Source organism: Scytonema sp. PRP1 (assembly GCF_036697665.2).
GTDB lineage: Bacteria > Cyanobacteriota > Cyanobacteriia > Cyanobacteriales > Nostocaceae > Kalymmatonema > Kalymmatonema gypsitolerans.
The window spans coordinates 1-230686 of sequence record NZ_JBAHYJ020000113.1; the positions used below are offsets into that span (position 1 = coordinate 1).

The window sequence follows — 230686 nt, forward strand, 5'->3', positions numbered from 1 at the left end:
TTTGAACAGTCAAAAGTGTGTTAAATCTCTTAATAAAGTTCGTTAATAATTGAGGCGACACTTAGATGCCTGATATTGTAGATACTGCGATTAACGCAGGTTCTTTCAACACTCTGGTAACGGCTATTACCACTGCTGGTCTTGATACTGCGCTCAAGGGTTCTGGTCCATTTACCGTTTTTGCGCCAACAGACGAAGCTTTTTCCAAGCTAGAATCAGGATTTGTGGAATCACTGCTAGAGGATGTCATCGAGCTCAGAAAGGTTCTAGAATATCATGTGGTCTCTGGCAAAATTGCAGCGGCTGATTTAGCCCAGCTGAAACAGGCGACAACGACTGCGGGATCAGATCTTAAGATTGATGCCTCCAATGGTGTTAAAGTGAACGACGCTACAGTTGTGACTCCGGATGTCGCAGCTGATAATGGTGTGATTCATGTGATTGACACTGTGTTGGTTCCTCAATAAGTATTGTTGGTGAAAAGTGCGACAACCATTACCAACGGTCTGAAATGATGTACCGGGTTTAACACGACAATCCCATCTCTTTGGATTTTCATTCTTTAAGACTTTTGTTTAATACGGTAAATCTATTAGTTTACCGTATTAAAATTTTATGGTAGTATTACTCATAGTTGTTCAATCACAAATTACTTAGAGGTCTAAAGGTACGAAGAATGAAAATCAAAAACTCTAATTGATAGCTTAAATAACTATTTTCTCTACTAAAGGTGCATTAAGTGAGGTTGGGTTGTAAAAACAGGTTGAATCTTGAAACTGTATGTGAAGAACCACAGGTTTCCCTATTACATACATTGGCAACTGGGTACTGAAGCGTCAACGACCGACAGTCACAGCATATTCATAAAAGACTAAAACATGAATTCTCAACAGGACTCCGCTCCAACCACTGAGACTAATACTAGCTCCATGCTGGCAGAGCGTAGTACGGTTTTTCTTTTGGCTATCACCTGCGGCTTGTCGGTGGCTAACGTGTATTATAACCAACCGCTACTTGCAGAGATAGGACGAAGCTTTGATATCTCTGTGCAGCAGGTGGGATTTATCCCTACTCTCACTCAAATAGGCTATGCAGTGGGGTTACTGTTTTTAGTCCCTTTGGGTGACAAGGTGGAACGCCGGGGATTAATCGTTAAAATGCTATTTCTGCTTGCTTGTGCCTTGGTGGCGACGGCTCTATCACCCAATATCACCTGGCTGTCTGTGTCGAGTTTGATACTTGGTTTCAACAGTATCGTCGCACATCTGATTATCCCGTTTGTGGCACGGATGACTCCTGTAGCCGAGAGGGGTAAGGTGATTGGAACGCTGATCAGTGGAGTCATTGTCAGTGTCCTTCTGGCGCGAGCAGCGAGTGGAATTGTTGGGAACATTCTGGGTTGGCAAGCTATATACTGGATCGCAGCCGGTTTGATGATTGTTCTCGCCTTTGGGATTCGAGGGCGGCTTCCCGTAAGCAAATCATCTGACAAACTGTCGTACCAGCAACTGATGCAAAGTCTTGGGGATCTCGTCCGCCAGCAACCCGTATTGCGTGAAGCCGCGCTCAACATAGCACTGATATTTGCGGCATTTAATGCTTTCTGGGTGACTCTGGTTTTTCGACTAGAAGCACCACCGTATTATTACGGCAGTCAAGTCGCTGGATTGTTCGGCTTCGTTGGCATAGCTGGGGCGATCGCGACTCCCTTCATCGGCAGGCTTGTAGATAAGTGGGGTGCGAGAGTTTTAGTAGGATTAGCCCTTGCTCTGAGTCTATCAGGCTTTGTCATAATTTGGATTGCCGGAAATTATTTGATAGCTCTCATACTAGGGGTGTTGCTCCTTGACTTGGCTATGCACGGAGCTTATGTCTCGAACCAAGTTCGCGTCTATAATTTGGTTGCCAATGCGGAGAGCCGTTTAAATACTGTATATATGGTGACTAACTACACTGGTGGCGCACTCGGTTCTTTTCTTGGCACTTATAGCTGGGCTATGTGGAAATGGAACGGCGTTTGCGCTCTGTGTCTTTCCGTGTTAGTCGTTGCTTTAGTCGTTCATTTGAGTGGACGTAGAAGTCGTCTTGGGCTTTGAGTTTAGTGTTGAATTTCTAACGAACCACAGAGGCACAGAGGAGGACACTTCCGTGCGGTGAGACCAGTGCTGCAGTCCTTGTTTCCCGACAGCAGGCAACTGGCGTAAGCGCAAAGCGCAGGCTCCGCCAACGCGTAGCGTGCCGAAGGCATACCCGAAGGGGGGTTCCCCCCGTTGAGGAAAGTGTCCGTTAACACAAAAGAGAAAAATGAGGAAATATTTCTTTTAACCAGTAAAGGAATCAATCTTATGACACACTTATTTGAACCCCTCACAATTCGCGCAGTCACTTTTCGCAACCGGATTGCTGTTGCACCAATGTGTCAGTATTCTAGTACAGATGGATATGCCAATGATTGGCATTTAGTTCATTTGGCAAGCCGTGCTGTTGGCGGTGCGGGTTTAGTAATCACAGAAGCGGCGGCGGTGGAACCGCGAGGACGCATCAGTCCTCAAGATTTGGGGATTTGGTCAGATGCACATATTGAGCCACTCGCAAAAACCGTAGAACTCATTCACAATTTGGGTTCTATTGCAGGGATTCAACTTGCTCATGCAGGAAGAAAAGCCAGTACAGCACCACCTTGGGAAGGTGGAAAAGTCGTCGATGAATCTGCTGGCGGTTGGCGTCCTGTGGTTTCTAGCAGTGCGATCGCTTTTACTGAAAATCACCCTGTTCCAGAAGCATTAAATAGCGAAGGAATTGCACAAATTATTCATGCTTTTGTGCAAGCTGCAAAACGCTCTGTGGAAGCTGGATTTAAAGTGATTGAAATTCACGCGGCTCATGGCTATTTATTGCATCAATTTCTCTCGCCTTTGAGCAATCATCGAGAGGATGAATATGGAGGGAGTTTTGAAAATCGTACTCGTTTCTTAAGAGAAGTTGTCAGCGGGGTACGAGAAGTTTTGCCCGAAGGTTATCCTCTTTGGGTGAGAATTTCAGCAACAGATTGGGCAGAAAATGGCTGGGATATTGAGCAAAGTATCGCGCTTGCAGATAAACTCAAAACTCTGGGTGTCGATTTCATTGACACCTCAAGTGGTGGTACTTTACCAAAGGTTAATATTCCTTATGGTCCTGGTTATCAGACTCAGTTTGCTTCAAGAATTCGCAATGAAGCAAATATTTTGACTGGCGCTGTAGGTTTGATTACATCACCAGAACAAGCTGACCATATTATTCGCACTGGTCAAGCAGATGTTGTATTACTTGCGCGAGAATTGCTACGCAATCCTTACTGGCCATCATATGCTGCGAAAACGTTAGGAAAAGATCAAGTTTCGCCCGTTCAGTATGAGCGAGCATGGCTTTGAATTTCCAAAACTATTTTCAACAACAAATTCTACTTTTCCAGAGTACCATCTGACAGGCTTTGAGATATTCTGTGGCATAGCCCTACCTACTATTTGTGGTTTAATCATTTGAAAAGGGCTGTAAGGTAAAGATAATGACAGAAATAACGCGCCGCAAATTTATCGCAACTGCTACCCTGGCGACGGGCTTTGCCCTCGCAGTGCAACCGATTTATGCCCAAGTCATCACCACCGATGCCAAGGGGTTGGTAGCTGGTGCGGTGAAAATTCCCGTCAAAGATGGGGAAATTCCTGCCTACAGAGCCATGCCTGCTACTGGTAAAAATTTCCCAATAGTCCTGGTGATTCAGGAAATCTTCGGTGTACATGAGCACATTCAGGATGTCTGCCGTCGTTTTGCCAAGTTGGGGTACGTGGCGATCGCTCCGGAATTGTTCGTTCGTCAAGGCGATGTCTCAAAATTAAGCAGCGTAGACGAAATTCGCCAGGTGGTCGCTAAAGTGCCAGATGCCCAGGTGCTGTCGGATCTTGATGCCACGACGGAGTGGGCTGTAAAGTCAGCTCAAGGTAATGCCGGTAAGTTGGGGATTACGGGCTTTTGCTGGGGTGGTCGCATTACCTGGTTGTACTCCGCACACAATCCCAAGGTTAAGGCAGGCGTAGCGTGGTACGGGCGACTGGTGGGCGATGCTACCGAACTAACGCCCAAGCATCCCGTTGATATTGCGTCTACTCTGAAAGTCCCCATTCTCGGACTCTACGGCGGTCAAGATACGGGCATTCCCCTGGATACTGTGGAGCAAATGCGATCGCGTCTTGCGTCCAGCAGCAGCAAATCCGAAATCATTGTCTACCCCGATGCACCTCATGCCTTTTTTGCCGATTATCGCCCCTCTTACCGCGAGAAAGAAGCTCTTGATGGCTGGCAACGCCTCCAGGCATGGTTTAAACGGCATGGCGTGTAAGTCTAAAGAATGAACTGCTCCAGTTGATTTTTCTTTACACGAAAAGCGCTTCAGCGGAGAATACGAGCAGCGCTGAGCATCAGGGGCGCTGTGAGTAGCAGCAAAAGTGTGGGCAGACCAAAATAGATTCCTGCGTAAATGGCGTTAGTAGCGCGTGTCTTGGTATGGTCGATACTAAGCCAAACATTCATCACGCCAAGATTAATGATCCCAAGCACAAAGTGTAGGGCTAGCACGGCGATCGCAAGACCGACAATCCAGCGCGTTGCTAAGTTCAGCCGTTGCCCCCAAACGATAACGACCAGTATCAGTGCAGCGGCGAGAGCAAGCCAGCGGATGACCATGACAGCCAAGAAGATGATGACGGCTTCATTGGCAGTGATTCCAGGGTGTGTAAACGGGGAGAGGGGCAACGACCACAAAAGCAGCAGGGCGGTGGTGCCAAGCGTTGCAAACCAGCAACCCCAGAAGAGAACTTGTTCCATGACACTTATCGATTAGGCTATCAATATAGACTAGTCAGGAGTGCGGAACAATAGAAAAAATCAGATACAAAATGATAGTTTGCTCGGCATTACTGGGTCGGAACAAGAGGAAGACAAATCGCAAGATTAATTATCCAATTCACTTCGCGAGGCACAATCGCGAAGTATTTTTCTCCCTTCTGTGTTTTTTAGAAATTGGCATGCTCCCGCCGAAAAAGCGATTTAAAAGCGATCGACAGCTAGCAAGGGCTTGAAGATAAAGCCTTCCTACCCAGTACATATGGATATTAACCAACAAAAAGAACAATTTAGCATCAGCTATATTAGAGCGATCGCCGCCGTTGCGGGTGCGGCAGGTAGTACAGTGACAATCCGTACAAAAATATTTTTAGTATAAATTATGTATACTGAATAAGTATAGTTCTTACGTTAATATTATGATTTAGAGTCACTTATTTTGCTTTCTATGATTAAAATCCTGGACTAGGAACTTCTCTTAGTAAATAACTGAAATAGGTACAAGCCTTGGATGATTTACAATTTATTGACTAAGTAATAAATATAAATAATGACATTTAGTGAAAATCTGTGGGATAAATTTCTAACTTACGATAATTTTCTGCTGGCTTGGCAAAGAACAGTAAATGTTACTAGCCGTATGATTATTGATGAGTTGGGGTTTAAAATATTTGCATTTAATCTTGAAGCTAATCTAAAAGATTTAATAAGGCAAGTACAAGCAGAAGATTTTCCCTATACACCTCAAGCAATCATCTAAATCTGAGAATTGCGGCATCGCACTCACCCACAAGGCTTGGGCAAATAAAAGCTTATATTAGAATGCTAGATTACTTGCGCTTGCTGATTCTGGAATATTTGCGGTCTTACCAAAGTTCACAACAAGAATCTGCTCAAATTGAATAAGTTAAATGCCCTCCCGCTATATTTACTCGCGCCTAAGTTCGCGCCAAGTCCCCGACTTACTCCAAACAATCTTTGTCGCCGAACTCATCACCCCTGGATATCTGACATCCCCGTTATCGATAACACCGCCAATACTTTCCTTTATACTTTATTGGAACCAGCTAGATGTTAAAACATTCATAAAGGAATCATAAGTACCTCTGTTTATAGAATGCCGAAAAGAATCTCTCTTGGGTTCCTGCTGCTATTTTTAGGCACCCAGGTAGGTATTACCACCCTAAAACCAGTCCAAGCACAAACACCAGCTGTACCAACAGAAACCACCACAAAATCAATTTGTCCCGCCCAACTGGAAGCATCTGTAGATGCTGTGATCAATCGTCCTGTATTCAGTCGGGCGCGTTGGGGGATTCTAGTACAACCTTTGTCTTCTACCCAAATTCTTTACAGTCGGGATGCGCAAAAATACTTCACCCCAGCTTCCACAACTAAACTGCTGACAACAGCTGCTGCACTACAGCAACTTGGTACAAATTTTCGCATTCGCACCTCTGTCTATGGTGGTGGTAACGCTGTTTTGCGTGTTGTGGGTAGGGGAGATCCGAGTTTGACTGATGCACAATTGGCAGCTTTAGCAAAGCAGTTGAAACAGAGGGGTATTCAGAGAGTAAATCAGTTGATTGCTGATGATACTTATATTAAAGGAGATATTGTTCACCCCTCTTGGCAATGGGAGGATATACAGTCAGACTACGGCGCACCTATCAACAGCCTCATTTTAAATCAAAATGTTTTTAATGTAAGACTTCTGCCGCAAACTGTGGGCCAACCTCTCAAAGTTATCTGGACTGATATCAGTGAGGATAGACAGTGGCAAGTTATTAATCAGTCGGTAACAACAGCAGAAAACCAACCAACATTCACTAATGTTACCCGTGATTTGAAAGGACAAACTTTACGAATTCAAGGGCAATTGGCAGTAAATTCTGAACCTGCGTTGGTTAGTTTACCTGTTCTTGCTCCTGCTGAATATTTCTTACGTCGTTTTCGTAGTACTTTGATTGCAGAAAAAATCCCTGTTCTACAGATGTTTGTGTCACCTACTAGTGTCAAGAATGAAGAAGAATTAGCTAATGTGGAATCTCCGCCACTATCCGAACTGCTCGCACTGACAAACATCAATAGTAATAATCTCTTTGCTGAGTCATTGTTGAGGGCATTAGCTATTAAAAAACCACCCCTTGAAAATCAAACTTCTGCTGATGCAGGTTTGGAAGTGATGAAGGCGACGTTAACCCAGATGGGAGTCGATCCAGTTGGTTACTCTGTGGTAGATGGTTCAGGCTTATCTCGTAAAAACTTAATCAGTCCAGAAGCTTTGGTACAAACTTTGCAAGCAATGGCGAAATCACCAGCAGCGTTGGTGTATCGTGCATCTTTACCTGTAGCAGGTAGAAGCGGAACTCTGAAAAGCCGCTTTCAAAACACACCTGCTGAAGGTATTGTACAAGCAAAAACAGGCACGATGAGCGGTGTTGTTTCCTTGGCTGGATACCTGAATGCGCCCAGATATGGTCCAGTCGTTTTTAGTATTATGGTGAATCAAAGCGAACAGCCTGCAAGGGTTGTGCGGCAGGGAATGGATGAAATTGTGGTATTATTAGCTCAACTACAAAATTGTTAAGAGACTTCCAAATAAAAAAATATCCCAAATTTTCTTGTGGGATGGGTGTCCCCACCCGTCCCAGTATTCAGGGCGGGCAGGATGCCCACCCCACAAGATGGATAATTTATTTCTTGGAAATCCCTAAATCATTAATGTTAAATCACTGAGGCAAATCACCAAAGCGATCCCGATACTTTTGTAATATATCTTCTAGGTTTTGCGATCGCTCGCGTTCTGCTTCTAATTCTTGTTGTGCTTGTTCAGCGCGTTGCTTTTCTTGTTCAGCGCGTTGCTTTTCCTGTTCGGCACGTTGCTTTTCTTGTTCGGCACGTTGCTTTTCTTGTTCTAACTGCGCGTTCACCTCAGCGTAAGAGAAAAATTTACTACCATCAGGACGGTAAATTTGCAACTCCTCACCGGACATATCAAACCGGATACTCAACCGAGGACTCACCCAGTTTGCTATCTCTCCAATCGCATCTAGCCCATCCTCTGTTCTCAACCAACCTCTGAAAGTATTCTTGTCTGGATCGTAGATATAATATTCATCAACTCCATAGCGATCGTAAAACAGGAGCTTTTTATCCATCTCTGTAGAACTGTTACTGGGAGAGAGGATTTCAAAGACAACTTGAGGTGGGGTGTTGTCTTCCTCCCATTGTTTATACGAACCTCGGTCTCCCTTGGGTCTACCAAATGCCACCATCACGTCTGGTGCTGTGACAATAGTATTGCGACCTTTTACCGGATACCATAACAAATCCCCAGCAACAAAGACATTTGGATCATCAGCGTACAGCCAATCGAGATTTTGCTCAATCACCAAAATCCAGCGAAACTGCTTGGTATTATCCGCCATTGGCTTGCCGTCGCTTTCCGGGTAAATAACTTCTGCTGGAGTTGTTGCTAGGGATTGAGAAACCATAACCAAGCCCTTTGGATGCTTCAAACTTAGCACAATTTTAGCTTAGGGACTTCCAAATAAAAAAATATCCAACTTTTTCTTGTGGGATGGGCCGGACAGCCCGTCCTATAAACTGGGCGGCGGGGACCCACCCCACAAGATGGATAATTTATTTCTTGGAAATCCCTTAATCAAATCAACTAAGTAGTCTCCATGAACGACGTACACCATTACCCATGAAAAACTTATTAATCCCCCTCCTCGCTTGCGGGGAGGGGGTAGGGGGTGGGGTTTTTTCAACTTAGGAAGACATATATTAAATGTAAAATGACCTACTTAAAAATGACTATCTCTTCAATAATTCCTTAAAAGAGCGCAAACTGTAATTCAAGACTTTACCCGTATTAAATAGTTGATATCCAGCAAATAATAAAGCAGAAGATACAAGAATCGCAAAAAGATTAACTGACGCGAAGACATTGCCGGTAAACAGCATGAATGCGATTCCCAGCCCTATCAAAACCCATCCTATATTACGGTTTAAATGCCGTTGGGTTAAGACAATAACCCCTGTAACACATAACAGCACACCAGGAATACGTACAAACAGACCAATGTGAGTATTCGCAGATATTATCACAATTCCTGCAATCATTAGCACTAAACCGACAAGCTTGCTGGAACGATCCACGCGGGGTTGTTTGTTGTTCTCAACAACCTGAGGCTGCACAATCTCAGGCTGCACAATTTTAGCCTGAATGACTGTAGGTCGATGAATCGGTGTGGAATGAGAGGTAGAAACAAAATTTTGTTTATGTTGAAATATAAAAGTTACCTTTTCTTCCTGACCTAGGTCGATTTTATCTCCTATATTGAGGGGATAGCGCTGTTTTGGCTCTAGCTTTACATTGTTGAGAAACGTTCCGTTGGCACTTTCTACATCAATAATATAATAAGTGCTTTCTTCTACCTGAATCTCTGCATGCAGCCGAGAAACAATATCGGCATTTGGCAAAGCTAAAACATTGATGTCCGGGGCAATTTGGTCATTTGGCTTACCAATGCGAATGACAGCGAGATTCGGTGGTAACTCAAAAGAGGTGTTAGTTTGAACATGAAAAAGCTCTAAACTTAGCCCTGTTGTCTGTAATGTACTGAGGTTTTGCATGGCTTGCTTTTGGGGAGCAATTTTTCATTTTATCTAAATTGTCTTGTCTTGTGGCAAAAACGCTTCAGTGAGCATCAGAGTTTTCATTGTCTCATTTTTAATATCTATGGTACTTATTTCTAAAATTGTTCCAAACAGAATTTGAGATTAGATACTTCTGTATTCTTGTCCTCATTGCTCTCAATATTAACTAGTTCATAAATATCTACAAAGGACAGTTGAAAATCTATTGAAGCAAATGGCAACACTGCATCAAAAGATTCATACTCAGTTAGTGTCCAATTTCCTTGTACATTTTTGGTAAATTGCTCTACATAACAACTATCCTGGTCAATGACAATATATTCTTGAAATTCTAGAATTGACCGATAAAAGCGAAATTTATCTGCTTCTTTATGGTTATGAGCTAATTTTGACGAAACATGAATAATAACTGAAGGATTCATAACTGTGGTAGTATCAGTTTCCTCATAGATTGGTTCTCCCTCAATAACCATCACATCTGGATAAGTGTATAGGTTATATCGCGGTATCCACAAGCGTATATCGTTGATAAAGACTCGATAGTTTTGTCCTCTGAGAGCAAATTTCAAGAAAGCATAAATATTACCTGCAATTTGATTATGATTAGTTGTACTCCCCTTCATGGGCAATATTTCTCCATAGCGATATTCACTTTTGTAGTCACATTTTTCCGTGTGTGATGGCATCTCATCCTGATTTCACCGAAGAATTCTAAATTTAAAATTCAGAATGCAATCAGTGGGGGCGTATGTTGGCAAAACTCATTCGCTAGTCGTACAAAATACAGACGCGCTGAATTCTGACTCCTGACTTCTGAGTACTTTCTTGCTCACTTAAGCTATACTGCCACGCTTTCTGGCTTCCTTGTAAGAAGTTCCTACATTTTTGATGCCAGCTTTAATCATTTGTCGTTCAAGGAGGGCAAAGAACCGCGCCTTATCCCCACCACGTACGACTGCTTGATTGTGCGCTTCGGCGATCGCCACTGGATAGCCATATCCTTTCTGTACTTGTCCTAGCATGAGTCCCAGTGCAGAGTCTAACATAGCTGTGTTCTCCACTACCCATGATGGTACTTCTATCCGGGCAATTTCGGTACCCACATGCACGTAACAAAAGTAAATTTGTTGGTCTTCGTACAGTTCAAGAATGCGAACGTTACTGCGCCATAAGCAACCACGTTGTCCTGGTTTAAGTTGAGTGGACAAAAGAGTCGTATCTCGTAAAGGTTCAAAAACTTTGCAAGGGACTTTTTCTAGTTGATTCGGGCAAAAGCTGGCACAATCTGGTACGGTGTGGGGACAAGCTAAAAGACGCAAAAAGTTCATCCCTTCAACGTTGCGCGAAGCACTCACATAGCCCATAAAAGGAATTTGAGCTTCCCGCAACTTCCGCCAAGCTTCTAGGATAGGCGGTAAAATGTGAGCGCGTGCATCTAAGGGTAATTGCTCTAAAAACCAGTAAATCAAAGAACCATCCACCATTGCTAGCGTAGGAACTTCTTTTGTCTCCTTGTCTTCTTTTCCCCCCCTTGTCCCTCTTTTACGCTACAACCCAGTTCTGCTAGCACAGTTGCTTCGCTGACTGTACGGCGGAAACTCATCCATTCTTCAGTACGAATACCCCACTTACGAGAAAGATATAAATCTTCTGTGCGATAAAATATCTCCGGCAAACTATCTAGAAGCGGGTAACGATTTTGTCCGTAGTGTAAGACAACTCTACCCATGTTGAGAAGATAGCAGTAAGCAATTTCGTGGTGACTGGGGGATATTTGGGAACCATCGGTAGCAATGACGGTATGAATTTTCGGGGGAACTGGGAGATCAATGCAGGTGTTGAGTGGTTCTATGGGGGTTGCATTGGCAAACAAGATGCGATCGCGCCATTTTTCCTGTCGCTGTACTAACTCTTCCTGACACTCTAAAGCATTTTGAAAATGTTTTTGAGCCAATTCTAAACGCTGGCGACTAGCAACCGCCTCTTGCGTCAGATGTTGACTCAAACCCTGCATTTGTCCGGTGATTTTAGTAAGATCAAGCATAATCGTAAGTCCTGAGTTTTGAGCCTGAGTCTTGAGTGTTCAAATAAAGGTACTCACCACTCATGACTCAGAACTATCTTAAAACAGTGAACAGTGAACAGTACCAGCCGCAGCGGGCTGGTGTGGTTGTACTGACACCAACGCTTATGCCTACGGCACGTCTCTTGACGAACGGTGCACAGGAGTGTGGTGTTTCCCCCAAAGGATGAAACTGATAACTGATAACTGGTAACTGGTAACTGTTAAAGCCACTCAGAGAAATCTTGAGCAAACTGAGTGAGTGATAACAACTCAAGTTGTGGGTCATTTTGAGCAGTCACTTTGTCAGTTGGGATATTGTAACCCCAGTCTGCAAGGAAAAGTTTCACTCCTTCAAGATCTGGTTGCTGTTGGACAAGCTGTAATGTTTTCAGCCGATCTTCTACAAACCATAAACTCTCTGGTGAGGTATTTGTCGCCTGAATTAATTCTCGCAGAATTTCGTGTTTCGGACGCTTCACCTCTTTGCCAAAAATGGCTTCTCGTGGTATATCTAACCCTCCTTGTTGTAATAGCTGCTGTGTGAAACGCCCTTCTTTTGTGGTAATGATATATAGATGAACTGTGCTGGTAGCGGTTGCTTTGAGTTTTTCCACCACACCTGCATAAAACTTATGCAAACTCAGCCAACCGTTTAGATCTGTAGCAATCCATTCATCCCGTATCTTGTCTAGTTTACTGCCAATTTCTGCCCCTTTCAGATTGTCTCTTAACAAAATTTGTTGGGCAATTTTTGCCCATTCTTGAAGAATTTTTTCTTCAGGAATTCCTTCTACCAATGCTTTGACTAAAACGGGCATTTCCCAACCAGTTTCAATCACAGGTCTCAGCTGATAGAACTTAGAGGCTAAATCATTTGCTGGTGTATCTTGCTGTGGCAACCAAACTTTACAATAAGTACGCCAGGCTACTTCAAAATATTCAATCAATCCGTCGCAAATCACACCATCAAAGTCCAAAGCCAGAATTGTGGGAGTCATTGCCGTCATTGTTTTGAGGTTAATTAACTTTCAATAAGGCTGCTGTAGACAGCTTACCTGACAAATTCAACTTATGCAGTAGTTATGTCAACGGTTCGCTAATGTGCCAGATGACCTACTGTACCTATGACCCACGAAAGTTTACTGACACTGCTAGAATAGTGGCTACTAAGCAGATGTACTACTAAGTTGAATTTTTTAAGCTAAGTTTACCAAAAAAATAAGTAGATTTATCAAGCCTTTAAGTATACCTCTAGGGTTAAGAATGAATTGGCATTGTAGATACCAATATAGTGATCCAAGTTTGAGCAAGTCATATTTATGAGAAGAAGATTTTTAAGCGTCTTAACAGCTGCTAGCGCATTGGCAGGGATTGTCGGAATTACTGAAGCTGCTCATGCGGCTACAGTCACATACACTACAGCATATAACCCGCCTACAGACGGTTCAGTGCCTTATGCAGGTTTTGGTTACACAGACATCATTAACGCACCTCTGAGTATCCAAAAGTTTGACTCATCTCTTGGCACACTCGATAGTGTGAAGATAGATTTTATCGGCGATATAAAAGGAGATGCAGGGTTTGAAAACAGAAGCCCACAAGCATCTACAGTCACAGTAGATCTTTCTGGCGATCTGAAATTGCAACTGGCTGATGGGACATCTGTTGCCGAGTTTACTCCGCGACAGGATTACAGTTATGATGTCGCCAAATATGACGGTACGACTGATTTTGGTGGGACTTCTGGGAAAACGGTTGAAGGACTCACGGCTAGTCAGTCTGCTACAAAAACTTACATCGACAACATCTTATTGCAGTCTTTTACTGGCTCTGATAACCTAAACTTATTGTTTTCTGCAACAGCGAAATCAACTGTTTCTGGATCAGGCAACATCATATCCTATGTGACAACATATGCTAAAAGCAATGTCGAAGTTACATATGACTACCAACCGAGAAAAGTACCGGAACCCTCTGCCATACTTGGAATAGGCGTCATGGCTGGCGTTGGTTTGTTGGTACAGAGAAACAGAAGTTTGAGCAAAGCTTAGCAGGTTTCATGCGATTCCCTTCGTAAACAAGAGAAAATGAGACCACAAAAACACGATCCCCGACTTCTTTAAGATGTCGGGGATCTGAAGAACTCAATAGCCTAGGACACACCACAGATAATCCATCTGTGTCCATCTGTGTCCATCTGTGGTTCTAAATATCCATTAATCTGACGTGAGTTCGATATATTCTGATTTGACCCCTCTCCAAACCTCTCCCCGAAGCGGGGAGAGGCTTAAAAAGCCTATTCTTTCGTACGTGCGTTGGGGATTTTGCCCCTTCCCTTGTAGGGAAGGGGTTGGGGTTAGGTTTCGTCGAACTCACGTTAATCTGCTATAATTACACCGACTTACGACTTGGTATAAGAACACCATGTCTAGGACTAAATAGCATAGCTAACAAAAATAATCCGGAGACAACTAAAACAATCGCTGGTCCTGAGGGAAAATTGTAAAAATAGCTGAGATACATCCCACAAATACTAGAAAACACCCCAATGAACGCCCCCAAAATCATCACCTCATGGAGGCGTTTCACTAATAAATAGGCGGTTGCTCCCGGTGTAATCAAAAGTGATAATACCAGAATGACACCTACAGCTTTCATGCTAGCGACGATAGTAAGAGCAATCAGCAGCATGAGCCCAAAATTGAGGCGATTGACTGGTAATCCTGCTGCTTTAGCACCTAAAGGGTCAAATGTGTAAAATAGCAGTTCTTTGTATAGTAAAAAGACAGTCAACAAAACAACAGCCGCAATAATCGCTGTATCTCTCACTTCTTGAACAGTAACACCGAGAATATTTCCGAAAAGGAAGTGATTGAGGTCGATTTTATTGTCTTTTTGAATAACAGTAATGAGGGTGACACCAAGAGCAAAAAATGCCGAAAACACTATCCCCATTGCGGCGTCTTCTTTAATGGGAGAACGCGTTCTAATCCAGGCGATCGCCATTGTACTGATCACACCAGCAATAAATGCCCCAATGTAAATATTCGCTCCCAACAAAAAAGCGATCGCCAGTCCTGGTAAAACCGAGTGACTGATAGCATCACCCAGCAAAGCAAGCCGCTGCACCATTAAGTAGCTACCAACAATCGCACATAATAAGCCTACTAAAATGGCAATGACAAGCGACCTCTGCATAAAGCCGTATTGTAAAGGCTCAATCAAAGCTTGCAACATAGTCATTAGTCATTAGTCCTTTGTCATTAGTAAAATACTTTCAACTTTTGACTTTTGACTTTATCATGCTGCTTTTGTCCAAAACATCACCTTTCCACCATAGGCGCGGGACAAATTTTCTTCAGTAAGAACCTGCTTTCGGGAACCTGTAGCGATTAACTCTCGATTTAATAAAATCAAGTCGTCAAAGTGGGTGATGGACTCTCCTAAGTCATGGTTGACGACTAAGACAATTTTACCTGCGGCGGTGAGTTCATGGAAAACTTCAAAAATTACCGCTTGGGTTTTCTGATCAATTCCAACAAACGGTTCGTCAAAGCAGAAAATTTCCGCTTCTTGCGCCAAAGCACGCGCTAAAAAGACCCGTTGCTGCTGTCCTCCTGAAAGTTCACCAATAGGACGGTTCTGGTATTGACTCATCCCAACTCGTTCTATTGCACTTTTTGCCACTTGGCGACTCACCACTGAAAACTGACGTAACCATCCTGTTTTCTTTACCCTTCCCATCATTACCACATCCCAAACTGTAGCAGGGTAACTCCAATCTATTTGGCTTCGCTGCGGGACATAGGCAATTTTCTCTAGTTGCTGCGTCAAGGGTTTACCTTGGTACTGTACTAAACCACTGCAAGGAACTAAGCCTAACATTGCCTTAATAAGCGTGCTTTTACCTGCACCGTTGGGACCAAAAATACCAGTCAGTCGTCCTGGTTTGACAGTGCAATTGACATCCCTCAAGGCTTCCTGAACACGGTAATGCACCCCTAAATGAGCGATTTGAATCGCTTCTGTAGCATTGGGATCAATACTATTTTGTACAGACGCGCCGCCTCTGGTCTCTACAACGGGCATTTCGCCAGCTGTATTCCTGAATAACGATAATTTTGGGTGCAAAGAGATGATTTTCATAACACTGCTTGAATAGTCCTTTGCTTGAGCTTACTATAAAAATGAAAGAAATATGAGAACATCTATAATTGGAAGTAATAACCAACATAAATGAAACTAATACTTCAGACGGAAGGCAGCAACCTCTACCAAAAAGTACAAGTCAAAAGCATAAGGAAAAAATTTTTTGTTTTTACCCACTTTCCTCAGCTTTGTCTGGGAATGCTGTTATCTTTCGCCTTGCTTAGTTGTACTCAACAAAACTCTAGCTCTTCTTCCTCCAGCAATGATAAGCCGAAAGTGGTAGCTACTAGTACCATCATTGCAGACTTAACACAAGAGGTCGGGGGAGATGAAATTCAACTCTCAGGAATACTTAAACCGGGTACTGACCCTCATGTGTACGAACCAGTACCGAAAGATACACAGGTTATGGAAGAAGCCAATTTGATTTTGTATAACGGCTACAACCTAGAACCAGGACTGATTAAGTTAATGAAATCTGCGGGGGAAAGGCGCGTCAGCTAGCGGTGGGGGAAGCTGTCAAGCCTTTGCAGTTGGATGAAGGGAAAAAAGGCAAAGTTCCAGATCCGCACGTTTGGGGTGATGTGAAGAATGCGATCGCCATGGTAAATGCCATTCGTGATGCTTTAATACAGTTATCGCCGCAAGACAAAGAAGAATTTACGAAAAAGGCACAGCAACTGACTGATGAATTAAAGCAATTAGATAGTTGGATAAGCGTGCAAATTCAAACCATCCCAGCAGATAAGCGCAAACTCGTGACGACTCACGATGCATTTCAATATTATGGACGTGCTTATCAAATACCCATTGCAGGCACTTTAATTGGTATCAGCACCGAAGAACAACCCAGCGCACAAACTGTGCAGCGGCTGGTAGAAGAAATTAAAAAGACTGGCGTTCCTGCAATTTTTGCTGAAACAACAATTAACCCAGCTTTGATTCAAACTGTTGCCGAAGAAGCAAAAATCAAATTAGCACCACGCGAACTGTATTCTGATTCAATTGGCGCGCCTGGAAGTGAGGGAGAGACTTACATCAAAATGATCGAGGCAAACACGCGGACTATTGTTGAAGCATTGGGGGGAAAATATACGCCGTTTCAACGTTCAATGAATCAATAAGCTTTCAAGAGCAATTATAAATTTAGCTGGCATAAAATTCTGCTTTTTATGACAATAACGCCAATTATTCGTTATATAGTCATAAATCTTGATCCCCAAATATTTGCCTCTACGGAAAAATTGACCCCGTGGTTATCATTTGAAATTTTTATATAATCCTTAAGATAGATGTGGTATTCTGAAATATCAGAATACAGTAGAGAATAGCTGCAGTATGGCTAGTTAAGCAAAACTAGTCAGCAGAAATTTGGAGGTGGCGCTGAAAGGGTGCAAAATGAACGGAAAAATACGTTGTTCGCAGGGAGTTTGGTTAATTCCAACTTCTTATAAAAGGAGGTAAAAAACCTGGAGCAAAAGTATATCAACCCTTGTTTAACGACCACTTTAAACCAGCTGAACCAAGAAAATCTATGAAAATTGCTCAAATTGCCCCCTTGTGGGAACGGGTTCCTCCTTCAACTTACGGAGGAATAGAACTCGTCGTGAGTCATCTGACTGATGAACTGGTGCGTCGCGGCCACGATGTCACTTTGTTTGCCTCTGGTGATTCGCAAACATTAGCTAGACTCCAAGCAACTCATCCTCGTGCATTGCGTTTAGACCCAAACATTAAAGAGGGTATGATGTACGAGATGCTACAGGCTAGCGAGGTTTACCAACAAGCGGAGGAATTCGACATCATTCATTCCCATGTGGGGATGTGGTCATTGGCATTAGCAAATATGGTGTCAACACCCACAGTGCATACCTTGCATGGGGCATTCACCAATGACAGCAGCAAAGTATTTACCCTTCATAGAACGCAACCATACATCAGCATCAGTGATGCCCAGCGTAAAGCAGATCTGAATTACGTCAGCACTGTTTACAATGGCATCAAGATACAAGATTACCCTTTTGTAGCGGAACCGAAAGAACCACCTTATCTGGCATTTTTAGGGCGCTTCTCGCCAGAAAAAGGACCGCAACACGCGATCGCCATAGCAAAACAAGCGGGTTGGCGCTTGAAGATGGCAGGGAAGGTTGATGTTGTAGACGTAAAGTTTTTTGAAAAAGAGATTGCCCCGCTTATTGATGGTAAGCAAATAGAATACTTGGGCGAAGTAGACCATGCTGCGAAAGTTCAACTTTTGGCTAACGCATCCATAACTCTGTTTCCTATTACCTGGCAAGAACCCTTTGGCTTAGTCATGATTGAGTCAATGGCAGCGGGTACACCAGTGATTGGTATTAATATGGGTTCCGTACCAGAAGTCATTGCTCATGGTAAAACAGGTTTTGTTTGCCAAACCTATGAAGAGATGGCGGATATGATTCCCGCTGCTTTGGAGTTAAATCGTCAAACCTGTCGAGAATATGTGGAAAACAGGTTTACGGTTACCCAAATGGTGGATGGGTATGAAGCCGTCTATGAACAAATCCTCAAAGACCGGATTCAGAAGAATGGATTCATTCATGCCCTAAGAAACTCGTTGGAATCAATAGCTTCTGTGAAGCTGTAATCAACAGCAGCTTTCTGCGCCAACGAGAAAAATGTCATCAACCCAGGACTAAAGCCACTAGACTCGTCCTAAACAAGTCGGCTGACTCCGGTGATGACTAGCCCATAACACACAACTTGGTACGCACTTCCGAATGCTTCTCTAGTTCGGATTATCTGCAAGACCTCTTGTTAGGTCGTGGTTAAAGACCAGTCATCTTAGTTGTGTTGGGCGAGGAGACAATTAACGGGTTTGCTGGTTCCTGGGATTATATCCATTTAAAAACCAGTCCCTTCCACGGGAATTAAAATCCCTCTCCTGACGGAGACGCTACGCGAACGTGTCGTGTTTCCTCCCATGCCATCCATGCGATGGCTTTCCACACTTACCCCGAGTTTTTATGAAGACGACAACGAATAGTTGTCCTTGTTGCGATAGTCCTTTGCTGCGTCATGTGCGTCACAAAGGTGTCTACTGGTTTTGTCAATCCTGCTGGCAAGAAGTCCCTCTGTTATCTATCAGTCGTCCGGACTCCTTGAGTCACAGACGTATTCGACAGCGCCCAATGTCATCCCAACTCATTCTGACGTAATGACAGCTAAAGTGCAGCGATAACAGCCTGCTATTTGCACCTCCAACCTCCAAAACACCTCCAAAACAGCTTCAATCAAGTCGAATAGGTCAAAGACCATCCAGTAAATAGTGCAGCGTTCATTCTGTTCTCGTAGACGTTAACTTAGCCAAGCTGGTTCCCATCTTTGGGTGTTGTTTGCATCTTTTTTTATGACACCCAATCACCGTGGTACCAGCTTTTATCTACTCAGACGTTTTGCAAACTAGATTGTTCCCAATGATTACTAATACCAATTCGACCTGAAGATGCTCTTAAAAAATGAGGCGGAGCCTTCTTAACTCGTTCCCAGGCTCAGCCTGGGAACAAGAAGTTGGATGCTCTGCATCCTTAAAAGGGACTTCCTTTCTTAAAAAGTATCCAACTTTTTTTGTAGGATGGAATTGGTGCCATTGGTGTCAATTTAAACCACAACCCTTTGACAATCTCGTTAAAATCTCGTTTCGGTGGTCTAAGCAGGAAATGCGGTGGGGGCGGCTAGTAACGCAAGTAAGGGAGGCACAGAGAGCCTCCCAGTAGGCATTCCCAGCCTGAGGCTGGGAACGAGGCAATCTCTAAAAGCTTGTTCTATACTGGTTTTCACCTTAAGTTGACTTACTTAGCTAGATGCCCAACGCCAGTCGCTGTCAGTTCGGGCTAACCCTCCTGGAGCTTACGCTCGCCCACACAAGATTGGATCATTTATTTGTTAGAAATCCCTAAATGGTTACTTAGTCACGAGCGCTACTAGCAGCGCTTATGATTAACTCTTCAACATTGCGTCGCATTGTGTTGCAAATCATATCCAAGGGTAGGTCATTTGGATCATGCCCGAAAGGCTCTTCGATTTCCGATCCAATTTCCTCAATACTTAATAAGGTGAAACTTACAAAAGCCGTTACTACACCAGTCCACCAAGTTAGATGACTGACTATCTCAATAGGTAATATCAGACAGAATATCAACAACAATTGCCTGAGTTTAATGCTATATATTAAGGGAAGTGGTGTTCTCAAAATGCGTTCACAGCCACCCAAAATATCTACCAAATCATCCACCAAGTTATGTAAGGTAGTCAGCTGATAAATATTTATACAATTACGCTCATGCTGATGCTGCAAATAATCTCTAATCCAGAAGGCAATTTGTAGTGGGGGATGTTGAGTATCTTTGAGCTTGAAATACTGGATATCAGACATCAATGGCGCTAACTGCTCGTCAACCGACTCTCCCCTTAGATGTAACTTCATCGCGATCGCAAAAGCAACTAATAGCCGCACAGTTGCCTCTTTTTTTACTCTATCCTTGGGTGACTGCTCTTTAACGATTATGAAAATTCCCTGAGCCAAGTTACGAACCGTATTGACTAAACTTCCCCACAATCGACGACCTTCCCAAAATCGCTCATTCGCTGTATTCGTCCGGAAAACCAATAACAAAGTAAAGCCAATATTGAAAGTCAAGATAGCATTGGTAAGGACACCGCTCTTTTGTGCGAATGCAATGGAAAACCCAAAATAGTATAATAATGATACTAAAAAACCATAGACACCACAAAATATTACCCAGGGAAGAATGACTGGAATAACTGACATTTCAAGTCGTAAACAGACTTGAAACCAATTCAGTTTTTCGCCAGTGTAGAGGTGATACTTTCCTGTAAAGGAATTTTTTTTCCTGCTTAGAAACTTTTTGCACCGTTCAAGTAGATTAGTGGAATTTGAGCGGGTCATGTATTATAGCTCCAAATTAATGAACACAGAACGTTCAACTTGACTTAGAAACCTTTAGAAATCAGTCTGCGTTTTGGGTTGGAGATTCCATTATTCCATGATTGATATTTTTGTTAACTTATATAAAGTTATACGAAAAGTATATTACCTTGCTTATGCAATATACTACTGTTGCTGATAAATATTTTTCAGCTTTTCCACAGACACTGCTATGGCTTAATTTCTCCATTCCAAAATCTAAAATATAAAATTGGTATAGTTACTCTAAACTACGTACACAGCCAAACATCAAAATTTTCCTCCCCAGCTTCCCGAATCAAAAACAGCTATTTTTAAATCAGCCTTGAGTCAATCTAACCCAGTGCCAAAGAACCTGCAAGAAACTCACTTAAATCGCGCTCGTGCTAGCCTAAGCCTTGCGTTGTCTTGGTATGGAAACCTTCGCAAACCCGGACAGTCGTCATCAAACTCGCAATTAGCAGGTTTGGTCAAACCAGAATTGGAACTTTTGACCACCACACTCAACAAACTTGACCATAACGTCATCCGCATTGCGGCTTTTGGTTTGGTAAGTCGTGGGAAGTCAGCGGTGTTGAATGCTTTACTAGGACAAAAGATTTTACAAACTGGTCCCCTCAACGGTGTGACTCAGTACCCTCGTTCCGTGCGTTGGAATCCTGGCGGTAAGGTGCAGGTGGAGTTAATTGATACACCAGGATTAGATGAAATTGAAGGAGAAGCACGGGCAGAAATGGCGCGGCAAGTGGTGCGTCAGTCAGATTTTATTCTCTTTGTAGTATCTGGTGATATTACCAGGACTGAGTATAAAGCGCTGTGTGAATTGCGACAAGCGCAAAAACCTTTAATTTTGGTCTTCAATAAGACAGACCTTTACCCGGATACAGACAAAACAGCAATTTACAACAATTTGCAACAGTTGGGCGCAGGAAATCCTCAAGGAAAACCCCTAAAACCTGATGAAATTGTGATGGTAGCGGCGGAACCTGCACCGATGGAAGTGCGCGTTGAGTGGTCTGATGGTCGTGTGACACATGAATGGGAAACACCACCGCCACAAATAGACGAACTCAAACAAACAATTCTGAAAATTCTTAATCGCGAAGGGCGATCGCTCTTGGCTTTAAACGCACTGATCCAAGCACGCGATGCACAAGAGGCGATCGCCCAAAAAACCCTCGACTTACGCCAACAACAAGCAGAAGACTTGATTTGGCAATATACCAAATACAAAGCTTTAGCAGTGGGGCTCAATCCCATCGCCTTCTTAGATATTCTCGGCGGAACAATTGCCGATTTAGCCTTAATTCGCTCGCTAGCACGGCTGTATGGTTTGCCAATAACCAGCTACGAAGCCGGGAAGATTTTAAAAACGATTTTATTCAGTTCTGGTGGCTTACTGCTAGGAGAATTAGGCAGCAGTTTGCTGTTAGGTTTGGGTAAAAGTACCGCCGCCATTGCTTCTGGAGAAAACCCAATAAATGTCACTGCTTATGCTGGAACTGCAATTACGCAAGGTGGTATCGCAGGTTACGGAGCATACGCTGTGGGAAAAGCGGCGCAAGTTTATCTGGAAAAAGGCTGTTCTTGGGGACAATTGGGAGCGAGTACAGTTATTAAAGAAATACTGGCTGAGGTGGAACCCAATACAATTTTGTATCGTTTGCGGCAAGAGTTGGGACAGCATCTTAGCTAAAAATATCTCGCGCAAAAACTTACTGCTTAGGTGGTAATTCTAAAGGAATCGGACCCAGTGAACCTTTACGAAAATCTGTTAAGAGAACCCGTGCAGTTTTTTCTACATCGCCTTTGTAACGATACTCTGCCAAAGCATGCAAGTATGCTTCTCCAGTCAGAGGCGTGGGGTCGAGTGTGTAACGCGATCGCAAAGGATGTTCTGGTAAAAAATCAGGATCATTGGTCTGACCATCTTTGATTATATCTACTAATGCCGCTGCTACTGTTTGATTGTCGTAAGATGCTTCACCTATATCGTCACAAATCGCTAACTTCAATGCTGCTTCTTGATTTTCCAACCTAGCAGGGATGACACCTGGAGCATCCAACAATTCCAGTTCCTCGGAAATTCGCACCCAACGCAATTGGCGAGTTACCCCAGGACGCGCTGCACTTTCCACCACTCGCCGTCCCAGCAAACGGTTAATTAAAGCTGATTTGCCAACATTTGGAAAGCCAATCACCACAGCACGGACTGGACGGGGTAACATCCCGCGACTTTTCCGCCGTTCATTAATTGCCACCCCAGCAGCTTGTGCCGCTTTTGACACCGCAGCCACACCTTGACCTTGCTGAGCATTGGTAAAATAAGGTACTTCACCCTGACTCTTGAACCACTGTGTCCACACTTGTCGTACTTGCGGCAAAATGATATCAACTCGATTTACCACCAACACCCGTGTTTTGCTTCCCACCCACTCGCTCATTTTGGGATGATGTGTTGCCAAGGGAATGCGGGCGTCGCGTACTTCCAATACGACATCGACAACTTTGAGATGTTCTTTGAGGTTTTTTTCAGCTTTAGCAATGTGCCCTGGATACCATTGAATGATATTTAGTTTATAGTTTTGAGTTATTGACATTTGTACGAGTGTCCTTTGTCGTTTGTCCTTTGTCAAATGACTTAGGACTGTTAATATTGTGTAGCGAACTGATAAAATAATATCTGTGGGCTGTGTGTGCAAATTGTAACCCAGCATTGGTCATGAGTAGGTTACAGCGCCCCTTTTGTCATTCGATTTCTTGCAAAAGTCATATAGAAATATTTAAAACCACAGATGCACACAGATTAACACAGATAAATCATCTGTGTGCATGTGTGTGCATCTGTGGTTTCATTTTCATTCTTCTTGATTTTGGTAAGAAGCTTATTGTAGAAGTTTAGCCATATAGTAGCGCAAACAAACACCCTACTTTGACTGATGTAGAATTATCCGATTACCATCTGGGTCATAAGCATATATTTCCCTACCGTGGGAAGCAGTGGTAATTGCTCCTGGTGGCGGATAGCCTAATGCGGTCAGATGAGCGATCGCACTTTCTAAATCACTGACCTCTAAACACAAACTCATTTTACTTTTAGCCGAGTGTTCAAATTCAGAAAAGTCTGTCTGTTTTGGTTTAAAAATACCTAATTTCAAACTAACCAATTGAAACTCAGCATAAACGTTTGGGATACAAGTCGTTGGCTCTATACTTAGAAAATGAGTATAGAAACCAACTAAGGTTTCAAGATGAAAAGTTGCCAGGGTAACGATAGCTTCAGTAAATTGAAAAGTCATCTGAACGATGAACTATGAATTAACGCTCTCAAATCATAACCATCAAAATCAAGTTATTTATCTTTTTCTGACAGCTGCCAGAGTTGGATTTCGTAACACAGATGCTGGTCAAAAATTGTGCGTGCTTCTAACCCCTCAACAATCACCTTTTTAAGCCAGCGGTTAAACATCCAGCGTCCGATTGCATGCAACGGTGGGACAGCGATCGCCACAAGATCGGCAATATACTTGATAGTACTTAGCCCAAAAGTGCGGAAGGTTCCAATACCCAAGTCAATCGTTGGCGCAATCTGGGCTGAGATATCCTCAGTTTTAACTAAATTGAACCCAGCCTGCACCAACGCATCGTGAAGAACACTGCTGACATGACAATTGGAAAAGATACCCTCATGGTATTTGGCATCAACGCGGAGCATATCGGCAAGCAGCAGGTAGCCACCACGGTTAAGCAGACGAGCGGCACCTTGAGCAATGTCATCAGCAGCCATATACTGGCTACTTTCGCTGAAGAGGATGAGGTCGTAACAGTGGGTTCCCTGGAAATCTTCAAATCTCGTTAAGTGGAACGGTGCTTGACCGTTGGTTCGCTTCACAAACATCTCTTGCTGAAATGGATCGGGTGCAAGCCCCTCAACAGTGAAGCCACGCTTTTGCAGGTAAGCAGCATTGCCACCAATGCCACAGCCGACATCAAGCACGGTTTTTGTTCCCTCTGGGATGAAACTTACAAGTTTGGCTGCATAAGCTTCCTGAGCGGTGCGTAGCTGCGCAATAGTCAGCTCCTCGCCAGAAGCAGGTACTGGCTCCCAATAGCCATAATGGAGATAAGGTGAATTTGAAAGTTCCAGATAGTAATTGAGCGCAGCATTTTGGTAGCGCGTCGGTTTAGGAATATCAATTAACTTTGGTTGAGGCATGAGTAACTAGGGTGTGTTCAGCGGCAGACTCAAAACAGTGAACAGTTATCACTGATAACTGATAACTGTTGAGCCAAGGTACGGGTATTAGCGTAGCATTTTGTTAGAAACGTCCACTAAATCTGCATTCCAATCGGACTGGAGCATACATCATGTTGATAGCAGTGTCATTGTACCCACCAGCAGGTGGCGGGTACAAAGGGGGGATGCGGACGCAGTGCCATAGTGGCACGGTACTAGTTTGTTGTGCTAACTGCTGTTGCCGGTTGATGTTGAATATCTCTGTCTGGATCACCCAACTCCCGTAAATTTGCTGCAAACTCTAGCAGAATACCATCAGGGTCGAAGAAATAAACAGAGGAAATAAAAGTACTTTCGTCAACTTCTGGAACATAACCATCGGCAACATCTGCATGGTGTAAAACAGGTGTCACTTCGATGCCTTTGGCGATGAGTTTTTCTCGATACTCCTGAAGTTTTTCAAATGAAACATTAAATGCCAAATGGTTTAATGAGCCGTGTGCTGTAGTTATATTACCAGTTTGCCAGGCATCCGGTCTAACAGACGCTATGCCAGGAGCGGCTTGTGGTGCTTGTGGAAACCAGAAAAAAGCGATCGCTTCTCCATTGCCAATATCAAAGAAAAAGTGCTGTCCACCATCCGGTAGGGCGATCGTTTTGATTAACTTCAGACCTAGCGTGTTGGTGTAAAAGTCCACAGTACGTGCCATGTCCTTACACACCAAGGCAATATGATTTATTCCTTGCAGTTGAAACTCATTCATTGCTATCACCTGTTTTCAAAAAAGCTTATTCTTTCTAAACCAGTGTAGACATTGAACCGTTCCCCTCGCAAAAATCCAATTAAGGTAATCCCAAATTCCTTGGCTACAGACACTGCCAAACTGCTAGGCGCAGAAACAGAACAGACAATGGGAACACCCGCCGTTGTACACTTTTGCAAAATTTCAAAGCTTGAGCGCCCACTCACCATGACTATATAATTACTTAACGGTAACTGCTCACTCAGCAAAGCTGAACCTATCAATTTATCTAAAGCATTGTGACGCCCTACATCCTCGTGTAAGTTCAGTAGGTGTCCTTGGCTGTCAAACAAAGCCGCTGCATGCAAACCCCCTGTAGCATGAAACACACCTTGATCCGCCCGAAGCTTATCTGGTAAGGTATAAATCATCTCAGCAGTCACGATAAGTTCTGAAACAATAGCCGGACAACCCCGGAAACGCAAAGCTTCAAGACTCGCCTTACCACAAACTCCACAGGCACTACTGGTATAAAAGTGTCTTTCCAATGGCTGTAAATCTGGATTCAATCCCTCGCGAAGGGTAACATTTACAATGTTGTAGCGTTGCTCACCTTCCACCGACTTATCCACGCAGTAACTCATGCGTTGGATATCTTCCCGACAGCTAATAACTCCCTCACAGTAAAGAAAACCAGCAGTCAGTTCAAAATCTGCTCCTGGTGTACGCATAGTAACTGCTATTGTCTTTTGGGGAGAGGCAAGGCGAATTTCCAACGGTTCCTCGGTCGTCAATTGGTCTTGCCGAGAACGGATTTTACCATTTTCCACCACCCAGGTCGTGGTTTTGGTTTTACTGCCAGTTCGCCTATTCATAGCTAATGTATCCTCAAAACGTCAAAGTTGTAGATGGTAATGTCAAACTTCCGGGCAATATTGGAGCGATCAAAGCCAAAATCCATAGACAGATTGAGGGAAAAATTAAGACTGTTACCGTGAGTCTTGCTCCGTCAGGGAAATATTTTGCATCTATACTGACTGAGATTGAGGGTGAAAATCCCTCTACGACAGAAGGTAAGATTTACGGCATTGACTTAGGGTTAAAACACTTTGCCGTTGTCACAGACGGCGAGAAAGTTTCTAAATACGACAATCCTAAACATCTTGCCAAACACGAAAAGAATCTAAAACGCAAACAGAAGAAGTTAGCGCGTAAACAAAAGGGGAGTAATTCACGATATAAGTATAGAAAAGTTGTTGCCAAAGTGTACGAACGAGTTAGCAATTCGCGGCAAGATTTTCTACATAAACTTAGTTACAAGTTGGTCAGCGATAGCCAAGCTGTCATAGTAGAGAATCTTCATCTTCTAGGCATGCTTCGTAATCACCCTTACGGGTTCGCCACTTGCTACAACGGGGGGAACCCCCGCAACGCAGTGGCTCACAACTTGCGCGAATCTTTATCTGATGTTGGCTGGGGAACATTCACTAACTTCTTAGCTTATAAGCTAGAACGCAAAGGTGCAAAGTTGGTTGAGATTGATAGATGGTTTCCTAGTTCCAAGCTTTGCTGTAATTGTTTCTATCAGATGGATGAGATTACATTAGATGTGAGGGAATGGACTTGCCCTCACTGCGGTACTCGCCATGATCGAGATGGGAACGCTGCAATAAATATTAGAGCAGAGGGAATGAGATGGCTAAAGGCGGAAGGTTCAGTCGTCTGGAGCTGTAGGAGGGGAGGTAAGACCAAAGCTTGGACGAAAGTCTAATCTGAGGCACTCGCCATTGAGTACAGAAGCCCAGCCTATGTCTTCGACACGGCAAAACCGAACAGGCGTGCCGTAGGCATAGCCAAGGCTGGGTAGTTCACCTTGCATATCTGAATTTGAGATACCCCTTGTGGGATCGGCTGTCCTGCCCAGGGCAAACGCATCGAAATATAGTACACGCATACTAAAGAGTCAGGAAAGGTAGAGATCGCTGATGGGATGGAGGTTGAGCAATGAGGCTTTGATGATAAAGTCATTCTAGAAGTAGAAGAAAGACCCTAAAAAAGCGTGAAGCTCAAGCCCAAAATTACGATTGCTGACCACTTTGCCCTGATGGAAGACCCAAGAATAGACCGCACGAAGCGACACAATTTAATTGACATTCTCACAATTGCTTTATGTGCAGTGATATGTGGAGCAGACAGTTGGGTGGCAATTGAACTGTATGGCTGCACAAAATATGAGTGGTTGAAAACGTTTTTAGAGCTACCAAATGGCATTCCGTCGCATGATACATTTGCACGAGTATTTGCACTGGTTGATTCGCAGCAATTTCAGTCATGTTTCTTAAATTGGATAAAGTCAATCGAGATCAAGACGGATGGTGAAGTAGTAGCAATTGACGGCAAAACTTTATGTGGCTCCCATGATAGAAGCAGTAACCAAAGTGCAATACAAATGGTAAGTGCGTGGGCAACTACAAATAAGTTAGTGTTAGGGCAGGTAAAGGTGGATGAGAAATCAAATGAAATTACAGCAATGCCCGAATTAATAAAAGTATTAGAACTATCTGGTTGTATAGTGACAATTGATGCAATCGGTTGCCAGAAGGAGATTGTGAAGTTAATTAGCCAACAAAACGCAGATTACGTAATTACTCTCAAAAAGAATCAAGGTAATCTGTACGATGAAGTAGAGCAACTATTTAAAGCAGAGATAAGCAAGGGTTTTCAAGATTTTCAACATAGCACATACAAAACAGAAGAACATGGGCATGGTCGTCATGAAATTCGCCACTACGCGATGTTATCAGGAATTCAATCTCGGCTTGACCCTGATTTAGTTTGGTCAAACTTTAATAGTATTGGGATGGTAGAATCCGTCCGGCAAGTAGATGGTAAAACAACAGTGGAGACTCGTTATTTTATTAGTAGTCTTGCAGATAATGCTAAAGAATTTGCTAATTCTGTTCGGAGCCACTGGGGAATAGAAAATTCATTACATTGGGTATTGGATGTAGCTTTAAAAGAAGATGACTGTCGGATTAGAAAAGATAATGCTCCACAAAATTTTGCAGTAATGCGGCAAATAGCAGTAAATCTTTTAGGTAAAGAGAAGCGTGTGAAACGGGGAGTTAAAAATAAACAGTTTCTGGCAGCAATGGACAATAAATATTTAGAAAGAGTTTTATCTTTAGCTTAAACTAGCTTGTCAATAATTTAGTTAAGATTGTTGCTTGTTTTCAGGAAGAAGCTTACTTATTCATGGCTGAATAGTTGGCTATTTTATCCTTAGACAAGAGTTCTTTCATTAGAGATAAGCTAATTTACGTGTTAGCAGAAGAAACAATTTGTTCTGTTTATCTTTTGTCAAGTTTTGCATTTATATAAATAGTTTTGAAATCCTTATTTGTTTTTATTAGGAAATAAGGTGCGTTTCCCCTGGTATTTGTGGCTGATCTCATACTCTAGCTCGTTCAAAGTCCATCTATCTTTGGTTAACAGCCACTCTATTACAGACGAACGTTGCTCTGAGCTTAATAGCCCAACACTTCCTTGATGAGCGAGTTTTAAACCTTCTACTCCACTTTGAAAAAATGCTTTTTTCCACTTACTTATAAAACCCGATGAAACTCCCAGTATCGGCATTATCTCTTCATGCTTGTATCCACACAGCAGCATCTTGACTGCGAGCGCTCGTTGAACTTCACGTTTATCTTGGCTCTTTTCAATAAACTCTTCTAGCGAGCGCATCCACATTACTGCACCCTCACCTTAGTCATCCAAGCTACTTATGCCCTCCTACGTATTTTCTCACGACTGATTCAGGATTGCTATATGTTCCTATTGAATAGCTTCCTCCGTTCAACAATCAGGTTTGTAATAATTAGTTTAATGACGATCGCAATAGTGCTTGGCTCGAATGCGATCGCCCACAGTCAAATACCTTCTTTATCCACCGCAGCCTCTGAAGATCCGCACCAGCCGCCTAAGGGTGTCACCCGTCTCGGTTTATAAGTATCCTTCATCTACAGTGCTATACGATCCAAATAAAGCACTGCGAGTTTGGGGGCCGACTATACCATCGACACGCAAACCATTGTTGGCTTGAAACTGCCGGACTAGCCCAATAGTCGTATTTCCGTAATAACCTGTAGGATTAATCCCTAAACGCCTTTGTACTTGTGATACAGCAGAACCTCTAGAACCATAACTGAGTGTGATGCGTCCACCTACTCCACCAGACGTTGGGTTGTTTGAACGAGAGTTATACGTATCACCTACCCATCTTGCAGCTACATATCTATTTCTGGATAGGCGAACAAAACCATTGGCTCTACCAGTGCTGGTAATTCTAGTACCGTTGGGAATACAGTCTACAACTGAAGAACTAGTGTAGGGGCTTACACGCACGTTAAGACAACTGCCGTTAGTTCTGACATAAGCGCCTAATGCTGCTGATACTTGGGTAATAGCTGTAAAAAATACCATAAAACCAGCTAACGATAACCAAACAGAAGATTTCAGAGATTTCTTCCAATCTAAGTCAAACTTGGGAAATTCATAGTCGATAGATTTTGCCTGACCGTTTGCCTCTTCGTAGGCCACGAACATAGATGAATAAGCAATATATTCCATTGATTAACACCTTAATCTTTCAAAAACTAAAAACTCACAAACTTTTCACACCACAAATTAAGCGATTCTTGAACGGCAATAGACTCACTCAAAGCCATCGTCCAGTGTCTATGGTGTAGACTGCAATTTTATTCGCCACCATCGCTGAAAATAATGTTGTCGTTACGAATCCAACCAATCGCTCCCGATCTTGGGAATTTCACTCGACACCAGTTAAGCTGACTACCACGTCTATCTTTGTCTTGAACGCATTGTAAGTTTTGGACGCGATCGCCACCTAAACCGTAGCCCTTAGTATCCGAGTTGATAGTTGGTCTTGTACGTAGGTTAATTCTTTTTGACCGTCCTCCAGCTAGCGTCACCCAATTAGATCTAGCGATGAGATAAGGCTGGTTTAACTGATTTACAACAGAAGAATTTGAGGTTACAGAAATATCATTAATTCCTTGCACTCCTTTCTGAGAAATATTTGCTTTCACTGGAAAAGTCGCAACAAATGATGCTAAAGATACAACAGTGGTAATAAGTAATGTTTTAAGGTTCATGATTTTTGTTCACCTAAATATTGACAAATTAAACTTCACCTAGCCTTTGTAGCTTGTTTTCGTATTTGCTCGTTAAACTTACCCATCCTGTAACAAATATAGAGAACAGAAGCCCTAAAATTTTTAGACAGATTTAAATTTCCCATGTTTTCTTCTTGACTTCAAGTGCAGATAAATCAGTTAATCTATTTACAGGCAAATTAGCCCAAAGCACCATCATGATTAAACCAATTCACAATTCGCAATGACGCTCTCTACGAAACGCTAAAAGCCTAGCTTGCAACTCTTACATAGTACGCGGACTCGCTACCGCTACGTTCGCGCAGCGTCTCGTAGAGAAGCATTAGCGAGTCTGCGAGCGTCCGGAGATTTAGCTTAGGCTTCAATTCGCGCTGCCCTTAAAAGGCTAGGACTTAAACCCCCAAAGTTCGTTAAACTTGTCAGAAAGTTATATTTTTACTCTTGTTTTACAAGGTTTTATTATTAATTTTTTGATATTTAATTTGGAGATCAACCTAAAACTTTTCTTAATATAGCTTTAATATACGTTGTATATTTTATTTTTTCTATCAAAAAATATCCATGAATTTAGTTACAGTTACAGAAATATCACTTAAATCAGTTAAGAGATAAATTACTTTATTCAAAACATCATATACATCAGTTAAGGTGAGAAACTTACTTACGAACATCTGACTTTTTTCAGATAGTTCCAACAGACTGTAAGCCATTGAGTAAGTCAATCGACAAACAAAGGACTTGAAGGATATTTTTCGATTTCATATATACACAAAAATTTTGTATTTTTTTATTTTTGGAATTAAACTTTTATGAGAGAATAGCTATTAGATTTTCATAATTTTCTGAAAACATCAAAATCAAATCTAACTGAAAATGAAGCAATTAACCAAGTTGAAGAAGAATTCAGAAGTCAGAATCAAGACGCGACGCTCGAATACTCGCTAACGCTCCGCTATCGATGACTCGCTAACGCTTCGCTATCAGTCGGGGATTCAGACCCGCGACTTTCTTGTTGACCACCAAATTTTCAATTTGGTGGGGGTGCAAAAACGCCGGTTATTCATCCGCTTTTTCGGTCAAAAAACATTGCTGAATTCTGACTCCTGACTCCTGAATTCTGTTCGATAAACATGAAAAACAATCAGAAATTTTCTGCCTTTCCTCGGTTAACCAGCAGTATCTTTTTAATTTTGGGGATTTCCGCCATACCCTACACTACCGCTTGCAGTAATCAATCCAATAGCAGCAAAGCCGAACAAGTTTCTCATACTAAGTTTCCTCTGGGCTTTTCGGTAAGTAAAATAGACACCACGGTAGACCCCAAGCAGGATTTCCAGAAATTTGCAGCAGGTAAATGGCTCGATGGTGTGCAACTTACCCAGACCTTCTGCGAGCGTCCGATAATGACTTTTTAGGCAAGCAGGTTTCCCAGCAGGTGCAAAAAATAGTGTCACAAGCAGCTGCTCAAAGCACTAAGGCATCTAAAGGAAGCCCGTTGCAACAGGTTGGTAACTTTTATAGCTCAGGCATGGATGAGAAGCGGCTGAAAGCTTTGGGGGTTTCTCCTCTGAAGCCAATGTTTGACCGTGTTGAGGCTATCAACTCTCCTCAGACTTTGACGGAAACCCTTGCCGATTTGTCAGTCATATTCAGTGGAGATCATATCCTGATGTTTGGGGTTGAGATTGGAGCAGATACCCAGAATAGAACCATCAACAGTGTCTATGTGGGCGATCGCAAACTGTTCCTCCTAAATCAAGCAGAATATTTGAATCAAGACACGGCTGCTACCCGCAGTGCCTATTTAAAGTACATCACAGACAACTTAAAAATCGCTGGCGATTCTCCTGAAAAAGCAGCCGCCACAGCTAAGAAGATTCTGGAAATAGAGACTCGCCTTGCCAGTAAAAAACTCAGCCCTGTAGAAAAAACAGACCCCAACCGGAAATACAAAAGGATGTCGTTTGCAGAGCTTGAGTCTTTGCTATCCAACTTCGATGTCAAGACCTATTTTCAAAAGTTGGGATTACCGACCAAGGGAAATGTCATTGTTGTCGAGTCTCAGGCATTGGCAGAGCTAAACCAGATACTCAAGCAATACCCGATAGAAGACATCAAGACCTATCTCCGTTGGGTGGTATTGCTGCAAAGCATACCCTATCTGACTCCCGCATTTAACGAGCCTGCGCTTGCCTATGCTCAGAGTCGCTATGGAAAAATTCAGCTTTCACCCCGTGCTGAAATTATATCCAGTCAGATTCCTCAATTATTGGGTCATCCTTTATCTCAGCTCTATGTCAAAGAATATTTTTCTCCCCAATCTAAGCAAAGGGTAGAAGATATGATTGGACAAATCAAATCTGTGTTCAGGGCGCGGTTGGCAGCGAATCGCTGGCTGAGTCAGTCTACCCGTAAATCCGCCCTGGAAAAACTTGACCGTATGGTAATCAAAGTAGGGTATCCAGAGAAATGGATTGATTACTCCAGTATTGATATTCGACGGGATGACTATTTTGGCAACGTGATACGGATCAAAGAATTTCTCTCCCGTCGCAATTTGGCCTTGTTGGGCAAACCAGTAATCAGTGATGAGTTCAACGACCCAGAAGGCACATTGCCTATCATAGCCGATGCAGCCTACGATCCAGGTAAAAATGGAATTGAGATCCCTGCGGCTTTTTTACAACCACCATACTTCGATAGTAAGGGCGATGCAGCCGTGAATTTTTGTTCTATGGGAGCTGTAATTGGTCATGAAATGACTCACGGTTTTGACAGTCAAGGGCGACTTTACAATGCTCAAGGTAGTCTCCAGAATTGGTGGACTGATGAAGATGCTGCTAAGTTTGTAGCCCAGACCGATAAATTGGTGAAACAGGCTAATGCTTTTGAAGTGCTTCCGGGGTTGAAATTGAACGGAAAACTTACCGTAGGAGAAAATTTGGCTGATGCTGGTGGGGTCAGTCTAGCTTATGAAGCGCTACAAAAATATTTAAAAGAAAATCCCCAAGCTAATCAAAAGATCGATGGCTACACACCCCAACAGCGTTGCTTTATTGCCTGGTCTCAGTTATGGGCTATGAAAACCAATGAAGGTTTTCTTCGCCAAGTGACAGCAACCGATCCCCATCCTCCAGGCTCTTATCGTGGCTTTGCTCCTTTTCAGCATGAGGATGGGTTTTACAAGGCCTTTGGCATCAAACCGGGCGATGCTATGTGGTTGGATGAAAAAGACCGCGTGAAGATATGGTAAGTAGTAATTCAACACACTAATATTGACCTGTGTAGATTGGGAAAAGGGCAAAGGATAAGGGTTTAAAGCCTTTACCTTTTTCCCCTTACCCTTTCAAGCGCCTGCAAAAAGATTTTGGCAGACTACTAGTACAGGTCGGCGGAAATAAACCTACCATTTAAAACAGCCATAAATTACCTTGAAAGAGTTCTATACCCGGCTGTTCCTCACTTAGAAAACGGGAGCATTTACAGACCAAGGTTGAGTTCTGCAAAGTCATTGTTTTCTCTACTTAAAACTCAAAAAAGTTTTTTACACGACTAAGACAAGTAGGTTAACTGATTTATCTGCACTTGAGGTAAATAACAAAATATGGGATACTTCAAGCTATCTAAAAACTTTCGGTTTTCCATTCCTTGCTTTTGTTCCAACATCGCTAAACTGACTATAATACGCAGTAGGGGCACAGCATTGCTGTGCCCCTACGACAGATGTGGTTCAAATACATGAAAACTGCTGTAACTAATATCGGATATTTTTTTCACTGCAAGTTTCTTACACAAAGGCTAATTTTGAAAAGGAGACTTTGCCAAATCTGTGTTGTAAGTAATCCATTGTGGTCTGCCAATCTGGATATTGTTTGCTTCAAAGGCTAGGCGCACTCGTAGACGGAACTCTCGCCCAACATTCCATTGTTCCATCGGTGCCGTTTTAATCCAAACGCGCACTAGCATACCCGTGTGGGAGAGGTCATCAATGCCCAGGACTTCGGGCGATTCTGGCAGGCGATCGCGCCATTCCACTTCGCTATACAATTGCTGGGATACTTGCCTGAGAATCTCTAAAACCTGCTTCGGGTCGTTTTCATAGGCCACCACAATAGAAAAGTCTACCCGTGACCAAAGGCGGGTTAAGTTGTTGACATCAGTGATATTGCTATTAGGAATGGTAATTAACTTACCTTCGCCATTGCGTAGTTGAGTCACGCGTAGGTTGAGATTTTCCACCAGTCCGCTTTTATTCCCGATCTCAATTACATCTCCCACAGCAAATTGATCCTCCATCAAAATTAAGCAGCCATTGACCAAATCTTTCATCAAACTTTGGGAACCAAGGGAAATTGCAATACCGATGACAGCACCCCCTGCCAAAATTGAACTAGTGGGTACATTAAAAATGTCTAGAGTCCGCAAGATACCGAAGGTAATCAAAACAAAGGTGATTAATCCTTTTAGTGCCCCAGAAACTGTTGCAGATCGCAGGGTAATCCGTTGAGTTTCACTCAAAGGGAGAGAGGGATGGGTTGTCCAGACATCGATGATATAGTCAATTAAGCTTTTGCCAATACGAATGACAACACTGATAAAAAACCAAGTAATCAGCAGCGCCAGGGGACGGGCTAAAGCGTCATTCCACCATCTCATCAGGTAGGGGACGCGAGACATGATGACCAGAATGCCGATGTACCATCCGAGAATAAACGCCCAAAACAGTAGCAAGGTGAGAAAAGAATAGATCCCCAGTTGGCGCTTGAGAGTGAACTGTCGCTGGATGATTTCTAGAAATTGCGATCGCTGATGGGCGATGGTGTGTGCCTCTGATTCGCTGGTGTCGATTGCCTGAATATTGGCCGATGTTTCTGCCTGAGAGCGTTTGACCACAGCCTCTTTTGCCTCAGCTATATGCTCTTGATAACGAGCTTGCAATACCGTCTGTTTGCGAATTAGAGTTCGCCGCAGGAACCATAACACAACACTGCCCAACACCAAGCCGATGCTGATTTGTAGTGCCTGCCCAACCCGTTGAGACAATACCTTAGGTGAGAAGAGTCGCTCGATGCGTTCCACTTCTGCTTGTAATATTTTTTGCCACTCTTGGGCCAATTCCTCCAGTGTTTTCCCATAGTAGTCAGCATCTGGCTCTGTCACTGTCACCAGCCTTAAAGAACGGGACGTTTGATCGTCATTGAGCTGGAGGATTAGGCGGTTATTCAGGGTGGCAACAGAAATTATGGGAGTTTCTTTGGCTTTGTTGGCTCTATCGAGCGCTCGCATCAGCCGTTGCGTAATTTCTTCAGCACGTACTTCCACAGGAAGACTTCCCTCTGGCGGTTGGTCGCGATTAAAAACAGTGGGAGAGACAACCTTAAATAAAAGGTTTTTGTCTAGTGGTGAATTCACGTTGGCAATTTCATATTCACCGAGACGGGTGACGCCTTTAGGCGGTTTGTACGGATCGTTAGAAGCGGGGGTGGGTGATGAGGACAGTTGACTGTGGGCGATCGCACTCCAACCAAGTACCATTGCGATCGTCATCACGCTGACTAGCACAAACCTAATTATTGAATGGAGGAAGCGATTAAACAAGAACATAATCTCTGCTAAAGTGATTGAGCAACTCGATCTTGAAGCCATGCTCTACTTTATCAGGCAGTCTCAATCACCTCGGCATTTCGGCTGGAATTTACTGTACTCAGCCTAACTGTGCGGCACCGCGCACCCTCGCAATCTCCGCACGCGCGGCTTTGGCTGCCGGACTATCGAAACTGTCCGTAGATGCAATTGCTGCTGCAAGATCGATTGCCGCATCGAGTATGAACCCAGCGCGTTTTGCCGCGTCAGGCCCGGATGAGGACTTGATCTGTCTTAGGTAAGCTCGCCGATCTTTCGGTCGGTTGGAAATCGCAGCCAGTTCGGCTTCTGTCACGATTCCGTTTGCAACATCGTCAGCCAGCAGGACGCGGACAAACTTGCGTTGACGCTGCTCGGAGAACCGCCACGCAAGCAAAATCGCAACCGTTCCAATGACGATGCCGATGAGCCCGAAGCCGATAAACCCAACAACAGCATCCCAACAGCTATGAGCCAGACAAGCCAACAGAAAGAAACCTACCAAAACCGCGAGCCGATGGCCGAATGAGCGATTTTTCGCTTCGAGGAAGTAGCCAAACCCCGTACCGGCAACCGCCGTGAAGAGCGAGTGACTCCAGAAACCGACAGATGTACGCCCTACCAACACCGACAACGAATCAGCAACCTGCTGCGACCCAAAGCTGGCGGCGGGAGCGTTCACAATGTAAAACACGTCTTCAAAGACCTGAAAGCCAAGACCCACAAACGCACCAAGCAGAAATCCGTCGTAGGCGTTGCGGACATGGTTGCGTGCTAGTAAAGCGAGCATGACCAGCCCGACGAATTTGGAGCTTTCTTCCACGATGGGTGCGGTGAGGACCGGACTCCAATGGCTATAAAAGTCGAGGCTGGTCAGCTTCGCAAATAGCGATAGGATTGCATTATTGCCAGGCATCGCCATAACCCAGGGCGCTACTAGTCCGCCCCAGAGAAAGCCGAGCAGCGCGAGCTTGGCTGGCTCACGTTCATAGCGATCTTTGTGGGTGAGAAACCAGATCCAAGGCAGGCAATATAGTGCCTCAGAGGAGAGGGCAATAAACAGAGCAGTGGGATAGATGGCGCTGCCGAACAAAAATCGGCAGAAGACGTAGGTGCCTTTGAGTACGAGCAACCAATACAGGTAGCACGCCGGGTTGTGCGGCTGAAAAAATCGGACGGAATTGCTCCAGCCTGAACGATCAATGGCAGCCTTGCGGATTGTGTCCTCACTCTTTGAAGTGCTAGTCACGAATTGCCCTCCTTTGGTTTAAATGTGATGCTCTGAATCATGTCAGCGATCGGTTGCTGTAGTTGTATGGAGGTAGCGGCCGGGCCCTTCACAATCACTTCGACTGCCTGACCCTTGCCATCGACGTATGCGAGCAGTAGACCAGTATAGTCGGGACCATTAATTCTCTTAGCTACTCCGGCAACTTTTTGCAGTGTTGTAACGGGAACTAATTTACCCTCGACAAGAAATTCATTCTGGTCTTTCACGATCTGGTTGAGGAGTTCCTCGGCAGTTCCCTTCCAGACACCGCTCTTGACGCTAAACGTGACGCCATCTTTGAAGACCACTGCGTTTGATGAACTCCCGACAGGGGATGGGGTCTGAGTTATCACCCAGCCTTGGGTCGGCGTAAAACTTACAGGGCCGACATTATAAGCTGTCCCTGCTAAAACCTCCTTGTTGTGAACAGCCTCGTTAATGGCTGGCATAACTCCCGACCATAAAAACACCACAAGATAAACGCTCACCGTCGGCCAAATGAGCCGACGATCGAGTCCAAACAGTCGATATTCAACCGGTACAGGGGCTTCGTGTCTTAGGGGGGACATACAATTTTCCTTTTTGCGGTGCTAAACAGGGGTGAAGCAGATTCCGGGACGACTTCTCGAAAAACTCCAACACCGCCGCATCTTCAAAAGATGGTAAGTTTGTTACAACCCAATAGCGTACTAGGCTAGAATCGGGTTCTGCTGCCGCCCCAATCGCCTGAGTTGCACTCGCCCCGAAACTTTTCAATCCCATCTATGGCAATTCTGCCGCTGCGTCGGTCGATATTGACACGCGGTTTATTTAGCCCGTTCATCCGGTATCTTCCCGTAATGCGATCGGGCGAAACCTGAAGGTTTTCGAGCGTCCACCATCCATTGTTACCGCCTGAATTGATTGGCGCGATGAGCTTTCCGCCGAGATGGATTTTTCCCTGTGTACCACGAATTTCGACCTGAACCTCGGAATCGAAGTCGCTAGTCGTTGACTCTATGCGATTACTTGGTTCGTAGCGATGGCGGCGATCGTTCCATTCATATGCATAGCGATTTGCAACAGACGGTTTGCGACCTTCACCATAGCAGATCAACGTCAAATTTTGGCGCGCCGATCTGTCATTGTGACTATCGGATGTGCCTTGTTCCCTCAGATAAGTATCGATCGCGGCCTGGGCTTTACGGATTTCTGTTGAACTACAGGATCGTCCTTGTTGCAGGATCTCTCCTTGAGGGTTAAAAAGGACTGTGCAGCCACTTCCCGATCTCATACCAGTCACACTCAGATTACCGTTGTCTAAAGTGTCAATCACTGCTTGAGCGTTAACAGGATGAGTGACTGTAAGAGTTAATAAACCCACAATAGTAGGGGCTAATATTCGCAAGCTTTTTATTGGTTGCATTGAGATTCTGGCTAATTTCAAGGGGGGTACTTACCAACACCAAGACGCTTGTTTGGTAAATTGGGGTTTGGCTAACGGCGAATCATAGTTTAGACATCAGAACGGGATTATTGATCGCAGTGATGCCAATCAACGTAAAAGATGTTTCTATAGCGACCGTTTGAGGTAACGATTTCTACACAACGGCCTGAGTTGCCTTCAGTCCAGAAGGAAGCAACAGAACTATTTGACACTGTTTGGTTGTGGCGATAGGTATATCCTCGCCGCCGCACTTCCCTCTCTGCTTGACCAGCCCTCGCTCCTATTAGATCTGGCAATGGTTGGGAGGAATTGCTCGTATTTTGAGTACTTTGTGCATCGCCGCGATCGCAATCTGCCGTGGTTCCGGTATCAGCCAGAGAGACATAGCGACCTTGTTCTGTCCTCACGCTAATGCACCGACCGGTTTTAGTTTGAGTCCAAAAGCTATAAGTAGAATCATCAGATTTTTCAGCCCAGCGAAACCTATAGCCCCGCTTTTGGAGTATGGCTTCTCCATCTCGTCCGCGAACATTCACTAAATCTTGAAGTCCGCGAACAGGATCTCCAGCATTTTGAGCCTGGGCATTGAGGGCAATCGTAATGATTAGGGAACTCACGACGATCGGAATTAAACGGTTTATTTTCATGTTGTTTTCTCAAGAGTGCAAATAATCTTAAGAATCATTACAAATTGGATTGCTTTAACCTAAAGCGCCCCTTCATTGGTATCAGAGAAGTAGTAGTTGTAAAACTCAGTCCCCGTCTTTTTGTTAATCACCACAACCTGCTTAGTACCTCGGTCATAGATGGCGCGCACCTGCTCGTTTTCGCCAATGAATGTATTGCCAGATGTTCTCTCCAGATAGCCGTGGAAGAGAAATTTGCCCTCCGTAATTTGGATGACGATTGTATTTTTGTCCAGTACTGTCATGTAGGTGACAGGTTTAGAAGATTGGGAAATGATCATAGAAACAGGTTCAAAGCTTTGAGCTTGAGCAGAGCTAACTAGCCCCTCCATGCTCCAGAAAAGACTCCCAGCAGTGATAAAACAAAGAGCAACGATTTTTTTCTTCACGCTTTTCATGGCGCTCAATCCTGTTATTAAAAAAATGGAAATAATTAATGATAGGACAAGAACACAGATGTCAGGGTGATAGTTAAAGTTTGACATAATTGTAGGTTACGATTGTCTCAAGCATTCGTCTTTAGGCGTTCCCGCTTTTTAAGGCACAAAGCTACGAAGGAAAAAAAAGTAATTTTAGAATTTCATAGTTCTGATTGAGCAACGCCAATATTTTAGACAGCTTCAAATTTCCCATGTTTTCTTATTTACCTCAAGTGCAGATAAATCAGTTAACTTACTTCCAGGCAAATTACCTGAAAACACTCTTATATAGGCTGTAGTTTTGGTAATCTCAGGATTGGGCAATAAAATACTTCATTTGCTTAAAAATTTCTGTATTTTTATATACAAATTTTGTTTTTACTTACATAGGCATTTAAAACTTTTCTTATTATTTTTTAATCATGTTTTATTTTGTCACTACTAAGTAGGTCAACCTAATTAAACATAAAACGCTCAACTTGGTACTGACCTTGGTCGGCTCTGTTTTTTATACCCTCAATAATAGCGATCGCGCTCTTCATATTCATCCTCAAAAACTTGGGCGGCAAGCTCCGGAGCGCTTGAGATGCAACCATTCGTCTTCAATGCGATTCATTTGTGGGCTATAAGGAGGTAGAAAAAAGATGTACAACCGCAAGCTGAGTGCCAACGTTGATGCTGCTGGCGAGCCAAAAGACTTTTGTGAACAGAGGCATTATCATGAATAATTACGGTAAGAAAGTCCAGTTTCTAGTAAGCGGTGTGCAGCAAATTCAGCTTGCCAATCCATGAGTTGGACATAGGTTGGTGCTTTCAATGTTCCAAGCATCAAAGCGTAATCAAAGCTAGATTTCGGCTCCCAAATACCGAAGATGTTTATCCGTCTACCACGTCGTCTATTTTGTCGAATACGTTTTTGCTCTCCCCTACGTCCATAAGTGTAATCAGTGGGACTAGTGCAGTAACAACCAGATTCATCCAAGTACTTTAAACAAACCAATCCTAATTGTGCCCTTCTTCTTGAGTAATTCCCAATCTTGGGGTTTAGCTTGTAAATATTCTGCATTCGGACTTAAAGTCGGACAGTAGCGGATACGTTTCCAACACCACCCCTTTTTTTGAGTAGTCGCCTGATTTGTTCGGCTCCTAGTTCGATTTGTCGTTCCTCAAATAGCTTTTGACTTAGCTGCCGAGCACGCTCATCGGCGATTTTGTCCCAAGCATTCTTCTACTACTTGCCAATCAACTTCATGCCAAGTTCTCTTTTTTCCACGTCCTCGAGCTTCCCACAAACCTCCTAACCCCTGAAATTGCCAGCGTTTAATTGTCTGCCTTACCGTTTGTTGTGCCCAACCTAAATACTCTGCAATAGTACGGTACATTCCATCCGTGGGCATTGAGGCGCAAAGCGTTAGCGAAGCTCCTCCCGAATGAGGCTCGCTCTTTGTTTGGTTCGACGTGGTACTTTATCTGCACAGCTGAGTTCTTTGAGTGTCAGGTCTTCTTCCGCAGTTAGTATTATTTTTAACGCCCTAGGCATCACTTATCACTTAATTTTTATAGTCTATTTATTTTACGTTTTTTTTGGTTGACCTACTTAAAAAATCAATTGATTTTTTCCAGTTCAAAAACTTCACTTACATCAGTTAAGCTGTTGCAGATATCTGGTAATATTTAGATTACATCCATTAAAACATCATATACGTCACTTAAGGCTGGAAACCGCTTTTGAGCAAAATTAATATGAAAACAAGTTAAAATTTTCATTTAGAAATGAAAGAAGACAAAAATAAATCACTGCGAAAAAGAGGAGTAGTTCTAACTGCTGTCGGGATGAAGAGATTGCAAACTGCAATTTTGGAAGAAGAGAGACAAAAAAGAGGAGGTAAACGTTTTACACAAGTAGAATTAGGCGATCGCATTGGAATTTCTACCTCTAGTTTAAGCCGTTTATGGTCTTTGAATTCGAGGATAGATCCGCGTACCCTGCGAATCTGCTTTAGTGCTTTTGATTTAGTGTTGCATGAAGATGACTACACCCTCTATGATGCCAATGATATGGATTTTCTGCGGGAATATTCGCCAGAAGATAGACAACTGATAGATCGAGATTTATCTGAAAATTCAGCTAATGCAGATTTATTACCAGAAAGTGAATTGTCGGGGGAACAACAAACAATCACACCAAATACTGCACCATCTCAAATTGTTTCCGTCTTTCTCGGTGAAGAAAAAATTAAGAATGAAATGACACTCAACAAACAGAGCGATTACAACGATGGAGCAAAGATTAGTGAATATATAAAATATCCCTGCGCTCCTTTATCTTTAGATTCTAAATTCTATGTTCCTCGTCCTCCATTAGAAGAATTAGCATATCAAGAAATTACGCAACCTGGATGCGTCATTCGCATTCAAGGTTGTCGAGGCATGGGTAAAACTTCTCTAATGTTGCGGATTGTAGCTCATACCAGAATGTTAGGGTATGAAACTGCAAAAATCAATATCGCTCAAGTTGATATTGATGTTTTGCGAAAACCTCAATTATTCATGCAATGGTTAGCTGCTAGTATTGCTCGTCAATTAGGCAGAGAATTTAATGCCGATAAACATTGGGACGAAGAAATAGGTAGTAAACTCAGCTGCACTCTTTATCTAAAAGAATGTTTGCTTGCACCTTTAGAAAAACCTTTACTATTAGTATTAGACGAAGTTCAGCGTATTTTTGAATATCCCGATCTAGCCAATGAATTTTTACCTCTGTTACGTTCGTGGCAAGAAGAAGCGCAACAGGATGAAGTATGGACAAAGCTGCGTTTGGTGATTGTTTATTCAACAGATGTTTGTCTTTCTATTGAAATTAATCAATCTCCTTTTAACATTGGGCTACCATTGAAATTATCAGAATTTACTTCTGAGCAAGTAATTGAGTTAGCCAACCGCTATGGAATTGATTGGCAACAAAACAAGCAAGTGCAGCAATTAATGGAATTAATCGGGGGACATCCAGCATTACTAAATATTACTCTTTATCACCTGCTCTATCATAAATTAACCTTAGAAGAGATTTTGCAAACAGCAATCACAGAAGTAGGAATTTATCGTCAACATTTACAAAATTTATTAAATAAATTACAAAAAAATACCCAATTATTAGATACTATAAAAATCTTTTTAACAAAAGATAAAAATATCGATTTAGATATGTTAACTGCCTACCAATTAGAAAATATGGGGTTAATTCAATTGCAACAACAAAAATGGGTAATGAGTTGCCAATTATATCGAGACTTCTTTAAAAAATATCTGATGTCGTAATTAAACAAAGTTCAGCAAATTATGATTTGCTATTATGAACAAAAGCATTTATAAAGTTGGTGGTTGTCTAAATGCTAAAGCTGCTAACTATGTTAATAGACAAGCAGATATTGAGCTTTATACAGCCCTGAAAGCGGGGGAATTTTGCTATGTATTCAACTGTCGTCAAATAGGCAAATCTTCACTACTGGTACATACCAAGCAACGATTACAAAATGAAGGCTTTAGTTGTGCTTACATTGATATTACGCAAATATATAGCCAAGAACTCAGCCAAACACAATTTTATAAAGGGATAATTGTCCGCTTGCTGCATAGTTTTGGATTAGCTAAGAAAATCGATTTTGCAGCTTGGTGGCAAGAACAAACTGAGTTTTCACTCATACAACGCTTGGGCAATTTTATTGAAGATATTTTGCTAGTCAATCTGAGTAACAATCGGATTTTTATTTTCATTGATGAAATTGATAGCTTGCTGCAATTAAGCTTTGGCATAGATGATTTCTATGCGTGGATTCGGGCTTGTTATCAACAAAGAGTCCATAATCCTGAATACGAACGACTGGGTTTTGCTTTATTTGGAGTTGCAACTCCCTCTGATTTAATTCAAAATAAACTCAAAACACCTTTTAATATTGGTGTTGCTATTAATTTAGAAGGGTTTACATTAGCAGAGGCTCAACCTCTGGTAGTGGGATTAGAGCAAGTTGTGAACAATCCCCAAAGGGTATTTAAAGAAATTATTGCTTGGACTAATGGACAGCCATTTCTAACGCAAAAATTATGTCAGTTGGTGGTAATAACCAAGCAACAGCATTACAGCCAAGGGATGAATCTAGAAAGTAACAACGGCAAAACTAGCCCACCTTTGGAAATTGCACCAGGTAAAGAAGCAGATTGGATAGAGTGTTTAGTGCGATCGCAAATCATTAACAATTGGGAATCTCAAGACGAACCAGAGCATTTACGCACAATTCGCAATCGCCTGCTTTACAATACTCAACGCATTAGTAGATTACTCGGAATCTATCAGCAACTTTTACAAGCTATTCCCGTAGCAGCCGACGACAGTCGAGAACAGATAGAACTGCTGCTTTCTGGTTTGGTAGTTAAATATCAAGGATATTTGCAAATCCGCAATCGCATATATCAAGACGTTTTTAATCGGGAATGGGTAGAAGCACAATTAAATCAACTATGTCCCTACTATGAAACAGTATCAGCTTGGATTGCTTCTCAAAAACAGGATACATCCCGGCTTTTACGGGGACAAGCTCTAATTGATGCCCAAAAGTGGGCGCAAAACAAAAGCCTCAGCGATTTAGATTACCAATTTCTGGCCGCTAGTCAGGATGCAGAACAGCAAGAAATCCGGCGGCAATTTGCGGCGCAGCAAGAAAGCGAAAGGTTCTTTCGGCAACTAGCAGAAGCAATGCCCCAGATGGTATGGATTGTAGAGCCAGATGGTAGACTATCTTATACTAACCAGCACTTAAGTACCTTTTTGGGGCGATCGCTTTCGGAGGTGACAGATTGGAAACGCCTGGATTTGGTTCATCCTGAAGATCGCCCCAATAGCCTTGTCGCTTGGAAACATTCCCTAGAAACCAACTCACCCTATGAAGTGCAACTGAGAATACAAGATGTCGCGGGAAACTATCGCTGGTTTCTCAATCGGGCGATTCCCATCAAGGATGGAAGCGGACAGGTAGTCAAGTGGTTTGGCACCAGCACCGACTTAGATGATTTGAAACGACAAGAAGAATTCCGGCGACTGCAAGAAGTTGAAAAGCGACTGCAACAAGAAAAACGTGCCAGTCGCTTGCAAAAGTGGTTACTGGGGACTGTTAGTATTGCTTTCGTCGTCGCCAGTTTCTTGGGAATGTATGCCTTCGCTCAAAGACATCAAGCCACTCTCCGAGAAATTGAAGCGATCGCTAACGTCTCGGAAGCTCAGTTTGCCTCTGGGAATCGATTAGATGCTTTAGTCAGTGCCATCAAAGCCCAGACTCGATTGAGCAAATTAGCGGATGTGCCTGCTGAGTTACTTACCAAGGTAGATCGAGAATTGCGCCGTGCCACCTTTCAAGTCATTGAACGCAACCGCCTAAACGGTAAACAGGGAAAAGTGCGGGGTATTGCCATCACTGCCGACGGACAGACAATCGCTGCTGCTCACCAACACGGTAAGATTACTCTGTGGAAAAGCGATGGCACATTGGTAAAAGTACTTAGTGGTCACAAAGGAGAAGTCTTTGATGTCACCTTTACTCCCAAAGGCGATAAACTAATTTCGGCTGGGCAAGATGGCACTGTGCGACTGTGGAAGCTGGACGGTACACTGGTTAAAACACTCAACGGACATCAAGATTGGGTGCGATCGCTCGCCGTCAGTGCCAACGGACAATGGATTGCCTCGGCTAGTAACGACAAGACAGTAAAACTTTGGCGCATCGACGGCAGCTTGATTCGTACTTTTAAGGGACACAGCGATGCAGTTTCAAAGGTGGCGTTTAGTCCTGTTGATGCTAACATCCTAGCCTCGGTCAGTGATGATAATACTCTCATCCTCTGGAATCTAGAGGGTAAGAAAATTCGGACACTGAATAATCCCATCGCATCCAAAAAAGGCAAAAACCGTCTGATGAGCGTCACCTTCAGCCCTGACGGACAAACTCTGGTAGCTGGAGACTGGATTGGTAATGTTATCTGGTGGACTGTCACTGGCACTTTATTGGAAACTGCCACAGAACACGACAGCAGCGTGGTGACTCTCGCCTTTAGCCCCGATGGACAAACCCTCGCTTCAGCTGGTTGGGATAACACAATTAAGTTTTGGAACAGTGATCGAACTGTCAATCAAACCCTGTATGCCCATATTAACGGTACATGGGAAGTAGCTTTCAGTGCCGATGGTCGTCGTTTGATTTCCGGTGGTGAAGACAACTTGGTGCGGCTGTGGCAGCGGCAAAGCGATATTCTCACTGTATTGCGGGGTCATCGTGCCTCTGTTTGGCACACGCCGATTAGCCCTGATGGGCAAACAATCGTTTCCTCTAGTGCTGACGGCACCATTAAGCTGTGGAATCGAGCCGGACAACTGCTCAACACCTTAACCCCGCCACCGGGACAGGTTTGGTCAGTGGATATCAGCCCAGATGGGAAGGCGATCGCCGCAGGTAGCGATGATGGTTCCTTGACTTTATGGACGATGCAGGGAAAACCCTTAAAAACGATCTCAGCCCATAACGCAACAGTGCGGGATGTGGTGTTTAGTCCCGACGGGCTAGAAATAGCTTCCATCAGTTGGGACGGCACAGCCAAACTCTGGAAGCAGGATGGCACTTTCATCCAAACCCTGAGTGAGTCCCTACCTAAAAACCGCGATCGCCTCAATGCTGGAACATTTAGTTATGATAACCAATGGTTAGCGATCGGCGGTCGAGATACGTTTCTTCGCCTCTGGCACCGGGACGCGAACGGAAAATTTCCATCTCAGCCGCAATTTACCCTGAAAAGTCATAATGAGGCGATTTGGGATGTCGCCTTTAGTCCTGATGGAAAGTTTGTTGCCACAGCCAGCGAAGACACGACAATTAAACTGTGGTCGTTAGACGGTAAATTAATTCGCACCATTCCCGCCCACACAGATCGGGTAAATGGTATCACCTTCATTCCCCCCATTCTGGACTCCCCGACAACTGGGGCACCGTCTTAGCCTCTGCTGGTTGGGATAATAAAGTAAAACTTTGGTCGCTAGATGGCATCTTGCACGCTACTCTAGAAGGACACGAACAACGAGCATTGAATGTTGCCTTTTACCCCGTTACCCAGAACCAAGGAGCAATCCTAGCATCTGCCGGGTTAGATGATGTTGTGATTCTTTGGCAACTTGATCGCGTTTTAGATAGTAACCAGATATTGCACTCTGGTTGTATGTGGATAAAAGATTATTTGCGATCACATCCAGATTTGAGCGCTCGTCAATCTCTTTGTCAGGTGGAAAAAACGATTCCTCCAGCCTACTCGAATACATCCGGTTAAGCCTGTTAGCCAAAGAATTTCATCAAGTTATTTCATGGTTGATTAAAAATTTAGGCAACGAAGTTATCAAGGTTTAGAGCGACCGACTCCGAAATACTTGATTTTAGATGCGTTCGCCCTGCTGTCCTGCCCGTCCAGTTCGTGCAAATTAAAGGGTCAGAATCCCCCATTAATTGCATTCTGACGAATGACTTCTTCTTCAAAAAGCATCTGTGCTGTTACTCAAATAACACAGCACAGATGTTCTCAACGCTTAATTCCCTTAAACCGTTCTTTTGCTGACTCAAAGGCTTCTTGCATCACAGACTGAATTTTTTGAGGATCAGGTTTCTTGCCCCCCATTAAGTCACCGAAGTAAACACAGGACCCTTCGCCCAGCGCCCAGGTGTAGGCGGCTGCCCAGGAAGCAGCTATCACACTGCCGAAACCTGGCACGAATTTAAGTAATTCACGTCCGACTGCCCGTGCTAAGAAGCCACTGGCGATCGCACTGACAACACCCCCCGCTTGCGATGGAGTCAGCGTCTGTCCATACAATTTCCCCAGCACCCCTACCATCGAGACTTGCAACGCTGTCAGTGCTGGCATCGTCGCAAAGGGCAGCGGCACAGCTGCGAGCGTGGCTGATATGATAGCAAATACCAAAATGTAACGACGTCCGACATCGCGGTAAAGGTCACCAATTTGTCTGCCAGTGTCCTCATCTAATAACTGATAAATCGCCCGCGCTTCGGCTTCGGGGAATAAATCTGCTAAGGTATCCCTCAGCGCCTCTAAGCCATAAAACACAGGATTGTAGCCGTCCTCTTCCAAGGTAAAGTCAATCAATAGAGAGCGATCGCATAGTCCTGCAAAAGCTTGCTGCATTGCAGCGAATGCTCGGTTCACCTCCTCATAATCTGGTGGATATGCCGGATGATCGGCTGTACCAGGAGGATACACCTCATGCAAGCAAGTCACTGCTAGCAGACAGGGAATGTCTGGATATTTCTGACGCAACTGAGCCGCAATTTGTCGCAGTGTGTCAGTCGCAAAATCATTGATTTTGACCGTCAGAATCAAGATTTTGGCGTGACGGCTCTTTTGTTGCAAATCTCCAACCAGTTCCTGAGTGATCGCCTGAGTGTCCTGGTTCACATCTCCCAATCCAACCGTATCTGTAAAAATGAGTAACGGTAGGTCGCCCGAAGGGTAGGCGTAGCGCTGGGTGTGTTGTGTGTGGGGACGAAATCCCTGCCCGACAATCTCCGCAGAAACTCCTGTCAGTCCCCGCACAATTGAACTTTTTCCGGCTTGGGGCTTACCAATCAACAAAGCTTCTGTGGTTGGCAGTTCTGCTCGAACTCTCTCCAAAATCTCTGCAACCTGATCTTCGCTGACGCTAAACCATTTCACAACGGTCTGTGCCACTTGCTCTGTTGGTAGAAGTTGCGTCAAGCGTGTTGTTGCGTTATTCCAGACACCAGCAATGCGGCTTGTCCAGGAATCATCGACCGACTTGAGCGTCACATCATCCGTCGGTTCACTAAACTCTTGAGAATCAGCCGACGATGAGTCAACGTCACGTTGTTCAGTCATGGGCATCCAAAAGGTAGATCTTATTCTAACTAGACTTTGTCTATCATTCAGGACGTTTCGTGGGGTTAACCATTGAGATTGTTATACCCAAAAGTTCCTCACACGCACGTCCCAAAGAACTTCCTATTAGCCAATCGCTTGACCAAGCATAGCAAACAAGCTCCTACACCGTCAGCTTATCTTTGGGCAACTTTTTGGCTCTACTCTCAAATTTTACCGCACGCTCCCTTCGGGTACGCCGTTAGCTTGACACTCCCCTGCCTTCAGCGCAGTGCGGTGGACGGGTTCCCCGGCATAAAGGAGCCAGCCGCGTGGGCGGCTCTGCCGACTTGAGCCGACTGGCGTCACTCGCTTCGCTCAAATTCAAAATTCAAAATTCAAAATTCACGCATTGAAGACCCCATGGATGAATCCAGGGGCTTGAATAAAGTTGCTGGGCATTTTTTCTTCTCCATAAATAAATGATGCTGTTGGCGAATAAATTAGGGGTCAAGCACGACAAGAAAAATTAAGGAGATACAACAGAGTTGAATCAAGTTATTCGTGATGATGGCACTAAAGGCGGAACAAACGGAGATTGTCGGGTTGAGTCCTAGTGGCACGAGGGGGGCTACCGCCCGCCCTCAGGACTCCCCCCGATGCCAGTTGCTGACCGCCCGCTATAAAGTTTACTAGTGATGTATTCGAGTTATTAAAGCGGGCAGTCACCGCTCTTGCTGCAACTGGCTCAAAAATCAGTAGTTGAAAACACTAGTGTTTCAAATACACTTGTGGCTGGTGCAGGCAGGGATACTCTAGAGAGTCAAGCAGGGTCGAGAGTGCTTAAGTAAAATAATCAGAGCACTGACAATAGCTGTCAAGCAGAGAAACTGGTAAGCGCAACATTACAGGGGGAACATAGATGAGTGTGCATCCAAAATCGGAGTGGGAGATACCACAAGAAACGGCAAGGATAGCAACATCGGCATTCCCGAAAGGAAATGTGTACATGAAAATGCGGGACAGTTTAGGAGAGATTTACACAGATAAGGAGTTTGAAACGCTATTTCGGAGTGATTGTGGTCAGAGTGCATATTCGCCAGGACAATTGGCGTTGATTAGCGTGATGCAATTTGCGGAGGGGTTAACCGACCGTCAAGCTGCAGAGGCAGTCAGATCGAGAATCGACTGGAAGTATGCTTTAGGGTTAGAAATCACTGATAGCGGATTTGATTACTCAGTATTGAGCGAATTTCGTGGCAGGCTGATAGCGCGAGGGCGAGAGCATCAAATACTGGAGAAGATACTTGAGGAATTTAAACAAAAAGGATGGCTCAAAAGTCGCGGCAAGGCACGAACCGACTCCACCCATGTGATAGCTGCGATTCGACAATTAAATCGACTTGAGTGTGTGGGAGAAACGTTACGCCACTGCTTGAATGAATTAGCAACCATTGCACCAGAATGGTTGTTATCGATTGTTAGCCAAGATTGGTTTGACCGTTATAGTCATCGGTTTGAGCAGTATCGTCTACCTAAGACGAAAGCAGAACAACTGGATTTGGCCTTAGTGATCGGTCGGGATGGACATCAGTTATTGATGGCGGTGTATAGTACCAACACACCGGCTGAACTGGCTTCGGTTAGTGCAGTGGAAATTTTACGTTTGGTTTGGGTACAACAATACTATCTCCAAGGTGAAAACTTAAGTTGGAGAACAGATGACTTACCACCCAACCAATTGCTGATTCAGTCACCCTACGACATACAAGCCCGCAACCGTACAAAACGAAATACAAACTGGACTGGCTACAGTGTACATTTGACCGAAACTTGCGACTGTGAGTTACCTTCGTTGATTACAAATGTCGAAACAACTGCCGCTACCACTTTTGACGGGGCAATGACACCCATCATTCATCAACACCTAGCCGACAAAGCACTTTTACCCCAAGAGCATTTTGTCGATACGAACTATGTGAGTGCACAGCACCTGCTCGACTCCAAGCAAAATTATCAACTTGAGTTGACAGGACCTGTGATGCCTGACACTAGTTGGCAAGCTCAAAGTGACAATGGTTTTGACCTTAAGTGCTTTACCATTGATTGGCACTCCCAAACGGTTGTTTGTCCGGCAGGCCATACCAGTAAAGCTTGGTGTGAACGCATCGAAAACGACGGAACTTGTGTGAGTGAAGTTCGCTTTGCATCGATTGACTGTCGAGTCTGTCCACTGCGAGCACAATGTACCCGTGCTGCCCGCGCTCCACGTCTGCTCAAACTCAGACCACAATCCCAGCATCAAGCTTTGCAAGCAGCTCGTATCCAACAAGCTACTTCCGAGTTTAAAAGGCGCTACCAACAACGCGCCGGCGTCGAGGGGGCTATTTCCCAAGCTTGTGTGCGGTTTGGGTTACGTCGTAGCCGATACATCGGTTTAGCTAAGACACACTTACAGCATCTTCTTACCGCCACTGCCATTAACCTCACACGCATTGTCAGTTGGCTTGAGGGTATACCTAAAGCCAAGACTCGCACTTCTCGCTTTGCAGCTCTTGCTCCGAGTGCTTTTACCTAAGTTTTATTTGATTTTCTCTTTACTATTTTCACTCTTACTTTGGTATCCCACCATATTGCTTTCACCCCTCACTTATTCGCCAACAGCATCATAAATTCAGGGGCTTGAAACCAATGGGGTGTAGGGCGGGTGTTCATTTTTCCTCGTTTTTTCTCTTTCCCCCCTACACCCTACACCCTACCCCCTACACTATGATTCTTGGTCAAATCCAGTCGATTCTTGCCTATCACGGCTTTGTAGTTTTGGATGTAGAAGCAATCATCTGGTTCAATACCTGCTGTCATACCCAGACGCTTAAAGGTCGTCGAACCAAGGGGTTCCCATGCTCGTTTCTGGACTTTTAACAGGGTTTTTACGAAATCTGCAAGTAAGACTTTTGACCGTTCATGCTCTGGTAATGGAGCCATGATTTCTAAAATTCCATTGGCATAAGCAATTCGAGATGACCGCTTTTGTCCTAACTCAACGAGAATTTCTTCAAATCTTTCCCAAGAAACAGGCTGTAAGGTAACTTTTTGACCTGGTTCTAACCGAAGTCTAATGTCCGTGATTCGCATATGAATTTTCCCTTCCTTGGGAGAAAGCGTCTTAGGGCAGAAACCTTAACCCGACTGGGACTGGTTCAACAATAGCATTTTGTGCCTAATTCTCTGAAATTAGAGAAAATGACTATATGAGGACACACTTTAAAAATCTTAATCAATGACTGTAAGTATCCAGCAGCAAACAACGGCTACCTTTGAAAAACTCTTTTGGACTTGGCAGGGTTACAAAATTCAGTACACCGTTATGGGTACTGGACGCCCCCTAGTACTAGTTCATGGCTTTGGGGCTTCGATTGGACATTGGCGGAAAAATATCCCCGTTTTAGCAGCCGCTGGCTATCAAGTCTTTGCTGTTGACCTTTTGGGGTTTGGTGGTTCCGATAAGCCACCGTTAAATTACACTGTGGAAGTGTGGGTGGAACTGCTCAAGGATTTTTGTGCATCACACATTCAAGAGCCTGCGATATTTATAGGTAACTCCATCGGCGGACTTCTGAGCTTAATGGTGGTGGCGGAACATCCAGAAGTAGCCGCAGGTGGTGTTTTAATTAACTGTGCGGGTGGGTTGAGTCATCGACCACACGAACTGAACCCGCCGCTACGCATTGCAATGGGAGCTTTTAACTCATTAGTGCGATCGCGCCTTGCAGGAGGATTCGTCTTTAACCGCGTCCGCCAAAAAGCCCAAATTCGCCGTACCCTATACCAGGTTTACCGCAACCGGGAAGCCGTCACCGATGAATTGGTAGATTTACTTTATGCTCCTTCTTGTGATCCAGGAGCGCAACAAGTTTTCGCCTCTATCCTCACTGCGCCTCCTGGTCCTTCTCCAACGGAACTCTTGCCTAAGGTGGAGCGCCCATTGCTCGTCGTTTGGGGTGCAGATGACCCTTGGACACCAATCACCGGAGCGAAAATTTACGAAAAAGCACGGGAAAATGGTAAGGATATCAAAATTGTGCCTATTCCGGGGGCTGGACACTGTCCTCATGATGAAGTGCCAGATGTTGTCAATCAGCAAATTGTAGACTGGCTGGCATCTCGTTAAGGACTTACGAACTTCCCCCTTACTTTTTAAGGGGGAAAGAACAAAAAACAGAAAGCAATTGCCTTTCACCACGTCCTCAAACGTCTGGTTCTACTCCCAGCGATCGCAGTTGAGCTGCCAATCGTTCTGCCCGTTGACGTTCCTTAGTTGCTAATTCCGAACCCCATAGCAAGAGTTCCCCGTGTTCATCCCACCAACGCAACCAATAGCCTGTTCGATTTTCTCGGCTTCCTTGCCATATACCTAAAAACAGGTTCATTTCCGCAATCCAGAGACGATTGTTTTCATCTAGTGTCTGAAGTTGATACTGTCCAGAATTATCTAGCCGATACACTTCTAACACTCCCGTTTCTGGTTCAAAAATTGCGTAGTTGGGAACTTTTAAAACTTGCTCGTAATAAAACCATTTACCGGGTGGATAGGTTGGTTTACTAGAGTACTCTCCGCCTTCAGTATCCGAAAGAAATTCCATCACGATGACGGGAAAATCACCCTGGAGTTGTGGGGTATAACTACGCTTAACCTCTTCGCGTGGCACTCTAATAGAAGGTACAAATCCCCAATCAGGAGCTTTCACCACGATTTTGTTATTTAAAGTGGCACAGATGCCGTAGTTAGTTATGGTTAAGGCGTTGGCTGGTAATCTGACCGCCAGTTCTAAGCTTTCTGTTAAAGCCGCAGCTAATAGTGGCTGATTAATGTTATCCACTGGCTCGTCATCTAAAACAAAATCATCTGGTAACTTTTCCCAAGTAATTTCATAAGTGGCTGCACTGGCTAGCATGGTAAGACTGCCTCATCAATGCCATCGATAAACCTAGCATAACTGTGGGTAATCGCCTTCAACTACTTATCTCAGGTCGCCTCTGGGGACAAGGGCAATTCCCCCAACACCAGAAGGTACAATCACCACCTATAACAGTACGATTGTTCTACTATGGTAAGGGCGACAATGATAATATTAAGAACTGTTTAGCCCCCGCCGCTTTCTCTGTTGCCTGCCGATATGTCAAACACCCAGATAGCCGCATCCTTAAATGGACATCTTCCACACCCCAACCCCAACAACCAAAATACAATCCGCATTCGAGGTGCGAGGCAGCATAATCTCAAGAATATTGATTTGGAACTGCCACGCGATCGCCTGATTGTCTTTACTGGTGTTTCTGGTTCTGGCAAATCTTCCCTAGCATTTGACACCATCTTCGCCGAAGGGCAACGTCGCTACGTGGAATCACTCAGCGCCTATGCACGGCAATTCTTGGGACAGGTGGAAAAACCTGATGTGGAGGCGATAGAGGGTTTAAGCCCGGCGATTTCCATTGACCAAAAATCTACCTCCCATAACCCCCGTTCCACCGTGGGGACGGTAACGGAGATTTACGATTATATGCGGCTGTTGTTTGGACGGGCGGGAGAACCCCATTGTCCGATATGCGATCGCTGTATCGCCCCGCAAACTATCGATGAGATGTGCGATCGCATTCTGGAACTTCCTGATCGCACCCGCTTTCAAATCCTTGCACCTGTTGTCCGGGGGAAAAAAGGGACTCACAACAAGCTGTTATCAAGTTTAGCCTCTCAAGGTTTTGTCCGTGTCCGGGTAGACGGCGAGGTGCGAGAGCTCTCAGACGCAATTGAGTTAGATAAAAATGTTACGCATACAATTGAAGTGGTGATTGACCGCCTCGTGAAAAAGGCTGGTATGCAGGAGCGTTTGGTTGATTCTCTTGCAACTTGCCTGAAACAATCTAGTGGAATTGCGGTTATTGAGATAATAAAAGATACAGAAGAAAAAGAATCGCCTTCAGAATTGGTATTTTCGGAGAATTTCGCTTGTCCGGAACACGGGGCGGTTATGGAAGAGTTATCGCCGCGCTTGTTTTCGTTTAATTCTCCTTATGGTGCTTGTCCCCACTGTCATGGTATTGGAAGTTTAAGAAGGTTTTCGCCAGAGTTGGTGGTACCTGATCCGAAAGCGCCTGTGTATGCTGCGATCGCTCCTTGGTCGGATAAGGATAATTCATATTATTTGGAATTATTGTACAAGCAGGGGCAAGAGTTCGGGTTTGAGTTGCAGACGCTGTGGAGTCAGTTAACTGAGGAACAGCGGGAGTCGATTTTGTATGGAACCACAGAGGCGCAGAAGTCGCAGAACTCAGGGTTTAAAGGGGTGCTTCCTATGTTGCAAAGGCAATATGAGGGGAGTTCGGAGTTAATTAAGCAAAAGTTAGAACAGTATTTGGTTGATCAGCCGTGTCCAGTGTGTGAGGGGAAGCGGTTAAAACCGGAGGCTTTGGCGGTGCGGTTGGGACAGTACCGGATTTTAGATTTGAGTGGCGTCTCGATTCGAGAGTGTCGGGAGAGGATTGATAAGTTAGAGTTGAGCGATCGCCAGTTGCAAATAGGCGACTTGGTACTGAGAGAAATTAGAGCGCGATTACAATTTCTGTTGGATGTAGGATTAGATTATCTAACACTTGATCGTCCAGCGATGACGCTTTCGGGTGGGGAAGCGCAACGAATTCGTCTAGCAACTCAAATTGGTTCTGGGTTGACTGGGGTTTTGTATGTCTTGGATGAACCAAGTATTGGTTTGCATCAACGAGATAATGGGCGGTTACTGCGAACTTTAACAAAATTAAGGGATTTGGGTAATACCTTAATTGTGGTAGAGCATGATGAAGAAACCATTCGTGCTGCTGACTACCTTGTCGATATTGGTCCTCATGCGGGTATTCATGGCGGAAATATTGTCGCCCAAGGTGATTTGCAAGCGTTGCTGAAAGCGGAAGAGTCGTTGACCGGTGCGTATTTGTCAGGACGGCGAATGATTACAACGCCAGATGCACGTCGAGACGGAAATGGGCGAAGTTTAGTCATTAAAAATGCCCGCCGCAATAACTTAAGAAATGTAGATGTAGAAATACCTTTAGGTAAACTTGTCGCTGTCACTGGTGTTTCTGGTTCTGGTAAATCTACGCTAATTAACGAACTACTCTACCCCGCACTGCAACATCAGCTGACGCGTAAAGTTCCTTTTCCTAAAGACATAGATGCCATTGAGGGATTGGATAGTGTTGACAAAGCCATTGTCATTGACCAATCACCTATTGGTAGAACACCGCGTTCTAACCCAGCGACTTATACAGGTGTTTTTGATATTATTCGCGAAGTTTTTACAGCAACAATTGAAGCAAAAGCAAGGGGTTATAAAGCAGGGCAATTTTCCTTCAACGTCAAAGGTGGACGCTGCGAAGCTTGCAGTGGACAAGGTGTAAATGTCATTGAAATGAACTTTTTGCCAGATGTTTATGTACAGTGCGAAGTTTGCAAAGGTGCAAGATATAACCGGGAAACATTGCAGGTGAAGTACAAAGATAAGTCTATTTCTGATGTTCTGAATATGACTGTTGAGGAAGCTTTGGAGTTTTTTATAAACATTCCGAAAGCAGCGACTAAACTGCAAACTTTAGTTGATGTGGGGTTGGGATATATTCAACTTGGACAACCAGCAACAACCTTATCTGGTGGAGAAGCACAACGGATAAAATTAGCAACAGAATTATCACGTCGCGCTACAGGGAAGACACTTTATTTAATAGATGAACCCACGACAGGTTTATCTTTTTATGATGTCCACAAGTTGTTAGATGTCTTGCAACGTTTGGTGGATAAAGGCAATTCAATTTTAGTCATTGAACACAATTTAGATGTGATTCGTTGTGCTGATTGGCTGGTAGATTTGGGACCGGACGGCGGCGATAAAGGGGGAGAGGTTATTGCTGTAGGTACGCCAGAAGAGGTGGCACAGAATCCTAGATCATATACGGGGCAGTATATTAAGCAGGTGTTACAGCAGTATTCAGCAGCAAGGGTAGAGTCTGTGAGTGGAATGTAATATACCCTAAATCTAAGTTTTATGGGTGGCTTAGAACTTCTGCTATTTTTTCAATTTCATCCTGTTTTTCTTGTGAAAAATCTGACCAATATTTATGACCATTACCACTTCTTAAAATTGCACGTGCAGCAACACCATTAGGCGCTGGAATAAGCGTGCTGCCCGTAACTGCCTTGAGCCAAAACCCTTGCTCTGTTCCGCGAGTTCTACTGTTCTCTCAATTAGTCGTCGGTCGAGTCCTTGGATAATTAGTGCCGTGCGAAATCTGGCAAGTGTCGCCTGCAAAAAAGGAGCTTGTTCACAATCAATCCAATCCACTACCAACTGCCAAGATCTATCCATGATCAATGCTTCCATATCTTGCTTTTTTCTGACTTTTTCAGCAAGCCCTAAATAGCTTTGCTCGTTTAATGCGCTTGACGATACTTTGTTCTGGCGCTGATAGTTCTACTGATGGATGCTAATATCCTGGTCGCATACGTATATTCTCAGCTTGTTATTCATATTTATTACACTGAATCTACCTCAATTCAGGGTACATCTCTCCTTGAGAGTTTGTTAAATATCGCTCCAGGCTTGCTTATTGCTATAACCATTGACTGACAAGTATTTGCTCTATTTTCTCTTTCACTATTTACTCCAAGCTAAGTTGATTTTTATTTTCTTTCCCGATTACTGAATCGGTGTTCTAGTACAATACTCCGGGAAATCGTTTTAGCCCGAAGGATGTCATCAAAATTATCAAAGAAGGAATTACCAAAGGAGGTAAATATATGAGTTCATTTGTGCTTTGTTTTCAAGATATTGATAAAACAAAACTCAAGGTTGTTGGGGGTAAAGGCGCGAACCTGGGGGAACTTTCCAGGATTGAAGGAATACGCGTACCAGATGGGTTTTGTATTTCTACTGAAGCCTTTAAAAGAATCATTGGGGAAACGTCGTCGATTAACGAATTACTTGATCAGTTATCGCATCTATTGGTGGAAGACCGGGATAAAATCGGTGAACTTAGCGGTGAGATCCGCAGGGTCATCGAAGGGATAGCCATCCCTGAAGATATTAATGAAGAGATCACCCGCCTTCTCTCCAGGCTTGGAGAAAAAAACGCCTATGCAGTACGATCCAGCGCAACTGCAGAGGATTTACCGACGGCCTCTTTTGCAGGCCAGCAGGATACGTATTTGAACATTATCGGAAAGGAGGCAATCTATCAGCATATCAGCAAGTGCTGGGCATCGCTATTTACCGAGAGGGCAGTAATTTACCGCCTTCAAAACGGCTTCGATCACCGTAAAGTCCACCTGTCTGTGGTTGTTCAGAAGATGGTCTTTCCGCAGGTGGCAGGAATTTTGTTTACTGCCGATCCCGTCACTTCTAATAGGAAGGTGTTATCCATTGATGCCAGCTTCGGACTTGGTGAGGCCATGGTCAGAGGCCTTGTGAATACTGATATCTATAAAGTGTGTAACGGCAAGGTTATCGATAAGAAGATATCCACCAAGAAACTGGCTATTTACGCCTTAAAAGATGGTGGTACGAAAGAACAGGAGATTGAGCAACAGAGACAGAACAGGCAAGCGCTGATGGATGAGCAGATTGTACAGCTTGAGCGCATGGGCAGAAAGATCGAAGAACATTTCGGCCGTCCCCAGGACATTGAATGGTGTTTGGTTGATGATAGATTTTACATTGTCCAGAGTCGGCCAATCACTACTTTATACCCGATCCCTGAAGCGAATGATCAAGAAAATCACATCTATGTATCTGTCGGTCATCAACAAATGATGACCGATCCCATGAAACCATTGGGATTGTCTTTATTCCAGTTAACAGCTGCTCGACCCATGTATAAAGCTGGTGGACGGTTGTTTGTTGATATCACACATGATCTGGCTTCACCTGTTAGAAGAGAAATTATAGTAGATGTCTTGGGAAAATCTGATCCGCTCATAAAAGACGCACTTATGACCATCATAGAGCGAGGAGATTTCATAAAATCTTTACCAAATGATAAGCAAGGACAGAATCCCGCTAAAAGCAATAGAGGCATATCACCTGCGGATTTTCAAACACTAAACGAATACGATCCAACAATCGTTTCTGATTTGATCGAGCGTAGTCAAACAGAGATAAATGAGTTAAAACAAAACATCCGAACGAAATCAGGATCGGATCTGATTGATTTTATCCTGGAAGACACCCAGAAATTAAAGAAGAGTTTATCTGATCCACAAAGTTTTGGTGTGATTATGACTGGTATGAATGCTTCATCATGGATCAATGAAAAAATGAAGGAGTGGTTAGATGAAAAAAACGTAGCAGACACGCTTTCTCAATCTGTACCCAACAATATTACTTCGTCCATGGGTCTGGAACTATTGGATGTCGCAGATGTGATTCGTCCTTATCCTGAAGTAATTGATTATTTACAATATGTAAAAGATGATAGCTTTTTGGATGAACTGGTTAAGTTTAATGGTGGAAAGGAAACCCAAGACGCTATCTATGCTTATCTCAACAAATACGGAATGCGATGTGCCGGAGAAATCGATATTACTAAAACTCGTTGGAGTGAAAAACCAACGACACTTGTCCCCATGATTCTCAGTAACATCAAAAACTTTGAGCCTGGTGCAAGCAATCGGAAATTTGAGCAAGGACGACAGGCAGCTTTGAAAAAAGAACAAGAGTTATTAGATCGATTGAAGCAATTACCGGATGGTGAACAAAAGGCCAAAGAGACAAAACAAAAGATCAGCCTGCTCCGGAATTTCATCGGTTATCGTGAATATCCAAAATACGGCATAGTTAATCGCTACTTCGTTTATAAGAAAGCTTTACTGAAAGAAGCCGAACAACTCGTACAAGCCAATGTTATTCATGAAAAAGAAGATATATACTATCTCACTTTTGAAGAACTTCGCTCTGTTGTACGCACAAATAAACTGGATTACCAGATCATCAGCAAACGAAAAGACGAGTACAAATTATATGAAAAACTAACTCCGCCACGTGTTATCACATCTGATGGTGAAATCATTGCTCGTAAGTACAAACGAGAAAATCTCCCAGCCGAAGCTATTGTAGGTCTACCTGTTTCTGCCGGAGTTATAGAAGGACGAGCACGGGTCATCTTAAACATGGAAGATGCTGATCTGGAAGATGGAGATATATTAGTCACCTCCTTTACTGACCCTAGCTGGACACCATTGTTTGTATGCATAAAAGGCCTAGTCACCGAAGTTGGTGGACTGATGACCCATGGAGCAGTTATCGCACGTGAATATGGCTTACCAGCAGTTGTCGGAGTGGATAATGCTACCAAACTGATAAAAGATGGGCAACGAATTCGCGTGCATGGAACAGAAGGGTATGTAGAAATCCTCTAATGGGGAAGATGTTGTCTTCATCCTGGGGAGTTAAACAAAAGATGAAAGCTAGGAAGGCGGCCCAATCAGGGTCGCTTTCTCAGAAGGAAAAAGTAATTACATGAGACAATTTCATAATGTTGTCAATAGCTAAAGATCATGTATATGTTTCAATCAAATAAATGACGCAGAGACGATGTATTGCTTGCTGCTAGAAAATTAGCACCGGAGGGATTTGATACTGCACTGTTTACTGCTGGCGATGAATTGGCAAACTTCTTAATTCAGTGCGTTCGTACCGACTGTCGGATTGCATATACAAACGGCATATATGCGATTCCAGATTGCATATCTTAAACCCTGATTAAAACTAGGTTTCTCAATTTTCCTAACTCTAAAAAAAATAGGCGAACCGTAAGAAGTTAGATTGTAAATAAGATGATATGCGCTCCATGTAGAAATTTCTCAGTAATCTAAAAATAAGTTTTCTGTTGAATGGTGGTCTTATTGTTATGAATAACCTTTCCAAAGAATTGCTTCGCAATTTTGAGTCAGCACATAAAGAAGATATAGAGACAATCACTCAGGTTTTGGCGCGGATAACCACAAAAAGTCCAGACGAAATTAAACCACACCTGGACGCAATGCTTGAGCGGTTAGTCCAACCACAACAGGTACAGCGTTCTTTGTACGAAACCGCTACCCCAGAAGAATTGGCACAAGTGTTTCGGGAGTGGGCAGAGAGTCACGATCGCAATTCACCTCTGTTATCAGATTATGCTGTTAGCCGGGAAAGTATGTACTCAGACGAGGAATTATAATTGACTTTTCTTGTAGATACAAATGTATTGCTTCGTAGCGTAGAACCCTCTCACCCAATGTACCCAGATGCAAGTCATGCGATCGCTACCCTGCTGGCACTGGGAGAACGTTTATGCATCGTACCGCAAAACTTGATTGAATTTTGGAACGTTTACACCCGTCCAATCCAGAGGAATGGTTTGGGACATACCGCAGCCCAAGCAGAAGCAGAAATTAACCGTTTAAAGACTATTTTTCCCTTGTTGCTGGATACTGAGGCAATTTACCAAGAATGGGAAAAGCTGGTAGTTGCCTATAAGATTAGAGGAGTAAACGTACATGACGCTCGACTGGTCGCAGCAATGCTGCTGCATGGGTTAACCCACATCCTGACCTTCAACATCAGCGATTTTACTCGCTATACAGAAATTACTGCCGTACATCCAACCGCCATCACACCTTAAGCAAACCTATTTACTCATAGCCTGGGAATAACTGATTAGGCGATCGCCCTTGGGGATGCTACAGAGGAGCATCATCAAGCGGAGTTACTCAGTGGAGAAATTCTAGAAGTTCATCCCGCATAAATAACTTCAATCTAATAAACATCCTCCTTAATACATATTTTTGTTCTACCTCTTGCATAATAGTCAGGTATACCGATGTGCAGGAGGTAGGAGGTTTTGGCATGGATCTTTTTTACAATTTTTTCTCAGAAAATTTTATTCCTCATGGGCATTGTTATTTATGGAAACCAGAGTTGGTTTCGCTGCATATCCTGTCAGATGTCATAATTGCGCTTTCTTACTATTCGATCCCGCTGACGCTGGTGTATTTTGTCCGCAAGCGGATAGATGTGCCATTTAGAAACATTTTTCTCTTGTTTGGAGCCTTTATTATTTCCTGTGGCACAACACATATTGTAGAAGTGTGGACGCTTTGGCATCCTGTTTATTGGTTATCTGGAACTATCAAAGCTTTCACAGCTATCATTTCTTTTTATACAGCTCTTACTCTCATCCCTCTAGTTCCTCTAGCACTTGCTCTCCCCAGCCCAGCACAACTTGAAGCGGCAAATAAAGCTTTGCAAGAGGAAAATATTGAGCGTAAACGAGTTGAGCAAGAGTTGCGAGAGTATAAAGAACGCCTAGAAGAACTCGTAAAGCAACGTACTACTGAACTAGCAAAAGCCAACGAACACCTCCAGCAGGAAATTATTCAACGCCAGCACTCTCAGGACAAGATGGCGCAGTTGCTGAAAAAAGTAGAAAGTGCAAATAAAGAATTAAATGATTTTGCTTATGTGGTTTCCCATGATTTAAAAGCGCCACTTCGAGGAATTGCTTCATTGTCAGATTGGCTATTAGCTGACTACGCTGATAAATTTGACGAACAGGGGAGAGAATTCGTCAATCTTCTCATGAATAGAGTTCAGAAAATGCAAAACTTAATTGATGGCATTTTAGAATACTCCAGAGTTGGACGCCTTCAAGAGGAGAGTCGGCAAGTCAATTTAAATAAAGTCGTTGCGGATGTGATTGACATTCTTAGTCCTAGTGAAAATATACAAATAGAGATAGCTAATAAATTACCTATTGTTTACTGTGAAAAAACTCGCATAGAACAAGTCTTTCAAAACTTATTGAGTAATGCCATCAAATTTATTGATAAAGCGCAAGGGCAGATTCTAATCGACTGTACTGAATATAATGATTATTGGCATTTTAGTGTTGCTGATAATGGTTTAGGAATTGAGAAACAATATTTTGAAAGAATATTTCAAATCTTCCAAAAATTATCTAGCAATAAAGATGACAGTACAGGCATTGGTTTAGCTTTAGTGAAAAAGATTGTAGAAATGTATGATGGCAAGGTTTGGGTGGAATCAGAAGTTGGTCAGGGTAGCACGTTCTTTTTTACTTTAAAGAAGCAGGTACAAATCAAGCGTGCTGAGGATTTAATTAAAGAAAATTTGCCGCCACAATGACTGCTGTTGGAATGAGAATGTTATCAACTTCTTTAGGACTGCATCCTTCAACAAGTGTGGCAATAAATGCCAGCAATAAAATCCGGCTAATATTTAGTTGACTTGGGATGATAAGCCAAACGAAAAAGACGCTGGCGGCGAAAGCGAAAACAAACATCGAGAGGCTTCCTTCCCAGCTTTTGTTACTGAAAACTTTGTACTTCAACCTGCCATAATAAGAACCAATGATTGGTGCAACACCATCGCCCCAGCCGAGAGTTGTCATTGCTACAATCCCAGGAAAACTTTTATACAATAGTGTGCCGCAAATAGTTGCCACAATCACGAAATAAAACGGACCTTTGAGGAGTTCACGCCTGTCGCCTGTACGGGTCATAATATTAACAGCCTTATCGTCTGGTTTGGCAAACAGCCCTTTTTGTACGAGGAGGACTACCCAGACAACAAAAATCGTCACATTTAAGTACTTCGACCAATGTAAATCGCTGTAGAGTGGCAAAAAGCCAATAAGCGATCCAGCACCAATATGCGTAATTTTGCGGCTAATATCTTGCGGTAGCCCAAATTTAGTTACACATAAATTCAACAGTGCTACCAGTCCAAATACATAAACAAACGTTAGTGTTGTTGCTATCAAATTTCCTAAAAACGGGTTAATACCTAAGGCGAAAGACAACATATCAACTTTCTCCACCCTTACGGAAGAACTGCTGTAAAATCTCTCCTGGTTTGCGATCCCAAGTGTCGATATGCTCGTAGATTAAACCATTTTTGTTGAGTTTGTACGTCGAGTAGCCGTTGAAAAATATCTTAGCTTTCCAAGGAACACGCAAAACACCACGAACTGTCCATTTAGCCAAAATCGTGTCCTCGGCTGACTGATTGACATCATGTAAGTCAAAGTAAATTTGTGTAAAAAATAATCGAGCGTGAAATCGCAAAGTCCAAAAGATAATGCGATAGTTGAATTTTGTTTTAAACTTATTGACAGGGTCTTGAAAGTAGATATCCTGCGTGTAGATGTCGTAGGAAATATCCTGCTCAAAAAGTGTTGGCAAATCTTTTTTGAGAGTTTCAATGTTCCGTTCTACCTGCGATTGATATTCCACGCGATCGCTCCTAAAAAATGAGTTCTATTACTGTGGAAGTCATCTGTATGCTCGTGGCGTTTTTCCTGTCCATCGCTTAAATGCACGGTGGAACGCACTCGGTTCAGAAAAACCCAGCAAAAAAGCTATATCGTGAATTGGGGTATCGGGTTTTTTCAAATATCTTAGAGCTAACTCTTTGCGCGTCTCATCCAACAGTTGCTGATATGAAGTCCCCTCTGCTTGCAGTTCTCGTTGCAGGTTCCGAACACTGATAGCTAAAGTGCGAGCGATCGCCTCAATCGAGGGAACTTCTCCCTTCAAACCATGCGTAACTGCCCGAACAACTTGGTTCGTATACGTATCTTCCTGGCTCAGTTCGTTCAGCATTGCCTCAGCATGTTGCTCAAACATATACAAAAGCGATGGATTGGCAGATAGAACAGTCCAATCCAAACAACCAGCATCGAAGATAAGCCGATTTGTGGGTTGAGAGAAATGCACAGGTGCGTGAAAGATGCGCTGGTGTTCAGAAATATCCGTTGGACGTGGATGTTGAAACCAAACTGCATCAGGAATTAATTCCTTACCCGTCAGGGTTTTTGTTGTCGTTAGTAGGGCTGAAAACGTAGATTCGATGGGCTGCCGAGGTTCTTCTAGCAAGTAGTTTTTCAGGTGACTCACGATATCACAGTCGCACAACACCTGCCCTTGTGAAACCGAGAAGTGAATATAAGCCCCCTGACTGAAGAGACGTGTGTAGCGCGAGAGATTTTCCAGCACTTGTCTAAAACTCTGACAATTGAAAAGCACGTAGCCGACGATCCCAATCATCGCCACATTAAAGGTTTCCCCTATATGTAGACCGATGTTGTCATCGCCTGTCAGCTTGACCACTTCGTGCCACATAGCTCGATTGATTTCTCCTGTAACGCGGCTATCAGGCATTTCCAGCATTTTAAAGTCAATGCCAATGGCAGCACACAAGCTTTTGGGATCTATGCCTTTATAAGTTGCTGCATATTGAACAGTGCTGCGAACGAGAGAAACGGAGAAAGTCGCCTCTTTCATGGATATTCAAGCGCAGTTTTCCAAAACGGCGTGATGAGTCAATTCCTTGGCGCAATATGTCAATTCAACACCTAACTAGACGGCTTACCTTTTAATTGTTGGTCAAAACGCGCTGCACATCAAACAACTTCAACAAAGGAGCTTTCCCAAAATGACATCAACAAAACTAGGCTTGGATTCCAACACCTCGTTCACCGCAATTTCAAATCAGCCACTACCAGAACAAATTGAAAACCCCGTGACTGGCGATCGCATGACAATCCTTTGCTCGACTCACGATAGTAACGGGAATTCTTTTAAGGCTCAGTTCAACCTTCCACCCGGATCAAACGGCAGCCCTCTACATTATCACAATCATCTCACAGAAACGTTTGAGGTCTTAAGCGGCTCGCTGGAAATGGAAGTGGGTGGGAAAGGAAACATTAAGATACTCCGACCAGGAGAAATTGTGTACGTTCCTGCTGGTACGCCTCATAGTTTCCGCAATACTTCTGAGGAGTGGGTAACATTCGTATCCGAAGTACGCCCAGCAGGAGAGTTTGAGCAGTTTATTAGAGCTATGTACGGTCTGGCGATCGACGCAAAAGTGAACAAGGAGGGAATGCCTACAAATCCCCTGCAACTCGCCCTAGTCATTCAGAAAGCCGACCTCGTATTCGTTGGTTTGCCGTTGTTCGTCCAAAAGCTGATTATCGGAACCTTAGCCCAGATTGCCCGGTTTTTCGGAGTCGAGCGATCGCTGGTCAAATATTGGAAAGCCGAGTAACGTACTTCCAAAAAATAAATTATTCAATATGAGTGGGGTGGGCATCCTGCCATAGGTGTCAACTTAAGGTGAAAACCAGCATAGAACAAGCTTTTAGAGATTGCCTCGTTCCCAGCCTCAGGCTGGGAATGCCTACTGGAAGGCAAGCCTTGCTTAACAGCGGCAGAGCCGCTTCAAGGGCATTTCCAGGTGGAACCTGGAAACGAGATTAAAAACAGGGTTTTAGCTTAAGTAAATTATTCAATATGAGTGGGGTGGGCATCCTGCCCGCCCTGTTAATAGGACGGGTTAGAGAGCCACTCCCACAAAAAGCGAAACGCTAAATATCAAACAGTCGAGGGAAATAAAATGAGTCGCTTACAACTTTCTAGAACAACGGGTGTCCTGTTTATTGTCTTCTCGATTCTGCTCAATATACCGTACTTGCTGCTGATTCACAATTTTGAGTACGACGATATCTTACGCGAACCCACGGATTATGTCCTAACTCGGTTCCATGCAGGCGGGGCTGGGCTGATCTTAACTTGGTTTGTCTTTGGTCTGACGGCATTGCTGTTTATTCCAGTCAGTGCCCTACTCCAGAAAGTACTGGGACGCGAAGATACCCCGTATCTTACCGCCGCCACCCTATCAGGGGTTGTTTCCGGTGCGCTACAGTCCGTTGGGCTAATGCGCTGGGTGTTTGTGATCCCTGTCTTGGCTAACTTATATGTCGATCCAGCTGGTAGTCAAGTTACCCGCGAGTCGGTTGCAGTCGTCTACCAAGCAGTTCATCAATATGGCGGCGTTGTCATCGGCGAACAAATCGGGCAACTTCTGCTTGCTTTCTGGACGTTAGGAGTTGGTGTGGCTATGCTCAAATCTCCCCTTTTCAAACCTTGGGTTGGCTGGATGGGTTTAGCAACGGTACCCTTTTTGATTTTTGGACAAAGCGAGTTACTTGCAACGGTTATTCCATCCACTCCTACATGGGAAGTCACTCCCGTTGGTTTCATAATCTGGGAAATCTGGCTGGTTGTCATCGGGGTATTTCTGATAAAAGCAGCCAACAAACGGGTAGCTCTAAATCTTCAATCACTTCAGGGTATGGGTAGATAAATCTAAGTACAGAATTTCACAAGTTCGTAACGAATTAATTTCAGAAAGGCTCTGCGTTACTCTGCGTTGACTCCGCGTCCCTCTGCGTTTTAAAACGCGCTCGTATTAATGCAAAGCTGTACTAAGTTTACTTCAGGTGCTTCCTCGCCAAACCTCTGTGCTATTGAGAGCGAAAAGTTTCGCTCTCTGCCTTTTTTGTGGTCAACAAGATATTGATTCTTTCACAAGTGAATTTGTAAATACTGACGATATAAATTACAGCGTGGTAAAACGCTATCTCCTTGCAATTTTACCAGTCCAATACTGTGCAATTTAAATTTAGTTACTGTCGGTAGTTTAGCAGAGTTATTCATAACTACATCTTTCATCGCATTTGCTAATTCTGGCTGCTGCGTAAGGATTAAACTTTGACGACGTAAATGCTCCGCGTAAATACTTGATGAACTCGTGGAATTTTGTAGTATTTCTGTTAAAGTAACATTTATATTAGCTATATGATAAAGAGTAAGATGGACTAAAAATGGATGTCCACCCACTAGCATCATTAATTTTTCAACTTCCGTTTCATTCCAATCGAGTTGGTGCCTTTGGGCTAAATCTAAAATTTGGTTATTATTAAATTCAGGCTATTCTACAGACAAACCTACATTAAATGGCGATTGATTAATATCAAGAGGTACGTAAACTTCTGTAGAATGCACAATTACCAATCGCAGTTTTTTCCAAATCTCTCGACGTTTACCTTCTTCGTGTAAAGCGCGTAGGAGCCCAAAAAAATCTCGGTAAATATCTGGATATTCAAAAATTTTATCAACCTCATCTAAACCAAGAGTTAGCGGCTTATCAATTGTTGGTAGTAGATATTCCTCAAAATAGGCTTTACATGCCATGCTACTACCGACAATTTCCGCTAAATCCCAATAATCACTAAGTTTATTTGGGATATTTAAAGCTAAACCAACACTGGCACAAAACCAGCGTAAAAACTTATCTGAATTGACAAAAATTTCCTGTGCGGCAAGTTGGAAATCTAATATGACAGTACAATCCCCTTGAGAATGCGATTTATCAATAATTCTTGCCAAAAGAGAAGTTTTACCCATTTGTCTGGGTGCTTTAATTCTGATTAAAGCACCGGGTTTGTAAATTTGTTCGTAACATCGTTCTTCGATTGGAGAACGTTTGATATAAAATGGCGAATCTAATGCTACTTGCCCGGATGGAAATAAGAGCGAAAAGTGGGACGAAGATATTTCTTGAGTTTCTTTTTTATTTTCCGATATAGTGCGTGCGACAGGTGATGACAACGCATCTTTCCCACTCTCTGCTGTTAAATCGGCAATATGTTGCCATTCCAGTCCCAAAGCTCGACAAATTTCTTTAAAATTCAGGTAATCTACAGCTCTGCCATTAAGAAAACTGCTGATAGTAGATTGAGAGATTTGCAAATACTCAGCTAAGTCAGTTTGGCGAATATAGCCATTACGTGGTAGCGCTGACTTTACCTCTGATATGAATTCAGGACGTACTCTAACTGAACGTGGCATTTCTGATATTACAACTGCTAGATTTCTTTGGCGAAATTTTAAAATATTCAATCTCACTACAAAGTCGATACGTACTCGATAAACTCCTATGTAAACTCAAGTGCTGTCAAAGTTAAATGAGATTAGTAGAAATAAGGTTCGAGGTACAACCTGTGAACACTAGTCCTACTTTAACTGAAAATCTTTCTAGATTATATAATTATGAAATTTCCCTTCTCTATATCTTCCTTTCTTGGTTATGCATCATCTATTGTGCTGCTAGGTTTTTCGCTACCATTAGTAGTTGCACAAATACCAGCTTCTAATATCTCTGCTGACTGCAAAACTCTTATGCCACCACATCTTAATTCAGCAGACGACTTTATAGGTATGGGACACTTTCAAGAGGATTGCCAAAGAGATAGCCAAGCTGCGGTTTCTTCTTTCACGGAGGCAATTCGGCTCAATCCTAAAGCTGAAAAACCCTACTATCATCGTGCAAATGCTTACAGTAAACTTGGGAATTATAAAGCCGCAGTGGCGGACTATACCGAAGTCATTCGCCAAAATACAGGTAGATTGGGTTTGAGTAGTGTTGCATATTGGAACAGGGCTAGGGCTTATGAAAAATTAGGCGAAAAACAGAAAGCGATTTCAGATTGGACTCAAGTCATTAGTAAAAGTGATTCTTCTGCTGAGACATACTTTTTCCGAGGGAATATGTACCGGGATTTAGCGAATAAAGAAAATGCGATAAGCGAAGCGCAACGCAGGTACGCGATCGCAGATTACAAAGCAGCAGAAAAACTTTTACAGCAATATTTAGATGGGGTTTTCGGAACTGGTATGATGAACCCCGAAAATCAAAAGATGTTGGATAAAGTCAGAAATGAATTATCAAACATGGGGATAGATACCCCAGCACCGCAGATTACGACTGGTCTTATTTTACAATCAATCGCCAAAATTGAAGTCGAGCGAGCATTAAATTTAGCACGCTTTATACCTCAAGCTCCAACGATTCAGCATTTTGACGCTCAACTTCAGGATTTGTATAAACAACTAGCCAACACACAACCACAAGTAGATAAAAGGGTAGTAAAAAACCTTATGTCAAATGCTGCATATCAAAAAATAGAAGATTTTGAAAGAGAGCGATCGCAACTCATAAAAAAGTTTACTCCAGACCATCCAGCAATAAGATTAATTGATACTCAGACAAATGAATTAGAAGCGTTAATTCGCCGAAATAGGGTTTAGTTGTAGGGTGTGTTATGGCTTACGTAACGCACCTTAGATAATTAATGGTACGTTAAACTTCGTTAGAACGCACCCTACACTCTTATTATTTGCGTCCATCTAATTAATTAGCTAAACATTAGACAATGAGCAACAATTTTTCATATAAAGTTGGTGGAAGTCTTACAGAAGATGCTCCCAGTTATGTAATAAGACAAGCAGACTCTGACCTTTACAATGAACTGAAAGCAGGTAATTTTTGTTATATTTTTAATTCCCGACAGATGGGTAAAACTAGCTTGCAAGTTCGCACAATAAAACGATTGCAAGCTGAAGGAATCGCTTGTACTACAATTGATATTTCTGGACGCGGTAGTAAAGATATAAATCCGGAACAGTGGTATGCAGGTATTGTTTACACATTGGTTGCAAATTTTGAAATAGCTAACCCCAGCGAATTTATTAGAACATGGTGGAAAGAAAATTGCGAATTATCGCCACTACAGCGTTTAGATATATTTGTTGAAAATTTTTTGTTAGGGAAACTTCCAAATCAAATAGTTATTTTTATTGATGAAATTGATAGTATTTTAAGCTTTAAGTTTGAAGGTGATGATTTTTTCTCCTGGATTAGAAGTTGTTATGAAAAGCGTAATCTTAATAGCGAGTTTCATCGGATTACTTTTGCTCTTCTCGGAGTAGCAACACCTAGCGATTTAATTGCAGATAAAATACGAACGCCATTTAATATCGGTCGCGCAATTCAGCTTAATGGTTTTCAATCGTCTGAAATTTCGCCTTTAGCAGAAGGGTTCAAAGGAAAAATTGAAAATCCGCAAGCTGTTTTGAAAGAAGTTTTAGCATGGACTGGAGGACAACCCTTCCTTACACAAAAATTATGTGATTTGTTAGTAACTCCCCAAAACTTTATTCTTTATTCCTCACTGAAAGCACAGGGAGAAATTACAGAATCCGAATGGGTAAAAAATATTGTCATACAGCAAATAGTTGAAAATTGGGATTCCCTTGACGAACCACCCCATTTAAAAACAATCCAAGATAGAATTTTGATGAGCAGGCATAATACAGGCGCGTTGCTTGGTTTATATCAGAAAATTTTACAATTAGGACAAATTCCCGCTTCGGACAGCCCAGAACAGATAGAATTACGGCTATCTGGATTAGTCGTAGAACAGCAGGGATATTTAAGGGTTTATAACCGTATCTATGCAAGTGTTTTTGATTTAAACTGGGTAGAAAAAGCACTCGCCGATTTAAGACCTTATTCAGAAGCATTATCAGCTTGGTTTGCTTCAAGCTGTCAAGATAATTCTAGATTATTGCGTGGGAAAGCATTAGAAGATGCAAAAAAATGGGCTGCTAATAAAAGTTTAAATCAGCAAGATTACCAGTTTTTAACTGCTAGCCAGGAATTTGAAAAACAAGAAATAGCTACGGCATTATCTCTTCAAGAAGAAGAAAGTCGTATTTTAGCACAAGCTAACGAGACTTTAACCACGGCACAACATCAAGCCAAACGACAAATTCGTATCGGTGGTGCAGTTCTTATTTGTTCTCTTATTGGAGCAACTATTGCTTTTGCATCTGCAACTCATCAATTAAGAGAAGCCCAAGAAGCCACAAGATTAGAACAAGCAGGAGTTGCAGCACTACAACAGTTTGAAACAAAACAAATTGAATCTTTAGTGACAGCTGTAGATGCAGGACAAAAGTTAAAAGAACTAGTAAAAGATGGACGTTCTCTAGAAAAATATCCTGCAACTAGTCCAGTTTTAGCTTTGCAAACAATACTCGATAATATCCGTGAAGTTAAACAATTTGTTGCTCATAAAGATGTTATTACAAGTGTGAACTGGAGCCATGATGGAAAATTCCTTGTCACCGCTTCCGCAGATAAAACCGCTCGAATTTGGAACTTCTCAGGTAAGCTAATGGCAGAACTGAAAGGACATAAAGAACAGGTTAATAGTGCTGATTTTAGTCGAGACGGAAAGCATATTCTTACCACTGGTGTGGATAAAACCGCTCGGATTTGGGATACTTCGGGTAAACAATTAGCGATACTTAAACATCAAGAATATGTAACTAGCGCCAGCTTTAGCCCAGATGGAAAACGTGTCATTACTACTTCTGACAGGCTACCAGCAACAAGTTCAGATACAAAACCTCTTGTTAACAATTATGATGACAAAATAGCTCACATCTGGGATTTATCCGGTAATTTATTAATACAACTTAAACATCAAGATAAAGTTAATAGTGCTAGTTACAGCCCCGATGGTAAATATATTCTTACTGCTTCTAATGATAAGACTGCCCGTATTTGGGATACATCTGGTAAGCTATTGGTAACGCTAAGAGGACATTCAAGGGCTGTTAAAAGTGCTTATTGGAGTCCGAACGGAAAATATATTTTGACTAACTCTGATGACTGCTATGTTTGGGATGTTTCAGGTAAGCAAATCGCACGATTTAAAGTAGATGACAAATGGGCAACTGTAGATGCTGGTTTTAGTCCAGATAGCGAGCGTATCTTTGTATCAACGCCTTTCAAAACTTACGTTAGAGATTTATCTGGTAGGGTTATAAGAGAAATTAAACTTCAGAAAGTACTGAATGGCGACGCAGAATTTAGTCCTGATGGCAAGCGATTTTTCACTACAGATAACACGATAAAAGTATGGGATATATCAGGTAATTTACTCACCGAACTAGTAGGAAATCAAAAAAGTCCCCATTGGAGCCCTGATGGAAAATTTATTGTTACTTTTGGACAAGATAGAATCATTCGTATCTGGGATTTATCCAATAAGATACCAGTAACTATCAAGTCAAAAGACGATATTACAGAAGCAAGCTGGAGTCCCGATGGTAAATACATTGTTACCCCAACTAGAAAATCTGTATTAATGTGGGATAAGTTTGGTAAGCAGTTAGCAAGATTTCAAGGACATTCAGATATAGTTAGTAGCGCTAATTTTAGTCCTGATGGAAAACTAATTGTCACCGCTTCATATGATAAAACTGCTCGTGTTTGGAATACATCCGGAAAACAGCTACTATTGCTTGCTGGACATGATGATAAATTAGGATATGCTGCTTTTAGTCCAGATGGCAAGTATATTTTAACTGTAAACTATAATAGTAAAAGTAGAATCTGGTCAGCTTCTGGTAAGTTACTAGCTACATTTCAACGCGCATATGCTGGTTGGAGTCCTAATGGCAAATATATTATGGCTATGTCCCATAATAACAAGACTAGTTTGTGGAATTTTTCAGGCAAAAAAATAGTAGAATTTGAAGGAAATACAAGTTTTAATCTTGGCGCTAACTTCAGTCGAGATGGAGAGCGGATTGTTACGACTAATGGAAATATAGCAACCATTTGGAATACATCTGGTCAAAAATTATCAGAATTTAAAGCCAATCAAGATATTTATAACCCTAGTTTTAGTCCAGATGGAAAACTAGTTATTACTACTAGCCAGGATAATAGCGTAATTATTTGGGATACTTCAGGTAAAGAATTAGTTGAAATACCACATCAAGATGTTGTTAGAGATGCTATATTTAGCCCGGATGGTAAGCGCATTGTCACAGCCTCAGATGATAGAACTATTCGTATGTGGGATATATCGGGTAAGCAGCTTGCACAATACAAGCATTCTTCTGTATTTTTTGTAGTGGAAGTAAATTTTAGCCCGGATGGTAAATATATTCTTGCGCAGGTTAATGGTAAATCTTCTAATGGTAAGGAGCTACTTATTTGGCATGTTGACGAATTAGATGGACTTTTAACACGAGGATGCGACTGGTTAAAAGATTACCTGAATACCCAGCCTCAAGTACGGGAAAGATTAAAGGTTTGTTAGGGTAAATAGTGGTAGGGAAACGGCAATACCACTACATGACAGCACCGACAACTGTGGTTTTAAAAGTATTGGCTGTACCTAGAGGTAGCTTATCTTTTACCAGTTTTCTAGAACGATTGAGAATTGATATTCCACGCATTGCCTCCTAAACAATATTCCTCAAAAACCCCAGCAAATGTTGCCAAATAGAAGATGATGCTTTCTTGCTGACTCTAGCTTGATTTAAATCTGATAGAGAAGGAAATGCAGCAGACTGGGCATAAGGACCTTTTCGCAACACCCTAGCTAAGGCGCTATTGTCTTCTCGCAAACCTTCATAGAAAAAGAAGACTTCCCCAGAAATACCACAAGCACGGTTATACTCAATAGCTTGCAACAAGTACTGTGGACTTATCCGATAAGAACCAACTTTCATCAGAATTCCTGGTGCTAACTTCGACAGCGTACCATCTGTGAATTGCTCGCTGACCAGCTTATCAACAATACCTTTGTAAGTGAGAAAATCACGGCGATAAATTTGCGGATGGATAATATCTACAAGCCCTCTTTTTAGCCATGTGGGCGAGTCTTGCAGGTATTCCTTGTATGCCCAATTATGAATATTAGGGGCAATTGATATCAGCAGGTTGGAATTAATCGCTTTGATTTCTTCATAGAGGCGGGCAAGAAATTCAGTGAGAATATCAGCACGCCACTGCAACCATCGCCCATCCTTGAAGTTTTTTGGCGGAGATTCGCCAAACTCCTGACGGTAGCGTTCCATAGTTCCTGAGTCATAGCCACCTTCGCTAGGTAATGCAGGCAAGCGGTCATCAGCTTGGATACCGTCTACATCGTAATTTTTTACAACTTCCAATATGAGATTTAACATGAAATTTTGGACTTCCGCGTCAAGGGCATTCAGCCACTCAAACCCGTTTTTCTTCAGTAAATTGCCCTCACTGTCACAAGTAGCCCATTCAGGTTTTTTTGCAAGCAGCAATCCACCATTCAAATTGTAGGAACTGGCGAATCCGTATTCAAACCAAGGAATGACTTTTAGCCCAACCCGCCGCGCCTCAGTCACCACTTCTGCCAAAGGATCGCGCCCAACAAATTGCGGGTTCATTTCTATATCAAAGGTTTGCCGCATTAATTGACTGGGATACATTGTTGATCCCCTGTTCCAGACAACAGGGAAGACCACATTAAATCCCGTCTCGGCAAGGAAGTCCATCGCTGACGCAATATTTTGCCGAGAATCGAAAACTTTGCTATCGGTGGTGGTTAGCCAGACGCCGCGTATTTCTACTTTTGCCATGCGCCTTTTAATAATGTGTCCGGGGTATTCAATATACTTTTTGTAAAAGTCTGTATTTTGTATTTAGAACCAGATACCCACACACATTAACACTAGTTAATTATCTGTGTCCATCTGTGTCCATCTGTGGTTTTATTTTCATAACAATTGACTTTTATAAGATATTTCATCTTATAAAAGTCAATTTTTCTATCTTCCTATTACTATCCGACTATATCGCGCCTGAATCACCATATAACCACCGTAAGCAACTAAACCCAGCGCGACAATACCCAAAAGCCAAGGACCATAAGGTTGTTGTGCGATCGCCTGTAACGCCTCACCTAAACCTCCCGCTTGACTGGCGTCAGACTGAGTTGCTGCTTGAATCAAAAACCAACCAATAATACAGAAAACTATCCCTCGGGCTACCAAACCAAATCTGGAAATACCCATTACCAATTTGCGTTCTGAATCGTCCAATTCATGCAAATCTAATTTTTTACGAAACTTCCCACTAAAAGCTTGATAAAACTCATAAAAACCCAAACCAATAGTAAACGCTCCCCCAGCTCCAACTAACCATTGACCAAAGGGCTGAGAAAGTAACCGGGCTGTCCAATCTTGCCTCGAATTACTATTACCACCACCGTCGGAACCGAGGATAATTTGGACAGCGCTTAAAGCTATACCAGCGTAAATCAAACCATTGATTGCATAACCAACTCGCTGTGCCAAACCTTTGGCATCTGTGCCTTTATTTTCTGGATCTTTGATTGCTTGCACAAAACGAAAAATCACGTATCCAATTAACCCAATTGCCACCAATGCTAGCAAAAACTCTCCAAATGGCTGATTGACAATTTCCTGGAGAGCGCCTTCTGTATCAGTCGTTTTACCACCACTACCAAACGCCGCTTGCGCTGCCAATAGTCCAATAACAGCGTAAACTATTCCTTTAGATATATAACCAAATCTAGCTAGTCTCTCAACCCATGAAGAAGGATGTTGTGTTAGTTGCTGTGCCATAATACTTAAGTTTAATTATGGATAAGTATTTAGCAAAATTCACCTATAATATACATCTACCCAAGGAATAATTTTAAAGATAATATGAAGAATTGTTGAGCTATTTGTTCCTTCTCAAGTTAGTTTTTAATCTCAACGATTTTCCGATAAAAGTTATTATTAATACTTGTATAGAAAGCCCGATTATCTACCTTGAAGAGTATAAATTATGTCAGTAGTAGAAGGTTCATGGCAGCACCAATACATCACAACAAACGGGGTGAAATTGCATTACGTCACTCAGGGAGAAGGTCCTCTCATGCTTATGCTGCATGGATTTCCTGAGTTTTGGTATTCGTGGCGGCATCAAATACCAGAATTTGCAAAAAACTATAAAGTTGTTGCCCTTGACTTGCGTGGCTACAACGACAGCGATAAGCCAAAAAACCAATCAGCTTATGTGATGGATGAATTTGTTAGAGATGTCGAGGGGGTTATTAAGGGATTAGGATATCAAAAGAGTATTTTGGTGGGACATGACTGGGGTGGTGCGATCGCCTGGAATTTCGCTTACTCTCATCCTGAAATGGTAGAGCGTTTAATTGTACTGAATCTTCCTCATCCTGCCAAATTTGCCGAAGGCTTACGCACTCCCCAACAGTTGCTACGCAGCTCGTATATGTTCTTATTTCAATTACCAGCAATACCAGAATTTCTCATACAATCCTTTGATTATCAACCAGTTGAAACTGCTTTTAAAGGTATGGCGGTTAACAAGAGCGCTATCACCCAAGCGGATATTGACGCTTATAAAGATGCTGCATCCAAACGGGGTGCTCTTACAGCAATGTTGAACTATTACCGCAACATTTTTCAACAGAGAATGATAAATGAAAAGTGGGGTGTTTTGGAAGTGCCAACGTTGATGATTTGGGGAGAAAATGATACCGCGCTTGGCAAGGAATTAAGCTATGGCACAGAAGTTTATGTGAAAGACTTTCAAATTAAATATATTGCCAACTGTAGCCATTGGGTACAACAGGAACAGCCTCAATTAGTCAATCAGTACATACGAGAGTTTTTGGGGCGTTAATTTCTTAGTGAGTTTTCAAAGATGCCATTTATGGCGCTATAGATGTGAGTGAAATTGAGTTATGCACTTTGGGGCGATCGCATGACTGCGGACACTGAGTCGCTTTCCGATACGTACTCGCGTGAGTCCCTCTGGGACACGCTGCTTTGTGCCTCCCGGAGCGAGGAGCTTACGCGCCGAGAGTGCTTGCGCTTTGCGCTTAGGTGCCATCGCGCAATGTTAGAGAACGATGGACAGCGGGTTGGTTAATCGGTTGTGTTGCTGAGTACATCTAGCAGCCTGCCGTAAGTGATGAGTGCGATCACTATGATCGCACCAACTCCAACTCGTGCGACTTCTAGATATCTATGCTTTCTTGTTTGAGTTACGACGCGAATTTTGAAATTGGTTAGTGTTAGAAGCATTTTTCTCCTCCGAAAAAACATTTTCAAAAAAGTCCTAATAGATACATGCCCTAGAAAGACTAGTTGATAGACCATATACCCTATTCTTCCCAAGACACTTAGCTTGATTCACATTTAGGGGCAAAGACAAAATAAAATGCAGATTCTTCTCCTGGCTCAGACGGACTCGCGTTCGTGGTTAATTCTTGGTATCGATGATTTCATTAAAATACTGCCCTTTGGACAATCGTATTGACATACTCCTCAGCCTAAAGGCATGAGGATTCTAGGCTCAAACAACAATTGCAGGCGTTGCCCGTCTTACATCGTCTAATATCAGGTTCGGTTGATGACTTATCATTCCTGAAGAACCCCACCCCGCAATCATCTGCGCTTAGGCTCCCTGCCCCTAATCCCCAGAGGGGACCCCGAGTTCCCCGCGAGCGGAGAGCAGCGCCGTGCGGGGGTTCCCCCCGTTGAGGCGACTACGGGGGAGGGGATAAAGGGGAGCCAGCGCGAATGACGGCTTTCCCGACCTAGGCGACTGGCGTGTGGGGTGCAGTTAACGTGGGAACCATAACTAATTAGCCGGACATGATATAACCCAGCAGGTAAGAAGAATCAATATCCACCCTTCTTCCAACCGAAAAATAAAACCCCCTTCCATGAAGTTAAGGGGGCAAAAAACGCTGTTGTAGATCTTCGGCAGACCAATGATTATTAGGTGCAGACGATATTGACTTATGCAGCAAGGGGGATCGCCCAAGGGGCAGTGCCGAACGCGAGTGCGTCTTTTGCTACACAGTTTTTGTGTAACTTGAAAATTACTGTGTAAAATTTATTACAAAGTTGGAGTGAAAAAGCACATCATCAGCAATGACTACAAATCTGTATTTCATCCAAATGAAAACCGCCATAAACAAATAACACCCTGTCTTCCAATCTCACACCACCTGATAGACAAAACTCAGACTTGCCCAATTATTCACATCTAACACATATGAGTCAGCCGCTGTGCCGTTCATATCCTTGACTGCACTGGCATTATGCAAATCTTGCAGAACAGCTTGTGCAACTTCTAAGGGGCTAATCAAGGGCTGTATGCGCTGTTGTTCTGCTTTGGGATGCTTAGCAGCTTCTAAAGCAGACAGAGATTGAGTAAAAGGTGCAGTACTAAAGATAAGTTGGGTTTCACTCAAGGAAGTTGGTCCTTGCACCACCCATTCAAAACCAGCAGTCGTTTGTGGTATCGTGAGCGTCTCCCCTGGAGAAATGACCATATCTTTGAGTACTGGTTTGAATTCCGATGAGTCTGATTCACTACTTTTGTACCAGGGAACCAGAGCGATCGCAGTCCGACTGCTATTTAATCCCAGCAGCATCAGATAAATAGGGCGATCGCTCATATTTTCCACTCGATACTGTATCTTACTACCGACACTTACAGTAGGAATATCACCGAGTTCAGGATTAAATGGTTTCTTGCTTGATGTTTCAGTGCTTTGGGTTCGTAGTGTTTCTCGTTGTATCACCGCCCGAGGCGTGAGGGTACCAATGATCTCTAATGTTGCCTTGATCCCCAAGCGCGAGGATCCTGTATTCTCTGTAAGTCGCCATAATTTTGCCGCCAGCAAAGTTTGTAGTTTTGGTGCTAACCGCTGCGCGGCTACTTTGACTGCGTCTCCCGCTTCCCCTTCAGTGTTAGGAATGAGTTCGCTACCAAGAGAAAATAAACCGTAACGACTGGGAGACACAACCGTAGGGTTAGTGGCTGCTAAATCTTTATTCTTCGCTTCTGGTAGTTTCCCAAACACATAATCTGCTGGCTGTTCTCCCGCGACTACGCTTGACACATGCGCAATTGTTGCAAAGGCACTTGTCGCATCTACGCGCTCAATTCTTTCGAGTCCAGTATTAAGAGCAACCGTTAAACCTATATTCCGAGGGATAACTCGCACAGCTTCCTGAACAAGTTGCCCGACTTGTGGGGAAGCCGTACCCTCAAGATTGGAAATTTGCGCTTTTGCTGTTAACCCTGCACGCGATCGGAAAACGAGCTGTGTATTTAACCCTTCTTTTGTCAGCAGAGTCAATCGGGAATTCGCTCCGTAGTATTCCAAGACTTGTGCAGGAAGTCCTCCTAGCCACAGTAAAACTGTTTTCCCATCGTCTTCAATTCCTGTGACGACTCCTTCTGCCCCAGAGGTGCTGTTTGGCAGCAAAATATCTGCTATCAGCGTCCGAGAAAGCTGATTTTTCTTATCTAGCAATAGTGCTGGCTGCTGTTTCGTACTTCCCAACTGCTGGACAGAAGCAGCCACATGAGAAAGACAGACTTGAATTGTCGTTGCTGGTATGGCTTCCCACAAGTACTGCGTTAAGGCGTAGGTAAATAATCCAGCACTAAAACCAGACAACTGCTCCTCCCTTGCCAATTGCTTGGGATCAGAGGTTGCTGACAGCACAATAATTGGCTCTTTTGTGGCAACCTGCTCCTGTAGCTTACGTTGCAACTCAAGTTCTTCTGCTGACAGGATAGCTTGTTCTGGTACTGGACGGCTGCGAATTCGTAGACTCGTTGGCGCCGAGGTGGAACGTGTGTAGTAGCTCGTATCCAATACTGCTGTTACATGATTTGTGGCGAGCGATCGCAACATCAGCAGCAGTGTTTCTTCCAATATATAGTTGACAATTTTACTCCCTTGTGAATATTCATTGCCATTAACTGGAACTAGAGCGTTTTGTGCTTCTTGCATGTCCAATTTGACACGGCTGCCATAGCCACTGTAGTGAAACACGACCACATCATCAGGTCTAGCTTGTTTCACTAGATGCTCGAAAAAAGCCGTCTCGATAGATTCCCTCGTCGCTTTTTCATTTGTTAACGAAATAATGTCTGAGGTTTGGAAACCAAAGCGGTGAATCAAAAGTTCCCTTTGCAGATCCACATCGGTTAGACAACCGAGCAAACCTGTCTGTTCAGGGTACTGATTGATACCTACTAATAAAGCCAATTTACGTGGTATGGGTTGTGCTAAAGCTTGGTAATAGCGATTTCCTAGGGTCAACCACTCAGCCTGCGCTGCACCCAATACCGTGAGTATAGAGCCAAGCCTTTGTAAAAATGTTCGCCGCTTCATAGTTAGCTATCAGCCCTCAGTCCATCAGCTATAGCTTATAGGGCTGAGGTCTGTAGTGTAAAGTAACCTTTTATACTTTCTTTATCTTGAATGTGCTTTAAATATCGTAAGTATGCACTGGTATTTGCATTGCCCGTGCCAATTCTGCCGCCACTTCTGGACGAGAAAATTCTGGTGGAGGTAACTCGCCTCGCCGCAGCATTTCCCGCACCTTTGTTCCCGACAGATGAATGCGCTCTTCCGGAAGACTAGGGCTTGTTTTACTCGTCGCCATTTGATGGGTACGCGTGCAGTAAAAGGCGTGTTCAAACATCATCGGTACAATGCCCAGTTCTTCAGGCTTAAACTCATCAAAGATATGCTGAGCATCATAAGTGCCGTAGTAATTACCTACTCCAGCGTGATCTCGTCCGACGATAAAGTGAGTACAACCGTAGTTTTTGCGAATCAAAGCGTGGAAAATTGCCTCCCGAGGACCAGCATAACGCATAGCCGAGGGATTAATTGCTAAAAGGACGCGGTTATGGGGGTAGTATTTCTCCATCAAAATTTCGTAACAGCGCATCCGCACATCTGCGGGGATGTCATCTTCTTTCGTCGCTCCAACCAATGGGTGCAAAAATAGACCATCCACAATTTCCAAAGCGCACTTTTGGATATATTCATGAGCGCGGTGGATGGGGTTGCGAGTTTGGAACCCAACAATAGTTTTCCAGCCCATTTCCTGAAACAACTGCCGAGACTCGACGGGATCAACTTGGTATTTTGGAAATAGAGGATGAGCCTCGCGTTCTAATAACCACACATCACCTGCTAAATTTACAGAACCTTGATTGTAGAGTACCTTTACACCAGGATGGTTTGAATCATTGGTTCGGTAAACATGAATAGCTTCACGGATCTTGTCGTAGTGGTATTTTTCTGTAAGTTCCAATACTCCGATATACTGACCAGCACGATTATCTAAACGAATCAAACCACCTTCTTGCAAGGGGGCGGCGACTTCTTCACTAACCGAGAGTGTAACCGGAATTGACCAAACGGTTCCGTTCGCTAGCCGCATTTCTGTAACAACGCGGTTGTAGTCCTGCTGATTCATAAAACCAGTCAGTGGACTAAAACCACCAATTGCAATCATTTGCAAATCTGATTCCGCCCGTTGGTCAAGTTGCACTCGCGGTAGAAAGTCAGCTTTTGAGAGAAATACTTGTTTTTGCTCAGGTGTAGCGATGCGATTCACTAATTGCCCACCATGAGGGGCTATGCTGTCAAGATTATAACTCAAGGTAGTCCTTTGTTTGCGATAACTACATTTTTTTTTAAGCTATGTATAACTTACCAAACCGTAGGCACGTATAGAGCAAAGATTATAGTTATTCGCAAATAGAAAGTAGGAAAAGATTAGGGGCATGAGGGATAAAACTCCCTCATGCCCATACCTGATTCGTGATCTAGCTAAATTGTTCAATGATCCCGCCACCCAACACTTTGTCCCCGTCGTACCAAACTGCAGCTTGTCCGGGGGTAATGCTAAACTGAGGTTCATCAAATACTACGCGGACACGGGAGTTTTCCAAGGGAATGACTGTTACTGGTACAGGAGTTGAACGGTAGCGAATTTGAACATCAGTGCGAATTGGGGTTGATGGTTCGGGCATAGATAGCCAGTTGACCCGCCCTACGGTACATTCGGGTTGAGTTGCTTTGGTGCGATCGCCTACAATCACTCTATTGTTCACTGCATCCAATTCGATCACATACAACGGTTCGGCAGCGGCGACCCCCAAGCCTTTACGTTGCCCTATCGTATAATGATGGACACCATCGTGTTGCCCAAGCACCTTACCCGTGGGGTCAACGATATCGCCTTTTTTGGGTGCAAGATATTTGTCAAGAAACGCTCGCATTGACCCGTTGCTTTCCACTAAGCATAAGTCCTGACTTTCTGGCTTATCTGCTGTTTTCAAACCGTGTTCTGTAGCAATACGACGAGTGTCAGTTTTTTGGAGTTCTCCAAGAGGGAATACGGTGCCTGCTAGTAAATCTTGCGACAAGTCATAGAGAAAGTAGGACTGATCTTTATTGCGGTCAACTGCTCGTAATAACTGGTAACGCCCAGTTGCTTGGTCATACTCAATGCGGGCATAATGACCGGTGGCAATGCGATCGCATTCTAATTTCTCGCGAGCATACTGCAACATCGGACCAAATTTCACAGTTTTATTGCACTGCGAGCAAGGCAAAGGAGTGATCCCAGTACTGTAACCAGCTACCAGGTAATCGACGATATGGGTCTGAAAGACATCGCGAATATCAACAATATGATGGGGAATGCCCAGTTGTTCGCAGATATAAGCCGCGTCAATCATACCTTCAGAGCAGCATTGACCTTTCCCTTTCATCAGCCAAAGGGTCAGACCAATAACTTCATAACCTTGATCGTGCAAAATGGCTGCTGCGGTGGAACTGTCAACGCCACCAGAAAGACCAACGACTACTTTCTTCATCTGCGGAAAAATGGCTAGGCTACTGTTCCTAGCTTAACACTGTCAACCAAAGGCATATGAATAAGGCACAAAGTGGAAATTCTCCATTTTCAGATTCCCAACTTCTTAAAGAAGTCGGGAATCTTAATTGTTCACAAATGATTTAGGATTACTATATTAAGCTTGTTATTTCTACTTCATTGTTTATTCCTTCTGAAGTTTTGCTGCTACTAAGCTATCAAGACTAAAAGAACTGCATACAGTCAACAGTTAGAATACTTGAGCGCACGATGCTCATTTCTTCTTTTTGAATTTTGAATTGCTTATGTCTGGTGCAATACCTTGTCAATTTACAGCATCCACCAGTTTTAGCCGATTATCAACACTAAATCCTTTACGGTTCCATATCTTCCATTTTCGACTACAGTCCATCTTGCCTCTAGTGCTGGGAGGATGTTTGCTGTTTATTTCCAACTCCACCCAAGCATATGCTCAAATCAAAACAGGTAATAGTTTACTGACTCAAAGGGTGTATCAAGGCTTACCGCCTACTCCCAATGATCCACTGCCTCCTTATGGTCAAGAGCCATTACCGCAAGTGCCGACAGGAGAGCCATTTTCTACAAGCCCCCAAAATAGCGTAGAATTCCGAGCACCGTCAAATCAATATAATCAAAATAATCAAAACTTTGGGCGCTACCAAGTGTACGTTTATGGCAGTAATTTGCGACGACAACTGCCAGAAGTACGTGACATCGTACCAGATGCGTTTATAAAACGGTTAGGAAGACGTGAGGTCATTCAGGCAGGAGTATTTCGCAGCGAATCAGGTGCCCGAGACAGAGCTAGACAGTTGCAATCCAGGGGTATAGGTAACACACGAATTGCCAGCTACAACGGACAAGATATACCCAATTATCCTGATACAGGATATCCTAACGGGTATCCTGGAGGCGGTTATGGCGGGAATAGGTCTAACAAGTACTATGTAGTAGTCCCTACCAAGTTGGAAGAGTTACCCTACTACAGAAACGAAATCAGACGCTATGTCAGACGACGAGATATAGCCGTTATCCCTAGAGATGAACCGCGAGGACCACACGTATTAGTTGGACCTTTTGCCAACCGCTGGCAGGCAGAAGAGTGGAACCACCGTCTGCGGCGAAATTCAAGATTTGGTAATGCCAGAGTTTACTACGGCAAATAAAAAGTGCTTGGTGGTGAGTGCTGAGTAGGATAAAGAAAAGTAGGAAAAAATAACTCAGCATTCATTGCTCGGAACTTAAGACTTGAGGACTTAAAACTGATGCAGGACAGGCAAGAACAAATATCACAAGTCGTCGTCACCGCACAGCAAATGCGCGATATTGAAGAGCGCATTTTTACAGTGGGAATGCCTGTAGCGGCTTTGATGGAAAAAGTTGCAGGACTCATTGCCCGTCGCATTTACGATATCTACCCGCTTTTTGGAGAACACCAGCACAAAGGCAAAGCTTCCTCATTCCCACACCAGTCGCCTCAACGGGGGGAACCCCCGCACAGTGAGACAGCGCTGCAGGAGGGTCTCCTCCGCAGGCGACTGCGTTCGTCGTAGACGTGCCGAAGGCATACCCGTTCGCGCAGCGTCTCCGACAGGAGAAGGGCGCTGGCTCCTCATCTCCTTCCCTGAAACAAGGCGCATTTCGCGTAGGAGTTCTCGTTGGTCCCGGTCATAATGGCGGTGATGCTTTGGTCGTTGCCCGAGAGTTATACTTTCGGGGTTATGAAGTTTTTATATATTGTCCTTTCTCTAAACTCAAGGAATTAACTTCGCAGCATTTGCAGTATGCTAAGAATCTGGGTTTACCGTGTTATGAGGCAATTGAGCTACTACAAAATTGTGATTTGTTGATTGATGGGTTGTTTGGATTTGGCTTAGAAAGAACGCTCACAGATCCAGTTGCAACGGCGATTAATCAGCTCAATGAATGGAAGAAACCAATTATTAGTATTGATTTGCCTTCGGGTTTGCACACAGATACAGGTGAGGTTTTGGGAACTGCTGTGCGTGCTACGCACACCTTATGCTTGGGTTTGTGGAAGCTTGGTTTATTGCAAGACCATGCTCTTGATTATGTCGGCAAAACCGAGTTAATCGATTTTGATATTCCCTTGGCTGATATACAAGCTGTACTAGGGAATTCACCAAGCATTAAACGTATCACAAAAACAACTGCACTCTCCACTCTGCCTCTACCTCGTCCGGCAGTCACCCACAAGTATAAGGAAGGACATTTACTGCTAATTTGTGGGTCGCGTCGGTATTCCGGAGGGGCAATATTAACCGGGTTGGGCGCGCGAGCAAGTGGTGTGGGAATGCTCTCGATCGCTGTGCCAGAATCACTGAAATCTATAATGGTGGCACAGTTGCCAGAAGCGCTGATTATCGGGTGTCCAGAAACAGATTCTGGGGCGATCGCCCAACTGCAACTTCCACCAAAAACAGATCTGAGTTCATTTAGTGCGATCGCCTGCGGTCCCGGTTTAACACAAGACGCCAGTCCAATTTTACAACAAGTGTTAGATAGCACTAACCCCTTAGTTCTAGATGCTGATGGCTTGAATATCCTAGCTGAAATGGGAACTATAACCACGTTGCAAAAAAGACAAACACTAACAGTACTTACACCGCATACTGGTGAATTTAAGCGGCTGTTTCCTGAGATTCCTGATGCCAACAAAGACAGAATCAAGGCGACGCGGGAAGCTGCGGCGCAAAGTGGCGCAGTGGTGTTATTGAAAGGCGCAAGGACTGTTATTGCTAACTCCCAAGGTACCGTTTGGATTAATCCCGAAAGCACCCCAGCTTTGGCGCGTGGTGGCAGTGGAGATGTATTAACTGGGCTTATGGGTGGATTATTGGCGCAAGCTTCTTCTAAAAAAATATCCGTAGAGGAGATAGTGGCAACTGCTGCTTGGTGGCACTCTCAAGCAGCAATTTTAGCAGCACAAGAGCGGACAGAGTTGGGAGTAGATGCATATACCCTGACAAATTATCTCATACCTGTTTTGGCATCAACCTCAACAAGACTTCTATACTGAACTTTTTGTACTTACCTTTTTTAATCGCTGAAAGTCCTGTAAATGAAGGCTTACATTTTTTAAAACAGGTAAGTGATTTTTGGGCGGCTCCTAAGCCAAGAAAAAAGCGTTTTTATCAACCTCCTTTCCCAAACTTCTTCATCTTTTACTTAGTTTGGGTTAAGTTCATAGCATGCGCCTTCTCTAAACACAGCTTCAATTTTTCTGCCAGCACGCGTACATTAGGTTCTTCAAGCAAGGTATAGTGAGAGCCGGGAATATGATAAACATCAATTCCTCCAGTAATGAGTTCGCCCCATCCAAATTGCGGATCATATTGCATACCTGTAGCTTCCTCCCGCTCCTTATCGTCAGTCCGCAGCAAGATCATTCGACCTGAGTACTCCTGGAAGATGTATTGGCTCTGAGCTTGGTGATTAGCACCTAGAATATCTATGTGGTTGTCACCCTCAGGTAGAGGCTCCGAAATCCCTAACAAATGCATATATTTGTGTCGGATCTGGTACGTTCCCCACTCACGCCAGCCCACAAGCTTTTGCTGAAGGTAGGCAGGTCCTTGTTGTCTAAAATTATTTACGTGCTCAAAAACTCTGTTTATGAAAGGCAATCGCTTCTCAGAACCTGGAACACTGGTATCAATCATAGCTAGAATAGCCACTTTCTCACCTTGCCTATGGAGTTGCTGAGCTATCTCCAAGGCAACTATACCCCCGAAAGAGTATCCTCCTATATAATAAGGACCTTTAGGTTGAATAGTTTGCATTTCTTGAATGTAAAGCGCTGCCATGTCCTCAACTCGGGTTAAGAGAGGCTGTTTTCCATCTAGTCCTGGTGGTTGTAGCCCATAAACTGGTTGATCCGATCCCAAATACATAGCTATGGGGCGGTAACACAGAATTTCTCCACCCATAGGGTGCATGAAGAATAAAGGTGGCTTGGAACCGTTAGGCTGAATTGCTACCAAGGATGACCAAGTATCTATTGATGTGTCCTCCCTAAGCGTCCCTGGCAAAACCTGATCACTCGTTGGTTGTTCTTGTGTAGGACAAAGCATTTTGGCAAGAGTTTCCACTGTACCTGATTGAAAAAGGGTGGCTAGAGGCAGTTTCTTGCCGAATTTTGTCTCTATTTGCCCGAATAAGTGTACAGCTAGTAAGGAATGCCCGCCTAAGTCAAAGAAGTTGTCTTTAATGCCAATGGGTTGGACGCGTAAAACTTCTTCCCAAATCTGGACAAGTTCTTGTTCTAACTGATTGCGGGGAGCAACAAAGTTTTCTTTGGAATCAGGTTTTGCTAGGTCAGGTGCTGGAAGGACGCTGCGGTTTACTTTGCCGCTAGGAGTGAGGGGCAAGGCTTCCAGCAACACGAAAGCGAACGGTACCATATACTCAGGCAGCTTTTCTCTAAGGAACTGACGCAAGTCACTTACGCTAAGTGCTGGACCTTCATTGGAAACAACATAGGCTACCAAGCGTTTCTCGCCACTGGCATCTTCACGCGCAACGACCACAGTCTGAAGTACAGATGGGTGTTGGCTCAGGACAGCCTCTATCTCTCCTAATTCTATGCGGAATCCCCGTATTTTTACTTGGTAATCGCTGCGTCCAATGAATTCAATACTACCATCTTTTAAGAAGCGGGCTAAGTCGCCAGTTTTATATACGCGTGCCCCTTCTTTAGCGCGAAAAGGGTCGGGAATAAATTTTTCATCTGTTAATTCTGGGCGGTTGAGATAACCTCGCGCCAGTCCCAAACCACCAATATGCAGTTCCCCAGGTACGCCAATAGGGACTGGTTGCATATGAGAGTCTAGCAGATAAATTTGTGTGTTGGCAATTGGGCGACCGAGAGGGACTATTTTGACTCGTTCGTCTTGTTCTGCCGGGATTGGATAGGTGGCGACAATCCCACAGGTTTCAGTTTGACCAAACATATTAATTAATCGTGCCTGATGCTTGAAGCCAAACCTCCACTGACTGGGAATATCAGACATAAGTGGTTCGCTCGCAGAAACAATCAAGCGCAATTTGTTGTCTAATAAAGCTTGTCTTGTTCTTGGTTCTAAACCAGACAGTGTATGAATACAGTTGCGCCAGTAAGAGGGGACGATATCAATCACTGTGACATCGTGTTGTTGAATTGCCGTAAACAGCGCTTTTGGATCTGTTCTCTGTTCGGAAGTCGCAATTTTGACAGTAGCGCCAGCAGCCAGAGGTACCATTAATTGCCTAACGGAAGATGAGAAAGCAATTGATGCTGTGTGCATATACACATCTTCTGCTGTGATACCCAGCGCACGTCCCATTGCCTGCGCGTAGTGACACAAATTAGTATGTGTGACTTGGACTCCCTTGGGTTTTCCGGTTGAACCAGAGGTGTAAATTACATAAGCTAAGTTGGCAGGTGTTGCTGTTTGGTTTAAGTTTTCTTCTGAGTGTTGGGCAATAAATTGCCAATCTCTATCAAAGCAAACGACTTGCGCTGTATGTTCGGGAAGTTCCGTTATCAAAAACTCCTGAGTCAACAACACTAAGGGTTGAGAGTTTTGCAACATGAACGCCAAGCGCTCTTTGGGATACGATGGATCCAAAGGTACGTAAGCTGCACCCGCTTTAAGAATCCCCAACAGTCCCACGACCATCTCTAGGGAGCGTTCCACAAAAATGCCAACCAGTACCTCCGGACCAACTCCCAAAGTCTTGAGGTAGTGCGCCATTTGATTAGCAAGGGCGTTCAACTCCTGGTAAGTGAGTTGCTGCTCTTCATACATCACCACCACAGCGTCCGGAGTACGCTCTACCAGTTGTTCAAACAACTCATGGATACACTTATCCTGGGGATAGTCGGTATCAGTATCGTTCCACTCATACAGTAACTGGTGACGCTCGGCTGCTGTTAGCAATGGCAACTCGCTAATGTGCTGCTGTGGGTTAGCAACAATTCCTGACAACAATGTCTGGAAATGCCCACTCATCCGGCTTATAGTGCAAGCATCAAACAGATCAGTGTTGTATTCCCACAACCCTTGCAGTCCCTGTTCGGTTTCGGTGATTGACAGTGTTAAATCAAACCTGGAGGCGACGTTATCCCAATCGTAGGGAGTTAAGGTTAGTCCTGGCAACTCCAATGTTTGTCGCGGTGTATTCTCCAAGACAAACATCACCTGGAACAGTGGGTGATACGAGAGCGATCGCTCTGGTTGCAGTTCATCGATCAACTTGTCAATCGGCAAATCCTGGTACGCGTAGGCGGACATTGCCACATTTCGCACCCTTTGCAACAATTCCCGAAAACTGGGGTTGCCTGCCATATCAGTACGTAGTACCAAAGTATTGACAAAAAATCCAATCAGATCCTCTAGCTCAGACAAATTTCGACCTGCTATTGGAGAACCGACCAAAATGTCTTGCTGTCCAGTATATCGGTACAGTTGGGTCTGGAAAGCGGCGAGCAAGGTCATGTAAAGTGTCACACCCTCTTGCTGTGACAATGTAGACAGCGCTTGCGATAAACTTTCGCTTATGACGAAGGATTGCTTTGCACCTTGGTAAGTCTGCACTGCTGGACGTGGTCTATCAGCAGGCAATTCCAATACTGGATTTGCACCCACAAGTTGCTGTTTCCAATACTTCAGTTGCTTTTCTAGTACCTCCCCACAGAGCCATTGGCGTTGCCAAACCGCAAAATCGGCGTACTGGATAAGTTGTTCGGGTAGAGGATTGGGCTTTGCGTTCAAGAACGCTTGGTAGAGGGTTGCTAGCTGCTCAAATAAAATGCTCATCGACCAGCGATCGGCGGCGATGTGATGCATGACCAACAGCAGGATATGCTCTTGAGGCGACAGCATCAGCAAGCTGCCGCGTAGCATCAAATCTGATGTTAAATTGAAGGGGCGTTGCGCCTCATCTTGTAAAGTCTGTTGTATTTGGGCGGTGCGTTGGCTTCGCGGACAATCCTTCAGGTCAATCACCTGTAGTTCCACTGACCGAGGCTCTCTAATCACCTGCACTCCTTTGCCATCGGGTGCAAGAAAGTTGGTTCGCAATGCTTCGTGGTGGGCAACAATGGCATCCAGAGACTGCTGCAGTACCGCCACATTCAGGTCGCCTTGCAACTGCAAAGTCTTAGTAATGTGATGTGCTGAATTATTAGTTTCCAACTGTGCTAAAAACCACAGTCGTTGTTGGGCAAAAGATACCGGAGCTGGTTCAGTCCTAGTTCTTTTGGGAATGGTATGCTGTCTTTTGACATCAGCACTTTTGTTTTTAACTTCTAGCTCTGCTAGTTCTCTTTTGATTGGTGAAACAGGGGCAATCTTTTTGCTGGTATCATCCATATATTGTCATCCTTGATTGCTATTACCTAGTCAACAGAACATAGCCACCCCTATAATATTTTTCCAGTCTTCAGCACCCAAGTATGCTAGTCAAAAAAGTTACTTTCACTACAGTCAGATACTTTCTTTACTTCTCCTGACTGCCATAGTATAGCTCATGCCAATAGGTGAGTGTTTCCGTCTTGCGTTTGACAGCAATTGAGTTGGGATAGTTGTTGACTTGTTCTTCAAAACGACTGGTGATTGATTACTTAAGATCTTCTTTTTTGAATTCGATGAACCCGATGGGCAGACTCACAGAACGATTGTAAGTAGCCTGTCGTTGCCAATAAAGCAAAAGATCTGGTATAGAATAATTGTTCATTGATATCCCGACAATTCTGAGTAATTCTTTTAGCGCACTCTACAAGCGTAGCTGTTTAAATAAAAAAGACAAAAGACAATTTTAATTAACATACAACCAATGGCTTCATATTGAAGCCAAGGAAATAGAATTTCCTGTTAATTGCAAGAAGTTATTTTGCATCGTCAGTGGTTTCTAATTATAATCCTACAACTATAGAATATCTTTGAGTTGACTAGACTGCCGCAATAATTCTAAATCCCTTTAATGTGCATTTACTTTAGAAAGGTACATACACTGTCGGTTTTTTAATGTCGGTTTTTTGATTCTCTATCATACTTTGTAACTCGTTTATTTTTATATAGATTATTTTAAGACTTAATTAACTAAGCTGATTGCTATAAGTTAGTAGTTTTTATAAAATCTTTATCTGATCTTTAAAATAAAAATATAGCGATTGTTAGTTGCATAAAACACATGCATACGCTAAGTGGAACTGTAGCAATGAGCAACACAGGCGGAGTTGTTGTTACAAAAACGTCAACGGGTTGAACAGTTGGCAGCTTATTTGCGTTCCATATAAAATCCCCCATGTTCTCAAATAATTTTGGTCTTGGGGGATTTTTGCTAAAATTCCTGTTTGGCTTTTGATCACGTTATACCATATACCAAAATATGGCTCGAAAAAGTATCAAGTTGAAGCTATCCGACAAACATGAAAGTTAACTTGCTTGAGGTGTAGTTTGTGCTTGGTTTTGTGCTTGATTTTGCTCAGTTTGTCGGTTTTGTTGTCCGCTGATAGCTTGATTGCTTTGTCCACCGAGATTAATTGAGACAACTCTGTTTCTTTCTTCCTCAGCTTTAGGCAGAGTCAAGCACAGGACGCCGTTGTTAAATTCAGCTTGAACCTTATCATTTTGAATCCGAGATGGCAAAGGAATAACGCGTTGAAATCTGCCATACCGAAATTCCGAACGTCTCATACCTTTGTCTTCTTGCTTAGTTTCAGATTTACGTTCACCAGTGATAGCAACCGCTTCGGCGGTAACTTTCACGTCTAAGTCTTTGGCTTCAATCCCAGGAACCTCAACTCTAAGTTGAATTTGTTCAGGAGTTTCGTGAATTTCTGCTGCTGGTATAAAAGAAGAACCAGCGATTTCCGTCTCGCTATCGCCAGTAGTCGTCATGCGATCAAACAGGCGATTCATCTCGCGTTGCAATAGCGAAATTTCGCGGAAAGGATCGCCCCGGAAAGGGTCGAAACGCATGATTGCCATATTTTCTACCTCCGGTATCTCTTAAATGCAAGAGTTACAATACTCTCGCTTCAACTTCAAGCTATCAAAGGCAAAAAGTTTGCTCCTCAACCAAGTGGATGAGTTTTTGTTTGCAATTAAATGTATATCGAATTACAAATTTTTCGCGGTTATTTATTGCGTTCTGCTAATAGATATTACGTAAAATTAGATACTTTCTTCGTAAATACATCCTCATCCAATTAGCGGAAATTACCCTGATTCTTTTGATAGAGGTAGCAAATGCATCCACTTGTCAAGATGTAAATGACCTTTAGAGGTGGATGAAAATGGCTAAAGTCAATCCAATCCAACTGCAAAAACATCTGAAAGGTGTTGACTATCCGGCTAGTAAAGAACAATTGATTCAACACGCGCAAAAGCAAGGCGCTGACGATACTGCCATTTCAGTATTGAACGAATTGCCAGATCAGGAGTATGAAAGCCCAACTGATGTCAGCGAAGCTGTAGGCGAGATTGAGTAAGATAATACCTCAAACTGGCTGGGAATAATCTCCGGATTTCCCGCCAGTCTTACTAACCAACCTAATTGATTCAATTTGAATCGACTTTTCCAAAGCTTTCGCCATATCGTACAACGTCAGAGCGGCAATAGAAACAGCGGTTAAGGCTTCCATTTCGACTCCGGTTTCAGCTTTGGTTCTGACTGTTGCTTGAATGTGATAACCAGGTAATTGTGGATCAGGTGTGATCTGCACTTCGATTTTTTGCAACGGTAAAGGATGACACAGAGGAATCAAAGAAGCTGTATGTTTGGCTGCCATAATCCCAGCTATCCTTGCAGTTGCCAATACATCGCCTTTGGGAGCATTCCCTGCTTGAATGGCAGCGAGGGTTTCGCTTAGCATCCTGACTCTGGCTGCGGCTACTGCTTGGCGAACGGTGGGGGCTTTACCAGACACATCCACCATCTGAGCTTGACCCTGATTATCCAGATGGCTCAAGTTAGCAGATAAAATTTCAGAATTTTCTTGCATCTTTTGGAAAGAGTATGCTAATATTAAATTCTTGTAAGGGTGTGTAGCTCAGTGGACTAGAGCACGTGGCTACGGACCACGGTGTCGGGGGTTCGAATCCCTCCTCGCCCGTTATTGTAGAGACGCAAATATTTGCGTCTCTACAATTTTAAGTATTTAGGTATCTTTCAAAGCATAAGCATCTTGACCTCGACCAAGAGCAAAGCGCAGTGAACTGGGTAAGTCTTTGCTGGACAGGGTCAGAAAGATGACAATGCCTAAAAATGTTAAAAGGGCGCACAGACCAAACATATTTCTATAGCCAATATATTCGGCAACAGAACCAAAAGCTGGAGCGGCGATCGCAATCCCAACATCCATTCCCATCAGACATATAGCAAATATCTGCCCCCGTTCATAAGGCTGCGCGCGGTCTACCATCATAGCTGCAATCATGGGAATCAAAGTGCCAGAAGCAGCCCCCTCAATCATTGCTGCAAACAAGAAAGCTGTGGCACTGTTGGCTAGCCACAAAATTGACAACGACAGGGTGTAAAAAACTAGACTGAGGGTAATAAACAAACCACGACCGAGGCGATCGCTTGCCTTTCCAGTGAATATTCGTACACCAAAACTGGCAACTGCTCCTGCTGTATAAAACAATCCTGCATTCAAATTTACCCCAGTTGATTTGATGAACAACGGGATAAAGGTGTGTAAAGCACCAAAAGCCAAACCAACCAGCAACATAATTATGGCTGGAGTTCTCACCCTGGGGCTACTCACAATTCGCCAAAATTGACTGTTTTTCGTATCACCTTGTTGTGTTGCTACTGGTGGGTTAACGATTGCCAAGATTCCCAAAAATGCAACAAAAGCCAATTCAGCGGTGATCAGAAATAAAATCTGGTCACCAATCCCAGCTTGCAAATACCCGCCTAAAGCTGGTCCAATCGCTACCCCGATTGGATTGACCAAACTCATGTTACCAATGATTTCACCCCGCTTTTCCAGGGGAGCAATGTCTGCCACCAACGCATTGAAACCAGTCGCGAAAGCAGCGATACTGATGCCATGAAAGGCACGCAGCAGTATCAGCAGGGGAATAGATTTGATCGACAAGTAGCCAAGGGGTGCGACAGCAGCCACCAGCGTACCGATAAGCAACACAATTTTGCGACCCCGCCGATCCGCCAAGCGTCCCAACAAGGGGCGAAATAACAACAGTCCGATGGCAAAACTGCCTAGCACAATCCCAATTTGCTGCTTTGTTGCCCCCACAGACTCAATATACAGTGGTAGCGTTGGCAGTAACGAAGCCAAGCTAGACCAGAACAGTAAACCTGCTACAAATAAAATCAGCAGGTTGTTCCGCAATTGGGTATCGATTGTGCGAGACATGTTCACAGCAGATGCAAGTTAATGTTAGCTTTGTTTAACCTTTTACCAGTAAATACAATTAAATACAATGATGGCTCTTTCTAAAGTGATACCTCACCCAGCAGATTTAAACGCATATTTTTGATTTTTTTGTAAAAAATTCTACTAAGACCTCTATGTACTGTAGTGTGAAAAACCGTTGTTTAATTGTGAACTTGGCTTGTGAACAACGAACCACAGAGAACACAGAGGAAAAAACTTAGAAAATTTGGCCCTTCGGCTACGCTCAAGGTCAACAACTCAATTAGGATTGCTATGTAGGACCCTTAATGAACAGTTCAGGGTCACATAGCATTTGTTATTTTCCTGGCGCTGGTAGCCCTATTTCAGGATGTTCCGGTAGATACCATTTGTGGGCGATCGCCGCTAGCTGATCTAACACTAGGATGAGGTCTTGTGCTTTTTCGGTTAAACCGTAAGTCACTTGAGGTGGGATTGTTGGCTCATAATCGCGATAAATAATTTCTGCCTCCTCAAGCATTCGTAATCTCTCAGTGAGAACTTTTGACGAGATACCTTCTATCTGGCGTTTTAGCGCACCAAAACGGGTGGGTCCTTGCTGACGCAAAATCCAAAGAATATAGAACGTCCAAGGTCCACCTAGTAAGTTTAATAACGTGCCCACAGGGCAACTTCCAGCTTCTTTTAACAGAGACATAGTTTCTTGATAGTGTCGTGGTTACTTGAAAGTACCTACTTTACTTTTTCAACTAGTAACTTATAGTAACTAATAGAAGGATACAAGTCCTAGACCTTGCTTTGTTGCCTGCAACATACCCTGATAGTCTCGGTTAGAAGCTTGTGAGCCAAGGGAATCACAAGCCCAACACTGAATATCGAAAGCATTAAGATTTACCCAAACATCAGCGAATTCACTAAAAACTCCACAGCCACAGGCTGAAGGAGTCGTTCGATTGCGCGTTGAGCAGCACTGTTATGCCAGGGCGTGAAATTTACACAACTAGGAGTTAAACACATGAAATTCGTAAAAAATTTGTCAATCGCTATTGTCAGTGCTGGATTCATGGTTTTGGCAGCCGCCGCTCAAGCCAAGTCGGTAACTTTGGAATACGACCGCAGTATTGGCAGCCCTGGGTTTGGTTCTGGGCAGCTTTTTCTACCCCAAGGCATAGATGTGCAGGAAGGAACTGGGAATATCTTTATTAGTGATTCTGAAAACGATCGCGTCTCAGTATTTGATCAAAACGGTAATTTTGTTAAAGCTATTGGCGGTATCGGTAGCGGGCTGTTCGACGAGACAGCAGACTTAGCATTCGACAAGTTGACTGGAAACCTTTATGTGGGTGATGTTAAAAACAACCAAATCGATGTTTTGGATGCTGATGGAAACTATTTGAGATCCTTTGGCTCATTTAGTCCTGAAATCGAGGGTAGACGCTTTTATGGACCTGGTGGCGTCGCATTCGATGCCGTAGGAAACTTTTATGTAGCTGATTATACTCTTGATGCTATCAAGGCATATGATAGAGACGGTAACCTAATCAAAACAATTGGTAGCTCTGGCACTGGATCGGGACAGTTTCAGGGACCCTCGGGTTTATCAATCTCTGAAAAATCTGGAAATATCTACGTAACCGATCAACTCAACAACCGCTTTCAAGTATTAGATCCTCAAGGTAATCCTCTGTTGGTCGTTGGCGGCGAAGCCGGTAGCGGACGCGGGCAGCTAAATGGACCAGTTGCCATAGAGGTGGATGACGAAGAGAATATTTATGTGGGTGACACTTTCAACAACCGTATCCAGGTATTCGATAAAAACGGTAATTATCTCTCTGAATTTGGCACCGCTGTTCCCAACGCCACGCCAGAACCCCTCCCACCAGGAGCGTCGTTACCCGAACCAGGGCAGTTTAATTGGACAGTCGGCGCACACTACGACAATGGGAAACTCTATGTGAGTGATTTCTTTAACAGTCGCGTTCAGGTGTTGAACGTCAAAGGCAAAACCTCAATACCTGAACCGACATCAGTGTTAAGTCTGGGATTGGTGGGACTTGGGGCTGCTCTTCAATTACGGAAAAGGCAGCAAAAGGCAGCCATGAGCTTAGATGAACTTGACAAAACTGCTGTTTAGTGATTTTTTAAACAGCCAGTTAACATTAGACTTCTTGCGCGAATCAAATTATAGCGGTTCTCAATTAAATACATTGCAGTTCTAATTTTCTTGTGGGACAGGTGTCCTCACCTGTCCTTTAGATTAGGTCACCTCACCTGTCCTCTAGATTAGGTCACCTCACCTGTCCTTTAGATTAGGGCACCTCACCTGTCCTCTAGATTAGGTCACCTCACCTGTCCTTTAGATTAGGTCACCTCACCTGTCCTCTAGATTAGGGCACCTCACCTGTCCTCTAGATTAGGGCGGGCAAGATGCCCACCCTACAAGAGCTATATTGCACATAACACCAGAACCACTATGTGACTGGCACTATTTGTGTAAAAAGTCTACTAATTTACACTTTTTGTGATCACCTCACGGACACGATAGATCGGGCGTCCTTGAGACTCATGGTAAGTACGCATCAGCAACTCTGCCAATAGACCAAAGCAAAATAATTGTACGCCTGTGACTAGCAACAGAACCGCTAAAATCAGCAGAGGGCGATCGCCAATGTCCTGATGAAAAGCAAATTTCACAAAAGTTAAGTAAATTCCAATCGCCCCACCTGAAGCCATCGAAATCAATCCCCACAGCCCAAAAACGTGCATCGGGCGTGTGAGGAACTTTTTCATAAACAAAATCGTTAACAAATCCATCAACACTCGGAACGTCCGCCATATCCCATACTTGCTGCGACCAAAGCGACGGGCGTGGTGACGCACAGGCATTTCTGTAATTCTTGCTCCTTCAATATATGCTAAAGCCGGAAGAAACCGATGCAGTTCTCCATAAAGGTTCATATCTGCCACCAGTTCAGCGCGGTATGCCTTCAGTGAACAACCATAGTCATGAATATTTACGCTGGTGGTTCGCCTAATTAACCAGTTGGCAATTTTAGAAGGGAGTAACCGATTCAAAGCGCCATCTTGTCGGTTTTTCCGCCAACCATTCACCAAATCGTAGCCTTCTTCCAGCTTTGCCAACAGCATAGGTATATCTGCTGGATCATTCTGCAAATCCGCATCCAAAGTGACGATCGCTTTCCCCAGGGCATAGTAAAACCCAGCAGCCATCGCCGCAGTTTGACCGTAGTTGCGACGCAGAATCACCGCTTTTAAATCATTGCGGATTTGGGCTTGTTCTTTAAGAAAGCGCGGCGAACCATCTGTGGAACCATCATCGACACAGATGATTTCATAACTTAAGTCAGTAGCAGATAATGTGGATGCGATCGCCTCCAGCAAATGAGGCAAACTTTCCACTTCATTATGCACCGGCACCACGACCGAAACATCCGGGACAACCAATGATATCGCCTCATTTTGCCCAGCAAGCCCATTAGAAACCAGTCCACTCCTCATATTCCTCTTTTATCCTCAGCGTTGTTGAGGTTCGTAACTCTTGACCACTCTTCCAGCACCGCGCAGTTGCTGGTAATATGACTGACTGATCTCATCTTCTTGTTCCGAAAGAGAGTCAATGGCAATTCCATTACGCCCTTTATCTTTCCCAGAACTATGGATGTAGCAGCCATTCCCTAGATAGAGTCCCACATGAGTTGCTTTTTGGAAACCAAAGAACAGGAGATCACCTGGTTGTAATTCTGTAATAGCAATCGGTTGGGTGAATGCTTCCTGCTGATAAGCATCTCTGGGTATGCGAATACCCACCGAAGCAAACGCTGCTTGCATCAATCCCGAACAATCGTAATTTGGTCCTACCGTACCACCCCAAAGGTAATAATTTGGCTGTTGCATAGCTTTTTGGGTAAACGCTATCACCTCTGGCAATCGTTTTTTAATCTCAGATTCAACAAAATTTTTCGCTTTATAAGGTACAGTGCATGGTTGTAACAAACTCAAATCTGAAAGCGACAGCCATCCTGGATAGTCATCTTCACACAAACACACCTGTAGAGACGTTGCATGCAACGTCTCTACATCCTGGTAGTTTGATGTCACCCACAAATGTCGCCCAGTTCCAGCTTGAGTTGCCAGTCGCTGACAACTGGGAGAATCATATATGTTGAGGTCAGCTAGGCACTGGTACTCACCCGATTTGAAATTTTGTATTTTGAATTCTAGATTAGAGGACATCCTTGAACAACAATGAATTTCTTCAATAAAGACGAACAACTTGAAAATCTTGGTAATGGCATTTTAGAAGCAACTTGGGCAGCATTTCCAACTTTAGCCCGCAACCAAATTGCTTTGACTTGGATTGTCTATGATCCCCCTGTACTCGTAAACACGGGTGGCGCTTTAACTCCAGATGCTTTTTGGAACCACCCAGTTCGTGGTTTCACTTACCGTGGAGTGGAACGAATTTATCCTGCGAGTGTGGTGAAGCTGTTTTACTTAGTAGCAGTCAACGAATGGCTGGAGAAAGGCATGATTTCCACTTCAAAGGAGTTGGAAAGAGCCATGCGCGATATGATTGTTGATTCCAGCAATGATGCGACGAGTTTAGTTATAGATATTCTCAGTGGAACCACTTCCGGACCAGAATTATCACCAGGACCATTTGAAACCTGGAAGCAGCAGCGCAATATCGTTAATCGCTATTACCAGTCTCTGGGTTGGTCGGATATGGAAACGATAAATGTCTGCCAAAAAACTTGGTGTGATGGGCCTTATGGACGCGAACGGGCTTTTGTGGGAGAGTTGCTAGATAACCGCAATATGCTGACGACAAATGCTACCGCTAGATTGCTACACAGTATTGTTGGTGGTGTGGCGGTGTCGAGTGGGCGATCGCAAGCGATGATGACTTTGATGAAACGCAGTCTTCAGCCGGATGATTTGCCAAAAGATGTTGAAGAAAACCAAGTGACAGGCTTTTTGGGTGGTGCGCTTCCCCAAGAAGCACAAATTTGGTCAAAGGCAGGTTGGACGAGTCAAGTTCGCCATGATGCTGCGTATATAGAAATACCGGGTAACCGTCCCTATCTTCTAGTTGTATTTACTGACGGGAAAGCCAATGCAAAAAACCAAGCTATTTTGCCCTTTGTCTCCCAGCTGGTTGCTGATGCGGTTGGAAATTTAGGTTAGTTACTTGATCAAGGTGTTAACGGGGAGCTTGTATGAGTAGCTCCTCGACCACAATAGCAAAGGATTTTACTATAAGGATTTTTTGCTAATTCTTCTTAAAAAATATGATTTTTTAAATATATTCCAGTTCATCAAAAGTGTATATGTATCTTTTAACTTATGAAGATTAAACAAAAGAAATCTCAAATAATTAGTAACAAATTTGACTTTTGAAATATTCCGACTAGCTGTTAAATAGGAATCATCACTGTTCTAGTGGTTATATCGGCTACTGCCCTGTTGAAAAAACTGGGATAGAAGGTTTTGGGATTGTAAGTGCTAGCTTTTGCTAGCTTTAGGTCGGATACTAAATAAGGCGCAAGCCTGCTTGTAAAAAGTAACGCTTATGCTTTAAAAACAGCTTAAATTTAGGGGACATGATGGTTAAGGTGCCAGTAAGCATTATTATTAATAACTACAACTACAGTCAGTTTCTGGGCGAAGCAATTGATAGTGCCTTAAGCCAAACCTACCCAAATACCGAGGTGATTGTAGTGGATGATGGTTCCACCGACAATTCCCAGGATATTATCACTAACTACGGTACGCAAATTGTTCCTTTACTGAAGAATAATGGTGGGCAGGCATCAGCACTCAATGCAGGTTTTGAAGTAAGCCGTGGGGAAATTGTCATTTTTTTGGATGCAGATGATTATCTGTTTCCTTATGCAGTTGAGCGAGTGATTGCAGCCTGGGAACCCAGTGTAGCAAATGTGCAGTATCGTTTGGAGTTGGTTGACGCTCAAAAAAAGTTTATAGATACCCTACCACGCCCGGAAATCCATCTGGATAGCGGTGACGTATTGCCGATTTTGCTGAAAAAGGGAAGATACAATTGTTTGGTAACCAGCGGTAATGCTTTCAGTCGAGCTGCGTTAGCTGAAATTGTGCCGATACCGGAAGATGAGTTCCGTATTTCTGCCGATGGTTATCTGGTTACTCTCATACCCTTTTATGGTCAGATTGTTTCTATAGAAGAACCTTTAGGAGGATACCGTCAACATGGTAGTAATTTGTGGTCAACAAGGGAGGGAGTGGCAAGTGAGAAATTTATTAAGTCAATAAAGCATGACTTTCTAAAATATAAAGTTTTGCGTGATAAAGCGACTGAGTTAGGATACGAAGTCCCCCAAAATTTAGGCTTGTGTGATTACTTCCATTTGCAAGACCGATTAAGTTCTTTGCGCTTAGCTCCGCAAAACCATCCGGTTCCCTTGGATTCGCAACTTATTTTAGCTTATAAAGGTTTTTTGGCTGTTTGGAAAGATTCAGATTTCTCTAGGAAAAGAAAGCTGATTTTGAGTACTTGGTTCCTTTGGGTTGGGGTCATGCCCCAGGCGTTAGCGAAGCCAGCTATTACCTGGTGGTTGGCTTCAGAATCGCGCCCCAAAGCCATAGATTTGCTACTAAAAAAAATTCGCTCGCTGACGACTTGAGAGGAAACAGCAGAGAGGGAGAGTAAGACCATCACCGACTTGAGTGTCGGATATTCCTTGTGGAATATACCTAACGTGGCATCTGCCAATGAGACAGGAAGCTCAGACTTCAAGCGTTCGCGCAGCGTGCCGTCAGGCATAGCTAAGTCTGAGTACTTCACTTAACGACTTTAACCCAGCCTTATGAATTATGAATTACGAATTTGATTGAATGCGGCGTCTTTGAGCAGAGCCTACGATTTTTAAAGCCATAGACTCTATTTGATGGTAAAGCGATCGCGGCATGAGCCAGAGAAAATAGGCAGCGGCTAAGGTGATAAGCGTACGGTGTGGTTCTTCTAGTAGGATGCGCCAGTAGGTAGATAGAGCTCGATGGGTGAACTCAATAGCTGTTGTACCATCTTTCAAAGTGACTGCCCTTCGAGCTAAATGCCGCAGTTGATAAGCCATAGCTATCTTTTCCAACTCAGCCATTGATTCTGAAGGTACGTAAGCGTGTGCTTTTTCCAGCATCGTTTCCCAGGACTTTAACTTTTTCATCAGTTGAGCTGAAAATCCCTGAGAATTGACTCGGTAAAGTGTCAAGGGTTCAGCAATACCCTCAATCAGCCATTTGGTTTTCATCGCAATCCGCAACCAACATTCCACATCTTCCGAAGGGTGCAGTTGCCGATCATCATCAAAATAAAAGTTTTCTACCGTTCCGTAAAGATTATCTTGGAATGCAATATCTTCCAGCGTTTCTCGCCGAATCACAGGTACCGAACCATTCCCAATTGGGGTACGACAAACTAAATCAAGCGGAGTAATTTCCTTGAGCTTGGTGATTTGATAAATACCTAAAGGTTCCCCTAATTCATCAATAAAAGCAGAACGACAAAAACTCACCCCTACTGCTGGTGAGTTTTCCAGATGTTCAATATGTTTTGCTAGCTTTTCTGGTGTCCATAAGTCATCTGCATCTAAAAAAGCCAAATATTCCCCTTGAGCATGGCGGATACCAGTGTTGCGCGCAGCCGCAACCCCCCGGTTTTCCTGCCTAATAATTCTAATTCTGTGGTCTGTAAATTGCTGACAAATTTCTATACTTTTATCAGGAGAGCCATCATCAATGATGAGCAACTCAAAGTTTTTGTATGTTTGAGCCAGAACTGATTCTACAGTGGCTGCTACATATTTCTCAACTTTATAAACTGGGATGATGACTGAGACTTTTTTCATAACAATACCCTATATCTTTTGATTTTTAGGGAAAACATGACGTGTAGCCCACAATGTAAAAAGAGGCAGGAAAATAAGATGAACTATTAAGACAGATGCCGCTACCCCATAAACTTGCATCCCAAAAACTTTCCAATGAACTCCTATCAGGATTGCCATCGTAAATACGAAAGTAAATATTACATTCCAGCGCAGGTCTAAATGAGGTTTTCCAATAGCCACTAGTAATTGTGAGGCTGCATCTGCAAAAGGTCGTGGAATTGCCGATAAACAAATAAGTATCACGATAGGAATGGCAGATTCCCACTTTTGACCAAAAACAACTGGTACGTAAAAATGAGCCAAACTCGATTGAAGGAGAACAAAAGGAACAATGGTAAGGCTAATAGTTTTTATACTGCCCCAGTAAGCTCTCTTGAATTCAGACCATTGCGATCGAGATGCACACAAATGAGGCAAAATTGCTGAGTTAATAGCATTAATAAAGCTTAAACTAATTCCTAATCCTGCATTGAAACCAAAGAAGTATTTTCCTAATTCATCAATTCCTACAAAGCGACCAACTATTAAATAATCTAAATTATTTCTTAAAGTTTTTAATAATGAAACACCTAAAATATTGTGACCAAAATTTAGTATTTTCTTCCAACCCTTTGTCGTAAATCCAGCGTTCATACGCCAAGAATGTGCTTTGTAGTATACTAATGTTTCTATGGGTGATGCTAAAACTCCAGGCAACACAAATGACCATACACCCATACCTAAAACAGCCAATATTGCCGTCAAGATGCTGCCAACAAAATTTTGAATACTGTCAGTAACAGCTATCACTTTTAAACGGTTTTCTCTTTGTATCAGAGTCCTTTGTATAATAGATAGTGGCCAGATTAAGTAAGCAATACCTGAGACAATAATTGGCAAAATAATAGTCGGACTTTTATAAAACCAAGCTATAGGAAAGGCTGCAATAGACTGAATAACAAACAAACTAAAAAAAACTACCCAATTTAACCAGTAGGCAGAGTGACACAATTCCTCTAATTCTTCTTCGTCAGCCTGAATAATTTTCGCGCCTATTCCTATATCAGCAAAAGTGATTGAGAACTCACGAACTGTCATCACAATTGCTCCTAGACCATAGTCATAGGATGTCAAAAACCGTGCAATTATGACTACTAATCCCAAGCGTAAAACTCTGTAAATGATCTCTGAGATACTCAGCCAGCCAACATTGCGAATGAATTGGCTGGAGAGCTTTTTCTTAATAACGGTTATCACGGGATTAATCGATCTCACTACTATCTTTAAAAGAACAAAGGGTGACGAAAATTGCACTGTCTGCCACTAGCTACCGTTCAATCGTATCAGCTACTATACCTAATACTGAACTTCGAGCAGCTTTTAATTCTTCCACCGCTTGTTGCAAGCAAGGACGGATTGTTTTACCAAGTCCCGCAACTATCAAAACTCCATCTACACGGTTTGCTAGGATGCTTGTATCTAAAAGTCCCATGATATGTGGTGCATCATAGATCACTAAATCATAGTTTGTATGGGTTCGCTCCAAAAAATTCTCCATTCTTTGAGAAGAAAATAGTTTTGTAGGATTTTCTGGCGTTTCACCAGCAGTCACGACAAAAAGATTTTCTTCTCTAAACGCTTGTGCAACAACCTCACTAAAATCTATACCTTGGGAAAGTACCTCGCTCAGTCCTTTACTATTCATTAAACCGATTTCGTAAATGTACCTGGGGATGACGTAAATTGGCGTCTGATGGCACTTGTCACCTGCATTTGAGCCAGCTATCTTTGCTAAATTCGCTGCTACTGTAGATTTACCATCCCCCACTTGTCGCTGATGTCACTACTATTGAGCGGATAGAAGCCTGAGACTTGAGAGAGTTTATCCTGTTATAAAGAAGCAAAAAGCTTCTGTAAAAGCAGTTGTTTTATACTCCTGAGTTTTTGCTTTTACAGTTGGCAAAAATTGATTTTTGCCTTTTTGATGTGCAGAAGCCAATTCTTTATCAGTTTTAGATATCGGCTGTTTGACTTCTTTGTGATAGGGAATAACCCCAAGAATTGGCATTTTGGTCGCACGTTTCGCTTCCTCAGGATCATGAAAAACGTTTTGCCAATTCTCAAGCATGAAAGCAGCTAAAGTTCCTAAGAGTAAACCTGCAACTGTTCCCAAGGCAATGTTACGCTCAGTATTTAGTCCCACTGGTACGAGTTCACCCAATTTATTTCGTGGAAGTGTCGCTGGCATAATCACTTCCCAAGGGACATCCTGTTTGAGCAGCGTCTACTCGCAGTGCTTCTTGCTTGGCTAAAAGCTGGTTGAGGGTGTCGGTAGAAACTTGCAATTCCCTTTGCAAATTGGTGTACTGACGTGAAAGCGCTGGATATTGCTGAATTTGTTGATTAACCTCTAGTGTTGCTTTCTTATTAGCTTCTAAGCTGGTTTCTAACAACTGAATTTGGTTGGCGCTATCAGCTAGTTGTTTGATCAGGTCACGCCGAACTGAGTTTTGATAAACTCCTACTTGGGAAGGGAGCACACTAGACGAAGATGCGTTGCTTCCTAATGCTAGTTTTGCTTCTTGCTGGACTAAAGGTAGCAGCTTCTGTCGTTGTTCGCGCAAATTCACCATTATTGGGTTGTTTTCAGTCAGACGAGCTGACTCTATGGCAATTCTTGTTTCTACTTCTCGCAGACGGGTGAGTGTTTGCTGATACTGGGGTGATTCACTCAAAGCTGATGCTGCGATCGCTGTATTTTCTGACATTGCCAACTGCTTTTGCAAAGAAGCAGAAAGTGACTTAAACTCAGCCAGCCTTCGCTCGGTTTCTATGCGCTGTGCTTTGAGTTGATCCACTCTGGTGAGCAGTTGTTGTCCTTGAAGTTCAGGGTTGAACATACTCTGCTTCTGTTGAAACACTTGCATTTGTCCTTGAAGTGTATTCACCCGCAGCCGCATTTTGGGAATCTGCTGCTCAACGAATTTTATTCCCTGGCGTAAGTTCGTTTGCTGTTGTTCTTTACTGTAGTTTTGATATGCTTCTGATACCCGATCCAAGACATACTCGATTTTTTTCGGATCCGATTCTCGATAGCGAACCTCTATGACTCTTGATAGCTCCTTACCTTTGCCTATGCGGCTGATATGCAACGTGCCTACTTGCTCAGGAGACACTTTGCCAGACGCACTACTGGCAACAAGTTGGTCATAATTAATTTCTGGATATCGGTTTTTCAGGTCTTTAACAACTGGATTTATCACCTTTGGGCTTTTTAAAACCTCCATCAAAGCCTGATAATCCAATTCTGTTTTATTCTGTTTGGTGATTTCGTTGGCATTTTGCTTCAGTGTTTCCGACAGTAAAAGCAGTAACTCACTATCGGCAGTTTTTAGAGGTTCAACTAATATCTGAAACTTGCCTTCATATTTTGGAGTTCGAGTTGCTGAGAAAGCAACAGCCACCGTAGTGAGAATAACTGTTGTACTAGCAATCAAACCTATCCGACGACGTAAAACAGAGAAAACCTGATTGAAACCCGTACTTTCTTCTTCGCTTTCTGGTCTTCTCCAGAACAAATACGGTTCTCTCAATACAGTATTGGGATTTTTCAGTTGCTGCAAGCTTTGTTCTTTAGTTGGCATCTGTTTCCCATTCAAATCTGTTGAATACATGATTCTGTTAATCTATTTCCTAGATGCTGATTTTCGCCAACTTGCCATAAAGATAATCGGGATAACTCTGTGTAATAGTGTCGCGGTTGCTAGAACGTACGGTGGCGTGGGGACAATACAGCTAAAACACAGCAAGATTACACAGTTGTAGACTCTGTACCCGAAATTTCTATAGGTATGTTAGTTCTACTTCTGCAAAAGACTTCCTGTTTCAGGCACAAATCATACCAGATTTTTGCTCTGGTTCGATACCCCCAACATATCTTGCCACATATCTGATACGTTGTTCTTTACAGAAAATTCATGAAAATGATTTTACTAATGAAGGTAGAGTAAAGTCAAAACTTACGGCTGATTACAAAATTATTTCTTTGGGCATATCTGTGTAACATGTTAGATGAGATAATCTTTCTACGGTAGGTTTCTTTGAGATACTCATGCAACTCAAAGAACACTTTTTCTGTTCAAGGCATTTTTATTGACAGCAAATTAATTATTAGAAATAGAGTTGCGATGCATAGACTATCAAGGCTAGCCGAAAAGGTATTTGTTGTCATAGCTCTTTTCTTTTCAACAACTGCCTTGATAGGTGTTCTACTGGAAAAGGAAGATGCTCCCGATGTCACCTCAGATCCGTACACTCCAATCCTTTTTATGGGAGTTTATTTGGTGACTAGCCTCCTGATTCTTCGGAGGTGGAAGAGTTTTGTGCGCGTTGCACAGAAGGACATTTGGATTTGGCTACTTATAGGGATTGCATTAGCGTCTGTGTTATGGACAGTGTCACCAGATATTACGTTACGTCGTAGCATACTTCTTTTAGGAACAACTGGATTTGGAGTTTACTTAGCTACACGTTACAGCTTCCAGGAGCAACTACAATTATTAGCCTGGACATTTGGCTTAGTAATTTTACTGAGTATTATGTTTGCCGTTGCATTACCATCCTACGGTTTAATGACCTTTCAGGAAGGAGGTGCTCATGAAGGAGCTTGGCGAGGTATAATAACGCACAAAAATACTATGGGTCGCCTTATGAACGTAAGCGCTATAGTTTTTCTGTTACTCTCTTTTGAGAAGTCTGGTCTTCAGCGTAAATACAGATGGGTTGCGTGGGTTGGTTTTATTCTCTCAGCAGCTTTAATCATTCTTTCGACTTCAAAAACAGCGATCATTGTTTTGCTCACCCTGACAGCAATCGTGCCACTATACAGGACTTGGCGAAACAATTACAACCAAATAGTGCCCATAACAATTGCTGTGATACTTGTTGTAGGAAGCGCAGCAACATTACTATTAGATAATTTGCCACTTATAGCCAGTGCATTAGGTCGGGATTTAACCCTAACAGGACGCACAGATATATGGACACGTATGCTTGAACTCATCTCGCAAAACCCCTGGCTTGGCTACGGATTTAATGCCTTTTGGCAAGATTGGGATAATGAGGTGACAGCTTACGTTTGGCGGTCTCTGGAGTGGCCATGCCCTAATGGTCACAATGGCTGGATGGATTTGTTAGCAGAATTAGGTATATTAGGGTTAATAATCTTTTTTATAAGCTATGTGACTGCCTGGATAAAAGGAGTTCTTTGGTTAAGAACGACCAGAACTGTAGAGGGGTTATGGCCAGTCATATATTTGTCATTTTTACTAATATACAACATAACAGAAAGCACTCTTTTAACAACTAATAGTATCTTTTGGATACTATATGTATCAACCATTTTTTCAATGTCTGTAGAGTTTGAACAAGTAAAATACAAATACGCCAGTCCCTTTATGGATGAAGAATGGTTTGAGATAGAAGCATCAAAGAAACAAAATTTATAGTTGAGGAGAGAGGATGTTAATTTCTGTGTGCGTGGCAACATACCAACGTCCTGAAGGATTAAAACGTTTACTCGATGGTATCAATCAGCTAACTTTTAGTAAGTGTGAAACTCCTAATTTAGAGGTCATTGTTGTTGATAATGACTCAACAGGAGCCGCTCGTGCAGTTTGCTCTGTTAAAGAGAATGATTTCAAAGGAGTACTAAAGTACTGCATTGAACCTACTCGTGGTATTTCTTATAGCCGAAATAAAGCTCTTGCTTCTATTAATAAAGATACTGATTTTGTTGCTTTCATTGATGATGATGAGGTTCCTGAACCATCATGGCTGGATGAGCTTTTATTCGTTCAGCAGAAGTACGATGCAGACGTAGTCACAGGACCTGTATTACCACATTTTACAGAGTCAAGTGTTCCTAATTGGGTTGTGAAAGGAAAGTTTTTTGAGCCGAAGCGTTTGCCTACAGGTCATCCGCTAAAAGTTGCTTTTACTAACAATGTGCTCATTCGTTCTCAGGTTTTAAAGCAAATAGATAAAATGTTCGACGAACGTTTTGCTCTCACTGGTGGAGAAGATTCGCACTTTTTTATGCGCCTCTCTCGAGCAGGATACAAGATAGTCTGGGCAGATACCGCTTTAGTTTCTGAATGGATACCCGAAAGCCGTACTAACATGAAATGGATTCTTCGACGAGGTTATCGTTGTTGGAGTACACAAAGTTTGTGCGAGCGGGAATTATATCCTTCAATTATAGTTCTCAGTGTACGTGTTATGAAAGGAATGGCACTCATTAGTCAAGGATTATGTCTTTTGTTTCCTTCTTTGCTATTGGGACAACACGCAATCGTGAAAGCGTTACTACATATTTCCAGAGGGACAGGTACACTTGTAGGTGTTGCAGGAGTTCGTTACCAAGAGTACAAACTCAGTAGTGGAGTATAGGATGACTGGAAACTTCAGAAGTTTGCATCTGTATTGCTGAGAAACCAGAAGATTTTGCTCATATTTTCGTTCAATTATCAGCCTGAAATCCCAATAGCGTTGCTGTTAGCGCAAAAAACATAAAACTACGTAGGTTGGATAGGACAGTCGGACAGGAAGGGTTTGCGGACTTGTAGACGCGCAGCCACTTCGGGCAAGGAAGGGTACGAATTGTCCGTTTGAGGAACGAACGCGAGTGTGCGTCCTCCGGACATAACCCAACACCTACTTTAGTTTTGTTGGGTTGCGCTAAGGCTTTACCTAACCTACAATTCTTCTTAACTGAACTGTATTACCTTAAATCCATGAGAAAGTTAACTACATAAACTAACAATGAAAGTAATTTTGGTTAATAACTACAGTATGACTGCCCAATGGGAATTTTGGCTGAAAGAAAATTATCAATGCCCAAGTCATCATCTCTGGGGAGCTACAACATTACCTAAATATGGCATTCATGTTGATATTCTACCTTACGAAAAGTATTCTCTTCTCAAGAAAATTAGTCAAAAGTTAAAAATTTTCGGAGATTTAGATCAGCAACTAAGGATACTTTTTCTAAATTCCGAATACGATGCTGTCTATTCGGGACATCACCTAACTACGGCATTACTTGCATTTCTCAGAGCCATCGGTATATTCAAAAAACCAATTGTTGCCATAGCGTATCAATCATTCCAAAAAAAATTAAGTAGTCAGTTATATACTAAATTATTTCTCAAGGGTCACGATAAGCTTTTTTGCTTGAACAATGAAATTAAAGACCATTTAAAAGATGAGTTTGATATACCTGCTCACAAGTTAGAAATATTAGAGTGGGGAACAGATTTACCTTATTATCAAGTGAAGAATATTAATCATGAAGATGAAGCAGAATGTAGCAGTAGGTTAATTTTAAGTATAGGTAAAACTTATCGAGACTATGACACGGTGATAAAAGCCTTTAGCCAAATCAACTGTCATTTGAAAATCTGCGCCTATGGCAACTCCTTATTTTCCGATACCTCAGGGCTACCTTCTAACATTTCTATCATTGAAAAGTCGCTTTCATGGCAAGAAATTTTAGCAGCTTATCAAGAAGCTTATGCAGTTGCCATTCCTCTCAATATTAGACAAGACAAACCATACAATGCGATTGGGCTGACAACTTTATTAGAAGCAATGTCGATGGGGAAAGCAGTTGTCATGACTAGCAACCAGTTTGTTGGTATCGATGTAGAAAAACAAAGAATTGGTATTTTTGTGGAACAGGGAGATGTTCAAGGGTGGCAACAGGCAATATCCTATTTACTAGAACATCCAGATGAAACCCGAGAGATGGGAAACAGAGCTCGACGTTTATGTGAAGAGAAATATAATTTAGAAGTTTTTACATCAAGATTATCTGAGCTTTTGAAAGATGTTTTGAGGTCGCAAGTATTGTAGATCGATTGTCATTTATACTGAAAATAATTTATACATAAATATTCTCAATTTCCATGCATTGGACAGTTGCAGCCCCCTTTATTAATAAGCCTAATCTTATCAACGAGCCTTGGTTAACCCGAAACGTTCCCGGCGATCGCCACCAGTTCCATATCGTTCCACGTCCAAAACCGTTAGAGAACTGGCACAATCAGAAGTCTTCTGTCACTGGATTCAAGGATTGGCTTATTTATCAGCAACATGGTATGGAAGCGATAAAGGCGAGTGAGGGAGGCGTGATTACCGTTTTTCCTCAGCTACCAGCAGTCATAGGAATGCAACAGCGGCTTACTCGCAAGCGCATTCCTGTAGTAGCTTGGTTATTCAATGTTGGCACCTGCTCTAGTGGGATTCGGCAAGCGATCGCCCAATTTAGCCTAAAAGACATTGATCGCTTTGTTGTCCACACACGGCGCGAGGTGGATATTTACCACCAGTGGTTGGGAATCTCAAAGGAGCGTTTTGAATTTGTCCCCTTTCACCAATCAGAGATTCCCGTCACTTATGAAGAGAATACGACCGATCCTTTTATCACAGCACTGGGTTCTGCTCACCGCGACTTTCCCACCTTCTTCCAAGCAGTGGAAAAGCTAAACTTACCAACGGTTGTCGCATCAAGCGAACATGCATTAGAAGGATTAACCGTTCCGCCAAATGTGAAAACACCGTTTGGTATTGGCAGGGCAGATTGCCTGCGTTTAGCTCAAGAAGCGCGGATCAGCATTGTCCCTCTGCTTCCGAAACCCCATGTAACGGCAGCAGGACAAATCACTATTGTAGAAGCTATGCTCATGGGTCGTGCAATCATCGCCACCCGTTGTCATGGAGCAGAAGATTATATTCAGCATGGCGAGACAGGTCTGTTGGTTGAACCTCAATCTGTTGAGGATTTAGTGCAGGCGATAGAAATGTTATGGAACAATTCAGCACTACGAAACCGTCTTGGTCAAACAGCTAAACGCTACGCCAAAGAACATTTTTCTTGTGATGCAGCAGGAGCAGCTCTGGGCAGAATCCTAGATAAAGTTGCAGATACAGCAGGTATGTACTAACTCACGATGTCTTATGCGTAGACCAATTTTTGTTAAACAGGGATTTCTCCTAATACGCAATATTCGTTTTTCCATTGCTTACTATTACAAAAAGTGGGGACAGTTCACAAAAAACATTGTGGCTGGCTTGGCTTTAGTGTTACTTTACACAATTGTTAGCAGCTGTTCGCCCCTGTTTTTAAAGCCATTTGACACGGGTGCAAGCGAAGCAGCTACTACTAATATTGTCCCCCCTTTGTCTACTCGCGGTTCTCAGATTATTGATGCCAGAGGTCGAGTTGTTCTGCTGCGTGGTGTCAACTGGTTTGGCATGGAATTACCGGAGCATACTCCTCATGGGCTGTGGGTTAGAGATTACAAACAAATGCTTGCTCAAATCAAAAGTTTGGGCTACAACATCATCCGCTTGCCTTATTCTGTACAAGGACTGCGTTCTCAAGATATCAGTGGCGTAGATTTTTACATTGGCTCAAATAAGGAACTCAAAGGCAAAACTCCTCTAGAAGTGATGGATCTTGTGATCCAAGAGGCGAGACGACAGGGGTTGCTGATTCTGCTTGACAGTCACCGCCTCAACGACAAGGTTGAATCGGAATTGTGGTATGGTGATGGGTTTACTGAGAAAGACTGGCTCGACACTTGGACACTGCTCGCAAAACGCTACAAAGGCTATAACAACGTTATTGGAGCGGATCTCAAAAACGAACCTCATGGTCGTGCTAGTTGGGGAACAGGCGATCGCGCTACAGACTGGCGGTTAGCTGCAGAACGAGCCGGAAATAAGATTCTCAGTGTCAATCCAAATTGGCTGATTGTGGTGGAGGGGGTAGTCGAAAATGTCCCTGGTCAAAAACAGTCAGGGTACTGGTGGGGGGCAAATTTAGAGGGTGTCCGCAAATATCCAGTGCGCCTGCGAACTCCTAGAAAGCTAGTATATTCTCCTCACGAATACGGTAATTCAGATATGCGCTGGTTTTCCGAACCTACGTTTCCTAAAAACTTATATCAACGTTGGGAGATCGGATTTCACTATATTGCTACCCAACGTATTGCCCCAATTTTGATTGGTGAATTTGGTGGACCTCACGTAGATACAAAATCTAAAGAGGGGATTTGGCAGAGGCAGTTAGTTGATTTTATTGATAAGAAAAAGCTTAGCTTTGCCTACTGGTGCTGGAATCCCAACAGTGAGGGTACCGGAGGTATTCTGCTAGATAACTGGAAAAGTATCAATACTGACAAGCAGAAACTTTTGAGTCAGGTGCTGCGTTGGCCAAGGGGGTAGTGGCACTAACAGTCATTAAAAGTATGCTTTTTTACTAAATGACATACCAATTTCGACAAAGAATGCGACAGATACCTGGTTAGGGACGCAAAGCTCTGCGCCCCTACAGCCGATTTATGTGTTGCAAAGTTTTTTATAATTGGTATAAAATTATGCTTAATTTTAATGATGGCTCAAATGTTTCAAGAAAATTTATTCTCCAAATTATATCTTCGTTCTAATCAAAAACCACGTATTTTAGTGGTATCAATGCGTGGTTTCCATTCCCAAGCCTATCGTTCTCCTGAGTATGAATTTGAAGATAGTATTTGTACTTTTGATTATGCCGATATACTCACTCCTGTGTTAGCTTCTGGTGGAGTCAGTACACTCAAGAAAAGAGTGGGAAACTATGTAGCTAGAGCTACTAGTAAAGGGAAATTTCTCAAATCGGGTTGCATACCCTCTATTGTAGATAGAGAGTACGACTTATTATTTTTTATCTGCCAACAATATTGGGATCTCGCGTGTATAAATTCCATAAAAGCGTGGCGAGAAAAATGCCGTAAAGCTGTTTTATGGATAGATGAAATCTGGGCAAAAGAAATTGGAAACCATAAAACTAGACTTTGTTTTGAACTGGCGAAAGATTTTGATTATATCTTTACGACACAAAGTTCTAGCATTAATGCTATTTCTAATTTGGTTCAACGTCCTTGTTACTCTCTACCCTATGGGGTCGATACTATAAACTTTTGCCCCTACCCGCAACTACCTCAACGCTCTATAGATATTTATAGTATCGGTCGCCGTTCACCAATAGTACACAAAGCTTTACTGGAAGTAGCAGAACGCCAAAACTTTCTATATTTATTTGACTCTCTTAAAGGTTTAGAAATGATGGACTATAAAGAACATCGAACTTTATATAGCAATTTGATTAAGAGAAGTCGTTACTATATTGCTAATAAAGCAAAATTTGACGCTGTTGATCAAACAGGTGATCAAGAAGAATTAGGCTCTCGCTTTTTTGAGGGAGCAGCAGGGGGAACTGTGATGATTGGGACTCCTCCAGTTTGTGAAGCTTATAAAACTTACTTTAACTGGTCTGATGCGGTTATTGAAATTCCTTATGATGCTGCTAATGTAGGCGAGATCATAGCTGAACTTGATGCACAACCGGATCGCCTAAATAGAATTCGTAAAGATAATGTGATTAACTCTCTACTACGTCATGACTGGGTATACCGTTGGGAAAGAATTTTAGAGAAAGTCGGACTTGATAGCACACCAGAAATGTTATCTCGAAAGGCTCACTTAGGAAAATTAGCTGACATGGTAAACAATGAATATTAAAGCTGTAGGATGCGTCATACAGTATGACGTATCCTACATATTGCAGTACCTAGAATCTGTCAGCAATTTGCCAAATCGGGTTGCTGTTCTTGTGTTCCTTGGTTATATATAGGTTGAGTTTTTGTTTCAAAATTAGTATTAAAAAAGGAAGATCGTCTACCAAGTATCTTTTCCACAACCTTTTTGGTTCACATACAATTCTAAACAACCACTCTAAGCCAACTTCGCTCATCCATTTTGGAGCTCTTTTCAAATTTCCTGCTTCAAAATCAATGGTGGCACCCAGTGCCATGAATATCTTTATATGCGGTAACAGACTCTTGTACTTGTATAGCCACTTTTCTTGCTTTGGGGCACCAACTCCTATAACTAAAACAGTGGCACCAGAATTATTAATCATGTTCACTATGTTCTGACACTCTTCTTCGTCTTTCTCAAATCCAAAAGGTGGAGAATATGAGGCAACAATAATATTTCTGCCTGCTTTCCTATTGATTTCATTTTGAGCTTTACTGGCAACTCCTTTACCTGCGCCCAAAAGAAAGATTTTGATGTCTTCATTACGCCTGTGGTAATTATAGAAAGCAGGAAACAAGTCGGAACCTGCAATCTTTTCTTTGATTGGCGTTCCTAAAAATTTAGACGCATAAATCAGTATTTGGCTATCACAAACCTTATAATCACTAATACTGTACGCCTGCAAAAATTCCGGGTCTTTTTGTAGTTTAATCAAATGGTCAACATTTGGCGTAAATACTACCCCTGATTGCAATTTCTCTAAAAATTCTGCCTTAGACCAATTGTCAATTTCCAGGTTCAGAATTTTAACTTTATTCATGGCTTGCACGCTTTCACTTATATCTAACTTTCGGTTGGTTTAGAAAACAGAAGACTCGAGAATGAAGAGTATATTGAGACTTGATTAACACCCTGATTTAACTATTCTCATCCATTTGTGTACAGCACCTATTCCGCAGCAAATGAACATTTCTAAAAGAAACTTAAATGGGAATTATAAACTTTTAAAAAATTTGTCGATCGCCCTAGAACACTGTGCATCGCGCGATCGCTTGTTAGGCGGTTCGGCAAAGCTTTATCGCCTCCAGTGCAGCCCTTTGGAAAGTCAACATTTCCTTTGACCACCAGAGAAGCAAAATACTTAATCAAACTGAACTTTTATATAGCCGATACAATATATGAGAGCCAAGTTCCTGAGGAAGGAGTTTCCTTTCGATCTCGATTTTATAGGGGTATTGACGGCTTGTTTAAGTGAAATTCTCCAGTGCAACGGCTACAAATTTGAATGACTAAGTGATAACTTATCATGGAAATATGAAGAATAATAGTCACTTTACAAATTTTTCATGAAAAAACATAGGTTTTTCAGTGCATATACAGTCACTATCAGTCTAAAAATTAGTTAGATTACAGAATTTGAGTTGATTGTGTATACTAATTACTCATATATGAAAATTCTGTGAAGTAATTCTTGAAAAGTGAATGTGCTAAAAAGCACATTCACTTTTCAATGATTTTTCTAAATGATTACCGTAGAGGTTATGTATGCTGTGCGCTTAAAGACTTTTGCACACGGCGCTTTTACCAAAGTCAGTAGTTACAAACCTGTTAAACAGCTAAAACCAACTACAGCCAAGGTTTCTACAATACCCAGTCAACTCGATTTTTAGATCAGCAAACTAAAGTTGAAGCGTAAAGTTTGCCTTGATTGCTTTAAATTCTTGTTGGCTATGATTCAGTAGCAACCTTGCATTTATTACCAATTTTCCTCTCTTATAGCATACAGATATTTTTCGTCATCTGTCAAACTAAGTATAAAATTCTGAAATTTCTGATTTGAAATTTTTCGTGAGTTTAGTCAAATTGAGGATGTAGGAATTGATTTTTTGATGTTAAATGTTGAATATTGCCAAAAGTAGGCTAAAAACCAGAGAAGCCGTTGTTTATTGAGTGAGGCAATATTTTGTGAGGAGTGAATTATGAATACTATTATTTCCCGCAAGAATGTATTTGCGTTGCTGAGTTTATCAGCTATGGCGGTTCTGGGAAGCAGCTTATCTGCTAGTGCGCAAACGGTAGATAGCAAAAGCACTCAGCAGTTAACCGAGTCTTCCGCAACTGAAGCGTCTTTTAATCAGGTAAGTGTTGAAGTAGAAAATTTCTACCCACATAATCAGGTAAGTGTTGAAGTAGAAAATTTCTACCCACAAGCCTTTACTCCGACTCCGGTAGAATTCACTGTCGCAGAAGATAATTCAGTGCCAGTATCAAGTATAAACCAGTCGCAACAGCTCTTAACTAGCACACACCAGGAAACTACCAAGAGTGTGGTAAAGCCTGTTCCTGGGACAACAGCAACTTCATCTGCGGCACTTCTTGCAGACCCTCAAAATGCCCAGAATGATAAAGCCCCAAAACCATCTGCTTCTAAGGTGGCACAATCCGATATCAATATCGATCCAGGCAGACCAACCCGTGGTGGCTCAAGTTATATCGGAATAGCAGGAAATATTGGTCTGGGTGGTAACTCTGCTCTAGGCGACGGTAATTTTATGGTTATCAGTAAGATCGGGTTTACAAACGCTATATCGGCGCGTCCAGGGGCAGTGATCGGAGACGAAAGTGTCATTCTACTTCCAGTCACTTACGACTTTTCATTTAACCAGTTATCAGATCCGTTTGCTGAACCTTTACCTATTGCTCCTTACATTGGAGGTGGTGTAGCTATTAATACAGGCGACGGTTCGGAAGTCGCTTTCCTACTCACTGGTGGAATCGATGTGCCTATAACTCCTCAATTTACAGCAACAGCAGCTGTGAACGCGGCATTTTTTGATGATACCGACATCGGTTTGTCGATAGGAGTTGGTTACAACTTTGGCAGTTTGTTTGGCTCGTAAAAGGTTTGGCTGGTAAAAGGACATTAAGTAGAGACGTGTCCAGCCGCGTCTCTACACCTAACTTTTATTTCGTTGGGCTAACTTTGTCAATCGTGTTGATTTTGCCGTCGTCCCCAACTTCCCACACATCGTAGATGCCGATGACATCACCGTTCTCGTCAACATCTACGTTGCCACTGGCTCCCTGGTAGTTAATATCTTTACCTTCTTTGAGTAACTTTAGTCCCTCACAAACATCAGTCACTTCTGTCCCAGGGGCATTGGCAACTTCACGAATTTTGCTGGCTATGGCAACACCTGTATTTTCTTTGGCGGCTTGTGCTGCTAGCACTAGTAAGGCGCTGGCGTCCCAACCTTGAGGAGCAAATTCTCCTGGTGGAGATCCTCTTTTGGACTGCCAAAGTTTTGTAAGTGCCTCTAATGCTTTGCCGTTGGAACCCGGTACTGTGCCGATAACTCCAGAAACGATATATTTACCGTCATTGGTTTTGCCAACTTGTCCAGGAAACTCATTTGACTTCATGCCATCTGTCAGCATGACTTGTACCCCTTGCAGCAAACCTTGTTGGTAAGCTGCTTTTAAGAGCAAACTACCTGTTTCTACATAAAAAACGCCAAGGACTGCATCAGGCTTACCACCAAAAGCAGCAGATGCTTCAGTTTCAAATGTGGTTGCTTTCGGATCGTAGCGGATGGGGTTGTTTTTATTAACAACGGTTCCCCCCAATTTTTCAAAAGCTTGGACAAATGCTTTTTCAAAGCCGACGCCATAATCGTTGTTAATAACGACGGTGGAAACTCTTTTATAACCTCTTTTATTCGCAAGTGCGGCTAAGGCTGGTCCCTGATAGCTATCAGGTGGAACGGTACGTGCCCAAAAGCCATTAAATTTACCTTGTTTCGCCTGTTCGGTAAATACAGGGCTGGTGCTACCAGGAGAAATCAGCATAACTTTATTTTGGGCAGCAATTGAAACAGCAGCAGTAGAAACGCTGCTGGCAAAAGAGCCAACAACACCAGCAACTCTATCGACAGTTGCGAGTTTGGTCATACCAGCAGCACCGCCTTTGGGATCAGTTTGGTCGTCTACCGCAACAAGGGTCACAGGTTGACCGTTGACGCCGCCGCAAGCGTTAACAGTTTCCACAAGGAAGGGGATTGATGGTATAATCTGCTGTCCGATGGAAGCCAGATCCCCAGTTGCTGGTAGTAGGGAACCAATTTTCAACCCATTGCCACCGCCACTGGTCGCTGTTGTCGTTGAGCCTGCGGGGGTGGCACTCCCTGCATTACCAGTACCAGCTGCATTATTTGGGGCAGTGTTGTCACAAGCGGCTGCCAGGAAGCCAACTGCCAGGGTAGCCAAAGCTAGACCCAAAGCAGTATTTATCTTTTGCATATATTGAGTTTTACTCCTCTTTTTTTTAGCAGCCTAAAAGTAAAATTCAAATTTGATAATGAATTAAATTCTTTTATGGCTCCAGAAAATAAATAATAACATCCGACTAGAGGAGTAAAAATGTTTCTCTAGCCTACGCCTAGAGTATTATTTTGGTTTTTTTGCTTTATCAACGGAGAAGGAGGGATTCGAACCCTCGGTACAGCCTTACGTACTGTACAACGGATTAGCAATCCGCCGCTTTCGACCACTCAGCCACCTCTCCAAGGTCATGGTTAATAATATTATCAAACTCTAAGTTTGAATGTCAATACCTATGTGTCGCTTGTCATTTGTCATTTGTCAGCACAAAGGACAAATGACAAAATGACTACTTCTTTATAGCACTTGTGCTCGCAACCATGCTACTGGCAAAGTGCCTAATTTTTGCAATTTGGGCACGTAGGCACGCTGATTGAACACATCATAATCGTTGCGTTCAATAACTTTAAGAATTCGACTGTAATGCATTAGAGCCGCCCATACAGGCAATCGTGCATCGGCAGACAGGTGACTTATTCCCTTTTCAGCCTTGGCGTAAAACTGGCGCGTTCGTGCTATTTGAAAGCGCATCAGCGTCCGCCAGCGCTCATCCACCACTCCTTTCAACAAGTCTTGTTCAGTGTAGTTAAACCGCGCCAAGTCTTCTTGAGGAATGTAGATCCGCCCCCGTCTTGCATCCTCGCCTACATCCCGGAGGATATTGGTGAATTGACTGGCAATTCCTAAGGCAATTGCTTCTTCTGTAGGAATATAGGGCTGTTTGTTCTGGTTCCATGGAGAAGAGTCTGGGGAGGTCTCTACCCCCATGATTGCTGTTGACATTAAGCCTACAGTGCCAGCCACACGGTAACAGTAGAGGTATAACTCGTCAAAGGTTTGGTAGCGACTGCGGTATAAATCCATGCGCTGACCGTCAATCATATCCCGAAAGGGCTGGATATCCATCGGGTATTGGTGGAGGGTATCCACCAATGCAACATCGAAACTGTCTACTGGGCGTCCCGCAAAAATGGATTCCAGTTGCAGCTCCCATATATCCAGAGTTTCTGGTGTGGTCATGCTAGCCACAGGACCATCCACCAGTTCATCTGTACGGCGACACCAAGCATAAATTGCCCAAATATGCTGGCGCTTTGCCTTGCTCATCAGCAGTGTGGCAAGGTAAAAAGTCTTGGCATACTTTGCTGTGAGATGGCGACAAAGTTGATATGACTCGTCTACAGAGACCAACGTTTTCATGCATGGGGGAGAATCAGGCAGTTGCAGCATTCGTTGCAGGCTGAAGGGTTTGCGTTTGCAGGCTTTTTGAATTTGCCACCGGATGTGCTTCAGCGATTGCCCTTTGGGCAGTGGGCTTTGCCCAATCGCGTAGCGCGTCCTACCGCCCAAACGCCTCTTGAGGCGTTTGCCTCGTTCCAAAGGAACTAGGTAGGGGTTGTCCTTCAGAAAACCCCTCGGCTGTATTACGGACGATCGCCTGCGCTGTCAGCTTACCAGAAAGTACGGCACCTTCCATACTCCCTAAGTAACGTTGCATGGTGTAACTCCCTGCCAGGTAGAAGTTCGCAACTGGAGTCACTTGTGAGGGACGGTACTGTTGACGACCAGGCGTTGCTGTGTAAACTGAGCGCGGCGTCTTAACAACATGATATTTTAGCAACTTTGCTGGATTGTCTCCCCCAAAATGGTCGGGAAACAGCTTTTCTAGTTCCGCAAGAGTTGCCTGCAAAATCTCTTGTTCAGATTTGGCAATCCAATCTTTTGCGGGAGCTAAAACTAGTTCCAGCATTGAGCAGTCGGGGTTGGCGTATCCACGGCAAGTGTTGCTCATATCGGCATAAACGCTGAGCAGGGGCGATCGCGAAAATAACAGGTTATCAATATCTGTAAGTTTACGGTCAAACCACAACTGCAAGTTTATCACTGGCACACCCTCTAAACCTTCCAATTTTTGGAAAAATTCTATTTTTTTCCAGGGTGCAGGTAGTAAAACCTTCATTACGTCTACTGACATTGCCGAGACGTACAAATCCGCAGTTTCTATATAATCTTCGCCATTTAAACCTCGAATCACAAAATGCTTCACCGTGCCATCCTCATTCAGCACGATTTCTTTCAGGGGCGCATTTAACTTCACTTCACCACCGCGTTCGGTAATGTAATCCACTATCGGCTGGCATAGCCGTTCTGTCGGGGAACCGTCCAGAAAAGCCATTTTCGAGCCGTTCTTCTCTTGAAGAAAGCGATTGAGAGCTGTCAGAAGAATTGTTGCCGAAATTTCATCAGGGTCTATGAAATTCAGCGCCTTGGACATGGCGATAAATACTTCTTTTTCTACTCGTGGAGGAATGTTTTGCTTTTTCATCCATTCGGACCAAGAGTACTTGTCCATCTTTTCTACGTATCTTTGCCCTAGAATCATTGCTGGTATCAAACCGATACCAAAGCGAATCTTCTCTGGCCATGTGAGCATATCGTTATTCCGTAGAATAGCTGCTATACCATTCCAAGGCGCTGGCAAATTTGGAAAATCAAAGCGACTATAAGTCCCTGGATTATTCGGCTGGTTGAAGATCAGCGAGTGTTCTTTCCACTGCAATCTGTCTTCAATGCCCAGTTCCTTCACCAGCTGCAACATGTTGGGGTATGCCCCAAAGAAGATGTGCAACCCTGTTTCATACCAGTCGCCGTCTTTGTCTTTCCACGCTGCTACCAAACCCCCCAGTACGTCTCGGCTTTCCAAGACAATAGGAGTGTGACCTGCATCGGTGAGATATTTGGCACAAGAAAGCCCTGCTAAACCCGCTCCGGCGATCGCTACTCGCATTTAACCTTACTGTTCTTCAAGATTTCTTAATCGTTTTATCGTTTTCATTATACTTTGCAATCCGTTACATTTAGCATATTCCTAAGCGATCGCTTTTTCAGGAGTGCATGCTTTGGATTTTAGGATCAAGTTGAACTCAGACAAAAGACTCAACAGACGCCGGAGGTTGATTTGAGTCGTCCGGAGGGCAATAAGTATAAATTCTCCCCTCCCAATCACCCTTTCTTGTGTTTTTTGTTTGAGTCAGTTTCTAGAAGGCGATCGCCCAAAGGGCAGTGCCCAGAGCGCGATCGCATTTTGTCCTTTGTTTCATGAAGAAGCTGTAGGGCTGCTGCTGCGGTGTCCCGACTTTCTTACACCCGTTGTCTCACCATCTGGCAAAAAATTTAAGAGTGTATGAGCTTTGCATCTTGCTGTTTGTCAGTCAAATCATTAGCCAAGAAAGCTAGTTAAAAAAATTCTATTTCTTGAACTGCTTAATTAAAGATCATGTTTGATACAGATACACTTACAGCATTCCTGCTATAAAGGTCAGTAACTAATTCTTATACCAGAACGCTATGTCTCAAGATTTTTAAAGTCATCCTGAAACCTTTAGAGGAAATATGTAAGAGAAGTTAAGGAAGCGCGAATACACTTGGTGGAAATTATATCATTTCTAGTATTAGACTTGACATTATATCAAAACATGGAACTCACAAATCTTTCTTAATCTTTTGTAACAAAAAACAACGTTATTTGTATTCCGGAAATTCTCCTGTTATATAATATTGTAAAAAAATATATTAAAGAGGATATTAAAGCTGTGCGTGATGATTTACAAGGATTAGAGATTAGTCAAAAAGAACTGCAAAAATTGACTAATTTACCTGTTAACGATGAACTTATAATTCTTACTGATCCTATTAAAAGATTGGTGATTCGATTTATAAAACAAGCCAAAGGACCGGAAGGGGCAACCGCTGTATTTATTGGAGTTGCTATAGTAGTTTTTAGTCAGATTACGTTTGATCTGATTATCAAACTATTTGCCAACTGGATAACTATCCCTTCCTGGATAGTATTAATAATCTGTAGTTTATCTATCGGAACTAGTACACAAGTTTTATTATATTTTTTATGGAAACAAAGAATTAGCACTGTCAAAAAAAATATTACACATTCGCTGAAAATTCTCCTCAATGATGTTGATAGGTATAATGCCGTTATCAAAGCAATAGATATCAATGACCAAATAGAAGCGGCAGGTAATCCTGGAGTGAGTTTAAAGGAAAGAAAGAAAGTGCTAGAAGCACTAAAACTGACAAGAAATGATTTAGTTAGGGCGTTGAAAACCGAAAGAATTTTAAGAGAAAATAAAAAGTTTATTGTGAGTAGAGCAGAATTATTTATTAATAATTTAGCAACCTTAACAGCAATGCAAGTGAGTGAACAGGCTACTGAACACGGGCGTTTGCTAAATGAAGCATTGCAAATTGCATTGGACGTGCAACAAGAAATGAGAAGTTTACAGAGTCAGGGCTAGAAGCAATCTAGCAGGTTTCAGCTACAAATTGCTGGGTATTGTTTTAAACTTATCCAGTGAACCTAATGAATAATCTTCTAACTTGAAATCAGCAAATGGTTTCTTCTCTAACCTATCCCTGAGGGCTTCATCCAGAATGACGCCTTCTGATTGTTTCCTCACGCCAATAATAATAATGCTTCTTTGGTATGCTGTTAAATCCTGATTTCCCTGACAGTCACTCCGCCGAAATTGGCCTAGATTCAATAAGCGATATCCTTTGACGCTGGGAGTATTGCTAAATATTTTTTTCCCTAAAAGTTGTATTTGCTTAGAACGCTCAAAAGCCCTACGTTCTTCGGCTTCCACAGCACCCTCACAAGAAGCTGTTCCCACAGAGATAATCTCGGTTGGGTTTTGCATTATCCTGTGTATCCCTTCTTGTTCCAGGTTTGACCTTAAGGCATCAATATTAATAATTTGGTCGTTATATTTGACTTGAAAATCGCTGCCCAGAAGCCATTTATATTCTACCGAAAGAACAGCTATGTTAAATTCAGCAATCCTGCCTTGACTGTCTCTTCCTTCCTCATAGGGAAAGTAATCTACCTTACCTTTTCTTTGGGGAGCTTGTCCATAATTTGGAATGGAAGCAAATTGTGATGTTCTCGTCGCTAAAGCTACGACACCAAGAAATCCTAAAACCACCAGCAGCGCCGCAAACAGGGAAAGTAAAGGCACTTTTTCTGGCTGTTTTTGTTGTGGCGGTAATCCAGGTTGCGGCGGTAAAGTTGTAGTATTTGGCGGTGGCAATTGTTGTGTATTTAAACTTCCCACAACATTTACAGTTGCAACGGTACTTCCACGCAGTTGCTGTTCAATCTCTGCTAGGCGTCGCAAAATTTCTTGGGCGTTGGCGGGGCGCTGACTCACTTCCCGCGCCATCAGCCAATCAATAAAATTTAACAGTAACGGTGAGACGTGAGTGGCATGATTGCGCCAGTCCAACATATTGTGGTAAGCATCGTATAAATCCAAGGGATGGTGTCCCGTCAGCAAAAATACAAAGGTGCGTCCCAAGGCAAAAAAATCTGATTGCGGTACAGCTAGACCATTCATTTGTTCTGGGGCGCTGTAGCCAGATGACATAATTGCCGTGATCCCACCTGCACCACTGCTCACTTTGGCTAAGTACGTTCTTGTGACTTCCCTTGCGGTGCCAAAATCAATTAACACTAACTGCCCATCAGCTCTAATCATAATGTTAGATGGCTTGATATCTCGGTGCAGGTACTGCTTGCCATGCACGAGATGCAAAATTTCTGCCAGTTGTTTCAACCAGGCGATGGCTTGGTCTTGGGAAATGGGTCTATTCTGTTGCTGCTTTAGCCACGCCTCTAAGTTGGGACCCTCAATTTTCTCCATTGCAATGCAGTGCAATACCAAACCCATTCTGGTCTGATACTGGAAGTAACTATCCTCATTGGGAATACCAGGATGATCCAATTGTCCCAATACAGCAGCCTCTTTTTGAAAGAGTTCTACTGCTTTCGCGTCGCTTGATAGTTCTTCTTTAAGAACCTTGACAATTTTGGGTGTGTCCAGTTCATAAGCCTCATAGACTTTGCCAAAGCCAGTTTTATCACTGAGAAGGCGCATCACACGATAGCGCCCAAGTAATTCCAGCTGGGAACCACAACTTTGACAAAAACGGTTTTCATCATTATCTGGGTGGTTTGGTTGCGGGCAGGTAGGGTTAATGCACAAGCTCATGACTGGCAATGAATATCGTAGTGAGCGCAAATTATCTATCCAATGATAGTTGCAAAGATACTAAACTTGCATAATTCTCCTTCCCCGGTGCCAAAGAATGACAGGCGGGAGATGCCTGCAATCGGCGTAAAATCAGAGGCGGAGCCTCTGTGAAAGCATTCCCAGGTGCAACCTGGGAACGAGAAGACAAAAGGAAATGTCTTAACTCAACCGTATTGCCCCATCACCCTCTATGTTCTTGCAAAAAAGTCTTCACAGTTTGGTTAAAAGCTTCAGGCTGCGTTAAAAACGCCCAATGATTACCGGGAACTTGACAAATTCGTAAATTTTTCAGATAGGTTTTGTAAGGTTGGAGTTGCCAATCTTTGCGGTTAAGTCCTTTTTCTGGCTGTACGAACAGAGTAGGGATGTGAATTGGGACTGTAAAACCGGGAACTTGCATCACTTCCTCAAAAATTCCGTCACGGGCTGCAATGGTAAATTTAGTACCCCAACTTCCATCGGGTTTTTGTTCAATCCCTGCTTGAAAGACTTGCTGTTGTAAGCTACTCCATCCTTGGAATTGATTTAACTGACGCGCTTGCTGTTGTGCTTCCTCGTAACTGGCAAATGGTCCCATCCCTTTGAGAAAGGACAAAAATTGGTACAAAAAGGGAAATGTTACCTTTAGGAAACTGGGTATTTTCCAAATAAAAATTGGATCAATTAGAACCATACTGCGTAAACGTTGAGGATGAAGCCTTGCCCAAATAACAGCTAATTTACCTGTCCACGAGTGAGCCACAACATGAGCAGATGACCATCCCAAGCTATCCATGAGTGCTTCTAAGTCGGCGATCGCACTCTCAAAACTATAATCCTTTTCTGGCTTGGTACTCTCACCATGACCGCGCATATCTGGCGCAATTATATGATAATCTGGCGCTAGATCATCTCCTAAGCTAGACCAAACCAAGGCGTGGTCGGCTAAGCCGTGTAAGAGTAGTAAAGGTTCTTGACCTTGGTTCCATTCTAAATAAGAAAGTTGGATATCAGGCTTCGATAAGGTTTGACGTACAGGTAACATGGCAGATCCATCGGTGAACAGACAGCTTAACTAGAAATGGTACTGCCAAAAAACGCGCGCACCCTGCAAGGGTGTCGGCGTCTTGCGTACGGCGATCGCTGCAATCAAGGGCGATTTTACACTATAAAAATAATATGAGGATTCGTAAAAAACGTAACGCCCTGCGTCAATCTCTTGCAGTGTTCCGGTACAGTGGACGGGCTGTAAGCTTAGTTTGGACCACTAGCCACTTTCTAACCATTATTCTTGCCACTTTAACTTTAGTGGCAGGTCTTTTACCAGCTGCTGTAGCTTACCTTGGTAAGTTAATCGTCGATGCTGTTGTTGCTGCTTCTCAAATTAATGCATATGATAACCATTTTGTCAATAGCAATCGTCCCTTAATATACGTGGGATTAGAGGCGATCGCCGTAGCCGCCCTTGCAGGTAGTCAGCGAGGACTCTCTGTTTGCCAGTCCTTATTGCGGATGCTACTTGGTCAACGGGTAAATGTTCTCATCCTAGAAAAGGCGCTGACACTTGATCTCACCCAATTTGAGGACTCGGAATTCTACGACAAATTGACAAATGCACGGCGAGAAGCATCCATTCGTCCCCTATCTCTAGTAACCCGCACCTTTGGCTTAGTGCAAAGCGCCTTATCACTTGTGACTTACGGCGTTTTGCTGGTGAAGTTTCCATTTGGGCAGTGCTGATGCTGATCATAGCAGCTATGCCCGCATTCTTTGCCGAGACGAAATTTGCGGGAGAAGCCTTTCGCCTCTTTAGCTGGCGTGCGCCGGAAAGCCGCCAGCAGCATTACTTGGAAACCTTGCTTGCTAGAGAAGACTTTGCCAAGGAAGTGAAACTCTACCAACTAGGGGAAATGCTGCTAGGACGTTACCACAACGTCTTTAATAGACTCTACGGTGAAGACCGCGAGTTGACACTGCGGCGGGGGCTGTCGGGTTATTTGCTGAGTTTGTTGAGTACCGTAGCCTTTTATGTGGCATACGCTTGGATTGTGCTGGAGACAGTTGCGGGTAGAATTTCCCTAGGGGACATGACGATGTATCTTACCGTATTCCGCCAAGGGCAATCTACATTTTCCGGTGCCTTGACTTCCATCGGGGGAATGTACGAGGATAACCTGTATCTTTCCAACCTCTACGAGTTCTTAGAAGAGGAAGTGCCAAAACCAAAAGGTAAAGCGACCAAAGGCATAATCCCTAAAGACGGAATTCGCTTTGAGAACGTATCATTTACTTATCCAGGAAGTTCGCAACCTGCATTGAAAAACATTTCGCTACACCTAAAACCGGGAGAGAAATTAGCCATTGTGGGTGAAAATGGTTCTGGTAAAACTACGCTTATTAAGCTTTTGACTCGACTTTACACCCCAGACAGCGGACGTATTCTACTAGATGGTTTAGACTTGCAACAATGGGATGTAGATGTGCTGCGGCAACGCATCGGGGTGATTTTCCAAAACTTTGTCCGCTACCAGTTCACCGTTGGTGAGAATATCGGCGTGGGAGATGTGGAACGCATGGAAGACAAAGCCCGATGGCAAACTGCGGCTGAAAAAGGCATGGCGCTTCCTTTTATTGAACATTTGCCGGAAAACTTTCAGACTCAGCTTGGTAAATGGTTCAAGGGGGGACAGGAACTTTCTGGAGGTCAGTGGCAGAAAATCGCTCTTGCACGTGCTTTTATGCGAACGAATGCAGATATTCTGGTTTTAGATGAACCAACATCAGCAATGGACGCCCAAGCAGAGTTTGACATTTTCAATCACTTTCGCGCCCTGACCAAAAATCAGATGGTATTTCTGATTTCTCACCGTTTCTCTACAGTGCGGATGGCTGACAAAATTGTCGTTATCGAAGCTGGGGAAGTTGTGGAACAGGGAACTCATCAGGACTTGTTGCAAGCAGGAGGGCGTTATGCAACTCTGTTTTCGTTGCAAGCAGCAGGATATCAGTAGTGTAGGGGAAGATCAGGTGATGTTTCAAGTAGGGGCACAGAGCAATGCTGTGTGCCCCTACAAAAAACCTGTAGCTATATTGAGTTTTGACTAAAATTTGGGACTATCTGCGATGAAATTGATATTTGACCCACCGATTTCTGTGAAAATCCAAAAGATGAAGGAACGGGTACGGTGGCGATATCCGAGTATTGTCCAACGTAGGATTGACCAAACCAGCATGGTTATAGATGATGGCAACTCGGATAATCCAGAATTCTCGTTTATAGTTATAGGTGATAGTGGCACTACGGAGCATCAGGGGCATCATCCCCAACGGCAAATTGCTGAATTGATGCTTGCTCACCAGGAAGAGTGCCGTTTTGTGCTTCACACGGGTGATGTGATTTATGTGGTGGGTTCTCATGAGTATTACCCGACCAACTTTATTGAACCTTACCGCGAGTTTCTTGTCGGTGGCGAAAACCCCAAACGCATTTCCTACGATCGCATGGTGTTTAACCTGCCAATTCTACCAGTGCTTGGTAATCATGATTACTATGATGTGCCGTTGATGTATCGGTTGCTTGCCGGAAGCACACTATTACTGCGTCGTTTCTTCCGCTACAAAGATATAGAGATTGGTTGGCATGGATCTTACCAAGGCGACGCCTATGCACGGGCATTTCTTGATTATATGGCGACGTTCGCCCCTGGTGAACAGTTAGAAGATCACTTAGACAACCATTACACCGCCACGATTGACACAGGGCGGTGTTTGCGTTATAAACCTGGAGGTTTCACCCGCTTACCTAACCGGTATTACACTTTCCGTTACGGCGGAATTGACTTTTTCGCCCTCGACTCGAATACTTTTAACGCACCATTACCACTTCCAGCCACGAAAGAAGGAGAAGCCGAACGCCGTGAATTGGTTCATCGCCAGCATGAGATAGAACAAGAGGAGATGCAAATTCTCGAAGCTTGCTCTCATCTCAACCCGGATGTTCCCGAACAAGCCGAACAACTTGATGCCCTCAAAGCTAAGTTATACCAAATCGACGAGATAAAAATCGACATTGAAAAACAATTAGAATCCCATAAAGGGTCATCTGTAGATTTTGAACAACTTAACTGGCTCAAACAAAGACTTATTCAATCTTGGAATACTCAGGAGGTGCGCGGACGTATCATTTATTTTCATCATCCTCCTTACGTCACTGAGAAGACCAAATGGCGTCAAGCGCAAACGTTAGCAGTTCGTCGCCGTTTGCGTTGGGTTTTTGATGAAGTCGCAGACACGCTTGGTTCCCTGACTAAAGGGCGTCCGATAGTCGATTTAATTTTGAATGGTCACGCGCACTGTCTAGAACATCTCCGCACCGTGGACACTGGACACGCTGACTCGTTTATCAACTGCATCATCTCTGGTGGTAGCGGTCATTACCCCCGGCGTCAGCGAAAGGAGGGGTCAGAATTGATGGAGACTTTTGAGGATATTGCAGGTCATCCCAGCCGTAAAGTTGCAGACTCACTGTTATTTGTTGGTCGCAATGGTTACGATGGTCAAAAGCGTCTTCCCTACTCGTTCGTACGAATTGATGTCAAAGATGGTAATCCACCCAAGTTTATTGTAAGACCGTATGTAGCTGAACGGTTTCAAGGAGAGTGGAGCGATCGCCAACTGGAACCGTTTGTCATTTGAATGTTGAGGTATAGTCCAGATTCTGCACCGTTGTCGTGTCATATAGCAAAAGCTGTGGCTAACCAAAGGGCGATGGCGCAGACTGTCCGATAGGGGCGATTGGTCACAGCGCGGTGCCTTCGGCGATCGCAGTACTTAGATCGGCATTTGTGACCCAGATTTGTCTTCATTAGACAAGATTGCGGAATGTGAGTTCCATCTGTGTCCATCTGTGTCCATCTGTGGTTCATTATTCTTTTTTTTAGAATGAATGCAAGAAATCTATTCTTCGTATATCATTTTTTTAGTCATGCCACCGTCAATCACGAAATTCTGCCCAGTAATAAACTCTGCTGCATGAGAAATTAAATACTCAATCATAAAAGCGACATCCTCGGGTTTGCCAACTCGACCTACTGGATGCTGAAGATGGTCAATCTCTGTTAATTCTGGCTCCTTTCTTAAGGAAGACTTACGCCATTTACTCACATCAATCCATCCCGGACTAATACAATTGACTCGAATGTCTGGTCCAAGACTAATAGCTAAAGCATGGGTAAGAGCAACAATGCCTCCTTTTGAAGCGGCGTAGGCTTCTGTATTTTTCTCTGATTGAAGCGCACGAGTCGAGGCAATGTTAATAATCGTTCCCTTCGATTGACGTAAGTAGGGAATGGCATACTTAGACAACAAAAAACAGCCTGTCAAATTAGTTTGTATAACTTTGTGCCAATCTTCTAATGATAAATCTTCAACAGGAGCATTGTTTGGGTTAGATATACCAGCATTATTAATCAGTGTATCAATGCGTTGAAATTTCTCAATTGTGGTTTCAATACACTGCCGTGCAGAGTTTTCGATGGAAACATTTGTTTCAATAAATAACAAAGATTCTTCAAAGCAATGAAATTCTTGCAGGCATTCTTTTCCTGCTTCACTATCAATATCTGCTATCACAACTCGATTACCACAAGAAAGTAAATGCTGGCTAATACATTTACCAATACCTTGTGCGCCACCCGTGACTATTATAGTTTTGTCCATGAATATATAGCGCTATAAGTCATCAACCTGTAGCTGAGATAACATTCCACGAGTTTGTAACCTATGGAGGACTAACAAGCCTACAAGGACTTATTAGAATCAGTCTAATGCTAAATGGAACCATTTATGCGTATTCATCATCTCAATTGCGGCTGTATGTGTCCGATTGGTGGACCGCTCTTCGATGGCTTTAGTCGCGGTCCAACAGCTCGCCTCGTCTGCCACTGCTTGCTCATTGAGACAAATCAGGGACTCGTTCTCATCGATACTGGCTTCGGTCAGCGCGATATCAACGCACCGGACTCGCGCCTCAGCCCGTTCTTCATTCATTTCAATCGCATCCAGTTTGAGCAAAAATACACAGCGATCGCTCAGATCGAACAGCTTGGCTTTTCTGCGCGTGACGTGCGCCATATCGTGCTGACCCACCTTGATTTCGACCATGCCGGTGGTCTGGAAGATTTCCCCGAGGCGACTGTACACGTAATGCTCTCTGAGATTGAGGCTGCGCAGGATCGGCGGGGCTTCATCGGATCGCAGCGCTATCGTCCAGGACAGTGGGACGAGGTCAAAAGCTGGAAGTACTATTCGGCAGCCGGCGAACCTTGGTTCGGGTTTGAGGCAGTGCGCGATCTCGAAGGACTACCACCAGAGATTCTCCTCATCCCGCTCGCAGGTCATACGCGAGGTCACGCCGGCATCGCCATCGAAACGCCCGAGGGTTGGCTCCTACATGCAGGCGACGCCTATTTTTACCGACACGAGATGGGATCTACCAAACCGCGCTGCACACCCGGTCTGCGTGCCTACCAATGGATGATGGAAGTGGATCGCAAGGCTCGGCTGTACAATCAAGAGCGGCTACGCGCGTTATCGCTTGACCGCAGTAAGGGTGTACGCCTCTTCTGTAGTCATGATGCGATCGAGTTCAAAGCATTCACCGACCAGTAAGCGCGAGTACCAAAACTAGAAATTTCATCTATATTGGTACCACCATCAATCCTCATCTTCCTAACCCAGCCCGTAAGTGAAGTTACGGCTTTCATACCGCTGGCGGCAGTTGATTCTAAATCTGTGTACCTTGCCTTAAGCCGCCTCTGCCGTCTAGATGTGTGGTTTGATGTAAAAGAAATCAACTGTTGCAAAAGGTTTCATGAAACCTAAACCAAAATATCATTTTTTACCTTTCACTCTAATTATCCTGCTGATACTATGCTACTTGCTGCTTCACCCATCCAGGGTAGCGATCGCAGCCTCTGCATCTTCTACTGTTTACGAACAGCGACTGATCCACAGTCCAGATGGTATTGGTAAATTTTACATGGGTCGAGAGATAGCCAAAGTCATGGGGCATACAGGAGCTCTTTGGCTGGAACGACCAAGCCGAGAGGCTGAAGAACAGCCAAGCAAAGTTGTCAACGCCCTCAATCTCAAACCTAACAATGTTGTGGCAGATATTGGTGCTGGAACAGGGTACATGAGCTTTCGTATTGCTCCCCTCCTCACAAAAGGAAAAGTGTTGGCTGTGGATATTCAACCAGAAATGTTGGATATTATTGAGTTTTTGAAAAAAGAGAACAATGTCACAAACGTTGAGCCTATCTTGGCAACCCTGACAAACCCTAATCTACCACCCGAAAGCGTTAACCTAGCTTTGATGGTGGATGCATATCACGAATTTGAGAATCCAAGAGAGGTGATGCAAGGGATTTTTCGGGCACTCAAACCAGGTGGTAAAGTAGCGCTGGTTGAGTACCGGGGTGAAAATCCCTTTATTATGATTAAACGACTGCACAAGATGAGTCAAAGACAAGCACAAAAAGAAATGCAAGCGGTTGGTTTAGTTTGGCGTGAAACCAAAAACTTGTTACCACAGCAGCATTTGATGGTTTTTGAGAAACCCCAGGCACAATAGTACAAAATTCACCTATTGCAACCGCAGCCTATAACTCACACGGATATTACAGACTATTATCTGCGTCCAATGCTTTGTGCATCTGCGGTTAAAATCAGTTTTCATAGTTAAGAACCAGGTGGAATAAGGCTAGCAGTTTTGGTGTTACTATCCCAAACTATCCAGCCGAATTGATTATTTAAATCAGTCGCACTATTTGTGACTTTAAAATTAATCTTTTCACCGTTTCTAGTTTCAACAGTGAAGTCGGCATTTTGAGCATATATCACCTTAAAACCTCTGTCTCGTAGGCAATACATCGCCCAAGCTTTTAATGATTGCTTGTATGGTTCGTGTGGAATGGGAGGCTTTTTAATCGCCTCTTCGATCACTTGAAATGTTTTTGGATCAGCCATTGGTTATCTTACCCTCCTTCCCCTACCTTATGGATCACAACGAATTTCAATCATAAAGCCATCGGGGTCATAGAAGTACACGCCTCTACCAGTAGGACGGGTGACTGGTCCGTGAGCGATCGCTATTTGATTTTCTCTTATAACTTCGACCGCTTGCTCAAACAACTCAGGAGCAATGTCAAACGCCAAGTGATATGCTCTGGTAAAAGTACGTTCTGGGTTTGGGTCTGGCGGTGGTAAGTCTGGTTCCCAAAATAAATCGAGGATTGTGCCATCCGGGGTGACAAAGTTAGCCACTTTCCCTTGTGCTACTAAGTCTACAAGGGTTGCGGGAACTTCATCACCAATCAATTCGTGCAAACCTAGAATAGTACTGTAGAAGTGCCGAGAGGCTTGCATATCGTGGACGTTGAGAGCTATGTGATGCACTCGTCGCAAATCGCCCAAACTCAGGGCACTCTTTAGGGATTGGGTACTTGATAGCATGGCGCAACTCAATTTACTGACTGAGGTAGAAGCTATACTCAATGATATAAAAAGCTGGCTCTATTAACTAGCTACTATACCTCTGTGATCGCTCAAGTTTATCAATATTCTGCTTGTCATTCAAATTGCGGGCTCTAGCCTTCTGTATGACCAGCAAGTGAAATTACCTCTGTATCCCACAGGGGTAATTTCTAATTATTACATATTCCATTTCATATAAAATTACCCATCAGCTAATAGTACATTTGAGCAATCATTAAATGCAAAGTTATTTATATACTAAACCTGATTCTTTATATTACTTAACCAAATACTTTATTTACCTTTTTTCAAAGTTTTTTACTGATTTTATCTAAGCTTTTCCTGAGGACATATACTACTATAAATCAAAAATATAGCAACCATGAATTTGATTTTATACCAATACTAAAGTACAAAATATTACTACCAAAAGAAACCAAATAAAAAACTATAATTCTGTCCAATCAGGTATGCTACCAAATTAAAGAGACACGGTAAATATGCATATTTATGTACGCCTGTAGATTATAACTTGAGACAGACTGTTTCATTTAATATGTATATCCTTAGAGCGGTTAACTTATTGTTTGTAATCGTTAAATTGACGAGTGAAAACAATTTATATCAAATAAGCGTCAAACCTTTTTGATTTAAGGAGACGATTGGCATGGTTGAAAGCAGGCAGGGTTCAGATAGGCAGAATGTAAACGCTAACAGCATCAGCACAGGCCAACCTTATGCTGGTTCAGCAGGCACAAGCACAGATGCAGGGGTGTCGAGAATCGAAGATGCCAACCGCATTATAATTGGTCAACCGGGCGCAGGTTCAGCAGGCGCAAACATCGGTGCTGATGCATCTAGAAGCGTTGATGTTAACAGCATCAGCACAGGTCAACCTTATGCTGGTTCAGCAGGCACAACCACGGGTGCAGGGGTGTCTGGAAGCAGTATCAGCACAGGTCAACCTTATACAGGTTCAGCAGGCACAACCACGGGTGCAGGGGTGTCTGGAAGCAGTATCAGCACAGGTCAACCTTATACAGGTTCAGCAGGCGCGAACGTCGGTGCAGGGGCATCTGCACAGGTAAATGCTTCCTCTGGGGGTCAAGCTGGTGCTCAAGCAGCAAACGGAGGCATCAATCCTCTAGTCACTAGAGCGCTGATAGGTGGACTGATTGGTGGTACTTTGGGGTCATTAGCTGCTGCTTTTGCTGGTCAAAGAATAGCTAAGGGCTTTAACGTTGCTGCAAAAGGTATAGGAGAAGCTGCAAAGACAATAGGTGGCGGTCTTAGCCAAACAGGAAAAGGTTTAGGGGAAGCGGCAAAGAGTATTGCTGAGGGTGCTACCGAAGCTGTTGTAGGTGGTACAGTAGACACGGCAAAGGGTGTCGCTGAGGGAGCCAAGCAAGCCGCACAAGGTGCAGTGGACGTAGCACAGAATACAGCGCAGGCTGTGGGTGATGTAACTAAGCAAGCCGTAGCAGGTACAGCAGACGCAGTACAGAGTACAGCCCAGGGTGTTAGCCAAGCTGTACAAGGTGTAGCACAAGGTACAGCAGACGCAGTACAGTATACAGCCCAGGGTGTTAGCCAAGCTGTACAAGGTGTAGCACAAGGTACAGCAGACGCAGTACAGTATACAGCACAAGGTGTTAGCCAAGCCGCACAAGGTACAGCGAACGCAGTACAGGATACAGCAAACAGAGCCGCTGAGGGAACTAAGCAAGCCGCACAAGGTACAGCGGACGCAGTGCAGAATACAGCCCAGGATTTTAACCAATCTGTACAAAGTGCAGCACAGAAAGCTCAGCCATCTGAAAATCAGGGCAATCAATATCAAGGCTGGATAGGTGCAAGCAACCAGCAGAGCAACAGTAATGAAGTCCAGATGGATCGTACGCCGACGATCTACATTTCAGCACCAGATCCGATAGACGGACTTGACGACAATCCAGTTACGCCTGTAGTTGATCCAATATCTATAGACGGTGGAATGTCACTAGATGCTGATGAAAAAGACCCGCTTGAGGAAGAAATTGCTCGGTTTACCGATTACAACAGATAGGAAACTGAGATCCCAAAGGTTATCAATAAAACCTAGACACTGTAAAGACGGGATCCTCTTTTAAATAAAGGTAGTCCTATAGGACTACCTGTAAACACAACAACCTCGCAAGTTATACGATATAGTTTTTTCGGCTTAGACCCAGCCAAATTAAGGAAAAAGGTCTAAGTGTCGCAGTGAAGCGTTGTGTAACTAGATGCGAACGAACCAGTTTTGGCACGAAGGAAACGATTATTATGCATGCGAACCAGCAGCTTTTGGATCAACCTCAAGGAAATATTGATCTAGCTACAGATCAACCTGATGCTTATCAAGTAGGTCAACAGACAAATAATGGGTTATCTAAAGTAGCGATTGGAGCGCTTATTGGTGCTACGTTAGGCGCAATAGCTGGGGCTTTAGCTATTGAGGGTACAGCCCAAAAGGTTAACCAAACTGTAAAAAATGTAGGCGACAAGGTAAAGAATACAGCTCAAAATTTTAACCAAAATGTACAAAGTGTAGGGGACGCAATAAACACTATCGCTGTGGGTGTTAACGACACCACAAAAGATGTAGGGCAAAGCGTCAGAGGTTCAGCTTTAGGCGTTAACGAGACTGTAAACAATACAGTGACTGCTGTTAAGACTACAGCGGTAGGCGTTACCGACACGGTAAACAATACAATGGACATCGTCAAGAATGCAGCACAAGGTGTTAGCAACTCTGTTACAAATACAATGGACGTAGCCAAGAGTGTAATTCAGCATGACACGCCATCTGCTACTCAGAGCGCTAACGTACCTAACGTAGCTAACGCACCTAATGACCAGACGTCTTACATGTTAGTCCCAGTAGAAAACCAGAAGTGAGTTCTTGAGCAAACTATCCCGATCTACTGAATTTTAATTCTTGTAAAGGGTGCGGCAAAACAGAAATGTCTAGCAGCTTAGGGCGACTATTAGCGTAGGGTGGGCAATCTCCACCCTACGGATTTACTTTATCTATCTTTTGGCACTTATTAATTGCTCATTGGCAGCAATGTAGGAGGATATACCTCTTTAGGTTGGTTGTAGTCTTACTGATGATTGATAAATTAATCATAAATAACTAGCTGCTTCAGTTAGGCGTTATGCTGTCTTGGTATAAAGGAGACAATTAATTACGATGGGTCATTACAAGCAGCCTATTGATAAGCATGACGAAAAGGCTGAACGCATTAGGGAGCTACCTACAGCTTATCGAGCAGGTACAGGCATAGGTGGTGGGTTAGTTGGAGCAGCGATTGGTGGTTTACTCGGTCGCCGAGTTGGAGGAGTTTCTGGTGCTGTGGTGGGCGCAGTAGCTGGCGCTTTGGTTGGTAAGGGTACAGCTCAGCGTGTTAACCGCACTGTAGAAAGTGTAGTGGACGCAGCTAGGAGTGTAGCTGAGGGTGTTAATCACTCTGTAGTCGATGTAGGTAATGCATTAAAAGATACAATTGACGAGGTGAAGCCCTCTGTCGTCGGTGTAGTGGATGCAGTAAAAAATACAGTCGAGGAGGTGAAGCCCTCTGTCGTCGGTGCAGCCAAGAGTGTAGCTGAAGGTGTTAACTACAGTGTGAACAGTGTAAGCAATGTAGGAGAAGCATTAAAAGATACAATTGACCAAGTCAAGCCTTCTCTAATAGGTGTAGTGGACGCCGCCAAAGGTACAGTTGAGCAGGTTAAGCCCTCTGTCGTCGGTGTGGTAGATGTTTTGAAAGATACGGTTGAGCAGGTTAAGCCCTCTGTCGTCGGTACAGCCAAGAGTCTAGCTGAGGCTGTTAACAATGTTAACGGTATATCAGATACATTAAAAAATACAGAAGAACAGAACAACCCCTCCGTCATAGGTGAACAGGATGCTACAAAAGCTACACCAGAGGGTGTCAACCACAGTATTAGTGATATTCTAAATGCATTAAAAGATACTATTGACCAAATCAAGCAATCTATAATAGCTGTGGAGGAAAGCGCCACAGATACAGATGAGGAAGTCAAGCTGTCTGGTAATCACAACAACAAGATACACGAACAGCTGGTTACGGATCATCTGTCGAGGTCAAGCAAGGATCATCCTGTTAGTGATGATGTTATATCGTCTAAGAGCCAACAATACGAAGAACCCACGCCACCAGCAGTACCCGTTATAGCACCACCACCTCCCACTCCTTTGCTAGCGACACACACAACAGAAGATTTTTTTACTAAGGAGTTGAGGGTATTTCAAGAGAATAGTCAGCCATCAGAGCAACCTGAGATTGAAACTGATATTAGTGAACAAGTTGCTCAAAAGTTAAATGATTTACAACAGCCTCAAAGTTTTCAAGAAATAGACTCAAAAGAGCTTAAGACTTTTCAAGAAATAGACTCAAAAGAGATTGAGTTTAAAGAGATTCAACAGAAAGAAAAAGAATTTCAGTATCAACAAGAAACGACTCAACAGCTTAAGCAACCAAGCATTCAACCACAGACTGAAAAAATCCAAAAAACCACTGGAATTATTGTAGGCTCAGTTATTTTAACTTTGATGGGTGTAACCTTTGGATTGAGTCCAAAACAAAATCCGTTAGTCATAAAAAAATCATCAGCCTTTTCTCAGATACCTTCAAGACCAGAAACAACACCGGAAATAACTCTAGAAAGAACTCCAGAAAGAACTCCAGAAAAAAATGCGGAAATAATGACTAATGGTTGGATTTTTATAGGTAATATTAACAAAGCCTCAGATTCAGAATTGGTTGGAAAACCTCTCATCAAAAATTTACAGTCTACTGATTCACCAGTTGTTCCATCTGTAGGGTCGGTAGTGACTGTAAATGTTGAACCAGGGGTGACGTTAAGGGACAATAGACCACAAGCACCTAACTTTAGTCCTGAAGAACAAAAGGCTTTAGCTATTCTGAAGCCTCAAGAGAAAGTGAAGATTCTTAAAGTAGAATTGATCAAACCTCCCACTACCACTCAGTCATCAACAAAAGTTTGGGCAAAAGTCTATAGATGTGGTAGTGGTTGCTTGTAATCTCATGTATGTTTGATTATTCTTTGGATTTTCACAGTATTGATTTTCGACAACATCCTGAACTCTACCGCGTGGGTAAGGGTGAACAGGGAGTACTTTTGGTAGAACCGTACAAATCAGAAATTCTTCCCTACTGGCGGTTCAAAACTCCGGAGATTGCAAGAGACTCTAGCGAAAAAATCTACCAAATCTTTTTGACATATTTGGAGCAAGATGATTTTGTTGGTGCGGATATGGCGCGGAAGTTTTTACAAATGGGGTACACGCGATCGCGCCGCTATGCTAATCATAAAAGTGGTAGAAAGTACAAAACCAATCCTCAAAAAGAATCTTCTCAAGAAGCCCAGATTCAAGCGAGAAAAGATATTTTACCCAATGAAGTAGATCCAGTGAAAGCTGAATCAGCAGCAATCTTTAAACAGAAGTGGATACAAGCAAAGACAAACGAGAAATATCTGCACCTTTTAGCCCAGCATAAAGAAATGTACGAGCGTTAACAAACAGGGTAAGCAAGCCACTTGTTTTTTAGTTTATCTTCCTTGTCTCGCTTGTCCCAACAACTGCGTGGTATGTTTGAACGCAAGCCCGTACGACCAGCGAGATTTTATTTGTATCAGGCGTTTCGTGAAATGGTATGAATTTTTAAAGGGGTACCAAGAGGCTTTCCCGCCAATTCACCCTCCGTCCTTTTCTCAGTAGCTTCTGTGGCTTTATAGTTCATGTACCGAGATAATGGTAGATCTTTAACCTCATTAGTCGTAGGTTTAGAACTAACTGGGTCTTTTTTTTCGGTAGAACCAACTATCTCGTAGTGGTCTTCCACTTCCTTGAGTTTATACTCATTTTGTTGTAAAAGTCTTTGAGTGATGACCAGAGTAAAGATAAGCAGCATAAGCTGTATCTCCCAAGGTGCTAAGACCAAACTTAGGATTATACACACTAATGCAAATATCCCCACAAAATATCCTATCTCGTCGCTACATTTTTTGAAGATGTAGCCACCAATTAAACCAGTGAAAAGTGGTATTAGGAAAAACAAAGCCATGATTTCTTACCTCTAAATTAGAAGCAGAAGTGTTTATATGTGCATGTTAGGGCTGCTGTTGGTAACAAGTGTATTTAATTTGACAAGCTACGTAATTTTAGCCATAACACACTACCCTTAACAACAGCGTATAGACACAAGATTCCGAAATCCTTATTAATTTAGCTTAACACTTTATGATGACACTGTTTAATCTATCTAACGTATTACCTTAAAAAGTAGCGTTTTCAACTGAGACCACCCGATGCTGAACATTCCTCAATTACTGGCTACTGAACTAAACCTTAAACCTTATCAGGTCCAAAACGCGCTAGAACTTTTTGCGGAGGGTGCGACAATTCCCTTTATTGCACGATACCGCAAAGAGCGTACAGGCGAAATGAATGAAGTCCAGTTACGCGAACTTGAAGATAAGTATAATTACTTAACAGAATTGGAAGAAAGGAAATCGGTGATTTTGAAGGCGATCGCCGAACAAGGTAAACTCACCGATGAACTCAAACAAAAAATTGAATCCTGTTTACAAAAAACAGAACTAGAGGATTTATATCTCCCCTACCGTCCAAAACGTCGCACTCGCGCCACCGCTGCTAGAGAAAAAGGACTCGAACCGTTTGCGGAGTTCATCAAGTCGCTGAACGTCAAAAATGGTGCTTCAGCGTCGCTGGAAGCAGAAGCGGCGAAGTATATCTCCCAGGAAAAGGGAGTCAAAACAGCAGAAGAAGCCCTCAAAGGTGCTTCTGATATCCTAGCGGAAGAAGTTGCCGAAAAAGCAGAACTGCGTGCATATGTGCGGGACTACTTGCTGGAGGAAGGGGTATTTGTCTCCCGCATCAAAGATGATCATCCAGAAGGGACAACCAAGTTTGAGATGTACCGCAATTATCAGATGCGGGTGAGAAATATTGCACCCCACAATTTGCTGGCGTTGTGTCGCGGTGAAGCCGAGGAAGTATTGAGTTTTGAAATTTCTTTTGATGAGGATGTGGTGCTTTCCTACCTGGAATCAAAAGAAATTCAAACGAAAGTCCGCGCAATTCGTGATTTTTATCAAGCGATGCTGAAGGATGCATTTAACCGCTTGATGAAAGCTTCCATAATGAGTGAAGTCATTTCTGAGAAGAAAACTCAAGCAGATATTGAGTCTATCAAGACATTTGAAGCGAATTTGCGCGAGTTGCTACTGTCAGCGCCAGCGGGGATGAAACCAACGCTGGCGATAGATCCAGGGTTTAGAACTGGCTGCAAAGTTGCTGTACTCGATCAAACCGGGAAATTTTTGGAATACCAAGCGGTATTTCCCCATCAAGCAGCCGAACAACGCCAAAAAGCTGCACAAACTCTCAGAAATTTAATTGAAAAGTACAAAATAGAGTTAATCGCCATTGGTAACGGTACAGCTTCCCGGGAGACAGATGAGTTTGTCTTGCAAGTGCTGCAAACAATCGAACGCAAACCAACTAAAGTCATGGTGAATGAGTCGGGTGCTTCTATATATTCTGCCAGCAAAGTTGCTTTGGAAGAGTTTCCCGATTTAGATATTACCGTTCGCGGTGCCATTAGTATTGGTCGCCGCTTACAAGATCCACTTGCGGAACTCGTGAAAATTGATCCCAAGTCTATCGGTGTGGGACAATACCAGCATGACGTGGATCAGAAGTTGTTGAAAAAGAAGTTGGATGACACGGTTGAAAGCTGCGTCAACTACGTCGGCGTAGACTTGAATACTGCTTCCAAGGAACTTCTCACTTTTGTCTCTGGCATTACGTCAAGCGTTGCTAATAACATTGTCGCTTATCGTAACCAGCACGGCGCGTTTAAAAATCGCCGGGAATTGAAGAAAGTCGCGAAATTGGGACCAAAGGCTTTTGAACAGGCGGCGGGTTTCTTACGTATTCGCGGTAGTGACAACCCTTTGGATAATACTGCAGTACACCCGGAGAGTTATCCAGTGGTGCAGGCGATCGCATCCGACTTGGGCGTACCATTAACTCAAATCACCCAAATTGGCGAAAAGCTGAAAAAAACTAATCTCAAGAAATATGTCACCGACACTGTAGGCGAACCGACGCTACGCGACATCCTTAGCGAATTGGAAAAGCCAGGAAGAGATCCACGGGCTGAATTTAAGTATGCCACATTCAAAGAGGGAATCAAGGAAATCTCTGACCTTAAAGAAGGGATGGAATTAGAAGGTATCGTTACGAATGTTGCCAATTTCGGCGCTTTCGTTGATATTGGTGTACATCAGGACGGTTTGGTGCATATTTCCCAACTTGCTGATAGATTTGTTGACGATCCAAAGAAAATCGTCAAGGTAGGACAAGTTGTGAAAGTGCGAGTGCTGGAAGTCAATGAGAAATTGAAGCGGATTAGTTTGTCGATGAAATCAGTCAAGCAGTAGAGATATAAGTCTCGCGCAAAGGCGCAAAAATGTAGAGACGTTGCATGCAACGTCTCTACATTGCGTTATGGTGCGAAATCACCCAAGCGGTGGAAAATAGCATTCATGTAAATCTCGTATAAAAATCACAGATGGCAGTTTATCAAGTTCGACTCATAAATTCCGCAATTGGATTGGATCGCACCATTGAAGTCCCAGATGACCAGTATATTCTTGATATCGCCCAAGAAGCTGGTATCCGTTTACCATCTGGATGCAAACAAGGGGAATGTTCTGCCTGTGTTGCCAAGATAATCAGTGGAGAAATTGACCAAAGTGAGCAAAAGTTTCTGCGTCCAAATGAAGTAGAGGCTGGCTACACTATTACCTGTGTTGCTTATCCTTTGTCGGATTGCACTTTAGAAACTCATCAAGAACAAGTCTTGTATAAATCATCGCTTTACTTTCAAGGAAATGCTGCACAATCAGAATAGTTATACAGGACATTTGTAAAGCTAAGTATAAAATGATTATAGGGTGTCGGAGTTTTGGTTAACGCACCCTAAAAATTTACCCTAAACTTTTAATATTTTCTTTATAAATGAGCTGGCACTAAACTCTTAACTTTAATTTATAACACCATACTGTTAACTATTTTAAGATACTAGCCAAATGGCATAACAAGAAATATGCCTTGTTAGAGAGGTTAAGATGCAGTACATAGTTTGAAGATAGGGGAAGGAGTTTAAAAACACATTCTCTGGGTTTTAGGAAAAAACAATGATTGGAGCATTTGTCACCGCTATAGCAACAGCTTTAAGCTTGCTAATTGTGGATTTAGTTGTTCCTGGTGTTAACATTGATAATTTCCCAGCAGCTATGATCGCTGCTTTGGCTATTGGTTTTATCAATGGTTCAGTCAAGCCAGTTCTATCGGTTCTTTCTTTGCCACTTAACTTCCTGAGCTTAGGAGCATTTTCACTGGTTGTTAACGGCATCTGTTTCTCTTTAGCAGCATTTTTCGTTCCTGGGTTCCAAGTTCACGGATTAATTGGTTTTCTTCTCGGTCCTGTTGTCCTTTCTTTTGGTAATACTTTCATTAACAAATACTTTGCTGAAAGAAATCTGGCTTTACCTGGCAGCCAAGATGCAAAGAACAAAGCAGAATTGCCATCAAGCTAAATATCAGCAGTTAGCAGTAGAGACTAAAGTATTCTTGTCTCTACTCTACGCCGAAACAAGATAACTCCTGTGGAGGAGTTTTTCATTCGGTTAATTAAAGAAAATGAAAGTGAAAACAGTTTAAGAAAGTAGCAGCAATCCCATGAAATTACTTCGTTTTATTCTTGGTTTAGTCGTGCCTCCTTTAGGCGTTTTCCTAACAGTTGGAGTTGGTCCTACTCTGTTGATTAACGTTTTACTTACGCTTCTTGGTTGGCTTCCCGGTAGTATTCATGCAATTTGGGTCATTGCCAAGCACGAAGAGAAACTGGACAGAGGGGGAGAAATATACTAACAAGAATGCACTATTGGTAGTCATCTTTCTTGAAAGTGCAACAAACAAAAGACGCTAAAAAACTGTAGAGACGCGGCATTCATGTCGCGTCTCTATTTTGCTTTCTGTAAAAACTAGGGTAGGCATTTGCCTACCCTGTCGCTGGTAGTCTATTTATTTCTTAACAGGTTCTTTATCTTTCAACCTGTCAGCCGCTGCATGGAGTAACTCCCTTAATATTTGTTTGATCTGACGCTCTTTTTTAGCGATCGCCGTACCTGCTTCGCCAAGCTTTTGGTCTACCTGCGTACTTTTTTCTTGTACCTGTGCAACTACCACTTCTGCTTGCGGACGAGCTTGGTTAAACCAGTTTTTAGCTTCGTCTAAATATCCTTGAACTTCCTCAGAACGTCCGCCATAACGTGCAGCCAAGTTAGCTTGTACGATGGCTAGCTGTGCTCGCAGTTGAGCATAGCGTTTCTTTAACAATTCTGCTTCTTCACTATTTTTGATGCCATTGATCGCCGATTCAATAGCGATTTTTGCACTAGCAGATTTTTCTTCCCTTGTGTCTTGAATTTCTGTTAAAATTCCTTCAACTTCTTGCTGAATTTTTTCTTCTTGTTCATCTAATTTAGCTTGTAGTTGCTTAACTTCAGCTTGAGTTTTAGCAATAGATTCGTGTCTTTTACTATTAACTGCTTCCAACGCTCCCTCAATGGATGCCGTCACTTCTTCTTTCACGTCACTACCTTTTTCTTGTAAGTTTTCAATGACAGTAGAGACAGCATCTTTAACAAGGGTGCGAAGTTCAGTAGAACCTTCTTTAAACTCAGAAACTACCTGAGAAAGTGCAGATTTTACAATTTCTCGAACACGTTCCGATCTGACTTGTCCGGTTTGTTTTGCTTGTTGCAGGTCGTTTTTAATTTGCTCTTTGATATTATTAGTCATCTTTAATGCTCTTTGAGATTTAACTTATAGAAATTTATCGAGAGTATGTCTCTTCTTTATCGTGACGCAATATCTTCTAACGCGGTACATCCTTTAGGTAGAATAGATAGAAAACAACTAGCTAGCTAAAGGAAAGGCAGCTGCTAGTATCCAACCAAACAATAACGCGCTGCCAATGGCATAACTCCAAGGTTCTGCAAACAAGCTGGCAACATAAGAAAAAATACTTATCACCAAGGGAAACAATGGCAGCAAAAGGTAAATGAAGCCGAGTTCTGGCAACAAGTAAAGCACCAAAATAAAACCCCCTACCAAAATCACACTTTGTCCTAGCCACCACAAAATTCGTCGTCCAACTCCAACGCCTTGTTGTGCAACTCCAGATGCCAAAAACCAAGGAAAACAAGCAAGTGACATGAGGGGAAACAACTGAAAACGTGGTGGAATCAGCCACCACTGCAACCACAGCACCTGCGCCATAGCACCAAAGGCAACCCACAATACTACAAATAGCCCTACGCCTAGCGCCATTCGTAGTGTAGGACGCGGCAAGCGAAACATGACAGCCAGCCAAACGAAACCCGCAGCACCGAACCAAATGCTCACCGCACCGCCTACCAGCAAGCCACCTAAACTGTTAATATCGCCACCACGACTTAACAATGCAAGTACACCGCTTGCAACAAATGGTGCAGCCAGTAAACCTCCCCAACTTCTTAACTGATGAACTTTCAGCTTATCTGGGGTGGGGTGCAAAACAGGCGCAACTGCACCAAGTAAAGCCAGCCATGCTAGCAAGTGCAGGAAATACCAAATCATCCGATAGTCAACATAGTTACTGCTGCGTTGCAGTCCAAACGTGGCATCAAGCCAGTTTTTGGCAGCTTGCTGGCTAGAATCGCGAAATAAAATGGTGATGTGTTCGGCGTTAGGAATGACGACAAGCGATCGCCCCCTTCCCTCAGCAAAGTTGTCATTTTCTCCTCCCGCCGTCCTCAGCAACCGCTGTGCATTGGCAACAAAGCGACCTTCCCAACTTCCAGCTTGCAACTGCAGGTTACGCGGGGCTCTTGGCGTTACATTCGCACCCGTGGGCGAAACGGCAACAGTTGCAGCAAAACGGTTGACATTCTGAATACCCGCCGACATCACCGCACCACTCCCCATAGAATGCCCTAGCAACGCCAACCGCGACGAATCTACCTCTGGTTGTTCCAAAATTGCTGCATAAGCAACATCTAGGTTTTGCTGGAGTGAACCACGTTGCAGTGGTTTGGCGTTAGCCCCATGACTGTTAAAATCCCACAGCATCACAGCATAACCTGCGTGTGCCAAAACATGGGCGTAACCCAACATCAACTGCTTGGAACCCGCATAACCGTGCGCTATGAGGACACCCGGTATCTTCTCGGCGTTGCGTGGCGCAAGGTACAGCATTGGTACTTCTTCACGCTGAAGGCTACGCACCACTAACCCAGTACGCGCTGTAATAACACCCCACCAAGAAAAGGCAATCAGCAACAGTGCGGCGATCGCCAATAATAAACGCTTGCGATTCATCTAAGTCGTAATTTTGCAGACACTGTAGATGATAATCAACAGATAGACGATCCAAATTCTACCTAGCAAAGGAGATTTAGCTATGTATAGCAATCCTAAATGATAAGCCCTAAGCCTACGCGCCCCCTTCGTGAAGCGCGTTAGCTCCTCCGTTAAGAGGCACGGGCACGCGACGCGGAGGCGCTGCGGCACGCTCTGCGCTTACGTGAAATCCTCTATTTTCTCTTTTCTTGGCGTTCTTGGTGTCTTGGCGGTTGGTTATTTTCATAAATCAAATAGAACTGCTATAGCTTGTAAATATTACTTGTTAACAGATACCTAAAAATAGAAATTTCCAACCCAAAAATACAACCTTGTCTAATATTCAAATGAATATAAAATTGAAAAAGCTACTCACAATTCTCTTACTCACATTCATTGTCTTAAATCTGAACTTCATTCCTACAGCATTAGCCGCAGATACAGCTAATGGCGAAAAAATATTTAGCGTTCAATGTGCTGGTTGTCATATTAACGGTAGCAACATTGTTAGGCGAGGGAAAAACTTGAAACTAAAAGCGCTCAAAAAGTATGGCATGGATTCCATTGAGGCAATTTCCTCGATTGTTGCTAATGGCAAAAGCAACATGTCAGCCTACAAAGACCGCCTGAGCGAACAAGAAATACAAGATGTATCTGCTTATGTTTTAGAGCAAGCTCAAAAAGGCTGGCGTTAGTTAGAATATTTGTCCATAAAACTACGAACTGTTCTACGAACGATGACAACAATCACCGCTCAACCGATATGGACCGTACCTGGACCTCGCCCTTTCCCAATTCTGGGACGCCCTGCTATGGTCTGGCGCTTTGCCACAGACTCGATAGGAGTATCGCGTTCTCTGTTTCAAACCTATGGTCCGGTGGTCTCCCTGACAGCAGGCGGGGGCACTAATTTCTACTCGCCGCTCCCCAACTGTCCTGGCACAGTGTTGACCTACGGTTCGGAATATGTTCGTCAAGTGACCAGTCAGCACGAGATTTACTACAAGTATCCCTTGTCCGGGAGGTTGTACAGCAAGCGGGATGATTCAAAGCGCACAGAACCGCTCAAGCACTTTGGCGCGGGGCTATTTGGTGTCAACAGTCTAACTCACCGGCAGCACCGCCAGCTTTTGATGCCTGCGTTTCATAAACAGCGAATCGATTCCTACCGCGAGGAGATTGTTACTATCACCCAATCGGTTCTGGAGCAATTGCCGATTAACCAGCCAACTGACATTGCTGAGGTGATGCGACTCCTCACCCTGCGGGTAGCCACCAAGACTCTGTTTGGCAGTGATATTGGTGAGGAGGGGGGTAGAACCACCAAGATTTTACAAAAAGCTTTCACTTTAGAGGGTAGTGTTGGGGTTGCTCTGTTGCCCTTTGACTTACCAGGGCTACCGTACCATCACTTACTCAATTTAATGGCGCAACTGGATGACGAAATGCGCGTCCTCATTCAGCGTAAACAAGCGAGTGGCAATGATGATGGGGACGTAGTCTCAATGTTAATCCAAGCACGGGATGCTGAGAGTGGTGTGGCGCTGACTGAGGACGAACTGCTCGGACACGTGGGTGCAATCTTTGCGGCGGGGCATGAAACCAGCGCCAATGCCCTTACGTGGACGTTATTTCTGCTTTCACAACATCCAGAGATAGCCGCCGATTTGCTTGATGAACTCCAGAGCGTGTTGCAGGGAGAAGCACCAACTGTTGAGCAGTTGCAGCAGTTACCATTGTTGGAGCGAGTTATTAAAGAGAGTATGCGGGTGTTGGCTCCTGTACCCTGGAACGGGCGTGTTACCTCGCAACCGACTGAACTTGGAGGCTACGCCTTGCCAGCTGGAACTGAGGTTTTCGTCAACATTTACCAAACCCATCATATGCCCGAAGTTTATCCAGAGCCAGAGAGATTTAACCCCAAGCGTTGGGAGGGATTTGAACCCACGATGTTTGAATACAACCCCTTTAGTGCTGGGTCACGCATCTGTATCGGAGCTGGCTTTGCGATGCTAACCATTAAGATTGTAATGGCAATGCTCCTACAAAAATACCGCCTGCAATACCTTGCGCAGCAAAGAGTTGAACGCTGTGGTTTTATTGTCATAACTCCCAAGCACGGGATGCCGATGATGGTTCACAAGCAAGACCGCCAGTTTGCTCAAGGAGTGGGTGGTGTGCGGGGGAATGTGCGCGAGATGGTGCAGTTGCCAGCATGAAACAGCCAGCGCACTCGGCATCCATGATACTCTCAAACAAGACCTAAAATTTTTGTCGTTCAATAATTGGAGGACGGCATTCCTCCCCTGCCATGCTTGACCCATGAAAGGGGATTCTGCCGTAATTTGTGATGAACCTACCCGCATCAAGCCGTCTAAAATTCACACCTGATTTAAACATTTGTCGCATCTTAAATGGAATGTGGCAAGTGTCTGGCGCGCACGGACGCATTGATCCAAAAGCCGCTATTCAAACTATGTTCAAATATGTGGATGCAGGCTTTACGACTTGGGACTTAGCAGACCATTATGGACCAGCAGAAGATTTTATTGGTGAGTTTCGCCGTCAGTTAATTGCGACTCGTGGCAAAGAGGCTTTATCTAACATTCAAGCCTTTACGAAATGGGTACCGCGTCCTGCTAGGATGACCAGAGAATTGGTTGAGGAAAACATTAATATTTCCCTCAGAAGGATGGGTGTAGAATCATTAGATTTGATGCAATTTCACTGGTGGGAATACAGAGATAAAAATTACCTTGATGCCCTCAAGTATATGGCAGAACTGCAAGCTGAGGGAAAAATCAAGCATTTAGCTTTGACTAACTTTGATACAGAACATTTGCAAATTATCACCGAGGCAGGTATCAAAATAGTTTCCAACCAAGTGCAATTTTCTCTTGTTGACCGCCGCCCTGAAGTTAATATGATTCCGTTTTGTCAACAGCATGATATAAAACTTTTCACTTACGGCACAATTTGCGGTGGTTTGTTATCAGAAAAGTACTTAGGGAAACAGGAGCCGCGAGGGTTTGACTTGACCACTGCTAGCTTAAGAAAATACAAAAATATGATAGATGGTTGGGGTGGTTGGAGACTCTTTCAAGAATTACTTTCTACCCTTAAAGAAATAGCTGACAAATACAGTGTCACTATCCCTAATGTCGCAGTACGTTATATTTTGGATCAGCCAACTGTTGCAGGTGTTATTGTTGGTGCAAGGCTGGGAGTATCCGAACACATAGAAGACAATACCAAAGTATTTAACTTCACACTGGATGCTGAAGATTTGAATCAGATAAATGCCGTATCTAGCAAGTCACGGAATTTGTATCAGTTAATCGGCGACTGCGGCGACGAATATAGGCGATGAGCCTCGTTGCTCAAACATTGAAGAAACAAGAGTCCAAAAGCCAATCTTTTTGAAAATCAAACCACAGATTAACACAGATACACACAGATAAATAACTAGTATTAATCTATGTGCATCTGTGGTTCTAATTAATCATACTTTTGCAAGAAGTCTACTGTGTATTACCTTGTGCTGCACTGTTCTTGTCGCGGCGTCCCAGCAGAGTACGAACAGCAGTCATAACTTCTGGCACTGCAAGTACTATGGACGCGAACGAGCAAAGCGTTGCCACCTGGCAGTACTCACAAAACGCTTTGTTCTCGCTCCACTCCTCACGAGCTAATTCGGCAGAGACGACGCCATCGACCAAGAGCTTGACGCCCATTGCAATTGGTAGGAGCGGATTACGCCGTGCGCGGTCTATACCACCAGCTGAAGCTAACCAAGCAGTAAGGGCGTAATTAACCACCATAATTGGTCCATCGGGTGAGTTGAATCGGCTGTAAGCGTAGTTAGACGCGTCAACGCGGTCTGCGTCGAAGGGTCCTGGCGGATCGGGTAAGTGATCAACGATCCCGGTTTGGTAGAGTGAGACGAGTTGTCCCATCGAACCGCCAAGCATAGACAAGCCGATAATCCATCGCCGACGGGTCATATCGGGGCTTTTTCCTTGACGCAGTTCCTGACTTAGTTGTGTTGGCTCCATAAAGCGCAATCCTCTATAACGTATGCGTTGACGCTCACATCAGCCATGTACGGGGCGTTCCACCGACAACCGATAGAATACACAGTATGCATCGAACGAGAGCGATGATAGCGCCCTGCACTTTAGCAGATAGATTGCTTACCATTTTCGAGAATCGGTTTGATCCGTACCACTTACGCTGGAGGTACTTCGTTGAGCGTTACCTATCAAACAGCGAATAATTTAGAAAGACTCGGCAGACGGATTATGGAGGCAGCTAACGAAACTTAAACATCTAAACTAGATGTTAAGAGCCTTGTACTCAAAAGTGCGATTGTGCAAAGCGCAGCATCTTGTTTGAAATGTCTTCTCAAAACTGTGAACTTATTTTTTGTATTTGTAATAGTTGTAATTACTCATACTTTTGTGTCCATTAATAACTAGACCTAAGACATTACTTCGGTTTATTTTTAGGCTATCTAAAGCTTCTTTCAGTGCAGAACGGTCTGTTTTGTGCATCCTAGTGACAAGCACAATACCATCAGTGGAAGGTGCGAGCAAGCTAGCATCAGCAAGGCCGACTAAGGGAGGCGTATCATAAATGACCAAATCGAAGGCTTTATGAAAATCTGCCATTAATTGCTTCATTTTTTGTGACGAGAGCAACTTTGCAGGGTCAGGTGGAATCGGTCCTGTTGTGATGACAGAGAATTCCCTTACAGAAGGTAGCTGTCTGATCACTGTCTCCACTGGTATATTTCCAGAAATGACACTACTCAATCCCCACAAGTTATTTATATTTGTTAGTGTATGAATCCGAGGTCGTCGCAAATCGGCATCCACGAGTAGTACTCGTTGTCCCATAGCAGAAGCTATCTGTGCTAAGTGGAATGCAACTGTTGACTTACCATCTCCAGCGCCAGCAGAACTAATGACTAGAGAGCGAATCGGTTGATCAGAACTGAGCAGTTGAATATTGGTATGAAGTACCCGTAAAGCTTCCAAAAATTTCAGCGATTCATACTGGTTGTAGTCTTCATTAAGTGTATCCGGACGCTCAACAACTTCAGATGACCCAGAACTGTCCTGAGAACGCAAATTTGCCAATTTTGTGCAAGATTGATCTGCAATAGTGCGGTCTTGAATTTTTGGGAGTTGCTTTTCAAATGGAATCGTGGCTAGCAGGGGTAGTTTGAGCTTGTCCTTGAAAGCATCAACCGTATGGTAAGTATTGTCAAGCTTTTCAAGGAGTAAGGCACTACCTATTCCCAAGAGCGTACTAGCAACCAATCCCAACATCAAATTACGTTGAGTGTTAGGAGACACAGGAACTTCTGGCTGAACTGGCGCTTGAACTAACTGCCAAGGAACTTGTGTCTGAGCTGCCTGAATTTGCAAAGTTTCGCGGGTAGTAAGAAAACGATTTAAACTCTCAGTTGCTACTTGTAAGTTCCGCTGTAATTCTGTGTATTGTCGTGCCAAAACTGGCAGTTGCTCTACTTTTTTCTGAAGTGTTTTTTCTGCTTGAGCAAGCGTTTGACTTTGCGATTCTAAATTCTGAATTTCGTTTGCCACTTGAGCAACTTTTATAGACCAAACTCGCTGCGCCTCCTGATGTAACAAGGGCAACAGCCTTTGCCGCTTTTCTCGCAATACTTCGATGGGTACACTACCTTCTTGGAAGCGCGTTAATTCAAAAGCTGTCTGAGCTTCTAATTGGCGAATGTTAGTGATTAACTGCTGATACACAGAAGCATCAGCCAGTGCTACTTTCGCTCCCTCTGGTCCTTGGATGCTAGCGAAATAAGTGCGAGCGATCGCTAATTGCTGATTAATAGCTAGCCGTTGCCCAGATAAACTCTGAACAAGCCCTGCAATTTGCTCTGCTTGACCTTGCGGGTCGATAAAGTCATAGTTTTGTCGGAACTTTTGCACTTGTTGTTGGATCTGATCAACCCGATTCTGTAGGGATGGCAGTTGTTTTTCGACAAATTGAATTCCTTGACGCAAATTAGTTTGTCTATCTTCTAAACTGTACTTTAAGTAAGCCTGAGCTAGTGTATCTAGTACTACTTTAATCTTAACTGGATCGTTACTTTGGTAGCGAACTTCTATAATTTTTGTTTCACCTAAACGAGTAATACTCAGAGAGTTTACAAGAGAATCATAGTTAATTTCAGGATAATAAACTTGCAACTGCTTAACAATACTTGTCATCAGTTCAGGACTTCTGAGAACCTGAATTTGAGTTTCGTAATCCAAACTGAACTTGTCTAATGTGCGCTCTATACCAGAGGCAAGCTTTGGCAGATTACTGTCATTACTATTGACAGGTTCGGCTAAAATCCGAAATTTGGCTTGATATTCTGGTTTTTGCTTTAGCGTTACACCTACAACACCAGCTAGAACAGCAGTCATGACTACTGCAATCACTAGCGATCGCCGCTTGATTACACTCAGAAATTGCAGCAAATCCCAATCATCTCTTTGTACTTCTAAAAAAGGCAAAGATTGAGTTTGAAGCACCTGAGGTAAATAGTTTTTATTCCCGTTATTCCCATTGAGAGATGAGGTTTTCACGAGAGAAATCTCCATTATGTGTTCTTGCTAGGTAAGAATCTAGGCGAAATTTGTGTAAGAGCTTGAAGAACCGTAAATTTTCACCAGAATAGGAATAGCAACTGAAGTAAAAGTTTGAAGCTTGTACACCAGTTAATATTTTGCTCGTTGCCTAGATTCAAGGCTAAAGCCATCTTTTTTTGCACAATCCTAACGCTGGCTGTAATCTTTAAGCTTCGGTAAATGCACGTATCTATACAATGAAAAAGTAAAGTGATATCAGTAAAACTGACTAAGAGCTTCACGAGTATTGTAATATTACCTAAATCACAGCACTTGTTACAAAATCTTTATACCCAAAAGTTCAAAAAAATTTCTTCATGATGTTAATTATTCCGATTTTTTTGGGCAGTCTAATACCAGCGATCGGATCAGCGATTTCCCCAGGAGTATACTACGCGTGGAATACAACCACAGGCTTAAGCAGTTAGTTCAAAGCCACCACGAAGACTTACAAGTTGGAAATTACGAATTTTTTAAAGTTGGGCAGCTCATTAAGTTGTCTGTAATTACACAGTTTTTCCCCCAGATTATGCTGCAACCGGACAGTTAATTGATGAACTAGTTAGACATTTAGACCAACAAGGGGTAGACATTGAGGTATTCACAGGTCAACCAGGTTATGCTTTTGCGACTCCTTATGCTCCAACTGTTGAACAATCTGATGGGGTGCGAATTAAGCGATCGCGTACAACCCAACTTTGCCCTGATCGGATTCGCGGTAAAGCTATCAATGGTATTCTGTTCACCTTACGTGCTGCGCTCTATCTGGTAAATGCTGCGCGTCATCGTAACGTTGTTTTATTGACCACCGCTCCCCCATTTCTGCCAATTTTGGGTTATTTGGCTCACGTTTTATTCGGGCTGAGTTACGTTTGCATACTGTATGACCTTTATCCAGATATTGCGATCGCTCTTGACGTGATACCAAAACACCACTGGTTGGGTAAATTCTGGGAGGTTCTAAATAGACAGATTTTGCGAAAAGCCAAGGGTATTGTGGTTCTCAGTCCAGCTATGAAGCGACAGGTGGCGGCGAGTTATCCGGAAGTTGCTGATAAGACTTCTGTGATTCATAGTTGGGCAGATCCTAAATCGATTGTGCCGATTGCCAAGGAAGATAATTGGTTTGCCCACCAGTACAATCTCGTAAATAAATTTACAGTCATGTACTCAGGCAACATGGGTCGCTGCCATGATACACATACAATATTGAATGCTGCCAAGTATTTACAAAAAGAGGCTATTCAGTTTGTCTGTATAGGCGGCGGAGTTAAGCGAGAAGAACTGATTGAGGAGGTCAATCGATTAGGGCTTCAGAACTTTTTGTTTCTTCCATATCAAGAAAGATATGTGCTACCTTATTCCCTCACAGCCTGTGATTTATCGCTAGTAAGCGTGGATGCAGCGATGGAAAGTCTGGTTGCTCCCAGCAAGCTTTATCCGGCTTTAGCAACTGGACGACCAGTAGCAGTGATTTGTCCAAATCATTCATACTTGAGGCAACTGATTGCAGATGCAAACTGTGGTGAGACGTTTGAGAATGCAAACAGTTACGAGCTGGCGGAGTTTATTTCGCGGCTAAGTCGCGATCAGCGTTTAGCAGAGCGTATGGGTAACTCTGCTCGTCAATATTTGCAGTCCTATTTCACACCTGAGGTTATATCTAGGCAATATTTTGAAGTATTGCGGCGGGCTATATCATAGGGTTGTTAGTCTTCCTGCACCATGGCACTTCATAAAATGCGTAAGAAGTCGTCAAGCGGAAAACATACTTTTTGAAATTAAATATCTCAATGTCGATTGAGGAGTTGGGCTTCGATGGTCTTGTTGATCTCAGTCCCTCCAACGTAACCTTCTTATTTACTTGTTAATAGGGGAGGTCGAATTGCACAGAAGGTGTGACCGAAATCGGAAACGTACAAAACGACGAGCTATTTATTGTCCTATACATGGCTGTTATCTTGACAGTGTGAGTCAAAAGTATCCATTATTTGCAGATAGCGCTGGGCAACTTCAGCAACGAGGGATAGGACGAAAAAACGCCTTAATTCTAATAGCTAGTAAAACTGCAATACCCCTTACTGGTGAGTGGTTGGAAGCTTTCTGGTGCGACCAGTGTCAAGAGAAAAAGTGGTATCACGTGCGCAAGCAAGAGAATACGTATGATTTGTCTGTAGCACCACCAGAACTTTGGCAGCAAGCAATGGGAGTGATTTATCCCCAAGGAAACCCTTCTGTAGGAGAGTTTACTCTCAGGCATGCAAGCATGGTTGGATACAAAATTGACATCTCCCCTGCCTAAAAGTCAGGGGATTCTTGGGCTGAACTCGCCTCCGTCAGGTTTCCCTTATTACAGGTCTTACAATTCATACTTGTCCGTTCGCGTAGCGTGCGCCTAAGCGCATATTGCAGTTTTTTAGGCTACAACCCACTTATGGACAACTCCCCAAGCGTTTACCCATTTCAGAGTACGTTCCCGTGTGCCCCACGGTACGCGGATTACTCCAAATTGTTTTGTCTGTTGAATCATTCACTGCTGTTTAACAGTTACTGCCCTGTTTATAGAGTTATCGGTAGCTCTTGCCCTTACTATTTTCCGATCGCTCGTGTGGCATACCGTAGCATTTTTCCTAGCCGAGCCATATTTGTCGGGCACGTGTCGGCGGTATTTCAACCTGTAGGCTATTTATATTGTCGCACGATACTGCTTTTTTGTTCCAGATTTAGAAAGCCGTCCTTCTAGGACGGGGCTTTAAACCCATTTTTTCGGTAACCGGGATTTTATCTTTGTTGGCTAAGCCAGTTATGAGTTATCAAAACACTACCGTCAAGCAAGAGTTAATCATTGAAGCAGGACGCACGGAACAACAATACTGGAAAGACTTATGGCGCTACCGGGAATTGTTCTATTTTCTGGCATGGCGAGACATTCTTGTACGTTACAAGCAGACAGTTATTGGAATGGCTTGGGCGCTCATTCGTCCGTTTTTGACAATGGTGGTGTTCACAGTCGTGTTTGGGCAGTTGGCAAAGTTGCCCTCGCAAGGTGCTCCCTACCCAATTTTGGTATTTGCAGCAATGTTACCCTGGCAATTTTTTGCTAACTCTCTGTCTGAAAGTAGTAATAGTCTTATCACTAATTCCAACCTTATATCTAAGGTATTTTTTCCTCGGTTAATTGTACCGACAAGTGCAGTTGTCGTCAGCTTTGTGGATTTTTTGGTTTCAGGAATGATTCTACTGGGGTTGATGGCGTGGTACAACTTTGTCCCGAGCTGGCGCATTTTGACACTGCCATTATTTACTGGGGTTGCTTTTGCTGCTTCGATAGGAGCAGGGTTATGGTTGGCTTCTTTGAATGTTCAGTATCGGGATTTCCGCTACATCGTGCCGTTTATTGTGCAGTTCGGTCTGTATATCTCGCCAGTAGGCTTCAGCAGCAGCGTTGTTCCAGAAAAGTGGCGGTTGCTTTATTCCTTAAACCCGATGGTAGGAGTGATTGATGGCTTCCGTTGGGCGATTTTAGGAGGAGAGTCTTATTTGTATCTACCAGGCTTTGTTCTGTCTTTAGGACTGGTCGCCTTACTTTTCTTCAGTGGGATTTGGTATTTCCGCAAGATGGAACGCCAGTTTGCTGATGTGATTTAGCAGGTCGTTTAGATGAGTAAATTCAATACAAATCCAGGTAGCAATCTATCGCATTAGTTTTAATTGGTTTATGTATCATCAAAACCCTGTACGAACGCTCGGAACCGAAAGTTCTACAACTTGGCAAAATGAATGACATGAATCAGTAGTCACCTTATTAACCAAGCACAATCACAACAAATAAAACTGAAGAGTAAATGTCTGACACTGTTATCCGAGTTGAAAATTTAGGCAAGAAATACACTATTGATCACCAGCAGCAAGAGCAGTACATAGCACTGCGAGATGTGATTACTCATCGCGCAAAATCTCTGCTGACAACACTCAATCCTGTAACTCAAAACTCGAAAAAGCGAGCTAAGAATTTTTCTGAGGAATTTTGGGCATTGAAAGATGTGTCATTTGAGATCAAGCAGGGCGATAGAGTAGGCATTATTGGCCGTAATGGTGCAGGGAAATCCACACTACTCAAGATTCTCAGCCGAATTACAGAACCAACCACAGGACAAATTCGCATTAAGGGTCGAGTTGCCAGTTTATTGGAAGTGGGAACAGGGTTTCATCCAGAGCTGACAGGTAGAGAAAATATATATCTCAACGGTGCAATTTTGGGGATGAGCAAGGCAGAAATTAAGAAGAAATTTGATGAGATTGTTGCCTTTGCGGAGGTGGAGAAGTTTTTAGATACGCCAGTCAAGCGGTATTCATCAGGAATGTATGTTCGTTTGGCGTTTGCGGTGGCGGCACATTTAGAGCCAGAAATTTTGATTGTAGATGAAGTGCTAGCAGTAGGAGATGCTCAGTTTCAGAAGAAGTGTTTAGGAAAGATGGAGGAGGTAGGAAAAGAAGGAAGAACAGTTTTATTTGTCAGTCACAATATGGGAGTCGTTCAAACGCTCTGTACGCGTGGAATTTTATTAAGATACGGAACTGTTGTCTCTGACGAAACTGCATATGAAGCAGTTAGTACTTATCTGCAAACTCTTGAAAAATCTGGTTCACAAAACCTTTTAGAACGGACAGAGCGAAAAGGAAAAGGAGAAATTCGCCTAAGTAAAGTCGAGGTTTTTAATGATGCAGACTGGACATCGACAACTATAGCAACAGGACGCCCTGCCTATTTCGTCTTTCATGTTACTAAAGCACGACCAGGAATGTCATGCATTTTTACTCTCTATGATCAGTACGGGCAGCCAGTAACAAACTTTAATAGTTCTGTCCGTAGCTATCAAGATACTGGCAACCTAGACACAACTACGAAGTTAGTTTGCGAAATTGATGAGATATTGTTGATTCCTGGCATATACAGAATGAATGTTGCAATTATGAGCAATGGTGAACTACAAGACCATATTGAGGGAGCTTTTAGCTTAGAGGTTGAGGAAGGACCACTCAGAGGACGTCCAGTCATAGCAACCGGATATGGCAGCATTGTTATGCCACATCGGTGGAGTTCGCCTGTAGCTGTACCACATTAAGAGAAATGGATTGCTGCCACCTCAATATCTTTAACTGAATTGTTAACCATAGCAAAACGTTGCAGAAAATCATTATTTACTAATCTGAAAAACCATGAAAATTTGCCTACTTGATCCAGGTATTGAAAACAATCTTGGCGTTCCAAGCTCAAATTTAGGAGATTTAATTATTCAGGACGCAGTTGAAAGAGAATTAGATAAAATTTTTGGAATAAAAAATCTTATTAAATTTTCCACTCATAGTGCTTTAACAAAAAAAGAAATTGACTTTATTCGTCATGAGTGTTTATTAATTATTGTTGGTGGAACAAATTTGCTTTCGTCTAATATGAATGAATATAGACAGTGGAAAATAGGACTTAAAACAGCATTTCAATTAAAGAAGACTATCCTTTTAGGAGTTGGTTGGTGGCAGTATCAAGATTCTCCAAATTTATATACACGAATTCTTTTACAGACGACTCTATCTAGAAAAGGCATACACTCTGTAAGAGATAGCTATACTAGGGACAAACTTCCGCAAATGGGTATCAAAAATGTCTTAAATACTGGGTGTCCAACTATGTGGCCGCTGGCGGAAATGCACCCTGGACATTTTCCTATTGCTAAATCAGACAATGTACTATTAATGCTGACTGACTATAACAAAAACGTTGAATTAGATAAAAAGCTCCTAGAATTATTGTTCTCTAAATATGAAAGGATCTATTTCTGGCCTCAAGGAAGGTATGACGCAGAATATATATCTGAACTTCAATCTGCTCTAAATATTCCAGTCACTATACTAGAGGAGTCTTTAGCAGCTTTGGATGAATTTATTCATTCTGGAATCTCTTTTGATTACGTTGGTACTAGGCTTCATGGTGGAATCAGATGTCTTTGCTCTAAGAAGAGGTCTTTAATCTTAGAAATAGATAACCGTGCCAAGGAAATAGCTCGAGATACTCAACTACCAACAATAGATAGAGCAAATTTGGAATATATTAGTCAATGGATTGATGGAAGTTCATCTCCTAAAATAAGGCTAGATTTAACTGCCATCGATAAGTGGAAAAGTCAGTTTTCTCATTTAAGAAAGATAGATAGTCATGTGGAGCATTGTTTGGCAATTCATTAAAAAACGCAACTGGATGACACAGTTTACAAACCCGAATTCATGTTGATAGAAGCTATCATGCCAGCACAATGAACGTTTTACACATCAACCAATCTGATATTTCTGGTGGAGCAGCGATCGCCGGCTATAGACTGCATCAAGGTTTGCTGGCTCAAGGCATTGACTCTCGGTTATTAGTGGGTCAAGTTGAAACTACTAGCGATCGCGTAGCCTTGTTGCAGCGCAATAAACGGATTGAAAAACCACTCTGGAGTGTAGCTTGGCGTCTTGGGTTTAACTACCTTAACCATATCAATAGCTTTGATATTCCGAAACACAGTTTCTACAAGAATGCAAATATCCTTAACTTTCACAATCTGCATAATGATTACTTCAATTATCTGGCGATTCCAGCATTAACTGAAAACAAACCAGCAGTTTTTACGCTTCACGATATGTGGAGTTTTACAGGTCACTGCGCCTATAGCTATGACTGCGATCGCTGGAAAACTGGCTGCGGTCAGTGTCCTTACCCAGAGGCGTACCCCGCTGTTCCTAAAGACAACACTCGTCTGGAGTGGAGGCTGAAAAATTGGGTTTACAGCAAAGCCAATTTAACAATTGTGACACTGAGTCAATGGCTGACTCAACAGGTTAAACAAAGTATTCTTAACCGCTTCCCCATTCATTACATCCCTAATGGTATTGACACACAAGCATATCAACCCCTTGACCCTGAACAGTGCCGTTCGTTGCTTAATATTCCAATAGGGAAAAAGGTTTTGATGTTTGGAGCGGAAAGTCTAACAAATACCCGTAAGGGAGGTGATTTACTACTGAAAGCCTTGCAAAACTTACCCCCATCCCTGAAGATTGAAACTGTGCTTTTAACTATAGGTCGTCGTGGCGAGGCAATTTCTGAGGCAGTAGGGATGACTACCGTAAATCTTGGTTACGTCAGCAGCGATCGCCTGAAATCTATCGCTTATTCTGCTGCTGACTTGGTTATTTTTCCGACTCGCGCCGATAATCTCCCCTTAGTGCTACAGGAAAGTATGGCTTGTGGGACTCCTATGGTTTCATTCAAAATTGGTGGCGTCCCTGATTTGGTGCGTCCAGATGTCACTGGCTACTTAGCTACAGCAGAGGATGCTGATGATTTTTGTCATGGGATTGTGCAGTTGTTGGAGGATGATAATTTGCGCTCTAGCATGAGTCAAAATTGTCGGGCGATCGCTCTTGCTGAATACCCTATAGAACTCCAGGCACAGCGATATATCGAAGTTTATCAGCAGGTATTAAACAGACAAACTAGGAGCGAGCAGAAAGTGTCTGCCTAGTAATCTACCACACTAATTTTGAAGGCTTGTAGTGAGGGCTGAAGCCCTTTCCAAAGCACTAAAGTGCTTACTACAAACTTATCAAAGTTGCCTTGACAAACTACTATAGCAGTCCTATTTGAGTTGTAAAAATTATCAACCGCCAAGACGAGCCAGCGCGGCAGGAGGGTTTCCCTCCGCAGGCGACTGGCGTCGCCAAGAGCGCTAAGAAAAGAGAGAACAGAGAATTTTACGAATGATTTAGGATTGCTATAAGAGGATTTTTTTTTACCCTTACTGTTCATCAATGTTCTTCAAGTTCTGACTTCAACAACTAAAAAACGTACATAAAAAGTACTCAATCTTTAACAAGTTCACCTATTATGCCACTCATCACTAGAACACTCACGTTAGCTGACTTACCCTCACCCCCACCTGGTAAAACTGGTTGGCCCTGGACAGAGCAAACTCCTCCCTTATCGCAGCGGATACCTGGTGATTTTGAGTATCCTCGCATCAGCATAGTGACGCCGAATTACAACTATGGTCACTTCCTTGAGGAAACCATTCGTTCAGTGTTGCTTCAAGGTTATCCGAATTTGGAATACATTATTATCGATGCCGGTTCAACTGATAACTCATTAAAAATTATCGAAAAGTATGCACCATGGCTTGCCTACTATGTGAGCGAGAAAGATAGGGGACAGTCAGATGCTATAAACAAAGGTTTTCATAAAGCCACAGGAAAGATTTACGCTTGGCTTAACTCTGATGATATTTTTTGTCCAAACACTCTTCAGGAAGTTGGGCGATTTTGGCGTAACAATCCCAATTGTCATTTCCTTACTGGAGATGGATATTTGATGAATGCTAACGAAGAAGGCGTAGAAAGTTGGAGATATTACGTCAAGGGAGAAAGATATTCATTTCAAGATTTACTTCAATATCATCATGACAAATATTTACCGCAACCTTCTGTATTTTTTAGTCAAGATGTTTTCAATCAATTACATGGCTTAGATCTTTCATTATCATACACAATGGACTTAGATTTTTGGCTGCGTACAAGAATGATATACCCGCTTCACTACATACCAAAGTGTTTCTCAGAAATGAGACATCATGATGATGCTAAGACTTGTAAGGATAATGTCATTGCTATGGCAGAAGCCAGGAATGTTATGAAAAAATATTATCAACATCTCAACCCATATACCAAGCTTAAAAATAGATTAAGCTTGAGAGTATTTTATGCTTATGCTATGCTAAAACATGGAAGATTTGAATATTCAAATGGAAATAAGCTGGAAGCAATTAAGTGGTTGATGAAAGCAGTCTTTTTTTGCCCTCCCATTCTTTGCCTTACTAGGACTTGGAAATTCATTATTAAACTCATGCTTCCCACAGAAATCATTAAAGAATTGTTTTTGAGACAAGAAAATTATCAGAGTTGACGCTCAAAGTTGATGTCTTCGCTCGAGTACGTCCAGATATCATTGGCTACTGGGCGAGGACTTCCAAGCCACTACAAAATTTTAGCTAAAACTGATTGTTCTAGAGAGTTATTTGAGTATTGTTCATAATTACCACTAAAAATTGATTTGTAAAGTAAACCTTAAATTATAGGGTGCTGTTAAAGCCAGAATACGGCATCAACAAATGTGATGCGTTATGGCAAGTTCTCACTCTCTCAAACTTTCAAATTCTTACATAGCCGTAACACACCCTACTTAATATTTACTTTAGAGACAATCTCTAAAAGTCTCTATGTCTTTTTAAAACTTTTATTGATATTTTTAGAAGGTAGAAAGCTCAGAGTAAAAATAAGTTGTAGTAGAGGCAAAACGTCATGCAAAACATAATTATTATTGTCTGAGTACTAGCAGTAAAGTTAGACAAAAAAATGGATATAAAGAAATTAGCTCGTTCTTTTAAAAGAATATTCGCAAATTTTCTTCGCACTTTTCCAATCAGTTCAGAAGTGTTAGGTCCTCCCAAAAACTTTTATAAAACTACATGGAATTGGGTGTATAATTCTAAGTAGGCAACAACAAAGACCAAGGTAGTATTGTTAGTATCTACCCAAAGTATAATTTTTCTAGATGTCCTCCTAAAACAATAGAAGAGCAGGTTCACTGGCAATTTGAGATAGAGTATCAACATGAATCACCAGAAACGTTTGTTACTGTAATACCAGAAGGTCGTGTCTGGGGTAACAATGCTACTGTCATAGCTCCTGATGATAAATTTTTGGCGGATTTATCTATGGAATTTGGCAGTAGTGAAAGTCAGCATTCAATACTAAGACAGTGGCGACTACCGTACGTCCACTATGTAAATGGAACAGTTGCTGTTTTATCTGCAGTAGGAGGTGACAGATACTTTCACTGGATGTTTGATGTTTTACCACGCATTCATCTATTGAAATGTGCAGGAGTGGACAAAGATTGTGTAGACAAATTTTGTGTCAATGGTCTTGATTATCCATTTCAAAGAGAGACACTGTCAGTTCTAGGCATTCCAGAGGAAAAGATTATAGAAAGCTGCAAACTTCCTCATATTAAAGCTAAAAAGCTAATAGTACCTTCTTTACCGGGAAATACAGGACATATGCCTAATTGGGCTTGTGAATTTCTAAAGAAAGAATTTTTGAGGAGTAACATTCCTGTCACCAAAGTCGGTAAAAGAGAGTTTATCTATATAAGTCGTGCAAACGCAAGTTATCGTAGAGTACTCAATGAACCTGATGTAGTCAAATTTCTACAGAAATTTGGCTTTAGGGTGGTGGCTTTGGAGTTAATATCGGTAGCTGAACAAGCCTTACTATTATCTTCCGCTTCTGTGATCGTCGCTCCTCATGGTGCTGGCTTGTCTAATCTTGTATTTTGTCAACCGGGTACTAAGGTTGTAGAGCTATTTTCGCCAAACTATGTGAATGTTTGTTTCTGGGCATGCAGTGATCAAGTAGGACTTGATTATTACTACCTGATTGGACAGGGTCAGAGACCAAATGAATATATAGACCCTCATGCAGTGCGTGAAGATATCTTAGTAAATATTAATTCATTAGCTGAATTGATGAAATGTGCTGGAATCATTAGTTTTTGAGGGTTAAACATTATACTGCAGGTATTTTACTAGCAAATGAAACTAGAAAACTAGCAAACCTGGCTTTTTTGGCTCTGATGCTTCCGCAAGATTAGAGTTTACCTTTACAGACATCATTTAAGTGAATAGCAAATGTCTGATACTGTTATCCGAGTTGAAAATTTAGGTAAGAAATACATTATTGGTCACCAGCAACAAGAGGGCTACACTGCACTGCGGGATGTGATTGCCAATGGAGCAAAATCTTTGTTCACAACTCTCAATCCTCTAATCCAAAAATCAAAAAATGAAGCTAATAAATCTCGTGAAGAGTTTTGGGCATTGAAGGATGTATCGTTTGAGATCAAGCAAGGCGATAGAGTTGGCATTATTGGTCGCAATGGTGCAGGAAAATCTACACTACTGAAGATTGTGAGCCGGATTACAGAACCAACTACAGGACGAATCAGCATTAAGGGTCGAGTTGCCAGTTTGTTGGAAGTAGGCACAGGGTTTCATCCAGAGTTGACAGGAAGGGAAAATATCTATCTCAATGGTGCAATTCTGGGAATGAGCAAGGCGGAGATTAAGAAGAAGTTTGATGAAATTGTTGATTTTGCAGAGGTTGAGAAGTTTTTAGATACGCCAGTTAAACGTTATTCCTCTGGTATGTATGTGCGGCTTGCTTTTGCGGTTGCTGCTCACTTGGAGCCAGAAATTTTAATTGTAGATGAGGTATTAGCAGTAGGAGATACTCAGTTTCAGAAAAAATGCTTGGGTAAGATGCAGAATGTAGCTTCTGAAGGAAGGACAGTTATTTTTGTTAGTCATCAAATGGCAGCTATTAATAATTTATGTTCATCATGCATAATGCTTCAAAAGGCTGAACTAATTTTTGATGGCAAAACTGAATATGCAATCCAAAAATATTTAAAATCAGGAATTGAAATTCAAGATAATAGTAAAGGAAATTTACAAGCTTTTCGTCCCTCTTGGGCAAAAGATTTGATAACCTCTGCACGGCTTTTAGACTTAAATGGTAAAGAACAAAGTAGCTTTCCGCTAGGTTCAGATATAACCTTTGAAATGACTTTTGCTACAGAAGATGTAACTAAGTTAAAAGCACCTGTAATGGGTGTTGTCATTAATCATGCAACTTTCGGAACCATTGGAGGAGTGAACACTCGTATGACAGGTTTTGAACCTGATAATGGTTCTTATGCTTCTGCTACAATGCGTTGCACACTAAAACAAACTTCATTTTTACAGGGAGATTATACAGTAGATATTTGGTTAGGCGATGGTCCTATTGATGTTGATACTCTAACTGGTTACTTGAGCTTTCGTATAGAAGAGACAGATGTGTATGGTACTGGTCGGACTCCATTCGCCGATCTGGGGGTTATCTTTCTTGAACCCACATGGAAAGTTATTCCGCACTAAATAGTAATAATGATTAGTAGAGAAGCATACTCTATGTACGACTTGAATTAGTGGAGACATCATATGCAGTCATCAAAAAGACAAATGCAACACTTCTATACAGAAGATTTTTTCAAGGAACTTCAAGAAGACTCACGACAGTCTGCGGAAGAAATTGTTCCTGTACTTCTGGAAATGATTCCTTGTAATAAATTAATTGATGTTGGGTGTGGTGATGGAACATGGTTGAAGGTTTTTCAAAAACATGGTGTTAAAGAAATATTAGGTATTGATGGCAGCTATGTGAATGAAAAAAATTTAGTGATCCCGAAAGATAATTTTATACCTTTTGATTTAACAAAGCCACTAAAAATAGATAAGCAATTTGATATAGTCATGTCTTTAGAGGTAGCTGAACATTTACCTGCTGAATGTGCAGAATCATTTGTTGACTCTTTAACAAGTCTTGGTTCAGTGATTTTGTTTTCTGCAGCCATACCTGAGCAGACTGGCGAAAATCATATCAACGAGCAGTGGCAAGAGTACTGGGCAGAAAAATTTCAAAAAAGAGGTTACATAGCAATTGACTATGTCAGACAAAAAATATGGAGCAATAAAAAAGTAGCTTTTTGGTATAGCCAGAATATTTTGATTTTTATCCAACAACAGCACTTTGAAAACAATCCAGTGATGAAGAGTAAATTTGAAGATTATGTAGTCACAGATCCTTCCTCACTTTCCATGGTACATCCTATGTTATACCTAATGAAATTAGGAAAAATTGATTGGCTTGAAAAAAAGAATCTGAAAAAAACGTCGCCGCTACATAAAATAAGTATCATATCTAAAATACTTCGCGCTTTTTGAGAGACGAATTAAAGAGGGTCGAAATCTTTATTTAGTTTTAAAATCCAATGTTTCAACGTCAACGTTTCGCCTAAAATTGTCAAAAAATATCAAACTTTAAACCCTAGCTACAGCAATCCTAAATAGTTTACGAACAAACCTAACTTATCTCTTGACGTTCTTAGCATATTGGCAGTTTATATAATGTTCAAAACCTATTTAGCATTACTGTATGTATCTTTCACCTTATGATTTCAATCATTATTCCCACATTCAACCGTGCCAGTTCATTAGAGTTAGCCATCAAATCCTTTTGTTTACAAAACTTCTCACAGGAGCAGTTTGAAATTCTCATAATTGATAATGGCTCAACTGAGAATACTAAAAATGTGACAGAAGCTGCTGTAGCTGAATTCCCTTCCAATCAAATCCGTTACTTTTATGAACCAGAACCAGGTTTGCTATCAGGTCGCCATCGAGGAGTATTAGAGGCAAAAGGTGAGATTTTAACGTTTGTAGATGATGATATTGAAGCAGATGTCAACTGGTTGGGAGCAATTAAAGAGTCATTTGATGACCCCATAGTTCAACTCCTGGGTGGTCGTAATCTACCAAAGTATGAAGTTGAACCTCCTAAGTGGCTAGAGTGGTTTTGGTTAACTCATGTATACGGTACATATTGCGCCTATCTAAGCCTACTAGATTTTGGGAATCAAGTGCGTGAAATTGATGCAAATTATGTTTGGGGTTTGAACTTTTCAATCCGCAAAAGTGCTTTGATTGAATTAGGAGGATTTCATCCTGACTGTATTGCCAAACATTTACAGCATTTCCAAGGAGATGGAGAAACAGGGTTGACTCAGAAAGCCAATCAACACGGATACAAGGCAGTTTATCAACCCAGTGCTTTAGTTTTTCATATGGTTTCTAAGGAGAGAATGACATATGAATATTTTGAGCAACGTTGCTTCTATCAAGGAGTTTGTGATTCTTATTCAGATATTAGACGAGCCAAAGGTAAATTTAAGCAAGTAAATTTGGTGGACAGGCTTAAATTCCCCTTAAAATTCCTTAAGAAAATAAGGTTAAAGTCAACCAGTAGGGAAACTGAAAGGGATGCATTGAATGAGCGCTTTCGTCGAGCTTGGCAAAACGGATACCAATTTCATCAAAATGCTGTGCGTCAAACTCCAGAACTTCTACATTGGGTTCTAAGAAAAGACTACTGGGATTATAAATTGCCTACATTTTAGATGACTCATGATTGAAGAAATTAGATACCATAATCAGTTGCTTGCCCTAATTGTTTCTCATAAATTTGATAAACTTGGAATTCACTTTTTCACACCCAACGACCTCTCCCAACAGCTGGCATATATGCGTCATCCCATGGGCAAAGTCATTCAACCCCACGTCCACAACTTTGTACTGCGTGAAGTGCAATACACCCAAGAAGTACTGTTTATCAAAAAGGGCAAATTGCAAGTCGATTTTTACAATGAGCAGCAGGAATACTTAGAAAGTCACGTTTTAGAAGCTGGAGACGTAATTCTTCTTGTTACGGGTGGTCATGGCTTTGAAGTACTTGAAGAAGTCGAGATGATTGAGGTGAAACAAGGTCCTTATGTTGGAGAGCAGGACAAAACTCGATTTATCGGCATTAGTAGGGAACAAGCCAAAATTGTTAAGTAACGAACAATGAACTTTATTCCAGTCAACGAGCCACTATTGGATGGTAATGAGAAGAAGTATCTGAATGAGTGCATTGACACCGGCTGGATTTCTTCTGAAGGATCTTTTGTTAAGCAATTTGAGGAGCAATTTGCTGCCCGTGTTGGACGCAAGCACGGTGTTGCCGTCAGCAATGGTTCTGTTGCTCTTGATGCCGCAGTTGCAGCCTTAAAAATAAGTCAGAGAGATGAAGTTATTCTGCCCACGTTCACAATAATCTCCTGTGCTGCTGCCATTGTCCGTGCTGGTGCTGTACCCGTGGTAGTAGATTGCGATCCTTGCACCTGGAATATGGATGTCACCCAAATTGAGGCGAAAATCACACCCAGGACAAAAGCAATTATGGTTGTCCACATTTATGGGCTACCCGTAGACATGGATCTGGTAGTAGCTTTGGCTGACAAGTATGGGTTGGACATCATTGAAGATGCTGCCGAAATGCACGGTCAAACTTATAAAGGTCGTCCCTGTGGTACTTTCGGCGCTATCAGTACCTTTAGTTTCTACCCAAATAAACACGTCACGACTGGTGAGGGGGGGATGCTACTGACAGATGATGACCACTTGGCTGAGCGCTGTCGTGCTTTACGCAACTTGTGCTTTCAACCCCAAAAACGCTTTGTCCATCACGAACTGGGCTGGAATTTTCGGATGACCAACTTGCAAGCTGCTGTTGGTGTCGCGCAGTTGGAACGAGTTGACGAATTTGTAGCTCGCAAGCGTCATATGGGGCAACGCTATACAGAACTACTGTCCGACATTCCCGGCTTGCAGTTGCCAGTCCCGCGAACAGACTACGCTGAGAACATTTATTGGGTGTATGGCGTTGTGCTGAAGGATGAAGTTCCCTTTGATGCAGAGGAAGCTATGCTGCGTCTGAAAAAACACCAGATTGCTACGCGTCCCTTTTTCTGGGGAATGCATGAACAGCCTGTATTCAAAAAAATGGGCTTGTTTGATGGAGAGTTTTGCCCTGTGGCAGAGAGAATCACTCGTCGGGGTTTCTATATTCCTAGTGGAATCGCATTGACAGACGAGCAAATTGATCAAGTAGCTCATGCTCTGTATGAGCTAATGCTATGAGAATGCCACTCAAGCACAGCATTTGTGATCAAGTTAAGGACGTTATGAAATGGATGATGTAAAAATTACTTTCTTTATGATTGTGACTGATCGCGACATAGTGATTGCAGATTATGCAGTAAGAAGCTATGCCAAGATCAAGGATGTTCCGTTTAAACTATACGTGTATTCTAACTGGATAAGTTCTGCTTTGAAAGAAAAATACTTTTCAAAATGGCGGAAATTCAAGTTTGTAGAAATTTTAGAAAATGAATGGCAAACCGATGACCGCAAGCCTACTGACTCTAGGTTGGAAGGACAGTTTGAATTAGGTGCAACCATTTGGGATCGAGAACTTAAAAAAATTCAAACGCCTTATCATGCAACTGTAGATGCAGACTTTGAAATTATAGATGCAAAATTTATCTCAGTTATGTTAGCGAAACTTGGTACCAATCCAAACTTGGTAGCAATGTCAACTGACTATAATCCAACTATGTCAGAATGCTATGATTCTTATTCTGATGAGATAATCTGTCTTAATGAACGTTGGCATACTTGGTTTTGTATTTACAAACGTGAGGCACTTGAGTGTCAAGTATCTCATGCCTACTATGAAGAAATAGTCTCTGATCCAGTTCGACGTAATGCGTGGGACGACGCAGGTTATTTTCAAAAGGCTCTGAAGGATGTTTATGGGTTTGATTTAGCAGTTATAGATCGTCAGTATCAACCCTGTTTTATCCACTATGGTGCATTCAGTAAAAATGTAGATATTGATGAAAATAATGTTGCACTTTACCGTCATTTACAGATTATGCGTAAGAGGGGGGTATTTGGAAATGGGGATATTTTTACTAAAAAAATCGCCACCTTATTGAACAATATTACCTTTGATAAAGTGAATAGCAATAGATTGAAATATGTGGACGGCTGGTGCAAAGCAATATAAAGAATAAAAGCTTAGCTCAGATTGCCCAATACCCTCTTAAGCTCTGTATCGTTTTACAATAAGAGTCAGAAATGAATGTTTTTGGCAACTACGCCCGCTATTACGATTTGCTCTACCGCGATAAAAACTATGTGGGAGAAGCACAATTTATTCATCGATTAATTCAAACCTATGCACCGGATGCAGAGAATATCCTGGAACTAGGTTCCGGTACAGGAAACCACGCAGTTCTCCTAGCAAAGGAGGGATACCAAATTCACGGGGTGGATTTTAGCCAGGAAATGTTGCTTAAAGCAAGCGATCGCCTTTCCCAATTCCCCACACAACTAGCATCAAGATTAGAGTTTTCCCAAGGGGATATCCGGACTGTTCGGCTGGACAAGCAATATGACGCTGTCATCTCACTTTTTCACGTGATTAGCTATCAAACTACCAATGAGGATTTACTAGCTACATTTGCCACAGTCAAAGCTCATCTCAAGCCTGGTGGTGTATTCATTTTCGACTGTTGGTATGGACCTGCGGTTTTGAGCGATCGCCCCACGGTTCGTATCAAGCGCTTGGAGGATGATGAAATTAGCGTTACTAGGATTGCTGAGCCAGTTATCCACCCGAATGACAATCTAGTAGATGTTAATTATCAAGTCTTTATCAAAGATAAAAACACTGGTGCAGTTGAGGAGCTTCAAGAAACTCATAGAATGCGTTATCTGTTTAAGCCGGAAATAGACTTACTCTTGGCACAAAACCAGTGCAAGTCTACTATATGTCGTGAGTGGATGAGCGATCGCAATCCAGGATTTGATACCTGGGGTATTTACTTTATGGTGAAAGGCTAAATGAGAGTAGGTATACTTTTAAGCCATCATCTAGCTGAAATTGGTGGTGGTTATACATTTGAAGCTGAAGTGTTCCAATCTCTAGTCAAGGTTGGAGCTGCGAGTGGTCACACCTTTATCTTGTTTAGTTGGCAAAAAGAACCTCCCCCACAGCTACGATCACTTCGGCATATTGAATTTATATCTCTTTATAGAAGCTTTCAAGAGAAACTACACTCTATCCTTTCCAGGACTGCCGAGGCTATTATTAACAAGCTACAACACCCCACAAGCCAGTTTAAGATCCAATCAGGGAATGAAAAACTTATCACGAAGCTTATTCAAAACAGCAATATCGAGGCTGTATGGTCTTTGGGACCACATTGTCTAACGATGGAGGTTCCATACATTACTACTGTTTGGGATTTACAACATCGGCTTCAACCCTATTTTCCAGAGGTAAGTTCAAAAGGACAATGGAACTTACGAGAAAAGTCATATTCAACCTTATTGCAGCGATCTGCTTTTATTTTGGTCGGAACATATGCAGGTAGAGCTGAAGTTGAGCGATTTTACCAAATACCACCTGAGCGAATTAAAGTTATACCTTTTCCTACACCGCAGTTTACCTTAAATGCTTCCGACTGCTCTAAGCAAGTCATTTTTGAGAAATATAATATTCCTGATAAATATTTATTCTACCCTGCTCAATTCTGGGCACATAAGAACCATGCCAATCTACTACTGGCTGTTAAATGGTTAAGAGACAAGTATAATCTTACCTTTCCGGTTGTATTCTCTGGCTCTAACAAGGGAACTCAGCAATATATTAAGGAGTTGACAGCCGAACTGGAGCTATCCAAACAAGTGTACTTTGTGGGATTTGTGCCTCAAGAAGATTTAATATCTCTGTATCGTAATGCATTTGCACTTACCTTTGTTACATTCTTTGGTCCAGATAATCTACCACCTCTAGAAGCTTTTGCCCTTGGCTGTCCTGTGATTGCTTCCAAAGTTACAGGTGCTGAAGAACAACTGGGAGATGCTGCTTTACTAATAGATCCTAAAGATCCTGAACACATTGCTTCAGCCATTAAGTTGCTCTGGGATGATATACCTGTGCGCCAAAAACTGATAGAACGTGGTTTTGAACGAGCAATGAAATGGACTGGGCAGGATTATGTGAAACGGGTATTTTCAGTACTTGATGAATTAGAGTCTATTCGTCGATGCTGGAGTAGCCCTGTACCAGATATGAAGCTTGGCGGGTGCCAATAGTGGCAAGGATGTTTAACAAAGGATTTTTGTAGTGGGATTGAGATGTTATTAGAAGATGAGAGATTGCGCGATTCGCATGAACCAAGACTTTCGAGCGATGCTCCTAAAGAGCCGCCCCAAGGGGGCGATCGTGCTTACTGAATACTCACTTAAACTTCAGGTTCAGCCATACAAAAAACTCTACCGTCAGGTTTTGCAGAAATCTAGATGGCTTCAAGATTGATGCTTATTTGAGGAAGACTATAAGATTTGGAACCAATTATCATGGAGCAAAAAAGTTGCGGTGGAAAACGCCTACTCGGAAAGCAACCATCTTTTGATGAACGTTTTCCAAGTATTTCCGTTATTACAGTCACTTATAATCGACTTTGTGGCTTATATGAAACATTTTCTAGTGTTATATCTCAGACATATACAAACATAGAATACATTATCATTGATGGAGGTTCGCAGGATGGTAGTGTTAATTTCCTCCAGCATAAAGATGAAATGATATCTTATTGGGTTAGTGAAAAGGATGCTGGAATTTATGATGCCATGAACAAAGGAGCATTGGCGGCTACCGGGGATTGGATCATTTTTATGAATTCTGGCGATCAATTTTTTTCACAATCTACACTGGCTCAAGTAGCAACTCACCTTGATACTTCAGGCGATGTTGCCTATGGGGGATTTGCGTCGATTGTAGTTGATAGATATCAAACACGCATTTTTCAGAGGCTTCCTCAAAAACTGTCAGATATTTGGCACCATATACCTACTTGTCATCAAAGTATTTTTGTTAAAAGAAAATTACAAACCCAGTTTCCATTTGATACATCATTTACTTGGTGTGCAGATCATGATTTTATCGTCAAATTATACGTACGTGGTTGTAGTTTCAAAGAAATCCCTATCATGGTTTCAAAATTTGATGCTTCAGGTGGGGATAGCAGAGACATCCTAACTTATACAAAAGAACGCTGGCGTATTAGTACACACCTTGCACATCCTTTAAAAAGAAATCTATATTTTTTGCAAGAATACTGGCGATTTTTTATTTGGAAAAATATTACCTGCAAAATACGTAATTTTCTACCTAAAGAATGGGTGATAGCTTTGCGAAGATGGCGTGGTACTTGTTAAACTCGTATTTTCAAGCTAACTATTGACTTAATTTTCATAAAAAACTGATTCCTGATTTCTGACTATTGCTATTAAGTTATGAGCAATGAAAAAATTATAGGAGCATACTTTCTGGCAAACGACACAGTTTATGACTGGGCTATAGCTTTTCTAGAAAGCTTTCGTGAATTTAATCCGTCTTTATGTTTATATTTAATTCCTTTTGACAACAATTATCTGAAAATTAAATCTCTAGAAAACAATTTTTATTTTGAGATTTTTGAAGACTCTCTTTTCAAGAGGCTAGAGATAATTGGTTCACAACTTGAAATTGGCCGTACAGCAACAAGTCCATACTGGTTTAGGCGTTTTGTTAGCTTTTGGGGACCTCTAGACCGATTCATTTATCTTGATAGTAGAATCGTAGTCTTAAATAACCTTGAACCTTTGATTACTGCTCTTGATACTCTCAATTGTGATTTTTTTCATTTTGAAGGCGGTCTCGATCAGGTCTATAACGCTGGTTATTTAAGAGAAAAATTGGTAATTGAGAACAAGGTACAAGGTTTCAATTCTGGGAAATGGATATCTAAGAAAAATTTATTTAGTATTGAAGATTTGGAAAAAATAGGTTTTTTTCTCAAAAAAAATCGCTTTCAATTAAATCCACGTAATACGGATCAATTCTTTCTAAATTATCTTATTCACACTAGTGATATCAAATATGCTTCTATTCATGATTTAATGCCTCACCTAAGTCGTTTGACGTGGCCTCCGATGCCAGGAGATATTTATCGTGAAAATAAAATTTACAAGACTTGGTCCTATGGTATGCCCGAACACAAAAAAGAAATGGTTTTCATTCATTGGGCAGGAATTAAGAAAAGCCCTATAATGCCTCGTCGTACTATTTTTTTAAAGTATCGTTTAAAATCTGAATCTTTCATTATTAAGGGAAAAATAGCGCTACAAGATTTGCTGCTTAAACCCATTTTATGGTTTTATACAAAAATCAAACGTAATAAATTAATAAATAAGCGTTATCATAGCCTTTCCCAGTTTGTTTTAAAAATTCAAAAATGAAATTCTTTCAATAGTCTGAATTTTAGTGTTCAGGACTATAAGCTTACATAGTTGAATCTGTAGACGAGGAAATGCAAGATAAAAGTTGAATAAATTCGTGTATTGAGAGTTTGACTGATAGTGAATATTGTTTCTTTTATTCATCCCATTCGTACCTACCTCCCCTGCACAGGAATAGGGCGACATATGAACCACATTTTGCTTGGACTTGCACAAAGAAGGGAAGTGGAGTTACAGTTGCTATTTTCACAACAATGGCTCGGAAGCGACGGTAAGCTTGACCCACGATGTCTACTACGCAAACTACCCATGCATACTTTTCCCATGCAAGAAAACGCTATTGAGCGTACGTGGAAACTCTTTGGTTATCCGCGCATGGATAAATATTTACCTTATGAAACAAACTGGCTCTACGCTCCTATGGAAACCTACATTCCGGCGTCAAAATGCCCGGTAGCTGTTACGATTCACGACATTCAAGCATTTGAACCAGACTTACCTTGGTCACACACGTGGCAACATCGATGGTTTCGCTACAAGTGGGAGCGCTGGGTTCGCCGTGCTTTGTCTGAATGTCGAGTTGTTTTTACTGTGTCGGAATTTTCCAAGCAGCGAATGGTAGACCTGTTGGACGCTGATCCACAAAAAATTGTGGTTATCGGAAATGGTGTTGAACAATCGTTTTTTGATATTGCTTCAGTCAATCCTGCTGAATTGGAACGCCCTGTTGAAGCGCCATACACTCTCGTCATTGGTGGTTTGCGTCAAAAAAAAGGAGGGGATTTTGTTTTAGCCGTTGCAGAGGTTCTCCGTCAGCATCAAAGCAGCTTACATATTGTAGTGGCTGGTAACTCTGAAGCTCCTTATACCGAGGTAGCTCAAACTCACTCGAACGTCACCCTGCTTGGCATGGTTTCAGATAAAGACTTACCCCGCCTGCTGCGTGGCGCATCATCCCTGTTGTTTCTGTCTCCTTACGAAGGATTCGGTATGCCTGCGCTGGAAGCAATGGCTGCTGGCATCCCGGCTGTTGTTTCTAATAAAGGCTCTCTACCGGAAGTGGTCGGGGATGCAGGTATTGTAGTTGACCCAGAAGCAACTGATGTCATTGTGGATATTCTTATTAACTTAGATAACAATTCTCGTCTTCGCGAAGACTATGGTCAGAAAGGGCATAAGTATGCAACTCAGTATACCTGGTCGCAATGTGTAGAGCGATTAATGAATGCATTTAAACAGTTTGCATAACTTATTACATTATTTCATCAAAAATAAAAACGTAGTATGTTCTCGAAAGCAAAGACACAATATACCCAATTTGGTTGTGGACTTTGTGCACCCAACCAATGGCTGAACTTTGATTCTAGCCCTGCGCTTCCTTTACAAAAACTACCTATTGTTGGCAAGCTAATACCATCAGGTCCCTATGGGCGATTTCCCCAAAATGTTAGGTATGGAAATGTTGTTCAAGGACTGCCAATTCCAGAAGGAAGTGTTGAATTATTGTATTGTTCACACGTACTTGAACACCTCACTTTAAACGAGCTTCGCCAAGCTCTCAAAAATTGCTATCAATATTTACAACCTAATGGAATATTTCGCTTTGTTTTGCCCGACCTTGAATTTATGGCTCAACATTACATTAATTCAAAATCTTCTGAGGCTGCATTAGAATTCATGCGAATAACTTGGTTGGGTAAAGAAAATCGCCAGCGTAACTTGCTTGGTTTTTTAAAAGAATGGGTCAGCGGAGGCCAACACCTTTGGATGTGGGATTACAAATCACTATTGCTTGAGCTAAAAAATGTTGACTTTAGAGATATCCGTCGAGCATACATAGGAGACTCTGGTATTTCTGCATTTTCTGAAGTAGAAGATCCAAAACGGTGGCATAACGAACTTGGGATTGAATGCCGCAAGTAGGTATGAGTACAAAAGTTGTTTTTTGCTGGTCTAATATCTCTGGTTACATGGCTGCTTGCTGGCGAGCCTTGCATCTCTTACCAGATATTGATGTGTTTGTTATTGCCTTTCAAGCTCGCACTCAGACGGCATTTTCTGACCAACTGATGCAGGGTATTCCCTGTCGGCTCTTAAATCTTCAAGAAAGACAGGAGGCTAACCTAGTTAAGTCATTGGTGTTGGCAGAATCTCCAGATGTGGTCATTCTCAGTGGCTGGTTTCACCAACCCTATCGTCATTTGGCTTTTGCATCTGAACTCTCTCATACAGCCTTGATTATGGGGATGGATACGCCTTGGTGGGGTACGTGGAAACAACACCTAACCCGATGGATACTGCATTCATTTTTGCAACGCATGGATCGCGTTGTTGTCAGCGGGGAACGCAGTTGGCAATATGCAAGCCATCTGGGCATTTCACCTGCAAAAATTGTGCGTGGGCTATACGGTATTGATTACAATGCTTGGTTCTCCCTATGGGAACAACGGTTACACACCTCTTGGCCGCGTTCTTTTCTGTTTGTCGGTCGATATGTCTCGGCAAAGGCTATTGATTTGTTAGCAGAAGCTTACCAACTCTATCGCTCGCAGGTATCAGATCCTTGGAAATTAGTTTGTTGTGGTCAAGGGCCTTTATCATCACAACTCCAAGGACAGCCGGGAATTGACAATTGCGGCTTTTTACAACCAACAGAAATGCAAAAAATTTGGCAGGCTGCTGGGGCATTTCTCCTGCCAAGCCGATTTGATCCTTGGCCCTTAGCATTGGTTGAGGCTGCTGCTGCTGGTTTACCAATTGTTTGTACAGATGCTTGTGGCTCGGCTGTTGAGGTTATTCGTCCTGGGTACAATGGCTTAATGATCCCTAAAGATAACCTTGAAGCTTTAGCAAAAGCATTGCTGATTTTACATCAACGCTACGGAGATTTATCTACTTGGGGAAAGCGATCGCAACAATTGGCTGCTCCTTATGCTGCAGATATCTGGGCAAGCCGTTGGAGGGAACTGATCCACGACCTAATACTAGACAAAACCAGCCAAGTGAAACACAAGCAATAGTGCTGTTGGACATAGCTGTACGGAAAAATAACTCATGGGTTCAAGTTTTGTTAGCCAACTTTTGAATGTCATCGCCAGCCGTTATGGCTTGGTGAGCATGATGATTGGTCTGCTGGTGGTGTATCGAGCCAGACGCTCACGTCGTTTAGCTTGGTTGTTATTTACACTATGCTGTTTTGCAGCTTCTATTGCAAAGTTTCAAGATGAGTTTGTTAAGCAGCCTCCCCCTTTGGTCTTTCCCTTGGAGCAACTACGCAATGCAGGGCGACCTTTAGCAATTATCCTGCTATGTTGCCTTCTCCTGCTAGGATTTATAACACAGAACGGTTGGCGTCGCTTATTGACCCCACAGCCGCTCAAATACCTGATTTTGGTTCAGATTGTCATTTTTTTCAAGACGCTAGTTTATGGAGATATTGGGTTTGCCTTCCTAGCTGTTTTCACCTTTGGGGCAGTAGTGCTGATGCTAAGAATAGGACCTTCCCGTTGGCTACAGGATGAACAAAATTTCGATCTAGCTGTATGGTCAATCGCTATGGTTGGTGTCATTTTTGTTACTGTAAATGCCTACCAAGCGCTGTTCGATTTGCATGCAATTACGTTTGTACATGGATGGTTTTTGGGAACGACAGGTAACCCTCATCACGCTGCGGTTCTGTTAGCAGCTACTATTCCCTGCTTCATGTTCTTGATTGAAAGCCGCAACGAAGGGAGTTGGGTAAAAGCTTGCTGGATGGTTGGTCTCATCCTCGTGATGATTGCTTTATTCCTAACTGGGTCCCGCACCGGCATAATAATGGGGGTAGTGTCAATCTTGTTTTTCTACCGCCAAAGAACAGGTGCTTTACTACGTTTGGGTATTTTTGTTGGTGTTGTGTTGGCTGTTATTTTGCCGTTTTTGAGTCAAGACGGATCAGGTTGGGGAATTCCTTACACCGCAGCGACTGACAAATTCCTTTCAGGCACTAATACCCGTGAAGGTGTCTGGTTAGCTTTATGGGATCAGTTTATCAACTACCCACTTTTTGGTGTTCCCTTGGAGGGGGGGCGTTTAGGTTATGGTGAAAGTTCCTGGTTAGCTGCTGGTGCAAATCTTGGATTATTAGGATTTCTACCATTAGTCATGTTTGGATTAGAGTGTTTGAAGATGATACTTCAGCTAAACAAGCTTACTCACAGAAAACCTATTTACTTTCTGCAGAGTACTACAGTCATTGCTGGTCTGGGGTCTCTTCTTGTAGGAAGCTTTTCAGAAGCATTTTTACTAGGAAATCTCACCTTTTCTCTACTTGCCGTCCTAATGTACCTTTCACTAGGAAAGTATTTGATTGAAGCAGATAGTAAAGAGAACGTCTACTTATACTGGCAAACACTACAAAATCAAGCTGTCTAAGCGCTCATCCAAATTTTGCACAGTATTTATCCCAATTGGTCAATCTATTATAAAATCAACACCTTGGATTGCAATTGCATTGAAGAAACGTAGGTTGAATATTCCTGAATTTCCTAATTGGAGCTAAATTGTGAAAGTTCTTCATGTGATTCCCTCTATTGCTCCAGTCCGAGGCGGTCCAAGCCTTGCCGTGATAGGAATGGTCAAGGCACTGCGAGATAACGGCATTGAGGCTGAAATTGCTACTACAAATGATGATGGGCTCAATCTGCTGGATGTACCTCTCGGACAACGTATCGAGTATCAACAGGTTCCAGTTTGGTTCTTCCCCCGTTTCTCCCCAAACCTTCATGCTCTACGCGAGTTTGCTTTCTCTTGGCAGTTAACCACTTGGTTGTGGCAAGTGATTCATCAGTATGACGTGTTACATATTGATGCCATCTTTTCCTATCCTTCCACAGCAGCAATGGCGATCGCCCGTCACAAACAACTTCCTTACATTGTTCGTCCCTTAGGACAGCTATGTTGGTGGTCTCTCCAGCAAAGCGCTTTCAAAAAGCAAATTTATCTCCAACTTATAGAAAAAGCCAATCTCAATCACGCTCAAGCACTTCATCTCACCTCAGAACAAGAACAGCAAGAAGTTTCCCGGTTAAGTCTAGACACCCCAAGCTTTATCTTGCCCCACGGTCTGTTTATCCCTCCCACAATTCCTGATGCTCGTCAGCGTCTGCGGCAATACCTCAATGTTCCAGCAGATGAACCCATTATCTTGTTTTTATCTCGCCTGCATCCTAAAAAAGGTTTGGATTACCTAATTCCAGCGCTAGGAAAGCTTACCAATTATCGCTTCACCTTTGTTATAGCAGGTAGTGGCTCGCCAGAATACGAAAGTGAAGTAGAGTCCTTTCTAGTCTCTCATGGCATTCGTGATCGTACCCAGTTTACGGGATTTGTCACAGGAGAAGTTAAGGATATATTGATGCAGGGAGCAGATTTATTTGCTCTGACTTCCTATTCAGAAAACTTTGGCGTGGCGGTTCTAGAAGCCCTCGCTGTCGGTCTTCCTGTTGTTATCACTCCTGGCGTTGCTCTTACTGATTTCGTAAAGGAGCAACGCCTCGGGTATGTTGCAGATCTCGATGTAGCTGCAATTGCATTTTTCCTCAAGCAAGCTTTAGAACATCTTCAAGAAACAAAGAGTATGGGCGATCGCGCCCGTCAGCTGGTTTCTGAACGTTATACCTGGGACAAGGTAGCTAGCAACCTAATTGACATCTACACCAAAATTACCAACAAGAACCAGTCCTTTATGTGCAATAAGAAAAATTTAATTTATGACAACAGAGATAACATCAAAACGACCTGAGTATAAGTATCGATACCAAAATACTACTCTGACACATACTTATTCATATTTAACAGATCCATTACTATCAATGCTGGCTGAAAAAGCTAAATCTGGAGCTAGAGTTTTAGATTTGGGATGCGGTAATGGAAGCTTTAGTCATGTATTGCTCAACAAGGCTATGAAGTTATTGGCGTGGAGGAGTCAGCCTCAGGCATTGCAATTGCTAGTCAAAACTTTCCAGATTGCCACTTCATTCAGGCTAGCATCTACGATTCACCCAAAGCTGAACTTTTAAACGCTTTTGATATCGTCATTTCAGTTGAGGTTATTAAACATTTATTCTATCCTAGGGAATTAGTAAGATTAGCTCGAAAATGTTTAAAACCAGGAGGTCATTTAATTATGACCACGCCGTATCATGGCTATTTAAAAAATCTCATTCTTGCCCTTTCAGGAAAAATGGATAATCACTTTTCAGTTCTATGGGATGGAGGACATATCAAATTCTTCTCAGTTAAAAGTTTGAGTGAACTTTTAGAAACAGAGGGTTATACAAACATTCAGTTCAAATTTGCTGGTAGATTGCCATACCTTTGGAAATCTACGTTGTGCTGTGCGTCTATTGCTGAAAAGTGACCCATAACCATATCATTTCTATTCCAATGTTAGAAAACATTACACCACTATTACTTACATACAATGAAGCACCTAACATCGCTCGCACTCTCCAACGCCTGACTTGGGCAAAGAGGATTGTTGTCATTGATAGCTACAGTACTGATAACACTCTAGAAATTCTAAATTCCTATCCACAAGTCCACGTCATTCAGCGAAAATTCGATACCCACGCTACACAGTGGAATTATGGTTTAGAGCAAGTCTCATCTGAGTGGGTTCTTTCCTTAGATGCAGACTACATCCTTACAGAAGAATTAATTAGTGAGATAAAAGCCATACCTTTAGACACCTCCATTAATGGCTACTTTGTACCGTTCAAATATTGTGTCTTTGGCAAACCACTGCGTGGCACTTTACTACCACCCCGTCAGGTACTTTTTAGAAAAGCTAAAGCCACTTATATAAATGATGGACATACTCAACTGCTACACGTTAAAGGTCAGTCTAGTCATGTTTCCGCCTATATCTATCATGATGATCGTAAACCCTTAAATCGCTGGCTTTGGGCACAAGACCGCTACATGATGATTGAAGTCAAGAAGCTTACGCACATTTGTGATAGTGAACTTAGCTTGGGCGATCGCATTCGCAAGCAAAAAATATTAGCTCCCTTCATCATCCTGTTTTACTGCCTGATCCTCAAAGGTGGTATTCTGGATGGTTGGCATGGCTGGTATTACGCATTTGAGCGTGTCTTGGCAGAAATTCTTTTGTCTATTCGCTTAATTGAATATGAAAAACTACAGCAGCAAGATATCTAGAATTTAAGGTGAAACAGTTACATTACCAACTCAAAAGATATTGGATTTTTGCTCTAGCAGGTTTTCTCGTCATCCTGTTAGGTATTATTCCAGTTCGGTTGGCGATCGCCCACTACCAAGCACCTCATCCCCAAACCATTCTAACTCTAGGAGGTGGTCAAGACCGCGAAGAGTTCACCGCTCGATTTGCCCAAACTCATCCCTCTCTGGAAATTTGGGTTTCCTCTGGTATTCGCCCCAACAAAGCCCAAGAGATTTTCCGCGCTGCTGGTATCTCAGACCAACAAGTCCACCTCGACTACCGCGCCATTGATACTGTCACTAACTTCACCTCTCTTGTCCAAGACTTCAAAAATCGAAACATACAGCATCTCTACCTCATTACCTCCGACTTTCATATGCCTAGAGCGAAAGTAATAGCTACCATCGTCCTTGGTAGCCAGGGTATCACCTTCACTCCCATCTCTATACCCTCAAACGAACCCACAGAATCCTTTGTCCGCATCTTACGCGACAGCGGTCGCTCTATCTTCTGGGTTTTCACAGGTCGAACCGGAGCCAGCTTGAGTCCTCGTGTTGCTCACTCATCTTATGCGTTTAGATAACTACACCCTTGGTACTTACACCCCAGGCGCTCCTTTGTGGAAACAGCTGTTGTGGTACTTTGTTGGATCACCCTTAGTACACAGCTATTTGCTTCCCATGTCAGCTTTCAAGGTTTGGATAATCCGTTTCTTTGGGGCAAAAATCGGTCAAGGTGTGCGCATCAAACCTGGAGTCCGGGTGAAGTTTCCCTGGCGACTGACAGTAGGCGACTATGTTTGGATTGGTGAAGATGCATGGCTAGACAACATCGCCCCGATCACTATCGAAAGTCATGTCTGTTTGTCTCAAGGTGTCTACCTCTGCACAGGAAACCATAACTGGGTCCATCCTGACTTTAAACTCATACCTGCGCCAATTCATATTCAAGAAAGCAGTTGGATTGCAGCTAAGTCGGTGATTGGTCCTGGAGTCACCGTAGGATGGGGAGCAGTGCTAACTTTAGGTGGAGTCACTGGGCGTTCTTTAGAACCAATGACGATATATGCAGGCAATCCCGCTCAACCTGTTAAGAAAAGGAGTCATGGGGTCATGGGGAGTTATGGCAATTCTTAGTTGTATTGAACACAGTTTTTGTGGGGTGGGCATCTTGCCCGCCCTGAATTTAGAACGGGTGAGACGCCCATTCCACAACATATGTTTTGTTAGTCGCCAAATCTGCGGGACTTCTATCAGGACAGGCACGAAACTCCTGACCAGCCATCACAAACGAAATAGGCTCCCTTTCTTCTTTGTTTGAATTTTGTAGCGCTATTTTACTTTCTAGAAACTCAATAAAATCTAGAACTTCTTGCTGTTTCTCTGCGGGAAGTGTCTGCATTTTTTCAGTAAGGGATTGTATACCGCTGACAGTAAGCTCCAATCTTTTTTCAATTTTTCTTTGCTTTGCCTCAAGGCGGGTATCCACACCTGGATGAAAAGCTGGAGCAGCGACTGCGGCTTCCACGGATTTGTTAGACTAGTCTCAATGCCTAATAAGGTTTAATACAGAACCGCTCACGCCCTAAATGTTATGACCCTGCTGGGTGTTAACTAATTATACTCAGTCGATTGAGAACCGCCATAACACTCCGATAATGCCAGCTTTCTGAGGCTACTGATGCTTACAAATACTCTACTGCTCTCCAAACAACTGCCCACTTTACAATACTCCTCCACACCAGAGCGATTCGATGAATCTTGGGAAGCTCCCTTGTCTACCCTCTTAGGACTGGGACGTGCTGCTGGTGCTGATTTTATTGAATTCTTCTTGGAGCGTGTCAACTATATTAGCTGCCTTGCAGAAGAAGACGCCATCACCAGCATTACACCGCGTCTTTCCACAGGTGCAGGAGTCAGAGTATTTCGTGGCAAAGCAGATTGCTACGTTAGCACCAATGACCTTTCCTTTGCTGGTTTGAAAGCAGCTTTGGAAAAAGGTCTTTCTATCCTGGGATTACAACTTCCTGCTCCCAACGCCTTCATCCCAGAAATCAACCTGGAATTGCTGCGAGACTACGGTACCAAAAGAAGCAAAGATCGCTGGTTACCTCTGTGTACATCCATCCGGGAAATGGGAGAAGTTCTCCTTGATGGTACTGCTCAGCTTCAGCAAAAAGCAAGCCACGTACAATCACGCCGCGCCACTTATTTCCGTGATTGGCAAGAAGTCTTAGTCGCCGCCAGTGATGGCACTTTTGCTCGTGACATTCGCCTCACTCAATCAGTAGGACTTATCCTCCTGTGCGCTGACGGTGCTCATCGCGCTTCTATGGCTGAACGTGCTGGTAATACCAGCGATCCCAATTTCCTGAAAGCTTGGGATTATAGAGAAGCAGCAGAACACATCGCAGAATCTGCAGGAAAAATGCTCTACGCAGATTATGTGGAATCAGGCACTTACCCGATCATCATGGCGAATCACTTCGGTGGGGTTATCTTCCACGAAGCATGCGGACACCTGCTAGAAACCACTCAAATCGAACGCAACACCACTCCCTTTGCTGACAAAAAAGGTGAAAAAATTGCCCATGAGGCACTAACAGCTTGGGATGAAGGGCGAACTGAAAACGCCTTCGGTACAATTGATATGGATGACGAAGGTATGCCGTCTCAAAGAACGCTATTAATTGAAAAAGGCGTTTTGAAAAACTTCTTGGCAGATAGAACTGGTTCAGTGCGTACCGGACACCCGAGAACCGGGAGTGGACGCCGCCAGAGTTTTACCTTTGCCGCTGCTAGCCGGATGCGTAATACCTACATTGCGACTGGTGAGTACACCACCGACGATTTATTCGCCTCTGTAGATAAAGGTATCTACTGTAAAAAGATGGGTGGCGGTAGCGTTGGTGCTACCGGTCAATTTAACTTTGGTGTAGATGAAGCTTATCTTATTGAAAATGGCAAAATCACCAAGCCACTCAAGGGAGCGATTCTGATTGGTGAAGCCAAGGAAATTATGAACAAAATTTCCATGTGTTCTCAAGATTTGTCCCTTGCAGCCGGCTTCTGTGGTTCTGTCAGTGGCAGTATCTACACAACAGTAGGACAGCCTCACATCAAAGTTGATTCAATTACTGTAGGTGGACGCTAACTCGTTCCCAGCTTTAGACTAACTCGTTCCCAGGTTCCACCTGGGAATGCCAACAAGCGTGGCTCTGCCACACGATACCAGGAGGCAGAGCCTGCTGCAATACACTCCCAGGTAGAACCTGGGAGCGAGAAAATAGGTGAATTTTAAATAAACTATGTCGAACATCACTGAGATTGCAAATTACGCCAAGGAAAGTGCTGATAAGCTTGGCATCAAGAAATTCGATATCTATGGCTCAACAGCAGATGCAACAAGTGTGCAAGTAGATCAAGGTGAGCCCAAGCAAGTGAAAGCTTCTAATCTTTCTGGTGTCACCGTTCGTGTTTGGAATGAAGACAATACAATGGGTGTCACCAGCACAACAGATGTAGATCCCAAAGGACTTGAATTAGCTTTAAAAACGGCTTACGAAGCTAGTTTTTTTGGTGTGAAAGAAAATGTCCCTGATTTTAGTCCAGAGTCTACTGTTCCCCTGAATAATTCATCGCACGAAAAAGCACCTCAAGCACCTGTTTCTCAACTTATAGAAAGCCTCTTAGTAGCTGAAAAAGAAGTCCTCGCAGCTCATCCGGCTATTAAAGGAGTGCCATATAACAGTTTGGCGCAAAGAGATATTGACAAATTTTATCTCAACAGCGATGGCGCGATGAGAACAGAATCCCACTCCATATCATCAATCTATCTTTACAGCAAAACTGAGGAAGACGGGAGAAAACCGCGCAGTGGTGGGGCTTTTAGAATCAACCGGAGTTTAGAGGCTCTAGACATCAATGGTTGTATCAAAGAAACAGCAGAGAAAACTATCAGCCACTTGAATTATGAAAAAATCAAGTCTGGGAAATATCGAGTTGTTTTCTCACCAGATGCTTTTTTGAGTTTACTCGGTGCCTTTTCCAACTTGTTCAATGCTCAAAGTATTTTGGACAAGCAAAGTTTATCTACGCCTGATGATTTAGGCAAGCAAATTGCTTCTCCTTTGCTTTCGGTGTACGATGATGCACTGCATCCAGCAAACATTGGTGCAGAAACTTTTGATGGTGAAGGAACTCCCACCCGCAAAGTTTCGTTAATTGAAAATGGAGTTTTAACAGGTTTTCTCCACAGTGCAGGAACTGCTAAAAGGATGAATGCCAAGCCGACTGGTAACGCCAATATTGGTGCAAAAGTCTCTGTCAGCCCCAATTTCTATCACGTCTTTGCAGCTGTACCTGGTGAACAGGAATTGAGCTTAGAAACGGCAGAAAATGTGATTTTTATTGATGATTTACAAGCTCTCCATGCAGGGGTGAAAGCTTTACAAGGTTCTTTTTCTCTACCATTTGATGGTTGGCTTGTCAATAATGGTGTGAAGACAAGCATTGAATCAGCGACTGTTGCAGGAGATTTTCTCGAACTCCTCAAGTCAATTATTTTTGTGGAAAAAGAACCAGAGTTGACACCCGGAGGCGTATGTCCCAAAATCTGGGTTGATGAATTGTCGATTACTGGTGAGTAAATTTAGACAATAGACCTCTTGTTTTTGTTCCCGGGCTACTGCTTGGGAACATTAATTTTTGCTTATTTTACATCATTGCTTATGCCAGTATGAAGGCTTTTAGTATCGTTTCAATAAATTAGTACCTACCAAAACACCATCTTCAATTTCAGCACTATATAAATTAGCATTATTCAAATTAGCATTGGTGAGGTTAGCTTTATTTAAGCTAGCACTATTGAGAAATGCTTGTGTTAAATTAGCAGATTGCAAATTCGCACCAGTTAAATCAGCACCTTCTAAATTGGCATTTTTGAGGTTAGCTCCCGTTAAATTCGCATTCCTCAAATCAGCACCAATGAGGTGAGCGCCTTTGAGGTTAGCTCCTCTTAAATCACACCCAAAACATTCTCCCGTTTCTAATAATTGCCGGACTTGAGCAGGGTTTTCTGCTTTAACAGGAACGGGAGTGGCTAGAGATATTGTGCTTAATAAAGTTACAGCAGTTAACAAAAATGTCAGTTTCATATTGATTTCTCTCCCACACTCTTAGAAGCTAGTTACTAAATAAGTCGGCAAAAATAAATGTATGCTATGTTTCTTTGGACTTAGTTACTTAACTTCTACAAAGCCTTTGTGGCAAATTCCAGAAAAGGTACCTCATTTTACTCAGATCTTGCACCCAACAAGAGCCAGAGAACTCTAAAATCTCGTTACCAGGTTGAACCTGGTAACGAGGGTTTGGAGGCTTCGCCTCCTTACTGTTGCAACTCTAGGCTTGATCTCAGTTTATTGAAGTCATAAAAAAATACTATAACAATCCTAAATCGTTCATCAACACAAGATTCGCGACTTCTTTAGAAGTCGCGAATCTGGCGCGATTGCGATGTCACGTCTCTACATAAATTTTCCAACTACGACTTACCACTTCCTATCAAATACAGCAGCGCCATACGAACAGCAACACCACTGGTCACTTGAGCTTGAATCAGGCTAAATTCAGGGTCATCCATTAATTCAGAGCTAATTTCGACACCACGGTTAACAGGACCTGGGTGCAAAACTTTAACGTTTGGCTTGCACAGTTGCAACTTTGAGCGTGTAATACCAAACATCTGATGGTATTCTCGCAAAGAAGGCAATAAATGAGCAGTCATTCGTTCCTTTTGCAAGCGCAAAGTCATGACAAAATCAGCATCTTGCAAAGCTGGTTCTAACTCCCAATGCAGAAACACTTTGCCTGGTCTATCTTCGCCGTAATCTGCAAATAATTTAGGTAAAAAGGGTGGGTGGTGCTGCTAGATGCACGTCAGCGCCACAGGCTGTAAAACTCCAGATATTTGATCGCGCTACCCGTGAATGTAAAATATCCCCAACGATCGCAATCTTTTTATCTTTTAAAAGTTCGATACGGGGAAGGTCGGGTCAAGCAGAGTACAGATAGTAAATAAGTCTAGCAGAGCTTGGGAAGGATGCTCGTGTTGACCATCACCAGCATTGAGGACGCAGACGCGTACACCAAGCCGATCCATTTCTTGGGCGATCGCATTTGGTACTCCAGCCTCCCGATGGCGGATTACCATGATATCAGTTCCCATTGCCAAGTAAGTCTTCGCCGTATCGAGAATCGTCTCTCCTTTTGTCATCGAAGAAGTTCCGGAAGCGAAGTTCAGCGTATCAGCCGAAAGCCGCTTAGCAGCGAGTTCAAAACTGCTACGAGTGCGGGTGGATGGTTCAAAAAATAAATTCGCCACCACCTGTCCCTGCAAGGTTGGTACTTTCTTCGTTCGCCGTGATAGGACTTCTTGAAAACTAGCAGCAGTTTGCAAAACAGTATCGTACTCAACTGTGGTGAAGTCAGCGAGGGAAAGAATATGATGACGAGTCCAGGTGGTATTAGGCATAAAAGAATAATGGTTTTCGGCTTAGAGACACGCAGCGTACTGTAACAGGAGCTTCGATGCACACTTGTAGCATATATTGGAGATTACTTGCGAGTTTAGTTTTTATCACTGTTATTGTTTCAGTGACGCTGATTGAAACGCATCTCTACAGTTTTTTATTTACATATGCAACAGGAATCATACCACCTGTCATCTATCAAAATAGATACCTGCCTCAATTGCTCCTAAATTTTAAATCACAAGTAAATGTAACGAAAAGTAACAAAGTTGACAACAGATTGGAACAGGTAAGGAATTGTATCAGTCTTGGTACATTATAAAACAGTGTTCCTTAGACAAATCAGCCATGCAACTTGATGACCTGCTGCTGAGTGAACCAGCAATAGAGGCGGCAATAGATTATAATCCACTAACTGTTGCACCAAAGACATTGCTGGTAGATGTCATTGCTGTAATGAATCAAAAGCGAATTCAAAGTTGCTCATTATCAAGTGTTGCACCATTAGATGCAATGACTGTACAACAGACAGACCCAAGCTGTGTCTTAGTAATGGAGAAAACAGAGTTACTGGGAATTTTTACAGAACGGGATATTGTACGGCTAACGGCAGATAGCATCGACTTTGGAAAGGTGACAATAGCTGAAGTCATGACGCAACCAGTGATTACCCTACAGCAAGCTGCTTTTAAAGATGTTTTTGCTGCTTTGTTCTTGTTTCGGCGGTTTCGCATTCGTCATCTACCGATAGTAGGAGAAAAAAACGAAGTTATTGGTGTAGTTTCTCACGAGAGTATTCGTAGCATTTTACGCCCTATTCATCTGCTAAAGTTCATGCGTGTAGCAGATGTCATGACAACTCAAGTGATTCGTGCCCCAATGACTGCTTCGGTATTGAGTTTAGCTCAGGTGATGGCAGAGTTTCGGATTAGCTGTGTCGTGATTACTGAGGAACAACTACAGTCAGATTTGAGACAATTTGTTCACATTCCTGTGGGAATTGTCACTGAACAAGACATTGTGCAATTTCAGGCAATGGAAGTAAATTTATCTGAAGTTCTAGCGCAGACTATAATGAGTCAATCGCTATTTGTGCTGAATCCTGAGGATTCTCTATGGACTGCTCTTGCCCAGATGCAACAGCAACATCCGCGAAGATTAGTGGTGTCTTGGGATGGAGGAACAGGATTAGGCATTGTGACTCAAAGCAGCTTGCTGCGAGTCCTCGATCCAGTTCAAATGTACAGTGTTATCGAAACTTTGCAGAACACAGTTAGCTAATTCGCCGGAAGCCCTACACCTGACGTGCAGGAGGTGTAGGAGGATCTCACGTATTCATCAGCAAAAGTTGCGGTTTTTTACTCAAAATCGGCAAGTCGTTCCCACACCGGAACAAGTTGCTCTTCAAGAAACGCAACTTTTGCTGAGCGCTTAGCCGCAAAGCTGCCAGAATTAAAAGAAAGAAGAGAAAAGAGAAAAGATAGAAATTTTTTCTTTCTTGACTCTTCACTCTTCGCTCTTCGCTCTTATTGCTTGACTCTTAAGTATCTTCGGGAAAAACCCATTTGGGAGGTTCCATGAGTCTTTTGAGTCGTGCTGCTTCAGCTATTTCGTGCATTTTGTCTAAAGGAGTCTCTTGGATGAACTTTGATGCAGCCTCTACATAGGATTTCTCATCTACAGCGCTGTCGTTGGTTTTGGTTTCAGGATTATTAACTTTATCCTCTTCCACGCAAACCTCCTCGTTTGTCATTTTAAGAACGGCATACAGCAATTGCTACTGTGAAACAAAAAGACTTGTCTTTGTCTAGTAAATCTTAACCTTGTCGCTGTCCTATGTGAGCTTGTATGCAACATTTCTAAAATCAAATCAAAAATCAAAAATCGAAAATCAAAAATACTATAGAAATTTTATGATGCGACTTCTCTACAATCGAAGATATATTCAATGTCTTGGTTAAAAGGGCGCAAATGTCGGAAATCTTTGCTACTACTGGAACCATCGCCGCGATCGCCACTGCTGTTGTTCCGCAACAGGGGAGCGTTGGAATTGTGCGCGTATCTGGTTTACAAGCAACCTCCATCGCCCAAGCTCTTTTCTTTGCACCAGGGCGTCAAGTTTGGGAATCTCACCGCATCCTTTACGGTTACATCCGTCATCCCCAAACGCAGCAACTCGTGGATGAAGCACTTTTGCTGATTATGAAAGCACCTCGTTCCTACACCCGTGAAGATGTGGTGGAATTTCACTGTCACGGGGGAATTATGGCGGTGCAACAGGTATTGCAACTGTGTCTGGAAAATGGCGCAAGACTAGCACAACCAGGAGAATTTACCCTGCGGGCGTTTTTGAATGGGCGAGTGGATTTAACTCAAGCAGAAAGTATTGCCGATTTGGTAGGAGCGCGATCGCCTCAAGCTGCACAAACAGCACTCGCCGGTTTGCAGGGAAAATTAGCTCATCCTATCCGTCAGTTACGCGCTAGCTGTTTGGATGTCTTGGCAGAAATCGAAGCAAGGATAGATTTTGAGGAAGATTTACCCCCGCTGGATCATAGGGTCATCATATCAGAAATCGAGAGAATTTCAAAAGACGTATCCCGGATTCTCGCAACGGCTGACAAAGGTGAACTGCTGCGCACAGGTTTGAAAGTGGCGATCGTTGGGCGTCCGAATGTCGGGAAATCAAGTTTGTTGAATGCTTGGAGCAGAAGTGATCGAGCGATCGTCACTGAGCTACCAGGTACAACCCGCGATGTTGTAGAATCGCAGTTGGTTGTTGGCGGAATTCCCGTGCAGGTACTAGATACAGCAGGAATTCGGGAAACACAAGACCAAGTAGAAAAAATAGGGGTTGAGCGATCGCGTCGTGCTGCAAGTGCAGCCGACTTAGTGCTTTTGACTATTGACGCCCAAACAGGTTGGACAGCAGCAGACCAAGAAATCTACGAACAAGTGCAACACCGTCCATTAATTTTGGTGATTAACAAAATTGACCTAGCATCACCAGAAGGAGTGCAATATCCAAAGAGTATCCATCACATTGTCAAAACAGCAGCCGCTCAAAATCAAGGTATTGAAGCTCTAGAAGCAGCGATTTTGGAACAAGTGCAAGCTGGAAAAGTACAAGCTGCTGATTTGGATTTAGCAATCAACCAACGACAAGCAGCAGCATTGGTAAAAGCGAAAACATCTTTGGAACAAGTGCAAGCGACAATTGTCCAGCAGTTACCTCTTGATTTCTGGACAATTGACCTACGAGGTGCAATTCAGGCTCTAGGGGAAATTACGGGTGAGGAAGTGACAGAATCAGTACTTGATAGGATTTTTAGTAAATTTTGTATTGGGAAATAAACCACGAAGACGCGTTTGCGTAGCGTCTCGATCAGGAGAAGGGCAAGAAGAATTTTCTTAGCGCTCTTGGCGTCTTCGCGGTTCGTTGATACTAAGTACAAAATTGCATAAGTTCGTAACTTTTTTAAACGCACCAGGTAGCCGAGGAACGCGCAAAGGGACGCAGAGTCTCGCCAAATTTCATCCGCTACGAATTAATGAAATGGTGTACTAAGTTGTAGTCGTATATGAAACTGAGGCAGGCTTTTCATCTGCCACTAGATAGTTTACATTTATTTACAAAGTTTCTGAATAAAAATCAATGTCTTTTCTTGAAGGAATTAACAACGCTAATGCATTAATCGTAGGAGCCAGCCAAGGCATTGGTTTAGGCTTTGTACAAAAATTACTGCAAGATCATAGGTTTGCCAAGGTTTATGCAACTTATCGTCAGCCAGAGTCTGCTTCGGAATTATTAACTCTCAAAGATGAATATTCTGACAGATTAATTTGTCTGTCGATGGATATTACTGATGAATCACAGATTGTTGAAGTTGTTCAACAGATAAGTGCAGCAGTAAACAAGCTTCACTTAGTTGTCAACTGTGTAGGGTTGCTGCATGAGGAGACATTGCAACCAGAAAAAAGTTTAAAACGTATTGAGCCAGAAAATTTAATGCGCTACTTCCAAGTCAATAGTATTGGGGCTATCCTCCTTGCCAAACATCTTTTACCCCTATTTCGTCATCATGAGCGCAGTGTTTTTGGCAGTATTTCTGCTAAAGTAGGGAGCATTGGTGATAACCAGTTGGGAGGATGGTATGGATATCGAGCCTCCAAAGCTGCACTCAATATGTTAATGCGAACAGCAGCAATTGAGTATAAAAGAACTAGCCCCAAGACATTGATAGTGATGTTACACCCTGGAACAACCGATACTCGCCTTTCTCGTCCATTTCAGGCAAATGTACCGGCTGAAAAATTATTTTCAGTGGAACGCACAGTTAACCAATTGTTAGCTGTTATCGAACAGCTTCAGGATGGAGATAGCGGGCAGTTTTTTTCCTGGGATGGTAGCCGCTTACCTTGGTAGAAATAGGGGAAAGAAAAGAGTTGTTACCTAATAAGAATGACTATTCCGAAACATCTAAATTTATAAAGGTCTAAGGTTAAATTTAGAGATAAATAAGGTTAAGTAAAGGTTATTTAGAACGGTGCTGGGTTGCATACACATAACTATAGTCCATGGGACTATGACAGTTTGGGTGCGAGATGTAGGATATAAGAGTGCCTAGAAAGATTAATCATGCCACCACTTCGTATCCTTCATTTAGTTGGGTCTGCATACAATGATTTTTACTGTGATTTGTCACGCAAGTACGCCCAAAACTGTCTGGTAGCTACGGCAAATCCATCGCTCTATGAGTTTCAGATTGCATACATCACACCTGATGGTCAGTGGCGATTTCCTTGTTCTCTCAATCAAGAAGATATTGCTGTCGCCAAACCGATTCCTCTGTTAGATGCCATACAGTTTCTAACAGCGCAAAACATTGACCTTGTGTTGCCACAAATGCTTTGTATCCCTGGAATGACTCACTACCGCGCACTATTCGACCTGCTTAAGATCCCTTACATAGGCAATACTCCGGATGTCATGGCAATAACGGCGCACAAAGCTACAGCCAAAGCAATTGTCGCAGCAGCAGGGGTCAAAGTGCCTTTTGGAGAACTGCTCCGCCAAGGAGACGTTCCAACAGTTACACCTCCAGCAGTCATCAAACCCGCAACTTCCGACAACTCTTTAGGGGTGTCCTTAGTCAAAGAGGCTACTGAGTATGACGCTGCCCTTAAGAAAGCATTTGAATATGCAGATGAGGTCATCGTAGAAGCATTCATTGAACCCGGTCGAGAAGTCAGATGCGGCATCATTGTCAAAGATGGGGAGCTAGTCGGTTTACCCCTTCAAGAGTATCTGGTAGATCCCCACGAGAAACCCATCCGCACTTATACTGACAAATTCCAACAACCGGACGATCGCAATTTGCGTTTAACAGGTAAAGATAATATCAAGGCTTGGGTTGTAGATCCTAATGACCCGATCACCCAAAAGGTTCAGCAAGTGGCTAAAAAGTGTCATTTGGCTTTGGGCTGTCGCCATTACAGTTTATTTGACTTCCGGATCGACCCAAAGGGACAACCTTGGTTCTTAGAAGCCGGGTTGTATTGTACTTTTGGCCCCACAAGTGTGATTGTCGGTATGGCGAAAGCAGCGGGAATTCCTTTAAATGAGTTATTGATGACGGCAATCAATGAAACGTTGGATTCTATTGTGCTTTTACCCTCTCAATGACCAAATTGTGAACCATATCCTGACCAAAAGTTAAGGCAATCTCAAGGGTTATAGGATTGGTGACAAGTTAAGGAAAAGCAGGATTTGTCAACCCCTTCTCAAGAGCGCAGACGCTGCGCTTACGGGGAATTCATCTCTGTATGGCATTATAAATTCACGCATTAAGAACCCCAGAAATAAATTTAGGCGGCTCAGAACAAGGACGCCGTTTAAAATGCGCTGCGCCGCTGAGGAAAACATTTTTTTCATTTTCCATAAATAAAATTTAGGCGGCTCAGTTCCTTTTTCTTTTTTTTGAATTTTGAATTTTGAATTTAAGCGTGATTGCGCGAAGCGCACTGATCTGCAGGGCAATCGTGGATCAAGGGCAGAAGAAACGCGGATAAATCAAGGGTTTGAGCTTTTTTTCGCCTACTTACTTACTGCACTCACTCTATTTTACGTTTTTTTAGGTTGACCTACTTATCAAATATGATAAATTTTTTGTGATTCATCATTTCCTATTCTAATGCTTTCGTTTAGATTCGGTTAAATTCCGGTTAAAGAATAGAGTCAATTTCGCGTCAAAAAACTTTGTAGAGTGAGGGTGCAAAGTGTGTAGAGGTGTAGTAGCTTGTCGTTAAAAAATAACCCTTGAAAAGTAACGAAAATCTATTCGTGTGCTTTGTTTATTTTTGATCCGTTGTGGTTCGGTTCATTCAATTTCATGTAGCACTTGTAACTACAGTTATTAATTTTATGAAATCCAATCCCTTAAAGCTAAACCGTCGCCAGTTCTTACTTCGTTCAGCGATTACCAGTGGTGGAATTATTGCCACAAACCTTTTATCAAAATCAACAGGTTTTGCTCAAGCACCTGCCATAATCACATCTGATAAATTGCGTCCCACCATACCTTATGGAGTCGCTAGTGGTGACATCAACGGCAATAGAACTGTGATTTGGAGTCGGAGCGATCGCCCAGCCCGGATAGTTGTAGAATACGCAACAGATGAATCTTTCCGTGGTGCGCAGCGTGTTGTTGGACCAAATGCCCTTGAAGCCAGCGACTATACAGCAAAAGTTTATCTCAAAAACCTGCCATCAAGTCAGCAGATATTTTACAAGGTCACTTTCCAAGACTTAGACGATACAAAAATCTACTCAGAACCTGTTGTAGGTACTTTCCGAACTCCCCCTGCATATGGGCGAGATATCTTGTTTGCTTGGTCAGGGGACACAGCCGGTCAGGGATGGGGTATTAATCCGGAGTTCGGTGGTATGAAAATTTACGAAACCATCCGGCAAGTCAATCCAGACTTTTTTATCCATTCCGGCGACACTATTTATGCCGATGGTTCGATCCAGTCCGAAGTCAAGCTAGATGACGGTAGTATCTGGAAAAACATCACCACACCAGAAAAATCAAAAGTTGCCGAAACCTTAACAGAATTTCGTGGTAACTATATATACAACTTATTGGATGAAAACGTCCGTCGCTTCAACGCTCAAGTCCCGATACTAGCGCAATGGGACGACCACGAAACAACAAACAACTGGTATCCAGGCGAGATACTCGATGATAATCGCTACACAGTTAAGGACGTTTCCTTACTAGCACAGCGGGGAAATCAAGCATTTTTGGAATACTTCCCCATTCGGATTGATGGGGATGAGCCAAGCAGAATTTACCGCTCCTTCAAGTATGGTCCTAACTTAGAAATTTTCATGATTGATATGCGCAGTTACCGGGGACCAAACACAGAGAATCGCCAGACAGAACAAAGTGCAGAAACGGTATTTTTAGGGAATGCACAGGTGCGTTGGTTGAAAAACCAATTGCGGAAATCAACAGCAACATGGAAAGTCATTGCAAGTGATATGCCTATTGGACTGGTAGTTCCCGATGGTCCCACCAACTTTGAGAACTTAGCCAACGGAGACGGTCCAGCCTTGGGACGGGAACTAGAATTAGCTGATTTATTACGGTTCATCAAACGAGCCGATATTAAGAATGTCGTTTGGTTAACAGCAGACGTACATTACGCAGCAGCACACTACTACGACCCCAACAAAGCACAGTTTCAAGACTTCAAACCCTTCTGGGAGTTCGTCGCAGGTCCTCTCAACTCTGGTACATTTGGACCAAATAGACTCGACAATACCTTTGGTCCAGAGGTGAAGTTTCTCAGTATACCTACAGATTTGACACCAAATCGACCCCCAAGTGCAGGTTTGCAATTTTTTGGGACAGTCAAAATTGACGGTGATACAGAGGTGATGACAGTCGCATTGATTAACTTGGAAGGAAAAACTCTCTACAGTGTAGATTTACCGCCGGAAAAATAAACCGTGTAGACACCCACAGAGCAACTTTGTGCAAGCTAGACGCGAAGGCGTGAAGGACATGAGGGTTCTTCGCGCTTTTATCTTGCTGCACTACTACCAAATAGTACCCTTTTGTGTACCAAGCCAAATCCGAAATCGTCATAGACGCAGGTGAAGAATTTATCAGTACTTCATTCGAGATAAGTTAGCTATGGTAGCAGCAAATACGACCAACGATCCCACGTTAAAGCTTGGTTCTGAAGGCGAAAAAGTTAAAGAGTTACAAAAACTGTTGAACAAAAGGCTCAATCGTAAGGACGATGTCAAAGTTGATGGCGTTTTTGGTCCCAAGACAGAGGATGGTGTCAAAATTATTCAATACCAATTCCTGCTTAAACAAGACGGCATTGCTGGTCCTCTAACCTGGAAATCTCTGCGTGCTAACGCCCCAGTAGATAAACCTACTTTGCGTCGTGGTAGCACTGGCGAACAAGTTTCGATTGTGCAAAAAGTCTTGGAAGATGGCGGATATGACACTGGTGCAATTGATGGCAATTTTGGAGAGAAAACAGAAACAGCAGTCAAAGCTTTTCAGAAAGATAAAAAACTAGTAGTTGATGGCATTATTGGTGATAAGACTTGGGATGCTTTGAGCAAACTAGCGACTTTCCTGACAGTCGATTAAAACTAATGACTTCTCTACTTCTCCCATAACTCTACTTTCAAGCTCCTGCTGCGGTAGGAGCTTTTAACGTATTCCACGGAATTCCCCACCCTATAAGAGGGTGGGGATGGATAGTGGGGCAATTACGAGGTACACCTATGAGTGGGTGTCCGAGTGATTGTCAATCTCCGGTGTCGGTAGTCGGTCAATGTAATCTTCAATAATTTGGGTGATTGTCTTTTCTTTGGCTTGCGCGACCAACCTTAGTTTGTCGTATCTTCTCTTGGAAACACGAACGTGTATATCTTTTTTCTCCATATAAATGTACATAACATGTACATTTATGACAATATATAAATGGTCGATGACCCGCCTGACTGTATGGAACATAAAGGCTAACTTCAAAGTAGCGGTACGACGCTTGCCGAAGAAACATCAGAGATCAGGGAAGGAACATGACCACTGGTTTGCAAGGTTACGCCCTGCTGTAAAAAATAATCCAAGCCATGTTGTACGTAAAAATATACACCTGCGGGAGGCGGGTGTCTGCCTGTGGACGCGAGGTAAGACCAAACTAGAGACGGCTCTAGGGAGGCGCTGGCGGTTGAGACGGGAAACCTCGCGCGACGAATAAGACCGTCCTTGTACTTAGTTGTTGTTGGAAGCCCCAACTTCAGCCGAAGGCAAGTTGGGGTACTTCACTTTTGTTTTTCAGTGGTAAAGGATATTAGACTTCTTGCAGAAGTCGGGGAAAAGGTTAAGGGGGAAGAGGGAAAGGAAAATAAAAACCCTTTAACCTTTAACCTTTCCCCTTTACCCAACTCTTGCAAAAGCGACTTTTGCAAGAGACTCCATGAGCTAAAGCTCACAAGGAACAATGAAAATGATGGTGGAACGATTTTGCGTGGTTTCAGCCTCTATTTTCAAGGCAGTTCTATTGTGTTCGCATTCCACCCTGCCTCGATCAGGAAGTTTAGGGAATTTGCGGTAGGGTAGGTAATTACACGAGTTTTCAAATCAATGAACCACATATGCAAAATTTATATGCAAAATTTCAATTCCTGTAGAGACGCGCTGTTTGAAGCGTCTCTACAATGTGGTCTATTTACCTGAAAATCGCTGTAAGAGAAAAAATTTTTTCTTAAGATACAAATGGAGAGTTTTGGTTTTAGCCAAAGCGTGGCAAAGCCTGCGGAGGTCTTCTAAGCTTGATCAAACTCACCTTGAACAGAGTAGAGCCCTACAAGACAATACACCATGCAGCGTCAAATTTATGAGCAGCTTCCCAGATTTTTCCGAGCAAGGCTATGAAATTAAGCGCATACTGGGGAAAAACAGCACCAGTGGTCGTGTCACTTACCTCGCAACCCATACAACTACTCAGAGGCCCGTAGTCATTAAGCAGTTTCAGTTCGCAACAGTTGGAGCCACTTGGTCAGACTACGATGTCTACCAACAGGAAATGCAAGTGTTGCAACAACTGCATCATCCCAGCATTCCCCGCTATCTCGATTCCTTTGAAACTCCATCTGGCTTTTGTTTGGTTCAGGAATATAAACCTGCTTCCTCGTTAGCTGAACCCTACCAGTGGACACCAGAGGAAATCAAGCAAATTGCTGTAGCGATATTAGATGTTTTAGCCTACCTGCAATCAACTTATCCTCCCGTCATTCATCGGGATATTAAACCAGAGAATATCCTCGTTGAGCGTCAGGATAAACTCAAGGTTTATTTAGTGGATTTTGGGTTTGCGCGTATCGGAGGTGGAGAAGTAGCAGTAAGTAGCACGGTTAAGGGTTCACTGGGCTTTATGCCACCCGAGCAACTGTTCAATCGCCAGCTAACAGAAGCCTCCGACCTTTATAGTCTCGGTGTGACGCTCATCTGCTTGCTAACACAAACCCGCTCAACTCAAGTCGGTGACTTAATAGATTCGGCCTATCGTATCAATGTCAAACAGTTGCTACCTTCGCTCCATCCAAAGTTTATCAACTGGCTGCAAAAGATGATAGCACCCGATCTAACAAATCGCTTCAATAATGCTGGTACTGCTCTTTCGGCGCTACAGTCGATTGATGTTGTTGGCAACCCAAAAGTGGGAAAGCTAGTGCAGCACGGCAAACTCAGTTCAATCGCCAAAGTAGTTGGGCTTGGTACCCTTGGCTTAGTCAGCCTGCTTGGCACAATAAGCATCATTTCCAGTATCTCTAATTCTACAGATACTCATGAACAGCATGAGCACCACAAAATTAAGAGACATGACAAGGAAAAAAATGACCGATTCGACAGGGAAGACAATGATGTAGATGACCGACATGACAAGGACGACGATGAGCATGATGATGATGATGATGATGATGATGACGACTAAGTGCTGCTTCTCTTAATCCTTTGTCGTAGCGATAAAAATGCGCCCGCCTTACGGCGATCGCTCCGCGCCATCGTCCCCAACTCCCCCAACAAATCTACGAAATCATCTTCTCCAACGCCACTTGCAAATCTTGCGTCAGGTCATTAACCGCAACTCTTGCTGCTTGACGACTTGTCTGATAAGCTGACCAACGTTGTGTGACTGAAATTGGCTCACCTACCGTTACCCGTGATTTTCGCCAACCTAAGCGAGGTCGTGCAGGGTTTTTCTCCCCTTTTATCCGGGCGATCAGGTCGAACAAGATTAAGGATGTTTCGGCAAATCTCTCAAAAGTAGGTTTTTCTAGAACATATGTTCCTGTCACCGCCACAAAACTCTCAGCTAGGCGCATATGTAGCGTCCGCAGAGATGCTTCTTCAGCAATCCAGTCTGCCAAGCCCCGCTCTACGGGTGATAATGCGTGTAAGTTTGGCAAATCCTTGCGGTGGATATCATCCCAGCCTGCTGACTCTATTCGGCGACTGCGCTCAATCACTGTTCCGTGGGATTCAAGACCAAAATATTGCTCGGCTGCTTGTAGTGACCTATCTAATACCGTTTGGAGTCGAGCCTCAAGTACCTCGTTACGACTTGCAGATGGATCTGTTTGCTTGACAATTGGTGTACTTTGATGGGAAAAGCGAGCGTAAAACTGTTCCATTTGGGAAAGGACATGTTCACCGAGGCGAAAGAGTCGCTCATAAAAAACTTTTTCTGGCTCAACGAGGTTTGATTCACCAAGTTGTTGCACTGGTAAACCGCAATCAGCTTCCAATTTCCCCAAAAGCCAATCTAGTTTTCCCCAAGATGGATTGATGTAGTGATATTGATTGCAAATCGGTACAATGAAAACTTCCTCAGTTCGGTTAGCTTTGACCAAATCTTCCACACACCAGAAGCCCATATGAGCTACGCCAGGTTCCAAGGGGCTAACAATTTCGCTATGTCCATTAGTTGCGCCTTCAGGAGCTACACTTATTGGCAGTTTGCCATTAGCAAACAAATCCCGCGCTGTCTTCATACCAACCTTGTCTAGCCGCTTACCTCGATGAATTGGCAAGCCACCCAACCGAGAAAAGAACCAACCAAGCCAATCCCCAGCCCACAGAGTCATCCCTCGGTCGTAGAGAAAATGAGAATGAATAGGTTGCTGTAATGAAATTCCCTTTTGACGAGCAACTTTTGGTACAGCACGGGAGAGTAAATACATCATGCAAAGAGGATCATCAACCTCTGGGTGGCGAAATGCTATCAAAAAGCGAACTTTGCCGGCTTGGAATTGTTGGTAAAGATTGACTAGCCTCTCAACATTCACAGTTTCAACCTGTGCGATCCCAGCAGGTAACCACGGTCGAATCCGAAACCGCATCAGGACTGGCAGTAACCTTTGGGTAATATAGTATACTAATGGGTTAAATTGCTCGGGAATAAACTCTAGGGGCGGTTGAGCGAGTTGAATCGAATGCGGCAAGATGGCTCTCCTGGTCGTGTTGCTTAAAATAGGTAAACTTTAAGCCCTTAGTCCTTAAATTATAGTCTTTCCCTCTGGAAAGCCGCCTTTGCGGTTCATACCCGCCTTTACGGTTCGTTATTATCTTGTGCAAGGAGGTAAATTAAACTGCTGACTCCAACCGTACAACTGCCCTTACACGGTAAGCGAATTATCGTTACCGCACCTCGCAACTACGCCGTCAGGTTATCTGAGCAACTGATCAACCAAGGCGGTTTGCCGATTTTGATGCCAACCATCGAAACCTGTCTGCTGGAAAACTTTACTGAGTTAGATGCTGCACTGCAACAAATCGACACATTTGATTGGATTGCTTTTACCAGTAGAAATGGTATCGAAGCATTTTTCCAACGCCTGAAAGATTTGGGGCTAAACCTTTTTTCTTTGACAAACTGTCTATTTTGTGCTATAGGTACAGACGCGGAAAGATTAGCAGCTTTTGGCATCAAAGCCGATTTAATACCAACACAACCCAGCCCCGCCGGAATCATTACTGAATTGGCTAAAATTCCAAATATTGCCCAGCAAAGTGTACTCGTTCCGGTTCCAGAAGTTGTCGGTGTACCAGAACCCGATGTGATTCCAAACTTTATTGCAGGTTTAGAAAAATTGGGCATGAAGGTGACTTGTGTACCAACTTATAGGACGCGGTGTTTGGACAAAAATATCTACGAGGTTGAGTTAAACCTGATTCGGCAAGGCAAAATTGATGTCATTGCCTTTAGTAGTACTGTGGAAGTCGCAGCTTTTTTGCAAATGGTTGATGCAAAAAGTAATTACGAGCATTGTGCGATAAGCCGGAGGCTTGACGCTACGCGTATCGCCTGTTTTGGGCCTTATACAGCAGCTAATGCCCAGAAGTTAGGTTTAAATGTCTCGATAGTTGCCCAAGATTATAGTTCATTTGCGGGGTTTGCGGATGCAATAACCGCATTTTTTCATCATTGAGTTCCTGGTTGCCCAATTTATGCGAAATCTAGAATAGGGAATAAAGCTGCTGTCTGTTTGGAGGCGATTGCCCAAGGGGCAGTGCCGGAGGCAATCGCAAATGGTACGGACACCATCTAAGCCTTTGACATTAGACTAGGTTGGGGAGGACACTTTCCTTAACGGGAAAACCCGCCGCACGGAAGTGTCCGTTTGAGCGTAAGCGAAACCCAACAAACCCTCAACCATGCCCAAACCCAAAGTTTTCATCACTCGCCGCCTCCCCACTCAATTAGAGCAACTGCAAAAAATTGCTACCATTGAACTCTGGGAAGAACGCCAACCGCCTTCGTATCAAGTTTTACTAAAAAAGGTCAAAACAATTGATGGTTTGCTGTGCTTGCTGACAGACCAGATTGATCAGCAACTGATAGAAGCAGCCGGAAGCTCTTTTAAAGTTATTAGCCAGATGGCAGTTGGATACGACAATATTGATATTCCTGCCGCTACTGCACACAAGATACCAGTTGGTCATACACCAGGTGTCTTAACAGATGCGACTGCTGACTTGACTTGGGCGTTACTCATGGCGGCTGCACGGCGAGTGGTAGAAGCGGATCGATTTGCTCGTGGGGGTCAGTGGCGGACGTGGGAACCAAATTTGTTATTGGGACCGAATATCACAGGTGCGACTTTAGGGATTGTCGGTTTTGGGCGGATTGGTCAGGCGATTGCTCGTCGTGCTAAAGGGTTTGATATGAAAATTTTTTATACTAGCAGACACAGATGTGACCAGGAGTTAGAAAAACTTTTAGGTGTGGAGTTTACGGCGTTTGAACATCTGCTGCAAGAATCCGACTTTGTGACAATTCATACACCTTTGTTAGACGAAACTTATCATCTTTTTGGCGATCGCCAGTTTGAATTGATGAAGCAGTCTGCCATTGTCATCAACACAGCGCGGGGAGCAATTATAGACCCAGAGGCATTATACCAAGCGCTTGCGAGTGGTCAAATTGCAGGTGCTGCCATAGATGTCACTGACCCAGAACCGATACCAACTGATAGTCCCTTACTGAGCTTAGATAACCTGATTATTACACCTCATATTGGCAGTGCCAGCCTTCAAACACGAGAAAAAATGGCAAACATGGCGATCGCTAATTTGATTGCTGGGTTGAAGGGGGAGCGATTGCCTCATTGTGTCAATCCTAAAGTTTATTAATAAGAGGATAGGGGCGATGATTCTCGTACCCCGTTTAGAAAGTTTTTGATATTATTATCCAGCTAGCCTCATTTTATACTGAAGGAATTAGCTATGCCCCAAGTAGAAAAGTTAAAAATTTTTCTTGCTTCTCCTGGCGATGTGAGTACGGAAAGAAATCACGTTGTTAAAGTTGTCGAAGAGATAAATCGTACTGTAGCTCCCGATAAAGGTGTTGTATTAGAGGTGATTCGCTCCGAGAATGCTTATCCTGGATATGGTAAAGACGGTCAAGCCATTATCAACGAGCAGATAGGCAAAATGTCCGATTACGTATTGTTTATTGGGATTATGTGGAACCGCGTTGGAACTCCAACAAAGCGTGATATATCCGGAACAATTGAAGAATTTAAACGAGCTAGGAGAACTTTTAATAGAATTGATCAACCCGAAATATGGTTTTATTTTCGGTCAATGACTGAAGGGGTAAAAACCAAAATTGAATTAGAACAGCAAGGAAAAGTTAAGCGATTTAAAAATAGTTATAGTAAAAATGGATGGGGATTATTTCGTGAGTATAAAAACCCTTCTAAGTTCCGCAATAAATTACGCGAACATATTACTCTATGGTTAAGTAATCGTAGGAAAAAAAGAGTAAAAAAGAGCAGTACCAGTTCAAAAACGAATACAAGATCATTATCAACGGAAAAAGCATCTGCAAGTAAATTAAAGACTTATGACGATCCCAAAAAAGTAGGAGTAAGCTCCAATATAATACCTAAAAGGCAAATATCCACTATTAAAATTTATAAGAAATCAACTACTAAATCAAAAGCTAAAAAAAGTAAAAGTATAAGTACTTCTGGAGCTTGGGTTTTACTTAATGACTATTTATTTGAAACCCAATCAGTTGAAATGAACGCCAATAAAAACCTTGTGCTTAATATACTAATTGTAAGTGCAGAACAGGAGGCGAATTTACGCGAACTACAATCAATTAGTCATTATCACACCAGAAGACAAATTATCTATGCTTACCAAAATGATGCATATATGGTGCAGGTGGAAAGTGTTGAGACTAAATCTATAAAAGGTAAAACTTCCTATATAGTTACGCTAAAGCCAACACCACAGTCGTATAGTTACAATATTATTAATTATTATGGCTATACTTTCGAGCAGGTTGCTGAATCACAGATTCGGTTTTTATTATTAAACGAAATTCCGAAAAGTGCAGATAAAGCTTATCAATCAACACCGGATTTTATTATACGAGAAAACGACTACCTAGTCGAATCAAAAGGGCATATTATTACTAATGTATGGAAAAAGTGGATTACGGAACCACAGATGTTTTTAATAAATGCACGTTTAGCGGCAGTATGCTTTTTAAAAATTAATAAGATAGTCGAACACATATTGGAATTAAAAATTCTTTTTATTAGTAAGAATGTTGTATCCGTAAACTTTCGCGGACAAATACGACAATTTCACTATAATAAAGAAATTAGTGTAATACAAGTAAAAGGTAAATGTGCTCTGGATTTATAAAGTGAAAGTGCACTATAAATAAGTGCAGAATAAATTGATTTTAACTATCAAACTTTTAAAAGCAAGCTGATGTTAAAAATTCTTCTAATTCATATAAGTCTACAGTATCTAAATCTTTTGGATACACCATTACAGTCAGTTTTCTTGTGACGAACTTTTCTTTAGATGCAACTATAAATGAAGTAATAATTAGTTTAGCTAGTGCCATTCGCGGTAATCCTGTGCGAGCTAGGTCAGAACCAATAATTGGAATTGCAACATTCATAGTATGACCTTTGAGACGAACTTCTCGCCAAAGAGACGAGAGCGAACGCCAGATATAATCAGAGTTAGACTCTACGGTTAAATTGTTGTTCATGTATCCATAAGCAGTTAAAAAGTAACGCTTATCATGCGTACCTAAAGCAGTAGTTGTACCAATGGGGTATCGTCCTGTTTTACCGCGTGTTTTATTTCGCTCTTCTTGTCGTAGATGACTTAATGGTTGGAGAGCCGATTCGATTTCTTTATCTAGTAATCTTATGTCACTTCTATAAACTTTTGTAAGAAATTGTCCTTGAACGCTCTCAGGTTTAATTATTTCTCCTAATTCAGTGTCAAAAACATCATTAACACCTATTACGAGGTGAGCTTTTTCATCAAATATATCTCCGATTTTGACTTCAATTTCTGAATCGGGAGAAGATAACTTACTACAAAAACTTCTTTTGGGAAACCGCTGTATGATAGCAAGAATCAAGGAGATACTACCTAGTCCAAAGTAACCTGCCCAGTCAAAATTTAGTTTTTCTGGTAAAAATAGTGCAGCGGGTTCGAGCAGTAACCAGAGAAGACCAAAGTTGCCGATAAATGAATTCCAAATTCGTTGAAAGCCAACTTTTCTAAGTAATTTTAAGTAAATATTAATTGCCATAGCCACCTTTCAAACAATAAAGTTTGTATTTGACTCTAGGTCATTAGAAGTATTATTTTATTCTCATTTAGATCCTATCTAACATTAGGCGAGTGTCCCGTCATCGGCACGAACCGCACTGGTATGGTTTTCTCCTTTCGCAATCCATTTGGTGTCTTGATAATAACCATCATTTCCTGCTCCAAGCTTCCGACTGGAATCACCATCTTTCCATTGATCGCCAGTTGTTGAACTAAAGCTTCAGGAATATCCTGTGGTGCAGCAGTCACAATAATCTTGTTGTAGGGTGCATATTCTGCCCAGCCTTCATACCCATTACCAGTTTTGACATGAACCTTCTGATAGCCTAGTTGACTGAGAGTTTTGCGCGCACTTTCAGCCAGTTGAGGAATAATTTCGATAGTATAAACTTCTTTAGCCAACTCACCAAGGACAGCCGCCTGATATCCAGAACCAGTTCCAATTTCCAGCACTTTGTCCTTCGGGGAAATCTCAGGTGCCTCTGTCATATATGCGACAATATACGGTTGAGAAATGGTCTGGTTATGAGCGAGCGGCAGAGGATGATCCTGGTACGCTAAATCTGCAAAAGATGGATCTACAAACAGATGACGCGGCACCTTGGACATAGCTTTTAAGACAGCCTTGTTTTTAATCCCACGCGCCCGGATTTGTTTTTCTACCATTTGTAGGCGTTGGATTTGAAATTCGTCCTTACGATAGTTGACGTTCTGGATTGGGACGCTAGACGAATTACCATAAGATATTTCCACTGCACACGCAGGTAGGCAAAGCAATGTGAGGCACAGCCATGACACAAAGAGTAAGCGAAGCATAAAACCTCCCGATTGTTCATGGTATGCCAATCGAAGATTTACCCAACCCCCCTTTAGTAGGATTGGGTAATATCATTTGCCGCAGTCGCAGATTACAGAACTACGATTTGTGTCGGATACGGTTGTAAATCTTTACATATTCCTCTCCTGGGTCGTTCCAAGAGTAGTCATACTCCATACCCGCAATAGCAAGTTTGCGGAACTCTTCTGGATTGTTGTACCACAACTTCAAAGCACGTTCCATTGCCGACTCAAAGGCAGCATAATCTGACTGGTAGAACACATATCCATTGCGTTCTTCCGGAGGCTTATTCTGGTCGTAGTCTCGGTCAAACACCGTATTGACTAGCCCACCGACTCCTCGAACTACGGGTACAGTACCGTACTTCAATCCAATCATCTGGGTTAACCCACAAGGTTCGTAATTGCTGGGGACAATAATCATATCTGCCCCTGCATAAATCAGGTGGGATAATTCTTCGTTAAAGCCCAATTCCAAGTGAACATCGGGATTCTCGTTCAAAAAGTTTTTCTCATGGCGGAAATGGGCATTGATTCCTGACTCTGTCGCTGAACCCAACAGCACAAATTGCGCTCCATTCTGGAGGGCATAATAAATTGCATGATGGACAAGATGAACGCCTTTTTGCTCATCTAAACGACCAATGAAAGCAATGACTGGCTTATCAACATCCTGCAATAGCAGGCGATCGCGTAAGGCTTTTTTATTCTTTGCCTTTTCTTCAAAATTGTCCTTACTGTAAGGATAGGGTATATGGCGGTCTATTTCAGGGTTCCAAAAATCATAATCAATACCGTTGAGTACACCAGTGAATTTATCCTGGTGTAGGTGCAAAGTATGACCCAATCCATAGCCAATATCACTGTAAGAAGCTTCCCAAGCATGATGGGGCGAAACCGTTGTCACAGCATTGGAGTAAACAATGCCGCCTTTCATGAAGTTCAGGGCAAAGGGATTGAAGTTGTCTTGCAGCTTATCATACTGGAAGTAGTAAGACTCCCGGTTTAAATTTGTTGCCCTGAGAGTATCGACACCGGCAAACCCTTGATGCTTAAAGTTGTGGATGGTGTAGCAAACCCGTTGGTACTCCATGCCATGATATTTGTAGATTTCATAGAGCATGACTGGAACCAACCCTGTCTGCCAATCATGGCAATGGATAACATCAGGTCGTTTGTTACTCTGAAGCAGAAATTCCAAAGCGGCTTTGCTAAAGAACGCAAATCGCATATTGTCATCGTTGCAACCGTAATAGCAGCCCCGATTGAAAAAATTATCTCCAGAGTGGGGTTCAATGAAGAAACACAGCCGCCCGTGTACCCAGCCACAATAGACTGAACAGTGAATTGCAGCGCCATACCAAGGTACCCACAAATTCATGAAGGCGTCATGAAGCCCCCAGATATGGTCGTAGCGCATACAATCGTACTTCGGCAGAATGATTTCGACGGTATGCCCCCGGATTTCTAATTCCCTGCTGAGTCCGTAAACGACATCGCCTAAACCTCCAGCTTTGATCACAGGAGCGCACTCCGAGGCAATTTGTACGATGTACATCTTTATCCTCGCTTAATAAAAATTTACTTTTATTATCTTTTCTATCATTACAGAAAAGATGTATCCATTGGCAAGTTTCGTACCGTCTATTAGGTACAAATCTTAGGTCATAACGTGATTTGTATCATCTATCGCCAAAAATATTTTGACAAGAAGCTTTTCAAAATGAAAAATTCATGTAAGAATATGTCTTAAGCTAGATTGACATTTGTTGTAAGCATAGTAGTTTCACCACAAAAAAGTATTATTTATATGGAGAGTAAACTCAGAGAACTTATCGGTCTGCCTAACGTGTGGCTTTTTGTCAAAAGCAGTAACGGCTGGTTAAAGAACGTAGAAATTTTAGATGTTAATTATGACACTGTAACATTTCGTTACGAACATGAATCCGATGTAGAAAACAGGGTTTGGGAGAAGACCACTCGGATTGATAATATTGCAGAGATTGAAGTTCGTCTGTTAACACTACCTAGGGGCGATAAGCAAGTACAAGAAATTAAAAATAGACTTTCCAAGCTGCTAGAGCAGGAAGAGAGATAGCAATTATAAGGTGTTCGTATAACTGCATTTGTCTACTGGTACACCGTTTGCTACTCCTGAACCAGGTACGTATGCAGTGTGTGCGGTCAATAAGCTGGCGAATGAAAGTGCAGGAGTGATTGCAGTGAGTTGAGATACGCAGCTACCATATTATTTAGCTGCGATTCACACTGTTGGAAAATGTAGTTAACGGCACCAAAGAGTAATATTTTGGCTAAAAGTATTTAGTGCTTTAGACAACCCAGGAGACACGACGCGAAGGATTTTAATCGCAGTCAAGGTAACTCTATTAACTTTATTATTTCTGTGATTAATTCTGTTGGTTCTACAGGCTTCATCAGGTAAGCTTCAAACCCAGACATGAAAGCAAGGTTACCTCCTTGTTGTATGTCCATAGCCGTTATAGCGATAGCGGGAATCGCTCCCAAGGGAGGATCAAGCGTTCTAACTCTGCGAATTAAGGAATAGCCGTCAACTTCTGGCATAGCAATATCACTAATCAAGAGATTTGGTTCAAATTGTCCCATAGCCTGTAGCGCTTGTACTGCCGATGCTGCCGTCATCACTCGAGCGCCAGCGCTTTCAAGAATAAAAGCGATTAAATTACAGTTATCGGCATCATCATCGACTACAAGTATCCGTAACCCTGCTAAAGGCTCAAAATCATCTATATCGTCGTCGGGATGAAATTTTTCAGAATCGTTTGACACGATAATATCGTCTCCTCATTGCTTACTCAATTAGGGGGAAGTCCTGCTGGGAGCTAGGTACGAACTAGCTACTCAGCGGGCGTTTAAATTAATGAGTGATGAAATCAAGCTTTAAAAACACTAATCTTATTTCCTGTGAAACATCTGCCATTTCCACAAAACTCTTAAGTCATTTGAGGATTTTAGCGGTTGGTTAATATTGAGCGAGATGGAAAAGCTTAATTTCAGCTGTCCCAAACATTGAGTTGCTCACAGATAGCTCTAATCTTCATAAAGCTGTGCGGTTGGATGGAGCGAGCGAAGCGTTTTTCCGGTGCGCCCTACACCAGTCAGCCTTTTACTTGTTATTACACTACCATAGGACTCGAAGGACGGCTGTCAGTAGCAAACAACGAAAAATGTACGGATAGCCTGTCTTGGCTAAAACGTAACAAAATGATTATTTTTTTAGGTGCTTAAAAACCTAATACCACCATCATCTAAAAAACTAGAGTGCCATGCCAAAGTGCGATCGCTTTACGGCGATCGCACTTTCCTTGTATGCTAACTGCCAAAATTTAACCTATTGCTTGCACACTCGAACAAATGTAAACCAAACTGCTGCGAAAGCTCTTCACAAACCTTAACCCCTCGAACACTATTACCGCGTGAATCGAGTAGTGGAGAAAACACTCCAATTCCCATCTTATCTGGTATTACAGCAATAATCCCCCCAGAAATTCCACTTTTTGCCGGAATCCCAACGTTATATGCCCATTCGCCTGCAAAATTATACATTCCACAGGTGTACATCACACTCAGAATGTCTTTAACGTAACGGCTATCCACGGCTTGTTTTCCTGTAATCGGGTTGATACCTTTGTTCGCCAAGGTAGCCGCCATCACTGCTAAATCATGGCAATTCACCATGACAGAACACTGCTGGAAGTAAAGGTCTAGCGCTTCATCAATATTTTGGTCAATCATGCCAAAATTGAGCATTAAGTGCGCCATTGCGCGGTTACGATGTCCTGTGAGGCGTTCTGAGGTAAATACTGAAATATCAACGAACACATTGTGTCCAGTGTATCGTTGGAACATATCCAGCATCCGGTTGAGACGTTCAGTTACATCCGACCCTTTGATTAAGCTGGTAGTTGCTATAGCTCCTGCATTGACCATTGGGTTGTATGGTCGCTTTGATTTCTCATCGAGCACAATTGCGTTAAATGCGTCCCCTGTCGGTTCTACACCTACTCTTGTCAAAAGGTAATCTCGTCCATGATCCTCAAGCGCCAGTCCGTAAACAAACACTTTGGAAATCGATTGAATCGTAAATAGCTGATTGTAGTCCCCAACTTCGTAAACGTCGCCATTGACAGTCGCGATGCAAATGCTGAACAAGTCTGGATTGACTTTTGCGAGTTCAGGAATGTAGTTTGCTACAGTTCCATCCCGTAGGGACTGGTACTTTGAATGCAAGTCCTTAACAAAAGATTGAAATTGTGAATCTTCTTGCTTTGCCATGAAGCTGACACTTGAGTGTGAAAAATTACGCTTTTTCTTCTATACTTGACAAATTTTGATGTATTCGATTTGCATACGCGAATTTAGCTAATATTCTGCTCAGGGATTTTGCTTTGACGGTAAAAATTATTCATGCAAGTAACATCTAGCCTCCTATTTTGTCACTTCAAACAGTATGTAATTTATTTTACTAAATTTTAAATAAGGTTTTAAGAAGTATGGATATTATGAGTCATCTAATATCCAGCTAGTTAAAAATTATAATGATTTGAAAGTTAACTTGAATACTGCTGTCATCTTTGAAGCGAAAACTGGGTCATTGCTTGCAAACAAACCCTGAAAAAGGGCTGAAAAGCTAGTACTTAGCAAAGGATACTTAACATATAGTTTATATCTAGTTATCAAAATCACTAAAAAGATTGATTTTGTGTTTAAACTTATTGTTCAAGTAGAACTACTGGAAATTAAGTGAAAGTATGGTAGTATAAGCCGCTGTTGAAAGCAGATACCATTAATTTTCTTTATAGACAAGCGCGTAGGCTACCCTGAACAATTTAATTACCAAATATTGTTAGGTTTTAATAATAAAATTTTTAATCAAACAAAAAACTGTTACACAGCCAAAAAGCTGTTTTGAGTAAGGTTTTGGGCTTAAAAAGTGAGTTTGAATTTGATAAATTTACCAAGGATTACGCTAGATCCCCGATCCCGAAGGCTATAGGTTCGTGGTAGTCTGTTGCAGTTAAAAGCAAAAAGTGAAAGCAGAACGAGTTGGAGTTTTAGGGATATGTCACTCATTAGTGGTGCAAAATCCCGCCAATTATGGAACTTTTGTTCTTCAGTCGCTTTAATATCGGACGCATGAATCAAAAACATTTGTGGGCTGTTGTCGCTCTATTTTCTACTGTTGTTGGGATACCGTCAGTAGGTCGCGCTCAGACGACCAAGAAAACGGCTCCATCTTCGCTACCTATTGCCTCTGGTGATGTGGTGAAAGTAGGAGAGTATAAATCCGCAGCAGAGAACCCTGCTTCAGATGCTGCTATGATGACTGAAATTCATACTCATCAACTGGCAGGACGTCAGGCGGCAACGCTCTATATTCGCAACATCCCGGTTCTTACCTTTGTTGGTCACAAGCCAGTTGCCAGCACAGAGACAAAAATGGGTGCATTTGGTAACGAGAACGGCGCACAGCTTGTCAGTACAAATGCAAGCAGCCCAACGAAGGTAGCATCAATTGGGGCAAGCGTGGATATTAATAACCAGGCTAACTCTACCAAAGATGACCCAGTTCAGAGGGCAACAGTTGTAGCAGCTAGGATAAACCAGCTGATCTGGGACAAAGTGGACGCCAGCAAGATTACAGTCAGTTGGAAAGCAGCAGGCGAATCCACAGCCAATGAGAGCCAGCAGAAAAACAACCAACTTGGTGAGCAACCACCACAAGGTCGCTATATCATCAAGGCAAATGGCGAAGAAATCGTGGAAATCGATGGCGATACACGGCTTGCAGATACAACCAATGATCGAGCAAAAGATGCACTACAAGCAACAAATCGCTTGCGCCGACTCATAGGCAATGCATCTCCCATGAACGAGATTGCCAATTTACCCCAGCGCTCATCGCCAAGATCTCTACCAAATTTGCCACAACAAATTGCCGGACAAGTGATAGCCAGCGCTAAGGGTATGGCTTCTTATTACGGCTATGATGGTTCTGGCAATCGTACCGCCACCGGTGAGAGGTTTAATCCAGAAGGATTAACAGCCGCCCATCGCCACTTACCGTTTGGTACGCGAGTCCGCGTTACCAACACCCGCAATGGTCGTTCTGTAGTGGTGCGCATTAATGACAGAGGACCCTTCATTCGTGGTCGAATTATTGACCTTTCTGTTGCCGCCGCACGGATTTTGGGGATGATGGGCAGTGGCGTTGCACCAGTGCGAGTAGAAATCCTAGGTAGGTAAGAATAGGGAGAGCTCTTGAAGTTGGGGAAACAGGAGGAAGCAGGGGAAGACAAATAAGACAAATAAATTTCTTTATCTCCCTCATCTTCCCTCACTTCCCTCACTCCCTCACTCCCTCACTCCCTCACCTTCTCATTCCTCGTTCCCCTAGTTGCTGGTCTCTTCCTCGCTTTCAGATATAAACTAACGGGGAGAGCTAGAGAAAACTAGGGGTATTTTTGTGCGCCTGTTGAGAACAGTCGCAGCTTTACGCTGCTATTTAGCTAAACACCGTTTTGAAAACCAGCTTGTGGATCAACCGCAGCCGTTGCCATTTGAGGTGACTGGTAGATCAAAGACAGCAGTTGGTTTGGTTCCGACAATGGGAGCGTTGCATGAAGGTCATTTAAGCTTGATTCAACGGGCGCGGCACGAAAATGCCACGGTGATTGTGAGTATCTTCGTTAATCCGCTGCAATTTGGTCCCAACGAAGATTACCAACGCTATCCTCGCACTTTTGATCAGGACCAATTACTTTGCTCTCAAGCAGGGGTAGATGCAATTTTTGCTCCTACTCCGGAAGAGGTAGGAGTTGCTGAGAAGAATATACAAGAATCAAAGGTTACACAAGTTATTCCACCATCTGCTATGATATCTGGCTTGTGTGGTCGTTCTCGGCTGGGTCACTTTCAGGGTGTAGCGACGATTGTTACCAAGCTTTTCAACTTGGTACAGCCTGATCGAGCCTACTTTGGTCAAAAGGACGGTCAGCAACTTGCCCTTATTAAACGGCTAGTCGCTGATTTGAATTTTCCAATCGAAATTGTTGCTTGTCCTACGGTGCGAGAAGCATCTGGTCTTGCCATAAGTTCTCGCAACCAATATTTGACCGCAACACAAAAGCTGCAAGCAGCAGTATTGTATGGTGGCTTGCAGAAGGCGCAAACGGCGTTCAAAGCCGGAATTCGTGATGCAAAAGCGCTTATAGCAGTGGTGCTGCAAGAAGTGGCAATGGTTAGTTCTGTCTTAGTGGAATATATTGAATTGGTTGAACCAAATACGTTGATGCTTATAGAAGAAAAAGTTCAGGAGGAAGGAATGCTCGCGATCGCCGCTCGCCTAGGTTCTACACGTTTGATTGATAATACTATTTTGCGCGATCGCAAGCCGATCATCGCTATAGATGGACCAGCAGGAGCTGGAAAATCCACTGTTGCTCGTCAAGTAGCGGCAAACCTGGGTTTAGTGTATTTAGATTCAGGAGCAATGTACCGCGCTGTCACTTGGCTGGTGCTGCAAAAGGGAATTGCCCTTGACGATGAGTGTGCGATCGCTGAATTAGCCAACGGGTGTGTCATTGAACTGACTCCTACCGAGAACTTGCAATCACCGATGCGGGTTTGGATTAATGGGACTGATGTTACACAAGCAATCCGCACTCTAGAGGTGACATCTAAAGTCTCAGCAGTAGCAGCACAGACCGCCGTGCGTCAAGCACTGGTTAAACAACAGCATAGCTGGGGCAAAAAAGGTGGTTTAGTTGCTGAAGGACGGGACATCGGGACTCATGTATTCCCTGATGCCGAACTAAAAATCTTTCTAACGGCTTCTGTCAGTGAACGTGCACGTCGCCGCATGCAAGACTTTAAAAAACAGGGTCAACCTGAAGTGAGTTTAGAGCAGATGGAAAAGGACATCGCTGAACGCGACTGGAAAGACACCACGCGTAAAGTTTCCCCCTTAAAAAAAGCACCAGATGCCGTTGAAATTAAAACTGATGGTTTGAGCGTTTCTGAAGTCACAGAACAAATTGTTGACTATTACCAGCAGCGATTATCTCAATAGTTTCCCCCTGCTGTTCATTTTCAACCGAATGCCACAAATACAGTGTTGATTTGATTTCTGGCTCAAAGCATAAAAGCCCGGTTTCTTAAAGAAAAGAAATCGGGTTTCTTAAACTGATTGTAGCGTATTTACCCATTCCCGCCAAAAATCTCTACATGGGCGCTTTGACAGGCAGTTGTTACAGCAGTTTTCACGTATTTGAACCACACTGTAAGGGCACAGCATTGCTGTGCCCCTACGGCAAATATGGTCTATTTACCTGAAAATAGCTCTAAAATCAGGTTTAGCTTGCCAGACGATAATTATTAATTGCAAGCAGAATCAACTTATGCAGTTGGCAATGACGGCGTGTTCAGTCGCCAACCTTTTGCAGATACTAAGAATGAATCCAGCCAGGACTAGAAGCAAGCTTTACCCACTCGCGAGAAGATTTGCTTACCCTGACGTTGACATCGTATTGATAAGGGATGGCACCGATTTTTTCGTAATTATCCCTCTTGTGTCACTTTCCCAATATTCTGAATAAAAGGATTAAAAGAAAAAACTCTGGAAGGTAAGCAGGGCAATGGATGTAGAATTACAAATCCTGAAACATTTGGCAATCTTATGCCCACCCAACAGTTGCGATTGCGCGGAGTGCAGTGCCCAAAGGGCAATCGTAGATGAATATTGTGCAGAGTATCAAGATCTATTGAAAGAAGTAAGAAATTATGAGTGCTTCAAATATTTGCACTTAGGAATAATCTCGCCAATAAAAAGAAAATCATTACCAGAAATTGCTAAAGTAGTAAGTATAAACTCAGCGAGCGTCATTACATCATTTTATAGCAAATTCAGATTGGTCAGTCAATGAATTAAAAATCAGAAGATTAAATAAAATTAAGAGAGTATTAAATGGAAATGCAATGACGCTAGTGATACATGAAACCGGGGATAGGAAAAAAGGTAAAAAAACTGATTATGTGGCAAGACAATATTTGGGAAGTGTGGGGAAAGTAGATAATGGGATAGTTTCAGTCAATGCTTATGGAGTTTACTCTAACATAACTTTTCCATTAATTGTAAACATATTTAAACCAAAAGGAACACTAAAGGAGTCAGATAAAAATAAAACAAAAATAGAGTTAGCGTCAGAAATTATTACAGAGTTAATTGAATCAGGGTTTAATATTGAATTAGTACTGGCTGATAGCTTATATGGTGAAAGTAGCCAATTTATTAGAAAGATAGCTGAATATAACTTAGCTTACGTTGTATCAATTTCGTTGTAATCATGGAGTCTGGCTACCAGCATATCAAAGCATTAGGGTGAATAAGTGGTGTAAATTCTCCAGAACATTTAACAATCAAAAATCAGAAACTAGATATATCCGAGAAATAATTTATGGTAAAAAAAGAGCCATAACTTACTGGGAAATAACAACTGACCCAGAAACTATGCCGGAGAATTCTACTTCTTTCGTAATGACAAACCTTCAAGGTAATCTCAAAAAAACTTTAGGCAACTTATATGGATTAAGAACCTGGGTAGAATATGGTTTCCGACAGTGTAAACAGGAACTAGGTTGGACAGACTATCGTTTCACAAATTTCCAACATATTGAGAGGTGGTGAGCCAGCGCGTTGCGGGGGTTCCCCCCGTTGTAGCGACTGGCGAACCCGAAGGGTGGGAAATCATTTTTTGTGTTTACACTGCGGATTAGTTTAAATTCTTTAGCATTTTTAGGATTAAATCAATCTCGTCAAATTGAGATTGAGGTACAAGAAAATAGGGATATTCATTTTTCTAATCATAAACAATGGAACCATAAATGCGGATGGAAGAATACTTTAAATAATCTGCGTCTAATTATCCAACCACTCTTACTATTTTGGTTGATTTATCCTTGGCTAGACATTTTACCCAATTCTAAGTTATTGCTGGGATTCAATCATTTAATTGCTGCAATGAATCAATTTAAACCCGGTTTGGCTTCTGGATAATTTAACTCATTTACTACTTGCTTACTCCGGAAAGTGACAGAAGAGGGATAGAACCAGGACCAGAACGGATGGCAACTCCAATTGGGGCAGTTACCAACACTGTGCAAACAGGTTTAATTCCTTGTCGCAGTTGACATAGCTGTTCTGCTGGGGTTTGATTTTGAGTAGCACCGGCGCTCCCAGTTCCGCCAGTTACGATTAGTGTTAAAAATCCTAAGGCTGTTTACTAAACGCTTACTTTAGAGTTGCTGTCAGGAGAAGTTATTTTACCTTTTTTAATTTTTCTCATTTACTTCTATCAAATCCAAAGTCATCTCATTAAACGGTTTTAAAATACTCTTAAATTCATCTTTAAAAGTAGGAAATGTAAAATCAGGATATTTTCTAATATCAATATTTGTGGCTTTATCTATTGCTTCTCTTAGCTTTTTAATATCTTTAAACAATAAATCCATTCTAGAGGTATCATGGTCTCCTTTTTTGTAATAAGAGTCTTCACTTTCAGTAAAAGTTAATTTTAGATATATAGAGACTATTATTCTTATCACTTCTTGAAAGTTGAAAATTTTCTGGTCTTGGTCTGATCTTTGTTTTAGAAAGAATTTTTTAAAACTTTCTTCAACCACTGGTTTTTCTTTAATTTTTATTTTAATTTCAACATTTTGATTCTTTATTTTGAGCCTATTAATGTCACTGTTAATAAGGTCTGTAATGTATGGTTTACTTTGTGTATTCTTATCAAGATTAACAAAAAATATTTGATAAATATATATTCCTATCATATTTAAATAATACACACAAGGATCTATATATTTATAGTAGATACACTCTTCACTATTAGATATATGGTCTTTAATATTTATAGGCTCTGTAGTACTTTTATCACTAGAGACTAAATGAACATTGTCTATAGTATTATTATTAGAAATTCTCACAACTTTCAATAATAAATTATTGCTATTTTTTGACTTTAATATAATCCAATCGTCTTCTCCAATAACATCTCCATATGGTGATGAGTCAAGAAACTTATATGTTATCTTTTCGTTACTCCCATTTTTTATTAAAAGTATTTTTCGACGCATAAATGTTAAATAATTAGGCACAAAAGGATTTCCTATATCTCGTGTAACTTTCGTGTATACAAAATCACTTCTTAAATCTCTCTCATAAAATGTTTTTGTTTTATATAGTTTAAACTTAAGATTTAGAGCATTTGGTAGATTATTCCTCTTAGAAATAGCAAAATTTGTTGGAAGTAGCTCACTAAATGAAAAATTGCTAGATTCATCTTGAAAGTTAAGTAATTCTTCTACTAATTTAGATATTTGCTCGAAATACCAAAATCCTTTTCCAAATCGTTCCCACAACTTATCTGCCTGCATATTTTGTAATTCTTTTATGGTTTCCAAAAAGCCGATATCCTGTGAAGATTTTGCGTTGTTCCACTCACGTACAAAAAGAGGATTATTTCTGTTTCTAACTTTATACTTGCCACCACGATCCTCAGTTATTTTTAATAAGCTTTCTAGCAAAATACCCACTGCATTTTTTGGTTTATGTTCGGGATTATTAGCCTTACTTAAAGAATAAAAGGTATTATCTACCTTATAAAGCATACACTGCAAAATAATTTCAACAATATCAGATGGAGCATAAGATGACGAGGATTTATTAAGTTTAAATGGCTCAAACACTTGAACTAAACTTGGTTCGCTAGATTGAAAATCAGAAAGTTTAAGATAGTCTTCCATTATATCCTTAACATTTTTCCCTTCTTGATCGTAAATCACTCTAATGTTCTCGTAAAAACGCTCTGGTGATTCACCACAAGTGATTAAGTCATATACAATAGCTCCAAAACCAAACAAGTCAGTTCGTATTGTTTGCATTTTGTACAAAATAACTTGCGTTTTTTTATCATTACTTAAATCATTTATTTTTGTATTTAAAGTAATACATATGGCAGGATTTTCATTGTCAGTTTTATTATCAATAACAATTGACTGAATACGATATGCTTTTCTATTCTTACTAAAAACTATATAATCATCGTTCTCAATAATTGTATCGCGAAGTTTAGGATCGTAAGTAATTAGCTTGACATCACAATTGTCTTCATTGTGGTTACATACTTCAACTTCTACATCACAAATATCGAAATAATCTTTTTGTTCGGGTGAACGATAGTGACGGGTACCAAGAGGTAGTTGTAAATTAGCTACTGGCAAAGCTTCAAATCTTGGCTGCTCCCCTGTATAAAGGAAACCTAAGTCACCAATCACACTCTTAACTTCAAGACCATCTGATTTAACAAAGATGTTTGCAGGTTTCAAATCAAGGTGATATAAATCTGCTTTATGAATAGTTTCAAGACCTTGAGCAATATCCAATAAATACGGAAGTATAGTAGCTATACGATCTTCAAAAGTCATTTGTCTTAGAATATCGTAACCTGTAAGCTCATATTTTATTTTTTTCTCTTCATTTGTACCGCTTTTCTTTTGTTTTTCTTCTTCTGATTTTTTCCGAGAATTTAAAAGCTTACTTCCACTCGGTAGCTCTATAAATTTTCCAATACCTCCTTCTAAAAGATTTTTCAGTGTAGAGTCGTATCTCTCTGTTACAAGAGCATAGTTTGAGAGATTCAAGGAGCTAAACTTACTCTTTAATTCTTGATATAGTTCTGATTCTTTAAACTCTCTTGTCCAACCTACTATTTTAATAACACGAGTAAGCTTTGAGTCGGGGCTAAGTTCTAAAATGTGTTTTGTAGATTGAATTTCACTTTCAAAACGTTCTTTTATACCATCTGGTGTAGATTTAGTATTTTCCTTCTCTAGGATAGATTCGGGATTTTCATTGCTAACACCAGGAGCAGAATATTCGTAAAGAATTTTAACAGCTAATTTATCATTTACACGATTTGAGGCTGCAAATACTACACCAAAAGTTCCATCACCCAGTTTAATAGGTTCGTTATTCTTGTCAACTTCTAAATAAAATATTTGGTCGCTTTCTTGATCTTTAAATGAATATCTATTTATCTGAGCATTGTCATTATAATCATTTGATTGTAATATCATAACACTTTAATCCTTCACTAAAATAAATACAAAATATTCTGACTGACTGTGTTCGGGGTTATATCTAACGAGAACTGCCTTTTCAACAACGCTTTTATCTAATGAGATGACTATTTCTGGAAAATTTTCAAACTGTATTATGTCACCAGAGGAGTATTCTTCAAATTTAAATAATTGCGAAAACCGTGGTGACAATTCTGTCGTCTTTACTCCATTTATTTGATCTGCCCAGATTTTTACATATACTTCCCCATTTTTATCTATTTTGAATCCAAAACGATTTTTCTTTTCTATTGTCCTGACATAAGACCAAACTGTCTTATATGCAGGAATTAATTTAACGTATCGAATTAAAACTGATTTATCCTCACCTACCTCTTGATGCCACCAATTCCTATGATTAATTATTAAATGAAATCCAGTAGTAAAAGGAATACTTTGAAAGTTTATTGTTGGTGTATTTTCTGGTAAACTTTTATCTATTGATTTCGTATTTATTGGCTGCGTAGGAGTCTCTGTAGCTATAGACTCATTTTGGGTACTTATTAATTCTATATTAAAATTTATTGCATTGTATATCTGTTGTGTGTTTCCTAATTCTACTTTAAGCTCTTTAATTGCGATAAAATCTCCAAATTGAACATTGAATAGTTCTATATTATTTGGCACTAATTTTTGAAAATATTCAACTATTTTTACTAAAATTTCTTTGTTTAACATTATTTTTTACCTCTATATTTTATATATGGCAATCCTAAATAATTCATGAAAAAAGACCCTATTAATGGAGCTTATGGAAGCCAAAAAAATGACGGAAAAGATGAACATAGGTGTTTATAAATAGATTGCAAAGATAGCTTGTGATGATAATAACTACAAGGTAGACTGTCATCATTTCGGAAATTACCGAAAATGGGATAATTGCTCTTAGCGACCATTTTTTCCCTGTTATACAAAGTAATGCTAGAAAGTCTGCCATGAAGTAACAACAAATCTCAATCTCTGAGTGCCATCAGAATTTGAGATGCTCATTACAACAAAGCCCTCTTGTGATTTGAGAGATCACGAAAGATTTTTTTCTAACGTCTTATATACATTGATACAGCACATTGCAAGTAAATGAAGTACTACAAAGTTGTCTCAAAGCCAGACAGAAAGCCCTTTTGACTTCTGACTTCTGACTTTTGACTTCTGACTTTTGACTTCTGACTTTTGACTTCTGCTGTATCCATACGATATCCGGAAGATTTATTATGTAAATTTTTGTAGATTCCAAATTTTTACAACTTAAAGCTAATAGCATCAACCTTTTCAGCTACTTGGCACAAAGTAACGCTTTCTCTAGCTTTAGCTCTTTTTAGTGCATCTTCTCACCTCCGATGACCTAAAAACTTTCCTAATCCTATTTTTGTAATTCCTACAGAGCAAGCTTTCTAAGCTTTTTTGTTCGTCGAACTTACGTCCTTTTAGGGGAGGGAAGAGGAGCAGCTTTTACACTGAGAGAGACTTTAAATTTTGGGTTTTAAAGTTATATTAATTTGAAAAAAGAATGCGACAGATACACACTCCCAAACCCTAGTTTTATCTAGCTTTGTTAATGCCGTACCTTGTGAATGAGCGAATTTTGAATTGGTATAAGCCCCCTCTATAAGAAACAGGGGCAACCAACGATGTTGTAAAGATTTATTGCCAGACGATAATTATAAATTGCAAGCAGAATCAACTTATGCAGTTGGCAATGACGGCGTATTTAGTCGCCAACCTTTTGCAAATACTGAGAATGAATCCAGCCAGAACGATCAGCAAGCTTTACCCACTCGCGAGAAGATTTGCTTACCCTGACGTTGACATCGTGTTGATAAGGGATGGCACCGATTTTTTCGTAATTAGAACCAGGACCAGAGCGGATGGCAACTCCAATTGGGGCAGTTACCAACACTGTGCAAACAGGTTTAATTCCTTGTCGCAGTTGACATAGCTGTTCTGCTGGGGTTTGATTTTGAGTAGCACCTGCTGGCACAGTTCCGCCAGTTACGATTAGTGTTAAAAATGCTAAGGCGGTCAGTTGTTTGTTGAATTTAAACATAGTTTTACTTTTTAAATTTTCAGCTTGTAAGCTTTGTTTCTAATCTTTTATAAGTGTTGGTGAAATTAACTTATGCAGCTCGATAGTAAGTTGTTACCTTGAGGACGATTATCTAAGGGGCTAAGGTAAAAGCCTCTCTCCTTGCAGGAGAGAGGTTTGGAGAGAGGTTTGACCGATAAGAGTGAAAAGTAAGGGATGCCCGTGAGGGCGGGGTGAGGTGTAAGTGATGTCTCTCAAGAAACACATTATCAAAGTCTTATATAGCAAGGGTTGTAAGAGATGGTGTGGGTGGGATGTTTTCCCTGGTTGCAATCAGCCTTGACGGGCACTTCGTGCCGATCACAAAAGGCAAAGGAGGCGATCGCACACCGTCAGACATCCCACCCTGATTCCCCAGGTGCGATCGCCGTCGGTGGAGCAAAATCAAGAAACACCGCCGTGTCAATCTGATGTATTAAAAATGACAAAAAAATGTGGAGCTTAGATGTGTAAGGCTCCGGGCTTGCTAGCAATCGATGTGTTCAAGAAACACATTCGGTGGCTGGAGATTGAGCAACAAGTTCAAAGCCTAACGACAGCGCTTTTTTCTCGAGATTTTTCACCATGCGCTGGCGATGCTGTTGCTCGTAGACCTCAATACCAGGATCAGCATACTGTCCACTAGTCGTCCACATCAAGTAGAATAAGCGTGCGAGTTTGTGTGCGGTAGCAGTAATAGCTTTAGGGGCACCCAAACGCGCACGTAATCGCCGATAAAAACCCCCTAAAGCAGAATTGCTATGAGTTAAGGAGAAAGCAGCCATCCGAAAAGCATTGGCGGCGCGATTTACCACCGGACGAGTTTGAGAACTTTTGACCTTACCACCAGTGATTTTTTGACCAGGACATAAACCCAACCAAGAAGTAAAATGCTTGGCTGTCGGAAATCGTTTTGGATCTAATCCAACTTCCGACAAAATTGTCTGCACAGTTAAAGCATCAACACCATCAATTAGAGTAAAATCTACACCAGCCATACGGTAAAGATATTTACGTAAATCGAAATCAGGGTGATTAGCAGTTGATTTTTTTCTGCGTTTTTTTTTAGTTGTTGGAAGTTGATCTGAAGTCTTGGGCTGAAAATTACCTAAGCATTTCTCAATTTCCGAGTCAAGGGCAGCAATTTCTTGTTGGTAAACTTCATAAAGGGTCAATTCTTGTTTCAAAACAAACAGATGTTCTGGACGATAATCCCCCGTTAAAGCTTTGGCAATCTCTGTTGTACTGCTTTTAATACGGGGGTCTTTAAGAGTAGCTAAAACTTGTGGGTCTTGCTCACCGCCTACAATCGCCCTAATAATAGCCATTCCCGTTAAACCAGTAATATCACTAATGACTTTATGCAAATGTAAATTCATCTGGATCAGCGCTTTTTGCATCCGCTGCACATGGGTACTAGCACTTTTAATTAGGCTGTCTCGTTGGCGGATATAACTGCGTAGGACACAAACTTCGTCTTCTGGGCGAAAAGAACCAGACAGTAAACCGTATGTGTGTAACTGCTGTAACCATTGACAGTCATTGACATCGGTTTTGCGCCCAGGCACTGTTTTGACATGGTGAGCATTTACCAATCTGACTTCTAAACCCTTTGCTTCTAGAATTTGAAAAACCGGAATCCAGTAGACACCCGTAGCTTCCATTGCTACGGTTGTCACTTGACATTCAATTAACCAATCAGTCATGGCAATTAAATCAGGGGTGAAACATCCAAATCGACGGACATTTTTTTCTGTTCTATCTGGGGGAACACAGACCCAATGTTCTCCACCACCTAGGTCAATGCCTGCAGCATTGTGGTTAATTTGCTCCCAATGTGATGCTGCTTTTTCACACAGTACAGACTGATTGTTGCTTTGATTTGGTGGCAATTTCATAGCTGCAACCCTTATAATTAATCAAAGATGTCCTGCCTGGGTCGGTAACGTGCAAATAATCTCTCAAACGGGATAGGAAAATTTTCCTTCACCAATGTCATAACCATTAAACCCAGAACCACGCTCCTAATCGGGCATTTTTCACACCAGTCAACGCTCGGTTTTAACTGTCAGGACACTTATAAATGTACCTGCATCCATCTCTTCGAGGAACTGTTTCTTTCATTCATAACGGGTTGCAATCGCTACCCGTGGGGCGCTCCTAAGAAACACATTTTCAAATGCATATATAGCAAGGCTTTTGCAGAGACTTAAGGAAAATGTGTTTCTTTCATATGTTACTTGCGGTTTTTAAGCCGCTAGTAGGAGGCTCAGATCTTGCACCTATCCGTATAACCCAGGGGTGAGTCAAAAGCAGCGCAAGAAAGTTACATAACTTTTCTGAGCTTTTATCGGTTAAATAAGGGCTTCAGGCTTAGTATTGAGTATTAAAAAAATATCAATTTTTCTTGGTACAAGATGTCAGGAATGCAACTTAGTATGACATCATAGGGCGGGCATCCTGCTTACCCTAATGACTATCATTAGACTTCTTGCAAAAAAAAGTCCAAAAAAATGAATAATTAACCGCAGATGTAGGCGTAAGCCGTGCCGTAGGCTACGTAGATGAAGTCTACTTATGCAAGAGGTCTATTTCTTACTTTCCCGCCGCCACTTTCCCCTTACCAAGCGAATTTCATCAAAGCTGTAGCGATCGCCAAGATACTCTTTAATTGGCGTTAGGGAAATATCACCAAGAATTTCTAAGACTTGTAAAATTTTTTGCTGCTTCTCTACAGGAACTAACAAATTGAAATCTACTGATTGGTTCTTCTCTATTAAATCGGAAAGGTGACGAATAATTGTTGTCGTACGGAGGTTGCGTTTTGCCGCAATTTCTGCAACGCTAAAACCTTGTTGGTGTAACTGTAAAGTCAATAATTCAGTTTCTGAAGGTAAGTCCTGAAAACGTGTGGAATTATCCTGTTGCTCTGGCAAACCTTGTTCTTGACGGTAGGCGCGAATTTCTGCAAGAAATTTTTCACCATAGTTAGAAACTTTGTGACTGCCTATGCCAGAAAGTTTACTAAATTCAGTTAAGGTTTGGGGTTGCACCTGCGCCATTAATTTTAGGGTAGAATCGGCAAAGATGACGTATGGTGGAACAGATTGAGCGTCAGCAATTTGTTTGCGTAAAGTGCGCAACCTCTGCAACAGCATTTCCACTTCGGCGGCTTTTTCATCGCCATCTTCCCAAGTTATCTTTTGTGCTACAGGAACCGCAATGGAAACTGTTCGCTGTCGCCGCATCACTTCCCAACTTAGGGCGTTGAGTTTCAGTACGGCGTAACCATCGGCGGTTTGTTCTAGCAACCCTTGATGCAACAGAGAACGCCCCAGCATTCGCCACTCATCTGGTGTTTTATCTTTGCCAATACCGTGGGTGGAAAGTTTGTCGTGTTCGTATTGGGTGATTTTTTGGCTTTTTGCTCCCCGCAACACATCTATAATATGACCCATACCAAATCTTTCTTTACATCGAGCCACGCAAGATAAAAACTTCATGGCTTCAATTGTCCAGTCTTGCACTGGTTTAGGATAACGGCAGTTGTCACAGTTGCTACAATTCCCTGCAAAACGTTCTCCAAAATATCCTAACTGAATTGTACGTCGGCAGTCAGTTCCTTCAGCGTAGTCTATCATCTGCCGCAGTTGATGTTTGGAAATCAACTGTTCTTGAGGATCTGGTTTTTGGTTGATCAGAAATTCAATTGTTTTGACATCACCGTAACTGTAGAAGAGTGTACAGCGAGATGGTTCTCCATCTCTTCCAGCTCGACCGGATTCCTGATAATAACTTTCTAAATTACGGGAGATATCAAAGTGAATGACAAATCGCACATCCGGTTTATTAATTCCCATGCCAAAGGCAATTGTTGCCACCATAACACGCACATCATCCCGAATAAACCGAGTTTGATTTTTGCTGCGTTCTTCATCAGTTAATCCGGCATGATAAGGCAAGACTGAAATTTTATCGTGTTGCAGTTTCAGAGTAATTTCATCAACTTTTTTGCGCGTCAAGCAATAGATAATTCCTGAACCTTCTGTTTCCCGAATCAGTTCCAAGACTTCGGCGTAAGCATATTTGGTTTTGGTACGGACTTCATAGTAAAGGTTTTGGCGGTTGAAGCTGGAAAGATGGATGCTGGGTTGTTTCAGCCCGAGTTGTTGGATAATATCAGCACGGACGCGATCAGTTGCTGTGGCGGTCAGGGCGAGGACGGGAATATTTGGGTAGCGTTTGCGTAGTAACTTCAGTTGACGATATTCTGGACGAAAGTCGTGTCCCCATTCAGAAACACAGTGTGCTTCGTCAATCGCAAAGGCGGAAATGCCAACTTGATGATGAACTAAGTCGAGAAATGGGAGAAATCTGTCGCTGAGTAGGCGTTCTGGAGCGACGTACAGCAATTTCACTTTACCGCTGAGGATGTATTCTTCGCGCGATCGCACTTTATGAGCGTTAAGACTACTATTAAGAAATGTTGCGGCAATTCCATTATCTCGCAGTGATTCCACTTGGTCTTGCATCAAGGCTATCAGCGGTGACACCACCACGGTTAAACCTTTTTTTAGCAATGCTGGTAGCTGAAAGCACAGTGACTTTCCTCCACCAGTGGGCATAACAATCATTAAATCCCGATTTTGTAGCGCTTGTTCTACAATTTGTCGCTGTCCAGGGCGAAAGCTGTCGTAGCCAAAGTAATATTTCAGCGCTTGTTCTAAACTGGGATTTTGAAGCATAGGTGACTGTGTTGCATAGGTCGGCATCGTGCCTGCCTTACATCATAATCAATTAGGACCGGTTGTGATTAATGCTTAACCTAGTTGGCTTTGTGTCGTAGAGGCTACCATATCCAGCCTCTTCTAATTGCTTTTTTCTCTAGAAGGAATTTTCTAACGTGTTATTGCAATTGATTAAAAGGGAACAGGCAATTGGGAACGGGCAACAGGGAAATCCCCATAATTAAAATCACGGGATTTCAACAAGGACGTATTTACACTGTGTGCAAGCAATCTCGTTTCAAATATTTAATTTTTTCCATTAATGAATGAATTGGTTCTGTATCCTTTATCTGGGCGAGCTAATTCTTTCCCCATTTCCTTGAACCTGTTTCCTGTTCCCTGTTTCCTATTCCGCTCCCGTTGCGGGCTTGGTCAATCTCTTACTCTGTCTCGCTACAAGAGACTTTAGTCGTTTACATGCAGATCGTCCTCCGGTCAATCTCCTACTTCCGCAAGGACTTATGGTTAATCGCCACGCTCTTGGTTCTGATCGGGGCATCGGTGCTTTTGAACCTTCTCAACGCGTGGCCTATGGCAATTCTAGTCGATACGGTTCTCTCACCAACCCCGAAACCTAACTGGATTCATACGCTGTTTCTTGCCCCGTTTGGCGAAGGCAGGCTGAACCGAATTTTCGGAATGGCGATCGTCGGGATGATCATCAGGATCCTGAGCGATACCGTCATGATGCTTCGTAAAATGTTGAACTACCGCATCCAGTACAATGGAACGATGCGGGTTCGCACCCAACTCTACGACAAACTACAGGCGCTTAGTCTCGGCTGGCACGGCTCGCAGTCGCAGGGCGACGCAATCTATCGGTTGAGCTACGATAGCCTCGGACCGTGGGGGGTGATCGATATACTCATCGGCTCGACTGCCGCATCGGTCACCCTTACGGCGATGATCGCGATCATGCTGTCGCGCCATGTCCTTCTCACCGTGTTCGCACTTTCGTTCACGCCCCTTCTGATACTCGCGAATTGGTACTTTGAGGGAGAAATTAAGCGTCGAGCGATGAAGTCGAAGCGTACCGACGCGCTCATGACCTCCACCATGCAGCAAGCTATAGAGTTGATCGGGCTGATCCAGTCTTTCGGTCGAGAAGCGACGGAGTCGCGCCGGTTCGCGCGGGTGGTCGAGCAAAGCGTCGCTGCCTCAATGCGGCTGAATTGGCAGGAAACCCTTTATCCGCTCGCCGTTCAGATAATATTCGCCCTGGGAGGCGGGGTAATCTTCGGCTACGGGGGGTACCTGGTGTATCGCGATCAGTTCTTGCGTCCGGTGCCGAACGGCTTGACGATCGGTGATCTGATCGTATTCATGGCGTACCTTGCGCAGTTCTGGGATCCGTTAGGTTGGGTGTTAGGGTTCACTACCAAGATTCAGACGTTCGTAGCCTCATGCGATCGCGTCTTTGCGGTAATTGACGAGCCGCCTGCGATCGCGGACAAGCCTGACGCGCAGCCGCTTCCTGTCCGTCCCCGCACACTAACCCTTTGGGACGTGAGCTTCGAGTACAGCCCTGGGCGATCCGTCTTACGGAAGATCAATGCTAGTATCGAGCCGGGGCAGATGGTGGCGTTTTTGGGTCCAAGCGGGACGGGAAAGAGCACGCTGCTCAATCTCCTGCCGCGCTTCTACGACCCGACGGAGGGTCGCGTGCTCCTCGATGGCGTTGACGTCCGCACTCTTAAGCTCTGTGACGTCCGCAAACACATGGCGATCGTCACGCAAAGCAGCCCACTCTTAAGCGGAACAATCGCGGAGAATATCGCCTACGGTCGCGCAGATGCTGAGTACGACGAGATTCGGGAGGCGGCGATCGAATCCGGGGCGGCCGAGTTCATCGAAACCTTGCCGCAGCAGTATGATACCCTGGTCACTGAGGGCGGTCAGAACTTCTCAGGCGGCCAGCGGCAGCGCCTAGCAATTGCGCGCGCGCTCGTCACTAAGGCTCCTATACTCATCCTCGACGAACCCACGAGTTCGCTAGACTTGAAGCACGAGCAGTGGGTGATAGAGACCCTCCAGCGTCTACGCCGCTCTCGAACCATCATCTTGGTGACGCATCGGCTCGTAACCGCCGTAGACTGCGACCAGATTTTTGTGATGCAGGGGGGCGAGATCGTCGAGTCCGGCACCCATGCCGAACTCCTTGCCCGACGGGGGCTCTACGAACGTATGTTGGGGTACACAGGCTCTAAGAAAAAGCTATTGAATGGCTCTGCAGACCAGGGGGACAATCCGTCTATGATTGACTAGTGACTTGAACGTCTAACCAAATCTCCCGGCTTACTTCACAAAAAGTCACAAAAACTCAAAGGAATTAGCGATGACAGAGGCAAGAAACATACTCGGCGGAGATCTAGAAATGTGCTGCTCTTCTCCCATAACAGGATATTACCGCGATGGGTTTTGTAACACGGGTGGTATGGATTATGGGATGCATGTTGTTTGCTCGCAGATGACAGCAGAATTTCTGGAGTTCACCAAATCACGGGGAAATGACCTAAGCACCCCTATGCCAGAACATCAATTTCCTGGTTTGAAAGAGGGCGATCGCTGGTGTTTATGTGCTGCTCGCTGGCAAGAAGCTCTTGAGGCTGGCGTTGCTCCCCCCGTTATCCTCACAGCAACCCATCCTAGAGCCTTGGAAGTCGTTTCCTTGGATGATTTGAAAAAACACGCCTTAACTTCTTCTTAAATAAAATCTAAAATTTGTTTGACTTAGTAGCCGTCCATACCAGCCGATACATTGTCTGTAACTTAAGAGCGATTTTCATAGGTTCAATTAGAGTCATAATCGAGCAAGACTTGGAGTGGGTGCAACAAAGTGAAGCAATGGTTACAGTCGTTGTCGTTATCAATATACTGATCTCGCTGGTTCTTCTGTACGTAGCTTCACGAGTGCGCAAACTTAAGCAACGGCTGGCAAGGCTAACTAATATCTTTATTGCTGCTGAACGTAGTAGTCATAGGGTATTATATGGCGCACCCGTAGCTATCTCTACAGGTCAGCGAAATGTTCATAATCTACGGCAGACAAACCAATCACCACAGATACAAATCCAGCGAGTACGGCAGATTTTCAGCCTCCTTGCTCTTGGACAACAAGTATGGCGTCGTAATTTTCTGAGGTTACGCTCAAAACCTCTGAAAAAGAGGAAGTAAAGAGTATAGGAGGACACAGGAACAAGGCAGAATGTCTCAGATTATAGATTGAGTGAAGCAGTAGGTTTTAGAGTTTAGGTTACATCCTAGTACCCTGTTGCCTACATTAAGGCAACCTTTGTGACTCATTCATTGTCTCTGTAAATAGGAAGATAAAATCTTTTGGATTTCACTGCGACGTGAAAACCTGCATAAAATGGGTGTAAGGAGAGGAACAAAAAATGTCTAACAACCGTTCTGGATTATTTGTTGGTGGTATGATGATCGGAGCTACCATCGGTGCCTTGACCGGGTTGCTCATTGCTCCACGTACGGGGCGCGAAACTCGTCAACTCTTGAAGAAATCTGCCAGTGCGTTACCAGAATTGGCAGAAGATATATCAACGAGTGTGCAAATACAAGCAGATCGCCTTTCTGCAAACGCACGCTCTAACTGGGATGAGACTTTAGATCGACTGCGGGAAGCGATCGCCGCTGGCGTAGATGCCAGTTTGCGAGAAAGCCAAGCAGTGAAGCAGCAAAATGCTCAACAAGAGTCCGATACCCTTTCTCAACATTTAGATAGCTAGTAGAAGATATTAAAGTGATTGACCCCCTGTTTTGGCTGGGACTGTCCATACTCCTAGTCGCCGCCAGTCTCACTGCTGTTTTGGTGGCGGCGATACCAGCTTTGCAGGAATTAGCAAGAGCAGCCCGCAGTGCAGAAAAGTTATTTGACACTCTTTATAAAGAGTTACCACCCACTCTAGATGCCATTCGCATGACCAGTTTGGAAATCACTGACTTAACTGATGATGTCAGTGATGGGGTAAAAAGTGCTGGTCAAGTCGTCAAACAAGTGGATCAAAGCCTCGATAGTGCCAAAAAGCAAGCGCAAAACGTTCAAGTCGGCACGCGCAGTATTATGGCCGGTGTGAAAGCTGCTTGGAAATCCTTTACTCGCTCCAAATCTTCCAAGCGAACAACTGACCGTCTGCCGCCATCTCAAAAACCAAAGCTAACATTACAAGAACGGCAAGCCTTAAGGCAAGAGAATCGCTTCACAAATACGCAAGGTTACAGCATCAACAACGATTACAACGATGCTGGTGATTGGGAAAGCACTTTTGAGCAAGAAGATTTACAGCGTCAGACAGAATCTGATAATTGGTCTGATAAAGAATAGCCTGGCAAAGGTATATGAGAGTGGGGGCGCAGTGCTTTGTGCCCCCACTCTCATATAACTCACGTTGTAAGTTGTGGATCTAAAGCATTAGATTAGATTACAGTTAAAAAGTGTAAAGAAGTATCACTTTTCTCGTACTCTTTTAAAACAAGTGCACTTTTCGTGTTGAGATTTGTATAAAAAAGCTCATGCAGCATAGTTTTTGGCGACGAATTCTGGCTTTTGTGACAATATTTTTCCTAGCTGGGTCAATCTGGGTAACGCATTCTCCCAGCGCATACGCTTATGACAATCCTGAATTACTACCCGATACCCCAACCCCAGTTGTAGATTTAGCTAAATCTCTGACCAGCGTTCAAGAAGAAAAACTCGTTAAGGAACTAGAGCAATTTGAAACCGAAACCGGCTGGAAACTGCGAGTATTGACTCAATATGACCGTAGTCCAGGTCGGGCAGTCATCAAGTTTTGGGGTTTAGATGACAAAAGCGTTTTATTGGTTGCTGATTCTCGTGGCGGTAACATTCTCAGCTTTAGTGTCGGCGACGCGGTTTATGAACTCCTCTCACGCACTTTCTGGATTGAATTGCAAACCCGCTTTGGCAATTTGTACTTTGTCCGAGAAGAAGGCGAAGACCAAGCTATTCTCCAAGCTATGGAAACAGTGAAAACTTGTTTGCGTCAGGGTGGTTGCGCTGTTGTTCCCGGGCTACCACGCGAGCAGTGGATTCTGACTCTGATTACTTCAGTTCTTGGTGGAATCATCTGTGGATTAGCAGCTCAACCTCGTGAGGAGGGCCAAATTTTTGCTTGGCAATGGGCTTTA

At 42.7% G+C, this 230686-nt stretch carries 190 protein-coding genes, 2 tRNA genes and 10 pseudogenes (1 of these 202 cut by a window edge); 118 read left to right on the forward strand and 84 right to left on the reverse strand.

The annotated features are described in order from the left end of the window. The first annotated feature begins 65 nt into the window (after positions 1-65). The 4 genes from V5G28_RS29490 (at position 66) to V5G28_RS29505 (ending at position 4378) form a co-directional block, all read left to right on the forward strand. Entirely contained in the window at positions 66-467 is a 402-nt protein-coding gene (locus tag V5G28_RS29490) for a fasciclin domain-containing protein (protein ID WP_332986959.1), read from the forward strand. A 411-nt stretch (positions 468-878) separates the two neighbouring features. Beyond that, complete coding sequence (locus V5G28_RS29495; RefSeq protein WP_332986960.1) at positions 879-2096, forward strand: MFS transporter; 1218 nt, start codon at positions 879-881, stop codon at positions 2094-2096. Positions 2097-2345: 249 nt separating this feature from the next. Further along, positions 2346-3413, forward strand: coding sequence for an NADH:flavin oxidoreductase/NADH oxidase (locus V5G28_RS29500; RefSeq protein ID WP_332986961.1), 1068 nt, complete (start codon positions 2346-2348; stop codon positions 3411-3413). A 134-nt stretch (positions 3414-3547) separates the two neighbouring features. After that, a complete protein-coding gene (locus V5G28_RS29505; protein ID WP_332986962.1) occupies positions 3548-4378 on the forward strand; it encodes a dienelactone hydrolase family protein in 831 nt (276 codons plus the stop codon). A gap of 50 nt (positions 4379-4428) precedes the next feature. Here V5G28_RS29505 and V5G28_RS29510 read toward each other — a convergent pair whose 3' ends face one another. Then, positions 4429-4863: a hypothetical protein gene (locus V5G28_RS29510; RefSeq protein WP_332986963.1), complete on the reverse strand. Its 435-nt coding sequence runs from the start codon at positions 4861-4863 to the stop codon at positions 4429-4431. Positions 4864-5431: 568 nt separating this feature from the next. Here V5G28_RS29510 and V5G28_RS29515 point away from each other — a divergent pair. Together V5G28_RS29515 and dacB are read left to right on the forward strand one after the other, a co-directional pair. Next, positions 5432-5641: a hypothetical protein gene (locus tag V5G28_RS29515; protein WP_332986964.1), complete on the forward strand. Its 210-nt coding sequence runs from the start codon at positions 5432-5434 to the stop codon at positions 5639-5641. A 357-nt stretch (positions 5642-5998) separates the two neighbouring features. After that, the gene (dacB, locus tag V5G28_RS29520) at positions 5999-7471 is read left to right on the forward strand and encodes a D-alanyl-D-alanine carboxypeptidase/D-alanyl-D-alanine endopeptidase (protein WP_332986965.1); all 1473 of its coding nucleotides are present in this window, start codon (positions 5999-6001) and stop codon (positions 7469-7471) included. A gap of 142 nt (positions 7472-7613) precedes the next feature. Here dacB and V5G28_RS29525 read toward each other — a convergent pair whose 3' ends face one another. From V5G28_RS29525 to V5G28_RS29540, 4 genes and pseudogenes are all read right to left on the reverse strand, one after another. Then, a complete protein-coding gene (locus V5G28_RS29525) occupies positions 7614-8378 on the reverse strand; it encodes a Uma2 family endonuclease (protein WP_332986966.1) in 765 nt (254 codons plus the stop codon). A gap of 325 nt (positions 8379-8703) precedes the next feature. After that, entirely contained in the window at positions 8704-9525 is an 822-nt protein-coding gene (locus tag V5G28_RS29530; protein WP_332986967.1) for an FHA domain-containing protein, read from the reverse strand. Positions 9526-9644: 119 nt separating this feature from the next. After that, positions 9645-10235: a Uma2 family endonuclease gene (locus tag V5G28_RS29535; RefSeq protein WP_332986968.1), complete on the reverse strand. Its 591-nt coding sequence runs from the start codon at positions 10233-10235 to the stop codon at positions 9645-9647. A gap of 147 nt (positions 10236-10382) precedes the next feature. Then, positions 10383-11593: pseudogene (locus V5G28_RS29540) on the reverse strand (DNA double-strand break repair nuclease NurA). 62 nt (positions 11594-11655) lie between these two features. On the opposite strand from V5G28_RS29540, the gene V5G28_RS29545 reads away from it, so the two are divergent. Then, positions 11656-11802 carry a hypothetical protein gene (locus V5G28_RS29545; RefSeq protein WP_336231467.1) on the forward strand — a complete coding sequence of 49 codons (147 nt, stop codon included), beginning with the start codon at positions 11656-11658 and terminating at the stop codon, positions 11800-11802. 33 nt (positions 11803-11835) lie between these two features. On the opposite strand, the gene V5G28_RS29550 is transcribed toward V5G28_RS29545, so the two are convergent. Continuing rightward, entirely contained in the window at positions 11836-12621 is a 786-nt protein-coding gene (locus V5G28_RS29550; RefSeq protein WP_332986970.1) for an HAD family hydrolase, read from the reverse strand. Positions 12622-12933: 312 nt separating this feature from the next. Between V5G28_RS29550 and V5G28_RS29555 the strand changes: the two genes are divergently transcribed. Beyond that, on the forward strand, positions 12934-13665 hold the full coding sequence (locus tag V5G28_RS29555; protein WP_332986971.1) for a choice-of-anchor E domain-containing protein: 732 nt from the start codon (positions 12934-12936) through the stop codon (positions 13663-13665). 340 nt (positions 13666-14005) lie between these two features. Here the strand turns inward: V5G28_RS29555 and V5G28_RS29560 are convergent, their stop codons facing one another. After that, on the reverse strand, positions 14006-14851 hold the full coding sequence (locus tag V5G28_RS29560) for a metal ABC transporter permease (RefSeq protein WP_332987254.1): 846 nt from the start codon (positions 14849-14851) through the stop codon (positions 14006-14008). A 63-nt stretch (positions 14852-14914) separates the two neighbouring features. After that, positions 14915-15703: a metal ABC transporter ATP-binding protein gene (locus V5G28_RS29565; protein WP_332986972.1), complete on the reverse strand. Its 789-nt coding sequence runs from the start codon at positions 15701-15703 to the stop codon at positions 14915-14917. A gap of 147 nt (positions 15704-15850) precedes the next feature. Between V5G28_RS29565 and V5G28_RS29570 the strand changes: the two are divergent. From V5G28_RS29570 to V5G28_RS29580, 3 genes and pseudogenes are all read left to right on the forward strand, one after another. Continuing rightward, a pseudogene (locus tag V5G28_RS29570) lies at positions 15851-16887 on the forward strand (metal ABC transporter substrate-binding protein). Between the two features lie 410 nt (positions 16888-17297). Continuing rightward, the gene (locus tag V5G28_RS29575) at positions 17298-18389 is read left to right on the forward strand and encodes a glycosyltransferase family 4 protein (protein WP_332986974.1); all 1092 of its coding nucleotides are present in this window, start codon (positions 17298-17300) and stop codon (positions 18387-18389) included. Positions 18390-18768: 379 nt separating this feature from the next. Beyond that, positions 18769-18960 carry a hypothetical protein gene (locus V5G28_RS29580; protein WP_332986975.1) on the forward strand — a complete coding sequence of 64 codons (192 nt, stop codon included), beginning with the start codon at positions 18769-18771 and terminating at the stop codon, positions 18958-18960. Between the two features lie 749 nt (positions 18961-19709). Here V5G28_RS29580 and V5G28_RS29585 read toward each other — a convergent pair. Beyond that, positions 19710-20711 (reverse strand): bestrophin family protein, encoded by a 1002-nt coding sequence (locus tag V5G28_RS29585; protein WP_336231469.1) that lies wholly within the window; start codon positions 20709-20711, stop codon positions 19710-19712. 343 nt (positions 20712-21054) lie between these two features. Between V5G28_RS29585 and V5G28_RS29590 the strand changes: the two genes are divergently transcribed. Continuing rightward, positions 21055-22425 carry a GTP-binding protein gene (locus tag V5G28_RS29590; RefSeq protein WP_332986976.1) on the forward strand — a complete coding sequence of 457 codons (1371 nt, stop codon included), beginning with the start codon at positions 21055-21057 and terminating at the stop codon, positions 22423-22425. Between the two features lie 19 nt (positions 22426-22444). On the opposite strand, the gene ylqF is transcribed toward V5G28_RS29590, so the two are convergent. The 5 genes from ylqF to fdhD form a co-directional block, all read right to left on the reverse strand. After that, positions 22445-23329: a ribosome biogenesis GTPase YlqF gene (gene ylqF, locus V5G28_RS29595; RefSeq protein WP_332986977.1), complete on the reverse strand. Its 885-nt coding sequence runs from the start codon at positions 23327-23329 to the stop codon at positions 22445-22447. 327 nt (positions 23330-23656) lie between these two features. Then, positions 23657-24028, reverse strand: a complete 372-nt coding sequence (locus V5G28_RS29600; RefSeq protein WP_332986978.1) for a VOC family protein — start codon at positions 24026-24028, stop codon at positions 23657-23659. 53 nt (positions 24029-24081) lie between these two features. Then, positions 24082-24945, reverse strand: coding sequence for a class I SAM-dependent methyltransferase (locus V5G28_RS29605; protein ID WP_332986979.1), 864 nt, complete (start codon positions 24943-24945; stop codon positions 24082-24084). A gap of 236 nt (positions 24946-25181) precedes the next feature. After that, positions 25182-25730, reverse strand: coding sequence for a VOC family protein (locus tag V5G28_RS29610; RefSeq protein ID WP_332986980.1), 549 nt, complete (start codon positions 25728-25730; stop codon positions 25182-25184). Between the two features lie 5 nt (positions 25731-25735). Continuing rightward, positions 25736-26584, reverse strand: coding sequence for a formate dehydrogenase accessory sulfurtransferase FdhD (gene fdhD, locus V5G28_RS29615; protein WP_332986982.1), 849 nt, complete (start codon positions 26582-26584; stop codon positions 25736-25738). Positions 26585-26586: 2 nt separating this feature from the next. Between fdhD and V5G28_RS29620 the strand changes: the two are divergent. Together V5G28_RS29620 and V5G28_RS29625 are read left to right on the forward strand one after the other, a co-directional pair. Beyond that, positions 26587-27556 (forward strand): annotated as a pseudogene (locus V5G28_RS29620) (RNA-guided endonuclease TnpB family protein); the annotation flags it as partial. A 212-nt stretch (positions 27557-27768) separates the two neighbouring features. After that, a complete protein-coding gene (locus V5G28_RS29625; RefSeq protein ID WP_336231470.1) occupies positions 27769-28902 on the forward strand; it encodes an ISAs1 family transposase in 1134 nt (377 codons plus the stop codon). Between the two features lie 242 nt (positions 28903-29144). Here V5G28_RS29625 and V5G28_RS29630 read toward each other — a convergent pair. Continuing rightward, positions 29145-29453: pseudogene (locus V5G28_RS29630) on the reverse strand (helix-turn-helix domain-containing protein); the annotation flags it as partial. Between the two features lie 141 nt (positions 29454-29594). On the opposite strand from V5G28_RS29630, the gene V5G28_RS29635 reads away from it, so the two are divergent. Further along, the gene (locus tag V5G28_RS29635; protein WP_332986983.1) at positions 29595-29717 is read left to right on the forward strand and encodes a hypothetical protein; all 123 of its coding nucleotides are present in this window, start codon (positions 29595-29597) and stop codon (positions 29715-29717) included. Here the strand turns inward: V5G28_RS29635 and V5G28_RS29640 are convergent. Next, positions 29712-30338: a peptidoglycan-binding domain-containing protein gene (locus tag V5G28_RS29640; RefSeq protein ID WP_332986984.1), complete on the reverse strand. Its 627-nt coding sequence runs from the start codon at positions 30336-30338 to the stop codon at positions 29712-29714. The two genes, V5G28_RS29635 and V5G28_RS29640, sit on opposite strands and share 6 nt — an antisense overlap. A 128-nt stretch (positions 30339-30466) precedes the next feature. Next, a complete protein-coding gene (locus V5G28_RS29645; protein WP_332986985.1) occupies positions 30467-30883 on the reverse strand; it encodes a hypothetical protein in 417 nt (138 codons plus the stop codon). 1151 nt (positions 30884-32034) lie between these two features. Between V5G28_RS29645 and V5G28_RS29650 the strand changes: the two genes are divergently transcribed. Together V5G28_RS29650 and V5G28_RS29655 are read left to right on the forward strand one after the other, a co-directional pair. Then, on the forward strand, positions 32035-32319 hold the full coding sequence (locus tag V5G28_RS29650; RefSeq protein ID WP_336231471.1) for a hypothetical protein: 285 nt from the start codon (positions 32035-32037) through the stop codon (positions 32317-32319). Then, on the forward strand, positions 32259-34157 hold the full coding sequence (locus V5G28_RS29655; RefSeq protein ID WP_336231472.1) for a M13 family metallopeptidase: 1899 nt from the start codon (positions 32259-32261) through the stop codon (positions 34155-34157). The genes V5G28_RS29650 and V5G28_RS29655 overlap by 61 nt, the downstream gene beginning before the upstream one ends. 545 nt (positions 34158-34702) lie before the next feature. Here the strand turns inward: V5G28_RS29655 and V5G28_RS29660 are convergent. From V5G28_RS29660 to V5G28_RS29695, 9 genes are all read right to left on the reverse strand, one after another. Next, a complete protein-coding gene (locus V5G28_RS29660) occupies positions 34703-36508 on the reverse strand; it encodes a mechanosensitive ion channel family protein (protein WP_336231473.1) in 1806 nt (601 codons plus the stop codon). 100 nt (positions 36509-36608) lie between these two features. Continuing rightward, on the reverse strand, positions 36609-37775 hold the full coding sequence (locus V5G28_RS29665) for a PrsW family intramembrane metalloprotease (protein ID WP_332986988.1): 1167 nt from the start codon (positions 37773-37775) through the stop codon (positions 36609-36611). Next, a complete protein-coding gene (locus V5G28_RS29670) occupies positions 37772-38245 on the reverse strand; it encodes a hypothetical protein (RefSeq protein WP_332986989.1) in 474 nt (157 codons plus the stop codon). Before V5G28_RS29670 ends, V5G28_RS29665 begins: the two co-directional genes overlap by 4 nt. 245 nt (positions 38246-38490) lie before the next feature. After that, positions 38491-39201 (reverse strand): hypothetical protein, encoded by a 711-nt coding sequence (locus V5G28_RS29675; protein ID WP_332986990.1) that lies wholly within the window; start codon positions 39199-39201, stop codon positions 38491-38493. A gap of 107 nt (positions 39202-39308) precedes the next feature. Beyond that, positions 39309-39869, reverse strand: coding sequence for a hypothetical protein (locus V5G28_RS29680; RefSeq protein ID WP_332986991.1), 561 nt, complete (start codon positions 39867-39869; stop codon positions 39309-39311). Between the two features lie 59 nt (positions 39870-39928). Beyond that, positions 39929-40393 carry a hypothetical protein gene (locus tag V5G28_RS29685; protein ID WP_332986992.1) on the reverse strand — a complete coding sequence of 155 codons (465 nt, stop codon included), beginning with the start codon at positions 40391-40393 and terminating at the stop codon, positions 39929-39931. 484 nt (positions 40394-40877) lie between these two features. Next, positions 40878-40997, reverse strand: a complete 120-nt coding sequence (locus tag V5G28_RS36930) for a transposase (protein ID WP_442994305.1) — start codon at positions 40995-40997, stop codon at positions 40878-40880. A gap of 48 nt (positions 40998-41045) precedes the next feature. Next, positions 41046-41393, reverse strand: coding sequence for a hypothetical protein (locus tag V5G28_RS29690; protein ID WP_332986993.1), 348 nt, complete (start codon positions 41391-41393; stop codon positions 41046-41048). Positions 41394-41526: 133 nt separating this feature from the next. After that, complete coding sequence (locus tag V5G28_RS29695) at positions 41527-41709, reverse strand: helix-turn-helix domain-containing protein (RefSeq protein WP_332986994.1); 183 nt, start codon at positions 41707-41709, stop codon at positions 41527-41529. A 391-nt stretch (positions 41710-42100) separates the two neighbouring features. Here V5G28_RS29695 and V5G28_RS29700 point away from each other — a divergent pair, with 391 nt between their 5' ends. Genes V5G28_RS29700 through V5G28_RS29710 form a run of 3 tightly spaced genes read left to right on the forward strand, consistent with a single transcriptional unit; the run spans position 42101 to position 47689 of the window. Continuing rightward, entirely contained in the window at positions 42101-43645 is a 1545-nt protein-coding gene (locus V5G28_RS29700) for an AAA-like domain-containing protein (RefSeq protein WP_332986995.1), read from the forward strand. A gap of 34 nt (positions 43646-43679) precedes the next feature. Continuing rightward, positions 43680-47363, forward strand: coding sequence for an AAA-like domain-containing protein (locus tag V5G28_RS29705; RefSeq protein ID WP_332986996.1), 3684 nt, complete (start codon positions 43680-43682; stop codon positions 47361-47363). A gap of 50 nt (positions 47364-47413) precedes the next feature. Further along, positions 47414-47689 (forward strand): hypothetical protein, encoded by a 276-nt coding sequence (locus V5G28_RS29710; RefSeq protein WP_332986997.1) that lies wholly within the window; start codon positions 47414-47416, stop codon positions 47687-47689. A gap of 246 nt (positions 47690-47935) precedes the next feature. Here V5G28_RS29710 and V5G28_RS29715 read toward each other — a convergent pair whose 3' ends face one another. After that, positions 47936-49267, reverse strand: coding sequence for a YcjF family protein (locus tag V5G28_RS29715; protein WP_336231474.1), 1332 nt, complete (start codon positions 49265-49267; stop codon positions 47936-47938). Between the two features lie 901 nt (positions 49268-50168). Between V5G28_RS29715 and V5G28_RS29720 the strand changes: the two genes are divergently transcribed. Further along, complete coding sequence (locus tag V5G28_RS29720; protein WP_332986999.1) at positions 50169-51824, forward strand: IS1182 family transposase; 1656 nt, start codon at positions 50169-50171, stop codon at positions 51822-51824. A 170-nt stretch (positions 51825-51994) separates the two neighbouring features. Here the strand turns inward: V5G28_RS29720 and V5G28_RS29725 are convergent, their stop codons facing one another. Next, positions 51995-52381, reverse strand: coding sequence for a Uma2 family endonuclease (locus tag V5G28_RS29725; RefSeq protein ID WP_332987000.1), 387 nt, complete (start codon positions 52379-52381; stop codon positions 51995-51997). A gap of 145 nt (positions 52382-52526) precedes the next feature. On the opposite strand from V5G28_RS29725, the gene V5G28_RS29730 reads away from it, so the two are divergent. Beyond that, on the forward strand, positions 52527-53417 hold the full coding sequence (locus V5G28_RS29730; protein ID WP_332987001.1) for an alpha/beta fold hydrolase: 891 nt from the start codon (positions 52527-52529) through the stop codon (positions 53415-53417). 76 nt (positions 53418-53493) lie between these two features. Here V5G28_RS29730 and V5G28_RS29735 read toward each other — a convergent pair whose 3' ends face one another. Continuing rightward, entirely contained in the window at positions 53494-54201 is a 708-nt protein-coding gene (locus V5G28_RS29735) for a Uma2 family endonuclease (RefSeq protein ID WP_332987002.1), read from the reverse strand. A gap of 222 nt (positions 54202-54423) precedes the next feature. Between V5G28_RS29735 and uvrA the strand changes: the two genes are divergently transcribed. Further along, complete coding sequence (gene uvrA, locus V5G28_RS29740) at positions 54424-57318, forward strand: excinuclease ABC subunit UvrA (protein ID WP_332987003.1); 2895 nt, start codon at positions 54424-54426, stop codon at positions 57316-57318. A gap of 156 nt (positions 57319-57474) precedes the next feature. Here uvrA and V5G28_RS29745 read toward each other — a convergent pair. Then, positions 57475-57672, reverse strand: a pseudogene (locus V5G28_RS29745) (IS5/IS1182 family transposase); the annotation flags it as partial. A 419-nt stretch (positions 57673-58091) separates the two neighbouring features. On the opposite strand from V5G28_RS29745, the gene ppsA reads away from it, so the two are divergent. The 5 genes from ppsA (at position 58092) to V5G28_RS29770 (ending at position 63474) form a co-directional block, all read left to right on the forward strand. After that, complete coding sequence (gene ppsA, locus V5G28_RS29750) at positions 58092-60707, forward strand: phosphoenolpyruvate synthase (protein ID WP_336231475.1); 2616 nt, start codon at positions 58092-58094, stop codon at positions 60705-60707. Between the two features lie 180 nt (positions 60708-60887). Beyond that, on the forward strand, positions 60888-61043 hold the full coding sequence (locus V5G28_RS29755) for a hypothetical protein (protein ID WP_332987007.1): 156 nt from the start codon (positions 60888-60890) through the stop codon (positions 61041-61043). A gap of 155 nt (positions 61044-61198) precedes the next feature. Next, positions 61199-61507, forward strand: coding sequence for a hypothetical protein (locus tag V5G28_RS29760; RefSeq protein WP_332987008.1), 309 nt, complete (start codon positions 61199-61201; stop codon positions 61505-61507). Beyond that, positions 61508-61951 (forward strand): type II toxin-antitoxin system VapC family toxin, encoded by a 444-nt coding sequence (locus tag V5G28_RS29765; RefSeq protein ID WP_332987009.1) that lies wholly within the window; start codon positions 61508-61510, stop codon positions 61949-61951. A 224-nt stretch (positions 61952-62175) separates the two neighbouring features. Then, positions 62176-63474, forward strand: a complete 1299-nt coding sequence (locus V5G28_RS29770) for a sensor histidine kinase (RefSeq protein WP_332987010.1) — start codon at positions 62176-62178, stop codon at positions 63472-63474. Here the strand turns inward: V5G28_RS29770 and V5G28_RS29775 are convergent. From V5G28_RS29775 to V5G28_RS29785, 3 genes are read right to left on the reverse strand one after another with little or no spacing between them, the layout of a single operon-like run. Further along, the gene (locus V5G28_RS29775; RefSeq protein ID WP_332987011.1) at positions 63449-64153 is read right to left on the reverse strand and encodes a diacylglycerol/polyprenol kinase family protein; all 705 of its coding nucleotides are present in this window, start codon (positions 64151-64153) and stop codon (positions 63449-63451) included. The two genes, V5G28_RS29770 and V5G28_RS29775, sit on opposite strands and share 26 nt — an antisense overlap. A gap of 1 nt (position 64154) precedes the next feature. Next, positions 64155-64583, reverse strand: a complete 429-nt coding sequence (locus V5G28_RS29780) for a DUF2358 domain-containing protein (RefSeq protein ID WP_332987012.1) — start codon at positions 64581-64583, stop codon at positions 64155-64157. A gap of 39 nt (positions 64584-64622) precedes the next feature. Next, positions 64623-65633: an AraC family transcriptional regulator gene (locus tag V5G28_RS29785; RefSeq protein ID WP_332987013.1), complete on the reverse strand. Its 1011-nt coding sequence runs from the start codon at positions 65631-65633 to the stop codon at positions 64623-64625. 151 nt (positions 65634-65784) lie between these two features. Here V5G28_RS29785 and V5G28_RS29790 point away from each other — a divergent pair, with 151 nt between their 5' ends. From V5G28_RS29790 to V5G28_RS29800, 3 genes are all read left to right on the forward strand, one after another. After that, positions 65785-66399 (forward strand): cupin domain-containing protein, encoded by a 615-nt coding sequence (locus V5G28_RS29790; protein ID WP_332987014.1) that lies wholly within the window; start codon positions 65785-65787, stop codon positions 66397-66399. 68 nt (positions 66400-66467) lie between these two features. After that, complete coding sequence (locus V5G28_RS29795; protein ID WP_332987015.1) at positions 66468-66611, forward strand: hypothetical protein; 144 nt, start codon at positions 66468-66470, stop codon at positions 66609-66611. Between the two features lie 136 nt (positions 66612-66747). Then, a complete protein-coding gene (locus V5G28_RS29800) occupies positions 66748-67497 on the forward strand; it encodes a DUF4386 domain-containing protein (RefSeq protein ID WP_332987016.1) in 750 nt (249 codons plus the stop codon). Positions 67498-67718: 221 nt separating this feature from the next. Here the strand turns inward: V5G28_RS29800 and V5G28_RS29805 are convergent. Then, positions 67719-69044: pseudogene (locus V5G28_RS29805) on the reverse strand (AAA-like domain-containing protein). A gap of 201 nt (positions 69045-69245) precedes the next feature. Here V5G28_RS29805 and V5G28_RS29810 point away from each other — a divergent pair. After that, positions 69246-70283, forward strand: coding sequence for a tetratricopeptide repeat protein (locus V5G28_RS29810; protein ID WP_332987018.1), 1038 nt, complete (start codon positions 69246-69248; stop codon positions 70281-70283). A gap of 125 nt (positions 70284-70408) precedes the next feature. Beyond that, positions 70409-74155 (forward strand): eIF2A-related protein, encoded by a 3747-nt coding sequence (locus tag V5G28_RS29815; protein ID WP_332987019.1) that lies wholly within the window; start codon positions 70409-70411, stop codon positions 74153-74155. A 145-nt stretch (positions 74156-74300) separates the two neighbouring features. On the opposite strand, the gene V5G28_RS29820 is transcribed toward V5G28_RS29815, so the two are convergent. Both V5G28_RS29820 and V5G28_RS29825 read right to left on the reverse strand, forming a co-directional pair. Further along, positions 74301-75455, reverse strand: a complete 1155-nt coding sequence (locus tag V5G28_RS29820) for a glycoside hydrolase family 10 protein (protein WP_332987020.1) — start codon at positions 75453-75455, stop codon at positions 74301-74303. Positions 75456-75644: 189 nt separating this feature from the next. After that, a complete protein-coding gene (locus V5G28_RS29825) occupies positions 75645-76463 on the reverse strand; it encodes a DUF1206 domain-containing protein (protein ID WP_332987021.1) in 819 nt (272 codons plus the stop codon). Positions 76464-76671: 208 nt separating this feature from the next. Here V5G28_RS29825 and V5G28_RS29830 point away from each other — a divergent pair, with 208 nt between their 5' ends. Further along, entirely contained in the window at positions 76672-77535 is an 864-nt protein-coding gene (locus V5G28_RS29830; RefSeq protein WP_332987022.1) for an alpha/beta fold hydrolase, read from the forward strand. A gap of 36 nt (positions 77536-77571) precedes the next feature. Here the strand turns inward: V5G28_RS29830 and V5G28_RS29835 are convergent, their stop codons facing one another. The 5 genes from V5G28_RS29835 to mnmA form a co-directional block, all read right to left on the reverse strand. Next, entirely contained in the window at positions 77572-77745 is a 174-nt protein-coding gene (locus V5G28_RS29835) for a hypothetical protein (protein WP_332987023.1), read from the reverse strand. Positions 77746-77780: 35 nt separating this feature from the next. Then, positions 77781-77939 (reverse strand): hypothetical protein, encoded by a 159-nt coding sequence (locus V5G28_RS29840; RefSeq protein WP_332987024.1) that lies wholly within the window; start codon positions 77937-77939, stop codon positions 77781-77783. 923 nt (positions 77940-78862) lie between these two features. Then, positions 78863-81058 carry a caspase family protein gene (locus V5G28_RS29845; RefSeq protein ID WP_332987025.1) on the reverse strand — a complete coding sequence of 732 codons (2196 nt, stop codon included), beginning with the start codon at positions 81056-81058 and terminating at the stop codon, positions 78863-78865. A 97-nt stretch (positions 81059-81155) separates the two neighbouring features. Continuing rightward, on the reverse strand, positions 81156-82343 hold the full coding sequence (sat, locus tag V5G28_RS29850) for a sulfate adenylyltransferase (RefSeq protein ID WP_332987027.1): 1188 nt from the start codon (positions 82341-82343) through the stop codon (positions 81156-81158). 166 nt (positions 82344-82509) lie between these two features. Next, a complete protein-coding gene (gene mnmA / locus V5G28_RS29855; RefSeq protein WP_332987028.1) occupies positions 82510-83565 on the reverse strand; it encodes a tRNA 2-thiouridine(34) synthase MnmA in 1056 nt (351 codons plus the stop codon). A 304-nt stretch (positions 83566-83869) separates the two neighbouring features. On the opposite strand from mnmA, the gene V5G28_RS29860 reads away from it, so the two are divergent. The 3 genes from V5G28_RS29860 (at position 83870) to V5G28_RS29870 (ending at position 86625) form a co-directional block, all read left to right on the forward strand. Next, positions 83870-84751, forward strand: a complete 882-nt coding sequence (locus V5G28_RS29860) for a hypothetical protein (RefSeq protein WP_332987029.1) — start codon at positions 83870-83872, stop codon at positions 84749-84751. Between the two features lie 99 nt (positions 84752-84850). After that, positions 84851-85138: a hypothetical protein gene (locus tag V5G28_RS29865; RefSeq protein ID WP_336231488.1), complete on the forward strand. Its 288-nt coding sequence runs from the start codon at positions 84851-84853 to the stop codon at positions 85136-85138. A gap of 2 nt (positions 85139-85140) precedes the next feature. Further along, entirely contained in the window at positions 85141-86625 is a 1485-nt protein-coding gene (locus tag V5G28_RS29870; protein WP_336231476.1) for an NAD(P)H-hydrate dehydratase, read from the forward strand. Positions 86626-86770: 145 nt separating this feature from the next. On the opposite strand, the gene V5G28_RS29875 is transcribed toward V5G28_RS29870, so the two are convergent. Beyond that, complete coding sequence (locus tag V5G28_RS29875) at positions 86771-90961, reverse strand: non-ribosomal peptide synthetase (protein ID WP_332987031.1); 4191 nt, start codon at positions 90959-90961, stop codon at positions 86771-86773. Between the two features lie 1065 nt (positions 90962-92026). Further along, positions 92027-92581: an Hsp20/alpha crystallin family protein gene (locus tag V5G28_RS29880; protein WP_332987032.1), complete on the reverse strand. Its 555-nt coding sequence runs from the start codon at positions 92579-92581 to the stop codon at positions 92027-92029. Positions 92582-92889: 308 nt separating this feature from the next. Between V5G28_RS29880 and V5G28_RS29885 the strand changes: the two genes are divergently transcribed. After that, on the forward strand, positions 92890-93084 hold the full coding sequence (locus tag V5G28_RS29885) for a DUF2795 domain-containing protein (RefSeq protein WP_332987033.1): 195 nt from the start codon (positions 92890-92892) through the stop codon (positions 93082-93084). A gap of 9 nt (positions 93085-93093) precedes the next feature. On the opposite strand, the gene moaC is transcribed toward V5G28_RS29885, so the two are convergent. Next, positions 93094-93597 (reverse strand): cyclic pyranopterin monophosphate synthase MoaC, encoded by a 504-nt coding sequence (moaC, locus tag V5G28_RS29890; RefSeq protein WP_332987034.1) that lies wholly within the window; start codon positions 93595-93597, stop codon positions 93094-93096. Positions 93598-93634: 37 nt separating this feature from the next. Here moaC and V5G28_RS29895 point away from each other — a divergent pair. Next, positions 93635-93708: transfer RNA gene (locus V5G28_RS29895), tRNA-Arg, on the forward strand. A gap of 45 nt (positions 93709-93753) precedes the next feature. Here V5G28_RS29895 and V5G28_RS29900 read toward each other — a convergent pair. Beyond that, entirely contained in the window at positions 93754-94977 is a 1224-nt protein-coding gene (locus V5G28_RS29900) for an MFS transporter (protein ID WP_332987035.1), read from the reverse strand. A gap of 337 nt (positions 94978-95314) precedes the next feature. Further along, on the reverse strand, positions 95315-95674 hold the full coding sequence (locus V5G28_RS29905) for a winged helix-turn-helix transcriptional regulator (protein WP_096565644.1): 360 nt from the start codon (positions 95672-95674) through the stop codon (positions 95315-95317). A 318-nt stretch (positions 95675-95992) separates the two neighbouring features. Between V5G28_RS29905 and scyF the strand changes: the two genes are divergently transcribed. Further along, positions 95993-97111, forward strand: coding sequence for a scytonemin biosynthesis PEP-CTERM protein ScyF (gene scyF, locus V5G28_RS29910; protein ID WP_332987036.1), 1119 nt, complete (start codon positions 95993-95995; stop codon positions 97109-97111). A 371-nt stretch (positions 97112-97482) separates the two neighbouring features. On the opposite strand, the gene V5G28_RS29915 is transcribed toward scyF, so the two are convergent. Together V5G28_RS29915 and V5G28_RS29920 are read right to left on the reverse strand one after the other, a co-directional pair. Further along, entirely contained in the window at positions 97483-98496 is a 1014-nt protein-coding gene (locus V5G28_RS29915; protein WP_332987038.1) for a glycosyltransferase family 2 protein, read from the reverse strand. 15 nt (positions 98497-98511) lie between these two features. After that, a complete protein-coding gene (locus V5G28_RS29920; RefSeq protein ID WP_332987039.1) occupies positions 98512-99231 on the reverse strand; it encodes a C40 family peptidase in 720 nt (239 codons plus the stop codon). Between the two features lie 12 nt (positions 99232-99243). Here V5G28_RS29920 and V5G28_RS29925 point away from each other — a divergent pair, with 12 nt between their 5' ends. Both V5G28_RS29925 and V5G28_RS29930 read left to right on the forward strand, forming a co-directional pair. Continuing rightward, positions 99244-100185 carry a serine hydrolase gene (locus V5G28_RS29925; protein WP_332987041.1) on the forward strand — a complete coding sequence of 314 codons (942 nt, stop codon included), beginning with the start codon at positions 99244-99246 and terminating at the stop codon, positions 100183-100185. A 416-nt stretch (positions 100186-100601) separates the two neighbouring features. Continuing rightward, positions 100602-101660 carry a glycosyltransferase family 2 protein gene (locus V5G28_RS29930; RefSeq protein WP_332987042.1) on the forward strand — a complete coding sequence of 353 codons (1059 nt, stop codon included), beginning with the start codon at positions 100602-100604 and terminating at the stop codon, positions 101658-101660. A 195-nt stretch (positions 101661-101855) separates the two neighbouring features. Here V5G28_RS29930 and V5G28_RS29935 read toward each other — a convergent pair whose 3' ends face one another. Genes V5G28_RS29935 through V5G28_RS29955 form a run of 5 tightly spaced genes read right to left on the reverse strand, consistent with a single transcriptional unit; the run spans position 101856 to position 106546 of the window. Then, complete coding sequence (locus V5G28_RS29935; RefSeq protein ID WP_096565656.1) at positions 101856-102881, reverse strand: glycosyltransferase family 2 protein; 1026 nt, start codon at positions 102879-102881, stop codon at positions 101856-101858. Positions 102882-102890: 9 nt separating this feature from the next. Beyond that, the gene (locus tag V5G28_RS29940; RefSeq protein ID WP_332987256.1) at positions 102891-104177 is read right to left on the reverse strand and encodes a lipopolysaccharide biosynthesis protein; all 1287 of its coding nucleotides are present in this window, start codon (positions 104175-104177) and stop codon (positions 102891-102893) included. A 52-nt stretch (positions 104178-104229) separates the two neighbouring features. Then, a complete protein-coding gene (locus V5G28_RS29945; RefSeq protein WP_332987043.1) occupies positions 104230-104730 on the reverse strand; it encodes a tyrosine-protein kinase family protein in 501 nt (166 codons plus the stop codon). 54 nt (positions 104731-104784) lie between these two features. Further along, positions 104785-105075 carry a hypothetical protein gene (locus V5G28_RS29950; RefSeq protein ID WP_336231477.1) on the reverse strand — a complete coding sequence of 97 codons (291 nt, stop codon included), beginning with the start codon at positions 105073-105075 and terminating at the stop codon, positions 104785-104787. Positions 105076-105124: 49 nt separating this feature from the next. Continuing rightward, positions 105125-106546, reverse strand: a complete 1422-nt coding sequence (locus V5G28_RS29955; RefSeq protein WP_336231478.1) for a GumC family protein — start codon at positions 106544-106546, stop codon at positions 105125-105127. Positions 106547-107089: 543 nt separating this feature from the next. On the opposite strand from V5G28_RS29955, the gene V5G28_RS29960 reads away from it, so the two are divergent. From V5G28_RS29960 to V5G28_RS29985, 6 genes are all read left to right on the forward strand, one after another. Then, entirely contained in the window at positions 107090-108409 is a 1320-nt protein-coding gene (locus V5G28_RS29960; protein WP_332987046.1) for an O-antigen ligase family protein, read from the forward strand. A 13-nt stretch (positions 108410-108422) separates the two neighbouring features. Then, positions 108423-109352, forward strand: coding sequence for a glycosyltransferase family 2 protein (locus V5G28_RS29965; protein WP_332987047.1), 930 nt, complete (start codon positions 108423-108425; stop codon positions 109350-109352). Between the two features lie 372 nt (positions 109353-109724). Continuing rightward, positions 109725-110816, forward strand: a complete 1092-nt coding sequence (locus V5G28_RS29970) for a glycosyltransferase family 4 protein (protein ID WP_332987048.1) — start codon at positions 109725-109727, stop codon at positions 110814-110816. Between the two features lie 53 nt (positions 110817-110869). Continuing rightward, positions 110870-111907 carry a glycosyltransferase family 4 protein gene (locus V5G28_RS29975; protein ID WP_332987049.1) on the forward strand — a complete coding sequence of 346 codons (1038 nt, stop codon included), beginning with the start codon at positions 110870-110872 and terminating at the stop codon, positions 111905-111907. A 13-nt stretch (positions 111908-111920) separates the two neighbouring features. Next, positions 111921-113192, forward strand: a complete 1272-nt coding sequence (locus tag V5G28_RS29980) for a glycoside hydrolase family 5 protein (RefSeq protein ID WP_332987050.1) — start codon at positions 111921-111923, stop codon at positions 113190-113192. 168 nt (positions 113193-113360) lie between these two features. Then, positions 113361-114527, forward strand: coding sequence for a glycosyltransferase family protein (locus tag V5G28_RS29985; protein WP_442994308.1), 1167 nt, complete (start codon positions 113361-113363; stop codon positions 114525-114527). Between the two features lie 49 nt (positions 114528-114576). On the opposite strand, the gene V5G28_RS29990 is transcribed toward V5G28_RS29985, so the two are convergent. Beyond that, positions 114577-115365, reverse strand: coding sequence for a WecB/TagA/CpsF family glycosyltransferase (locus V5G28_RS29990; RefSeq protein WP_332987052.1), 789 nt, complete (start codon positions 115363-115365; stop codon positions 114577-114579). 142 nt (positions 115366-115507) lie between these two features. Here V5G28_RS29990 and V5G28_RS29995 point away from each other — a divergent pair, with 142 nt between their 5' ends. Together V5G28_RS29995 and V5G28_RS30000 are read left to right on the forward strand one after the other, a co-directional pair. Continuing rightward, positions 115508-115666 carry a hypothetical protein gene (locus tag V5G28_RS29995; RefSeq protein WP_332987053.1) on the forward strand — a complete coding sequence of 53 codons (159 nt, stop codon included), beginning with the start codon at positions 115508-115510 and terminating at the stop codon, positions 115664-115666. A gap of 858 nt (positions 115667-116524) precedes the next feature. After that, positions 116525-117445 carry a hypothetical protein gene (locus tag V5G28_RS30000; RefSeq protein WP_332987054.1) on the forward strand — a complete coding sequence of 307 codons (921 nt, stop codon included), beginning with the start codon at positions 116525-116527 and terminating at the stop codon, positions 117443-117445. Between the two features lie 64 nt (positions 117446-117509). On the opposite strand, the gene V5G28_RS30005 is transcribed toward V5G28_RS30000, so the two are convergent. From V5G28_RS30005 to pds, 4 genes are all read right to left on the reverse strand, one after another. Then, on the reverse strand, positions 117510-118844 hold the full coding sequence (locus tag V5G28_RS30005; RefSeq protein WP_332987055.1) for an ABC transporter substrate-binding protein: 1335 nt from the start codon (positions 118842-118844) through the stop codon (positions 117510-117512). A 173-nt stretch (positions 118845-119017) separates the two neighbouring features. After that, a tRNA-Ser gene (locus V5G28_RS30010) sits at positions 119018-119109 on the reverse strand. A 113-nt stretch (positions 119110-119222) separates the two neighbouring features. Then, entirely contained in the window at positions 119223-120155 is a 933-nt protein-coding gene (crtB, locus tag V5G28_RS30015) for a 15-cis-phytoene synthase CrtB (protein ID WP_096571207.1), read from the reverse strand. A gap of 109 nt (positions 120156-120264) precedes the next feature. Beyond that, positions 120265-121713: a 15-cis-phytoene desaturase gene (pds, locus tag V5G28_RS30020; RefSeq protein WP_332987056.1), complete on the reverse strand. Its 1449-nt coding sequence runs from the start codon at positions 121711-121713 to the stop codon at positions 120265-120267. Positions 121714-121951: 238 nt separating this feature from the next. On the opposite strand from pds, the gene V5G28_RS30025 reads away from it, so the two are divergent. Both V5G28_RS30025 and V5G28_RS30030 read left to right on the forward strand, forming a co-directional pair. After that, on the forward strand, positions 121952-122113 hold the full coding sequence (locus V5G28_RS30025; protein ID WP_332987057.1) for a hypothetical protein: 162 nt from the start codon (positions 121952-121954) through the stop codon (positions 122111-122113). A gap of 405 nt (positions 122114-122518) precedes the next feature. Beyond that, entirely contained in the window at positions 122519-123238 is a 720-nt protein-coding gene (locus V5G28_RS30030) for a hypothetical protein (RefSeq protein WP_096565683.1), read from the forward strand. A gap of 21 nt (positions 123239-123259) precedes the next feature. Here the strand turns inward: V5G28_RS30030 and V5G28_RS30035 are convergent, their stop codons facing one another. Then, positions 123260-124990: a serine/threonine-protein kinase gene (locus V5G28_RS30035; RefSeq protein ID WP_332987058.1), complete on the reverse strand. Its 1731-nt coding sequence runs from the start codon at positions 124988-124990 to the stop codon at positions 123260-123262. A gap of 223 nt (positions 124991-125213) precedes the next feature. Next, positions 125214-126056, reverse strand: coding sequence for an alpha/beta fold hydrolase (locus tag V5G28_RS30040; RefSeq protein WP_332987059.1), 843 nt, complete (start codon positions 126054-126056; stop codon positions 125214-125216). Positions 126057-126190: 134 nt separating this feature from the next. On the opposite strand from V5G28_RS30040, the pseudogene V5G28_RS30045 reads away from it, so the two are divergent. Both V5G28_RS30045 and V5G28_RS30050 read left to right on the forward strand, forming a co-directional pair. Continuing rightward, positions 126191-128022, forward strand: a pseudogene (locus V5G28_RS30045) (ABC transporter ATP-binding protein). Between the two features lie 112 nt (positions 128023-128134). Next, positions 128135-129706: a metallophosphoesterase family protein gene (locus V5G28_RS30050; RefSeq protein ID WP_332987061.1), complete on the forward strand. Its 1572-nt coding sequence runs from the start codon at positions 128135-128137 to the stop codon at positions 129704-129706. A gap of 261 nt (positions 129707-129967) precedes the next feature. Here the strand turns inward: V5G28_RS30050 and V5G28_RS30055 are convergent, their stop codons facing one another. Then, a complete protein-coding gene (locus V5G28_RS30055; RefSeq protein ID WP_332987062.1) occupies positions 129968-130729 on the reverse strand; it encodes a glucose 1-dehydrogenase in 762 nt (253 codons plus the stop codon). Positions 130730-130843: 114 nt separating this feature from the next. Between V5G28_RS30055 and V5G28_RS30060 the strand changes: the two genes are divergently transcribed. Beyond that, positions 130844-131680, forward strand: a complete 837-nt coding sequence (locus V5G28_RS30060; RefSeq protein WP_332987063.1) for an MBL fold metallo-hydrolase — start codon at positions 130844-130846, stop codon at positions 131678-131680. 202 nt (positions 131681-131882) lie between these two features. After that, positions 131883-132644: a class I SAM-dependent methyltransferase gene (locus V5G28_RS30065; protein WP_332987064.1), complete on the forward strand. Its 762-nt coding sequence runs from the start codon at positions 131883-131885 to the stop codon at positions 132642-132644. Between the two features lie 107 nt (positions 132645-132751). On the opposite strand, the gene V5G28_RS30070 is transcribed toward V5G28_RS30065, so the two are convergent. Together V5G28_RS30070 and V5G28_RS30075 are read right to left on the reverse strand one after the other, a co-directional pair. Continuing rightward, positions 132752-133039 carry a hypothetical protein gene (locus V5G28_RS30070; RefSeq protein ID WP_332987065.1) on the reverse strand — a complete coding sequence of 96 codons (288 nt, stop codon included), beginning with the start codon at positions 133037-133039 and terminating at the stop codon, positions 132752-132754. Positions 133040-133066: 27 nt separating this feature from the next. Further along, complete coding sequence (locus V5G28_RS30075) at positions 133067-133525, reverse strand: VOC family protein (protein WP_096565698.1); 459 nt, start codon at positions 133523-133525, stop codon at positions 133067-133069. Positions 133526-134213: 688 nt separating this feature from the next. Between V5G28_RS30075 and V5G28_RS30080 the strand changes: the two genes are divergently transcribed. The 4 genes from V5G28_RS30080 to V5G28_RS30095 all read left to right on the forward strand — a co-directional run bounded on the left by V5G28_RS30080 (position 134214) and on the right by V5G28_RS30095 (position 139129). Further along, positions 134214-135611, forward strand: a complete 1398-nt coding sequence (locus V5G28_RS30080; protein ID WP_332987066.1) for a hypothetical protein — start codon at positions 134214-134216, stop codon at positions 135609-135611. A gap of 236 nt (positions 135612-135847) precedes the next feature. After that, entirely contained in the window at positions 135848-136462 is a 615-nt protein-coding gene (locus V5G28_RS30085) for a hypothetical protein (protein WP_332987067.1), read from the forward strand. A 295-nt stretch (positions 136463-136757) separates the two neighbouring features. Further along, positions 136758-138632, forward strand: coding sequence for a hypothetical protein (locus V5G28_RS30090; protein ID WP_332987068.1), 1875 nt, complete (start codon positions 136758-136760; stop codon positions 138630-138632). Positions 138633-138640: 8 nt separating this feature from the next. After that, complete coding sequence (locus V5G28_RS30095; RefSeq protein WP_096565706.1) at positions 138641-139129, forward strand: DUF4385 domain-containing protein; 489 nt, start codon at positions 138641-138643, stop codon at positions 139127-139129. A gap of 116 nt (positions 139130-139245) precedes the next feature. On the opposite strand, the gene V5G28_RS30100 is transcribed toward V5G28_RS30095, so the two are convergent. Next, the gene (locus V5G28_RS30100) at positions 139246-139677 is read right to left on the reverse strand and encodes a DUF4278 domain-containing protein (protein WP_332987069.1); all 432 of its coding nucleotides are present in this window, start codon (positions 139675-139677) and stop codon (positions 139246-139248) included. Between the two features lie 244 nt (positions 139678-139921). On the opposite strand from V5G28_RS30100, the gene V5G28_RS30105 reads away from it, so the two are divergent. From V5G28_RS30105 to V5G28_RS30120, 4 genes are all read left to right on the forward strand, one after another. After that, positions 139922-142081: a Tex family protein gene (locus tag V5G28_RS30105; protein ID WP_332987070.1), complete on the forward strand. Its 2160-nt coding sequence runs from the start codon at positions 139922-139924 to the stop codon at positions 142079-142081. Between the two features lie 131 nt (positions 142082-142212). After that, complete coding sequence (locus tag V5G28_RS30110; protein ID WP_332987071.1) at positions 142213-142554, forward strand: 2Fe-2S iron-sulfur cluster-binding protein; 342 nt, start codon at positions 142213-142215, stop codon at positions 142552-142554. A gap of 286 nt (positions 142555-142840) precedes the next feature. Further along, positions 142841-143242 carry a phage holin family protein gene (locus V5G28_RS30115; RefSeq protein WP_096565712.1) on the forward strand — a complete coding sequence of 134 codons (402 nt, stop codon included), beginning with the start codon at positions 142841-142843 and terminating at the stop codon, positions 143240-143242. 142 nt (positions 143243-143384) lie between these two features. Then, entirely contained in the window at positions 143385-143576 is a 192-nt protein-coding gene (locus tag V5G28_RS30120; RefSeq protein WP_096565714.1) for a YqaE/Pmp3 family membrane protein, read from the forward strand. Positions 143577-143729: 153 nt separating this feature from the next. Here the strand turns inward: V5G28_RS30120 and V5G28_RS30125 are convergent, their stop codons facing one another. After that, positions 143730-144509 carry a histidine kinase gene (locus tag V5G28_RS30125; protein WP_332987072.1) on the reverse strand — a complete coding sequence of 260 codons (780 nt, stop codon included), beginning with the start codon at positions 144507-144509 and terminating at the stop codon, positions 143730-143732. A 117-nt stretch (positions 144510-144626) separates the two neighbouring features. Next, positions 144627-146069, reverse strand: coding sequence for a serine aminopeptidase domain-containing protein (locus V5G28_RS30130; RefSeq protein ID WP_332987073.1), 1443 nt, complete (start codon positions 146067-146069; stop codon positions 144627-144629). 368 nt (positions 146070-146437) lie between these two features. Between V5G28_RS30130 and petJ the strand changes: the two genes are divergently transcribed. From petJ to V5G28_RS30145, 3 genes are all read left to right on the forward strand, one after another. Next, positions 146438-146785 carry a cytochrome c6 PetJ gene (gene petJ, locus V5G28_RS30135; RefSeq protein WP_332987257.1) on the forward strand — a complete coding sequence of 116 codons (348 nt, stop codon included), beginning with the start codon at positions 146438-146440 and terminating at the stop codon, positions 146783-146785. A gap of 42 nt (positions 146786-146827) precedes the next feature. Next, positions 146828-148309 carry a cytochrome P450 gene (locus V5G28_RS30140; protein WP_332987074.1) on the forward strand — a complete coding sequence of 494 codons (1482 nt, stop codon included), beginning with the start codon at positions 146828-146830 and terminating at the stop codon, positions 148307-148309. Positions 148310-148440: 131 nt separating this feature from the next. After that, entirely contained in the window at positions 148441-149460 is a 1020-nt protein-coding gene (locus V5G28_RS30145) for an aldo/keto reductase (protein ID WP_332987258.1), read from the forward strand. Between the two features lie 151 nt (positions 149461-149611). Here V5G28_RS30145 and V5G28_RS30150 read toward each other — a convergent pair whose 3' ends face one another. Both V5G28_RS30150 and V5G28_RS30155 read right to left on the reverse strand, forming a co-directional pair. Then, on the reverse strand, positions 149612-150145 hold the full coding sequence (locus V5G28_RS30150) for a vitamin K epoxide reductase family protein (protein WP_332987075.1): 534 nt from the start codon (positions 150143-150145) through the stop codon (positions 149612-149614). A 363-nt stretch (positions 150146-150508) separates the two neighbouring features. After that, positions 150509-152719, reverse strand: coding sequence for a GumC family protein (locus V5G28_RS30155; RefSeq protein WP_332987076.1), 2211 nt, complete (start codon positions 152717-152719; stop codon positions 150509-150511). A 424-nt stretch (positions 152720-153143) separates the two neighbouring features. On the opposite strand from V5G28_RS30155, the pseudogene V5G28_RS30160 reads away from it, so the two are divergent. The 27 genes and pseudogenes from V5G28_RS30160 (at position 153144) to V5G28_RS30290 (ending at position 182031) form a co-directional block, all read left to right on the forward strand. Then, positions 153144-154450, forward strand: a pseudogene (locus V5G28_RS30160) (glycosyltransferase family 4 protein). Between the two features lie 181 nt (positions 154451-154631). After that, complete coding sequence (locus tag V5G28_RS30165; protein ID WP_332987078.1) at positions 154632-155048, forward strand: hypothetical protein; 417 nt, start codon at positions 154632-154634, stop codon at positions 155046-155048. Positions 155049-155551: 503 nt separating this feature from the next. Then, positions 155552-156394 (forward strand): ABC transporter permease, encoded by an 843-nt coding sequence (locus V5G28_RS30170; RefSeq protein ID WP_332987079.1) that lies wholly within the window; start codon positions 155552-155554, stop codon positions 156392-156394. A 197-nt stretch (positions 156395-156591) separates the two neighbouring features. Continuing rightward, entirely contained in the window at positions 156592-157872 is a 1281-nt protein-coding gene (locus tag V5G28_RS30175) for an ABC transporter ATP-binding protein (protein WP_332987080.1), read from the forward strand. Positions 157873-157966: 94 nt separating this feature from the next. After that, the gene (locus V5G28_RS30180; protein ID WP_332987081.1) at positions 157967-158989 is read left to right on the forward strand and encodes a polysaccharide pyruvyl transferase family protein; all 1023 of its coding nucleotides are present in this window, start codon (positions 157967-157969) and stop codon (positions 158987-158989) included. A 68-nt stretch (positions 158990-159057) separates the two neighbouring features. Continuing rightward, positions 159058-160308 carry a glycosyltransferase family 4 protein gene (locus tag V5G28_RS30185; RefSeq protein WP_332987082.1) on the forward strand — a complete coding sequence of 417 codons (1251 nt, stop codon included), beginning with the start codon at positions 159058-159060 and terminating at the stop codon, positions 160306-160308. Between the two features lie 362 nt (positions 160309-160670). After that, complete coding sequence (locus V5G28_RS30190; RefSeq protein ID WP_332987083.1) at positions 160671-161741, forward strand: glycosyltransferase family 2 protein; 1071 nt, start codon at positions 160671-160673, stop codon at positions 161739-161741. A 796-nt stretch (positions 161742-162537) separates the two neighbouring features. Next, positions 162538-163395, forward strand: coding sequence for a glycosyltransferase family 61 protein (locus V5G28_RS30195; protein WP_336231479.1), 858 nt, complete (start codon positions 162538-162540; stop codon positions 163393-163395). Positions 163396-163527: 132 nt separating this feature from the next. Continuing rightward, positions 163528-164817: an ABC transporter ATP-binding protein gene (locus V5G28_RS30200; protein ID WP_332987085.1), complete on the forward strand. Its 1290-nt coding sequence runs from the start codon at positions 163528-163530 to the stop codon at positions 164815-164817. A 63-nt stretch (positions 164818-164880) separates the two neighbouring features. Continuing rightward, positions 164881-165663 (forward strand): methyltransferase domain-containing protein, encoded by a 783-nt coding sequence (locus tag V5G28_RS30205; RefSeq protein WP_332987086.1) that lies wholly within the window; start codon positions 164881-164883, stop codon positions 165661-165663. 227 nt (positions 165664-165890) lie between these two features. Beyond that, positions 165891-166895 carry a glycosyltransferase gene (locus V5G28_RS30210; RefSeq protein WP_332987087.1) on the forward strand — a complete coding sequence of 335 codons (1005 nt, stop codon included), beginning with the start codon at positions 165891-165893 and terminating at the stop codon, positions 166893-166895. Positions 166896-166902: 7 nt separating this feature from the next. Next, positions 166903-167334 (forward strand): hypothetical protein, encoded by a 432-nt coding sequence (locus V5G28_RS30215; protein ID WP_332987088.1) that lies wholly within the window; start codon positions 166903-166905, stop codon positions 167332-167334. A gap of 6 nt (positions 167335-167340) precedes the next feature. Continuing rightward, positions 167341-168456: a DegT/DnrJ/EryC1/StrS family aminotransferase gene (locus V5G28_RS30220; RefSeq protein WP_332987089.1), complete on the forward strand. Its 1116-nt coding sequence runs from the start codon at positions 167341-167343 to the stop codon at positions 168454-168456. A gap of 49 nt (positions 168457-168505) precedes the next feature. Beyond that, positions 168506-169387, forward strand: a complete 882-nt coding sequence (locus tag V5G28_RS30225) for a hypothetical protein (protein ID WP_332987090.1) — start codon at positions 168506-168508, stop codon at positions 169385-169387. A 71-nt stretch (positions 169388-169458) separates the two neighbouring features. Beyond that, positions 169459-170226, forward strand: a complete 768-nt coding sequence (locus V5G28_RS30230) for a class I SAM-dependent DNA methyltransferase (protein ID WP_332987091.1) — start codon at positions 169459-169461, stop codon at positions 170224-170226. Beyond that, the gene (locus tag V5G28_RS30235) at positions 170227-171483 is read left to right on the forward strand and encodes a glycosyltransferase family 4 protein (protein WP_332987092.1); all 1257 of its coding nucleotides are present in this window, start codon (positions 170227-170229) and stop codon (positions 171481-171483) included. It begins immediately after the preceding gene. 264 nt (positions 171484-171747) lie between these two features. Further along, on the forward strand, positions 171748-172608 hold the full coding sequence (locus tag V5G28_RS30240; protein ID WP_332987093.1) for a glycosyltransferase family 2 protein: 861 nt from the start codon (positions 171748-171750) through the stop codon (positions 172606-172608). Between the two features lie 78 nt (positions 172609-172686). After that, complete coding sequence (locus V5G28_RS30245; RefSeq protein WP_332987094.1) at positions 172687-173670, forward strand: hypothetical protein; 984 nt, start codon at positions 172687-172689, stop codon at positions 173668-173670. Positions 173671-173790: 120 nt separating this feature from the next. Beyond that, positions 173791-174918, forward strand: coding sequence for a glycosyltransferase family 4 protein (locus V5G28_RS30250; RefSeq protein WP_332987095.1), 1128 nt, complete (start codon positions 173791-173793; stop codon positions 174916-174918). A 36-nt stretch (positions 174919-174954) separates the two neighbouring features. Continuing rightward, entirely contained in the window at positions 174955-175593 is a 639-nt protein-coding gene (locus V5G28_RS30255) for a class I SAM-dependent methyltransferase (RefSeq protein ID WP_332987096.1), read from the forward strand. Between the two features lie 2 nt (positions 175594-175595). After that, entirely contained in the window at positions 175596-176690 is a 1095-nt protein-coding gene (locus tag V5G28_RS30260; protein WP_332987097.1) for a glycosyltransferase family 4 protein, read from the forward strand. Between the two features lie 34 nt (positions 176691-176724). Then, positions 176725-178083 carry an O-antigen ligase family protein gene (locus V5G28_RS30265; RefSeq protein WP_332987098.1) on the forward strand — a complete coding sequence of 453 codons (1359 nt, stop codon included), beginning with the start codon at positions 176725-176727 and terminating at the stop codon, positions 178081-178083. Positions 178084-178213: 130 nt separating this feature from the next. Beyond that, positions 178214-179452 carry a glycosyltransferase gene (locus V5G28_RS30270; protein ID WP_332987099.1) on the forward strand — a complete coding sequence of 413 codons (1239 nt, stop codon included), beginning with the start codon at positions 178214-178216 and terminating at the stop codon, positions 179450-179452. 174 nt (positions 179453-179626) lie between these two features. Then, positions 179627-180070, forward strand: a complete 444-nt coding sequence (locus V5G28_RS30275; RefSeq protein ID WP_332987100.1) for a class I SAM-dependent methyltransferase — start codon at positions 179627-179629, stop codon at positions 180068-180070. 26 nt (positions 180071-180096) lie between these two features. Next, positions 180097-180873 carry a glycosyltransferase family 2 protein gene (locus tag V5G28_RS30280; protein WP_332987101.1) on the forward strand — a complete coding sequence of 259 codons (777 nt, stop codon included), beginning with the start codon at positions 180097-180099 and terminating at the stop codon, positions 180871-180873. Positions 180874-180881: 8 nt separating this feature from the next. After that, positions 180882-181478 (forward strand): YdcF family protein, encoded by a 597-nt coding sequence (locus V5G28_RS30285; RefSeq protein ID WP_332987102.1) that lies wholly within the window; start codon positions 180882-180884, stop codon positions 181476-181478. Beyond that, the gene (locus V5G28_RS30290) at positions 181465-182031 is read left to right on the forward strand and encodes a WcaF family extracellular polysaccharide biosynthesis acetyltransferase (RefSeq protein WP_332987103.1); all 567 of its coding nucleotides are present in this window, start codon (positions 181465-181467) and stop codon (positions 182029-182031) included. Before V5G28_RS30285 ends, V5G28_RS30290 begins: the two co-directional genes overlap by 14 nt. 49 nt (positions 182032-182080) lie before the next feature. Here the strand turns inward: V5G28_RS30290 and V5G28_RS30295 are convergent, their stop codons facing one another. Then, complete coding sequence (locus tag V5G28_RS30295) at positions 182081-182422, reverse strand: DUF2281 domain-containing protein (protein WP_332987104.1); 342 nt, start codon at positions 182420-182422, stop codon at positions 182081-182083. Between the two features lie 153 nt (positions 182423-182575). Here V5G28_RS30295 and V5G28_RS30300 point away from each other — a divergent pair, with 153 nt between their 5' ends. Both V5G28_RS30300 and V5G28_RS30305 read left to right on the forward strand, forming a co-directional pair. Next, positions 182576-184048 carry a TldD/PmbA family protein gene (locus tag V5G28_RS30300; protein WP_332987105.1) on the forward strand — a complete coding sequence of 491 codons (1473 nt, stop codon included), beginning with the start codon at positions 182576-182578 and terminating at the stop codon, positions 184046-184048. Between the two features lie 154 nt (positions 184049-184202). Further along, entirely contained in the window at positions 184203-185543 is a 1341-nt protein-coding gene (locus V5G28_RS30305) for a TldD/PmbA family protein (RefSeq protein WP_332987106.1), read from the forward strand. Between the two features lie 99 nt (positions 185544-185642). Here V5G28_RS30305 and V5G28_RS30310 read toward each other — a convergent pair whose 3' ends face one another. Together V5G28_RS30310 and V5G28_RS30315 are read right to left on the reverse strand one after the other, a co-directional pair. Continuing rightward, positions 185643-186050 (reverse strand): pentapeptide repeat-containing protein, encoded by a 408-nt coding sequence (locus tag V5G28_RS30310; protein WP_332987107.1) that lies wholly within the window; start codon positions 186048-186050, stop codon positions 185643-185645. Positions 186051-186436: 386 nt separating this feature from the next. Then, a pseudogene (locus V5G28_RS30315) lies at positions 186437-187426 on the reverse strand (aspartate carbamoyltransferase catalytic subunit). A 346-nt stretch (positions 187427-187772) separates the two neighbouring features. On the opposite strand from V5G28_RS30315, the gene V5G28_RS30320 reads away from it, so the two are divergent. Beyond that, entirely contained in the window at positions 187773-188705 is a 933-nt protein-coding gene (locus V5G28_RS30320; RefSeq protein WP_332987109.1) for a CBS domain-containing protein, read from the forward strand. 259 nt (positions 188706-188964) lie between these two features. On the opposite strand, the gene V5G28_RS30325 is transcribed toward V5G28_RS30320, so the two are convergent. Continuing rightward, positions 188965-189156 carry a hypothetical protein gene (locus tag V5G28_RS30325; RefSeq protein ID WP_236116267.1) on the reverse strand — a complete coding sequence of 64 codons (192 nt, stop codon included), beginning with the start codon at positions 189154-189156 and terminating at the stop codon, positions 188965-188967. A gap of 239 nt (positions 189157-189395) precedes the next feature. Here V5G28_RS30325 and mnmE point away from each other — a divergent pair, with 239 nt between their 5' ends. From mnmE to V5G28_RS30350, 5 genes are all read left to right on the forward strand, one after another. Further along, the gene (gene mnmE, locus V5G28_RS30330) at positions 189396-190778 is read left to right on the forward strand and encodes a tRNA uridine-5-carboxymethylaminomethyl(34) synthesis GTPase MnmE (protein ID WP_332987110.1); all 1383 of its coding nucleotides are present in this window, start codon (positions 189396-189398) and stop codon (positions 190776-190778) included. Positions 190779-191079: 301 nt separating this feature from the next. After that, entirely contained in the window at positions 191080-191850 is a 771-nt protein-coding gene (locus tag V5G28_RS30335) for an SDR family NAD(P)-dependent oxidoreductase (RefSeq protein WP_332987111.1), read from the forward strand. A 213-nt stretch (positions 191851-192063) separates the two neighbouring features. After that, a complete protein-coding gene (locus V5G28_RS30340; protein ID WP_332987112.1) occupies positions 192064-193110 on the forward strand; it encodes a D-alanine--D-alanine ligase family protein in 1047 nt (348 codons plus the stop codon). A 738-nt stretch (positions 193111-193848) separates the two neighbouring features. Then, on the forward strand, positions 193849-195438 hold the full coding sequence (locus V5G28_RS30345) for an alkaline phosphatase D family protein (RefSeq protein ID WP_332987113.1): 1590 nt from the start codon (positions 193849-193851) through the stop codon (positions 195436-195438). A 190-nt stretch (positions 195439-195628) separates the two neighbouring features. Continuing rightward, the gene (locus V5G28_RS30350) at positions 195629-196102 is read left to right on the forward strand and encodes a peptidoglycan-binding domain-containing protein (protein ID WP_332987114.1); all 474 of its coding nucleotides are present in this window, start codon (positions 195629-195631) and stop codon (positions 196100-196102) included. A gap of 135 nt (positions 196103-196237) precedes the next feature. Here V5G28_RS30350 and V5G28_RS30355 read toward each other — a convergent pair whose 3' ends face one another. Then, complete coding sequence (locus V5G28_RS30355) at positions 196238-196411, reverse strand: hypothetical protein (protein WP_332987115.1); 174 nt, start codon at positions 196409-196411, stop codon at positions 196238-196240. Positions 196412-196424: 13 nt separating this feature from the next. On the opposite strand from V5G28_RS30355, the gene V5G28_RS30360 reads away from it, so the two are divergent. Next, entirely contained in the window at positions 196425-196715 is a 291-nt protein-coding gene (locus tag V5G28_RS30360; RefSeq protein WP_332987116.1) for a hypothetical protein, read from the forward strand. A 639-nt stretch (positions 196716-197354) separates the two neighbouring features. Further along, the gene (locus tag V5G28_RS30365) at positions 197355-198452 is read left to right on the forward strand and encodes a serine/threonine protein kinase (RefSeq protein ID WP_332987117.1); all 1098 of its coding nucleotides are present in this window, start codon (positions 197355-197357) and stop codon (positions 198450-198452) included. A gap of 94 nt (positions 198453-198546) precedes the next feature. On the opposite strand, the gene V5G28_RS30370 is transcribed toward V5G28_RS30365, so the two are convergent. After that, on the reverse strand, positions 198547-199962 hold the full coding sequence (locus V5G28_RS30370) for a 1-acyl-sn-glycerol-3-phosphate acyltransferase (RefSeq protein WP_096565817.1): 1416 nt from the start codon (positions 199960-199962) through the stop codon (positions 198547-198549). A 147-nt stretch (positions 199963-200109) separates the two neighbouring features. Here V5G28_RS30370 and V5G28_RS30375 point away from each other — a divergent pair, with 147 nt between their 5' ends. The 3 genes from V5G28_RS30375 to V5G28_RS30385 all read left to right on the forward strand — a co-directional run bounded on the left by V5G28_RS30375 (position 200110) and on the right by V5G28_RS30385 (position 203683). Continuing rightward, the gene (locus V5G28_RS30375) at positions 200110-200949 is read left to right on the forward strand and encodes a uroporphyrinogen-III synthase (RefSeq protein ID WP_332987259.1); all 840 of its coding nucleotides are present in this window, start codon (positions 200110-200112) and stop codon (positions 200947-200949) included. Positions 200950-201175: 226 nt separating this feature from the next. Continuing rightward, complete coding sequence (locus tag V5G28_RS30380; RefSeq protein ID WP_332987118.1) at positions 201176-202153, forward strand: 2-hydroxyacid dehydrogenase; 978 nt, start codon at positions 201176-201178, stop codon at positions 202151-202153. Positions 202154-202246: 93 nt separating this feature from the next. After that, positions 202247-203683: a hypothetical protein gene (locus tag V5G28_RS30385; protein WP_336231481.1), complete on the forward strand. Its 1437-nt coding sequence runs from the start codon at positions 202247-202249 to the stop codon at positions 203681-203683. Positions 203684-203738: 55 nt separating this feature from the next. Here V5G28_RS30385 and V5G28_RS30390 read toward each other — a convergent pair whose 3' ends face one another. From V5G28_RS30390 to glgA, 3 genes are all read right to left on the reverse strand, one after another. Then, positions 203739-204596: a macro domain-containing protein gene (locus V5G28_RS30390; RefSeq protein WP_336231482.1), complete on the reverse strand. Its 858-nt coding sequence runs from the start codon at positions 204594-204596 to the stop codon at positions 203739-203741. Positions 204597-204670: 74 nt separating this feature from the next. Next, a complete protein-coding gene (locus tag V5G28_RS30395; RefSeq protein ID WP_332987122.1) occupies positions 204671-205432 on the reverse strand; it encodes a protein-L-isoaspartate(D-aspartate) O-methyltransferase in 762 nt (253 codons plus the stop codon). 100 nt (positions 205433-205532) lie between these two features. Next, on the reverse strand, positions 205533-207011 hold the full coding sequence (glgA, locus tag V5G28_RS30400; RefSeq protein WP_332987123.1) for a glycogen synthase GlgA: 1479 nt from the start codon (positions 207009-207011) through the stop codon (positions 205533-205535). Positions 207012-207263: 252 nt separating this feature from the next. Between glgA and V5G28_RS30405 the strand changes: the two genes are divergently transcribed. Further along, positions 207264-207551, forward strand: a complete 288-nt coding sequence (locus V5G28_RS30405; RefSeq protein WP_332987124.1) for a DUF6679 family protein — start codon at positions 207264-207266, stop codon at positions 207549-207551. Between the two features lie 275 nt (positions 207552-207826). On the opposite strand, the gene V5G28_RS30410 is transcribed toward V5G28_RS30405, so the two are convergent. Both V5G28_RS30410 and glsA read right to left on the reverse strand, forming a co-directional pair. Continuing rightward, positions 207827-208261, reverse strand: a complete 435-nt coding sequence (locus tag V5G28_RS30410; RefSeq protein WP_332987125.1) for a response regulator — start codon at positions 208259-208261, stop codon at positions 207827-207829. Between the two features lie 543 nt (positions 208262-208804). Beyond that, positions 208805-209767: a glutaminase A gene (gene glsA / locus V5G28_RS30415; RefSeq protein ID WP_332987126.1), complete on the reverse strand. Its 963-nt coding sequence runs from the start codon at positions 209765-209767 to the stop codon at positions 208805-208807. An 822-nt stretch (positions 209768-210589) separates the two neighbouring features. Here glsA and V5G28_RS30420 point away from each other — a divergent pair. The 3 genes and pseudogenes from V5G28_RS30420 (at position 210590) to V5G28_RS30430 (ending at position 215546) form a co-directional block, all read left to right on the forward strand. Continuing rightward, on the forward strand, positions 210590-211738 hold the full coding sequence (locus V5G28_RS30420; RefSeq protein WP_096565837.1) for a septal ring lytic transglycosylase RlpA family protein: 1149 nt from the start codon (positions 210590-210592) through the stop codon (positions 211736-211738). Positions 211739-211958: 220 nt separating this feature from the next. Further along, positions 211959-213563 carry a bifunctional pantoate--beta-alanine ligase/(d)CMP kinase gene (locus V5G28_RS30425; RefSeq protein WP_332987127.1) on the forward strand — a complete coding sequence of 535 codons (1605 nt, stop codon included), beginning with the start codon at positions 211959-211961 and terminating at the stop codon, positions 213561-213563. A 565-nt stretch (positions 213564-214128) separates the two neighbouring features. Next, positions 214129-215546, forward strand: a pseudogene (locus V5G28_RS30430) (IS701 family transposase). Positions 215547-215821: 275 nt separating this feature from the next. Here V5G28_RS30430 and V5G28_RS30435 read toward each other — a convergent pair. The 3 genes from V5G28_RS30435 to V5G28_RS30445 form a co-directional block, all read right to left on the reverse strand. Beyond that, a complete protein-coding gene (locus tag V5G28_RS30435; RefSeq protein WP_332987128.1) occupies positions 215822-218632 on the reverse strand; it encodes a protein kinase domain-containing protein in 2811 nt (936 codons plus the stop codon). A gap of 6 nt (positions 218633-218638) precedes the next feature. Then, positions 218639-219352, reverse strand: a complete 714-nt coding sequence (locus tag V5G28_RS30440) for a hypothetical protein (protein ID WP_332987129.1) — start codon at positions 219350-219352, stop codon at positions 218639-218641. A gap of 1030 nt (positions 219353-220382) precedes the next feature. Continuing rightward, positions 220383-220718: an SH3 domain-containing protein gene (locus tag V5G28_RS30445; protein ID WP_332987130.1), complete on the reverse strand. Its 336-nt coding sequence runs from the start codon at positions 220716-220718 to the stop codon at positions 220383-220385. Between the two features lie 318 nt (positions 220719-221036). On the opposite strand from V5G28_RS30445, the gene V5G28_RS30450 reads away from it, so the two are divergent. Next, complete coding sequence (locus V5G28_RS30450; protein ID WP_336231310.1) at positions 221037-221168, forward strand: hypothetical protein; 132 nt, start codon at positions 221037-221039, stop codon at positions 221166-221168. A gap of 71 nt (positions 221169-221239) precedes the next feature. Here the strand turns inward: V5G28_RS30450 and V5G28_RS30455 are convergent, their stop codons facing one another. Both V5G28_RS30455 and recQ read right to left on the reverse strand, forming a co-directional pair. After that, complete coding sequence (locus V5G28_RS30455; RefSeq protein WP_332987132.1) at positions 221240-222634, reverse strand: IS110 family transposase; 1395 nt, start codon at positions 222632-222634, stop codon at positions 221240-221242. Between the two features lie 690 nt (positions 222635-223324). Continuing rightward, entirely contained in the window at positions 223325-225481 is a 2157-nt protein-coding gene (gene recQ / locus V5G28_RS30460; protein WP_332987260.1) for a DNA helicase RecQ, read from the reverse strand. Positions 225482-225940: 459 nt separating this feature from the next. Between recQ and V5G28_RS30465 the strand changes: the two genes are divergently transcribed. From V5G28_RS30465 to V5G28_RS30490, 6 genes are all read left to right on the forward strand, one after another. Continuing rightward, positions 225941-227788: an ABC transporter ATP-binding protein gene (locus V5G28_RS30465; RefSeq protein WP_332987133.1), complete on the forward strand. Its 1848-nt coding sequence runs from the start codon at positions 225941-225943 to the stop codon at positions 227786-227788. 70 nt (positions 227789-227858) lie between these two features. Beyond that, complete coding sequence (locus V5G28_RS30470) at positions 227859-228230, forward strand: DUF2237 family protein (protein WP_332987134.1); 372 nt, start codon at positions 227859-227861, stop codon at positions 228228-228230. A 14-nt stretch (positions 228231-228244) separates the two neighbouring features. Further along, positions 228245-228697: a hypothetical protein gene (locus V5G28_RS30475; protein WP_332987135.1), complete on the forward strand. Its 453-nt coding sequence runs from the start codon at positions 228245-228247 to the stop codon at positions 228695-228697. 221 nt (positions 228698-228918) lie between these two features. After that, positions 228919-229266: a YtxH domain-containing protein gene (locus V5G28_RS30480; protein WP_096565887.1), complete on the forward strand. Its 348-nt coding sequence runs from the start codon at positions 228919-228921 to the stop codon at positions 229264-229266. Between the two features lie 14 nt (positions 229267-229280). Then, positions 229281-229862, forward strand: coding sequence for a DUF948 domain-containing protein (locus V5G28_RS30485; protein WP_332987136.1), 582 nt, complete (start codon positions 229281-229283; stop codon positions 229860-229862). A 188-nt stretch (positions 229863-230050) separates the two neighbouring features. Beyond that, positions 230051-230686, forward strand: the 5' portion of a protein-coding gene (locus V5G28_RS30490; protein WP_096565883.1) for a TPM domain-containing protein. The gene runs 177 nt beyond the window's last position; 636 of the gene's 813 nt are visible here — the first part of the coding sequence; it begins with the start codon at positions 230051-230053; its stop codon lies beyond the right edge, outside the window.

Coding starts and splice junctions, on each gene's coding strand:
- V5G28_RS29700 (WP_332986995.1), top strand. CDS start 42,101: ATGAAAGAAGACAAAAATAAATCACTGCGAAAAAGAGGAGTAGTTCTA.
- V5G28_RS29820 (WP_332987020.1), bottom strand. CDS start 75,455: ATGGCAAAAGTAGAAATACGCGGCGTCTGGCTAACCACCACCGATAGC.
- V5G28_RS29970 (WP_332987048.1), top strand. CDS start 109,725: ATGAAAGTAATTTTGGTTAATAACTACAGTATGACTGCCCAATGGGAA.
- V5G28_RS30210 (WP_332987087.1), top strand. CDS start 165,891: ATGATTTCAATCATTATTCCCACATTCAACCGTGCCAGTTCATTAGAG.
- recQ (WP_332987260.1), bottom strand. CDS start 225,481: ATGCTTCAAAATCCCAGTTTAGAACAAGCGCTGAAATATTACTTTGGC.
- V5G28_RS29550 (WP_332986970.1), bottom strand. CDS start 12,621: ATGACGGCAATGACTCCCACAATTCTGGCTTTGGACTTTGATGGTGTG.
- V5G28_RS30280 (WP_332987101.1), top strand. CDS start 180,097: ATGTTAGAAAACATTACACCACTATTACTTACATACAATGAAGCACCT.
- V5G28_RS29885 (WP_332987033.1), top strand. CDS start 92,890: ATGGCTAAAGTCAATCCAATCCAACTGCAAAAACATCTGAAAGGTGTT.
- V5G28_RS30140 (WP_332987074.1), top strand. CDS start 146,828: ATGACAACAATCACCGCTCAACCGATATGGACCGTACCTGGACCTCGC.
- ylqF (WP_332986977.1), bottom strand. CDS start 23,329: ATGTCAATAACTCAAAACTATAAACTAAATATCATTCAATGGTATCCA.
- V5G28_RS29770 (WP_332987010.1), top strand. CDS start 62,176: ATGGATCTTTTTTACAATTTTTTCTCAGAAAATTTTATTCCTCATGGG.
- V5G28_RS29720 (WP_332986999.1), top strand. CDS start 50,169: ATGAGTGTGCATCCAAAATCGGAGTGGGAGATACCACAAGAAACGGCA.
- V5G28_RS30225 (WP_332987090.1), top strand. CDS start 168,506: ATGGATGATGTAAAAATTACTTTCTTTATGATTGTGACTGATCGCGAC.
- V5G28_RS29935 (WP_096565656.1), bottom strand. CDS start 102,881: ATGAAAAAAGTCTCAGTCATCATCCCAGTTTATAAAGTTGAGAAATAT.
- V5G28_RS30115 (WP_096565712.1), top strand. CDS start 142,841: ATGATTGGAGCATTTGTCACCGCTATAGCAACAGCTTTAAGCTTGCTA.
- V5G28_RS29845 (WP_332987025.1), bottom strand. CDS start 81,058: ATGAAGCGGCGAACATTTTTACAAAGGCTTGGCTCTATACTCACGGTA.
- V5G28_RS29905 (WP_096565644.1), bottom strand. CDS start 95,674: ATGTCTCTGTTAAAAGAAGCTGGAAGTTGCCCTGTGGGCACGTTATTA.
- V5G28_RS30420 (WP_096565837.1), top strand. CDS start 210,590: ATGGAACTTTTGTTCTTCAGTCGCTTTAATATCGGACGCATGAATCAA.
- V5G28_RS30105 (WP_332987070.1), top strand. CDS start 139,922: ATGCTGAACATTCCTCAATTACTGGCTACTGAACTAAACCTTAAACCT.
- V5G28_RS29995 (WP_332987053.1), top strand. CDS start 115,508: ATGAACATTTCTAAAAGAAACTTAAATGGGAATTATAAACTTTTAAAA.
- V5G28_RS30265 (WP_332987098.1), top strand. CDS start 176,725: ATGGGTTCAAGTTTTGTTAGCCAACTTTTGAATGTCATCGCCAGCCGT.
- V5G28_RS30440 (WP_332987129.1), bottom strand. CDS start 219,352: ATGTTAAACAAAGAAATTTTAGTAAAAATAGTTGAATATTTTCAAAAA.
- V5G28_RS30290 (WP_332987103.1), top strand. CDS start 181,465: ATGCGTTTAGATAACTACACCCTTGGTACTTACACCCCAGGCGCTCCT.
- V5G28_RS29605 (WP_332986979.1), bottom strand. CDS start 24,945: ATGCCTCAACCAAAGTTAATTGATATTCCTAAACCGACGCGCTACCAA.
- V5G28_RS29635 (WP_332986983.1), top strand. CDS start 29,595: ATGACGATCGCAATAGTGCTTGGCTCGAATGCGATCGCCCACAGTCAA.
- V5G28_RS30070 (WP_332987065.1), bottom strand. CDS start 133,039: ATGGCTGATCCAAAAACATTTCAAGTGATCGAAGAGGCGATTAAAAAG.
- V5G28_RS30470 (WP_332987134.1), top strand. CDS start 227,859: ATGACAGAGGCAAGAAACATACTCGGCGGAGATCTAGAAATGTGCTGC.
- V5G28_RS30305 (WP_332987106.1), top strand. CDS start 184,203: ATGTCGAACATCACTGAGATTGCAAATTACGCCAAGGAAAGTGCTGAT.
- mnmE (WP_332987110.1), top strand. CDS start 189,396: ATGTCGGAAATCTTTGCTACTACTGGAACCATCGCCGCGATCGCCACT.
- V5G28_RS30080 (WP_332987066.1), top strand. CDS start 134,214: ATGGTTGAAAGCAGGCAGGGTTCAGATAGGCAGAATGTAAACGCTAAC.
- V5G28_RS29600 (WP_332986978.1), bottom strand. CDS start 24,028: ATGACTTTTCAATTTACTGAAGCTATCGTTACCCTGGCAACTTTTCAT.
- V5G28_RS29815 (WP_332987019.1), top strand. CDS start 70,409: ATGAGCAACAATTTTTCATATAAAGTTGGTGGAAGTCTTACAGAAGAT.
- V5G28_RS30005 (WP_332987055.1), bottom strand. CDS start 118,844: ATGCAAAAGATAAATACTGCTTTGGGTCTAGCTTTGGCTACCCTGGCA.
- V5G28_RS29975 (WP_332987049.1), top strand. CDS start 110,870: ATGCATTGGACAGTTGCAGCCCCCTTTATTAATAAGCCTAATCTTATC.
- V5G28_RS30100 (WP_332987069.1), bottom strand. CDS start 139,677: ATGGCTTTGTTTTTCCTAATACCACTTTTCACTGGTTTAATTGGTGGC.
- V5G28_RS30095 (WP_096565706.1), top strand. CDS start 138,641: ATGTTTGATTATTCTTTGGATTTTCACAGTATTGATTTTCGACAACAT.
- V5G28_RS30205 (WP_332987086.1), top strand. CDS start 164,881: ATGCAGTCATCAAAAAGACAAATGCAACACTTCTATACAGAAGATTTT.
- V5G28_RS30220 (WP_332987089.1), top strand. CDS start 167,341: ATGAACTTTATTCCAGTCAACGAGCCACTATTGGATGGTAATGAGAAG.
- V5G28_RS29675 (WP_332986990.1), bottom strand. CDS start 39,201: ATGCAACCAATAAAAAGCTTGCGAATATTAGCCCCTACTATTGTGGGT.
- V5G28_RS29650 (WP_336231471.1), top strand. CDS start 32,035: ATGAAAAACAATCAGAAATTTTCTGCCTTTCCTCGGTTAACCAGCAGT.
- V5G28_RS29575 (WP_332986974.1), top strand. CDS start 17,298: ATGAAAATTGCTCAAATTGCCCCCTTGTGGGAACGGGTTCCTCCTTCA.
- V5G28_RS30465 (WP_332987133.1), top strand. CDS start 225,941: ATGCAGATCGTCCTCCGGTCAATCTCCTACTTCCGCAAGGACTTATGG.
- V5G28_RS30365 (WP_332987117.1), top strand. CDS start 197,355: ATGAGCAGCTTCCCAGATTTTTCCGAGCAAGGCTATGAAATTAAGCGC.
- V5G28_RS29555 (WP_332986971.1), top strand. CDS start 12,934: ATGAGAAGAAGATTTTTAAGCGTCTTAACAGCTGCTAGCGCATTGGCA.
- glsA (WP_332987126.1), bottom strand. CDS start 209,767: ATGGCAAAGCAAGAAGATTCACAATTTCAATCTTTTGTTAAGGACTTG.
- V5G28_RS30380 (WP_332987118.1), top strand. CDS start 201,176: ATGCCCAAACCCAAAGTTTTCATCACTCGCCGCCTCCCCACTCAATTA.
- V5G28_RS30345 (WP_332987113.1), top strand. CDS start 193,849: ATGAAATCCAATCCCTTAAAGCTAAACCGTCGCCAGTTCTTACTTCGT.
- V5G28_RS30035 (WP_332987058.1), bottom strand. CDS start 124,990: ATGAGCTTGTGCATTAACCCTACCTGCCCGCAACCAAACCACCCAGAT.
- V5G28_RS29775 (WP_332987011.1), bottom strand. CDS start 64,153: ATGTTGTCTTTCGCCTTAGGTATTAACCCGTTTTTAGGAAATTTGATA.
- V5G28_RS30145 (WP_332987258.1), top strand. CDS start 148,441: ATGAACCTACCCGCATCAAGCCGTCTAAAATTCACACCTGATTTAAAC.
- glgA (WP_332987123.1), bottom strand. CDS start 207,011: ATGTACATCGTACAAATTGCCTCGGAGTGCGCTCCTGTGATCAAAGCT.
- V5G28_RS30155 (WP_332987076.1), bottom strand. CDS start 152,719: ATGGAGATTTCTCTCGTGAAAACCTCATCTCTCAATGGGAATAACGGG.
- V5G28_RS30445 (WP_332987130.1), bottom strand. CDS start 220,718: ATGTTTAAATTCAACAAACAACTGACCGCCTTAGCATTTTTAACACTA.
- V5G28_RS30175 (WP_332987080.1), top strand. CDS start 156,592: ATGTCTGACACTGTTATCCGAGTTGAAAATTTAGGCAAGAAATACACT.
- fdhD (WP_332986982.1), bottom strand. CDS start 26,584: ATGAATAGGCGAACTGGCAGTAAAACCAAAACCACGACCTGGGTGGTG.
- V5G28_RS30060 (WP_332987063.1), top strand. CDS start 130,844: ATGGAACCATTTATGCGTATTCATCATCTCAATTGCGGCTGTATGTGT.
- V5G28_RS29930 (WP_332987042.1), top strand. CDS start 100,602: ATGATGGTTAAGGTGCCAGTAAGCATTATTATTAATAACTACAACTAC.
- V5G28_RS30385 (WP_336231481.1), top strand. CDS start 202,247: ATGCCCCAAGTAGAAAAGTTAAAAATTTTTCTTGCTTCTCCTGGCGAT.
- V5G28_RS30480 (WP_096565887.1), top strand. CDS start 228,919: ATGTCTAACAACCGTTCTGGATTATTTGTTGGTGGTATGATGATCGGA.
- crtB (WP_096571207.1), bottom strand. CDS start 120,155: ATGCTGCAACTGCCTGATTCTCCCCCATGCATGAAAACGTTGGTCTCT.
- V5G28_RS30190 (WP_332987083.1), top strand. CDS start 160,671: ATGCCACTCATCACTAGAACACTCACGTTAGCTGACTTACCCTCACCC.
- V5G28_RS29920 (WP_332987039.1), bottom strand. CDS start 99,231: ATGTCCTCTAATCTAGAATTCAAAATACAAAATTTCAAATCGGGTGAG.
- V5G28_RS30455 (WP_332987132.1), bottom strand. CDS start 222,634: ATGAAATTGCCACCAAATCAAAGCAACAATCAGTCTGTACTGTGTGAA.
- uvrA (WP_332987003.1), top strand. CDS start 54,424: ATGTCAAACACCCAGATAGCCGCATCCTTAAATGGACATCTTCCACAC.
- V5G28_RS29660 (WP_336231473.1), bottom strand. CDS start 36,508: ATGTTCTTGTTTAATCGCTTCCTCCATTCAATAATTAGGTTTGTGCTA.
- V5G28_RS29565 (WP_332986972.1), bottom strand. CDS start 15,703: ATGCCCGTTGTAGAGACCAGAGGCGGCGCGTCTGTACAAAATAGTATT.
- V5G28_RS30310 (WP_332987107.1), bottom strand. CDS start 186,050: ATGAAACTGACATTTTTGTTAACTGCTGTAACTTTATTAAGCACAATA.
- V5G28_RS29865 (WP_336231488.1), top strand. CDS start 84,851: ATGCAGGACAGGCAAGAACAAATATCACAAGTCGTCGTCACCGCACAG.
- V5G28_RS29580 (WP_332986975.1), top strand. CDS start 18,769: ATGAAGACGACAACGAATAGTTGTCCTTGTTGCGATAGTCCTTTGCTG.
- V5G28_RS29725 (WP_332987000.1), bottom strand. CDS start 52,381: ATGCGAATCACGGACATTAGACTTCGGTTAGAACCAGGTCAAAAAGTT.
- dacB (WP_332986965.1), top strand. CDS start 5,999: ATGCCGAAAAGAATCTCTCTTGGGTTCCTGCTGCTATTTTTAGGCACC.
- V5G28_RS30335 (WP_332987111.1), top strand. CDS start 191,080: ATGTCTTTTCTTGAAGGAATTAACAACGCTAATGCATTAATCGTAGGA.
- V5G28_RS30185 (WP_332987082.1), top strand. CDS start 159,058: ATGAACGTTTTACACATCAACCAATCTGATATTTCTGGTGGAGCAGCG.
- V5G28_RS30170 (WP_332987079.1), top strand. CDS start 155,552: ATGAGTTATCAAAACACTACCGTCAAGCAAGAGTTAATCATTGAAGCA.
- V5G28_RS29535 (WP_332986968.1), bottom strand. CDS start 10,235: ATGCCATCACACACGGAAAAATGTGACTACAAAAGTGAATATCGCTAT.
- V5G28_RS29655 (WP_336231472.1), top strand. CDS start 32,259: ATGGCTCGATGGTGTGCAACTTACCCAGACCTTCTGCGAGCGTCCGAT.
- V5G28_RS29715 (WP_336231474.1), bottom strand. CDS start 49,267: ATGACTGAACAACGTGACGTTGACTCATCGTCGGCTGATTCTCAAGAG.
- V5G28_RS30065 (WP_332987064.1), top strand. CDS start 131,883: ATGAAACCTAAACCAAAATATCATTTTTTACCTTTCACTCTAATTATC.
- V5G28_RS30435 (WP_332987128.1), bottom strand. CDS start 218,632: ATGATATTACAATCAAATGATTATAATGACAATGCTCAGATAAATAGA.
- V5G28_RS29505 (WP_332986962.1), top strand. CDS start 3,548: ATGACAGAAATAACGCGCCGCAAATTTATCGCAACTGCTACCCTGGCG.
- V5G28_RS29515 (WP_332986964.1), top strand. CDS start 5,432: ATGACATTTAGTGAAAATCTGTGGGATAAATTTCTAACTTACGATAAT.
- V5G28_RS29500 (WP_332986961.1), top strand. CDS start 2,346: ATGACACACTTATTTGAACCCCTCACAATTCGCGCAGTCACTTTTCGC.
- V5G28_RS29825 (WP_332987021.1), bottom strand. CDS start 76,463: ATGGCACAGCAACTAACACAACATCCTTCTTCATGGGTTGAGAGACTA.
- V5G28_RS30360 (WP_332987116.1), top strand. CDS start 196,425: ATGACAATATATAAATGGTCGATGACCCGCCTGACTGTATGGAACATA.
- V5G28_RS30395 (WP_332987122.1), bottom strand. CDS start 205,432: ATGCTTCGCTTACTCTTTGTGTCATGGCTGTGCCTCACATTGCTTTGC.
- V5G28_RS29875 (WP_332987031.1), bottom strand. CDS start 90,961: ATGGATGATACCAGCAAAAAGATTGCCCCTGTTTCACCAATCAAAAGA.
- V5G28_RS29800 (WP_332987016.1), top strand. CDS start 66,748: ATGAGTCGCTTACAACTTTCTAGAACAACGGGTGTCCTGTTTATTGTC.
- V5G28_RS29915 (WP_332987038.1), bottom strand. CDS start 98,496: ATGAGGAGTGGACTGGTTTCTAATGGGCTTGCTGGGCAAAATGAGGCG.
- V5G28_RS29645 (WP_332986985.1), bottom strand. CDS start 30,883: ATGAACCTTAAAACATTACTTATTACCACTGTTGTATCTTTAGCATCA.
- V5G28_RS29985 (WP_442994308.1), top strand. CDS start 113,361: ATGGCTCAAATGTTTCAAGAAAATTTATTCTCCAAATTATATCTTCGT.
- V5G28_RS29900 (WP_332987035.1), bottom strand. CDS start 94,977: ATGTCTCGCACAATCGATACCCAATTGCGGAACAACCTGCTGATTTTA.
- V5G28_RS30040 (WP_332987059.1), bottom strand. CDS start 126,056: ATGTTACCTGTACGTCAAACCTTATCGAAGCCTGATATCCAACTTTCT.
- V5G28_RS29510 (WP_332986963.1), bottom strand. CDS start 4,863: ATGGAACAAGTTCTCTTCTGGGGTTGCTGGTTTGCAACGCTTGGCACC.
- V5G28_RS29830 (WP_332987022.1), top strand. CDS start 76,672: ATGTCAGTAGTAGAAGGTTCATGGCAGCACCAATACATCACAACAAAC.
- V5G28_RS29860 (WP_332987029.1), top strand. CDS start 83,870: ATGTCTGGTGCAATACCTTGTCAATTTACAGCATCCACCAGTTTTAGC.
- V5G28_RS29530 (WP_332986967.1), bottom strand. CDS start 9,525: ATGCAAAACCTCAGTACATTACAGACAACAGGGCTAAGTTTAGAGCTT.
- V5G28_RS30255 (WP_332987096.1), top strand. CDS start 174,955: ATGTTCTCGAAAGCAAAGACACAATATACCCAATTTGGTTGTGGACTT.
- V5G28_RS30235 (WP_332987092.1), top strand. CDS start 170,227: ATGAGAGTAGGTATACTTTTAAGCCATCATCTAGCTGAAATTGGTGGT.
- V5G28_RS30125 (WP_332987072.1), bottom strand. CDS start 144,509: ATGACTAATAATATCAAAGAGCAAATTAAAAACGACCTGCAACAAGCA.
- V5G28_RS30355 (WP_332987115.1), bottom strand. CDS start 196,411: ATGTACATTTATATGGAGAAAAAAGATATACACGTTCGTGTTTCCAAG.
- V5G28_RS30320 (WP_332987109.1), top strand. CDS start 187,773: ATGCAACTTGATGACCTGCTGCTGAGTGAACCAGCAATAGAGGCGGCA.
- pds (WP_332987056.1), bottom strand. CDS start 121,713: ATGCGAGTAGCGATCGCCGGAGCGGGTTTAGCAGGGCTTTCTTGTGCC.
- V5G28_RS29955 (WP_336231478.1), bottom strand. CDS start 106,546: ATGCCAACTAAAGAACAAAGCTTGCAGCAACTGAAAAATCCCAATACT.
- V5G28_RS29925 (WP_332987041.1), top strand. CDS start 99,244: ATGAATTTCTTCAATAAAGACGAACAACTTGAAAATCTTGGTAATGGC.
- V5G28_RS30200 (WP_332987085.1), top strand. CDS start 163,528: ATGTCTGATACTGTTATCCGAGTTGAAAATTTAGGTAAGAAATACATT.
- V5G28_RS29965 (WP_332987047.1), top strand. CDS start 108,423: ATGTTAATTTCTGTGTGCGTGGCAACATACCAACGTCCTGAAGGATTA.
- V5G28_RS30130 (WP_332987073.1), bottom strand. CDS start 146,069: ATGAATCGCAAGCGTTTATTATTGGCGATCGCCGCACTGTTGCTGATT.
- V5G28_RS30055 (WP_332987062.1), bottom strand. CDS start 130,729: ATGGACAAAACTATAATAGTCACGGGTGGCGCACAAGGTATTGGTAAA.
- ppsA (WP_336231475.1), top strand. CDS start 58,092: ATGAGTTCATTTGTGCTTTGTTTTCAAGATATTGATAAAACAAAACTC.
- V5G28_RS30085 (WP_332987067.1), top strand. CDS start 135,848: ATGCATGCGAACCAGCAGCTTTTGGATCAACCTCAAGGAAATATTGAT.
- V5G28_RS30215 (WP_332987088.1), top strand. CDS start 166,903: ATGATTGAAGAAATTAGATACCATAATCAGTTGCTTGCCCTAATTGTT.
- V5G28_RS30050 (WP_332987061.1), top strand. CDS start 128,135: ATGAAATTGATATTTGACCCACCGATTTCTGTGAAAATCCAAAAGATG.
- V5G28_RS29980 (WP_332987050.1), top strand. CDS start 111,921: ATGCGTAGACCAATTTTTGTTAAACAGGGATTTCTCCTAATACGCAAT.
- V5G28_RS30240 (WP_332987093.1), top strand. CDS start 171,748: ATGGAGCAAAAAAGTTGCGGTGGAAAACGCCTACTCGGAAAGCAACCA.
- V5G28_RS29670 (WP_332986989.1), bottom strand. CDS start 38,245: ATGCCAGCCATTAACGAGGCTGTTCACAACAAGGAGGTTTTAGCAGGG.
- V5G28_RS29610 (WP_332986980.1), bottom strand. CDS start 25,730: ATGAATGAGTTTCAACTGCAAGGAATAAATCATATTGCCTTGGTGTGT.
- V5G28_RS29685 (WP_332986992.1), bottom strand. CDS start 40,393: ATGTCAAACTTTAACTATCACCCTGACATCTGTGTTCTTGTCCTATCA.
- V5G28_RS30245 (WP_332987094.1), top strand. CDS start 172,687: ATGAGCAATGAAAAAATTATAGGAGCATACTTTCTGGCAAACGACACA.
- V5G28_RS29990 (WP_332987052.1), bottom strand. CDS start 115,365: ATGAATAAAGTTAAAATTCTGAACCTGGAAATTGACAATTGGTCTAAG.
- V5G28_RS30110 (WP_332987071.1), top strand. CDS start 142,213: ATGGCAGTTTATCAAGTTCGACTCATAAATTCCGCAATTGGATTGGAT.
- V5G28_RS29810 (WP_332987018.1), top strand. CDS start 69,246: ATGAAATTTCCCTTCTCTATATCTTCCTTTCTTGGTTATGCATCATCT.
- V5G28_RS30120 (WP_096565714.1), top strand. CDS start 143,385: ATGAAATTACTTCGTTTTATTCTTGGTTTAGTCGTGCCTCCTTTAGGC.
- V5G28_RS30075 (WP_096565698.1), bottom strand. CDS start 133,525: ATGCTATCAAGTACCCAATCCCTAAAGAGTGCCCTGAGTTTGGGCGAT.
- V5G28_RS29640 (WP_332986984.1), bottom strand. CDS start 30,338: ATGGAATATATTGCTTATTCATCTATGTTCGTGGCCTACGAAGAGGCA.
- V5G28_RS30340 (WP_332987112.1), top strand. CDS start 192,064: ATGCCACCACTTCGTATCCTTCATTTAGTTGGGTCTGCATACAATGAT.
- V5G28_RS30180 (WP_332987081.1), top strand. CDS start 157,967: ATGAAAATTTGCCTACTTGATCCAGGTATTGAAAACAATCTTGGCGTT.
- V5G28_RS30260 (WP_332987097.1), top strand. CDS start 175,596: ATGAGTACAAAAGTTGTTTTTTGCTGGTCTAATATCTCTGGTTACATG.
- V5G28_RS29785 (WP_332987013.1), bottom strand. CDS start 65,633: ATGAAAGAGGCGACTTTCTCCGTTTCTCTCGTTCGCAGCACTGTTCAA.
- V5G28_RS29545 (WP_336231467.1), top strand. CDS start 11,656: ATGACTCAGAACTATCTTAAAACAGTGAACAGTGAACAGTACCAGCCG.
- V5G28_RS29560 (WP_332987254.1), bottom strand. CDS start 14,851: ATGTTGCAAGCTTTGATTGAGCCTTTACAATACGGCTTTATGCAGAGG.
- V5G28_RS29525 (WP_332986966.1), bottom strand. CDS start 8,378: ATGGTTTCTCAATCCCTAGCAACAACTCCAGCAGAAGTTATTTACCCG.
- V5G28_RS30350 (WP_332987114.1), top strand. CDS start 195,629: ATGGTAGCAGCAAATACGACCAACGATCCCACGTTAAAGCTTGGTTCT.
- V5G28_RS30405 (WP_332987124.1), top strand. CDS start 207,264: ATGGAGAGTAAACTCAGAGAACTTATCGGTCTGCCTAACGTGTGGCTT.
- V5G28_RS29880 (WP_332987032.1), bottom strand. CDS start 92,581: ATGGCAATCATGCGTTTCGACCCTTTCCGGGGCGATCCTTTCCGCGAA.
- V5G28_RS30090 (WP_332987068.1), top strand. CDS start 136,758: ATGGGTCATTACAAGCAGCCTATTGATAAGCATGACGAAAAGGCTGAA.
- petJ (WP_332987257.1), top strand. CDS start 146,438: ATGAATATAAAATTGAAAAAGCTACTCACAATTCTCTTACTCACATTC.
- V5G28_RS29690 (WP_332986993.1), bottom strand. CDS start 41,393: ATGCAGAATATTTACAAGCTAAACCCCAAGATTGGGAATTACTCAAGA.
- V5G28_RS29730 (WP_332987001.1), top strand. CDS start 52,527: ATGACTGTAAGTATCCAGCAGCAAACAACGGCTACCTTTGAAAAACTC.
- V5G28_RS29585 (WP_336231469.1), bottom strand. CDS start 20,711: ATGACCCGCTCAAATTCCACTAATCTACTTGAACGGTGCAAAAAGTTT.
- V5G28_RS29960 (WP_332987046.1), top strand. CDS start 107,090: ATGCATAGACTATCAAGGCTAGCCGAAAAGGTATTTGTTGTCATAGCT.
- V5G28_RS30390 (WP_336231482.1), bottom strand. CDS start 204,596: ATGGCAATTAATATTTACTTAAAATTACTTAGAAAAGTTGGCTTTCAA.
- V5G28_RS29835 (WP_332987023.1), bottom strand. CDS start 77,745: ATGGCACCTAAGCGCAAAGCGCAAGCACTCTCGGCGCGTAAGCTCCTC.
- V5G28_RS30150 (WP_332987075.1), bottom strand. CDS start 150,145: ATGGAGCCAACACAACTAAGTCAGGAACTGCGTCAAGGAAAAAGCCCC.
- V5G28_RS29680 (WP_332986991.1), bottom strand. CDS start 39,869: ATGAAAATAAACCGTTTAATTCCGATCGTCGTGAGTTCCCTAATCATT.
- V5G28_RS29840 (WP_332987024.1), bottom strand. CDS start 77,939: ATGCTTCTAACACTAACCAATTTCAAAATTCGCGTCGTAACTCAAACA.
- scyF (WP_332987036.1), top strand. CDS start 95,993: ATGAAATTCGTAAAAAATTTGTCAATCGCTATTGTCAGTGCTGGATTC.
- V5G28_RS30000 (WP_332987054.1), top strand. CDS start 116,525: ATGAATACTATTATTTCCCGCAAGAATGTATTTGCGTTGCTGAGTTTA.
- V5G28_RS29705 (WP_332986996.1), top strand. CDS start 43,680: ATGAACAAAAGCATTTATAAAGTTGGTGGTTGTCTAAATGCTAAAGCT.
- mnmA (WP_332987028.1), bottom strand. CDS start 83,565: ATGAAGAAAGTAGTCGTTGGTCTTTCTGGTGGCGTTGACAGTTCCACC.
- V5G28_RS29735 (WP_332987002.1), bottom strand. CDS start 54,201: ATGCTAGCCAGTGCAGCCACTTATGAAATTACTTGGGAAAAGTTACCA.
- V5G28_RS29790 (WP_332987014.1), top strand. CDS start 65,785: ATGACATCAACAAAACTAGGCTTGGATTCCAACACCTCGTTCACCGCA.
- V5G28_RS29760 (WP_332987008.1), top strand. CDS start 61,199: ATGAATAACCTTTCCAAAGAATTGCTTCGCAATTTTGAGTCAGCACAT.
- V5G28_RS30230 (WP_332987091.1), top strand. CDS start 169,459: ATGAATGTTTTTGGCAACTACGCCCGCTATTACGATTTGCTCTACCGC.
- V5G28_RS29490 (WP_332986959.1), top strand. CDS start 66: ATGCCTGATATTGTAGATACTGCGATTAACGCAGGTTCTTTCAACACT.
- moaC (WP_332987034.1), bottom strand. CDS start 93,597: ATGCAAGAAAATTCTGAAATTTTATCTGCTAACTTGAGCCATCTGGAT.
- V5G28_RS29495 (WP_332986960.1), top strand. CDS start 879: ATGAATTCTCAACAGGACTCCGCTCCAACCACTGAGACTAATACTAGC.
- V5G28_RS30300 (WP_332987105.1), top strand. CDS start 182,576: ATGCTTACAAATACTCTACTGCTCTCCAAACAACTGCCCACTTTACAA.
- V5G28_RS29695 (WP_332986994.1), bottom strand. CDS start 41,709: ATGTACCGTACTATTGCAGAGTATTTAGGTTGGGCACAACAAACGGTA.